At 54.9% G+C, this 230,686-nt stretch carries 194 protein-coding genes, 2 tRNA genes and 1 riboswitch (2 of these 197 cut by a window edge); of the genes, 109 read left to right on the top strand and 87 right to left on the bottom strand.

The genetic code is table 11. From position 1 onward, the window contains the following. The 16 genes from wecB to IE156_RS11620 form a co-directional block, all read left to right on the top strand. A protein-coding gene (wecB, locus tag IE156_RS11695; RefSeq protein ID WP_189392702.1) for a non-hydrolyzing UDP-N-acetylglucosamine 2-epimerase crosses the window boundary here: on the top strand, nucleotides 1-155 show its 3' portion. The gene continues 967 nt to the left of window position 1, outside the view; only the last 155 of its 1,122 coding nucleotides appear in the window; its start codon lies beyond the left edge, outside the window; the stop codon is at nucleotides 153-155. Nucleotides 156-169: 14 nt separating this feature from the next. Beyond that, nucleotides 170-1,435, top strand: a complete 1,266-nt coding sequence (gene wecC / locus IE156_RS11690; protein ID WP_189392701.1) for a UDP-N-acetyl-D-mannosamine dehydrogenase — start codon at nucleotides 170-172, stop codon at nucleotides 1,433-1,435. Between the two features lie 26 nt (nucleotides 1,436-1,461). Next, complete coding sequence (locus IE156_RS11685) at nucleotides 1,462-4,821, top strand: glycosyltransferase family protein (protein ID WP_189392700.1); 3,360 nt, start codon at nucleotides 1,462-1,464, stop codon at nucleotides 4,819-4,821. Between the two features lie 48 nt (nucleotides 4,822-4,869). After that, nucleotides 4,870-8,445: a glycosyltransferase family 4 protein gene (locus IE156_RS11680; protein WP_189392699.1), complete on the top strand. Its 3,576-nt coding sequence runs from the start codon at nucleotides 4,870-4,872 to the stop codon at nucleotides 8,443-8,445. 44 nt (nucleotides 8,446-8,489) lie between these two features. Beyond that, entirely contained in the window at nucleotides 8,490-9,599 is a 1,110-nt protein-coding gene (locus tag IE156_RS11675) for a glycosyltransferase (RefSeq protein WP_189392698.1), read from the top strand. A gap of 232 nt (nucleotides 9,600-9,831) precedes the next feature. Beyond that, complete coding sequence (locus IE156_RS11670) at nucleotides 9,832-10,827, top strand: polysaccharide pyruvyl transferase family protein (protein WP_189392697.1); 996 nt, start codon at nucleotides 9,832-9,834, stop codon at nucleotides 10,825-10,827. Nucleotides 10,828-10,857: 30 nt separating this feature from the next. Then, complete coding sequence (locus tag IE156_RS11665; RefSeq protein ID WP_189392696.1) at nucleotides 10,858-12,306, top strand: mannose-1-phosphate guanylyltransferase/mannose-6-phosphate isomerase; 1,449 nt, start codon at nucleotides 10,858-10,860, stop codon at nucleotides 12,304-12,306. 139 nt (nucleotides 12,307-12,445) lie between these two features. Next, a complete protein-coding gene (locus IE156_RS11660; protein ID WP_229841254.1) occupies nucleotides 12,446-13,342 on the top strand; it encodes a polysaccharide deacetylase family protein in 897 nt (298 codons plus the stop codon). Nucleotides 13,343-13,356: 14 nt separating this feature from the next. Further along, nucleotides 13,357-14,319, top strand: coding sequence for a polysaccharide deacetylase family protein (locus IE156_RS11655; protein ID WP_229841252.1), 963 nt, complete (start codon nucleotides 13,357-13,359; stop codon nucleotides 14,317-14,319). Between the two features lie 47 nt (nucleotides 14,320-14,366). After that, nucleotides 14,367-15,641, top strand: coding sequence for a glycosyltransferase family 4 protein (locus IE156_RS11650; RefSeq protein ID WP_229841251.1), 1,275 nt, complete (start codon nucleotides 14,367-14,369; stop codon nucleotides 15,639-15,641). Further along, nucleotides 15,638-16,726 carry a CgeB family protein gene (locus IE156_RS11645; RefSeq protein ID WP_189392693.1) on the top strand — a complete coding sequence of 363 codons (1,089 nt, stop codon included), beginning with the start codon at nucleotides 15,638-15,640 and terminating at the stop codon, nucleotides 16,724-16,726. Before IE156_RS11650 ends, IE156_RS11645 begins: the two co-directional genes overlap by 4 nt. A gap of 15 nt (nucleotides 16,727-16,741) precedes the next feature. Further along, nucleotides 16,742-18,220: a glycosyltransferase gene (locus IE156_RS11640; protein ID WP_189392692.1), complete on the top strand. Its 1,479-nt coding sequence runs from the start codon at nucleotides 16,742-16,744 to the stop codon at nucleotides 18,218-18,220. Between the two features lie 138 nt (nucleotides 18,221-18,358). Beyond that, a complete protein-coding gene (locus IE156_RS11635; RefSeq protein ID WP_189392691.1) occupies nucleotides 18,359-19,912 on the top strand; it encodes a heparinase II/III domain-containing protein in 1,554 nt (517 codons plus the stop codon). A 74-nt stretch (nucleotides 19,913-19,986) separates the two neighbouring features. Beyond that, entirely contained in the window at nucleotides 19,987-20,760 is a 774-nt protein-coding gene (locus IE156_RS11630; RefSeq protein WP_189392690.1) for an SDR family NAD(P)-dependent oxidoreductase, read from the top strand. Continuing rightward, complete coding sequence (locus tag IE156_RS11625) at nucleotides 20,750-22,315, top strand: LTA synthase family protein (RefSeq protein ID WP_189392689.1); 1,566 nt, start codon at nucleotides 20,750-20,752, stop codon at nucleotides 22,313-22,315. Before IE156_RS11630 ends, IE156_RS11625 begins: the two co-directional genes overlap by 11 nt. A 148-nt stretch (nucleotides 22,316-22,463) precedes the next feature. Then, nucleotides 22,464-23,684, top strand: a complete 1,221-nt coding sequence (locus tag IE156_RS11620; RefSeq protein WP_189392688.1) for a hypothetical protein — start codon at nucleotides 22,464-22,466, stop codon at nucleotides 23,682-23,684. Nucleotides 23,685-23,802: 118 nt separating this feature from the next. On the opposite strand, the gene pgi is transcribed toward IE156_RS11620, so the two are convergent. The 16 genes from pgi to IE156_RS11540 form a co-directional block, all read right to left on the bottom strand. After that, nucleotides 23,803-25,368: a glucose-6-phosphate isomerase gene (gene pgi / locus IE156_RS11615; protein WP_189392687.1), complete on the bottom strand. Its 1,566-nt coding sequence runs from the start codon at nucleotides 25,366-25,368 to the stop codon at nucleotides 23,803-23,805. 92 nt (nucleotides 25,369-25,460) lie between these two features. Further along, nucleotides 25,461-26,471 carry an FAD:protein FMN transferase gene (locus IE156_RS11610; protein WP_189392686.1) on the bottom strand — a complete coding sequence of 337 codons (1,011 nt, stop codon included), beginning with the start codon at nucleotides 26,469-26,471 and terminating at the stop codon, nucleotides 25,461-25,463. Between the two features lie 32 nt (nucleotides 26,472-26,503). Beyond that, a complete protein-coding gene (locus IE156_RS11605; RefSeq protein ID WP_189392685.1) occupies nucleotides 26,504-27,019 on the bottom strand; it encodes a nitrous oxide reductase accessory protein NosL in 516 nt (171 codons plus the stop codon). Further along, on the bottom strand, nucleotides 27,016-27,846 hold the full coding sequence (locus IE156_RS11600) for an ABC transporter permease (RefSeq protein WP_189392684.1): 831 nt from the start codon (nucleotides 27,844-27,846) through the stop codon (nucleotides 27,016-27,018). The genes IE156_RS11605 and IE156_RS11600 overlap by 4 nt, the downstream gene beginning before the upstream one ends. Nucleotides 27,847-27,849: 3 nt before the next feature. After that, nucleotides 27,850-28,767, bottom strand: coding sequence for an ABC transporter ATP-binding protein (locus tag IE156_RS11595; protein ID WP_189392683.1), 918 nt, complete (start codon nucleotides 28,765-28,767; stop codon nucleotides 27,850-27,852). Continuing rightward, nucleotides 28,751-30,091 (bottom strand): nitrous oxide reductase family maturation protein NosD, encoded by a 1,341-nt coding sequence (locus IE156_RS11590; RefSeq protein ID WP_189392682.1) that lies wholly within the window; start codon nucleotides 30,089-30,091, stop codon nucleotides 28,751-28,753. The genes IE156_RS11595 and IE156_RS11590 overlap by 17 nt, the downstream gene beginning before the upstream one ends. Nucleotides 30,092-30,098: 7 nt before the next feature. Beyond that, complete coding sequence (nosZ, locus tag IE156_RS11585; RefSeq protein WP_189392681.1) at nucleotides 30,099-32,003, bottom strand: TAT-dependent nitrous-oxide reductase; 1,905 nt, start codon at nucleotides 32,001-32,003, stop codon at nucleotides 30,099-30,101. A 62-nt stretch (nucleotides 32,004-32,065) separates the two neighbouring features. Next, a complete protein-coding gene (locus tag IE156_RS11580; RefSeq protein ID WP_189392680.1) occupies nucleotides 32,066-34,324 on the bottom strand; it encodes a NosR/NirI family protein in 2,259 nt (752 codons plus the stop codon). A 178-nt stretch (nucleotides 34,325-34,502) separates the two neighbouring features. Further along, nucleotides 34,503-35,597 (bottom strand): tRNA 2-selenouridine(34) synthase MnmH, encoded by a 1,095-nt coding sequence (mnmH, locus tag IE156_RS11575; protein WP_189392679.1) that lies wholly within the window; start codon nucleotides 35,595-35,597, stop codon nucleotides 34,503-34,505. Beyond that, complete coding sequence (gene selD / locus IE156_RS11570) at nucleotides 35,597-36,631, bottom strand: selenide, water dikinase SelD (protein ID WP_189392678.1); 1,035 nt, start codon at nucleotides 36,629-36,631, stop codon at nucleotides 35,597-35,599. Before selD ends, mnmH begins: the two co-directional genes overlap by 1 nt. 70 nt (nucleotides 36,632-36,701) lie before the next feature. Then, on the bottom strand, nucleotides 36,702-37,790 hold the full coding sequence (locus IE156_RS11565) for a hypothetical protein (RefSeq protein ID WP_189392677.1): 1,089 nt from the start codon (nucleotides 37,788-37,790) through the stop codon (nucleotides 36,702-36,704). Between the two features lie 143 nt (nucleotides 37,791-37,933). After that, nucleotides 37,934-40,414 carry a TonB-dependent siderophore receptor gene (locus IE156_RS11560; protein ID WP_229841288.1) on the bottom strand — a complete coding sequence of 827 codons (2,481 nt, stop codon included), beginning with the start codon at nucleotides 40,412-40,414 and terminating at the stop codon, nucleotides 37,934-37,936. A 190-nt stretch (nucleotides 40,415-40,604) separates the two neighbouring features. Then, nucleotides 40,605-41,588, bottom strand: coding sequence for a FecR family protein (locus IE156_RS11555; RefSeq protein ID WP_189392675.1), 984 nt, complete (start codon nucleotides 41,586-41,588; stop codon nucleotides 40,605-40,607). A 43-nt stretch (nucleotides 41,589-41,631) separates the two neighbouring features. Next, on the bottom strand, nucleotides 41,632-42,150 hold the full coding sequence (locus tag IE156_RS11550; protein WP_189392674.1) for an RNA polymerase sigma factor: 519 nt from the start codon (nucleotides 42,148-42,150) through the stop codon (nucleotides 41,632-41,634). Nucleotides 42,151-42,274: 124 nt separating this feature from the next. Continuing rightward, entirely contained in the window at nucleotides 42,275-44,257 is a 1,983-nt protein-coding gene (locus IE156_RS11545) for a ligand-gated channel protein (RefSeq protein ID WP_189392673.1), read from the bottom strand. 236 nt (nucleotides 44,258-44,493) lie between these two features. Further along, nucleotides 44,494-46,752, bottom strand: coding sequence for a FepA family TonB-dependent siderophore receptor (locus IE156_RS11540; protein ID WP_189392672.1), 2,259 nt, complete (start codon nucleotides 46,750-46,752; stop codon nucleotides 44,494-44,496). A 359-nt stretch (nucleotides 46,753-47,111) separates the two neighbouring features. On the opposite strand from IE156_RS11540, the gene IE156_RS11535 reads away from it, so the two are divergent. The 4 genes from IE156_RS11535 to IE156_RS11520 all read left to right on the top strand — a co-directional run bounded on the left by IE156_RS11535 (nucleotide 47,112) and on the right by IE156_RS11520 (nucleotide 50,190). Continuing rightward, nucleotides 47,112-48,086 carry a Bug family tripartite tricarboxylate transporter substrate binding protein gene (locus tag IE156_RS11535; protein ID WP_229841249.1) on the top strand — a complete coding sequence of 325 codons (975 nt, stop codon included), beginning with the start codon at nucleotides 47,112-47,114 and terminating at the stop codon, nucleotides 48,084-48,086. A 10-nt stretch (nucleotides 48,087-48,096) separates the two neighbouring features. After that, nucleotides 48,097-48,708, top strand: a complete 612-nt coding sequence (locus IE156_RS11530) for a glutathione S-transferase family protein (protein ID WP_189392671.1) — start codon at nucleotides 48,097-48,099, stop codon at nucleotides 48,706-48,708. A gap of 30 nt (nucleotides 48,709-48,738) precedes the next feature. After that, on the top strand, nucleotides 48,739-49,521 hold the full coding sequence (locus tag IE156_RS11525; RefSeq protein WP_189392670.1) for an aldolase: 783 nt from the start codon (nucleotides 48,739-48,741) through the stop codon (nucleotides 49,519-49,521). Nucleotides 49,522-49,587: 66 nt separating this feature from the next. Further along, nucleotides 49,588-50,190: a helix-turn-helix domain-containing protein gene (locus IE156_RS11520; protein ID WP_189392669.1), complete on the top strand. Its 603-nt coding sequence runs from the start codon at nucleotides 49,588-49,590 to the stop codon at nucleotides 50,188-50,190. 44 nt (nucleotides 50,191-50,234) lie between these two features. Here the strand turns inward: IE156_RS11520 and IE156_RS11515 are convergent. The 9 genes from IE156_RS11515 to IE156_RS11475 form a co-directional block, all read right to left on the bottom strand. Then, nucleotides 50,235-50,330 (bottom strand) — tRNA-Sec (locus IE156_RS11515). An 85-nt stretch (nucleotides 50,331-50,415) separates the two neighbouring features. Next, nucleotides 50,416-52,335: a selenocysteine-specific translation elongation factor gene (gene selB / locus IE156_RS11510; RefSeq protein WP_189392668.1), complete on the bottom strand. Its 1,920-nt coding sequence runs from the start codon at nucleotides 52,333-52,335 to the stop codon at nucleotides 50,416-50,418. Next, entirely contained in the window at nucleotides 52,332-53,750 is a 1,419-nt protein-coding gene (gene selA, locus IE156_RS11505; RefSeq protein WP_189392932.1) for an L-seryl-tRNA(Sec) selenium transferase, read from the bottom strand. Before selA ends, selB begins: the two co-directional genes overlap by 4 nt. A gap of 85 nt (nucleotides 53,751-53,835) precedes the next feature. Then, a complete protein-coding gene (gene fdhE / locus IE156_RS11500) occupies nucleotides 53,836-54,762 on the bottom strand; it encodes a formate dehydrogenase accessory protein FdhE (RefSeq protein WP_189392667.1) in 927 nt (308 codons plus the stop codon). A 77-nt stretch (nucleotides 54,763-54,839) separates the two neighbouring features. Next, nucleotides 54,840-55,493, bottom strand: a complete 654-nt coding sequence (locus tag IE156_RS11495) for a formate dehydrogenase subunit gamma (RefSeq protein ID WP_189392666.1) — start codon at nucleotides 55,491-55,493, stop codon at nucleotides 54,840-54,842. Beyond that, nucleotides 55,486-56,403 (bottom strand): formate dehydrogenase subunit beta, encoded by a 918-nt coding sequence (fdxH, locus tag IE156_RS11490; protein WP_189392665.1) that lies wholly within the window; start codon nucleotides 56,401-56,403, stop codon nucleotides 55,486-55,488. Before fdxH ends, IE156_RS11495 begins: the two co-directional genes overlap by 8 nt. Nucleotides 56,404-56,406: 3 nt before the next feature. Then, nucleotides 56,407-59,481: a formate dehydrogenase-N subunit alpha gene (fdnG, locus tag IE156_RS11485; RefSeq protein ID WP_189392664.1), complete on the bottom strand. Its 3,075-nt coding sequence runs from the start codon at nucleotides 59,479-59,481 to the stop codon at nucleotides 56,407-56,409. A gap of 236 nt (nucleotides 59,482-59,717) precedes the next feature. Beyond that, nucleotides 59,718-60,392 carry a TehB-like domain-containing protein gene (locus IE156_RS11480; protein WP_189392663.1) on the bottom strand — a complete coding sequence of 225 codons (675 nt, stop codon included), beginning with the start codon at nucleotides 60,390-60,392 and terminating at the stop codon, nucleotides 59,718-59,720. A 148-nt stretch (nucleotides 60,393-60,540) separates the two neighbouring features. Continuing rightward, a complete protein-coding gene (locus IE156_RS11475; RefSeq protein WP_189392662.1) occupies nucleotides 60,541-61,254 on the bottom strand; it encodes a Crp/Fnr family transcriptional regulator in 714 nt (237 codons plus the stop codon). A 295-nt stretch (nucleotides 61,255-61,549) separates the two neighbouring features. Between IE156_RS11475 and IE156_RS11470 the strand changes: the two genes are divergently transcribed. From IE156_RS11470 to IE156_RS11445, 6 genes are all read left to right on the top strand, one after another. Beyond that, nucleotides 61,550-62,503, top strand: a complete 954-nt coding sequence (locus IE156_RS11470) for an ABC transporter substrate-binding protein (RefSeq protein ID WP_229841247.1) — start codon at nucleotides 61,550-61,552, stop codon at nucleotides 62,501-62,503. After that, a complete protein-coding gene (locus IE156_RS11465) occupies nucleotides 62,500-63,279 on the top strand; it encodes an ABC transporter permease (RefSeq protein WP_189392661.1) in 780 nt (259 codons plus the stop codon). Before IE156_RS11470 ends, IE156_RS11465 begins: the two co-directional genes overlap by 4 nt. Continuing rightward, on the top strand, nucleotides 63,272-63,973 hold the full coding sequence (locus IE156_RS11460) for an ABC transporter ATP-binding protein (RefSeq protein WP_189392660.1): 702 nt from the start codon (nucleotides 63,272-63,274) through the stop codon (nucleotides 63,971-63,973). The genes IE156_RS11465 and IE156_RS11460 overlap by 8 nt, the downstream gene beginning before the upstream one ends. Next, nucleotides 63,970-64,413, top strand: a complete 444-nt coding sequence (locus IE156_RS11455) for a CopD family copper resistance protein (RefSeq protein ID WP_189392659.1) — start codon at nucleotides 63,970-63,972, stop codon at nucleotides 64,411-64,413. The genes IE156_RS11460 and IE156_RS11455 overlap by 4 nt, the downstream gene beginning before the upstream one ends. A gap of 23 nt (nucleotides 64,414-64,436) precedes the next feature. Beyond that, nucleotides 64,437-66,545, top strand: coding sequence for a TonB-dependent receptor family protein (locus tag IE156_RS11450; RefSeq protein WP_189392658.1), 2,109 nt, complete (start codon nucleotides 64,437-64,439; stop codon nucleotides 66,543-66,545). Nucleotides 66,546-67,108: 563 nt separating this feature from the next. Further along, a complete protein-coding gene (locus IE156_RS11445; protein ID WP_189392657.1) occupies nucleotides 67,109-67,528 on the top strand; it encodes a helix-turn-helix domain-containing protein in 420 nt (139 codons plus the stop codon). Nucleotides 67,529-67,665: 137 nt separating this feature from the next. Here IE156_RS11445 and IE156_RS11440 read toward each other — a convergent pair whose 3' ends face one another. Continuing rightward, entirely contained in the window at nucleotides 67,666-68,616 is a 951-nt protein-coding gene (locus IE156_RS11440; protein WP_189392656.1) for a carbon-nitrogen hydrolase family protein, read from the bottom strand. Between the two features lie 20 nt (nucleotides 68,617-68,636). Then, complete coding sequence (locus IE156_RS11435) at nucleotides 68,637-69,959, bottom strand: MFS transporter (RefSeq protein WP_189392655.1); 1,323 nt, start codon at nucleotides 69,957-69,959, stop codon at nucleotides 68,637-68,639. Nucleotides 69,960-70,095: 136 nt separating this feature from the next. On the opposite strand from IE156_RS11435, the gene IE156_RS11430 reads away from it, so the two are divergent. From IE156_RS11430 to IE156_RS11400, 7 genes are all read left to right on the top strand, one after another. Next, nucleotides 70,096-70,995: a LysR family transcriptional regulator gene (locus IE156_RS11430; protein WP_229841245.1), complete on the top strand. Its 900-nt coding sequence runs from the start codon at nucleotides 70,096-70,098 to the stop codon at nucleotides 70,993-70,995. Nucleotides 70,996-71,060: 65 nt separating this feature from the next. After that, on the top strand, nucleotides 71,061-71,744 hold the full coding sequence (locus IE156_RS11425) for a response regulator (RefSeq protein WP_189392653.1): 684 nt from the start codon (nucleotides 71,061-71,063) through the stop codon (nucleotides 71,742-71,744). A gap of 48 nt (nucleotides 71,745-71,792) precedes the next feature. After that, nucleotides 71,793-73,199, top strand: a complete 1,407-nt coding sequence (locus IE156_RS11420) for a sensor histidine kinase (RefSeq protein ID WP_189392652.1) — start codon at nucleotides 71,793-71,795, stop codon at nucleotides 73,197-73,199. 123 nt (nucleotides 73,200-73,322) lie between these two features. Continuing rightward, nucleotides 73,323-74,315, top strand: coding sequence for a Bug family tripartite tricarboxylate transporter substrate binding protein (locus IE156_RS11415; protein ID WP_189392651.1), 993 nt, complete (start codon nucleotides 73,323-73,325; stop codon nucleotides 74,313-74,315). A gap of 94 nt (nucleotides 74,316-74,409) precedes the next feature. Then, entirely contained in the window at nucleotides 74,410-74,847 is a 438-nt protein-coding gene (locus IE156_RS11410) for a tripartite tricarboxylate transporter TctB family protein (RefSeq protein WP_373296531.1), read from the top strand. Beyond that, nucleotides 74,844-76,367, top strand: coding sequence for a tripartite tricarboxylate transporter permease (locus IE156_RS11405; protein WP_189392649.1), 1,524 nt, complete (start codon nucleotides 74,844-74,846; stop codon nucleotides 76,365-76,367). The genes IE156_RS11410 and IE156_RS11405 overlap by 4 nt, the downstream gene beginning before the upstream one ends. Nucleotides 76,368-76,446: 79 nt before the next feature. After that, on the top strand, nucleotides 76,447-77,487 hold the full coding sequence (locus IE156_RS11400; RefSeq protein ID WP_189392648.1) for an AbrB family transcriptional regulator: 1,041 nt from the start codon (nucleotides 76,447-76,449) through the stop codon (nucleotides 77,485-77,487). Nucleotides 77,488-77,564: 77 nt separating this feature from the next. Here IE156_RS11400 and IE156_RS11395 read toward each other — a convergent pair whose 3' ends face one another. The 6 genes from IE156_RS11395 to IE156_RS11370 form a co-directional block, all read right to left on the bottom strand. After that, nucleotides 77,565-78,104, bottom strand: a complete 540-nt coding sequence (locus tag IE156_RS11395) for a pyridoxamine 5'-phosphate oxidase family protein (protein WP_189392647.1) — start codon at nucleotides 78,102-78,104, stop codon at nucleotides 77,565-77,567. Nucleotides 78,105-78,140: 36 nt separating this feature from the next. Next, complete coding sequence (gene sodC / locus IE156_RS11390; RefSeq protein WP_189392646.1) at nucleotides 78,141-78,689, bottom strand: superoxide dismutase family protein; 549 nt, start codon at nucleotides 78,687-78,689, stop codon at nucleotides 78,141-78,143. A gap of 159 nt (nucleotides 78,690-78,848) precedes the next feature. Beyond that, nucleotides 78,849-79,775, bottom strand: a complete 927-nt coding sequence (locus tag IE156_RS11385; protein ID WP_189392645.1) for a LysR family transcriptional regulator — start codon at nucleotides 79,773-79,775, stop codon at nucleotides 78,849-78,851. A gap of 251 nt (nucleotides 79,776-80,026) precedes the next feature. Beyond that, complete coding sequence (locus tag IE156_RS11380; protein WP_189392644.1) at nucleotides 80,027-81,088, bottom strand: carbon-nitrogen hydrolase family protein; 1,062 nt, start codon at nucleotides 81,086-81,088, stop codon at nucleotides 80,027-80,029. 21 nt (nucleotides 81,089-81,109) lie between these two features. Then, on the bottom strand, nucleotides 81,110-82,957 hold the full coding sequence (locus IE156_RS11375; RefSeq protein WP_189392643.1) for a solute symporter family protein: 1,848 nt from the start codon (nucleotides 82,955-82,957) through the stop codon (nucleotides 81,110-81,112). Nucleotides 82,958-82,967: 10 nt separating this feature from the next. Continuing rightward, a complete protein-coding gene (locus tag IE156_RS11370) occupies nucleotides 82,968-83,306 on the bottom strand; it encodes a DUF485 domain-containing protein (RefSeq protein WP_189392642.1) in 339 nt (112 codons plus the stop codon). A 199-nt stretch (nucleotides 83,307-83,505) separates the two neighbouring features. On the opposite strand from IE156_RS11370, the gene IE156_RS11365 reads away from it, so the two are divergent. The 3 genes from IE156_RS11365 to IE156_RS11355 all read left to right on the top strand — a co-directional run bounded on the left by IE156_RS11365 (nucleotide 83,506) and on the right by IE156_RS11355 (nucleotide 87,717). After that, a complete protein-coding gene (locus IE156_RS11365) occupies nucleotides 83,506-84,012 on the top strand; it encodes an RNA polymerase sigma factor (RefSeq protein WP_189392641.1) in 507 nt (168 codons plus the stop codon). A gap of 78 nt (nucleotides 84,013-84,090) precedes the next feature. Continuing rightward, nucleotides 84,091-85,080 carry a FecR family protein gene (locus IE156_RS11360; RefSeq protein ID WP_189392640.1) on the top strand — a complete coding sequence of 330 codons (990 nt, stop codon included), beginning with the start codon at nucleotides 84,091-84,093 and terminating at the stop codon, nucleotides 85,078-85,080. Between the two features lie 228 nt (nucleotides 85,081-85,308). Further along, a complete protein-coding gene (locus IE156_RS11355) occupies nucleotides 85,309-87,717 on the top strand; it encodes a TonB-dependent siderophore receptor (protein WP_189392639.1) in 2,409 nt (802 codons plus the stop codon). Nucleotides 87,718-87,775: 58 nt separating this feature from the next. On the opposite strand, the gene IE156_RS11350 is transcribed toward IE156_RS11355, so the two are convergent. Continuing rightward, nucleotides 87,776-88,516, bottom strand: coding sequence for a class I SAM-dependent methyltransferase (locus IE156_RS11350; RefSeq protein ID WP_229841244.1), 741 nt, complete (start codon nucleotides 88,514-88,516; stop codon nucleotides 87,776-87,778). A gap of 135 nt (nucleotides 88,517-88,651) precedes the next feature. Here IE156_RS11350 and IE156_RS11345 point away from each other — a divergent pair, with 135 nt between their 5' ends. Further along, nucleotides 88,652-89,395, top strand: a complete 744-nt coding sequence (locus tag IE156_RS11345; protein WP_189392637.1) for a class I SAM-dependent methyltransferase — start codon at nucleotides 88,652-88,654, stop codon at nucleotides 89,393-89,395. Nucleotides 89,396-89,421: 26 nt separating this feature from the next. Here the strand turns inward: IE156_RS11345 and IE156_RS11340 are convergent, their stop codons facing one another. Continuing rightward, a complete protein-coding gene (locus IE156_RS11340) occupies nucleotides 89,422-89,787 on the bottom strand; it encodes a hypothetical protein (RefSeq protein ID WP_189392636.1) in 366 nt (121 codons plus the stop codon). A gap of 407 nt (nucleotides 89,788-90,194) precedes the next feature. Here IE156_RS11340 and IE156_RS11335 point away from each other — a divergent pair, with 407 nt between their 5' ends. The 13 genes from IE156_RS11335 to IE156_RS11275 all read left to right on the top strand — a co-directional run bounded on the left by IE156_RS11335 (nucleotide 90,195) and on the right by IE156_RS11275 (nucleotide 115,776). Continuing rightward, a complete protein-coding gene (locus IE156_RS11335; protein ID WP_373296530.1) occupies nucleotides 90,195-91,733 on the top strand; it encodes a ShlB/FhaC/HecB family hemolysin secretion/activation protein in 1,539 nt (512 codons plus the stop codon). 51 nt (nucleotides 91,734-91,784) lie between these two features. Further along, on the top strand, nucleotides 91,785-93,743 hold the full coding sequence (locus tag IE156_RS11330) for a DUF2341 domain-containing protein (RefSeq protein ID WP_189392635.1): 1,959 nt from the start codon (nucleotides 91,785-91,787) through the stop codon (nucleotides 93,741-93,743). Nucleotides 93,744-93,752: 9 nt separating this feature from the next. Continuing rightward, the gene (locus tag IE156_RS11325) at nucleotides 93,753-94,166 is read left to right on the top strand and encodes an ExbD/TolR family protein (protein WP_189392634.1); all 414 of its coding nucleotides are present in this window, start codon (nucleotides 93,753-93,755) and stop codon (nucleotides 94,164-94,166) included. 19 nt (nucleotides 94,167-94,185) lie between these two features. Beyond that, on the top strand, nucleotides 94,186-94,905 hold the full coding sequence (locus IE156_RS11320; RefSeq protein ID WP_189392633.1) for a cell envelope integrity protein TolA: 720 nt from the start codon (nucleotides 94,186-94,188) through the stop codon (nucleotides 94,903-94,905). 53 nt (nucleotides 94,906-94,958) lie between these two features. After that, on the top strand, nucleotides 94,959-96,677 hold the full coding sequence (locus IE156_RS11315; protein ID WP_189392632.1) for a putative porin: 1,719 nt from the start codon (nucleotides 94,959-94,961) through the stop codon (nucleotides 96,675-96,677). 3 nt (nucleotides 96,678-96,680) lie between these two features. Then, nucleotides 96,681-97,394 carry a DNA repair protein gene (locus IE156_RS11310; RefSeq protein ID WP_189392631.1) on the top strand — a complete coding sequence of 238 codons (714 nt, stop codon included), beginning with the start codon at nucleotides 96,681-96,683 and terminating at the stop codon, nucleotides 97,392-97,394. Nucleotides 97,395-97,426: 32 nt separating this feature from the next. After that, nucleotides 97,427-97,957, top strand: coding sequence for a YbjN domain-containing protein (locus IE156_RS11305; protein ID WP_189392630.1), 531 nt, complete (start codon nucleotides 97,427-97,429; stop codon nucleotides 97,955-97,957). 8 nt (nucleotides 97,958-97,965) lie between these two features. Further along, a complete protein-coding gene (locus IE156_RS11300) occupies nucleotides 97,966-98,964 on the top strand; it encodes a peptidylprolyl isomerase (protein ID WP_189392629.1) in 999 nt (332 codons plus the stop codon). A gap of 151 nt (nucleotides 98,965-99,115) precedes the next feature. Next, nucleotides 99,116-99,847 carry an STN domain-containing protein gene (locus IE156_RS11295; RefSeq protein WP_189392628.1) on the top strand — a complete coding sequence of 244 codons (732 nt, stop codon included), beginning with the start codon at nucleotides 99,116-99,118 and terminating at the stop codon, nucleotides 99,845-99,847. A 3-nt stretch (nucleotides 99,848-99,850) separates the two neighbouring features. Further along, nucleotides 99,851-100,405, top strand: coding sequence for an RNA polymerase sigma factor (locus tag IE156_RS11290; protein ID WP_189392627.1), 555 nt, complete (start codon nucleotides 99,851-99,853; stop codon nucleotides 100,403-100,405). Between the two features lie 10 nt (nucleotides 100,406-100,415). Beyond that, nucleotides 100,416-101,393 (top strand): FecR family protein, encoded by a 978-nt coding sequence (locus IE156_RS11285; RefSeq protein ID WP_189392626.1) that lies wholly within the window; start codon nucleotides 100,416-100,418, stop codon nucleotides 101,391-101,393. 102 nt (nucleotides 101,394-101,495) lie between these two features. Beyond that, on the top strand, nucleotides 101,496-115,103 hold the full coding sequence (locus IE156_RS11280; RefSeq protein WP_189392625.1) for a filamentous hemagglutinin family protein: 13,608 nt from the start codon (nucleotides 101,496-101,498) through the stop codon (nucleotides 115,101-115,103). A 22-nt stretch (nucleotides 115,104-115,125) separates the two neighbouring features. Beyond that, nucleotides 115,126-115,776, top strand: coding sequence for an RNA polymerase sigma factor (locus tag IE156_RS11275; RefSeq protein ID WP_189392624.1), 651 nt, complete (start codon nucleotides 115,126-115,128; stop codon nucleotides 115,774-115,776). A gap of 200 nt (nucleotides 115,777-115,976) precedes the next feature. Here IE156_RS11275 and IE156_RS11270 read toward each other — a convergent pair. Continuing rightward, nucleotides 115,977-116,052 (bottom strand) — tRNA-Phe (locus IE156_RS11270). Between the two features lie 295 nt (nucleotides 116,053-116,347). Here IE156_RS11270 and hemA point away from each other — a divergent pair. The 5 genes from hemA (at nucleotide 116,348) to IE156_RS11245 (ending at nucleotide 120,595) form a co-directional block, all read left to right on the top strand. Continuing rightward, a complete protein-coding gene (gene hemA / locus IE156_RS11265; protein WP_189392623.1) occupies nucleotides 116,348-117,622 on the top strand; it encodes a glutamyl-tRNA reductase in 1,275 nt (424 codons plus the stop codon). Between the two features lie 98 nt (nucleotides 117,623-117,720). Beyond that, entirely contained in the window at nucleotides 117,721-118,800 is a 1,080-nt protein-coding gene (gene prfA, locus IE156_RS11260; protein ID WP_189392622.1) for a peptide chain release factor 1, read from the top strand. A gap of 2 nt (nucleotides 118,801-118,802) precedes the next feature. Beyond that, nucleotides 118,803-119,669, top strand: coding sequence for a peptide chain release factor N(5)-glutamine methyltransferase (gene prmC / locus IE156_RS11255; protein ID WP_189392621.1), 867 nt, complete (start codon nucleotides 118,803-118,805; stop codon nucleotides 119,667-119,669). A gap of 21 nt (nucleotides 119,670-119,690) precedes the next feature. After that, on the top strand, nucleotides 119,691-120,017 hold the full coding sequence (grxD, locus tag IE156_RS11250; protein ID WP_189392620.1) for a Grx4 family monothiol glutaredoxin: 327 nt from the start codon (nucleotides 119,691-119,693) through the stop codon (nucleotides 120,015-120,017). Further along, the gene (locus IE156_RS11245) at nucleotides 120,014-120,595 is read left to right on the top strand and encodes a UbiX family flavin prenyltransferase (RefSeq protein ID WP_189392619.1); all 582 of its coding nucleotides are present in this window, start codon (nucleotides 120,014-120,016) and stop codon (nucleotides 120,593-120,595) included. Before grxD ends, IE156_RS11245 begins: the two co-directional genes overlap by 4 nt. A gap of 164 nt (nucleotides 120,596-120,759) precedes the next feature. Here the strand turns inward: IE156_RS11245 and ttcA are convergent, their stop codons facing one another. From ttcA to IE156_RS11230, 3 genes are read right to left on the bottom strand one after another with little or no spacing between them, the layout of a single operon-like run. Continuing rightward, nucleotides 120,760-121,818, bottom strand: a complete 1,059-nt coding sequence (gene ttcA, locus IE156_RS11240; protein WP_189392618.1) for a tRNA 2-thiocytidine(32) synthetase TtcA — start codon at nucleotides 121,816-121,818, stop codon at nucleotides 120,760-120,762. 54 nt (nucleotides 121,819-121,872) lie between these two features. Then, entirely contained in the window at nucleotides 121,873-122,232 is a 360-nt protein-coding gene (gene folB / locus IE156_RS11235; RefSeq protein ID WP_189392617.1) for a dihydroneopterin aldolase, read from the bottom strand. Nucleotides 122,233-122,283: 51 nt separating this feature from the next. Continuing rightward, entirely contained in the window at nucleotides 122,284-124,059 is a 1,776-nt protein-coding gene (locus IE156_RS11230) for a M61 family metallopeptidase (RefSeq protein WP_189392616.1), read from the bottom strand. A 34-nt stretch (nucleotides 124,060-124,093) separates the two neighbouring features. On the opposite strand from IE156_RS11230, the gene IE156_RS11225 reads away from it, so the two are divergent. From IE156_RS11225 to IE156_RS11180, 10 genes are all read left to right on the top strand, one after another. Next, complete coding sequence (locus tag IE156_RS11225) at nucleotides 124,094-124,870, top strand: enoyl-CoA hydratase (protein WP_189392615.1); 777 nt, start codon at nucleotides 124,094-124,096, stop codon at nucleotides 124,868-124,870. 283 nt (nucleotides 124,871-125,153) lie between these two features. Then, a complete protein-coding gene (locus IE156_RS11220) occupies nucleotides 125,154-125,639 on the top strand; it encodes an ATP synthase subunit I (RefSeq protein WP_229841240.1) in 486 nt (161 codons plus the stop codon). Nucleotides 125,640-125,694: 55 nt separating this feature from the next. Beyond that, nucleotides 125,695-126,576, top strand: a complete 882-nt coding sequence (gene atpB / locus IE156_RS11215) for a F0F1 ATP synthase subunit A (RefSeq protein ID WP_189392614.1) — start codon at nucleotides 125,695-125,697, stop codon at nucleotides 126,574-126,576. Nucleotides 126,577-126,680: 104 nt separating this feature from the next. Continuing rightward, nucleotides 126,681-126,923 carry a F0F1 ATP synthase subunit C gene (gene atpE, locus IE156_RS11210; protein WP_003805001.1) on the top strand — a complete coding sequence of 81 codons (243 nt, stop codon included), beginning with the start codon at nucleotides 126,681-126,683 and terminating at the stop codon, nucleotides 126,921-126,923. Nucleotides 126,924-127,077: 154 nt separating this feature from the next. Beyond that, nucleotides 127,078-127,548: a F0F1 ATP synthase subunit B gene (locus IE156_RS11205; protein WP_189392613.1), complete on the top strand. Its 471-nt coding sequence runs from the start codon at nucleotides 127,078-127,080 to the stop codon at nucleotides 127,546-127,548. Nucleotides 127,549-127,562: 14 nt separating this feature from the next. Then, entirely contained in the window at nucleotides 127,563-128,102 is a 540-nt protein-coding gene (locus tag IE156_RS11200; protein ID WP_189392612.1) for a F0F1 ATP synthase subunit delta, read from the top strand. 35 nt (nucleotides 128,103-128,137) lie between these two features. Continuing rightward, a complete protein-coding gene (gene atpA, locus IE156_RS11195) occupies nucleotides 128,138-129,679 on the top strand; it encodes a F0F1 ATP synthase subunit alpha (protein WP_189392611.1) in 1,542 nt (513 codons plus the stop codon). Nucleotides 129,680-129,773: 94 nt separating this feature from the next. Further along, nucleotides 129,774-130,682 carry a F0F1 ATP synthase subunit gamma gene (gene atpG, locus IE156_RS11190; RefSeq protein ID WP_189392610.1) on the top strand — a complete coding sequence of 303 codons (909 nt, stop codon included), beginning with the start codon at nucleotides 129,774-129,776 and terminating at the stop codon, nucleotides 130,680-130,682. Between the two features lie 44 nt (nucleotides 130,683-130,726). Further along, nucleotides 130,727-132,148 carry a F0F1 ATP synthase subunit beta gene (atpD, locus tag IE156_RS11185; protein WP_189392609.1) on the top strand — a complete coding sequence of 474 codons (1,422 nt, stop codon included), beginning with the start codon at nucleotides 130,727-130,729 and terminating at the stop codon, nucleotides 132,146-132,148. Between the two features lie 12 nt (nucleotides 132,149-132,160). Then, on the top strand, nucleotides 132,161-132,583 hold the full coding sequence (locus IE156_RS11180; protein ID WP_189392608.1) for a F0F1 ATP synthase subunit epsilon: 423 nt from the start codon (nucleotides 132,161-132,163) through the stop codon (nucleotides 132,581-132,583). A gap of 161 nt (nucleotides 132,584-132,744) precedes the next feature. Here the strand turns inward: IE156_RS11180 and rfbD are convergent, their stop codons facing one another. The 4 genes from rfbD to rfbB are packed head-to-tail and all read right to left on the bottom strand — an operon-like array spanning nucleotide 132,745 to nucleotide 136,247. Further along, complete coding sequence (gene rfbD, locus IE156_RS11175; RefSeq protein WP_189392607.1) at nucleotides 132,745-133,734, bottom strand: dTDP-4-dehydrorhamnose reductase; 990 nt, start codon at nucleotides 133,732-133,734, stop codon at nucleotides 132,745-132,747. After that, nucleotides 133,731-134,270 (bottom strand): dTDP-4-dehydrorhamnose 3,5-epimerase, encoded by a 540-nt coding sequence (gene rfbC, locus IE156_RS11170; protein ID WP_189392606.1) that lies wholly within the window; start codon nucleotides 134,268-134,270, stop codon nucleotides 133,731-133,733. The genes rfbD and rfbC overlap by 4 nt, the downstream gene beginning before the upstream one ends. Nucleotides 134,271-134,274: 4 nt before the next feature. Next, a complete protein-coding gene (gene rfbA, locus IE156_RS11165; protein ID WP_189392605.1) occupies nucleotides 134,275-135,138 on the bottom strand; it encodes a glucose-1-phosphate thymidylyltransferase RfbA in 864 nt (287 codons plus the stop codon). Next, nucleotides 135,135-136,247: a dTDP-glucose 4,6-dehydratase gene (gene rfbB, locus IE156_RS11160; protein ID WP_373296518.1), complete on the bottom strand. Its 1,113-nt coding sequence runs from the start codon at nucleotides 136,245-136,247 to the stop codon at nucleotides 135,135-135,137. The genes rfbA and rfbB overlap by 4 nt, the downstream gene beginning before the upstream one ends. A 348-nt stretch (nucleotides 136,248-136,595) precedes the next feature. On the opposite strand from rfbB, the gene IE156_RS11155 reads away from it, so the two are divergent. The 11 genes from IE156_RS11155 (at nucleotide 136,596) to IE156_RS11105 (ending at nucleotide 147,391) form a co-directional block, all read left to right on the top strand. Continuing rightward, on the top strand, nucleotides 136,596-137,858 hold the full coding sequence (locus IE156_RS11155) for an O-antigen ligase family protein (RefSeq protein WP_189392604.1): 1,263 nt from the start codon (nucleotides 136,596-136,598) through the stop codon (nucleotides 137,856-137,858). Between the two features lie 229 nt (nucleotides 137,859-138,087). Beyond that, nucleotides 138,088-139,035 (top strand): Gfo/Idh/MocA family protein, encoded by a 948-nt coding sequence (locus IE156_RS11150; protein WP_189392603.1) that lies wholly within the window; start codon nucleotides 138,088-138,090, stop codon nucleotides 139,033-139,035. Continuing rightward, the gene (locus tag IE156_RS11145) at nucleotides 139,032-139,622 is read left to right on the top strand and encodes an acyltransferase (protein WP_189392602.1); all 591 of its coding nucleotides are present in this window, start codon (nucleotides 139,032-139,034) and stop codon (nucleotides 139,620-139,622) included. The genes IE156_RS11150 and IE156_RS11145 overlap by 4 nt, the downstream gene beginning before the upstream one ends. Then, nucleotides 139,619-140,713, top strand: a complete 1,095-nt coding sequence (locus IE156_RS11140; protein ID WP_189392601.1) for a DegT/DnrJ/EryC1/StrS family aminotransferase — start codon at nucleotides 139,619-139,621, stop codon at nucleotides 140,711-140,713. Before IE156_RS11145 ends, IE156_RS11140 begins: the two co-directional genes overlap by 4 nt. Before the next feature lie 39 nt (nucleotides 140,714-140,752). Further along, nucleotides 140,753-142,000 carry a lipopolysaccharide biosynthesis protein gene (locus tag IE156_RS11135; protein ID WP_189392600.1) on the top strand — a complete coding sequence of 416 codons (1,248 nt, stop codon included), beginning with the start codon at nucleotides 140,753-140,755 and terminating at the stop codon, nucleotides 141,998-142,000. Then, on the top strand, nucleotides 141,997-142,614 hold the full coding sequence (gene hisH / locus IE156_RS11130) for an imidazole glycerol phosphate synthase subunit HisH (protein WP_189392599.1): 618 nt from the start codon (nucleotides 141,997-141,999) through the stop codon (nucleotides 142,612-142,614). Before IE156_RS11135 ends, hisH begins: the two co-directional genes overlap by 4 nt. Beyond that, nucleotides 142,611-143,372: an AglZ/HisF2 family acetamidino modification protein gene (locus IE156_RS11125; protein ID WP_189392598.1), complete on the top strand. Its 762-nt coding sequence runs from the start codon at nucleotides 142,611-142,613 to the stop codon at nucleotides 143,370-143,372. Before hisH ends, IE156_RS11125 begins: the two co-directional genes overlap by 4 nt. After that, nucleotides 143,369-144,487: an N-acetyl sugar amidotransferase gene (locus IE156_RS11120; protein WP_189392597.1), complete on the top strand. Its 1,119-nt coding sequence runs from the start codon at nucleotides 143,369-143,371 to the stop codon at nucleotides 144,485-144,487. Before IE156_RS11125 ends, IE156_RS11120 begins: the two co-directional genes overlap by 4 nt. A 12-nt stretch (nucleotides 144,488-144,499) precedes the next feature. Continuing rightward, entirely contained in the window at nucleotides 144,500-145,315 is an 816-nt protein-coding gene (locus tag IE156_RS11115) for a glycosyltransferase family 2 protein (RefSeq protein WP_189392596.1), read from the top strand. A gap of 3 nt (nucleotides 145,316-145,318) precedes the next feature. Then, nucleotides 145,319-146,212 (top strand): glycosyltransferase family 2 protein, encoded by an 894-nt coding sequence (locus IE156_RS11110; protein ID WP_189392595.1) that lies wholly within the window; start codon nucleotides 145,319-145,321, stop codon nucleotides 146,210-146,212. A gap of 3 nt (nucleotides 146,213-146,215) precedes the next feature. Beyond that, nucleotides 146,216-147,391, top strand: a complete 1,176-nt coding sequence (locus IE156_RS11105) for an O-antigen ligase family protein (RefSeq protein WP_189392594.1) — start codon at nucleotides 146,216-146,218, stop codon at nucleotides 147,389-147,391. Nucleotides 147,392-147,481: 90 nt separating this feature from the next. On the opposite strand, the gene IE156_RS11100 is transcribed toward IE156_RS11105, so the two are convergent. Further along, nucleotides 147,482-148,753 (bottom strand): exopolysaccharide biosynthesis polyprenyl glycosylphosphotransferase, encoded by a 1,272-nt coding sequence (locus IE156_RS11100; RefSeq protein ID WP_189392593.1) that lies wholly within the window; start codon nucleotides 148,751-148,753, stop codon nucleotides 147,482-147,484. Nucleotides 148,754-148,813: 60 nt separating this feature from the next. Next, the gene (locus tag IE156_RS11095) at nucleotides 148,814-149,875 is read right to left on the bottom strand and encodes an LPS O-antigen chain length determinant protein WzzB (protein ID WP_189392592.1); all 1,062 of its coding nucleotides are present in this window, start codon (nucleotides 149,873-149,875) and stop codon (nucleotides 148,814-148,816) included. Between the two features lie 609 nt (nucleotides 149,876-150,484). Between IE156_RS11095 and IE156_RS11090 the strand changes: the two genes are divergently transcribed. From IE156_RS11090 to hpaI, 6 genes are all read left to right on the top strand, one after another. Continuing rightward, nucleotides 150,485-152,326 (top strand): acyltransferase family protein, encoded by a 1,842-nt coding sequence (locus IE156_RS11090; RefSeq protein WP_189392591.1) that lies wholly within the window; start codon nucleotides 150,485-150,487, stop codon nucleotides 152,324-152,326. Between the two features lie 155 nt (nucleotides 152,327-152,481). Then, a complete protein-coding gene (locus IE156_RS11085; RefSeq protein ID WP_189392590.1) occupies nucleotides 152,482-153,495 on the top strand; it encodes an ABC transporter substrate-binding protein in 1,014 nt (337 codons plus the stop codon). Continuing rightward, entirely contained in the window at nucleotides 153,495-154,322 is an 828-nt protein-coding gene (locus tag IE156_RS11080; protein ID WP_229841238.1) for an ABC transporter permease, read from the top strand. Before IE156_RS11085 ends, IE156_RS11080 begins: the two co-directional genes overlap by 1 nt. Then, the gene (locus IE156_RS11075; protein ID WP_229841236.1) at nucleotides 154,298-155,041 is read left to right on the top strand and encodes an ABC transporter ATP-binding protein; all 744 of its coding nucleotides are present in this window, start codon (nucleotides 154,298-154,300) and stop codon (nucleotides 155,039-155,041) included. Before IE156_RS11080 ends, IE156_RS11075 begins: the two co-directional genes overlap by 25 nt. 239 nt (nucleotides 155,042-155,280) lie before the next feature. Beyond that, a complete protein-coding gene (locus IE156_RS11070; RefSeq protein ID WP_189392589.1) occupies nucleotides 155,281-155,475 on the top strand; it encodes a hypothetical protein in 195 nt (64 codons plus the stop codon). Between the two features lie 97 nt (nucleotides 155,476-155,572). Next, nucleotides 155,573-156,379: a 4-hydroxy-2-oxoheptanedioate aldolase gene (hpaI, locus tag IE156_RS11065; RefSeq protein ID WP_189392588.1), complete on the top strand. Its 807-nt coding sequence runs from the start codon at nucleotides 155,573-155,575 to the stop codon at nucleotides 156,377-156,379. A 120-nt stretch (nucleotides 156,380-156,499) separates the two neighbouring features. Here the strand turns inward: hpaI and IE156_RS11060 are convergent, their stop codons facing one another. From IE156_RS11060 to rimO, 5 genes are all read right to left on the bottom strand, one after another. Further along, on the bottom strand, nucleotides 156,500-157,387 hold the full coding sequence (locus tag IE156_RS11060) for a LysR family transcriptional regulator (protein WP_189392587.1): 888 nt from the start codon (nucleotides 157,385-157,387) through the stop codon (nucleotides 156,500-156,502). Between the two features lie 309 nt (nucleotides 157,388-157,696). Then, nucleotides 157,697-158,458, bottom strand: coding sequence for a maleate cis-trans isomerase family protein (locus IE156_RS11055; RefSeq protein ID WP_189392586.1), 762 nt, complete (start codon nucleotides 158,456-158,458; stop codon nucleotides 157,697-157,699). 122 nt (nucleotides 158,459-158,580) lie between these two features. After that, entirely contained in the window at nucleotides 158,581-159,588 is a 1,008-nt protein-coding gene (gene galE / locus IE156_RS11050; protein WP_189392585.1) for a UDP-glucose 4-epimerase GalE, read from the bottom strand. Nucleotides 159,589-159,624: 36 nt separating this feature from the next. After that, nucleotides 159,625-160,149, bottom strand: a complete 525-nt coding sequence (locus IE156_RS11045; RefSeq protein WP_189392584.1) for a gamma carbonic anhydrase family protein — start codon at nucleotides 160,147-160,149, stop codon at nucleotides 159,625-159,627. Between the two features lie 164 nt (nucleotides 160,150-160,313). Further along, nucleotides 160,314-161,633 (bottom strand): 30S ribosomal protein S12 methylthiotransferase RimO, encoded by a 1,320-nt coding sequence (rimO, locus tag IE156_RS11040; RefSeq protein WP_189392583.1) that lies wholly within the window; start codon nucleotides 161,631-161,633, stop codon nucleotides 160,314-160,316. A 204-nt stretch (nucleotides 161,634-161,837) separates the two neighbouring features. Here rimO and rsmB point away from each other — a divergent pair, with 204 nt between their 5' ends. Genes rsmB through IE156_RS11020 form a run of 4 tightly spaced genes read left to right on the top strand, consistent with a single transcriptional unit; the run spans nucleotide 161,838 to nucleotide 166,828 of the window. Further along, complete coding sequence (rsmB, locus tag IE156_RS11035) at nucleotides 161,838-163,142, top strand: 16S rRNA (cytosine(967)-C(5))-methyltransferase RsmB (RefSeq protein WP_189392925.1); 1,305 nt, start codon at nucleotides 161,838-161,840, stop codon at nucleotides 163,140-163,142. A gap of 48 nt (nucleotides 163,143-163,190) precedes the next feature. Beyond that, nucleotides 163,191-163,775 (top strand): DUF4390 domain-containing protein, encoded by a 585-nt coding sequence (locus IE156_RS11030; protein WP_189392582.1) that lies wholly within the window; start codon nucleotides 163,191-163,193, stop codon nucleotides 163,773-163,775. After that, nucleotides 163,775-166,111 carry a sensor histidine kinase gene (locus tag IE156_RS11025; RefSeq protein ID WP_189392924.1) on the top strand — a complete coding sequence of 779 codons (2,337 nt, stop codon included), beginning with the start codon at nucleotides 163,775-163,777 and terminating at the stop codon, nucleotides 166,109-166,111. The genes IE156_RS11030 and IE156_RS11025 overlap by 1 nt, the downstream gene beginning before the upstream one ends. Nucleotides 166,112-166,132: 21 nt before the next feature. Further along, a complete protein-coding gene (locus tag IE156_RS11020; protein WP_189392581.1) occupies nucleotides 166,133-166,828 on the top strand; it encodes a response regulator in 696 nt (231 codons plus the stop codon). A gap of 112 nt (nucleotides 166,829-166,940) precedes the next feature. Here the strand turns inward: IE156_RS11020 and IE156_RS11015 are convergent, their stop codons facing one another. From IE156_RS11015 to IE156_RS11005, 3 genes are all read right to left on the bottom strand, one after another. Next, entirely contained in the window at nucleotides 166,941-167,432 is a 492-nt protein-coding gene (locus IE156_RS11015; protein WP_189392580.1) for a 6,7-dimethyl-8-ribityllumazine synthase, read from the bottom strand. Nucleotides 167,433-167,530: 98 nt separating this feature from the next. Next, a riboswitch (FMN riboswitch) is annotated at nucleotides 167,531-167,673 on the bottom strand. A 32-nt stretch (nucleotides 167,674-167,705) separates the two neighbouring features. Then, nucleotides 167,706-169,055 carry a HAMP domain-containing sensor histidine kinase gene (locus tag IE156_RS11010; RefSeq protein ID WP_189392579.1) on the bottom strand — a complete coding sequence of 450 codons (1,350 nt, stop codon included), beginning with the start codon at nucleotides 169,053-169,055 and terminating at the stop codon, nucleotides 167,706-167,708. After that, on the bottom strand, nucleotides 169,052-169,759 hold the full coding sequence (locus tag IE156_RS11005; protein ID WP_229841234.1) for a response regulator transcription factor: 708 nt from the start codon (nucleotides 169,757-169,759) through the stop codon (nucleotides 169,052-169,054). Before IE156_RS11005 ends, IE156_RS11010 begins: the two co-directional genes overlap by 4 nt. Nucleotides 169,760-169,816: 57 nt before the next feature. Between IE156_RS11005 and IE156_RS11000 the strand changes: the two genes are divergently transcribed. Further along, on the top strand, nucleotides 169,817-171,838 hold the full coding sequence (locus IE156_RS11000; RefSeq protein ID WP_189392922.1) for a TonB-dependent receptor domain-containing protein: 2,022 nt from the start codon (nucleotides 169,817-169,819) through the stop codon (nucleotides 171,836-171,838). A 10-nt stretch (nucleotides 171,839-171,848) separates the two neighbouring features. On the opposite strand, the gene IE156_RS10995 is transcribed toward IE156_RS11000, so the two are convergent. Further along, entirely contained in the window at nucleotides 171,849-172,763 is a 915-nt protein-coding gene (locus IE156_RS10995; RefSeq protein ID WP_189392578.1) for a methyltransferase domain-containing protein, read from the bottom strand. A gap of 81 nt (nucleotides 172,764-172,844) precedes the next feature. On the opposite strand from IE156_RS10995, the gene IE156_RS10990 reads away from it, so the two are divergent. Then, nucleotides 172,845-173,594, top strand: coding sequence for a ComF family protein (locus IE156_RS10990; protein WP_189392577.1), 750 nt, complete (start codon nucleotides 172,845-172,847; stop codon nucleotides 173,592-173,594). Nucleotides 173,595-173,660: 66 nt separating this feature from the next. Beyond that, nucleotides 173,661-174,131 (top strand): tRNA (cytidine(34)-2'-O)-methyltransferase, encoded by a 471-nt coding sequence (locus tag IE156_RS10985; RefSeq protein WP_189392576.1) that lies wholly within the window; start codon nucleotides 173,661-173,663, stop codon nucleotides 174,129-174,131. 146 nt (nucleotides 174,132-174,277) lie between these two features. Here IE156_RS10985 and IE156_RS10980 read toward each other — a convergent pair whose 3' ends face one another. The 5 genes from IE156_RS10980 to IE156_RS10960 form a co-directional block, all read right to left on the bottom strand. Then, entirely contained in the window at nucleotides 174,278-175,276 is a 999-nt protein-coding gene (locus IE156_RS10980; RefSeq protein ID WP_189392575.1) for a Bug family tripartite tricarboxylate transporter substrate binding protein, read from the bottom strand. An 81-nt stretch (nucleotides 175,277-175,357) separates the two neighbouring features. Further along, a complete protein-coding gene (locus tag IE156_RS10975) occupies nucleotides 175,358-176,407 on the bottom strand; it encodes an NAD(P)H-dependent glycerol-3-phosphate dehydrogenase (protein WP_189392921.1) in 1,050 nt (349 codons plus the stop codon). Nucleotides 176,408-176,409: 2 nt separating this feature from the next. Next, nucleotides 176,410-176,901 (bottom strand): protein-export chaperone SecB, encoded by a 492-nt coding sequence (secB, locus tag IE156_RS10970; protein ID WP_189392574.1) that lies wholly within the window; start codon nucleotides 176,899-176,901, stop codon nucleotides 176,410-176,412. A gap of 39 nt (nucleotides 176,902-176,940) precedes the next feature. Then, a complete protein-coding gene (grxC, locus tag IE156_RS10965; RefSeq protein WP_009458616.1) occupies nucleotides 176,941-177,198 on the bottom strand; it encodes a glutaredoxin 3 in 258 nt (85 codons plus the stop codon). Nucleotides 177,199-177,221: 23 nt separating this feature from the next. Next, entirely contained in the window at nucleotides 177,222-177,569 is a 348-nt protein-coding gene (locus IE156_RS10960; RefSeq protein ID WP_268248109.1) for a rhodanese-like domain-containing protein, read from the bottom strand. 161 nt (nucleotides 177,570-177,730) lie between these two features. On the opposite strand from IE156_RS10960, the gene gpmA reads away from it, so the two are divergent. The 4 genes from gpmA (at nucleotide 177,731) to IE156_RS10940 (ending at nucleotide 182,519) form a co-directional block, all read left to right on the top strand. Further along, entirely contained in the window at nucleotides 177,731-178,477 is a 747-nt protein-coding gene (gene gpmA, locus IE156_RS10955; RefSeq protein ID WP_189392572.1) for a 2,3-diphosphoglycerate-dependent phosphoglycerate mutase, read from the top strand. A gap of 3 nt (nucleotides 178,478-178,480) precedes the next feature. Then, the gene (locus IE156_RS10950; protein ID WP_189392571.1) at nucleotides 178,481-180,040 is read left to right on the top strand and encodes a murein hydrolase activator EnvC family protein; all 1,560 of its coding nucleotides are present in this window, start codon (nucleotides 178,481-178,483) and stop codon (nucleotides 180,038-180,040) included. 175 nt (nucleotides 180,041-180,215) lie between these two features. Beyond that, nucleotides 180,216-181,730: a S41 family peptidase gene (locus tag IE156_RS10945; protein ID WP_189392570.1), complete on the top strand. Its 1,515-nt coding sequence runs from the start codon at nucleotides 180,216-180,218 to the stop codon at nucleotides 181,728-181,730. A gap of 15 nt (nucleotides 181,731-181,745) precedes the next feature. Continuing rightward, a complete protein-coding gene (locus IE156_RS10940) occupies nucleotides 181,746-182,519 on the top strand; it encodes a HesA/MoeB/ThiF family protein (RefSeq protein ID WP_189392569.1) in 774 nt (257 codons plus the stop codon). 19 nt (nucleotides 182,520-182,538) lie between these two features. Here IE156_RS10940 and IE156_RS10935 read toward each other — a convergent pair whose 3' ends face one another. After that, on the bottom strand, nucleotides 182,539-183,468 hold the full coding sequence (locus IE156_RS10935) for an AraC family transcriptional regulator (protein ID WP_189392568.1): 930 nt from the start codon (nucleotides 183,466-183,468) through the stop codon (nucleotides 182,539-182,541). A gap of 197 nt (nucleotides 183,469-183,665) precedes the next feature. Between IE156_RS10935 and IE156_RS10930 the strand changes: the two genes are divergently transcribed. Then, complete coding sequence (locus IE156_RS10930; RefSeq protein WP_189392567.1) at nucleotides 183,666-185,120, top strand: aldehyde dehydrogenase family protein; 1,455 nt, start codon at nucleotides 183,666-183,668, stop codon at nucleotides 185,118-185,120. Nucleotides 185,121-185,126: 6 nt separating this feature from the next. Here the strand turns inward: IE156_RS10930 and IE156_RS10925 are convergent, their stop codons facing one another. The 6 genes from IE156_RS10925 to IE156_RS10900 all read right to left on the bottom strand — a co-directional run bounded on the left by IE156_RS10925 (nucleotide 185,127) and on the right by IE156_RS10900 (nucleotide 189,203). Next, on the bottom strand, nucleotides 185,127-185,852 hold the full coding sequence (locus tag IE156_RS10925; RefSeq protein ID WP_189392566.1) for a pyrimidine 5'-nucleotidase: 726 nt from the start codon (nucleotides 185,850-185,852) through the stop codon (nucleotides 185,127-185,129). 3 nt (nucleotides 185,853-185,855) lie between these two features. Then, entirely contained in the window at nucleotides 185,856-186,752 is an 897-nt protein-coding gene (gene argB, locus IE156_RS10920) for an acetylglutamate kinase (RefSeq protein ID WP_189392565.1), read from the bottom strand. Between the two features lie 76 nt (nucleotides 186,753-186,828). Further along, nucleotides 186,829-187,329, bottom strand: a complete 501-nt coding sequence (locus tag IE156_RS10915) for a peroxiredoxin family protein (protein WP_189392564.1) — start codon at nucleotides 187,327-187,329, stop codon at nucleotides 186,829-186,831. Next, on the bottom strand, nucleotides 187,326-188,009 hold the full coding sequence (locus IE156_RS10910; protein WP_189392563.1) for a BON domain-containing protein: 684 nt from the start codon (nucleotides 188,007-188,009) through the stop codon (nucleotides 187,326-187,328). The genes IE156_RS10915 and IE156_RS10910 overlap by 4 nt, the downstream gene beginning before the upstream one ends. Beyond that, complete coding sequence (locus tag IE156_RS10905) at nucleotides 188,006-188,599, bottom strand: phosphoheptose isomerase (RefSeq protein WP_189392562.1); 594 nt, start codon at nucleotides 188,597-188,599, stop codon at nucleotides 188,006-188,008. The genes IE156_RS10910 and IE156_RS10905 overlap by 4 nt, the downstream gene beginning before the upstream one ends. Nucleotides 188,600-188,744: 145 nt before the next feature. Continuing rightward, the gene (locus tag IE156_RS10900) at nucleotides 188,745-189,203 is read right to left on the bottom strand and encodes a YraN family protein (RefSeq protein WP_189392561.1); all 459 of its coding nucleotides are present in this window, start codon (nucleotides 189,201-189,203) and stop codon (nucleotides 188,745-188,747) included. A 35-nt stretch (nucleotides 189,204-189,238) separates the two neighbouring features. On the opposite strand from IE156_RS10900, the gene rsmI reads away from it, so the two are divergent. Further along, nucleotides 189,239-190,177: a 16S rRNA (cytidine(1402)-2'-O)-methyltransferase gene (gene rsmI / locus IE156_RS10895; protein ID WP_189392560.1), complete on the top strand. Its 939-nt coding sequence runs from the start codon at nucleotides 189,239-189,241 to the stop codon at nucleotides 190,175-190,177. A 148-nt stretch (nucleotides 190,178-190,325) separates the two neighbouring features. Here the strand turns inward: rsmI and IE156_RS10890 are convergent, their stop codons facing one another. The 10 genes from IE156_RS10890 to IE156_RS10845 form a co-directional block, all read right to left on the bottom strand. Further along, complete coding sequence (locus tag IE156_RS10890) at nucleotides 190,326-191,417, bottom strand: septal ring lytic transglycosylase RlpA family protein (protein WP_189392559.1); 1,092 nt, start codon at nucleotides 191,415-191,417, stop codon at nucleotides 190,326-190,328. After that, nucleotides 191,414-192,289: an RNase adapter RapZ gene (rapZ, locus tag IE156_RS10885; RefSeq protein ID WP_189392558.1), complete on the bottom strand. Its 876-nt coding sequence runs from the start codon at nucleotides 192,287-192,289 to the stop codon at nucleotides 191,414-191,416. The genes IE156_RS10890 and rapZ overlap by 4 nt, the downstream gene beginning before the upstream one ends. Nucleotides 192,290-192,381: 92 nt before the next feature. Next, nucleotides 192,382-193,308 carry an HPr(Ser) kinase/phosphatase gene (hprK, locus tag IE156_RS10880; protein ID WP_189392557.1) on the bottom strand — a complete coding sequence of 309 codons (927 nt, stop codon included), beginning with the start codon at nucleotides 193,306-193,308 and terminating at the stop codon, nucleotides 192,382-192,384. After that, nucleotides 193,280-193,780: a PTS sugar transporter subunit IIA gene (locus IE156_RS10875; RefSeq protein ID WP_229841231.1), complete on the bottom strand. Its 501-nt coding sequence runs from the start codon at nucleotides 193,778-193,780 to the stop codon at nucleotides 193,280-193,282. Before IE156_RS10875 ends, hprK begins: the two co-directional genes overlap by 29 nt. Before the next feature lie 151 nt (nucleotides 193,781-193,931). After that, nucleotides 193,932-194,258 carry a ribosome hibernation-promoting factor, HPF/YfiA family gene (gene hpf, locus IE156_RS10870; RefSeq protein WP_189392555.1) on the bottom strand — a complete coding sequence of 109 codons (327 nt, stop codon included), beginning with the start codon at nucleotides 194,256-194,258 and terminating at the stop codon, nucleotides 193,932-193,934. Between the two features lie 189 nt (nucleotides 194,259-194,447). Beyond that, nucleotides 194,448-195,239, bottom strand: a complete 792-nt coding sequence (gene lptB / locus IE156_RS10865; RefSeq protein ID WP_189392554.1) for an LPS export ABC transporter ATP-binding protein — start codon at nucleotides 195,237-195,239, stop codon at nucleotides 194,448-194,450. 18 nt (nucleotides 195,240-195,257) lie between these two features. Further along, nucleotides 195,258-195,908 (bottom strand): lipopolysaccharide transport periplasmic protein LptA, encoded by a 651-nt coding sequence (gene lptA, locus IE156_RS10860; RefSeq protein WP_189392553.1) that lies wholly within the window; start codon nucleotides 195,906-195,908, stop codon nucleotides 195,258-195,260. Then, nucleotides 195,905-196,525, bottom strand: coding sequence for an LPS export ABC transporter periplasmic protein LptC (gene lptC, locus IE156_RS10855; RefSeq protein WP_189392552.1), 621 nt, complete (start codon nucleotides 196,523-196,525; stop codon nucleotides 195,905-195,907). The genes lptA and lptC overlap by 4 nt, the downstream gene beginning before the upstream one ends. A 2-nt stretch (nucleotides 196,526-196,527) precedes the next feature. Continuing rightward, the gene (locus IE156_RS10850; protein WP_189392551.1) at nucleotides 196,528-197,133 is read right to left on the bottom strand and encodes a KdsC family phosphatase; all 606 of its coding nucleotides are present in this window, start codon (nucleotides 197,131-197,133) and stop codon (nucleotides 196,528-196,530) included. 2 nt (nucleotides 197,134-197,135) lie between these two features. Next, entirely contained in the window at nucleotides 197,136-198,125 is a 990-nt protein-coding gene (locus IE156_RS10845; protein ID WP_189392550.1) for a KpsF/GutQ family sugar-phosphate isomerase, read from the bottom strand. Nucleotides 198,126-198,282: 157 nt separating this feature from the next. Between IE156_RS10845 and IE156_RS10840 the strand changes: the two genes are divergently transcribed. The 7 genes from IE156_RS10840 to IE156_RS10810 all read left to right on the top strand — a co-directional run bounded on the left by IE156_RS10840 (nucleotide 198,283) and on the right by IE156_RS10810 (nucleotide 205,861). Further along, nucleotides 198,283-198,849, top strand: coding sequence for a GbsR/MarR family transcriptional regulator (locus tag IE156_RS10840; protein WP_189392549.1), 567 nt, complete (start codon nucleotides 198,283-198,285; stop codon nucleotides 198,847-198,849). Beyond that, complete coding sequence (locus IE156_RS10835) at nucleotides 198,842-200,425, top strand: cytochrome ubiquinol oxidase subunit I (protein WP_189392548.1); 1,584 nt, start codon at nucleotides 198,842-198,844, stop codon at nucleotides 200,423-200,425. Before IE156_RS10840 ends, IE156_RS10835 begins: the two co-directional genes overlap by 8 nt. Before the next feature lie 15 nt (nucleotides 200,426-200,440). Then, entirely contained in the window at nucleotides 200,441-201,592 is a 1,152-nt protein-coding gene (gene cydB / locus IE156_RS10830) for a cytochrome d ubiquinol oxidase subunit II (RefSeq protein WP_189392547.1), read from the top strand. A gap of 14 nt (nucleotides 201,593-201,606) precedes the next feature. After that, complete coding sequence (cydX, locus tag IE156_RS10825) at nucleotides 201,607-201,747, top strand: cytochrome bd-I oxidase subunit CydX (protein ID WP_189392546.1); 141 nt, start codon at nucleotides 201,607-201,609, stop codon at nucleotides 201,745-201,747. Next, a complete protein-coding gene (gene cydD, locus IE156_RS10820; protein ID WP_229841230.1) occupies nucleotides 201,748-203,448 on the top strand; it encodes a thiol reductant ABC exporter subunit CydD in 1,701 nt (566 codons plus the stop codon). Then, nucleotides 203,445-205,139, top strand: coding sequence for a thiol reductant ABC exporter subunit CydC (gene cydC / locus IE156_RS10815; protein WP_189392545.1), 1,695 nt, complete (start codon nucleotides 203,445-203,447; stop codon nucleotides 205,137-205,139). The genes cydD and cydC overlap by 4 nt, the downstream gene beginning before the upstream one ends. A gap of 170 nt (nucleotides 205,140-205,309) precedes the next feature. Beyond that, complete coding sequence (locus IE156_RS10810) at nucleotides 205,310-205,861, top strand: adenine phosphoribosyltransferase (protein ID WP_189392544.1); 552 nt, start codon at nucleotides 205,310-205,312, stop codon at nucleotides 205,859-205,861. A 143-nt stretch (nucleotides 205,862-206,004) separates the two neighbouring features. Here IE156_RS10810 and IE156_RS10805 read toward each other — a convergent pair whose 3' ends face one another. The 5 genes from IE156_RS10805 to IE156_RS10785 form a co-directional block, all read right to left on the bottom strand. Further along, complete coding sequence (locus tag IE156_RS10805; protein ID WP_189392543.1) at nucleotides 206,005-208,809, bottom strand: autotransporter domain-containing protein; 2,805 nt, start codon at nucleotides 208,807-208,809, stop codon at nucleotides 206,005-206,007. A gap of 246 nt (nucleotides 208,810-209,055) precedes the next feature. After that, nucleotides 209,056-211,851 carry an autotransporter domain-containing protein gene (locus IE156_RS10800; protein WP_189392542.1) on the bottom strand — a complete coding sequence of 932 codons (2,796 nt, stop codon included), beginning with the start codon at nucleotides 211,849-211,851 and terminating at the stop codon, nucleotides 209,056-209,058. 421 nt (nucleotides 211,852-212,272) lie between these two features. Then, on the bottom strand, nucleotides 212,273-212,767 hold the full coding sequence (locus tag IE156_RS10795; RefSeq protein WP_189392541.1) for a HugZ family pyridoxamine 5'-phosphate oxidase: 495 nt from the start codon (nucleotides 212,765-212,767) through the stop codon (nucleotides 212,273-212,275). A 191-nt stretch (nucleotides 212,768-212,958) separates the two neighbouring features. Further along, complete coding sequence (locus IE156_RS10790) at nucleotides 212,959-216,900, bottom strand: DUF3683 domain-containing protein (protein WP_189392540.1); 3,942 nt, start codon at nucleotides 216,898-216,900, stop codon at nucleotides 212,959-212,961. Between the two features lie 146 nt (nucleotides 216,901-217,046). Continuing rightward, nucleotides 217,047-217,589, bottom strand: coding sequence for a YqaA family protein (locus tag IE156_RS10785; RefSeq protein WP_189392539.1), 543 nt, complete (start codon nucleotides 217,587-217,589; stop codon nucleotides 217,047-217,049). A 151-nt stretch (nucleotides 217,590-217,740) separates the two neighbouring features. Between IE156_RS10785 and ilvA the strand changes: the two genes are divergently transcribed. Then, nucleotides 217,741-219,249 (top strand): threonine ammonia-lyase, biosynthetic, encoded by a 1,509-nt coding sequence (ilvA, locus tag IE156_RS10780; RefSeq protein ID WP_189392538.1) that lies wholly within the window; start codon nucleotides 217,741-217,743, stop codon nucleotides 219,247-219,249. 232 nt (nucleotides 219,250-219,481) lie between these two features. Here ilvA and IE156_RS10775 read toward each other — a convergent pair whose 3' ends face one another. The 5 genes from IE156_RS10775 to phoB all read right to left on the bottom strand — a co-directional run bounded on the left by IE156_RS10775 (nucleotide 219,482) and on the right by phoB (nucleotide 223,725). Beyond that, nucleotides 219,482-220,501 carry a 5-oxoprolinase subunit C family protein gene (locus tag IE156_RS10775; RefSeq protein ID WP_189392537.1) on the bottom strand — a complete coding sequence of 340 codons (1,020 nt, stop codon included), beginning with the start codon at nucleotides 220,499-220,501 and terminating at the stop codon, nucleotides 219,482-219,484. Next, nucleotides 220,498-221,196 (bottom strand): 5-oxoprolinase subunit PxpB, encoded by a 699-nt coding sequence (gene pxpB, locus IE156_RS10770; RefSeq protein WP_189392536.1) that lies wholly within the window; start codon nucleotides 221,194-221,196, stop codon nucleotides 220,498-220,500. Before pxpB ends, IE156_RS10775 begins: the two co-directional genes overlap by 4 nt. Before the next feature lie 2 nt (nucleotides 221,197-221,198). Next, nucleotides 221,199-221,630 carry a VOC family protein gene (locus tag IE156_RS10765; protein ID WP_153231128.1) on the bottom strand — a complete coding sequence of 144 codons (432 nt, stop codon included), beginning with the start codon at nucleotides 221,628-221,630 and terminating at the stop codon, nucleotides 221,199-221,201. Between the two features lie 81 nt (nucleotides 221,631-221,711). Next, complete coding sequence (phoR, locus tag IE156_RS10760) at nucleotides 221,712-223,010, bottom strand: phosphate regulon sensor histidine kinase PhoR (RefSeq protein ID WP_189392535.1); 1,299 nt, start codon at nucleotides 223,008-223,010, stop codon at nucleotides 221,712-221,714. A 4-nt stretch (nucleotides 223,011-223,014) separates the two neighbouring features. Further along, the gene (gene phoB, locus IE156_RS10755; protein WP_189392534.1) at nucleotides 223,015-223,725 is read right to left on the bottom strand and encodes a phosphate regulon transcriptional regulator PhoB; all 711 of its coding nucleotides are present in this window, start codon (nucleotides 223,723-223,725) and stop codon (nucleotides 223,015-223,017) included. A gap of 258 nt (nucleotides 223,726-223,983) precedes the next feature. Between phoB and ubiE the strand changes: the two genes are divergently transcribed. The 6 genes from ubiE to rfaE2 all read left to right on the top strand — a co-directional run bounded on the left by ubiE (nucleotide 223,984) and on the right by rfaE2 (nucleotide 229,840). Then, nucleotides 223,984-224,754: a bifunctional demethylmenaquinone methyltransferase/2-methoxy-6-polyprenyl-1,4-benzoquinol methylase UbiE gene (ubiE, locus tag IE156_RS10750; protein ID WP_189392533.1), complete on the top strand. Its 771-nt coding sequence runs from the start codon at nucleotides 223,984-223,986 to the stop codon at nucleotides 224,752-224,754. A gap of 211 nt (nucleotides 224,755-224,965) precedes the next feature. Continuing rightward, nucleotides 224,966-225,943 (top strand): Tim44 domain-containing protein, encoded by a 978-nt coding sequence (locus IE156_RS10745; protein ID WP_189392532.1) that lies wholly within the window; start codon nucleotides 224,966-224,968, stop codon nucleotides 225,941-225,943. A 180-nt stretch (nucleotides 225,944-226,123) separates the two neighbouring features. Then, complete coding sequence (locus tag IE156_RS10740; RefSeq protein ID WP_189392531.1) at nucleotides 226,124-226,753, top strand: ubiquinone biosynthesis accessory factor UbiJ; 630 nt, start codon at nucleotides 226,124-226,126, stop codon at nucleotides 226,751-226,753. 2 nt (nucleotides 226,754-226,755) lie between these two features. Continuing rightward, a complete protein-coding gene (gene ubiB / locus IE156_RS10735; RefSeq protein WP_189392530.1) occupies nucleotides 226,756-228,312 on the top strand; it encodes a ubiquinone biosynthesis regulatory protein kinase UbiB in 1,557 nt (518 codons plus the stop codon). 174 nt (nucleotides 228,313-228,486) lie between these two features. After that, entirely contained in the window at nucleotides 228,487-229,356 is an 870-nt protein-coding gene (locus IE156_RS10730; RefSeq protein ID WP_189392529.1) for a ferritin-like domain-containing protein, read from the top strand. Between the two features lies 1 nt (nucleotide 229,357). Further along, a complete protein-coding gene (gene rfaE2 / locus IE156_RS10725) occupies nucleotides 229,358-229,840 on the top strand; it encodes a D-glycero-beta-D-manno-heptose 1-phosphate adenylyltransferase (protein WP_189392528.1) in 483 nt (160 codons plus the stop codon). Between the two features lie 70 nt (nucleotides 229,841-229,910). Here rfaE2 and IE156_RS10720 read toward each other — a convergent pair whose 3' ends face one another. Then, a protein-coding gene (locus IE156_RS10720; protein ID WP_189392527.1) for a TolC family outer membrane protein crosses the window boundary here: on the bottom strand, nucleotides 229,911-230,686 show its 3' portion. Its footprint extends 547 nt past the window's final position; the window shows 776 of its 1,323 coding nt (coding positions 548-1,323); the start codon falls outside the window, past its right edge; it ends in the stop codon at nucleotides 229,911-229,913.

Here is a 230,686-nt window from a genome sequence, read left to right as displayed (position 1 = left end):
TAGTCGGTACAGAAACCCAAGCCATTGTCAGCGCTGCAACACAGTTGCTGGATGACTCGGCTGAGTATGAGCGTATGGCACGAGCACACAATCCGTATGGTGACGGCAAGGCCGCTACCCGTATCGGTGAAATTTTAAAAACTTTGATCTCTTGATTCGGAAGACCAGCATGTTTGAAACTCTATCCATGATCGGCTTGGGCTATATCGGCCTGCCTACCGCAACATTATTTGCCTCTCGCCGCAAAAAGGTTATTGGCGTTGATGTGAACGCTTACGCGGTTGACACGATCAATCAAGGTCGGATTCATATTGTTGAACCTGAGCTGGATATGCTGGTGCAGGCTGCTGTGCATGGTGGTTACTTACGCGCTACGTTGACACCAGAGCCCGCTGATGCATTTCTGATTGCTGTTCCGACCCCTTTCCTGGAAGGCAATAAACCGGACCTGAGTTATATCGCCGACGCAGCCAAAGCGATTGCGCCTGTTTTGGCCAAAGGAAATTTGGTTATTCTGGAATCGACCTCTCCTGTTGGCACTACCGAGCAATTGGCTCAATGGCTGGCCGAGGCCCGTCCCGACCTGCGCTTTCCTCAGCAAGCAGGCGAGGAGGCTGACATTCAGGTGGCCTATTGCCCAGAGCGTGTTTTGCCCGGTCGTGTCGTGCATGAATTGGTTAGCAACGACCGCGTGATTGGTGGCATGACTCAAAAAGCTACCGAGATGTCGATTGAGCTGTACCGGGTTTTTGTGGAAGGTGCCTTGGTGCCAACCAATGCCCGCACTGCTGAAATGTGCAAACTGACAGAGAACAGCTTCCGTGACGTCAACATTGCGTTTGCCAACGAGCTGTCCCTGATTTGCGATCGCTTGAATATTAATGTGTGGGAACTGATCAGCCTGGCTAACCGTCACCCACGCGTTAATATTTTGCAGCCCGGTGCCGGGGTTGGTGGCCATTGCATCGCCGTGGACCCTTGGTTCATCGTGGACAAGACTCCTGAAGAAGCTCGCATTGTTCGCTTGGCTCGTGAGATCAACGATTACAAACCTGAGTGGGTTGTAGAGAAAGTTAAAGCCGCTATTGCTGGTGTGTTGTCGCTGCGTCCTGATGCGTGCATGGCTGACATCAAAGTGGCATGCCTGGGCCTGGCTTTCAAACCCGATATCGATGACTTGCGTGAAAGCCCTGCGGTTGGTGTTGCCAAGAAGATTGCCAGCCTGGGCTGCAAGGTACACGCTGTCGAACCCAATATCAAAGAACTGCCTGCCAAGTTGCAAGGTACTGGTATTGAGTTGTCTGCTCTGGGTAGCGCCATGGCTGATGCCGATGTCGTCTGCGTTCTTGTCAAACATTGTTCATTCATCGAGCAAGTTACTGAAATCCGCAAGCATGCTCAGTGCATCGATGTTGTCGGTCTGTTTGCTGAGTAAATAGCGGGGACGTTGAAAAGGCTGATATGTTGCAATCGAAGGTGAGCAGCGCTGCTCAAGCATTTCGTAATGGTGATTATGCACTCGCTATGGAGATCTATAGCGAGCTGAGTCGCTTGGTGGGCAGAAAGTACTTTGCGGCAAATATGGTTTTGTGTCAGCAGCGCTTGGCCGACCCTGTGGTGCAGGCAGAGTTGCGCGACTTGCCTGCTCAGGATTTACGAGTTGCTGGGGTGATGGATGAATTTACTTTTCATTCTTATGACCCGGAGTGTCAGCTTTTACAACTTCATCCTGAACAGTGCATTGAGCAGCTGGAGAAGTTTCGTCCACATCTGCTTTTTATTGAGTCCGCATGGCATGGATGTGACCAGCTCTGGAAGCTGAAAGTCAGTACTAACGGGCCTGAAATCAATGCTTGTATTGATTGGTGCAAACGCCATGGCGTACCAACGCTGCTTTGGAATAAAGAGGACCCGGTGCATTTTGGCACCTTTATACCTTTGGCCAAACAGGTGGATTACGTATTTACTACGGACATGGATTGCGTTCCCAAATACAAAGCTCATGTTGGACACGACCAGGTGTATTTTTTACCCTTCGCTGCTCAACCCAGAACACATAATCCTGTTGAGGCTTACGATCGAAAAGACGCCTTTAATTTTGCTGGCTCTTATTATTTGCGTTATCCGGAGCGGCAGCGCGATTTTACAAAGTTGATTGAGGCGGTCAAGGGGTTGCGACCCGTTGATATTTATGACCGGAATGCGGATAACGAGCACCCTCATTATCGATTTCCTGATGAATATCGATCCATGATTTTGGGCAAGCTCCCCTTTGCGGAAATAGATCGTGCCTACAAGGGATACCGGTACGGTATCAATATGAACACCATTAAACAGTCGCAGACGATGTTCGCGCGGCGTGTTTATGAATTGCTGGCTTCCAACACGATTGTGGTCTCCAATTTTTCTCGTGGTGCTCGTCTATTGTTTGGGGAGTTGATTGTGTCCTCAGACAATCCATCGCAACTGACGGATCGTTTGCGCGACATTATTGATGACGAGCTTGCGTACCGGAAGCTGCGCCTGCTTGGATTGCGGAAAGTAATGAGTGAGCATACGTATGCTCATCGTTTTGCTTATATTCGTGCCAAGGTCACGGGACAAGCCTTTCAGCTTTATGAGCCTGTGATTGTGCTTCTTGCTCAAGTCCGGAGCGAACAAGATGTTGCACAGGTGAAAGAGGCCTACGCGCGACAAACTTATGCTAATAAAAAACTGTATTTGATTGGTGATTTGGGTCATATGTCTTTGACACATGACCAGGATGTTTTTGTGTATCGTTCGCTGGAAGATGCTGCATTGCAACTTGCGGCTTTGCCACCAGACACCTTGATGGGCGCTTTGCACCCTGATGATTGGTATGGAGATCAGTATTTAACTGATTTGGTATTGGCGAGCACCTACAGTCAATCAGTCGCTTTTGGTAAATCGGTTCGCTATGTCGCCCAAGAGGGACAGGTTTCTTTGTCCACCGGACAGTCCCCCTACCATGCTGTTGATCGCTTATCTGTGCGGGCTGCTTTGGCTCGCTTGTCGGCCTTGCGGGAATTGCCGGATGGATGGGTGGCTTGTTTTGAGCAGGGAGTATTTGTGCTCCCGGATATGTTGGCTCTTGATGAGTTTAACTATATTGAAGCGGGGGCAAACTTATCTGAGAAGGCCCGGGCTCAAGCGGTCGACTTGCCCGTTGCAGATCAGGGTGTTTCATTTCAGACAAAGTTAGCACCGATTGCGGAAGGTTTGCTTGCACAAGAGTTAAACCCTGTCTCCGATGGCGATGAATTACCCCAGTTGACTGGTAGTGAACTCTACGGTTGGTTGCCTTCCAAGGGGGCGGTCCTGCTGTCTGTGCAGGGAGAGCGTTTGCGTCTGACCTCATCCTTGCAGGAGGGGCAATATTCTTACCTGTACGCCAAGGGCACCAGGACTCGAGAGGAGTTGAATTTGGTGTTGAATAGCCAGATTCAATTGCAAGGAAAATACTCGATGGATGTACGCACAGTCTTCGAGTTTCAGGATGAGCATGGTGTAAAGATCTCGCATCAAATGAATCATGCTGGGCAGAAACATTCTTTAGTGATTCCTCCTGAGTGTCAGTATGTGCGTTTTGGTTTGCGTTTTGAGGGGCCGGGTGACGCAACGGTTGATAAGTTGATATTGGGTGGGGCATCGGAACGACCGGCGGTACTGATTAGCAAGTCGCCATATTTGGTTTTAGCCAAGCAGTATCCAGCTTATGACGACCTTTACCGCTATGGGTTTTTGCATAGTCGTGTGCGCTCTTACAAGCGGGCGGGCCAACTCGTTGACATGTACAAGTTTGGACAAGGGGCGGTTGAGTATCGGGAGTTCGAAGGTGTCGACGTCGCGGCCGCAGATGCAGAGTTACTGGATGCAACCCTGGCTTCTGGGCAAATTAGCCATGTTTTGGTTCACATTCTGGATCAGAAAATGTGGAAGGTGCTGGAAAAGTACATAGATCGTGTGAAGGTTACGGTCTGGGCTCATGGTTCGGAAATCCAGGCCTGGTGGAGGCGGGAGTTTGAGTTTGAGTCTATGGCAAACTCCGAAGTGACACGGCAGAAGCGATTGAGTGATCAGCGTCAGGTATTTTGGCGGAGTATTTTTGCGAACCCACCAGCTAACCTACACATGGTGTTTGTATCGTCTTATTTTGCCCAAGAGGTTTTTGAGGATTTGCAGATTGGGTTGTCTGAGGATAAATACAGCGTTATCCATAATCCGATCGATACGCAGATTTTCCGCTATTGCGAGAAAAGTCTTGAGCAAAGAAAGAGGATCCTCTCTATACGTTCCTATGCATCAAGGAAGTATGCAAACGATCTAAGTGTTCAGGCCATTCTGGCACTTTCTGAGAAACCGATTTTCAAACATCTGCAGTTCATGCTGATCGGTGATGGTGCTTTGTTTGAAGAGACGGTAGCACCGGTGGAAAATTTTACGAATGTATGCATTGAGCGCCGGTTTATTACCCATCAAGAAGTGTCAGATATCCAGCAGGAGTATGGCGTCTTTTTGAATCCGACTCGCTGGGATTCACAAGGTGTGTCCAGGGACGAGGCCATGGCCAGTGGCTTGGTTCCTATCAGTAATGCCGTTGCGGCTGTACCTGAGTTTATGGATGAAAACAGTGGATTTCTGGTGGCTGCTGAAGATGCTCAGGGTCTGGCAGATGCGATTGAACGCCTCTATGTTGAGCCAGAGTTATTTGCTCGCTTGTCCGCCAACTCAGCCAAGCGCGCCCGTGAACAAAGTGATGCTGTTTTGATAGCAGAGCGGGAAATGAGTTTGTTTGTGTAGCTGTCTCTATTTTTCTGATTTACGAATTTAATTTTTAATGGTGATGTGATGGGTTGGCGAGAGAATTCTCAGAATTCATATGAAACTTTTGTAGAGAAAATAGAGATTGGTGATCGGCGTATCGATGGTGGCGCTGCTTTTTTCTGCACGCTCAAAGCAAGAGGAGTGCAAAGGGCCAAGCCCCCGGCTTTGATTTCGTTTGAGCTTTTGGATCATACGGGCTCTGTGGTGTCTCGTAGAATTCCAAATTTTAACTATTCAGAGAAATATGGCATTTATCTTTATCTGGGTGGGCGCGGAGAGGACGGAGCCTTATTTTTTGATGGTTTGCAATTGCGGTTCCCTCCAGGGTTCAAACTTGCATCGATCTACTTGCACCGTTGGGGGGCTAAAAAGCTGGCATTGGTTAATCGCCCGCGGCTAGATATTTTTGATATTGAGGTTCAGCCAGCAGTGCCTGAGCCCATCAAGCTGCCAGAGCCTCCTAAACTTGTTGTAGCTGCCCCGGTTCCTGTTCCTGTTGCCGCCCCAGCAGCTCAGGCCCAGCCAGTTTCTGTCTGGGCTAAGAAAATAGATGTCAGCGCTGTCAGGGAGGTTGTTTTATCAACTGATCTAGAACTGTTGCGAGAGTCTAAAGGCGCTCCTTTTGTAGCGGCCATCAGGTTCTGGACTGCGGGTGGTGAAGTGATTCAGGATCCAGGGTCAGATATTGCCTATTCTAAGCAGTTCGGCTCTTATTTTTATTTTGGACCGACACGAACAATAGGCAATGTTCAGGCCAAACGTCGAGTGATAGTTCCACCAAACGCAACCGCACTTTCGGTTGAGCTGTTTCCTTGGGGGCATAGTAATGCTCGTTTCTTGAATGAGCCCAAGTTGGCTGTTGAAGATGCTGTGCGCTTCTTCAAAGGCTCAGAGATTCTTGCAGAGTGTGTCAGTGATGTGCTGGAGGGTGAAGCCTATGATATTGAGTTCGTGGCGGAGTGCGACCAGCCAACGCTGAAGAACTCGATATTGGCTCACCCTAGTTTTTTTGATCAGCAGAACCGTTTTTTGTCCCCAGTTGGGGATGTGCCTGTCTCTAGCAAGGTAGGGGGATATCGCTATTTGCAAGCGACTGAGCTAAAGCAGTCGCCTACGCGTGTGATGCAGACGTCTTTTGTCGCTCCCCCTGGTGCAACACGGCTGGAGTTGAGGGTACTACGTTGGAAGGGTAGTGACGTGTATCGCACAGCGTCGGTGCAGGCTACAAAAATACGAGAACTGGTCAAGGTCGGCGGCTTACAGGGACTTATTGATTTGCCTTCGGGCTCAGGTGATGTCGAACTTGTTGGCCATTTGAAGGCAGTTGGCAAATTGCGCTCTAAAGTGGGGCGTTTGGAAATCAGGTTTTTGGACCGAAACAGCAAGCTGCTTGTTCCAGTGGTTCCTGGCCTGGAAACCGCAAACGACATGGTGGCATATACCCCTGTTGTATGTCGCCAGCTTGATGGTTACATACCGATCAACCTGTTTCTTAAAGTACCGGATTCCGCTGTCAAGATTCAATGGCGTTCTTGGCCGGAGGAAAAGTTGGCGCTGCTGGCTCCGGAAGGGCTCAAGACCAGGCGTATCCCAAAAAATTTTAGTGATTTCCTCAGGGAAGAGAATATCGCTGAGCGCGCGCTTGATTACATTAATTGGCAGGACTATCGAACTATTACGTCGGGAGTGCATGCCAATGGCTTCTACTCCAGCTTGATCAAAAAGAATTTGAACATTGTGGGTGAAGCAGCACTTGGCGTTGATAGCCAGAAATGGATGCGGGTGTCAGGAAAGTTATCACTGCAAGACTTTGCTGGTGACCTGTCACGCCTGATGATCTACCCCATGTACTTTAATCACGATCATGAGTTGATCCAGCAGGGTACTAATACTGGTTGCACGTTGTTAGTTGATCTGGGTTGGGTGCGTTATGCCAGTTCAAACAAGGCTCAGTCGGGTGAGCATGTCTTGAGTGAGTGTTTCTTTGTGCCCCCCGGTGCTGTGAACGCCGTTTTCTATTTGGTTTCCAAGGCCACTGCCGATCAGGTGTCAATCACAGGGTTGAATGTCTCCGGGATCGAACCTGATGAGGTGCTAGTCGGGCAGGATGTATCTTTAATGGATCCAGATCAGGTACGCCAAGGCATGGAACTGGCAGCCTTGACCCGCGACTTACAGTCACGTTGGTTGTTATCAGAGGCTTGGGCGGCGCATCAGAAGAAAGATGCCAAGGCGGCTTTACGGGCTAGTTACCTTGCCAGTGAGTTGAAAGAGCTGGATTTGAATTGGTTGCCGTCTTTGCCTCTGCAGGCGAGATATGAGTCAGATTCTCTGTCGGTCATGCATTTGTTCAAGGTGGTTTATCCAGACGAAAGCTCAGGGGGGGCGGTACGTTCAACAGCTATTGTTGAGGCGCAGGCGCGGCAGGGATTGAAGCCGATTGTATGCATGCCTCTCAACTCTCCGAGGCCAGAGAATGAACTGCCAGCGCAGGATGGCTTGGATATTGTCGAGCGTAACGGTGTGCAGATTTGTTATCCGCATTTTCCAGGGTTAAATCGCAAGCAAATTAAAGTAACTGACCTGTTGAGCCTGGAAACTCAAATATGGAATCAGGCAGCCGCACCCCATCAGGTTAGTTTGATTCATGCTGCCTCAGGTTTTCGTGGCTATGAGAATGCGGTAAAAGGCCTGGCTTTGGCGCGGGCTAATGATTTGCCTTTTGTTTATGAAGTGCGGTCTTTCCATGAACATACTTGGCGCCCGCTGCTGAGTGACCACATGGGAGACAGGCTAACGCAGCAACGAACCCTTCAAGAAGACCGTTGCATGGCTGCGGCCGATGTGGTGGTGACGATTTCCAAAGCCATGATGGTTAATTTGATGGGAAGAGGAGTGCCGAGGGAGCGATTGTTCTTTGTGCCTAATGCGATTGACAAGGCCTTTGAGACGATGTCAGAGCCACAGGAAGTGGCTCAGTTGCGCCATAAGATCGGAGTGCTTAATAAGAAGACAATTGGATATATCTCCAATTTCTCGCAACGTGAAGGCCATAGAGTTTTGTTGGATGCTTTTACAAAACTCCGTAATCAGGGGCTCGATATTCATCTGGTGATTGCCGGTGATGGGCCCGAGTGGAGTCGTATTGCCCAGATGGTGTCAGAGCGACGTCTGGAGCAATATGTTGTGATGCCGGGCAATGTAGACCATTCGGAAATTCGAAATTGGTATCACACAATTGATTTGTTTGTTGTGCCACGTATTGAGGATTTTGCCTCGGATTATGTAACACCACTAAAGCCTTTTGAAGCGATGTCACAGGGTATCCCCGTAATCATGTCTAATCGCCCTGTTACGGCTGAAATAGCAGGAGATCAAGAGGAGCGTGCACGTGTTTTCCCTGCAGGTGATGTGGATGCCTTAGCAGTGCTGATTGCGTCTGAATTGTCGAATCCACAACAAATGAAGTTACGTGCTGATGTTGCTCGCAACTGGGTAATGAGTGAACGAGTTTGGTCAAGTGTAGTGGCGCGGTATGGGGATGTTTATGAGACAGCCCGTCGCTTTCATCGGGATGGCAAGCAAGGGGGTGCCAAGTAATGACAATGCCTATACCACTGATTTCGCAGGATGATGCCCCCCGTGTGTTGGCTGCAGCCTACGGCAAGTACCTTGGGGCTGTTTCAGCGACACAAGCCAATACGCCTTGCCTGTTGCTTGTTATGCCTCCGACCTGGAACAACCGCTACCAAGCGTTGTTGTATGAGCAGGCAGGTTTGCGGCAATACATTCCTGTAGGGATTGGGGACCCGGGGATTTTGAAGCATATTTCTTGGCCGGGCCCTATGGTTTTACATGCTCACTGGTTTAGTGGCTATTTCAACAATAGTCGCGATGAGGTGGAAGCAAGTACTCGCCTGGATGCTTTATGTGAAGATATTTTGAGTTTTCGGGCTCGTACCGGCGCGAAGCTGCTGTGGACGGCTCATAACATTTTTCCGCATGAAAACCGGTTTCCTGCCGTATTTCTGCGTTTGCGCCAATGGGTCTTTGAAAATTTCAACGCCGTTCATGTCATGCAGCAGGAGCATGTGTCCGTTCTTGAGAGTGTGTTTTCCAGGAAGGCGCCTGCGACCTTTGTAGCACCTCACATGTTGTACTCCGGCAGTTACCCTGATGGAGTCAGTGTGGAGGTGGCTCGCCATTATTACGACATCCGGCCAGAGGAGTTTGTATTTGGTTATTTTGGCTCGATTCAACCCTACAAGAACCTTGAGAAATTTCTGTCGGTTTTTGACCAGTTGCAGCAGCAAACACAGCAGCCAGTAACTGCAATTGTGGGTGGTGTCCCTAGTGATGCAGAAACAGTATTGGCATTGAAGCAGCGTTGGGGGATGAATCCTAAGGTACGCTTGCTGATGCGTAATATTCCCGACCATGAGATTCAGTACATCCACCGAGCTTCTAATGTGATGGTCTTGCCATATGGTGAAACCCTGAACTCCGGTGCTGCGTACATGGCAGCGGGCTTCAGGCACCCTGTTATCATGCCGGACGGCATGGCCTCCCGCTCTTTGGAGGGATTGGGTGTAGTGCGTTTTGACAGTGCAGATCCTGATGGTTTGTTGACTGTAATGCTGGAGGTTATGGAAGGCCGAAGAGGGCATTACGATGAGGATGCTTTGGCGCAGGTGCGGGCTGATGCCGTGTCAAGCCGATTTTTTGATGCTTTGGATGCCGTGATTGCCAGATAAGGTTGAGGCATATAGTCGAGCTTTATCGTGATGTGAGTTGGCGGGTCTCGTTTTTGATCAACTAACCGTCATGAGAGTTGCAGATTTTCGTTTCTACACCCTTGCTTTGGTTATGGGTTGAAGATGTCACTATGGTGTTTCTGCTTGATTCAAGTAGCTTGCTTGGCAACCGGGGGCATTAAAAATATTGAAATTCATGAATATGTATTCATGGTTTTTGAGTGAGGGTTACATGAGTAAAAAAATCACAATTGGCCTGGTCGGTTTTTTTGGCTGGGGAAATTTTGGCGATGAGTTGTTTGTTCGTGTCTTTGAGGAGTGGTTAGGTAAGGATTATGAGTTGAAGGTCATGAATGATCTCACTAAAAAACCTTATTTCTCGAAACCCTTGGAGGAACTGGTGGATGAAGTCGATGCTATTGTGATTGGCGGCGGAGACTTGATTATCCCGTGGGCAATGTCCGACTTGTATTGGCGTGAAGAATATTTGAAAAAGCCAGTTTTTATTGTTGGGGTAGGTGTGCCTACTTGGAGTGAAAGTAATCCAAATATTATTGCGAGATATAAAAAATTCCTAACTCATGAAAATGTTAAGCATGTAAATGTTAGGGATATGGAAAGTGCTCAATGGATTAAAGAGAATATTTCACAAGATGTAGATGTTGAACATACAGCAGATATTGTATTTGCTATGAAAATGCCCAAGAAAATAGCAACTGATAAAAAATATTTTGGGATTATTACTAGAGATAGAAAAGGAAACCCAGATAACCTGGAGCAAGTGCATAAGTTGGCAGAAAGGGCGGTGTCTCAAGGGTTTGTGATTAAACATATTATTCTTGGTACAGGGGACGTTGGTGAAAGAGATTTTGCTCGCGCGGAAGACCTTAAGGTGGAAGGAAAGGAGATCGTTTATACCGAATCTCTAGATGTTTTATGTCAAGAGATTTCAACTTGCAAAATAATTGCAAGCATGAAATTTCATGGTACTGTGGTGGCCCTTAATTACGGTATTCCTAGTATTGTATTGTCTGCTACTGACAAAAGCAGAAATCTTATGCGCATGATTGAACGGCAGGAACTCTTGTCGTCTCTGAATGATGAGAGCTTGGCGGATCGTGTTACACCGTTTGTCCCTGTTATTCCATGGACCAGTGTGCGCATGTTGAGGCAGAGAGCAGAAAATACAATGAAAAATCTGTCTAGTGTGATAGCTAAGTTTGCTTGATACCTGAGACGAATTGTTTTGTGGTCTGAAATGAAAGTAACCATTCATCCCGTTATTCTTTCTGGTGGCAGCGGCTCGCGTTTGTGGCCCTTATCACGAGCTAAATATCCTAAACAGTTGTTGTCTCTGATTGAGCAGAAGACAATGCTGCAAGCGACTATAGAGAGAGCCATGAACTTGGCTGATGCGCAAACCCTGGTCAGCGAGCCAGTGCTCGTTTGCAATCAGGAACATCGGTTCATTGTCCGTGAACAAGTGCTTGCGTTGAACCAGTCTCCGGCTGCTTTGTATCTGGAACCTAGCGGACGTAATACAGCTCCCGCTATTGCCTTGGCAGCTTTGCACTTAGCTAGAACTCAGAGCCCTGACGCTTTAATGCTGGTGTTGGCGGCTGATCACAGTATTGAAAATAGTGACGCCTTTGCGGGTGCTGTTCACGAAGCAGCCAGACTTGCGCAAGCTGGTTATCTGGTTACTTTTGGGATTCCTGCCAGCTCCCCAGAAACGGGCTACGGCTACATCAAGGCAGGAGAGTCGCTGTCAGACGGGAGTGGTGTTTCGCATACCGTAGCGCAGTTTGTGGAAAAGCCCGATGTAGCAACGGCCAAGCAGTATTTGGACAGGGGTGACTATTCCTGGAATAGCGGCATGTTTCTGTTTACGGCCGGTCGCTTTCTTGAGGAACTGCAAGAGCATCGTCCTGATATATATGGGGCCGTTGTACAGGCTTGGGATAACCGTTCTGAAGACCTGGACTTTATTCGTCCATCCACTGAAGATTTTCTGGCTTGCCCCTCTGAAAGTATTGACTATGCTGTCATGCAGAAGACTACACGTGCTGCAGTTGTGGCTGTCGATATGGGTTGGAGTGATGTGGGGTCTTGGGATTCTCTTTGGAACATCAGTACTAAAGATGCCGATGGCAACGCAGTGAAGGGCGATGTTTTTGTGAGCGATACGCGCAATAGTTACTTGCGTTCAGAGAGTCGGCAGGTCTCAGTTATCGGTCTGGATGATGTGATCGTTGTGGAGACGCCTGACGCTGTGCTGGTCATGCATAAGGACAAGGCGCAGGACGTTAAAAAGGCTGTTGAGCATTTCGCTCGCAACGACCGCAAGGAGCACATGGAACACCTGCGTGTTTATCGTCCTTGGGGATGGTATGAAGGCATCGATGCAGGCGAGCGATTTCAGGTCAAACGAATTATGGTGAAACCAGGGGAAAAGCTGTCTCTACAGATGCATCACCATAGGGCAGAACATTGGATTGTTGTCAGTGGCACCGCCAAAGTAACATTGGATGATAAAGAGATCTTGCTTGGAGAGAATCAATCCACATACATCTCTCTGGGGCAGACGCATCGTTTAGAGAACCCAGGGAAAATACCGTTACATCTTATCGAAGTGCAGTCAGGATCCTACTTGGGTGAAGATGATATTGTGCGCTTCCAAGATACATATGGAAGAAGTAGTTCTTAAGTTTGGCAGATTTGAGGGCCGACTCTGCTGGTCAGCCTGCAAGCTCGTAGAGAGCAGGTTGATATAGACAGGGGAGTTTGATTTGGCCAAGCGCTATGCGCTATTAACAGTAGATACTGAGGCTTTGCCTAGGCGTGCTATGGACAATCATGTCCAACGCCTAGTCTGGGGCGAGCACCCCACCGGCACTGCTGGAATCCGCGAAATGAGCTCTATTGGTGACGAGTTTGGTGCCAAGCATGTGTTCTTTGTGGACTTATGTGCAACGATTGCGCAGCAGCCTCAGATGTTGGAAGCGGTTCGCTGGTTGGATCAGCAAGGTCAGGATGTGCAACTACATGCCCATCCTGAAACTTTGCCCAAATCTTTCTGGGCCAAACACCGTTTATCTCCCAGCCCCGGCTTGATGAACCAATACAAAGACCAAAACCGTGCCGAATTCGTCTTTCGACACTTTGGCAAGCTGATCTCCGACGTCACAGGCAAACCTATCCTTGCTCATCGTGCAGGCTCTTTCCGCTGGAATGCCATCACAATCCGTGCTTTGCAGGCTGTCGGTATTCCCCTGTCGTTCAACCAGTCCATGCGGGCTGCCTTGTTGAAACGCTGTCCAACAGGTCAGCCTGATTGCTTGCCTTATGCCTGGTCGAACGGAACGATTGAAGTCCCGGTAACAGAGCGGTTTACGCCCGGTGTACCCCATGCCAAACCAGATCGCTGGTCCAGCCTGACGTACCCGGAGTCTTCTTATTTTCAATTTGGTTCGCGGCCTACGACTTTCTGGAGGGATCCGTTGTGGTCCTTGCCCAAGGTTTCGGTGGTGTTGATGCATTCCTGGTCCTTGCTGGATCTGGATGAAAACGGTCACTTCCAGTACACCAACGACCAACTGCTGGAGGGCTACCGCCTTTTCATGCAACGAGTTGTTAAGGACTACGACGTGATCACCACAGCGGATTTTTTAGATCTGCAGGCGCGGGGTAAAATCCGTCTTTCGCGAACAGTTAACTTAGAGCAGGTGAAAACACAGTTATGAGGGATCGCTACGCAATGATTACGGTCGACACAGAGGCGCTACCTAAGCGCGCATCTGACGACCATGTTAATCGTCTGATCTGGGGGCGATTTCCAAAAGGAACGGCCGGGGTGGCCGAGATGTGCAAGATCGGTGACGAGTTCGGTGTGAAGCACGTGTTTTTTACAGACTTGTGCGGGGCTTATTCTCGGCTAGATGAACTTAAAGAGGTTGTTCGCTGGCTCGATGAGCAGGGCCAGGATGTGCAGTTGCATACTCACCCGGAGTATTTGCCCGACAGCTTCTGGAAGGAACATGGGCTGTCCAACCGACCGCAGTACATGAACCAGTACACTGAGCAGGCTAGGGCCGAGTTTGTGTTCCAGCACTTTGCGGATTTGATGTCCGGGGTAACGGGTAAGCCAGTTTTGGCGCATCGTGCAGGGTCGTTCCGCTGGAACGCGGATACCATTCGTGCCTTGAAGGCTGTGGGTATTCCTTTGTCCTTCAATAACTCGGTATGCGCTGTTCACAATGGTCAGTGTATTTACAGTGAGCCCACCAACAATCCTTTTATTTGGTCCAATGGCGTGATTGAAGTGCCTATGACCGAGAAACGGATTTTAGGTAAGGTAGGCAAGCCCGAGTGGTGGGCTCGCCTTACTTACCCAGAGTCCAGCTATTTCCGCTTCCGCCCTTGGTGGGGACAGCTGTTGTTGAATGCGCTGAGCGGCAATCCATCGTTTGCTGTCTTTCTGCTGCACTCCTGGTCTTTGTTGTTCTGGGACGAGAACGGTTTGGGTGAGTATCGGGACGATAGTCGTATGGAAGGCTATCGCAAGCTGCTCTCGCGACTGACTAAAGACTATGACGTGATTACGTCAGCGGAGTTTCTGGATTTGAAGGCCAGAGGCAAGATTGTTGTGCCTGATACGGTGGATCTGTCGCTGGCAGAGCTGCAAGCGGAATCGAAAAATAATACCCAGAAAAAGGCCTAGGGAAAATGTTCTTTAAGTTATGGCGTGGGCTGTTGCGGGAGCCTTGGATGGCTTTGAGCCGACGAGTGACCTTGTTCATCATGCGTCGGCAAACCCGACGTGGTCAGCATCGAGATACACCTTACGAGCCTGTGCCAGGACGTTTGCTGTATGTGCCCGCCAGTTCCTTGCCTTATCACATCAGTGGCTATACCACTCGCACTCATGAAATCATCCGCGCCATGCAGGCGACAGGCGGGGATATTTGCGTGCTGACGCGCCCTGGTTATCCGTGGGACCGTAAAGACAGGTTAGTAGAGGCTGAACAAGAGGAGACTCTTGTAGATGGGGTGAAGTATGCCCACGCGCGCACTCCTTCTAATAAACGACCTGTTATGCAGTTTGCCAAAGAAGCCGCCGTCTCCATCGCCCAAGAGGCCATCAAGCAGCGCGTATCGGTCATTCATGCCGCCTCTAACCACGTCAACGCTTTACCTGCGTTGATCGCCGCTCGCCAGTTGGGTATTCCGTTCCAATACGAAATGCGCGGTTTATGGGAACTGAGCCGTGCTTCCCGTATGCCGGAGTTTCGTGACTCTCAGGGTTTTAAACAAGGTCTGGAGTTGGAAGGTTTGGTGGCCAGCCAAGCGGATCGTCTGTTCGTTATCTCCGAGCAGCTGGGCCGCTATGCCTGCGAGCACTGGGATGTAGACTCAGCCCGCATGGGCCTGATGCCCAACTGTATTGACCCGTCGCGCTTTACGCCAGGTGACGTGCAGGATGTGCAGCCTAACACTATTGTGTATGCCGGCTCTTTGATTGTGTACGAAGGACTGGATGTCCTGATCGATGCTGTGGCGGACTTGATAGGCCGTGGCAAGGATGTGACCCTGACCATTATTGGTGATGGGGAGGCGCGCGCACAGTTGCAAGCCCAGGTGCAAAGCTTGAGTATGGAAAAGCATGTGCTGTTTGCGGGGCGTGTGTCGCCTGAGCAAGCCCGTGCTTTGCAGGCCAAAGCCGCCTTGGTCTGTATTCCACGCCGTCCGTTTGAAGTGTGCCGTATCGTGCCTCCCATTAAGTTGGTCGAGGCGATGGCAATGGGCAAGCCGGTGTTGGTACCGGATTTGCCGGTGTTTCAGGATGAGGTCGGTGCCTGTCGTTCCGTACGCTTTTTCAAGGCGGGTGATGTTCAAGATCTGGCCCGCGTTCTGGATGAAACCTTTCAGGCTGGCCCTGAAGTCTTGGCGCAGGATGGCGCTTTGGCGCGAGAGGAAGCGACTCAACGTCGTAGCTGGGCTGACTTTGTCGTACATGCTTTACCTGTCGAGGCTAACTCATGATCGGCCGTGCAATCCGGGCGTTGGGCGCGCGTGTCTACACCCACCCTACGGTTAGCGAGGACGGGCGGCCCACAGGGTCGTTTGGGCAGCTAAAGGTGGCCCTGGTCTCGGATTACTTCACGGCGGACTGCCTGTCGGCAGAGTGCCAAATTCGCATTCTGAACCCTCGTAATTATGAAGAAGTGATCTCCACCTGGAAACCAGATTTGGTTTTTGTGGAGTCGGTGTTTCATGGCTTGGGTGGAGTGTGGCGTTACGAGCTGGCTAAGCAGTCGCGTTTGATTCGCCTGCGTACACCACGCACGATTTACAAGCTGGTGCAGTTTGCTAAAGATCAGGGCGTGCCCACGGTGTTCTGGAATAAGGACGACGGGGCGTACTTCGAACACTTTATTGATGTGGCCAAGGCTTTTGATTATGTGTTTACTACGGACAGCGATTGCCTGCCGCGTTATCGCGCTCAGGTGGGTCCAGATGTGCCGGTACATACCTTAAGCATGCCGTATCAACCCGCGTTTCATAGCTTCACGGGTTTTGATTTTACGCGCAAGGAAGGGTGTTTTACCGGCAGCTATTATCGACGTATTTTGAGTGAACGCCGTCGCTTTCTGGACATGATCTTCGGGGCCTGTGAGGACTCGCAGATGCAGCTAAATGCCTACGACAGAAATCATGACCGGCTGTCCCGGCACATTGAGTTTCGTTTTCCGCGTTCCACCCATGTGAAGGTTCACGGCCAAGTGCCGCATCGTGAAACAGGGCGTATCTACAAAGAACATGTGATGAGCCTGAACGTGAACTCGGTCACGGACTCGGAAACGATGTGTTCGCGCCGTTTGCTGGAGATTCTGGCCAGCGGGGGCATTGCAGTGACCAACCCAGGTCGCGCAGTGGACCGTTATTTCAGTGATTACTGCCATGTGGTGCACTCCCGTGAGCAGGCCATTGAATTGTTTGCTCGTTTATATCAACAAGGCCCGACAGCGCAGGACTGTGAGCGTGCGGCTGCGGGGGCGGCGTATGTGCGCCAATTTCATACCTGGGAGCATCGCCTCCAGGAGTTGGCTGACGTGGTCGGCTTCTAGGGTGCGCTTGTTTCCATGATTGTGAGCATTTTTGCGTACCTGATTCAGGCGCTATTCGTTTTAGTAGTAGGGGCCTTTGCCTTGTATGTGGTTCTGGAGCTGCGGGTGTTGCTGATCTCGCGGCGGGTGGAACGTCGCAAGTTAAGTGAGCTGGTGCAGTCGACAGTGGCTTTGCAACAGGACTGGTATCCCAAGGTCAGCGTGTTATTGCCGATCTATAACGAAGCGGCAGTCGTGGAGCGCTTGATCGATGCGGCTTGCCGATTGGATTACCCCGTGTCGGCCTTGGAAATTCTGGTGCTGGATGACTCCACGGATAAGACCGCGTTGCTGGCTCAGCATAAGGTGAATCAGTTGGCAAAGCAGGGTGTGCCGATCCGCCGTATTCAGCGAACCGATCGCTCGGGTTACAAGGCGGGGAATCTGGTGCATGGCATTCAGCATTCTCAAGGCGATTTCTTCGCGATTTTTGATGCGGACTTTTTGCCGCCAGCGGATTTTCTGCAAAAGACCATTCCGCCCTTCAAAGATCAGAAGCTGGGTTTTCTGCAGACCGGCATCGGTTACGAGAACCGAGATCATTCCTTTCTGACCCGCTTTCAGGCGATGGAGATGGGCCATCAGCAGTACGTGACGGTGGGCTTGAGCGAAGATGGCGATATGGCCTCTTTAAGCGGTAGCTCCTGTGTCTGGCGGCGCGCTTGCGTAGAGGCATTGGGTGGTTGGAATGCTTCTACCATTACCGAGGACGTAGACCTGGGCTATCGGGCGCAGTTTGGGGAATGGAAATACGCTTATTTGCGTGATGTGGTGTCCATGTCCACCTTACCCGAGAACATTAGCGCCTTCCGTGTGCAGCGAGAGCGCTGGGGGCGGGGGCTCATCCACAGTGCCTTTAAGCACTTGGGGCAGATGTGGCATCAGGACATGCCTTTGATGAAACGCATGCATGCGTTTTCCATGATGTTTTCATCAGTCATGCTGGCATCTATTTATGCCTTAATCTTGTTGAGCCTACCGCTGAACTATTTGCTGGATTTTGATCATGTGGTTTTGCAGTGGGGCGCGCCGCTCTTCTTTTTACTGGTAGCCGTCTGGGCCTTGAATAATGCCTTTGGGGCTCGCAAGGGGGCGCGTTTTGATGACAGGCCCGGCGTACTGGGAACCTTGTGGCATACCTATTTGTATGTCGCCATGTTCCCGCCCATGGCTTGGTATTATTTTGTTGGTGGTGTGCGAGCTGCGTTCAAAGTCTATGGGGAATTTAACCGCACCCCAAAAGGTGAGGGTGAGAAGGCTGCTAGGCAGCCCCGGATCAATCTGTATTTGCTGATCGGTGAAGTGTTCACCTTCCTGTATTCGGCATTGGCCCTGTATGTAGCCATACTCATGGGCAATTACTTGTTGATTCCTTTGAATGCGACGGTTTGCGTAGGCTTTGGCATGGTTTTGTACTGGTCCTTTCAAGAAAGGAGCGCGCGTGAGCGTAGCTGAGCCAGTTGGAGGAAGGAGCCCATACTCTATTTTATTCATCATATTCTAAAAAATTATTAACTTTTTTAGATTTTATAAATATACAGTAGAGGTTGGGGTTGAATTAAAACTTTATAATTAGTTTTGGAATCTTAGTCAATGAAGGATTTGTTTCCTCCTGAAAATAAGAAAGATATTGAATTCTTAAAGCAATTTATTAAGAATAAGAAAATTATAACTAAAAATTTTGGCGATATTTTTTTTGTTGAGCAGATTTGGGACTCTGGCCCTCTGGATAACAGGTCATGGTTATGGACGCTCCATTCTTTTGTGGTGTTTGACTCTTTAATTGCTGTTGGTGATATAAGTCTTCTGAAACAACTGATCGCTAGTTGGTCCGAACGATTTGAGGATGTCGCTGTTGAGGAGGATTTTCCGTGGCATGATCATGCAACTGCCTTGCGCTTAGATAGAATTTCCCGTATTGCAATTCAGTTTTCGGAGTCTAGCTTCTATGAGTTGGCACGAAAACACGGAAATTTATTGTTAAGGGATGATTTTTATGAAAAAAATACTAATCATGGGTTTGATCAATCTCTTTCTCTGATACTGGCTTCATTGGCTTTTCCTGCAATTCCAGAGTCTTCCCAGTGGCAAGTGGTTGGTCTGGAAAGATTAAAGTCTGAGATGGATTTTGCATTTACTTCTGAAGGGGTTCATGTAGAAAATAGCCCTGCCTATCATATGGGAATGATAGGAAATATGTTACGGGCCCGTCGTTTGTTAAGGCATATAAATATCAACTATGAGGGTGTCGACTCGTTATTTGATAAGGCGCTGATTTTTCTTGCTTGGATTACTCGCCCTGATCGTTTTTTGACTTATTTGGGTGATAGTGTCAGTTATCGTCCTAACGTGGCCAAAGAATTATTAGATTTTCCTGGAGCTTCGATGGTCGAGTGGGTTTCCAGCGCTGGTAACGATGGAGTTAAGCCAGAGGGGGAATGTGCTTTATTCGAGAAATCTGGTTATTTTGTTTATAGATCCTCTTGGGATAATTGGCCTGGGCATACCTATATTGTTTTTAAATCCGGATTCTTAAGTGGTTATCATCGCCAAGATGATGATCTTAATATTCTCTTGCATGCTTATGGCGAAGATTGGTTGATCGACTCTGGAATGTACAACCATAATCAGAAAGATCCGATTAGGCAGTATATGCGATCTGTTAAAGCGCATAATGTACCGTATTTCCCTGATATAAAAATTGATAGAAAAAACTTGGGAATTGGGTTTTCTGGTCTTAAGGCAATTGAGGTCGATGGTTGGAAACACTCGGTTGAGGGGTTTACCTCTATGTACTCCTCCGGTCAGGTTTTTCGTAAGGTTTTGATAAAAGATAAAAATAGTTTTAGGGTTTTTGATTCTTTTTCTGATTTTGATGGTAAGAAAAAATATTTTATGTTTCATTTTCCTTTGGATAAGTCTATTGGTTTTGAAAATGGAGTTGTAAGTATTTTTTCAAAAACAAAAAAACTTTTAATTACATCTAATTCTAATGATTTGGGGTTTGCTTTGTATAAAGGTTTTGGTCAGGTTTTCCCTAGCGTGGTGAGTAATAAAATTAATCATAAAGAGGACTCGCAGGTTGTTGTTTTTGGTCCTTTTTTGGGTGATAGTATTTTCTTTGATTTTTGTTTTTTTGATCGTTAGTAGTTGATTTATGCTGACTGTGACTGAACTTGTTCACATGGCTTTGTATTGGCCCCATCGAAAAAGGAGCGCGCGTGGGCGTAGCTGAACCAGCAGGGCAGGAACGGATTCTGATTACCGGCGCCACTAGTGCCATTGGTGGCGAGCTGGCGCTTTACTACGCCAAGCCCGGTATAGAGTTGACTTTGCATGGTCGCAATGCCGCGATTCTGGAGCCTTTGGCCGAGCGCTGCAGGCAGGCGGGTGCGCAGGTACAGACCCATCAGCTGGATTTGCGTGATCTGGATGCCTTGCATGATTGGCTGTCGCGCTGTGCCGCGTTTGATCTTGTCATCGTGAATGCTGGCATGAATATCCATGTAGGTCCCAACGGCGAGCCGGAGGCCTGGGCAGATACCGAGCTGCTGCTGGATATCAATGTGAAGGCCTCGCTGCGTGTCGTGCAATCTGTGCTGCCTGCCATGCGAGTGAGAGGGCGCGGTCAGATCGCTCTGATGAGTTCCTTGGCCGCTTACTTTGGTTTGCCCACCACACCGTCCTATAGCGCCAGCAAGGCGGCTGTCAAAGCTTATGGTGAAGGCTTGCGCGGCTGGTTGGCCCCTGAGGGGATCAAGGTCAATGTGGTGATGCCAGGCTACGTTAGCTCGCCTATGTGCGATGCCATGCCGGGCCCCAAACCGTTCCTGTGGACTCCGCAAAGAGCAGCCAAGCGTATTGCCCGTGCTCTCAAAGCCAATAAAGCGCGTATCAGCTTTCCTTTTCCTTTGAACCTTGGTTGCTGGTTTTTGGCTGTACTGCCCGCCCGGTTGTCCGTCTTTATTTTGAGCAAGATCGGTTATGACGCTTGAGCCCGGATTCTGGAGTGCAATCCTGGCGGCCTTGTTGGGACTGGCCCTGACAGTCGGGCTGGAGCGTTTTTTGCAAACGGCAGCTAGCTTGCGTCGTCCTGCGGCGGCCTGGGCTTTGCATGTCGGTCTGTATGGCTTGGCGTATGTCGTGCTGGTTTTCGTGCTGGGGCGGCCTATTTTTGCCACTGCCTTGCTGTGCGCGTTTTTCCTGCTGCTGGTCGTGGTTAGCAATGCCAAGTTCAAGGCTTTGCGTGAAGCCTTTGTGTTCCAGGACTACGAATATTTTACGGATGCGATTCGTCACCCTCGCCTCTACATTCCTTTTCTGGGGTGGGGGAAATTCTTTCTGGCGGCAGCGGGTTTTATTGCCGCTCTGACGATTGGTTTATGGCTGGAAGCCGTGCCCGCCTTGCGGGCGGCCTGGACAGCGCAATGGGGAGCCATGGCTCTGCTCGCTGTGCTGAGTCTGGGCTTGCTGCTTTGGGGTAATAGTGCGCGTTTGATGGTGCAGATTGCACCGGAGCAGGATGTGCAGGCTCTGGGGCTGTTAGCCAGCTTCTGGCGTTATTGGCAGCAAGGGCGGGAGCGCCCAAGCTTGTCTTCCCCTTTTGCAGATGTTGCCTCAACGTTCACGTCTTTTTTGTCCGGCGCGGATTCCTTGGCTGATCTACCTCATCTGATTTCCGTACAAAGCGAGTCTTTCTTTGATGCTCGGCGAATTTCTGATGAGATTCGGCCAGAGATTCTGGCGGAGTTTGACCGCTTCAAATCCGAAGCGGTGGCCAGCGGATATTTGCAGGTTCCCGCCTGGGGCGCCAACACGGTGCGCTCGGAGTTTTCGTTCTTAAGTGGTATTGAAAACAGCGCTCTGGGTGTGCACCGCTTCAACCCTTATCGCGCAGTATGCGCGGGATGGTCAGTGGCGACTGTGGCTTCTTGGTTGAAGCAGCAGGGCTACCGGACGATTTGCATTCACCCTTATCCCGCCAGCTTTTACCAGCGCAATCGCGTATTTCCGCTGTTTGGTTTTGACGAGTTTCTGGACATCAAGGCCTTTGCCGATGTGGAGCGTACCGGCCCTTATATTGGCGATCTGTCTGTGGCGGATAAAGTCGCCAGTGTGCTGGAGCAGGCTACGGGTCCGGTATTCATTCACGTGATTACGATGGAGAATCACGGACCTTTGCATCTTGAAAAGATTGCGGCCGGTGATATCGAGGCCTTGTACCATCAGCCACCTCCGCAAGGTTGCGAGGATTTGACGATTTATTTGCGCCATATCCGCAATGCTGATGCAATGCTGACCCGCTTGCGCGGGGCCTTGAGTGCATCGGATCGGCCCGCCAGCCTATGCTGGTATGGCGACCACGTTCCCATCATGCCCTCGGTCTATGCAGCTCTGGGGACGCCGTGTGGGGATGTGGATTACTTTATCTGGAATTCCACGACCCACCATATCAATTCATCGCATCAAGGCATTGCAATTCATGATTTAGCATGGTTGTGGATGCAGTCTAATAATATTGGATCTGCATCATCCCCTATATTGAAATAATTCTAGGGGTGAGGCGCACTGTGGTGATATTCCCGCAAACTTATTACGTAGCTGCGATCTAGAGTTTCAGGTGCTTACCATTTCTGGTGGTCGAAGGTATCCTAGCGCCTTGGCATAAGGACCCGTTCCATTGGGAAGGATAGTTTGTATGGTTGAAATTGTTGAGCATCCAAAAGTGATATTGACTTTTGAGGGACAAGAGTGGGTGGCAAAAGTTGAGGTTCCTGTCGACTCTCCGGAGGTTGTTACTTATGCCTTTTATTTACTCAGAAATAAAACCAGAGTTGCTCATAGTCGGTATGGGAAGGGTTTAGAGGTAAAGTTTCCGAATGATGGGCTTGCAGGGCACTATCAGGCAAGAGTGTTTATTAAAGAGCCCGCGACTGACGATCAGCCTGCTCTAGTTAAGACTCATGATTCTGAGCGTGTAGTTCAGCTTGGCTCTCCTTATGATCTTCGACGGTGGAGCAATCGACCTGTCTTTGAACGTAGTTTTGAGTCTCCTTGGTCAGGCCACGATGTTGCTGATGGCTTATATCACTTCATGGATGAGGGCTGTTATGTAGATTTTCTTCTTGGCGGTATGGAGAATCTCGAAGCAGGTTCGGCGGTGCTAGTTTGCTTTAGTGGTGCCCTTACGTCACGAGATGGCACTTCTGCGCCATTTTTTTCGGGGGTCGAAATGGCCAAGAGACTCGATATTCCCGTGATATCAGTTTCGGATCCAACATTGGGCAGGTCACATGAGCTTTTTCTAGGCTGGTATGCAGGCCATGAGAGCTTCACTGATTTACCTAATCGCATTGCGATTTTGTTGGACTCGTTTGTTGAGCGTACTAGTGCACGGCTGGTATTGATGGGAGGGTCAGGAGGAGGTTTTGCTTCACTGCTGATATTGAGCTTGCTTCAAACCCAACTCGCTTCAGCATTTGTTTGGAACCCTCAGACGTCACTGGCGCGTTACTCACCAGGGCCAGTGAAGCGGTTTTTAGATGTAGCCTTCCCTGCTCTATCGGATGTGAATGACCTCAAGACAGCATTACAGGTTTCGGGAGTACCTTATAGTCTGGATGCTTGTGCTCCAACGCTAGTTGGGAAACGCCACATTCTTTATTTACAAAATAGAAGTGATTGGCATGTTAAATCCCATGCATCTCCCTTTCTGGCAAAGTTCGGGAAGGGTGTGCAAGTCTCGACGGAGGTGTTTTCATTCAGTACGCATTTAGCCTACTGGGAAGGGGATTGGGGGGAGGGGCATTTGGCTCCTCCAAAAGACATAATTGCTTCTGGGCTGGCTGCTGTTATTGCAGGGCGAGAACCTTTGACTGTAGCGTTAGAGCTTGAGAAAGAATTATCGTTGAGGCGGTAACGAATCTGTATAAGCGTAGTTTGAATAGAAGTTTTTGTCTTTTTGGACCCATTTTTATTTTGGGTGTTAGTACGTAGTCGTATGGTGCAGTATTGCTTGATAAAGTATTTGGGGTGCGCTAGTTCTTGAAGATTTTGATCCAGTGTTGAGTAGAAACATCATGGTGGTTGATGTCGTTCGAATCACTAGCGAGTTCCTGCAAAATACCGTTCGCCAGCACTTTCCCATACTCCACTCCCCATTGATCGAAGGGGTTGATACCCCAGATCAGAGCCTGAACAAAGATTTTGTGCTCGTACAACGCCAATAGTGCACCCAAAGAGAAGGGGCTGAGGCGGGGCAATACGATCAGGGAGTTGGGGCGGCCACCGGAGTGAACGCGATGGTGGGCCAGTTGCTCGGCTTGTTCTCCCTGGCCCTCGCATTCAGCCAAGGCTTGTTCGTAGGTCTTGCCGCGCATCAGGGCTTCGCGTTGGGCCAGGCAGTTGGCCAACAGCAGGTTGTGATGTTCTGGCTGTTTATGGTCAGCCTGCTGGCAGACAATAAAGTCGACCGGAGCGCCATCACTACCTTGATGCAGCCATTGGTAGAAGGTATGTTGGGCATCGGTGCCTGCCAGCCCCCAGACAGCAGCGCCAGTGGCGACGCCTACGGGCTGCCCGCTGGTCGTGACGGACTTACCCAAAGACTCCATATCCAGTTGCTGGATGTAGGGCACCAGATTGCCCAGGCGGAAGTCGTAGGGAGAAATATTCAGCGAGCCATAGCCCAGCACACTGCGGTTGACCACACCGGCCAGAGCCATTTGCACGGGGATGTTGGACGCGATGGGGGCTTCCTGAAAGTGCTGGTCCATCGCCGCTGCGCCTGAGAGCATACCGGCGACCACATCGCTGCTGACGGCCAGAGCCGTGGTCAGGCTGACGGCGGACCACAAAGAAAAGCGGCCACCCACCCAATCCCAGAACTGGAAAATCTGTTTCTGTGGCACGCCCCAGTGTGAGGCGGTAGCAGGGCGGGCGGTAATGGCGACGATTTGCTCGTAGGGGTTGGCAACACCGGCTGCTTGCAACCATTCCAGGGCGCGCTGGCCGTTTTTCAGGGTCTCGGTTGTCGTGAAGGATTTGGACGCGATGACAACCAGGGTGTCGTGAGGGTCCATCCCCGAGAGTGCATGTTCCAGCGCATGGCCATCGATATTGGCTAGGAAGCGTACATTGCGCCAGCTGTGGCGATAGCCAAAGGCGGCCAGGGATAGTCGCACTCCCCAGTCGCTGCCACCGATCCCAATGTGAATGATGTTGCGCCAGCGTCGCTCGGAGTCCGCCACCCGCACGAATTCATTCATGCGTTCGCGCTCCTTGGCGACTTCGGCCATGGGGGCAGGGGCGCGCAGGGCGCTATGCCAGGCAGCACGTTGTTCGGTGCAGTTGACGATGCCACCGCCTAGCAGCTGTTGGCGGGCCTTGTCGAAACTACGGGCAGCCAGCAGGTCTTCTCCGGCTTGTTGCAGCTCGGGTGAATGGCGTTGGCCGCTTAAGTCTACTTGCAGGCCCGCTGCTTTCAGGCAATGCAGGTCTAGTGCGTAGCGATCAGCCTGCAGGGCTGCCTCACGGAAACGCGCCCACTCTGGTAAACCGGGTAAGGGGATGACTGAAGACAGGGCGTTAGAGCGGGTGGGCATAGGAAATCAGCATACAGTGGGCTAGAGCGCCATTGTACGAGGCTTTAGCTAGGCTTGAGCAGACTGTGCCGTAACGGGGTTTGTCCTGATTTTCAGGCGTGAATTTGGACTAAAGTTTGCCCACCGTAAGGCAGCACCCAGGCTTTCAGGTTCGGGTCGCTGGCCAGAACTTGAGCAATCTCTTGAGGCGACAGCCAGGAAAAGGCAGTGGACAGGGCATCAGCAATTGTGGCGTTGCCCGCTACGACCGAGACACTGCTATACAAAGGGCGAGCCTGACCATTGGCAGGGTTGAACAGATGGGTGACAGAACCATCCCGACTGAGCGCTGTGCCTGCCCCTGATGAGGTGCTGACAGCCTGGTTGAGTACATCCAGATCCAGCAAGCTGGTACGGTCTACCGGGTCGCCTGCCAAGCCGACGCGCCAGGGACGGTCGCCCGGAGCCATGCCCAGACCTCGTATTTCGCCCATATCGACCAAGGCATGTTCCAAGCCCGCCTGTTTCAGTTGCTCTGTGATGCGATCGGTAATGTAGCCTTGAGCAATGCCGTTCAGGGTCAGTGCCATTCCAGGTCGTTTTAGACGGATGGTGTCATCTTGGATCTGGATAGCCTTGTGATTCACTTGCCGCAGCACTTGGTTCAGCTCGGCCTCGCTAGGAAGGTTGGAGGAGCTATCGCTACGTTGAGCGGCCTGGCTATACAGATCCCATAACACTTGCACGCTTGGGTCAAACGCGCCGTGGGTCAATTCGCTGAGTCGTTCAGACTCCAGCAGCAGTCGCGTTAAGTCACCGGGGGCTTGTTTCAGATAACCATCGCGGTTCAGGCGTCTTAATGCACTGTCTTCCTGATACAGACTGAATATCCGTTCCAGCCGCCGGACTTCGGACAGGGCCTGATCGATCAGGGTTTGCGCAAAAACGGGGTCAGGATGGTGGATGTGCAATTGAGCATCGGCGCCCAAGGCCACACCTTGCCAGGAACTGAGTGGGGTGGCGGTCGTTTGCATGGCTTTTGCGGCCCAAGGTAAGCAAGTCAGGGCGCTGGTTGCGGCCACGATACCGATAAAACGACGGCGGGAAACGGGGGTAGAAGTCATGGCAAATACCTGGGATCAGGAAAGTAAGCGTTTCAAGGCAGCGCGACCGCACCGAAGATGTAGTTTTCGGGCATGTCGGCAAAGCGCACCAACTGGCCGCCATGTTGCTGCTGGAATTCTTTAGCAGCCTGCTCCTGGCTGAAGGGCAAGGCATCAATGGTTCCCATGCCGCCGGTGTAGCGGCTGTAGATCAGGTACCAGGCATCTTGGGCCGGTATCCATGCTTGCTCGGGAAACTGGCCGTTTTTGTCCTTCTGCACCATGTCCTGGACATAAGTAGCGGCAATGGCTTTGGATTCCTCGGGCAGCATGGTGTAGGCAAAGACTTCGCGGATAGTGGTGAACCAAAGCGGTGCCTCGCGTTCGCGCAAAAGAATTTGTCCTTTGGGACCTTGATGCTCAAACAGGTACATGCCGCAGTAGTGCCCCACGGCCGTTTGGGGAATCTGGACGACGGGTGGGGGCGGTGCTTGTACTTGCTCGGGTTGGCCGCAGGCGGCCAGTATCAGGCCCAGGCAAAGTAATAAAAAGGTGCGCAGTTTTTTCATAAAGCCTTCTTTTTGAACACAAGGCTTGCCAGACCAAAGGGCACGGCGATCCATAGCAACAAGACACCCATCAGCAAGCTGGCGGGCAGGCGCGCCTGTTCGCTTAAGCCAGCCATACCGGCAAACATGGCGACATTTTCATAGCCGGTTAGATTCAGCAGGCGGTACACATCGGTGGGGTTAAACAGCAGGATGATGTTCAGCCAAGAAGCAGTAATGGTGGCTCCCTGGTCGGCAACCAGCATGCCCAGCAGCGCCATGTCGTAAATCACCACGAAAAACAGCCAGATGCCGATGGCCAAGCCTGCTGCGGTGGCGCGTTCTCTGACGAGTGTACTGATGAAATAGCCCATAGACAGGAAGCTGGCACCGAGTAGGATGCTGGCTCCCATCATGGCCAAAAAGGGTGTCCAGACGCTGAAGTCCAAGCCGCCGTGCGCTAACTGTAAGGTGATCCCCGCCAAGCCGTAGCCCACCACGGTAGACAGGCTCAGGATCAAGGCATGGCCCAGGAACTTACCTACCAATACCTGCCAGCGATGGACGGGGTAGCTAAGCAGCAAGGACATAGTGCCGCGTTCGATCTCGCCCACAATGGCGTCGTAGGACAGCAGCATGGCGATCAGCGGGATCAGGAAAATAGACAGACTGGACAGGCTTACAACAGTAACGGTCAGAGGGTCTACTTTGACGCTGCCCGTGGGGGCGCTGCCAAGAAAGCCCAGTGATAGGGCCAGGGCTGCTAGCAAGAGAGTGACCGCCAGTACCCAGCGATTGCGCAGGCCATCGCGCACTTCCTTTTGGATGATGATCAGGACAGGGTTCATGGCTTAGTAATCCTCGCGCTTCAAAAAGTGCGCATAAAGCTCGTCCAGACCGGGAGACTCCAGCTCCAGGTCGTTTAAACCGGGGATGGCATGGGCTTCACGCAGGATCTGGATTTTTTCGGCCTCGGTGCAGTGACGCTCCAGGCGGTTTAGACCGATGGCTTTCCAATTCTGTGGCACAGAGTCGGGGATATGCTCTACGGTCAGGCGGATGCGTACCGGCAAGCCAGCGTGCTGTCGCAATTCAGATAAGGTGCCGTCCGCAATTTTGCGCCCCTGTTGCATCACGATGATGCGGTCTGCCAAGCGTTCCATTTCTGCCAAGGCATGGGTGCTGAGCAGGATGGTGGCCCCAGCATCGCGCAGTTCCTGCACGATGTCGTAGAACAGCAGGCGGGAGGCAGGGTCCAGGCCGGTCGTGGGCTCGTCCAGCAATAGCACGCGTGGTTTGCCCAGTAAGGTCTGGGCCAGAGCCAGTCGTTGGCGCATGCCTTTGGAATAGGTGCCGACTCGTTTGTGAGCGGCTTGGGCAATACCGACGCGTGACAGCAGAGCTTGGTTGTCGCTGGTAGGCAGCCCCTTTAATCGAGCATAAAAAGCCAGGGTCTCGGTGCCCGTCAAGGCCGGGTGCAGGGCAACGGTTTCCGGTAAATAGCCGATGTGGGCCCGTAAGCGAGCGGCTTGGGAGGAGCCCGCATCATGCTCCAACAGGGTGACTTGGCCTTCATCGGCACGGATCAGACCCAGAATCAGTTTGATCACTGTGCTTTTGCCCGCGCCATTGTGCCCCGCCAGTACCGTGCACTGGCCGGGGTAAAGCTCAAAGTTCACCGCGTCGGCGGCGCGCTGTTGGCCATACAGTTTGCTGACATTGCTCAGCGCAACGGGGGCCGTGGCCGTGTGTTTAGTGGATGGGGTCATGAGTGGCCTTGTAGCGCTCCCAGACGGGATTCTCTGGAGCTCGCATCAGGGGTGCGCTATCCATGATTCCGCCGGGCAAAATGGCAGGAAATTGGGTTTGTGCCCAGCGCACAATAGAAACGGCGGGGCTGTTTAAAAGCACGCGCGCAGACGGGGCACGCCAGACCAGTTGTTCAATCAGGCCATTGGGGCGATAGGCCGTGTCCCCGATGCCGTCGCCGTTCAGGTCAAAGGCGCTGTGGTCGCTCCAGTAATTGCCACGTCCTTGGCTGGACCATTCCAGATACCGTGTGCCCACATACTTCACCTGATTCTGGTTCTGAATGAAGGCGTTGTCCGTGATCTCGTTGCCCTCGGAGCCTGCGGTGTAATGCACGCCGATCTGGGTGTTCTGAATCAGGTTGCCGTGGATTTTGTTGAAGTTGGCGTTGTAGAGAAAGACGCCTTTTTCAGCACCGTCCACGATATTGTCGGTAATGGTGGATTGCTGGGCGGCATTGAGCATGAGCCCTTGATGCGTGCTGTTGATGCTGATGTTCTCGCGTACCGTCAGGAACTGCGAGAACATCAGGGCATAGGCAATGTCGTTGCCTATGGAGATATTGCTGCTGATCTCGCTGTTGTTGGTGTACATGTAGTGCACCGCATAGCGCAGTTGGGTAAAGCGGTTATGGCTGAAGACGTTGTCGCGGCTGGTATTGGAAAAAATGCCATCGCGTCCCCAGGAAATATCGTTGTTCAAAATGCGTGAGCCGGGGGAGTTCCATAGGGTGACACCATTGCCGCGCTCATTCAGGCGCAGCTCTTTATTGCCTACAATGATGTTGCCTTGTACCAGCGCGTCATGGGGGCCCCAGACGTACACTCCCACCAGATTATCGAGGATGTCGTTTTCTTCAATCAGGGCGTTATGGGCGGGTTTATCCAGGAATATTCCTGCATCCATATCCGGCAGGCTTAATCCAGAATTGCTGACTGTGATATGGCGTATTTGCACATTTTCCGCCTGCACCCAAACCGTGCGGCCTTCACGTTCACCCACCAGTACGGCCTGTCGGTCGCTGGGGCCTTGGAGCGTCAAAGGCTTGTTCACGATGATGTTGCCCTGGTAGCTGCCCTGCGCCAGAACCAGGGTGTCGCCAGGTTGGGCGGCATCAATAGAGGCTTGCAGCGCCGTGTTGGCGGGCACCTGGATGATGGCGGCGTGGACTGTCAGAGCACTGGCCGCCAGGGCCAGTGCAGTGAGCCGCGTCAGGGCCAGCCCCAACCCAAGGGCTGGGCTGGTGCATCGTGCACGGTAGGGGAGTAGGCGGAAAGGCTTCATGTCACCATCAGGCTTTGGGTTTCACGTTCATCTGGCCCGACATTTCCATGTGCAAGGCATGGCAGAACCACTGGCAGTAGTACCAATGCACACCGGGGCGCGAGGCCGTGAAGGTCACCGAGCTGGTTTGCTGCGGGCCAATTTCCATCGCCACGCCGTAGCCGGACAAGGTGAAGCCGTGGGTCAAGTCTTCGATCATTTCCATATTGGTGACCACGACTGTGACTTCGTCGCCCTGGTTAACCTCGAAGCTGGGCACCGAGAACACCGGGGCAACCGCTGTCATGTAGACCCGCACCTTGTTGCCATCGCGGATGACTTTGGAAGCACCTTCCAGGGTGACGCCGTCTTTTTCGGCCATCTTCCGGGTTTCGTCCCACCAAGGGTCATCACGGGTCCACACGCGCTTGGGTCGTACCTTTTCGGCAGCAACCAGCAGCATGTCGTGGGGCTCGGCAAAGCTGGGGCCGTCGTGGACCAGCTTCATGACGTCGCCCGAAATGTCGATCAACTGATCGTTCTCTGGTTTAAGCGGGCCTACGTTCAGGAAACGGTCTTTGGAGAACTTATTCAGTGATACCAGCCATTTGCCATCGGCCTCTTTGGTTTCGCCCATGGTGGTGTGGTTGTGACCAGGCTGGTAGTGCACGTCCAGTTTCTGGATGATGGGATCTACGTCCTTACCCTGGTACGCCTCAATGGCCTTGGCCATATTCCACTTCACGATCTGGCTGTCGATAAACAGGGTGGTGTAGGCATTGCCACGCCCGTCATAGGCGGTGTGCAGAGGGCCCAGACCCAGTTGGGGCTCTGCCACTACGCAGTCGCGTGGTTTGATCTTGTCGGCAAACAAGTCATCCAGACGGCGCACGTCGATCATGGTGACGGTGGGCGAGAGCTTGCCGTTAAAGACCACGTGGATGCCGTCGGGGCAGGCGTTACAACCGTGTGGGGAGTTAGGCACGGGAATGTAGCGTGTGTAGCGCGAACCTTTGCGGCCATCCAGCACTTTGACGCCCTGCATTTCCTTGAAGTCACCTTTCTTGACGCCGTCTTCAATGGCTTTCAGGTTGAACACAACGGCCCAATCCTGTTCGTTGGCGCTCATCTCGCCAACATCCAGGCCTTTTTCGGAGTTGTAGCAGGTGGAGAACGCGTATTTACCTTGGTAGTCGGCGTCGCAATTGTCCAGGTTGCCGTCCACAATCACCTGCCAGGCGATTTCCATGGTGTCGCCGTCAATCGCGGTGAACACAGAAAAGTAGTTTTCTTTGGGATTGCCAAAGATGGTGCCGTTGTTAGGCAGGGGGACGATGTGTTCACCGTTGCAGAATACATAGCCGGTGCGTGGATAGCGTTGAGGGCGCAGGCCGTGGATACCGTCGGCATTCGGAATTTCAATGATCTTGTCGCACTTCATGACATCGCAGCGCACCCGTGCCACGCGGTTATTGGCTTTGTCATTGATGTAGATAAAGCGGCCGTCGTAGGTCCCGTCGGTAAAGGACATATGGGGGTGGTGGGCATCGCCGTTGGGCAAAATGCCGCCCAGAGTGTCCGCAAAGGCCAGTGTTTCTGGCGTCAGGTTGGCGCGCATGATCTGACGGCTTTCGTTGGTGATCCCCCAGCCTGTGGCGCTACAAATGTTGAAGATAGGAATGCGCATCAGCTCGCGCATGGAGGGCAGACCCATGATGCGGATTTCGCCTGACTGGCCTCCGGAGTTAAAGGCGTAGTACTGGTCCAGCTCGCCCGGCTCGATGTGGGCGTTTTGCCCGTCTGGCGTTTTCTTGGTATCGGCCAGAGCGTTGCCAATGTGGGTAGCGCTGACCACCGCAGCGCCGGACAAGGCGGCGGTGCCTAGAAAGGCGCGGCGACTTAGACCCTGTTTATCCTGCTTGTTCTCGGACATGGTGTGATCTTCCTTTTGTGTGATGACGTGGCCGACTGGCGCTGGGTGCGCGCCCAGCCGTCTCACGGCGTGGCTGGCGTGGAATCGGAACTATCTGGGTTGCGTGGGCGCACGGTAGGGCGCGCTGCGGCATCGTCTTGCAGCGAACTGGCAACGGCAACGGGAGCCGCTTTACCGCGCTTGCGCTTGGCGATTTTTTGAATCAGGTGTGGGCATTTTTTCTCGTGGTGATACAGCATCTGGCAGTTCAGACACTGGATACATTCGTTGGGGTTGATCGGGCCTTCGGGCTCGATGGCCTGAACGGGACAGTCGGTAGCACAGCGCTGACAGGGGTCACCACACATGGGGTAGCGACGCAGCCAGTCAAAGATGCGCAGGCGGGCTGGAATGGCCAGGGCGGCGCCCAAAGCACAGAGATAGCGGCAGTAAAAACGCTCGATAAACAGGCTGGCTATCAAGAGCAGCACAGCGAAAATCGTGAAGGGCCAGTCGCGGATGAATTTCAGGATGATGGCGGTTTTGAAAGGCTCTACTTCGGCCATCTTTTCGGCTACTGCCATGTCGTACAGGGCAAAACCAAAGAGCAAAATGAAGAGGACGTACTTGATGGCAACCAGCCGTTTATGGGCGCTGTAGGCAACCTTGATCTGGGGAATACGCAGGAAACGGGCGAGCTTGTTGGCCAGCTCTTGCAGCGCTCCAAAGGGACAGAGCCAGCCACAGAAGGCGCCTCGGTTCCAGAAAATCAGAGAGATGGCGGTGGCGATCCACAGAATGAACACCAAGGGGTCCATCAGGAAGTATTCCCAGCGGAAGTCGGTTCGCAGGGCGTGAGAGAAGGTCAGCACGTTGACCACCGACAATTGAGCCGAGGCGTACCAGCCAATCCAGACCAGCGAGAACAGCAGAAAGCCGATGCGAAAGCGCTGGTAGAACACTTCGTGTTTGGTCAGTGTGTCCTGAAAGAAGAAGACACCACCCAAGGTCAGCAAAGACAGCAGCAGCACGGCAATTTGCACTTTCTTGCCTGCCCAGATTTGCTTGTAAAGAGGGGCGCTGGCCGCGTCCAGGTCGTCTTGCTCAGTCTGATCGGGAGCTGACGCAGCAGCAGGAGGCGGCGCCGTTAAATAGGCGTCGGGCAACTGGTAATTCAAGTTGAGTGTGACAAACGCTTTGTCTTTGACGCTCAGAACCCGTTGCACCAGCAATTGCAATCGCCAAGGTTGGACGGGATCAAAGGTGGCGGTAGCGGGAATCTTGAATAAGGCCGCTTCTTTAAAGTCAGGTGCATTGGCGGCTTTGACGCCGGGTAAACGTTGGTGATCCAGATCGGTAAAGTGAAAGCTGTTCAGGTCTTGGATGACTTCAATACGGTCAAAAATCCCGCCGCGTACATAGCCCGATCCTTTGAAGGAATACAGCCCATTACCTACGACCAGCATGGCTTGCTGGCCGGGTTTCAGTTCTTGCTGGAGATAGTTGTAGTCAGATTCGCCCAGCAGGCTTTGCCCAATGCTGGGTACGCTGACCAGGGCGGCGTACAGATCGATAAAGGTATCTTCTGGATCGCCCTCCTGAGGATGGGCGGCGGCTTCGCTGCGGCCATTATCAATGAACGCCTGATTGATATCGGCAACGCTGACGTGCAGGCGCTGAATAGCACCGCTTTGGAGCAGCTCGTCCCAGTTGGAAATGGTGTGATTGCTGGTATCGATACTGCGTTGCACGGCGACTTGTGTGGTGGCCGGAGCGGCCGCTTGGCCTATGCCTTCCTGCCGGGCTACCAGTTGGGATGAGCGCATGATGCTGTCGCCCACCACCATCAAGGTCACGGTGGCACCGCTGATAATGTCTACGGGAGGCGGCGCGCCGGGTTTGGGCCGGTTCTTGATGTAGTTCTGGCCGATATAGCCTTGAATAAAGGCATCTACCCGAGACTCTGGAATACCAATCAGCACAATGGGTTCATGGTGTTCGAGCAGCTTGGCAGCGAGGATGCTGCCGTCCATGCTCATGGCGACCAGAGTGTCGATAGGGAAGCTGGAGTAACCGCGGGTGTTGACGATGTCACTGGTGACATAGAGGTACCCAAGTTGCTCTTGGTCTTGGAAAACTTTGACGACGGGCAGGGTGCCCTCGGGATTGCCGGTATGGGTGGCGGTGGGATAGATCTCGCTAAGGGCCACCTCCGGGAGGAAGTGGGCAATGCGCGAGCTGGAGTGCGCGCTAGTGCTGCTTAAACAGGTGGCAAGTATAAAAAGCAGGAGCCAGAGCGTACGCAACTGAACATGCCGGGCCAAGCGATTGAGGGACGTCATTTCTTACCACCTGCAACAAGATTCTTGCAAGATGGTAGGGGTTACCCTTTGTTTGCTCTTTGTGTCAGAGCAAGGACAGATTCTGACAACAGTGCGCGTTAGGGTGTGTCCGTTGGTCTCTGGCCCGGTGCTGAAACGTGGATTGGCTTAAATGCTGGGTGGTGCCCTGTAGGCGGAGTCAGCCCTGCTTACGTAAATAATTCAGTACAGCATCCGCATCGCCCTGGAAGATGACCCGCTCCGCTTTTTGTTCTCGCTGGTAGATGTACATGGGGTCGTAGTATTCGGTCAGCAGGCCACGAATCCAGGCCCGGTGGCCGTCCAGAACGCCACTGCGTTCTTGTTCCAGCAAGGCGTCATCCATGATGACGGCTAGTTGCTGGTAGCGTTGATGGCCCAAGCGCTTGCTGATGCGACCCAGGCTTTGACGTAGCTGCTCGGCAAACAGAGCAAAGCCGGCTTGCGGCTCATACTGCACGGTAAATTCGGCGTGCAGGTTCTGTACGTAATCGCGCACGATGCGCGTAATACGGTTTTCCAGACTATCTTCCAGCCAGATAAGGGACCACTGCTGCATCCCTCGATACAGGCTAAGCGGCAGGCTGCAACGTCCTATGGTCTGGCTTTCATCTTCCAGCACAAAGCGCTGATGGCCTTGTGCTGATTTCTTGAGTAGAGCGATGGACAGGCGATGTTCAAAGTCGATCTGGCTGGGCTGGCCGGTGGCATGTTTGCCAAAGCTGGAACCACGGTGGTGGGCGTAGCCTTCCAGGTCCAGGCTGTGATTCAGTTGTTGCAGCACATCGGTTTTGCCCGTGCCTGTCATGCCACCTAAAACCTGAAAGTGTGCGCTGCCGATGGCTTGTTCCAGATTATTCAGCAGATAGCCGCGCATGGCCTTATAGCCACCCACTACGCGGGGGTAGTGGATACCGGCTTCTTCGCGTAGCCAAGTTTGTGTGATCAAGGAACGCAAGCCACCCCGAAAGCAATATAAATAGCCATCAGGATGGTCTTGTGTAAATTGTGCCCAGGCTTGCAAACGGGCTTCTTTGAGTTGGCCGCTGACCAGCTTATTGCCTAGCGCAATGGCAGCATCCTGGCCATGCTGTTTGTAGCAGATACCCACCTGATGCCGCTCTTCATCGTTCATCAGTGGCAGGTTCAAAGCACCGGGGAAGGCCCCTTTACTGAATTCGATGGGAGCGCGAGCGTCCATCAAAGGTACATCGTTCAGGAACAGCTCGCGATAAAGGTGGGTGTCAGGGCGCATCAAGCGAGTTCGACAGCATGGGTTTTAGCAGGGATGAACTCTCCAATGGCGTCCAGTTTCAACCCCAGTTCGGCCGCGGCTGCCAGGAACTCAGCCGTGGCAGCGGGTTCAACCGCCACCAGCAGACCGCCGCTGGTTTGTGGGTCGCACAGAATATTGATTTGTTCTTGGCTGATGGGGGCGATGCGGTGGCCGTAGCTGTCAAAGTTACGTTGCGTGCCGCCGGGAACGCAGCCCTGTTCCAGGTAGTGCTCAATACCGGGCAAAAGGGGGACGCGCCCCAGGTTCAGGCGTGCGGTCAGGCCACTGCCATCAGCCATTTCGATCAGGTGGCCCAGCAGGCCAAAGCCAGTTACGTCCGTCATCGCTTTGACGCCAGGCAGTTGTGCAAAGCGGGTACCGGGTGTGTTCAAGGTACACATCCAGTCACGTGCCAGGTTCTGGTCTTCGGGGCGCAGTTTGGCTTTCTTCTCGGCGGTAGTCAGCACACCAATGCCCAAAGGCTTGGTCAGATAAAGCTGGCAGCCCTCGGTGGCGGTGTCGTTGCGTTTTAATTGGCTCTTGTCCACCACACCAGTGACAGCCAGACCAAAAATAGGCTCGGGGGCATCAATGGAGTGGCCGCCCGCCAAGGTGATTCCGGCGGCGTCACAGGCAGCGCGCCCGCCGCGCACGACTTCGCGGGCGACTTCGGGTGACAAGACATTGATAGGCCAGCCCAAAATGGCAATCGCCATGATAGGTTTGCCGCCCATGGCATAGATATCACTGATAGCGTTGGTCGCGGCAATGCGTCCAAAGTCGTAGGGGTCGTCCACGATGGGCATGAAAAAGTCCGTGGTGGAGACTACGCCACGTTCTTCGTCCAGGCCGTAGACGGCTGCATCGTCACGCGAGGTATTGCCTACCCATAGGTTCGGGTCCACATTCTGGGCACCGCTGCCCGCCAGGATAATGTCCAGTACCTTGGGGGAAATCTTGCAGCCGCAACCGGCTCCATGACTGTATTGGGTCAGACGAATGGGAGTATCCATGAGCGCGCACCGTGAAATAGGTTGAAGTTGAAATGATACTAAACTGCTTTGGCCCGCTGCATGCTTTTACTCAGGGAAAGGGCAGTGGGCGGACGACTTGAGCAAATTGATCCGTTGCTACCCATTGTGCGAATTGCTCGCCCAGCCGCTGGCTTTGCTCGACAGAGTTTTGCCAAGCCTTTCGTCGATCCGTGTCAGATAGACGCTTGTAATCAGAGCGATCGGGGATTTTGCGGTTTTTTAGACGCTCGTAGAAAGTAGGACTTGGGCAAAGCAGAACCAGATTGTCCAGGCTGTGGGGGCGGCGGGCCTTTTGCCAGCGGGGCAGGTATTTGTCGAACCAGCTGGCGCTGATTTTTTGGGTGAAATGAGGGAACAGTGTCAGGCCAGGGCCGTCCAGATCCAGCGCGCAGAAGTTGTAGTCAACCAGCCCTCCATCACGGTACAGCCCTGCTGGCCAGTTGTGGGCGGCATCAACGCCGTCAATGACCAGCGGAATGGCGGTGCTGGCAGCCAGGGTTTCAAACAGATTGTTGTGGTCCAGGGCGGCGTAACGGGCCTGGTTGTGGTGCTTGCCGTGAATGGGCAAGGGGCTGCGTGTGTCGTGGACGATGACTCGCTCGAAAAACCAGTGCGGGATGGCGGGGTGAAGATAATTGCCGACCATGCAGCTTAGTAAGGCGGCGCTCAATTGTCGTTGATCGCGGGAACCCGCCCAGCCCTTGCTGCGAGCCACTGTAATCGCAAAACGATAGCGCGGGTGATTCAGGATTGCCGCCTGTGCGTGTTCGTCTCCTAGCAGGGTTTTAAGCATGCTTTGGGTTGAGCGCGTAATGTCAGCGACCGTGGACTGCGGCGGGAAGGGGCTATGGATATAGAGCTGCGCAAAGTCCTCAAAGGCTTGGTGGGGATTGTCTTGTGCCGCGCAGGCGAAACGCCAGGAGGCGATAGAGCTGCCAAACAGCCAGAGCGGTTCGTCATGCGTATTGAGCCAGTCCGCAAACAGATACTGATCCAGTCCAGTCAGCGCCAAAGCCTTGGGGCCACCCGCACTGCCAATCAGCGTGCCTATATCGTGGGCATGCAGACCATTGTTTTGAATGTGACGATAAGCGCGAGGGCCTGCGTAGATAGCGAGGTCAGGCTCGGTGGACGACAAGATCAGCTCCCGAATGTGTCGACTGGATAGTCAGGCAGATGGCAAACAAGCTTTAGTCTAGCGCTGTTGCCGCTGGGCTGGGGAGGGTCGTCCTGGCTGGCCAGCACCCTGTGGTACTGGCCAAAATCAAACAGGAAAAGCGTTTAGAAAGCGTAGCGCAGGTTCAGGCGCACATTCCGCGGCTCGCCGTAGTAGCCGGTATTAAACACCGTGCCGATAGAGCTTAAGTATTTGCGGTTGAATACATTATTCACATTGAAGGTGACGCCCAGTTGTTTGTTGAACTGGTAGTGGGCCATCGCGTTGGTTACGGCATATGCACTTTGGCGAGCGGTGACAGGGCGGCCAATCTGCCAAGGGGAAACGGTGTTTTCGATGGCGCTTTGCCAATTCACTCCTGCGCCGACGGTCAGGCGATGCCAGTCGCCAGGTAGTTGATACCGTGTCCAGACTTTCAGCAGGTGTTGGGGCATGGTAGTGCGGATACGCTCTCCCTTGCTGTCTTGTGTACGGCTGTAGGCGTAAGAAGCCGCCAGTTGCCAGCCCGGAGCTAATTCACCATTGATCTCTAAGTCCAACCCGCGTGTGCGTGCGCCTTTCTCGCCACGGTACGCCGCGGTGTCTGTTGTGCCAGGGACGAGATAACCATCATCTGGCACCGCCAGATTGTCTTGCTGAATCAGGAACAAGGCGGCACTGGTGGATAGCTTGCTGTCCAGCCAATCGCTTTTTACACCCACTTCGTAGTTGGCGCCTTCGCGTGGGTCCAGCATGCCGCCGTTGCGATCACGCGTGGTTTGCGGCGCGAATATCGTGGTGTAGCTAGCGTACAAAGAGTGCCGGTCGTTCAAATCGTAAGTCACGCCCAGATAGGGTGTGATCATGTCTTTGGCGGAGGCCGTCACATGCTGGTTCCAGATTTGCATGGGGGCGTCTGCGTACAGTTGCTGGTACTGCCAGCGATAGTTGCCCATGCGTAGACCGCCAATCACAGACAAGCTATCTGTCAGGCTTAAGCGGGTAGCGGCGTAGGCGGCGTACTCGCGGGTGTAGGTGTCGTTGTCGTAGTTTTGCTCGAACACGGGATGGAAGGCTTGATGATCCCAGTTGTACAGATTGAAGCGCTGACGGCTGGTGATGCCGCTGACATCTTTCAGGGAATCAAAGCGTGTGTCGGCTTCCATAAAAGACAAACCCGCAACCATTTCATGACGACGGCCACCCAGGGTGTAGGGGCCGGTAATGTGCAGGTCGGCGCTGGTTTGGGTTTGGCGGCTGTCGCCACCTTGTACCCACAAGGGTAAACCATCGCCGGTTTGCTGATTGATAAAACCGGACGTAATGCCTGCCATCACGTTTTGGAAACGGCGTGTGGCATCCAAACGATTGACGGCAGCTTTAACGGTCCAGTCCTGACCAAAATCGTGCTGCACCGAGGCAAAGGTGTTTAAGGCATCGTTGTTGTACCAGTTGTTGCGGCTGGCCAAGTTGGTGGAGACATCCAGATCCACTTGCTCGCCATTGCTGAAGAACAGGGGTGTACCCAGTCCGCCCATAGCACCGCGTGAGCGGGTGCGCTGGTAATCCACGCCTGCCGTTAGCAGAGTATTGGGGCCCAGATCGGCCTCCATAATGCCGTAGAGCACCTGTTTTTTCTGACCGTAGTAGTCGATATAGCTGTCTGAGCCTTGCCAGGCACCGATCATGCGTCCCCGGATAGTGCCGCTGCTATTGATGGGGCCAGCCAGATCCAGCTCATAGCGCTGGCGCGACCAAGAGCCCAGGCCAACGTTGGCAATGATTTGAGCCTCTTGGGTGGGGCGCTTGCGGATCATGTTAAGCGTACCGGATGGATCGCCCGAGCCCGTAGTCAGGCCCGTGGCGCCGCGTATCAGTTCGACACGGTCGTAGACCACCATATCGCTCAAACTGGGGGAGACGTCCTGTGTGCCTTCGTCCACTACGACGGGCACTCCATCCAGTTGATATTGGCCGATGCTGTAGCCACGCGAATTGACGCTGAAGCGTTCACTGCCGCCCGTGTTTTGCACCGAGATGCCAGGCGCTTGCTGAAGGACATCGGTAATGCGTGTCAGGGATTGATCCTGAATGCGCTGATGGGTCATGACGCTGACGGACTGCGGTGTTTCGCGCAGCGTCAAAGACATCTTGGTCGCTTGCGAACTGGGCAGGTCGCTGTGGTAGCTGTCGCTGGTTTCGGTGCTTTGCTCACGTGCTGCATGAACCTGTACGGCCTGTAGCTGGGTAATGTCGTCTGCGTCTTTGCTGAGCGTTACCTGCATGCCATGGCGGGTATAGCGAATGCCAGTGCCTGTCAGCAGTTGCTGTAAGGCTTGATCTAGCGTCATGCTGCCGTGCAGGGAGGGGGCCTGACGTCCGGCCAGGATATCGGGAGCGTACAGCAGTTGGACGGATGCCTGTTGGGCCACCGCAATCAAAGAGGTGTCCAGGGCTTGGGCAGGCAGTTGCCATTGCAGGGTTGGAGTGGCTGCACTGACCAGACCTGGCAGCGTAGCCAGACTCAAAGCACTGACCAGCAGCAGGCGGCTTAACAGGGGGCGGTTCAGACGTGTAAAAGGTACGCCGGGGGATCGAAACAGCATTCGACTCACGTTCTTTTCCAATAACTTGATGACGGGTGCGCCGTGGCGCACATACCCTTTGGCCAAAGGTAGGTCTGGGTTTTCAAGCCCATTACAGATAAGGAGTGCTTGAGAGATAAAAACCCTGAATGAAAATCATTCTTATGTTGTAATTATTTGTTTCTGGGTAGGGCTAGGGCGTTGGGGCTGGCTATTTAGGCAGAATCAGTGCTTCGCCATTGACTTGATGTTCGACTCGCACAGCCGCAATGCGGGGCAGAGTGTCTAGAAAGTCTTGCGTGCGGGCAATAGGAACTGTGCCGCCAATGCGGATGGCACCTAAGCTCGCTTGGCTCAAGGTGATGGGCTTGGTCCTGTAGCGGTTGATCTGGGCGATAGCTTGATCCAGACGAACGTTCTTGTAGATCAAGGTGCCCTGCTCCCAGGACAGAGCACTTTGAACATCGGCAGTTTGTGCTTTCAACTCCGTTATTTGCGGACTCAAGGAAATTTGTTGATCTGCATGTAGATCAACTTGCTGACGCCACCACCAGGCTCCTTGACGAACCCGCACCGAGCCAGACTGCACGGTGACTTGAGTTTGTTCGGGCAAATACAGCACATCAAAGCGCGTGCCGGTTACCCGTACCTGCGTGTCTCCGGCCTGCACATCAAAGGGCTGAGCACGATCAGATTGCACTTCGAAGAGTGCTTGGCCACGCAGTAGAGCAATCTCGCGGCGGTGGGCGAAATAGCGGACTTGCAGACGGGTATCTGTGTTCAGGGTAATGACGCTCTGGTCAGGCAAGGTGACACGACGAATTTCACCAACAGCGCTGCTGTAGTTGGCTTCGTGCCAGGCTTGTTCCGGGTTGAACTCGAACTGAGTCAGCGCGACTGTGATGCAGACTACTGCCCCCAGGGCCAGACCACCGCTCCAGCCTAAGCCCTGTCTACGAGGGGGCGTTTGGGGATCTTTCGCTAAGGCTCTGAGGCGCTCAGCAGGTACCAGGGCCGTTGCATTCCACACCCCTTTCATCAGCTCGTATTCATGGCGATGGGCAGCGTTTTGCAGCCAGTCTTGCAAGGCTTGCTGCTCTTGATCGGATAGCGGGCGCAAGCTGGATTTGCTCAGCCAGAAAGCCGCTGCAGCGCGTGGGTCGTCGGGCACAGTGTGGTCAGGGCTCAGGTGCATGTAAACACCGTGGTCGATATCAAGAAACAGGAGGGGGCAGGCATTACTCATCCCCTCGATAGGCGTGTAGTTGTTCGCTTACATGTTGCAGGGCCCGCATGATATAGCGCTCGACCGAGTTCAAGGACACACCGAGTCGTTCGGCTATCTCGCGCTGACTATATCCTTCCAGCCGATGCCAGACATAGGCTTGGCGGCATTTTAAAGGTAATTGGGCTAGTGCCGCTTCCAAGGCCCGGCTAAGTTGCAGGGTGCGTGCGTTTGATTGCGAGTCATCCAGAAAAGGATGCTCGTCCTGGGCAAGATCGCTCAGGGATAGGCTGGCATGGGCTCGCTGGGCACGGGCTTGGGCATACAACTTGTGTTGGGCACTGCGGTAGAAGTAAGCCGCCGGGTCTTGTACGGCGCTATTGTCGCGGCTTAGCAGAGCCAGGGCAGCATCATGCAGTGCATCTTCGGCATCGTGGGAACTAGACTGGCGTTGGGACCAGCTTTTGAACAAATCACGGTAGCGGGCCAACCAGGTTGGCTCGGGCCGGGAGGGGCGGCGTGGTGGGCTCATACAGCGTGCCGTGTGCTCAAACAGAGTGGCAAAGCCTTGCTCCCGAGGTTGGGGGAACGCAGGCGGGAGTCGTTAGTGTCAGAGCGCACCTGGACTCCCGCTGTAGAGCACGGAGGCAATAGACTTAGAAACGCAAGCCTACGCCCAGCCAGTAGCGACGGCCGTCTTCCACATAGCTGTAGTCTTCGTAGCGGATTTGTTTATCCATAATGTTGTAGATGCCGGCGTACAGGTCTACGTTCTTGTTCAGCTTGTACGTACCGCCCAGATCCACAAAGGTGTAGGAGGGGGCTTTGGTCGTTGAAGAGGATGCGGACGTGACGGGTTCGCTTTCTTTGCCACGGAAGTTCACCCGTGCCCATGTGCTGATCTTCTCGGTAGGACGCCAATCCAGGCTGACATTAGCCATGTGCTTGGGCATCTGGTTCAGAGGCTGACCTTCGTTGGGACCGCTCTTTTGCTTGGAGTCGGTATAGGTGTAGTTAGCTTTCACGGTCCAGTCTTGAGCCAGATCCCAGCTGAAGTTGGTCTCGACCCCACGAGTGACCGCTTTGTCTACGTTTTCGTAGGTTGTCGGGTTGGAGCCGAACTGGTTAGGGCCGTCAGTACATTTGCTGAGCGGGCACGCAATACGAGTGATTTTGTCTTTAAAGTCGTTGTTGAACAGGGTGACACCGGCTGAAAAACCTTCCAGCGTGTCATACATCACTCCAAACTCCTGGGAGAGGGACTTTTCGGGCTTCAGATCGGGGTTGCCGTACATATTGCCGCCCCGGCTGACTTGGCCCCAGCCCGCGACAGTCTGACGCAAATCGGGGGCGCGGAAACCGGTAGAAACACCACCTTTGATGGTCCAGTTATCGTTGGCAGTCCACACCCCATACACACGGGGACTGAAGTGTTTGCTATAGTTTTCGTCGTGGTCGTAACGTACACCGCCGGTCAAGGCAAAGCTGTTGGTCAGACTCCATTCATCTTCCAGGAACAAGGCCCATTGGGTGCGCTTGACGCGGTTGATGCCAGTGGTGAGCTGGTTACCGGTTTGGTCGTTCAGCTTCTGGTGTTGGTAGGAAGAGCCGATGGTCAGCAAGTGATCGCCTAGCGGTGCTACCCACGCAGTACGTGCATCGGTATTTTTGATGCGCATATCACGCGACTTGTTGTTGAAGTCTTCCTGCTGCACGTAGGTATCGGAAGTCGCAAAGCCCCAGTTGCCACTGTGAGTCAAAGAAACTTTTTCGCCACGGTAATCCGTTTCAGAGCTGTCTGGGCAGCCAGAGCGGTCGCAGGGTACGCCAGGGGCAATGGGCTCAACCGTTTTACCCAATGTGGAGTTGTATTTCTGACGCTTGGAGCTGCCTTCGAGTACAAAACTGTGGTTTTCGGTTGGAGTCAGGCTCAGTTTTGCGCCGACTTCAAATGATTCGCGCTTGCGATAGCCGTCGTAGATATCGTCTTCTTTGCGGTTGGTCTGCTGGCCATACACTTGCAGTCCCAGGACGCCTTCTTTGATGGGGCCACCCAGCATGAAGTTACCCTGGAAAATATCACCAGAGCGGCTATGTGCTTGCAAGGTGCTGTCCAGACGAATGGAGCCGCCCCATTCTTTGGGAACTTTGCGGGTAATGATGTTGATCACACCGCCCATGGCATCGGAGCCATACAGCGAGGACATAGGGCCGCGCACCACTTCAATACGCTCAATTTCAGACAGGGGAGGCGTCCAGCCGCCTTCAACCCCGGAGGAGTCCGAGTTGGTGCGGGTTTCGGCCGAGCTTTGACGTTTGCCGTCGATCAGGATCAGCGTGTATTTGGAGCTCATGCCACGAATCGTGATGTCGCGACGATCACCGCCGCCGGTCACAATAACGCCGGGCACATCTTGCAGGGCGTCGTAGGCATCGCGATAGAACTTGTTTTCTAACTCTTCGCGGGTAATGACAGTAATCGAAGCAGGAGCTTCTTTGATGTCTTGCTCAAAGCCGGAAGCGGTAACAACCACAGGGCTGAGTTGAACGGGTGTGCTTTGTTGAGCAACTGCACCGCTGGCAGCAAAAACGCCTGCCAGAACGAGCGGCAAGCGCTTTACGGTAAATAGAGATTTCATTGACGACTTCCAATTTGTGTCTGTTTTTAGCGTGTGCTGCGGTTGCGTTGCTCTTTACAGCAGTGTTTTCCTTACAGCGAAAATAATGATACCTATTCTCATTATCGATTCAACCCTGACGGCGCGTATCTTGAATAACAATGAGACTAATTCTTATATTGGTTGCAAAAAGGAGACGTTAAGCCTCAAAACGCCTCCAGACTTCGTTAAGAAGTCTGGAGTAGGGTAGGAGCAGTTTAGAAGCTGGCAGTCAGCGTTGCGTAGTACTGGCGACCTGGCTCGTTATAGGTGTTGGCACCTTGGCCGCTACCCGAGTCCTCGCGGTACAGGCGTTTGTCGAACAGGTTGTTCACGCCCAGGCGGACGTTGGTGGACTTGGTGACCTGGTAAGCGCCGCTCAGACCGAAGATGGCATACGAACCACGCTCACGCAGGCCTTCGCCTTTCACTTCCGAGTTATTGGACAGGTTGTGCGAACGTGGCTTTTGCTTGCCATACAGCGTAGCGGTAGCCAGCATGGACAGCTTGTCGTTTACGCGCCAATCCAGCGTGCTGTTCAGTGTGTAGCGTGGAATGACGGTCAGAGGCTGATTCGTTTCCTTGGACTTGTTGGTGATCATGTAAGTCAGGTTGTTGCTCAGACTCAAGGTGTCACCGTTCTCGCCCAGGATTGGGATGGTCAGGTTACCTTCCAGGCCGCGAATCACGGCTTTGCCGGAGTTCACCCACTGGAATGGACGAACCAGCGAGCCACCAATATTGATAGCGCTAGGAATAGTCTGGTCACCCATATCGGCCACAATCTTGTTGCTGTAGTCGTTCTGGAAGTAAGTCATGCCGGCAGCCCAGCCTGCATTGTCGTAGGCCAGACCAATTTCCTTGTTGATGCTGCGCTCGGGCGCCAGATCATCATTACCAAAGATGTAGCAAGGACCGCTGACGCGTTGACCGGTGACGGGATCGTACGGGCAACCATTGCCGCGTGTTTGATACAGGTAGTTGGGGTTGGACTGATACAGGTTAGGTGCCTTGAAGGCGCGTGCAATACCGCCCTTCAAAGTGATGTTTTCGGTGATGAAGTAGGAGGCGTTCAGGCTGGGGCTCCAGTTGTCACCGAATTTGCTGTGGTGGTCAAAACGCACGCCGGGTGTGATGGTCAAGGCTTCGGTCAACTCGATATTGCCTTCCACATACGCAGCCGTGGTTTTTGCTTTGCTCTTGGAGTCTGTGTTTTCGTTGATGGTTTGGCCAGAGCGAGTGGCGTAATCATCATCCAGGCTTTGGTCGCGATGCTCGAAGCCCACAGTCATCAGAACGTGTTTGTTGGCAATCTGGAAGGGCGTGTTGTATTCACCCGAGATGTTCAGCGAACGCAGTTCGGATACAGAGCCTGCACCGGGGTTGGAGATGCTACCTTCGCCCGCGCCAGCCATCCCTTCATTCAGGCGGGAGTTGGTGGTGCCCTCGTAGGCAAAGGTCAGGCGGGAGCGGCGTCCTTGGCCGTAGTCACCATAGTGGCTGAGCGAACCGGCGCGGCGGTACATGATATTGGTTTCAGCGCCGTCATCGGCCAGCGAGGCAATGGTGGCATTAGCGTTGGAGAACAGGCGTTCACCGGCAAAAATATTGCCCTGGCGGCTAAATGAGCCTTCCAGCTCCAAGCGGTGATCTCGGTTGATGTCCAAGCGCACCAGGCCGTTGATGTCCTTGTTGCGTACACCTTCGCGACCTGCGGGAGGGACGTTGGTGTCGCTGACATCAATGCCGGAGGACTTTGCGTTTAGCGCAGGTTTGTCGGCATCGGTCTTGGCGATATTGCCGTAGACGCGGAAGGACAGTTTGTCGGCGATAGGGCCAGACAGATTAAAACCGGTGCGGCGTGTAGAACCGTAGTTGCTGTCTTCAGGAATCAAGCCGTAGGCCGTCACTGATCCGGAGAAAGTGTCGGTCGGGGCTTTAGTAATGATGTTCACGACACCACCGGCAGCACCCGAGCCGTAACGGGAGGCGGCGGGGCCACGCAGCACTTCAATACGCTCAATGGCGTTGACCGGCACCCAGTTACTGTCACCGCGCGAGTTGCGTTCGCCATCACGCCCCATACGGACGGAGTCGCGCGAGCTGACGGGTTTGCCGTCAATCAGGATCAGGGTGTTTTCTGGGCCCATGCCGCGCAAGTCGATCTGGCGGCTATTACCGTAGGAGCCTGATGGGCTGTTACCCGTCAAGTTCACACCCGGCATGGTGCGAATCAGTTCGGAGAGGTCGTTGGCCGGAGGGCGTTTTTCAATATCTTCGGCGGTGATGGTGGACACGCCGGGAGCCTGTTTGATGGCTTCCTCTGCCGACGGCAAGACACGAATTTCTTCCAGCGAGGTGACCCCACCACGAACGCTGGAAGTTTGTGCGTGAGCACTGAAGCTGGCTGCCAAAGCCGTGGCGAGCAGGCCCAATGCAAATATTGGGCGGCGAGCCGGAGGCGCCAATAAAGTCATAATCACTTTCCTGTAAACGATAAACAAAATGAGAATTGTTCGCGATACGGATTGTGTTTATAAATGTGACGGCTGTCGAGAAAGCTGACGGATGTGTGGTGTCTAAAACACGGATAGACATGAGGGGAATTGGGGAGGGCGTTAGACAAATTTTGTTCTATAGGAAAATAGCTTGTCTTTTTTGTTTAGATTTCACACACGGAAAATCGCGTGAATAGCGCCAATGCTTCTTCAAGGTAATAAATCCAACGTTCTGATTAATTCATGGAGGACATAATTTCCACTAATTGACACGATGGGTCTTTTTAATAAGAATGTGTCTTGAACAATTCAAATTTAAAAAGTTCAGGAGACATCCAATGAAAAAGACAGGTGTGTTGCAACTGGCCGGGTGGGCGGCCTTGATGATGATGATGACGGGGGCGGCGCAAGCAACAACGTTCCCCGCTCAGCCGGTGCGCTTGATTGTGCCTTTCGGGGCGGGGGGCATCACAGACCTGGTGGCACGCCAGCTTGCTCAACAGTTGGGTAAGGAGTTGGAGCAAACCGTGATTGTCGAAAACAAAGCGGGTGCGGGAGGCATGATCGCGGCCCAGGCTGCACAAAATGCCAAAGCGGACGGCTACACCGTTTTCATGGGGACAGTAGGCACTCAGGTGGTCAATCCTCTGATTCTCTCCAAGATCAGCTACGACCCGCAGGCCTTCGTGCCTATTGGCATGGTGACGGGCTCCCCTTATGTGCTGGCGGTGCGTTCAGATCTGGGTGCGCAGAGTTATGCCCAACTGGTGAACCTCGCTCGTCAGGAGCCGGGACGTCTTAATTTTGGCTCAGCAGGGATAGGCAGTGCGCCTCATTTAGGGGTCGAGCTTTTCAAGCTGATTGAGCAGGTTGATGTGCGACATATTCCCTTCAAAAGTGGTGGGGAAGCGGTCAGCGCCGTTGTCGGTCGACATGCTGACATGGTCATGGATGCGATTCCAGTGATCATGCCGCAGGTGCGGGCGGGTAAGCTCCATGCCCTGGTTCTGGCGGATAGTCAGCGCTCCTTTGCTGCCCCTGAAGTACCTTCCAGCGCGGAGCTGGGTTCGCCTGAACTTCGCATCAGCTCCTGGAACGTCTTGTTGGCCCCGCCCGGGACCCCGCAGGAAGTCGTTGTTGTGCTGGGGGAGGCATTGCAAAAGACATTAGCTAAGCCAGAGTTCAAAACTCAGCTGGAACAACAAGGCAGTCAGGTCTACACAGGTACCCAGGACGAGTATCAAAACTTCATCGCGGCTGAGCGCAGCAAGTGGCAGCGTATTGTTCAGACCGCAGAAATTAGCCTTGAGTGAAACACAGACAATGACCCATCCCGCTCTGGAACTTATCGACACGATCTACACCGGCAATGGTTGGAAGGTACGGCTGCTGTGCGGGTACCTGGGGGTAACGCTACAGCGACGCAGCCTGTCTATCGTAGAGGGTGACCTGGACACCGAAGCGTTCCGGCGCATCAATCCCTGGGGACAGGTGCCGGTGCTGCGAACGCGAGAAGGGCCCTGGCTGGCAGAATCCGCCGCCATTCTGTGGTATCTGGCGCGGGGTACGGATTTTCTGCCGACAGCCGCGCTTGCGCAGGCTCAAGTGCTGCAGTGGCTGTTTTTCGAGCAGACTCAACACATGGTCAACCTTGCACAGCCCAGGCTGTGGGTGGAACTGCGCGGGACGATGAAGCGTGATGATCCTGCGGTGCTGGCGTGGCGCGAACTGGGTGATAAGGCCCTGGCCTGCATGGAGGCACACCTACAGTTACAGCACTATTTCGTAGGTGACAGGCCCAGCATCGCTGATGTCGCCTTGTTCCCCTATACCTGCATGGCGGAGCAGGGGGGGTACGACCTTCAACCTTATCCGTCGCTGCGTCGTTGGCTGGAACGTATGCAGGCCCTGGAAGGCTATGTCCCGTTGTTGTAAGCAGGATATTAATTTATCAAAGGAGTTGATATGAGTGACACCATGAGCTTGCCTAAGTCTGTGCTGATTGAGCAGGCGCAGAGCCAGATGCAGGCCCTTTTCGAAATCCCCGAACGGAGTGTTCCCGAGAAGCTGGCGCTGACTTGCCGTATTCTTTTTGATGGTGGCCATGACTCCGGTCTGGCTGGGCAGATCACCGCACGGGGTGAGCAGGATGGCACTTATTTTACGCAGCAGCTGGGACTGGGTTTTGATGAGATCACGTCGACCAATATTTTGCTGGTAGACGAGGATCTGACTGTGCTGGATGGGTATGGGATGCCCAATCCGGCAAACCGCTTTCACTCCTGGGTGTATCGCGCCCGGCCTGACGTTAACTGCATCATTCATACGCACCCCCTGCATGTTGCTGCTCTGTCCATGCTGGAGGTGCCCCTGAACGTGTCACATATGGACAACTGCCCTTTATATGACGACTGTGCATTTCTAAAGGATTGGCCAGGGGTGCCTGTCGGTAATGAAGAGGGGCAAATCATCGCTCAGGCCTTGGGTGACAAGCGTGCCATTCTCTTGTCGCATCACGGGATGTTGGTGGCGGCGGCCTCGGTCGAGGAAGCGTGTGTCTTGGCTTTACAGTTTGAGCGCACAGCACGCATGCAACTGTTGGCGATGTCGGCGGGGCAGATCAAGCCTATTGCGCCGGAATTGGGTCGGGAGGCACATGATTGGATCTTGAGGCCGCGCCGTTCACAGATTGGCTTTGAATACTATGCTCGAAAAGCACTGAAACGCCATACGGATGTTTTTGAGTAGAATAAGGGGCCATTTTTTATATGTGTTCCGAGGCCCGCCTCGGACGCTACACCTCTTGTTTTACCCATGATCCATCTTCCCTTTCGCCTGCGTGCCCTACGTCGCCAACATGGCTTGTCGTTGGAGCAATTGGCCCAACGTACCGGTTTGACCAAAAGCTATCTGTCCAAGCTGGAGCGGGCAGTCAGTGCGCCGTCCATTTCTACCGTGGTCAAGCTGGCCCAGGCTTATGGCATGGGTGTGTCGCAATTGATTGGCGAGGCAGATCTGGATCAAGACGAAAGTGTGTGCGTGGTGCGTCGCCACGAGCGCATGCCTTTACCCAGTGTGGCGGGCCACAGTGCGTACCGTTACGAGAGCATGGCAGGACGCCGGCGCTTTCGTTTGATGGACCCGTTTGTGATTTATCCCCCGCATGACAAGCAGCAGCCCGCACCGACTTTTCCGCATGGGGGCGAGGAGTTCTTGTTTGTGATCCAGGGGCAGGTGCAAGTGACGATCGCGGAGCACAGCATTAGCCTGGAGGCGGGTGACTCGGTGTATTTCGATTCGGAACTGCCGCATAGCGTGCTCAGCTTGGGTGAGCAGCAGGCTCAGGTGTTGGCGGTGACATGTTCCGATCAAGGGCCGACAGCAGGGCGGCGCGCGGTGTCAGACAAGCAGGCTTAGCTAAGAGCTAGGAGTCAAGACAGGTCTATGGCGGTGCAGGTAATTGGCGGAAAGCAGCAGGAGTCGAACCTACCTGGGAACGTCTGACGCCCCCAACCGGGTTTGAAGCCCGGCCGTGCCACCGGGCACGGATGCTTTCCATCGAGGCCCTATCATACGTTAGGGCCGATTACGCTTCAACGATCAGGGCGCTGCCAGCTTGGTGCTTGTTCAACGCTTTTTTACTTAATCCGCTGTGGCCCAGGTTTCTCCACGCAATACATGGCGATCTCGCACCCGTCTTGTGTAGCCCATGCGGTCAAAAAACTCCAGAATCTGAATGGCGCGTTTGCGGCCCAGCCCTGTGGCATCACGAAACTGTGCGGCGCTCACGCCTTGGCCGGTATGCAGTTCGCGGATGATATTGGCCAAAATCGCAATCTGGCGACGGTGATAGAACAGATCATGCACGATTTGAAATAGCTCCCCCTGCCGTACCAGGCGACGTAATACCGCGCGGGTTTGGTCCTCGGGGTGCTCGGTTTCTTTGGCCAGATCGCGCGTCCAGGGTGGGTCAAAACGGCCGGCTTCGATCATGGGGCGCAAACTGCTTGCCAGAGCCTCATCCTCTGGGCTGAGGGTGACGCGGTGTCCGGGTGTATGCAGCCAGGCTCCCTGACGTGCCAGACGTTGTTCTGCCAGCAGATGCTCGGTCAACAACTGCCAGATGGCGTCGGACATGGTGGGCGCGGCCATGCGCCGCAAGCGGCTGATGGACAGGCCGGGCTCATCTGAATTGCGCTCGTGAAACTGAAGCATCACGCTTTCTATGTGCTGGCATAGTGCTTCCAGACGAGCATCGCTAAGTAAAATAGCCTGACTTTGTGGGCGTGATCCGGTGTGCCAACGGGCCTTAGCAGGAGCTGTTAAACGATGCTGTGCGCCGCCAGACAGGCGCAGCAGTGTTTCCTCGTCCAATCCATAGGGGGCATGGGCCAGCAGGTTTTCCAGTGGGCCACCGCGTGTCCATTGTGCCAAGGCATTCAGCCAGGCCAAGCGTGTGGTGGAGCGGCGTTTGCGATCCGGCGCATTGGGGTCCAGCACGATGCCACCGCCCACGGTTTCGCTGGCTTGGGCATTGCGCAAGATAAAACGCTCGCCTGTCATGGCGCAAATGGGGTGATCAAAGACCAACTGCACTTTGCCAGTCTGGCCGGGCTGTAAGAACTCACCATCCAAAGGTACGGCATGCGCCGTTAGATGTGCGGCACCCATGTGTACATGCCAGGGCGACCAAGTGCGCAAGGCGGGTATGTCTTTGTCCAGCAAGCTGAGTTCTACGTCGATACGCGTGGACGGAATGAAGCAGCGGGCATCGGCTAGCCAGTCCCCACGTTCAATATTCTGCACATCGATCCCGCCCGGGTTCAGCGCACAGCGTTGGCCAGCCAGTGCTTGGCGCGATGCCTGATTCTGGGCGTGGATACTGCGCACCCTTACTGGTGTACCGCGAGGCATCAAACGTAAATCGATAGCCGCCGCGTCCAGATCCAGAATGCCATCGTGCACGGTACCGGTGACGACAGTGCCATGGCCTTGCAGCGTGAAAACACGGTCAATGGCCAAGCGGAAATAGCCTTGGCCATCCTGCTTGGCGGATTGCATAGCCTGTGCGTGCAAATGCTGGCGCAATGTTTCCAGGCCGGGTTTGTCGTCGGACAATGCATCGACCACAAAGACAGTGGCATCTTGTAAGAAGGTTCCTTGGACAAGAGCCTGTAGCTCGGCTTTGACGGAGTCAATGCGTGCCGCATCGGCGCGATCAGCCTTGCTCAAGACAATCGCACCTGCCTGCAAACCTAGTAATTGCAGCACGGCCAGATGTTCGCGGGTCTGCGGCATGACGCCGTCATCCACAGCGACAATCAACAGGCCAAAATCGATACCGGTCGCGCCTGCCACCATGGTGTGAACCAGGCGTTCGTGGCCCGGCACATCGATAAAACCCAGAATCTGCCCGTCGGGCAAAGGCGTGTAGGCATAACCCAGCTGGATAGAAATACCGCGCTTCTTTTCTTCTTCCAGACGGTCAGTATCTACGCCGGTCAAGGCGCGGATTAAGGTGGTTTTGCCGTGGTCGATATGGCCTGCGGTACCAACAATCATGCTTGCTCGGGAGTCAGTTGCGCGCTGAAATCAGCTTCGAATGCTTCTTCCAGACAGCGCAGGTCTAGCCAAAAGGCATCTTGCGCAATGCGCCCAATAACGGGTTGGGGCAAAGTGCGCAGGCGTTTTTCCAGCTGAGTCAGATGGCGACCCGGCCGGCCGGTGCCTGTATAGGCAAAGCGCAGGCCAAAGCTGGGTAGCACGTCTTCAGGCAATGCGCCGCTGCCAATCTGGCTAAGCATGGCGGTGGGCTCGACCGTAAATAAGGTACCTACCCATTTCTGCAGTATCGGGGCCAGACGTAGGGCCTGGGCGCGCATTTCAGTCGAAGGGCGGGTCAGCAGGCGCAGAGTGGTCAGGTGTTCGGGTAGGCGTTCGGGAGATCGGTACAAAGCCAATACGGGTTCCAGAGCAGCCAGGGTGATTTTGCCGACGCGCAGGGCGCGTTTTAGCGGGTTTTTTTTGATCTTGGCAATCAGGTCGGCGCGGCCCACGATCAGGCCTGCCTGGGGGCCACCGAGCAGCTTGTCGCCGCTGAACGTCACGATATCGGCCCCGGCTTCGATGGTCTCGCGCACGGTGGGTTCAGGCGGCAGACCCCATTGGCTCAGGTCTACGAGTGTGCCACTGCCCAGATCCACGCTGGTGGGGATGCCATGTTTTTTGGCGATCTGTGCGACTTCTTCTACCGACACGCTTTTGGTGAAGCCTTTGACGGCGTAGTTGCTGCAATGCACTTTCATCAACATGGCGGTGTGCTCGTTGATGGCATTTTCGTAGTCAGCAGCGTGGGTGCGGTTGGTGGTGCCCACTTCGTGCAAACGGGCACCAGCGCGTTTCATGATGTCGGGGATGCGAAAGGCACCGCCTATTTCCACCAATTCGCCGCGCGACACCACGGTTTCGCGCCGGGGGCTCAGGGTGCTGAGCATCAGCAGCACAGCAGCAGCGTTATTGTTGACCACCGTGGCGGCTTCAGCCCCGGTCAGTTCGCAGAGCAAGGGGTTGATCAGGTCATCGCGGTCGCCTCGACCTCCGGTTTCCAGATCAAACTCCAGATTCGCAGGTGAGCGCATGGCTTGAACGACAGCCTGTATCGCCTCGTCGGGCAGCAGCGCACGGCCCAGATTGGTGTGCAGCACGGTGCCGGTCAGATTAAAAACAGGGCGTAGCTGCAGTCGGGACTCGGCAGTGAGCTGAGCCTGTAGTGTCTTGGCCAACTGAGCAGGCTCTAGATCTTGAGGGCTCAATGTTCCGTTCAAAACGGCTTGCCGTAGCGTTTGCAGATGAGCGCGGGTGCTTTGACTGACGCGTGTGTGGCCGAACTGACTCAGCAAGGGCTCAAAGTCCGGCGAGCGCAGCAGGCGGTCCAGGGAAGGGATATGGGCGGGGGAGAGATCAGGAGTTGGGCTCATCATTCAAAGGCAGGCATTTGAGTCTATGGGCGGGGTCCATCAGCTACGCCTTGCGCATCAGCACAAGGCGTAGGGGAATCTTAGCTTAAGACTGATGCCAAAGAAGCGGATTGCCGCTGGCGCGGGAATACCCTTCTTCACCCATCAAAACATCCAGAGCCAGACTAGCCAGATCGTCGGCTACCGGGTCCAGGCCTAACTGCTTTTCCTGATAGAAGATTTTGCGGTAGGTATGGCACTTGTCGCAGGACTCGGCCTTGATGCCTTCCGGGCCATCTTCAATGGCGTGGTAAGCCACGCTTTTGGTGTCTTCGCAGTGCGAGCAGGTGACGCGCACCAGATGCCATTCCACGCTGCAGCGCGGGCAGCACATATAACGACAGCCATCTTCACGGCCACCGACACGTACCACGCTGGCCACAGGCAAGCTGCCGCAGGATGGGCAAACGCCAAAAGGGCTGATAACAGACAGTTGCTCCTCGGTCAGCGAGCAGGCCAGGTGTGTCCAGTACACCTGCAAGGCGGCCATGACAAAGGGGGCAGCAGCACCATCTTGTTCGGGCAGTTGCTCGGCCAGAAGCGCGTCAGCCAGATCTTCCAGCTTCTGCGGTGTGGACTGTGCTTTGTTCAGCAAGTCTTGGCAGACTTGTTGAGCGGCGCCAGGTACGCCAGGGGTGTTGATCATGTGATTGAGCAGGCTGCCCAATATGCTGAGCCACTGTGGATCACGTTTCCAGCCCGATGCCAGCAAGGGCGGCATGCCGTGGGTTTGGGCGGTAGCCAGCACCTCTGCCGGTAACGCTGCCGCAGGCAGGGCGCTCAGTTGTTTGTGCTGTCCGTCGACCAGATGAGCCAGCAAGAGCAGGTATGCGCCCGCTGGATTATCGGTGGCCAATTGGCGCAGACGCGCCGCCCGGTCAGCAAAGACGCTGGCTCGCACTGGCAGGCGCAGTCGGGGGATGGAGGTGTGGTCCAGACTTTCGATTTCGCCGCGCGGAAGGATGCGTTGCAAGACAGACTCCTGAAAACAAGGCTGCCATGCCCTAGATGGCGCATGGCAGCCGGGTTGCTTATGAACCAGATACAAGCTTACTCAGCTGGACGGCTGGGGTTCTTTTCCATTTCTTCACGGAACCAGGCACGGTGGTGTTTCCAGGCCCAGGCACGGGTAACCGTCCCCTGGGTCATGGCTTTGACCGAACCCTTTACCCAAATACCGGCATAGATATGCACGATAATCGCGCAAATCATCAGCAGGGCAAAGATGGCGTGCAACACCGAGGCCAGACGTATGCCCCAGATTGGGAAGAAGGCGGAAAAGTATTCGCGCCACATCACCAAACCTGTTGCCAGCAGCCCCAGCATGAACAGCACCAAGGCAAAGAACAGGATCTTTTGCCCGGCGTTGTAGCGGCCTACCTCGGGAATGCGCTCGTCTTTGGCATCAAGCACATCCTTGAAGTGGCGCAGCCAGGCCGCGTCACCCTTGACGAACATATTGTGCCGCATCATACGGGCCGCAAACAGGAAAAAACACACAAACATCACCACGCCAATAAATGGGTGAAGAATGCGTGTCCACGGGCCGCCGCCAAGCAGATTACTCAGCCAGTACATTGAGGGATGAAACAGCGCCAGCCCGGACAAGGCCAGCAGCACAAAGCTCATGGCAATGATCCAGTGATTAATGCGCTGACTGGTGGTGTAGCGCTGAATCAAGCCCTTGCGGTTGCGATCAGTCATGGTGAGCCTCCTGGATCTTGCGTGCTTCCTCGTCGGCGCGGCGCTCGTCTTCCTCGTCAGTCTCGTTAGGACCAGTTCGGATGTAGTGGAAGAAACCAATCAGGGCGGTCAGTGCCATGGCAGCGACACCCAAAGGTTTGGCCACTCCCTTCCAGAGCGAGACCATGGGGCTGATCTGCGGGTCTTTGGGCAAGTCGCTGTACAGCTCGGGCTTGTCGGCGTGGTGCAGCACGTACATAACGTGGGTGCCGCCCACTCCAGCCGGGTCGTACAGACCTGCATTTTCAAAGCCGCGCGATTTCAGGTCTTCGATACGTTCGGAGGCGTGATGCTGCATATCCTCTTTGGTACCGAACACAATCGCGCCGGTAGGACAGGTTTTGACACAGGCCGGTTCCTGTCCGACCGCCACACGGTCCGAACACAAGGTGCACTTATAGGCTTTCTTGTCCTTTTCCGAGATGCGGGGCACATCGAAAGGACAGCCGGTAACGCAGTAGCCGCAGCCAATGCAGTTTTCCTCGTGGAAATCCACAATGCCGTTGGTGTACTGCACAATGGCGCCCGGCGAGGGACAGGCTTTCAGACAGCCTGGGTCCTCGCAGTGCATACAGCCGTCTTTGCGGATCAGCCATTCCAGATCGCCGACGGGGTTTTCATACTCCGCAAAGCGCATGATGGTCCAAGACTTGTCGGTCAGGTCCGCCGGGTTGTCATACACCCCGACGTTGTGGCCGACTTCGTCACGCGTATCGTTCCATTCCATGCAGGCGACTTGGCAAGCCTTACAGCCAATGCACTTACTGGTGTCGATCAGCTTGGCCACTTCCCCGCCCGCGGGCTCGCGCACGCTGGGCATGGGGGTGGTGGTTGCGGAGCGCCGTTTGATATCAAGGGATTGCAAGGCCATGGCTTACTCCTTAACCTTTTCAAGTTGAACCAGGAAGGACTTGGTTTCCGGCGTCTGCGAGTTACCGTCACCAACCGGTGGCGTTAGTGCATTGATCAGGAAACCCGGTCGGGCCAGACCCACAAAGCCCCAGTGCAAGGGGATGCCCACATGGTGGACTGTCTTACCGTCCACATTCAGAGCCTTGATGCGCTTGGTCACCACCGCGACGGCCTTGATGTAGCCACGGTTGGAGGACACCTTGACGCGGTCGCCTTGCACAACGCCTACTTCCTTGGCCAGTTCCTCGCCAATTTCCACAAACTGTTCCGGCTGGATAATTGCATTCAGCTTGACGTGCTTGGTCCAGTAGTGGAAGTGCTCGGTCAGGCGGTAGGTGGTGCCCACATAGGGGAACTTGTCTACCGTACCCATGGAAGCCAGATCGTCCTTGAAGACACGGGCTGCCGGATTGCTGACGGCACGTGGTTCATCGGGGCTGAGCGGGTTATAGCTCAGTGGACTTTCAAAAGGCTCGTAATGCTCGGGGAAGGGACCTTCTGCCATGCCTTTGCGGGCAAAGAAGCGGGCTACCCCTTCAGGGTTCATGATGAACGGGCCCATGCCATCAGCCGGATTTTCGTCGGCCTTGTAGTCAGGGATATCCGCACCACCCCAGCGCTTGCCGTCCCAATGAACCAGACTGCGGCGTGGGTCAAAGGGCTTGCCGTTTACATCACAGGATGCGCGGTTGTAGAGCACACGTCGGTTCGCTGGCCAGGCCCAGGCCCAGTTCAGCGTCTGGCCGATTCCGGTTGGATCGCTATTGTCGCGGCGAGCCATCAGGTTGCCTTGCTGCGTCCAGGCCCCGGCATAAATCCAGCAACCGCTGAGCGTGCTGCCGTCGTCGCGCAATTCGGCAAAGCCGTCCAACTGCTCACCGGCTTTACGCGTGACCTTGCTGGGGTCTTTGGGATCATGCAGATCCACCAAGGCCCGTCCGGAGTATTCCTTGGCCAGTTCAGCGGCGGTTGGATCATCCGGATTGGAGTAAGGCCAGGACAGGTTCAGGATCGGGTCAGGGAAAGCACCGCCTTCGGTCTGATACAGCGAGCGCATACGCGTGAACAGCGTACTCATGATTTCAATGTCGCTCTTGGCCTCGCCCGGTGGGTTGGCGGCCTTCCAGTGCCATTGCAACCAGCGGCCCGAGTTCACCAGTGCGCCTTCTTCCTCGGCGAAACAGGTGGTGGGCAGACGGAAGACTTCGGTCTGGATGGAAGCGGAATCGACATCATTGTGCTCGCCATAGTTACGCCAGAATTCCGACGTTTCCGTGACCAGCGGGTCCATGATGACCATGTACTTGAGCTTGGAGAAACCACGCAGCAGCTTGGCCTTGTACGGCGCCGCTGCCAAGGGGTTAAAGCCCTGACAGATATAGCCCGTCATCTTGCCCTGATCCATCAGCTCGAACACTTGCAGCATGTCGTAGAGCTTGTCCAGCTTGGGCAGGTAATCAAAGGCCCAGTTGTTGTCGGCTTGGGCTGCATCTCCAAACCAGGCCTTCATCAGGCTGACGTGGAACTTCTTGTAGTTGCGCCAGTAACTGAGCTGGTTGGGGCGTAGCGGCTGTTGGGCACGCGCGCCGATGTAGCCGTCAAAATCTTTCTCGGCCTGGTTAGGCAAAGTCAGATATCCGGGGAGCAGGTTGGACATCAAACCCAGGTCCGTCAGGCCCTGAATGTTGGAGTGTCCGCGCAGGGCGTTCATGCCGCCGCCGGCAATACCAATATTGCCCAGCAGCAACTGCACCATGGCACCGGTACGGATGATCTGCGAACCAATACTGTGTTGCGTCCAGCCCAGTGCATACAGAATGGTACCGGCGCGATCGGGCGATGCCGTCGAGGCCAGCATTTCACAGACTTTCAGGAATTTGTCTTTGGGCGTGCCACAGACGCGTTCCACCATCTCGGGCGTGTAGCGCTCGTAGTGCTTGCGCAGCAGTTGATAGACGGAGCGGGGGTGTTGCAGGGTGGGGTCGGTTTTGACGAAACCGTCCTCTCCCAGCTCGTAGTCCCAGGAGGACTTGTCGTAGCTGCGTTTTTCTTCGTTGTAGCCCGAATACAGCCCCTGCACGAAGTCAAAGTCTTCGCGCACGATATAGGGCATATCGGTGTAGTTGCGCACGTATTCGTGCTGGATCTTGTCGTTATCCAGCAGGTATTTGATGACGCCACCCAGGAAGGTGATGTCACTACCAGTACGTATAGGCGCATAAAAGTCCGCTACGGATGCCGAACGCGTAAAGCGTGGATCCACAACGATCAGTTTTGCATTGTTGTGTGCTTTGGCCTCGGTCACCCATTTGAACCCACAGGGGTGCGCCTCGGCTGCGTTGCCGCCCATAATCAGCACAATATCCGCGTTCTTGATGTCGACCCAATGGTTCGTCATCGCTCCACGGCCAAACGTCGGGGCAAGACCTGCCACCGTCGGGCCGTGTCAGACACGTGCTTGGTTATCGAACGCCAGAACGCCCATACTGCGGACGACTTTATGGGTGATATAGCCCACTTCGTTGCTGCTTGCCGAAGCAGCCAGCATGCCGGTGGTCAGCCAACGGTTGACCACGGTGCCGTCTTCAGCCGTAGCCTGGAAGTTGGCGTCGCGGTCTTCTTTCATCAGCTTGGCAATGCGCGAGAAGGCGTCATCCCAAGAAATTCGTTCCCACTTGTCCGAGCCAGCGGCGCGGTATTCGGGGTATTTGAGGCGGTTGGGGCTCTTGATGAAATCCACCAAGCCAGCGCCCTTCGGACAGAGTGTGCCGCGATTGACCGGGTGGTCGGCATCGCCTTCGATGTGAACCACGCTGGGTTCGGCATTCATGGCACCGTCACCACGGGAGTACAGCAGTACCCCACAGGCTACAGAACAGTAAGGACAGGTATTTCGCGTCTCTGTCATGCGGGTCAGCTTGTACTGCCTGACTTCCGCCATGGCGGGGGTGGGCGCAGCGCCCAGCAAAACCATGCTGGAACTAGCCAGCGAGGCCCCCGTCACTTTGAAGAACTGACGCCGATTCATGTTCACCATGCGGCTCTCCAATATGGATGTGTTTTCGTGTTTGAAATCGTCAGGGGGCTGCCTTGTGAGCGTTGCCCCTGTTTTATAGTTGAACAGTATAAGCGTTGAACTTATGGCTAACTGCCCGAAGGGCGTGTCATATTGATCAAGGACAATCTTGATTCTATTGAGATTTTCACGCCGGAGCCGCAAGTGACGTACCCCTTGAGGGTATTCACCTATTATTTGTAAGGGAATTTTTCAATTTAGCGGACTTGTTTGAAGAATTCGATCTGGAAACTGCCGGGCAATTCAAACTCTACGTGGTGCAGAACTTGGGGTTCGATGGCAACACACTGTCCGGCTGTCAGAACCACTTCGGTAAAAGGCTCCTGGTCCAGCGCAAAGCGCAGCACGCCAGTTTGCACTCGCAGCAAGCCCCAGGTGCCTGATTTGGTGTTGTGGGCACGGCGCAAGGCGTCAGGCAGATTGTCCGGGGTGAACACCGGCGATTGGCTGTAGCGTTCCAGGCCGGGCGGCAAGGTGTCGGGCAGGCGTGTTTGACTGCTTTGTGCCTGATAGGTCTGCCAGAGTTTGGCGGCTATGCGGTCTGCCATCGCGTCTGCCTTGTATTGAAGTGCGGGTTTGCCCAGTGTAGCGGTGGTTTGGTTGAAAATTTCCAGCCAGCGCTCGAACAGGGGCCAGGACAGTTCAGGCAGGGCCGCATGGCGTGCAATGGGAGCGCCCTTGAAGCGGCGCGTTCCTAACAAGATGGCCGACCAGAAGTCGCACAACATATCCAGATGCTCGTCCCAGTTCTGCACATTCTGTTCAAAGATGGGGCCTAGCTGCCCATCCTGCCGTACTTGGGCATAAAACTGGGTCACCAGTTGGCGAATATCGGTTTCTGTGTAATCGGCCTGGAGGGACGAGTCTGTCATGAGCATCAACCAGAGAAGCTAAAAGTCGGCATTCTCGGTCTGCTTGGAAGGTCTTCAAATGACAAAAGTCATGAGTGCATAGAGACGGAGCAAATCCGGCTCTGGGCTGAAGCTAGCTTCCGTTTTGCTTCGATTACATCTGAGCTTATTAAAACGAACGTTGCGCGGGACTGGCCAAGCGACGCAGATGGGCCTGGTCGTGTACCTGCCAGTCGCTGCGTTTGCCACTGACATAACCGCGCGCCTGCCAGTCGGTGAACAGGCGGCTTAAGGTTTCGGCGCGTATGCCCAAATGGGCGGCCAATTGTCGTTGGTTCAAGGGCAATTGAATATTTTCCCCTTGGCGCGCTTGCAGGTTCAGCAAGTAGTTTGCCAAGCGCTCGGCGGCTGAACTGGCTGAAATCCAGTCCACTTTATTGACCTGCGCATACAGGGCGCTACTCAGCCCCGCCATCATATTCATGGCCAGTTCGGGCCAGCGACGGCAGGCTTCTTGCAGACTGCTACGCGAGAGCTTGTACACCCGTGCCGCCCCCTTAGCGCGGGCGCACATGGGGTAGCGGCCATGAGGCATGAACATGGCCGCTTCAGCCACCATCTGGCCGGGTTCGAACACATTGAAGACACGTTCATCGCCATTTTGGCTATAGCGCAGAATTTCTACCTGGCCGCTGTCCACCAGCAGGCAATATCGGGCTTCGTCCCCTTCGTTGAACAGAATCTGCCCGGCGTTGGCCTGCATGGTCTGTGCGTCCAGGCACAGATGCAGGGCAACCTCCGGGGGCAAACCTTGCAAGAGACGGTGGTGGGCCAGCAATTCAGACAGAGGTGGACGCTGGCCGGGCATGTTGACTTTTGTCATTTGGGTAGCGGGATGAAGATGGGAGAATTCCCACTTGATAATAGTTCTCATTATACGAATCTTCATGCCATATATCTATCGATGGTTTTGCCGCTGGGCTGCCTCCCAGGGAAAAAGAGCCCGTTCAGGTCGACGTCTGCCGGCCACAGCTAAGCCAGCGAGTGAGCGTTCCATAAGCCAGCTTGTTTCCCAGACTAGAGGCGCTTCTCTGGAAAACGAGCTGGTGTTCAGGGCACAAGGAGTTCTTGAAAGGGATAGCCGCCCGCTTACGAGGCGCATTGCTCTAGGGCGTGCATTGTTTAGTTTGTTCTTGGTCTCATCAGCCGTAAGTGCACAGGCCGCTCCCCGCTATGAAGCCCTGACACTGGCTGGCCCTGGCGCGGTGGTGTCCTATCCCTTGATGCATATGGTGCAAACCCAAGCCTTGAGCCAGTACACGGACAAGCTGGAGTTTCGTCTGTGGCAAAACCCCGATCAGCTGCGCGTGCTGTTAGCCAAGAACGAAGTGGATTACAGCGCTGTTCCCAGCAATTTGTCTGCGTTGATGTTCAACAAGGGCCAGACCGTTAAACAGCTGAATATCTCGGTTTGGGGGATTTTGTGGCTGGTCAGCCGTGATCCTGCGGTCAAAAGCTTTAGCGATTTGGCCGGTAAAGAACTGCTGGTGCCATTCCAGCGCGATCTACCCGCTGTCTTGCTGGACACCTTGCTGGCCAAGCAATCCGAGCCGGGCAAGGAAGCCGTGCGTTTGCGCCGCACCCGTGATGCTCAGGACGCGATTGCGCTGATGCTGACCGGGCAGGGCGATCAAGCCTTGCTGGTCGAGCCAACGGCCTCCTTACTCTTGTGGCAGGCAGAGCAGAAGAAGGTGGAATTGCACCGTGGGCAAAGCCTGGAACAAGCCTGGGCCGAGGTTTTTCCAAAGCAACAAGCTCTGCCACAAGCGGGCGTCATGGCAAACGTTACGGTGGCCCACGACACCGAGTTGAATCAGGCCGTGGAACGGGCCTATGCCGAGTCTGCTCGCTGGTGCAGTCAACAGCCGCAGGAATGCGCGCAAATGGTTCAGCAGTACTTGCCGCAGTTCCCGGTCCCCGCTATTCAAACCGCAATCGAGAAAACGCGTCTGGACAGCCGCCCGGCCAGCGAAATTCGCTCACAGCTGGAAGCGCTGTATCAATTGCTGGCTGGTCAGCATCCCCAAGCTTTGGGTGGTGGTCTGCCTGCTGCCGAGTTCTATGGACCATGAAAACCAAGCCACATTTGTCGGCCCATAGCTCGCGCGCCTGGGGCGTCTTGGGCGTGCTGCTGATACTGCTGTGCTGGCAGCTCAGTGCCCTGTTTTTGGGGCCTTTATTGATGGCGACGCCTATGGAAACCGCCCGTGCCATCCCGCGTCTGGTGATGTCGGGACGTTTTCTGAACGATGCCGGAGCCAGCCTGCTACGGGTTGCGATTGGTGTCAGCGTGGGCTGCTCCATTGGTTTCACTTTAGGGATTCTGGCTGCACATAGCCCACGTTTGCGTGGCCTGCTGGAGCCTTTGCGTTGGCTGTTGATGGCCATACCCCCTGTGGTGGTCGTTGTGCTGGCCATGCTGTGGTTTGGTCTGGGTTCGAGCATGGTGATTTTCATGACGGTGCTGATGATGGTGCCGGGCATGTACGTCAATACCGTCAAAGGCATGTTGCAGGTGGATCGCGACTTGATCGAGATGAGCCATGTCTACCGCCTGGGTTGGTGGCGTCGTCTGCGTCATCTGTATCTACCTTCTTTGACGGCTCCGTTAACGGCCGCCTTGCTGATTGCCTGCTGCGGCGGTGTCCGGCTGGTGGTGATGGCCGAAGTGCTGGGTGCTGAAAGTGGCGCGGGCTATGCCCTGGCCAATGCACGCAGCACCTTTGATAGTGCCGAGCTGTATGCCTGGGTTGTACTGATTCTAGGCTTGGTCGCCGCCATTGAATTCATCCTGCTGCAACCTTTGCAGCGCCGCCTGGGACAGTGGCGGGAGGAAAGCCATGCTTGAGTTAAGCCATGTCCAGGTGCTGTTTGGGCAAAAGCCGGTTTTGCAGGATCTGAGTTTCACCTTGAAGGCCGGGCAGCGTTTGGGCGTGCTCGGTCCCAGCGGTGAAGGTAAAAGCACGTTGCTGCGTTTGGTGGCGGGTTTGCTCAAACCGGATAGCGGTCAGCTCTGGAGTGAATTTCTTCATCCTGTGCTGGTGTTTCAACAACCGCGTTTGCTGCCTTGGCGCAGCGTGCTGGATAACGTACAGATTCCGTTGCGGGCGCAAGGTTTGTCGGCCGCACAAGCCAAAGAGCGCGCTCTGTATTGGCTGGCCCAGGTAGAGCTGGCCGATGTGGCCCAGTCCTGGCCGGGTGAACTGTCCGGTGGCATGGCCCAGCGAGTCGCCTTGGCGCGTGCCTTTGCCTTGCAGCCCGATCTTTTGTTGCTGGACGAGCCTTTCAGCGCTCTGGACCCGGCCTTGCGCAATAGCTTGGCGCAGGTGTGCCTGCGTTGTCTGGAAGAGACGGGGGCGGCGCTGCTTTATGTCAGCCATCAACCCCGAGAACTGATGCGGGTCGCGGACTCCTGCCTGCTCCTGCAAAAAGGGCAGGGTCAATTGTTTGAGCTCGCTAGCCCTGGCGATACTGCTGCACGTGAGCAGCTGGCCGATTCCTTGTATGCCCAACTCTTGTCTCAGGAGGCTTTGACGCCATGACTGCCTACCCCGTGATTTTGCTGTTCCATTTGTTTGCCGCTCTGTTTTTCATCGGCACGGTGTTTTTTGAAGTTTTGATGCTGGAAGGCATACGCAAGCACGTTCCACGAGAGGCCATGCGAACTCTTGAAATTGCCATCGGGGACCGAGCCCGCCGCATCATGCCCTGGGTGCTGCTGGTGTTATATAGCGCGGGAGTAAGTTTGGCCTGGCATCACCGGGAGGCGCTGGCCCATCCTTTTGACAACACCTTGGGCCTGTTTCTGACCATCAAAATTCTGTTGGCGCTCAGTGTCTTTGGCCACTTTCTGACGGCCATGACCTTGCGGCGCACTGGACGTATGAAGTCCATCCACTTCAAGCGCATTCACTTAAGCGTGTTCTGTCACATGGTCGGGATCGTGATCCTGGCCAAGACCATGTTTTATCTGCACTGGTAATTTCACTTTCTATCGAGAATACGATGTCACACGTTCCTGTATTGCGTCGGCTGACGATCAGCCTGGCGCTGGGAGGGCTGTGGTCGGGCGCCGCCTGGGCCGACCCGTCTACCTCCACTTTGTCTCCCATTGTCATCAAGGCGCCTGTCGGGCAAAGCGTGCTGCAGGCTGATCTACGGCAGGAAAAAGCCCGCCTGGATGCCGTGCCCGGCGGCACGAACCTGATTCAGCCGCAGGAAGAGGTGCGGCTGGTGACTTTGCGTGATGCCTTGGATTATCAGCCCGGCCTGATCGTCCAGGATTTCTTTGGCGGGATTGATCAGCCACGGCTCAATATTCGCGGCTCGGGGATTCAAAGCAATCCAGTTAACCGGGGTGTCTTGCTGCTGCAAGATGGCTTGCCGTTGAACGAGGCGGATGGCTCTTTTGTGATTGGTTTTCTGGAGCCTCGCAATAGCTCTTTGATTAGCGTGCGACGTGGTGCCAACGCTTTGTCACCAGGGGCGACCACCTTGGGTGGTGAGCTGGATTTCCGCTCCATGAATGGTACGCAAGGCGACACCATCAGCGTGGAAGGCGGTAGCTTTGGGCGTTTGGGTTTGTATGCTGCCAAGGGTTTTCAGACGGATGAGTTTGACGGGCGTTTGGCTGTGAGTCATGACAAGGCTGATGGCTACCGTCATCACTCGGATTCCGAGCGTACTAATGTGCAGGGCAATATCGGCTTCAAGCGCGGGCAGTTCGAGAACCGCACGTATCTGTCTTACGTGGATTTGAAGTTTGATATTCCCAACGTGGTGCCGCGTGAGCGTCTTTATAGCGACCCGCGCAGTGTGATGGGCGATTACGGGACGCCGCAGGACAAGGCGGCCAATGTGTATCAACGTGATCCGAATCGCAAGGCCACGCAGTTCCGTTTGGCTAACCGCAGCTATTGGGGGACGGAAGATTTCAACCAGACCGTGGGCCTGTATTGGCAGACGGTGGACGATACTTTTACCAATCCCCAAGTGTCATCGCCGACCGAGGGGCATACCTACGGGGCGCAGTGGCAGGTGGCCGGGCGTGAAGGGAGTCTGGATTATCGCGTCGCCTTGGATTGGGCGCGCAGTGATATGGATCGCGAGCTGTATGCGGTCAATCCCGCTAATGGCAGCCGTGCTCTATTTTTCGGGGACTATCGTCTGCGGGCTGAAAACCGCAATGCGCTCTTGGGTTTGAGCTGGAATGTGGCGCCGCAGTGGACGGTGGTGGGGGATGTGAAGTACAGCCAGGCGGTACGGGATGCGCGCAACCGTTTGGGGGGCGATACCTTGAATCAGAAGTGGTCTTATGCCAGCCCGAAGTTGGGCGTGGTGTGGAAACCGTCTGAGGACTTGCGGGTGTTTGCCAATGTCAGCCGCAGCCATGAGGCGCCTACGTATTGGGAGATTATCAGCGCGGAAGTGCCGCAGCCTATGAATGTGCGCTCGGCGGTGACGGGACTGACTGAGTTGGATGTTCAGAAGGCCACGACCTTTGAGTTGGGCGGGGCGGGGCGCCTGGGCAGTGGCGAGTCGGCAGTGGATTGGTCTTTGGCGGTGTATCGCAGCAATGTGAAAGATGAGCTGATGGCTGTCAGTGATGCGACGGGTGCGTCGTCGGTGACGTTCAATTATGGCGATCGCACTCGGCATCAGGGTTTGGAGGCGGGCCTGAGTGGATCGTTGCCTGCTCCGGCAGCGGGGCGTTGGGATTATCGCTTGTCGTATACCTACAGTGATTTTCGCTTCCGTGGGGGTGAGTATGAGGGCAATCGTATTGCCGGGGTGCCCAAGCATTTATTGGGGGCGGAGTTGATGTATCGCCGTGGCGGCTGGCGCTTTGGGCCTAATGTGCGCTGGTTGGCTTCGGATACGCCAACGAATCATCAGAACGTGGAAGGCACGCATCAAAATGCGTATGCGATTTGGGGCTTCAAGGTCTCGTATCAGCATGACAAGCACTGGAGTGCGTATCTGATGGCGGATAATATTTTTGATAAGACCTATGCCAGCAGTTATGTGATTCGACGCTCGGCTTCGGAAGCGATGCCTACGTATTTGGCGGGGAATGGGAGAAGCTTCTTTGGTGGGGTGAAATATAACTTCTGATTGCTTTGATGTGGGTGCCCTTGTCGTGAGATTACGCAGGGCGCATCCTGAACTTGCCCGGTACTGGGTCCCGCGGACCCCGTACAAGCGCCGGGCACGAACAGCAGGATGCTTGCACCCCTGCGTAATCTCTCGCCCGCGGCAAGTGGTCTGGATCGCCCCAATCCCCTAATTGCCCAAGGCTCTATGGATAGCGGCTTTTGTGCTGTTGTCCGGGCTGTAAGGGATGGGTTCACGTATTGATGTGTGGTACTTGGGATGTGGGTTGGGCGTCGGAGTGTGTTGGGTTTTTGGGTTCAGCTAGATTTAGTTGAGCGGAGTTTTTTTGGAAGAGTGCCTTTGGCCGTGGTGAGCTGCCCCAAGAAGTCGGATATTGGTCCAATCTTGCGGTGGTTTTCATGGGCAGGGGCATTTTTATTGTCTGTCTGAGCGTGTTCTTCTGACCAGAATCAGCGGATGGGGAGGGGAGAGCACACTTTCAGAATAGTCTGACAGACCTGGGCAAGGGGGAGCGGTAAGTTCAAGGGTCAGAGAACCCTCTTACAACTGTAGGTTTGTCAGCCATGATGAATACATACTTGTTGACCACAGACGATATTGATCCTCGCACGCTGCCTGAGCAGGCAGTGCTGTATGCCCATCTGTTGACCCGCGACTCCATGAAAGACGAGTGTGTGCGCAAGTTGATGGCAGCCCCGCGTTTTGTCCGTTCGGACAAAGGCATTCCTTATGTGGTGTTGAAGGATATGCGTACTCACCGTTGGACCTTGATACGCGCCTGGCGTGAGTATCTGGAAATTAAGCGCGAGCGTTTGTCTGGCCGTTTAGGTATCAGCGTGGCGGAGTACAACGTAATTGAGAAAGGATTGGTCCCGTTGAGCCCGACGATGTTGGCTCTTCTGGCGCAGGGAATGGGTCTGGACGAGACACAGCTACAGTTGTCTGCGTATCAGCCCGTGTTGGACCCCTTGGCCTTGAGCTAAAGCCAGGGATATAAAAGAGAGCTATGACAGGAAAGAGTCGGTGCAGGTCGTATGTTGTACTCGTGCTCAAAGCAAGTCCGGCCCCATAAAGCATAGGCCTTATGGGGCCGGTTTTTTCTGTGCAGGATTTAGCGGTTTTATTCAGCCGAATCTTCGGTTTGCAGTTTGACAACCTGCTTGGCGCGGGTGTCTACATGCAAGGAGAAGATGTCAGGGCGTGAGTAATGGCCGTATACATCAAAGTCCAGGTTCGCTTGTTTCAGCAGATCCATGTCCAGTTCGGCATACAGCTCGGTTTCTTCGTCAAACACGGGGCCAGCCAGCACTTCGCCGGTTGGGCTGACGATCATGCTGCCGCCGTGCATCACGTAGCTGTCCGGGGCAAATTCGCCGGGTAGGGCAAATTCGCTTTGGAAGGATTCGGGATAGTTGTTCAAGCGGATGGCCTGGCAGGCGGACAGCACAAACACGCGGCCTTCTACTGCGATGTGCACCATGGACGCGGCCCAGGTGGGGCGGTCGTCTGCGGTGGGGGTGCAGTAAATTTCCGTGCCTTGGGCATACATGGTCTGGCGCAGGGCAGGCATGTAGTTTTCCCAGCAAATCACATTGCCGATACGGCCCATAGGCGTATCCACGGTGCCCATGGTTGATCCATCGCCAAAGCCCCAGACCAGACGTTCCTGGCCGGTTGGCATCAGCTTGCGGTGGATACCCACGACGCCTTTGCCGGGAGCCAGTGTCAGGGCGGTGCAGTACAGGGTACGACCCATTTTTTCGATGACGCCCATCACGGTGTATACACCGCTTTGGGTCACTGCATCGGCCAGCGCTTCTAGTTCTGGGCCGCCCAGGCTGACGGCACCATCGACATACATTTGGTACAGGGCACGGCCTTCGGGACGGCGGTTGCCAATGACGCTGCCAAAGCTGATGCCTTTGGGGTAACCGCCCAGAAAGGCTTCGGGAAAGACGGCCAGGGTGGCACCGTTGGCGGCAACGCGTTGCAAGATGGTGGCGGCTTTTTCAACACTGCTGACAGAATCGAAAGGAATGGATGCCGCTTGTATAACAGCAACTTTGCTCATAACTAGGTCTCCTTGAAAGGTCAGCCTGCCGACAAGTTCACGTTCTTGGTTTCGGGCAGGCGGGTATACAGGATCAGAAAGCACACCAGAGATACTCCGGCCAGGTACCAGGCTGGTACGTTGGGGTTACCGGTGTACTGGATCAAGGCAGCGGCAATGAAAGGACCCGGTCCAGCCAGCAGGGCTGACGAGACGTTGTGTCCCAGCGCGGCACCGGTCGAGCGAATCGAAGCGGGGAACACTTCCACCAGCAGCACTACGTTCATGACGGCGGAGATCGCCACCAGGAAGGCCATGATGGTCAGGCCCAGCAGGATGAGCGCAGGTTTGCCGGAATTCATCATCACAAAGATCGGGTAAGCCATGACTGTCAGGCCTGCAGCGGCGAACAAGGCCAGTTTGCGGCGACCATAATGGTCCGAGAAGCGGCCAACCAGCGGGTGCAAAATGCAATACACCACCAACGAGGCACTGCAAAGCCACAGGGCCGATGTCTTGCTCATGCCCAGAACGGACACCAGGTGGTTGTTGGCGTAGGTGATGAAGTAGTACAGCGATACCAGAAACAGAGCTGAAAACGCGAATGACAGGACAAAGGCGTTGAGCTTGTCTTTGCGTGCAACAGGTTTCAGTGTGTTGTTGGCTTTTTTCTCTTGCAGTTCGTGGTAGACCGGCGTGTCATTCAATTTGCGGCGAATAAAGACGGCAATAAAGGTCATCACAATGGACAGCACGAAGGGCACACGCCAGCCCCAGCTATAGACCTGGGCTTCCGTCAAATTGGCATTGATGGCCGCTGCGGTGGCGGTGCCCATCAAGAAGGCGACGCCCGCGGTAAAAGTGACTACGCTGGCCGCTGATGCGCGACGGTTGGAGGGGGCGCTTTCCACCAGGAAAATACCGGCAGCCGACCATTCGCCACCCACCATCATGCCTTGCAAAAAGCGCAGTACAACCAGCAGGATGGGGGCTAGGATGCCTATCGTTCCATAGCCGGGCAGCAGTCCGATCAAAGTGGTGAAAACACCCATGCCGAACACCGTAATCATCAGGACGGTTTTGCGGCCAAAACGGTCGCCAATGGGGCCTAAAATCAGAGCACCAAAGGGGCGTGATACGAAGCCAACGGCAAACACCGCCAGTGAGGACAACAAAGAGACGCCCGCGGCGTCTGACGGGAAATAGATGTTGCCGATGATGGCGGCAAAGTAGCCATAGATGGCAAAGTCAAACCATTCCATGAAGTTGCCGATGCCTACGGCAACGACTTGTTTTTTACTCAAGCCTGGTTGGCCTGGGGGTGCAGCATTGGCATGCTGAGGGGCGACGGTAGCAGTGCCCATGTTGATCTCCTCGTGTAGATCAGGTGAAAACCTGACCCTTATTGTGGTTGTGGCTGATTTTTAGTCTAATCAAGGCAAATAATTATTCAAACTAATTATAAAAATGGCCTCAATTAATATTGCTAATATCAGGCGGATGGACCTGAACCTGCTGCTGGTGTTCCAGTGCTTGATGAACGAGCGCAGCGTGACCAAGGCCGCCAATGCTTTATTCCTGACCCAGGGTGCGGTCAGCGCGTCTTTACGCAAGTTGCGGGTGGTCTTCAATGACGAGCTGTTTACACGTGGCTCGCACGGCATGGCGCCTACGCACCGGGCTTTGGAGATTGCCCCGCAGATATCGGAGGCCTTGAAAAGCATCTCGGCGCTGGTAACGTCCGAGCAGGATTTTGACCCCACGCGCTCCAGCCGGGTTTTTCGGATTGCCTTGTCTGATGATCTGGAGAACATGCTGGCCAAACGCATGATTCGTAGGGCGGATGAGCAAGGCTGGACGATTAGTTTTTCCTTCTATCAAACTAATAGCTATCTGTGGCCGCAAAGCATGGTGGAGCATGGGGCGGACCTGGCGATTTGCTCCAGCCCCAAATTCTTGAGCACCATGCATAAGTCGCAAGTGCTGTTTTCGGCGTCGTATATCTGTGTCTACGACAAGGAAACCACGCAGTTCTCGACGCCGATGAGCAAGCAGGAATATCTGCATGCACGGCATGGCCGGGTGTCTTTTGATGGGCTGCGTGGGTTTGTTGACGAGCTGTTTGATGCCGAACGTTTGCAGCGCAAGGTCAAGGCGTCTTTCACCCATTTCTCCGGGGCGATCAATGCCATTATTGGCAGCCCTTTGGTGTTGACTATGCCTGATTACGCGGCGCATTCTTTTGTAGAGTGCAATAGCCGTTTAGCGGTCTCGCCGGTGCCGCTGCGTGTGCCGTCTTTTGTGGTGTCCATGATTTGGGACATTAATAAAGAGCACGATGAAGAAAGCCGTTGGCTGCGTCGCTTTGTGCTGGAGTTGACTGATCAGGTCAATGCTTAAAAAATGTGCTGTGTTGCCCAGCAAAGTGTCAGCAGCCTTGTTCTGTTTTCTTTTTAAGGGCCGCCATGCGAATTTTACTGATTGAAGACGAGCCAGATTTGGCCTTGTGGCTGACACGTAGCCTGCAAAAGAAAGGGTTTACGGTCGAATGGTCTAACGATGGGCTAGTGGCGCATCATCGCCTTCAGATTGAAGAGTTTGATGCGTTGGTTCTGGATCTGGGCCTGCCCGGAATGGATGGGCGTGCTTTGCTGGCTCGTTTGCGTTCGGAAGATAACCGCACTCCCGTGCTGATTTTGACGGCGCGTGATTCCCTGCAAGAGCGTGTCGACTCTTTAGAGTGCGGGGCGGATGATTTTTTGCCCAAGCCGTTTCGTATTGAAGAGTTGGTTGCCCGCGTCAATGCCTTGATTCGTCGCAGTCGTGGCAAGGACAAGCCACGCATGGCTTGTGCCAGCCTGGTTTATGATTTGTCCACGCAGCGTTTTACGCTGGATGGAGCGGCTTTGTCAGTGTCGCCACGAGAGGGGGAGGTGTTGCGTATTCTGGTCCAGCGCAGCGGGGAGCCGGTGAACAAGCAGTTCATTTTGGATCGGCTCAATGACAAGGATGAGGACGAAATCAATATCGAGGCTATCGAGGTGCTGGTGCATCGCCTGCGCAAGAAGCTGCAGCTGTCGGACGTGCACATTGTCACCTTGAGAGGTGTAGGGTATTGCCTGGAACCGGTGACGGATGATGAGCCCTAGTGTGATCCTTCTTGCCTCTAGTGGCTTTGGCCACAATCTGGAGTCAATATGGCCCTGAGCAGCCTGCGTCGAACCTTGTTATCCATGTTGATCCCTGTCGCTTTTCTGACCTCGGGGGTATCCCTGTTTGTGTCCAGCATGGCGCTTAAAGATCAGGTGAATGCCGCGTTTGATCGGGCTTTGGCGGGTGCCTTGAAATCCATGTCAGCTAATGTACGCACCATCAGTGGTGGACTGGCGATGGAACAGTCTTATTACATGATGGAGTTCATGGAATACACCATCAGCAGTCAGGTGTATTTCCGGGTGGCAACCGAAGATGGGTTGTCGGAAATAGGCTTTACCGGTATGCCTTTGCCACCTGTTGGTTTGGTGAACAACCAGCCCATTTTTTATAACGCCCAGTATCTGGGAGAGCCCCTGCGTATCGCCGCTGTTGCTCTGGAGTCAGACGGGCGGCTACAAACGTATCAAGATAGTCGGGTGCTGATTCAGGCGGGTGAAAACATCAGTGAACGCGATGCATTTATTCACAAAGTCATCATTCAAAATCTGATTCAGGATATCGCAGTTTTGAGCCTTTTTATTCTGTTGATTTTGGCAGGCACCCTGCTGGCTTTGCGCCCCTTGCGCAAGCTCAGTTCGGAGGTGCGGCACCGCTCTCCTGATAATCTGGAACCCATTAGCGATGCCAGCCTGCCCCGAGAGGTGCGCCCCTTGGTGCAGACCATTAATTTGCATATGGATCGCTATGCGCGCAAATCACGTGAGCAGCAACAGTTTCTGGATGATGCTTCCCATCAGTTGAAAACACCCTTGGCGGTGTTGTTGACCCAAGTGGATTTTGCCTTGACGCTAGCCAAGACCGATGAAATGAAAGAGGTGTTGGAAGCGATTCAACTGCGCTTGAACAATACGGCGCAGATGACCCATCAGATGGTGGCTTTATCACGTGTACGGGATGCAGCAGATCAACTGCGTACCCGAGCCACCTTGGGAACGGTGGACTTGTGTCAGCAGGCTGGGCAGGTAGTGGATGAACTGTGGAGTCTGGCCCGTTCACGCCGGCAGGATCTGGGTCTGGATGCTCCCACCCAGCCGGTCTGGGTCGCGGGCGAGGCATGGCTGCTACAACAGGCTTTAAGCAATATGGTCAGCAATGCGATCAAGTATTGCCCCAGGGGCGCACGCATTACCGTGTCGGTTCGGAGCGAAGGCGATGTGTGCAGCATCCAGGTCGAGGATGACGGACCTGGCATGAGCACTGACGATATGTCCAAGGCTGGCCATCGGTTCCGGCGCGGGGAGGCTGGAAAGGCCTTGCAAGGTTCGGGTCTGGGCCTGGCTATTGTGCAGGCTATTGCTCAAATTCACGGAGCTCGCATGAGCTTGCAGCCTGGACCTAGGCTGCGCGGACTGATCGTGCGTTTGGAGTTTGATGCGTCTGATCGCTGATTTTGTTTTCAGGGAATACCCTTGAAAATAGCGATTTTTGGCAGAACTGAAAGGTAGGCGAAAGCTTCGCTCCGGTAAGGTCGCAACCATTACAACGACGACGATCCTCCAGGAGGCGATCCAATGACTATTCACATGAAACTACGAATGCTGCTGGCCAGCAGCATTCTGGGGTTGAGCAGCTTGAGTGGTGCACATGCCCAACAACCATCCAAGCCAGAATGTATCGCCCCTGCCCAACCCGGCGGCGGGTTTGACTTGACCTGCCGTGTCGCCGTAAATGGTTTCCTGGAAACCAAAGTGCTGGAAAATCCCATGCGTACCATTTACATGCCAGGTGGCGTGGGTGCCGTGGCGTATAACCATATCGTTGCGCAGCGTCCGGGAGATGGCAATGCGATTGCTGCTTTTTCGGGCGGCTCCCTATTGAATCTGGCGCAGGGCAAGTTCGGCAAATACTCGGTAGAGGACGTGCGCTGGCTGGCATCGGTTGGTAGCGACTATGGTGTGGCAATTGTGCGTGCTGATTCGCCCTATCAGGACCTGAGCTCCCTGATGGAAGCGTTCAAGGCTGATCCCACCAAGATTGTGCTGGGGGCAGGCGGCTCTGTGGGTGGCCAGGACTGGATGAAGGCGGCTTTAACAGCCCGTGCCGCCGACGTGGATTTCCGCAAAATGCGCTTTGTTGCCTTTGAAGGCGGTGGCGAAGCCATGACGGCTTTGCGTGGCGGCCATATTCAGGCTTATATGGGTGATGCGGCTGAAGCTCACACCATGCTGGAAGGTGGTGCACCCATTCGTGTTTTGGCCGTATTCAATGACAAACGGCTAGAGGGTGCCCTGTCCAGTATTCCTACCGCCAAAGAGCAGGGCTTTGATATTGAATGGCCGATTATTCGTGGCTTTTACGTCGGCCCCAAAGTGTCTGATGAGCAATACCAGTGGTGGGTCCAAGCATTTGAGCGCTTGATGAAAACCCCGGAGTTTGCTCGTATGCAAACCCAGCAGGGCTTGTTCCCTTTCAATATGAGCGGTCAAGAACTGGACACCTACGTCAAGCAACAAGTGGTGCAGTATCGAGAACTGGCCGACTCTTTCGGCTTGATCAAAAAATAAGTCTTTACGGCACTCCCGGCTTTTTTTGCGCTGGGAACACTGCCAGTCTGTTCCGCCGTGTATGGCGGGCGAATCCGGAGATTCCATCATGACGTTGAATGATCGCGTGCTAGGCGTGGGCGCGCTGGTGCTTGCCGCCCTGATCACAGCTTTTGGCTACGACCTAGAGCCCCCTTTTTCCTATGAGCCTGTTGGCCCCAAGGCCTTCCCCCTGCTGCTGGCCTTGATCATTGCCTTGTGCGGCTTGCGCCTGATTATCAAGGGTGGCGGGCAAGTGGCTGCCAACCCATCAGGCGCCAATGGCCGCATTTCGATGATGGTGGCGTATCTGGCGGCTTATGCCTGGTTATTTCAATGGCTGGGTTTCATCATTGCGACCACGATCATGGTCAGTTTGGTTGCACGCCTGTTCGGTGGCTCCTGGAAGCAGGCCGTGATCGGCGGGTTGGGGATGGGAGTGGGGCTGTTTATCTTGTTTGACTTAGGTTTGGATGTGGTGCTGCCAAGTGGCATTTTGGGAGAGTGGCTATGAGCTCGATTCTTGATTATCTGAGCGTAGGGTTCGGTGTCGCCTTTTCTGTCCAGAACCTGCTGGTCGCAGCGATTGGTGCCTTTATTGGCACCATTGTGGGTGTGCTGCCGGGGCTGGGGCCGATCAACGGCGTTGCCATGCTGGTGCCTATTGCCTTCGCGATGAAGCTGCCACCCGAGTCTGCCTTGATCTTGTTGGCGGCTGTGTATGTAGGGGCGGAATATGGTGGCCGTATTACGTCCATCCTGATCAATGTGCCCGGTGAGGCAGCTGCAGTCATGACGACTTTGGATGGCTATCCACTGGCGCGAAAAGGCCTGGCTAGCGTGGCGCTGTCTTTATCTGCTTTCTCTTCGTTTATTGGCTCCACGATTGCCATCTGCGGCATTGTGCTGCTTGCGCCCATGTTGGCCGGCTGGGCGGTGGCCTTTGGTCCTGCCGAGTATTTTGTGCTGATGGTCTTTGCCTTCTGCGCGTTAACCAGCTTGTTGGGTGATGAGCCGGTCAAAGGGATTCTGGCGGCCATGCTGGGTCTGTTTATTTCAACCGTGGGCGTGGATGCCAACTCGGGGGTGTACCGCTACAGTTTTGATATTCCAAATCTGGCCGATGGCATTGATTTCGTGGTGGTCGTGATTGGTTTGTTCGCTGTGGCCGAGATGTTGCAGATGCTGGAGAATTTGCTGGGGGGCGTATCGATCGAAGTGCCCAAGAGCAAACGTAAGCTCTTTAACTGGAAAGAGCTGACCTTGACGTGGTGGAGTACGGTACGCGGCGGTTTGATGGGGTTTTTTATCGGGATTTTGCCGGGTGCGGGGGCAAGCGTGGCTTCTGCGGTGGCATATGCCAACGAGAAAAAGTACATCGAAGGCAAAGACCCCAATGCAATGTTTGGTCGGGGTGATATGCGAGGTTTGGCCGCGCCTGAAGCCGCTAATAACAGTGCGGCGACCGGCTCTTTCATTCCCATGCTGACATTGGGGGTGCCGGGGTCGGGGACAACCGCCGTCATGATGGGAGCTTTGACGCTGTACAACATCACGCCAGGGCCTGCCTTGTTTGAATCCCAGCCACAGATCGTCTGGGGGTTGATCGCTTCCTTGATGGTGGCCAACGTCATGTTGCTCTTGATGAACGTGCCTTTGGTGCGTGTGTTCGCCTCCATGCTGGCTATTCCACCGCGTTTGCTGGTGCCTGGTATTTTGGCCATCAGCTATATCGGTGTGTATGCGATTAATGGCACGACCTTTGATTTGATGTTGGTCGTAGGCATTGGGGTGCTGGGCTATTTTCTACGCAAGATGAATGTGCCTATGGCGCCGATGGTTTTGGGTGTAGTCCTGGGTAATATGATGGAGCAGAATCTGCGGCGTGCCCTGTCCATTACGGATGGCGAGATCGGCATTTTGTTCGAGAGTCCGGTGTCAATTTCCTTGTGGGTTGCGGCTGTTTTGGTTAGTGTAGGTCCGATTCTGTTGCGTCGCCTTGCGCGGCGTAAGAATGCCCACGACACGGTTTAAGTAGGTATGCCCTGCATGGTTTGCAGGGTTTTTATCGGGAGAGAGCGCCAGGCTGCGGCCTGGCCTTGTTGTTTTTGCTATGGCTATCTGGTTTCGAATTGCCTTTGGTTTTGGGGTGGCCTTGATCGGCGCCTTGGTGGCTACGTGGCTGAGCATGCCTTTGCCCTGGATGTTGGGCGCTTTGATTTTGACGGCAGCGACCAAGATGGCTGGTAGCCCTGGCGCTTGCTTGCCGCTGGCGCGTAATGCCGGGCAGTGGGTTATTGGCGCATCGCTAGGGCTGTATTTCACCCCTGCCATGGTTTATCTGATCGGCAGTAATGCGCTGTTTATTGTGATGGGCATGGTGTTTGCGCTGGTCTTGTGCGGCATCGGTACGTTCATGCTGACTCGTTTTGCCGGTACGGATCTGCGTACCGCCTGGTTTGCCAGCGCAGTGGGCGGGGCCAGTGAAATGACGGGGCTGGCAGAGCGTTATGGGGCACGTCCGGACCTGGTGGCATCTGCTCATGGCCTGCGCGTATTGATGGTTGTGGTGATTATTCCCTTTGCCTTCGAGGCCTTGGGCTTTTCGGGTGAGCAATCCGGCTCGCTGCTTCGACCTGACTTTTTGAATCTGCCGGGTCTGGCTCTTCTGGTGCTCTTGAGCAGTGCGGCAGGCTTTATTTTCCAGGTCTTGCGCTTGCCTAATCCATGGGTGCTGGGCCCGTTGCTGGTGGTAGCCGTACTGACGTACAACGACATTATTTTGTCCGGCCTGCCTGTGCAGATTTCCAACTTGGGGCAACTATGCATCGGTTGGGCTTTGGGTGACAAATTCGGACCCGATTTTTTCCGCCGTGCACCACGTTATCTGGGGGTTGCCGCAATCAGCAACCTGCTCAATCTGGTACTGGCTTTTGGCTTTGCCTATGGTCTGTATCGGCTCTCGGATATTGCCTACCCCACACTGGTTCTGAGCGTTAGCCCCGGTGGTATTGCCGAAATGGCTATTACCGCCAAAGTGTTGCAATTAGGCGCCCCTCTGGTGACGTCTTTTCAGGTGGCGCGCATGGTCTGCGTACTGGTGCTGACCGGGCCTTTATACACGCGTATCGCTCGGTGGTTGAAAGTTCCCTGAGCAAGCCATTCTGTGTTCATACAAAAGCCCGGCGCAAGGCCGGGCTTTTGTCTTTTTGAAACAGGGCAGAATCCGAGTTAAAGAGTCCGCTTGGTGGCGGGTGTGATTTTGCCGTGTTCCCCGATTTCAGTCAGGCGCTCGCCCATTAAAGTGGCTTTCAGCATCTTGCCCACTTGATTGAGCTTGCCTTCATGAACCGTCCAGTATTCGGCACTGTCGATCTGCACGCAAATCAGCGCGACATCCGGGTCGGTAATACCTTCTTCAAACCAGGCCTCGGTCATGGGGTTCCAGAAGCGTTCTTTCTGGTTCATGGAATCGACCAGTCTGGCCATGCCGGATACCGATACATAGGTATCGCCTTTAGGGTCGGCATAGCTGATGTTCACATGCGGATTGACCAACAGATTGTGGACCGGCAGGCCCGAACGCGACATGAAAAACCAGAGTTTGTCGTGTTCGTAGCCTTCCTGTTCTGAACCCATCCTGGCCTTTTGGGTCGTCATAGGCCAGGCATGAAGTTGCCCGTGCTCCGCATGGGTGACGAACATCGCAAAGCGAATGTCCTTGATCATCTCTTGCAGTTGTTCAAAGGAAGATTCAATCGTTTCGTTCATGGGATCTCCTTGGAAAAGTTAAAGAGGTGAAGGCTGTTATTGGATCACTCCGCAAGCGATGCGCCCGGCACCGCCACCCAGGGGAGCAGGGTGATCGGAGTGGTTGTCGCCGCCTTCATGGATCATCAAGGCGTGGCCTTTAATTTGATCCAGCGACTTCAAGCGTGGAGCCAGCACGGGGGTGGAGGCGCTACCGTCCGCATTCACGTACAGGCCTGGTAAATCGCCTAAATGTCCATTGCCCCAGGGGAAGTCATGTTTGCCGGTTTTGTCCGGGTCCAGGTGGCCGCCTGCGGCACCGGCAGGGGTGATCTTGCCGTCTTTGTCGCTAGGTTCGCAGCTGAGGTTCTCATGCACATGAAAGCCATGCACGCCCGCTTGCAGCTTTTGCAGATCCGGAGTGAAAACCAGGCCGTATTGCGTCTGGCTGACTGTGACCTGGCCTATGGTGTCGCCTGCCCCGTCTTTTGTGGCCATTTTCATGGGAATGGTGACATCGGCCAGAGCCGGTGCAGCAAGAGCCAGGCTGGTGCCTGCTGTGGCCGCGACAAGCGCGAACCTTGCATAGACTGAAGAAAAACGCATGACTGCAACTCCTTTGACGGTGTGAACAGATTTCAGTCCAGCCTAACATCGGCGGCGGGACCTACCGTTAAGAAGACGTTTCTCTTTGTCAGTAAAGTGCGCCCATGTTTCATGCGCCTGCGGCCTGAGGATCATGCAGATACGGAAACGGACACAGGCTTATGCCTTGGCTTCCGGATTGCGAACGGGTGGCTCGCAGGGGTAATCGCGAGCAATGGTTTTTTCCAGAAAACGTGTCACTGCCTTGATACGTGGCAGGTATTGCAGATCCCGGTGCACCGTCATCCAGATCGTGCGGCGCACATTGACCTGCTCATCAAGCAAACGCAGCAGTCCCAGCCGCTCCGGTTTGGCAAAAGAGGGCAGCATCACAATGCCCGCACCCGCAGCGGCAGCAAACATCTGGGCAATCATGCTGGAGGACTGAAAGGACAGCTTGGGCCGGGTGATCACTTCGTTTAGCCAGCGCACGGTATCCAGTTGGATCAGGTCATCCACATAGGATGCAAACTGGTGGTCCAGCAGATCCTCCAGGCTGGTGGGATGCCCATGTTGGGTCAAGTATTCCGGTGCGGCGTACAGATGCAGGGGGAAGGAGCCTAAAGGGGTGACATCGATAGACTTGCCGACCATGGGGAAAAAACTTAGAAAAACATCGGCTTCGCGCCGGTTGACGTGCATTTGCTGGGTGGTGGTGACCAGTTCAATTGCAATCTTGGGGTGTAGCGCGGAAAACCCCTGGAACTCCGCTGCCAGATATAAAGAGGCGATGCCTTCCATGGAGCCGACCCGGACTGTGCCGGAGGGCTCCTTGGGGTGATCGCCCAACTGTTCGGCCAAAGCGACGGCACTGGCTTCCATGGATTCCACATACTCCAGCAAGCCTTGCCCGCCTGCGGTCAGATGCAGACCCTGGTTGTTGCGCTCGAATATAGGTGCATTGATGGTTTCTTCCAGTCGGCTGATGTGACGGCTCAGGGTGGACGGGTCCACCTTCAGGCGTCGGGCTGCTGCACCCAAGGTGCCACAGCGTGCCACTTCCAGGAAAATCTTCAAATCATGCCAATTGGGATCAATAGGAGACATAGCCACAGCCCGAGACAGGAATATTTGCAAGGCGGGCTCAGCGTGCGTGCTTAAACCCGTGCGTATTTTTAAGTCTACTGCGCGCGATCACTGTGTAGATCAAGCTTTCAGGGAGTTGCAAATTTGCAATGCATGCCGTGTTGCGGACTGTATAGGAATGGTGAGGAAAAGGAGAATGGGGCTGCCCTGTACTCCCGAGGCAACGGAAGTACAGGGCAGTTGCTGCTTGCAGGGTGTGTCAGAAGATGGCTTTACTCTTCCATCGTTTCCGAACTGGCTACCTGACTGCCCTGCACGGGCTCACTGCTACGTGACTGTTTACGGCTTTCGCTGTTTGAACCCCGGAATGTGGCGGGGGTGATGCGGCGGCGGTCAATAGAAAGATCAAAGACATCAAAGCGGTTGTAGTACCCGACAATATCGTGAAATTGCTTGGGTTCGACGCAGGCGTTCAGGTCAAACGTGGCATAGGCAATGCCTTCTTCATTCTGCAGAAAATCACCTACTGATGCGCCGGTGGGATCCAGGAATTGGGTGGCGGCGCGCGGGGTGTTTTCCAGCACTTCGCGTGCCTGGGCATCGCCGTCTGCCGTCAGCGCGTCCAGCATGGCTTTGTCCATAAAACCGGCATTCAAAATACCGAATACCTTGGACTCGAAAGAGTGGCCACCAGCCCGTATTTTATTGGCGGCCACATTATCGAAATTCTGGCCGGATTTAGGCATGCGGGTGGGCCAGATGGCAGGCCATGCCGAGATATGGATCTGTTCGCCCTGAGCGGCCAGAGAATAGCGTGCCAGCGGGTTGGTGTTCTCGCCGCAGATCAAGGCACCAATGCGACCAATGCGGGTTTGGCAAACGCGCAGACCATGGCCATCACCGGGTGCCCAGACCATTTTTTCGTAGAAGGTGGGTACCAGTTTGCGGTGGTGATTCAAGATGCTGCCATCGTCGCCAATAAGCACATTGGAGTTCCAGATGCAGCCTACGCTGGCCTCGGTGCTTTCGCTAAAACCTAGCGATACAAAGATGCCGTTGCGCTTGGCTGCAGCCCGGATCTGGGCAATTTCGGGGCCATCAATATGGATGCTATTGGCTGCCATCTTCTTGAACCACTCGTGGTTGTAGATGGGAGCCCACAAGGCTGCCCAGACGGGAAAGCCAGGGATAAAAGCTTCAGGAAATGTGAGCAGCTCGGCACCGTGGCGGGCGGCCTCGTCGATGATGGCGATGGCCTTGCGCACGGAACCGGCGGCGTCCATGTAAACAGAGGCAATGTGCGCGGCGGCAACGTGGGTGATTGGAAGTGACATGGTGTGTGTTTCTCTCAAGGTTTAGTGAACCGTGGCCTGGGCCACACCTAATCCGGTTTCCCGGCGAACGGACATCTCTACCCACTTGGATTCAGACAAGGCGCTGCGTGTAAACAGCGAGAACAGAATCACCAGTAAAAAGCCCAAGGGGATGGAGATAATTCCGGGGTTGCGCAGGCTGATCAGGGGCTTGGATAGACCGACTACGCTGGTCGCGTTGGCGGGGATGGCGTCAGCCGTGGCCTGGGCCGTAGCGCGTTCTGTCGTCAGCTTGTCGCGCAGGGCCGGGTCGCTTGCTGCGGCCAGTTTTTGATTCATGGTGGTGACCGTGGCCAGTGCCGCTTCTTTCTGCATCAAGGGGTATGTCATGTTGGGCGATACCAGCACCAGCCCGATGGACAGCAGCGTGCCGCCCACTACCCCGGCCACGACACCGGCGGTGTTGCAGCGCCTCCAATACAAGGTGCAGACCAGGGCAGGAAGGTTGGCCGATGCCGCCACGGCATAGCCCAAACCGACCAGGTGCGCCACGTTTTGCCCTTTGGCCGCAATGCCGGCAATGATGGAGATGACAGCCATCAACAAGGTGGCAATACGGGCGGCAATCACTTGTTCCCGCTCTGTGCCCGAGCCATTGCGAATCGCACCGATATATACGTCATGGGCCAGAGACGACGCTGCTGCCAGCGTTAGCCCGGCTACCACAGCCACAATCGTGGCAAAGGACACGGCAGCGACCACCGCCAGCATGAAGTTGCCCATCAAGCTCTCAGGGCCACCTCCCAACAGTTGCGCCAGCATGGGAGCCGCCAGATTGCCGCCTTTATCCAGCCCCAGAATGGCTTTGGGGCCTACATTCAATGCGGCAGAAAAGCCGATCACCACAATGAATAGATGGCACAAACCGATGGCGAACATGGCATACAGCGCAGACTTACGTGCTGCCTTGGCATTGGGCACGGTAAAAAAACGCATCAGGATATGCGGCATGGCCGCTGTACCCAGCACCAGTGCCATACCCAGGGAAACCTGTTCGATTGGATTTTTCAAATACAGGCCTGGTTCCAGGAAACGTTGCCCGGCTTCGGCCACGCCCAAAGAGGACTGCCCCAGAAAACTGATGACATGATTCTGGATGGTGGGGCTCGAAATGACTGAGCCAAAAAAGGCTTCTACGTTAAAGCCGTAGGGGGCCCAGGAAAGGATGACGAGCACAAAGCAAAACGAGATCAGCAACCCGGCTTTCAGTACCTGCACTGATGTGGTGGCCCGCATGCCGCCAAAAAGCACATAGATCAGCATCATCAAGCCCACAATGCCTACCGAAACCTCGTAGGGGATGCCGATCAGGGCTCGGATAATGACGGCCCCGCCCACAATCTGCGGCACCATGTAAAACAAGGCGACCAGGATGCTGGAGCCCGCAACCACCAGCTTGGTAGCACGGAAGTTGTTGCGATAAGAGAGCACATCGCCCAGCGTGTAGCGGCCCAGGTTGCGGCAGGGTTCCGCCACCAGAATTAACACGGGAATGAAAGAGACGAAGAACCCGATCAGATAGCTGATGCCGTCCAGGCCGTACAGCGCAATCAGCCCGGAAACACCCAAAAAGGCGGCCGCCGATAGATAGTCCCCGGCAATGGCCAGACCATTGAAACGGGCGCTGATACCGCCGCCTGCCGTGTAGAAATCGCTGGCGGTGGAGTTACGACGTGCCGCCAAAAACGTAATGCCTAGCGTGAATAGAAACAGAAAAGCGAAGACTGAAAATGTCAGCACCCTGTTGCCTTCGTTAACCAAGGTGCTTTCCTGTGCGAGCGCGGTTTCGCTGACCACTATTAAGGTGGTCGCAAATACTGTTTTTTTCATGATGAGTCCCTTAAATGGCAGTCGAGGGTAGGGAGGACTGCTGGGATTCTTGTTGCGTTAAGTGCTGAACCATCTTGTCCAGATGGCGTAGTTGGACGGCATAGCGCCAGGCCACAGCACCGCCTATCAGATACTGGGCAATCAGATACCAAAGCCCAAAATTGGTAGAGGCGGTGACTTTCAGGCGGAATAGGTCGGGAGTAAAGCTGGACAGAATGGGTACTAGAAAAAAGCAGGTCATGCTGATGAACAACAATCGCAGTACAACGCCTCTACGCTTGCGTACCAGATCCTGGAATTGAGGCTTGGCGTAAAGAGCCTCATAAACCTGGGCAGAGATATCCGCCATGTTTGTCTCCTTTTTATGATTGGATTTGTACTCACCATTCTTCAGAAGCCGGGCAGGATAGGAAAGCGCCAATGTTGCAAGCCATCTTGCAAATTTGCAGGGTGGGACAGGACGCCACGCTGCGAGCACTTTCCTATATCGAAATGAGAATTATTGTTAATATGCTCGCTTCACTCGATACCTGCCTGCAGCCCTTCCCATGTCCCGCCGCCCTACGTCTAAGAAAACGTGGCTCGCTCATTACAGCGGGCTGATCGGGTCGTGGGCGAAGCGCAGCTCTTTGCCGCAGGATGCGGAAGATGCGGCACAGGACTCCATCGAGGGCTTGTTGCGAGGCGAACATGCTGCCGCACTAGACCAAAAAGCGTATTTGTATCGCAGCGCGCAGAACCAGCTGATCAGTGAAATTCGCCGCCAGTCGCGTCAAGAGCTTGTGGCTTTGCAGGATTTGCATGAGGATGAACACCCGGTTCAGCCCGGCCCGGACAGCGATTTGCGTATGGCGCAGTTAAGTCAGGCGCTACGGGAAGCCTTGCAGGAATTGCCGCTAAAGTGCCAGCAGGTGTTTTTATGGAACAAAATAGAGGGCTATACCCAAAAGGAAATCGCAGAGAAACTGGATCTGACACCCAGCTCGGTGGAAAAATACATGAAGCGGGCCTTGAGGCATCTTCAGAAAAAGTTACAAAACTATGCCCCCCATTAGTTCCGGATTTCACTATGTTCAAACGTCTTAATAGTGAAGGGCACAGTTTTTGGTCCTGTGTCCCTAGCGACGCGAACTATGCCTAAACACGATAACGCCACCCCCTCCAATCTGCCGCGAGAGCAAGCCCTGGACTGGTTTGCCCGGGAGCAGCTCGGCACCTTGGCTCCGCACGAACAGCGAGAGCGGGATGCCTGGCTGGCGCGTGATCCCGCCAATGAGCGCGAGTACCGTTCTTTGCAGCAGGTCTGGCACGTGGCTGATCATCTGCCCAAGGATGAGATGCGGGCGATTATGGACAGCCCCGATCATGGCGCTCGCCGCATCACCCGTAGGCACCTCTTGATGGGGACAGGGGCGACGTTTGCTGCCGTGGCGGCGGGAGCCTGGGTCAGCCGCCCCATGTGGGCAGAGTCGCCCGTTTTCACCCAGCGATTGCTGACCGCCCGAGGTGAGCGTAAACAAGTCGAATTACCGGATGGGTCGCGGTTGGACCTGAATACCGACACGGAACTGAGCATCGCCTTTTATGAGTCTCACCGCAGTGTGGACTTGCTGCGGGGTGAGGCACTGTTTGCCGTTCATGCTGACAAAAACCGGCCATTTGCGGTGGAAGCGGGCTCGACGCAGGTGCTGGTGACCGGCACGCAGTTCAATGTGCGTCGGCAAGCCGATGAGGTGACGGTGGCTGTGCGGGAAGGCTCGGTGCAACTGTCTACCGGCCCTTGGTGGCGGCGAGAGCGGGCGTTGCTGCGCGCTGGTCAGCTCTCCAGCGCTTTGCATAACAGTCTGGTTCAGTTTGACAAGGATCGTGTGGAGGCGATGACGGCTTGGCAGCAAGGACGCATTGTGTTCCGTGATGTGCCCTTGTCCCTGGTGGCCAGCGAGTTAAGCCGCTATCTGGCCCAACCTGTGCGGGTGACTGATCCGCGGGTCGCCAAGCTGCGTATTTCAGGCACGCTCAGCATAGAGGAGCCGACAGCAGCGCTGGCTATCCTGCCAGATATTGCGCCGGTCAAGGTGGCGCGTGAGGCCGACGGTAGTGCCTTGCTGATCGCTGATTTTTGATTGGGTGGCTGAGATCCTGCTGCAGGTACTGTTCTAAGCATTTCCAGTCAAAGCAGATAAAGATACATTTTGTATCAAAAAGGGCAGTGAGAATCATTCCGGAAAATTTCCAGCCATAGCGTCTTACTTATGGGGGCCTGCATTTCCAGACTGGAGACAGGCTGGCCCAGAGCCTTGGCCAAGGGCGTCTGCGCATCGTGCGCGTACTTATTTTTTGGAACTCTGTTCATGCTGGACACGCAAGCTAAACCCACCGCCTCAGCGCGTCGGGGTACGACATTGATTGGCCTTAACGCCCTCGCACTCTCGCTTTTTCTTGCTTTTGGTTTGCACGCGCCTCACGCTCAGGCGCAGGAAGCTCCGGTGGCTATTAGCATAGCGGCCCAGCCTTTGGCGGCAGCGCTGGAAAAACTGGGAGCGCAGGCCGGGCTGCAGATTTTTTATCTGCCCGAGGCCGTCAAAGGGATCAACGCCCCTTCTGTTTCTGGAAGTTTGACCGCTGACCAGGCTTTGAGCCGCTTGCTGGCAGGCACAGGCTTGGAGTTCCGCCGCAATGGCAAGAATGTGTCCTTGTCCCGTCCTGTTCAAGGCGAGACTACCCAGCTGGCCCCAGTGCGAGTCGTGGGGCGTGAGCTGTCTACGGAAGGCTCGGGCTCTTACACCGTGCAGGCTACAGCGGCGGCAACCGGTTTGCGTCTGTCACCGCGTGAGACTCCACAGTCCGTCAGCGTAGTGACCCGACAGCAGCTCGACGATATGAACCTGACCAAGCTGGGTGACACGTTCCGTACCGTGACGGGGATTGCCACCACCATGTCCGATATCGATCGTACCGACATTTACTCGCGCGGGTTTTTTGTCGACAACTATCAATACGATGGGGTCCCCGTAGAGACGAAGAACGATTTTTTTGGAACCTCTAATTTCGACCCCGTTCTGTACGATCGTATTGAAATCGTGCGCGGTGCTACCGGCTTGATGACCGGAGCCGGTAACCCCGGTGCTTCGGTCAATATGGTGCGTAAACGTGCCAGCAGTGATGTGTTCACCGGCTCGGCGTCAGTGGGCGTGGGGTCCTGGGATCACCACCGAGGCACGATTGATCTTTCCACTCCCTTGAATAAGGATGGCACCGTACGGGCGCGTGTGGCCGGGATGATGGAGGAGCGAGACTCTTATATCGACCGCTATCACACCCGTAATCGCGCCTGGTTGGCCACAGCAGAGGCGGATCTGACGCCTGACACCACCGTTCGCGTGGGTGTAGAGCATCAGGCCAAGCGTCCTACTGGCGTGACCTGGGGGGGGCTGCCTACCTTGGATAGCAACGGGCAAGATCTGGATTGGCGTCGCTCCTTCAGCATCGGAGCAGACTGGACGAATTGGAACACGACCAGCAGTACTTTTTATGCCGGTCTGGATCACCGTTTTGAGAACGGCTGGTCCTTGAAAGCCACCGTTAGCCGTCTGGAAAGTAAATACGATTCCAAGCTGATTTATTTGATGGGCCATCCTAACCCTATCACTGGGCAGGGGATGAGCACGATGCTCAATAACTCGTATCAGGAGCTGGATCAGAACAGTGGCTCGTTGGAGGTCTCTGGGCCGTTTAACGCCTTCGGTCAGGAGCATGAGGCGTTTGTCGGCTTGATGGGTAGCAAGGCCATCTATCGCTATGGCAGTCAACCACCGCTAGGCAATTCCCCAGTGGGCAATATCTTCCAGTGGGATGGTTCTTATCCGGAACCCGCATGGGGGGAATTTCAGGCTTTAGGAGAGCAGGAAACCCGCCAGAATGCAGTCTACGGCGCGCTGCGCTTGTCGCTGAGCGATTCGCTGAAACTGATTGTGGGTGGCCGTCAAACCAATTGGAAGCGTGTAGCGGGTCAGGACACCATGAAGCATCATGTGTTCACACCTTATGCGGGTTTGCTGTATGACATTAATGAGAACTTCACGGCCTATGCCAGCTATACCGATATCTTCCAGCCACAGTCTTATCGTGATGCCAATGGTAGCTATCTGGACCCGGTCCAAGGCAAGAGTTACGAGTTAGGCCTGAAGTCTGAGCACTTCGAGGGCAGGCTCAACACCTCGCTGGCCTTGTTCCGTATCGAGCAAGATAACGTGGCCGAACAGGACGGTGACAAAACCGTGCCCGGCACGCCCGATTTTGCATACCGAGGGGCTAAGGGCGTGACTAGCGAAGGCTTCGAGCTGCAAGCGTCGGGAGAGATTCAGCCCGGTTGGCAGCTATCAGCCGGCTTTAGCCGTACCTTGGTGCGCAATGCCGAGGGTGGGGCCTTCCAACCTTTCCGTCCACAGAACTTGGCCCATTTGCAGACCTCTTATGTGGTGCCCGGTACGGAGGGGAAACTGTCGGTTGGTGGTGGTCTGCAGTGGCGTAGCCACATTTATACAGATAGAAAGGTGGCGCCGAATATAGAGGCCCGCCGTGAGCAAGGCTCTATTGTGCTGGCCAATGTCATGGCTCACTATCGTTTCTCTTCTAGTCTCTCGGCTCAGTTGAACGTGAATAACTTGTTTGACAAGAAGTATGTGGACTTGGTGTCGGACTCGCAGGGGTTTTACGGTGCGCCACAAAAGATCATGCTGACGATGAAGTATCAATTCTAAGCATTAGCCCCGGTTTTATGCCGGGGCCGGATGGTGTGGAAGAAGCTGCCGGCAGCCATCAAGCGGCTTCTTCCTCCACAGACAGCAGTTCCTTATGATCAAAGTACAAAGTGGTCCAGATCAAAGGGGATGACTCGTCCGCCTGAATGCTCAGTTCCAGGCAGTCTCCGGACAGGTAAATACTGTCCAGCAAAGCTGGCTTGTCATTCATCCAGACTTTGCCGATCACGTCCTGATAGCGTTGTTTGAGCTTAATCCGGTAAGCCGTACCATCCAGGCCTTCCCACTCCCATTCACCGGCAACCTGGGCAGGCACAATCCACTTATAGAGCTTGATACCGCCTAGTTCTAAAAGATCGTCCGGCTCCCAGTCGCCCATATCAAAGGCGTGCGATATCACACGCGATCCGGGACGCATGTCTTTCAGGATGCGTGGCCGTAGCTGCACGTTGATGGAGTCCAGCAAGTAAAGCGTCAGAATAGAGGCTTCGCTGAAGTCCGCATCGAAGATATCTTCTTCAATGAAATCCACCATGTATTCGACGCCAGCCAGACCCGCCTGCTCCATGGCGTCAGCGACACGCAAGGGGTCCAGTTCTATGCCTATGCTGCGGGTACGGTATTTTTTAGCGGCAGCAATAACAATGCGGCCATCACCGCAGCCCAGGTCGTAAAGCACATCATCGCGCCCGGCACCCGCCATCGTCAGCATGGTGTCAATGACAAGGTCATCGCTAGGCACAAAAGGCACATCTAAAAAGATGTGAGATTCAATGGAATAGCCGTCTAAGTCGCTCATCAAGTCTCTGAACAATAGAAATCCTCGTGGAAGGGGTTAAGCCGAAGTTCGCGTAATTTTTGTTATCTATAGTTTAAACTACTGCGAAAATGGCTTAAATTCGCTTTTTATGTCTATATAGACGATCATCAGTCTATGTCAGACTTACATGGCTCTACCTCACCCGCTTCTACCCCGCTCAAAACCCGTCTTCAGCATATACGAATCTCACCCGGAGAATCGTTACGTATTCGTGCCTTAGCCGATCATTTGCAATATGCCGATCCTCTTGGGCATGCGCAGGCTCTTGGTATAGGCCCGGCAGTGTGGCCGCTGTTTGGCTTGGTGTGGCCGTCCAGCATTCAGTTGGCTCGTAAGCTGAAAAACCGTCCTATTCGGGCAGATGAAACGATCTTGGAATTAGGCTGCGGCCTGGGTTTAACCAGCCTGCTGATGCACAAGCGTGGCGCGCACATCCATGCCAGTGATTGTCACCCCCTGGTGCCACATTTTCTGAAACTCAATCAAGCGCTGAATGGTTTGTCAGACCTGCCTTATGTGCATGCGCAATGGGGGGAGCAATCCTGCCCCGACTTGCTGGCGTCACTGGGACTGAATCCTGCTCGACAGCGTTATGACCTGATTGTGGGCAGCGACCTGCTTTACGAGGGCAACACCCCCGCTCAGTTGGCACAGTTGGTGAATCAGCGAGCCAAAGAGCAGGCCGAGGTCTGGGTGGTTGACCCGGATCGGGGGCACCGCAATAAATTTACCCAGGAAATGGAGCGCTACGGTTTTGAACTGGTGCGACAAGTCTGCTTGCGTGACCGGCCTATTTTGATGCCCGAAGGTAAGGAGTTGTCCTACAAGGGGCGCTGTTTGCAATACCAACGCAGCTAAACCCGCCTTCTTGAAGGCTGTTTTTTTTAAGGGCTCGGCGCTGCAAAGGGCGAAGACGTGATGGGCCTAGGTGGCCGTTGCGGATAGGCCGACGTGCCAAAGTTCGACCCCATACGATTGCTGGTCGTTGCCGGGTTCACCAAGCCCATCGCGTTCGGCCCTTTTTGGATGATCGCCTCCGATCCCACTCCAGGCGTGCTTGGCCCTGGCTTGGGCTGCATTTGCTGGCTCAAGCAATCGTAAGACAGGGCCGCTTGCCCATCCACCACCACACTGACGCAACCCGGCGAAGCCTCGGCAGGGGGCGCTCTTGTCGATTCAGACTGGGTGCGTTCCTGGGCGATGCTGCTTGCCTGAGTGAAAAACAATAAGAAAAACAGTAGGGGTCGCATAGGGCTGTGCAAGCAAAGAAGAGTCAAACCAAGAGGCTGCTTGGCTTTTCTATACCCTAGCGCAGGCCGCTTTCCGGCTGGATGAATTTTTTATGACAGGCAGGCGCCAGATCCTCCTGCACCGCCTCAAAACAGGTCCTGCATTCTGGCGGGAGTCCCCCTGTTTTTCTCCCGTCGCCCAAAAAGAAATATGAAGTTTTTGTTACAAACGAGAAGTTTGGAGTTCTGCTGCGTCTAGATGTCAACGAGTCGCGCGGCGTGCCTTCCCTGCCTGAAGTCCGGACGGGGAAGCAGACACACCGCTCATCAGATTGAGGATCGTAAGCATCGTGATGCCAGCAGAAATTCCAGGGCGCAAGGTCCGTTTGTCCGGGTGGCGGGGCCACCTTCTGTGTGCTGCGCCAATAATGGCGCTGGCCTTGTTGCTGCCTCAGAGTGCCTTCGCGCAAGCCGAGCGCAAGGTCAGTATTAATGAATACATTGTGCGCGGCAATACCGTATTGGATGCCCGCAGTATTGAAAAAGCGGTGTACCCCTTTTTAGGTCCCGAGCGCAGCCTGGGAGATATCGAAAAAGCCCGCGACGCCTTGCAGGAAGTCTATAACGCCCAAGGCTATCAATCGGTCTACGTGGATCTACCCGAGCAGGCCGTGGCCGATGGCGTGGTGTTCTTTCAAGTGACCGAGACCAAGGTTGGCCGCGTCCGTGTTGTGGGGGCCGAGCACTACTCTCCACTGGCCATTCGCGACGGCGTGCCGTCCTTGCAAGAGGGCAAGGTGCCGGACTTCAGCAAAGCCCAGGCCGAACTGGCCGAGCTGAATCGGGGTGCCAGCCGCCAGGTCATGCCGATGGTGAAAGAAGGGCGTGTGCCCGGCACCATGGATGTGGACTTGCGTGTAGACGATAAAAGCCCCTGGAGTGCCAGCGTGGGGCTGAATAATGATTACAGCGCCGACACCAGCAATCTGCGTAGCGTGGTCACCTTGGGGCACGACAATCTTTGGCAGCGTGGTCACGCTTTTTCGCTGACTTACTTCACCGCGCCACGCAACACGCAGGACGCCAAAGTCTGGTCGGCGTCCTACTCCTTGCCCTTGTCACCTAGCTGGAATCTGGCTTTTTCTGGCTACAAGTCCGATAGCGATGTCTCTACCGTGGGCGACACCAATGTGCTGGGTAAGGGACAGTCTTACGGCGTTCATGTCACTTACACCTTCCCGCAGTCCGGTCCCTGGTATCACACCGCTTCGATCGGCATGGACTACAAAGATTTTGAAGAGCAAACCCGCTTTGGCGACAGCAGCGACCGCGTGCCGCTGACTTATCTGCCTTTCACGCTGGCCTATAACGGCTACCGCTACAGCGAGGATTCACAAACCAGTGTCGGGCTGACCTTGACTGGCGCCAGCCGCAGCCTGTTTGGCCTGAACAGCGAGTGGGAAGAGTTCGACTACAAGCGCTGGATGGCCAGCCCCAGTTTCATGGTGTTCAAGGGCGACCTGAACCACACCGAAACCTTTGCCAAAGACTGGCAGGCCTATGGCCGGGTCGGCTTTCAGATTGGCTCGGGCGCTCTGGTGTCCAACGAACAGTTCTCGGCCGGTGGTGCGACCAGCGTACGCGGCTATCTGGCTGCCGAACGCAGTGCTGACGATGGCTGGATGGCCAGCTTTGAGTTGCGTACGCCGTCCCTGGCCCGCTGGATTGGCCCCTCGGTCAACGAGTGGCGCTTCTATGCCTTTAGTGATGTTGCCCGTTTGCGCCTGCGTGATCCCCTGCCTGAGCAAGAGTCCAGTTTTCATCTGGCCAGTGTGGGCATAGGCACACGTCTGCAAATGTTCGACTGGCTGTCCCTGCACGCTGACTGGGCCTATCCCCTGACGCAAGGCGTCAACACTGAACGACACGATCCGCGCCTGCACTTCAGTTTGCGCGCCTCCTTCTGACCCCCTTAGCCAGAACAATTTGCCTGATTTTGTTCCCGGAGTAATTCGATCATGAAACGCCTTCTTCTTCTGATGCTCGCCGTGATGGTGGGCTGGCTACCTGCCGTGGCGCATGCCTGGTGGCAGCCTGAGTGGCAGTACCGCAAGCAAATCTCTGTCGATACCACGCCCGAGGGCGGGGCAATCAGCGAAAACGTGGGCCGTACGCCCTTGTTGGTACGCCTGCATACCGGCAACTTTTCTTTTGATGGCACCAATGAAAACGGCTCGGACCTGCGCTTTGTGTCCGGCGACGATCAGAACGTGCTCAATCACCAGATCGAAAGCTTTGATCCCTTGATGGGCATGGCCTTGGTCTGGGTGGATGTTCCTGAAGTGGGTGCGGGCCAGAAGCAGGATATCTGGATGTACTACGGCAACGAGAAAGCCCCGCTGGCTTCCAATGGCCAGATCACTTTTGATCCCAATTACACCTTGGTCTACCACTTCGATGGTGCTGCCGGTGCGCCCTCGCGTGACAGCACGGCCTATACCAACCACGCTCAAACGGCTCCTGCCGGTGTGATCGATGGGGTGTCTGGACGCGCTGCGCAGTTCGTTAGTGGTTCGCCCATGATGTTGCCTGCCAGCCCTTCTTTGGCGGTGCCTGCCGCCGGTGCGTTTTCCTTCAGCGCCTGGGTCCGTGCTGACCAGCCACAAGGTCAGCAACTGGTGTATGCCCGTCGTGACGGCACCAACAGCTTTCTGATTGGCCTGGATCAGGGCGTGCCCTTTGTGGAGATCAATGGCCAACGCAGCCCTGCGGGTGCGCCTTTGTCACCTAGCACATGGCAGCATCTGGCTGTGACAGCGGATGGCAGCCAAGTTGTCTTGTACGTACAAGGCCGCGCGACTGCATCACTGAATGCCAGCTTGCCTGCGCTAAATACGGTGGCTGCTGTCGGAGGTGATGTGCCTGGTGCCCTGTTGGCTGCACCGGCCACTGCACCGGCTGAAGTGCCCAGTGCTGAAGGTGCGGCGGCAGAGACCAGCGCCGGTACAACCGCCGGGGCCGAAAGTGCCGCCTCTGTGGCTGCCCCTGTCATTACGTATGCGCCGTTTGTTGGTGCTATCGACGAACTGCGTCTGTCCAAAATTGCTCGACCTGCGGCCCTGATTTATGCCGATGCCTTGGCTCAGGGTGCTGAGTCCCGCCTGATCGCATACGGAGTGGATGAAGAGCAGTCCGGTTTTGGTTTTGGCGCATTGGGTTTCTTGCTCAAAGCTGTTCCTATGGACGCCTGGATTGTGATCGGTGTGCTGGTATTCATGATGTTCCAGTCCTGGGTCATCATGTATCGCAAGAGCCGCCAAGTGGGGCGTGTGCAGCAGGCCAACCGCCACTTCCGCGACGTCTTTGGTGAGTCCGGCGGCAAGTTGGATGCGGTGCAAACCGACACCAAGGCCGAGCAGGATTTTGCTTATTCCTCCTTGTGGCGCTTGTACCGCATGGGAGTGAAGGAACTGCACAACCGTCAGGCCCAAGGCATGAAAGCCTTGTCCCCCAATTCGATTGAAGCCATTCGCGCTTCCATGGATGGTGTCCGTACACAAGAAAATCAGGCACTAGGCGCCCGTTTGGGCATCTTGTCCAACGCCATTGCCGGTGGTCCCTACATTGGTCTGCTGGGTACTGTGCTGGGCATTATGGTGGTGTTCCTGGGTACGGCTATGGCAGGCGATGTAAACATCAATGCCATTGCTCCCGGTATGGCTGCTGCTTTGCTGGCGACCGCCATGGGCCTGTTCGTCGCGATCCCCGCTCTGTTTGGCTACAACCGCCTGGTTGGCCGCAACAAAGATGTCAGCGCCGACATGCGTGTGTTTGTGGACGAGTTTGTGACTCGTCTGGCTGAAGTCCATGGCCAGAACACCACGCCTGCCAAAAACAAACACGACAAGCACGAGGCTGCATTGGCTCAAGGCGCTGACCTTGATCTGGCTAATGCCCAGGCTGCTGGCTCGGCATAAGGAACGGACATGGCAGCCCTACGAGACGACGACGATGACTCCGCAGCCGTGGACGGCATCAACATTACCCCGCTGGTCGATGTACTGATGGTGGTGCTGGTCATGTTCATCCTGACCGCTACCGCACAGATCTCCGGGATTCAGGTGAATTTGCCCAAGGCCAGTTCCACCGTGTCCCTGGTCCAGCCCAAGACCAAAGCCATCTCCATCAACGAGGCGGGTCAGGTTTTTCTGGATGCCTATCCCGTGACGTTGCCCGAGCTGGAAGACCGTTTGCGGACTGAAAAAGCCCTGAACCCGGACTTCCCGGTGATTGTGCGCGGCGACAGCATCGTGCAGTACCAGAAGGTGGTGGAAGTGCTGGATGTATTGCGGCGCTTGGAGCTGTCCCAGGTCGGTCTTGTGACCGGCAAACCTCAGTAAGTTACTTGGTGTTCTAACGATGTTGCCAAACTCATCCAAACCGCAAACGCCCCGACGCGTGTCCTGGCGGCGGGTGGCTGTGAAGGTGCTGGTTGTGGTGCTGGTGGCGCTGTTGGGCTGGTGGGTCTGGAAGTGGGCCAATGACATGGCGGGGATCACACGCCAGGTGCCCAAAGAGCCCATGTTGATTCCCTTGCCTCCACCGCCTCCACCGCCGCCCGAACCCGAGCCGCCACCGGAGCCTGAAGAGCCTAAAGAAGAGGAAGTGGTCGAGCCGGAGCCGGAACCTGAGCCTACGCCTGTGGAAGAGCCTCAGCCGGAGGACGAAGCGCCACCCACGCCCTCGGACGATTTGTCAGACCCGATGCAAATGGATAGCGATGCCCAGGCTGGTACTGACAGCTTCAACATCAGCGCCGGTCAGGGCCGGGGCATGGGCGGCAGCGGTGGTGGCCGTGCCGGTAATGCCACCTATAGCCAATACCTGGCTTATGCACTGCAAAAAATCCTGCGTGAAGACAGCCGCACTCGCAACCTGGTCTACCGCGTCCAGGTGCAGCTGTGGTTGACCGAAGACGGGTCCATTACCCGTGTCTCCCTGGCGCAGTCCTCGGGCGACACCGAGATTGATACGGCGCTAGTTGCTGCCTTGCGTGAAGTAGGGCGCTTGAGCGAGCGGCCCCCAGCGTCGGTAAGCATGCCTATCCGAGCCCAGGTAACGGGTCGTAGGCCCAGTTGATTGTCTGCCCATTTTTGACCGAATTTGACCGAATGATTTGGAGTGCGCTTTTCATGAAATCTCATCCTACTCGGCTGGCTTGCGCGGTGGCGCTGGCCTTGACCTGCACCGCCGGCCCCGTGCTGGCGCAGGCGCCATCCCAGAACGCCACCGTTAACCTGATTCGCTTGCTGGTGCAGCAAGGGGTCTTGCCTCAAGCGCAGGCCGATGCTCTGGTGGCCCAGGCCGAGGCGGAAGCCGCCCAGGCGCGTAAAGCTGATATTGGAGCAGCCGGTGCGGCACAGGCCCAGCCCGGCGATGTGCGTGTGACGTACATCCCGGAAACCGTGCGCGAGCAGATCCGTGAAGAAGTCAAAAACGAGGTGATGTCGCAAGCCAAGGCCGAGAACTGGGCCCAGCCCAACACCTTCCCGGATTGGGTGTCGCGCATCACGGTAGAGGGCGATGTGCGGGTGCGCAACGAGTCGCGCCTGATGGATGGAGCCAATAGCAACGAGCTGATCAATTTTGCCAAGTGGAACGACAGCGGCCCAGTACCTACCGTGGTCGAGAACAAGCCTTATGGTCTGAAGATTCCTTATCTGAACAGCCGCCAGGACCGCCGCAATCTGTGGCGTGTGCGTGCTCGTCTGGGTGTGAAAGCAACGCTGTCTGATCGCTGGGAGGCCGGTATTCGTCTGGCAACCGGCAGTGATGACAGCCCGGTGTCCACCTCCGATACCTTGGGTAACGGCATGGGCAAGAAACACTTGTGGCTGGATCAGGCCTACTTGTCCTATCGCCCCACCGACTGGGCCACTGTTGTGGCGGGTCGCGCGTCCAGCCCCTTTGATTCCACCGATTTGCTGTGGTCATCTGACCTGAATGTGGACGGTATTTCTGCGGCTTTCAAACATGCTCTGTCGGATCGCCCGGTGACGCTGTTTGGCAATCTGGGTGCATACGCGTTGGAATACGCCAACACGCCGTGGGATCGCAATAGCCTGTCCGAAGGTTCCAGTGAAAACAAATGGCTGCTGGGTGCGCAGATCGGTGCCGAGTGGAAGATAAACGAGCGCAATAATCTGCGCGGTAGTCTGGCCTATTACCACTTCGACAATATCGCTGGCCAGCGCTCTAGCGCCTGCACGCTGTATGCCTCCAGCGATGTGTGTGATACGGACTGGTCACGCCCCGCCTTCATGCAAAAGGGTAATACCGTATTCCTCTTGCGTGATATTCACCAGTGGTCGGCAGACCCCAAGAACTGGAACGAATGGCAGTACGTGGGTCTGGCCTCCAAGTTCAACTTGCTGGACGTGAATATGCGCTGGGATACGCAGGTGATGAATGGCCTGAACCTGCGTCTTGCCGGTAATTATGTGCGCAACTTGGCCTACGACAGTAACAAGATGGTGGACCGTGCGGGTGGCCTGTACAACATCGCCTCCAACGGCACGTACGACGCCTCTGGCAACCCGACCGGAATCGAAAGTGGCGGCAATGCCTGGATGGTGCAAGCGACGTTGGGCAGCAGCCTGGGCCTGAAAGACAAGGGCGATTGGCTGGCTTTTGCGGGCTACAAGTATATCGAGCCGGACGCCATGCCTGATGGCTATAACGACTCCTCCTTCCACCTGGGCGGCACCAATGCACGCGGCTACTTCGTGGGTGCAGGCTATGCCTTCGAGAAGAACGTAACGGGGCACCTGCGCTGGAGCAGCTCCAAGGAAGTTTACGGTGCGCCGCTGTCTATCGACATCATCCAGCTTGAACTTAACGCCAGGTTCTAAGCCATGAAGATATTGAAATCGTCTGTAGACCTGCACGTACGGCCAGCCGGGCGTTCTCCCTTTGCGATGACGCTATGCGCTGTGTTGTTGGTGGGCCTGGGCCAATGGGCTGGCCCGGCCATCGCACAGAAATCGGATATCGAGGAGCGTTTGCGTACCCAGCTGCGCTCCACCACTCAGCAGTTGCAGCAATTGCAAAGTCAGCAGGCTCAGTTAACGGCCGCCAAGACGACGGCTGAAACCGAACGCGATGCCGTGCGTAAAGAGGTCGAGCAGCTCAAAGCCCGCTTGGACAAGTCCAGCAAGCAGGCCCAGACCCTGCAAGATGAGCAGGACGGCATCAAGATTTCGGCTCGTCAGCAAGTTGCGGCGGCGCAATCGCAATTAGGCCGGGCACGTAACGAGTTTGAAACCTTGCAGGCGCAAGCTCGTGCCACTGAAACGCAGCGTGCCACCTTGGCGGCCAGCCTGGCACAACGCGACCAGGAGTTGGCGCTGAGCACCGCCAAGAACAAGGAACTGTATGCGGCTGGAAAAGAAATTCTGGCGGCGTATGAACAGTTCAGCACCGGCGATTTGCTCAAGATTCGCCAGCCTTTGGCTGCCTCGGCGCGCGTGAAGTTCGACGAGCATGCCCAGGCGCTGGGCGACAAGCTCTATGACGGACTGTATACCCCTGGCGCAGCTGATCCGGCTGAGCAACCGGTCGAGCCTTAAGCCTTATTGACTGATATCCACAAGGACTATGTATGACTGACTCCCAAACCATCCAATCCGTCTCCTTGAAGCAATTGCAGGAGCTTTTGCAGCAGATGGGCTATCGCGTCACCGAGTCTGAGCAAGCGGGCAATCGCCAACTGCTGTCGGCCTCACAAGGCATAGGCTTTGCCCTGCGTCTGGGTAATCCTGCCAACGAGGTGGATCAGGCACTGGATTACACCTTAAGCTGCGCCTTGCGTGTGCAAGGCGAGATGCCTGCCGGGATCGAGTCGGCCTGGAACATCGGCAAGCGCTTTGCTCGTTTGGCGGTTCAGGGCGAGTTTCTGGTGCTGGAAATGGACGTGATTGTGGCCGGTGGTGTGGCCCCGACTTATCTGCAAGCCACGGCAGAATTGTGGGACCGCTTGTTGCAGGAGTTCCTGCTGTTCTTGCGCCAGCATGCCGCTACCAATCATGCCGCCAGCGGCGAACAGGTGCTGAGTCAGCAAGACGCAGAACAAGCTGCCGCTAAGCAAGCTGAAGTCGAAGCCACCGAAGCCACCGAAGCCGTACAAGCCTGAGTTCAGTGATGATGATGACGCACCCCAAATTCCTGCTGCAAACCGTATTGGCCCTGAGCCTGTCAGCCTTGTTGCTAGGCTGTGGAAAGAATGGTGATGCACAGGCCCAGCAGCCGCAAAAAACGGCCACGGTGCAGCCAACCAGCACTCCGGCCTCCACAGTAAATGCCACCGCCGCTACACCTGCGGTGGCGACTCTGGGGCAGGTGTCTGTCAGCCAGGAGGAACTGAAGCAGTTCCTGCTGGTTTTGCCAGCCGCCCAGCGTGAGGCCATGCGTAATGATCGCGTGGTGTTGGAGCAGTGGTTGCGCAGCCGTCTGGCTGAAAAAGCAGTTGTTCAGCAAGCCAAAACCCAGGAATGGGACAAGAGGTCTGAGATCCATCACGCGATTGAAGAGGCACAGAATCAGGTTATCTTGCGTAGCTATCTGCAATCGGTGTCTGAACCTGCCGCTGATTACCCAAGTGAACAGGATTTGCAGACGGCCTATCAGGCTAATCAGGATCAGTTTCAACTGCCTGCCATGTACCGACTTAGCCAGATTTTTCTAAGTGTGCCTGACAAAGACGAACAAGCCTTGGCACAGGCTAAAAAACGGGCAGATGCCTGGGTCAAACAGATGCGCGAAGGTAAGGCGGAGTTTGCGGCCCTCGCTAAAGAAAATTCGGACGAGAAAGTCAGTGCCGAACGCGGCGGCGACAATGGTTTTCTACCCGTAAGCCAGCTGGTGCCTGCCATGCGCTCCATTGTCTCCAGATTGGAGCCGGGCCAAATCAGCGATCCGATTGTGCAGGCCGATGGCCTGCATATTCTGAAAGTTACTGATATACGCCCCGCCAGTGTGCGTGCGTTGGATGAGGTCAAACCCGCCCTGCGTGATGCCTTGCGACGTCAGCGCCAGCAGGAGGCGACCCAGGCCTATGTAGCGGCCATGCTGGACGCCGACACGGTGGCGGTCGATGGCAAAGTCTTGAGTCAGTTATTGCAGCAGACGCAGGAGCCTTGAGCAGAGGGCGCACTGCCCGGGAGGGCAGTGCGCTAAGAAAACAGCGGGATTGGGCTGTCACTATGTTGTCATTGGGGACTTCTACAATCGCCTCGCCTCACCCCTTTTCGTTTCACTGTCCGACGCCGCAGCCAGACCTATTAACGTGCGCATGACCATGACTCAGGTGGCGATCAGTGTGGCGGTGTTACTCGGTGCTTTCTTGTTATTTGCTTGTGCAAGTCTCGCAGTTGCCCGGTCTGATGCTGACACCCTGCTAAATTCTTCTGAACGTTTGTCTTTCGACATTCCGGCCCAGCCTTTGGCTCAGGCTTTGAGAGCGTATGGACAACGGTCTGACCTATCAGTGCTGCTTGATGGTGCTGACCCCCAGCGACCTATGCCCGCAGTGCGTGGTCAGATGACGCGCACCCAGGCCTTGGCGGCCTTGTTGGCCGACTCGGGCCTGCAGGCCTTTTACGTGGATAACCGCTCGATTGTGATCCGCCCGCCCAGCAGCAAGCCAGGCCGGGCGACAGCGGGCCAGCGTCCGCTTAACCTGAACCACATTTCCGGTGTGCGTGATGGCGCGCATGATTACAGCACCTACGTGGTGCGTGTACAGCAGACCGTGCGCAATGCCTTGTGCCGCTCCCCCCAGACCCGCCCTGGTGCCTACCGCTTGGCCATGCAGTTGTGGTTGAAGCCGGACGGACAGGTGGAGCGTGTGCATTTGCTCGGTTCTACCGGACGGGCTAGCCGTGATGAGGCGATCAGCCGCGTACTGGATAGTCTGAGGATGGGCGCAGCTCCAGATGCCAGCTTGCCGCAACCCTTGGTTTTGTTGTTGGCCCCTGTGTCGGGCCATGTCCGTGACGACTGTCCGGTGCAGGCGGGGAAATAGATCATGTCCGAAGCCCTGCGTAGCCGTTTACGACAAAGCCTGATTGCCCGTTACACGCATTTGCGTCGTCGTTTGGAGCGTAAGATTGGCTCGCGCGAGGATGCGGCAGATGCCTTGCAGGAAACCTGGATACGGATTGGCGGGATGGGCAACGGGGTCTCGGTGAACAATGACGAAGCGTATTTGCTGCGCATGGCCACCCATATCGCCATCGATTCCTATAAACAGCGCAACAGCTTATTGACTGCCATGGATCTGGACGCGTTGAGCCATATTGCGGACGACACTTACGATACCCAGCGTTGTGCCTGGGCGCGCATTACTACCGCGCAATTGCTGGCGGCTTTGCAGGAAATGCCCATACGCCAGCGCACGATTTTGATGGCCTCGCGCGTAGACGGGCTGACCTATGCCCAAATCGCCAAACAGTACAATATTTCGGTGTCCTTGGTGAACAAGGAAATGATGCGTGCCCTGGATTATTTGCGCCTGCGCTTTGCCGAACAATTCAACGATGCTGTCAGTGTCAGCGTCTCCGATAGCCTTACTGACGCTTAAGTTGTACCCCATGAGTTCTCCTTCCTCTCCCTTGTCTGAAACCGTTCGTACCCAAGCCAATCAATGGTGGGTACGTTTGCATTCAGGCCATGCCCGGCAGTCCGATGCCCAGGACTTTCAGCAGTGGTTGGAACACAGCCCAGAGCATCGTGCTGCTTGGCGGGACTTAAATGTGACCATGGATACCGTGACGCCAGGGCTGCGGGCGGCACGACACTTGCTGCCAGAGTGGCAAGCGCCTGTGGTTCAACCGTTGTTTGGGGCCAGACGAGCCTTTCTGGGTGGTGCATTTGCAGCCTCGGCATTGGCTGCTGTGGCGGTGGTACATCCGCCCTGGGGCCTGTGGCCGTCCTTCACGGAGATGACGTCGGACTTTCGCACCGGAGTGGGAGAGCAGCGTGAAATCCAGCTCGGTCAGGCCGTGGCAATACAGATGAATACCCAGACCTGCATTAACCGCCGCGATACGGCGCAAGGTGCAGGGATAGAGCTGGTAGAAGGCGAGGTCGAAATCCATGTGCTGGATGGGGCTGCTAGCCATCTTCAGGTACAGGCAGGGCCGGGGAGCATGCAGGCCCTGCAAGCGCAATTCAATGTGCGTTACACCGGGCGTAATGTCACTGTCACTTGCCTGCAAGGGCAGGTGGTGGTGCAAGCCAATCAAACCGTCACGCTGCAGGCGGGCCAGCAAACGGTTTACGACTACGAGCGTATTCAGGCTGTACAGCGGCCCAATCTGGATCAGGTCAGTTCCTGGCGACGTGGTTATCTGGCCTTTGAAGGCCAGGCCTTGTCTGAGGTGGTGGAGGAACTGAACCGTTATCGGCCCGGCAAGATCGTGGTCTACAGCGATAGTTTGAAGAGCCGTCCGGTGTATTTAAGCCTGTCCATCAGCGATATGGATTTGGCATTGGACATGCTGCGCGCCATGTCCGGCATACGAGTTCAAGAGCTGGCGGGTGGGATCGCTTTGTTAAGGCAGGCGTAGTTACATGGGGTAACAAAGTGGGCGTGATTGATTTCTTCGCAGAACCCGTCTTGTAGGTATGGATACGAAATTCCTTACGTCTTAAGCCGGGAACCTCAAGCAATGTCGCCACGCCTACGCAGTTTGTCTTCCAAGTCATCTGATCCTAGAAACCCCGTCGATAGCGCTACTCGCGACACGTTCCGGAACCGGCTGACGCCTGTGGCACGCGCGATAGCCACGCTGCTGGTGACAGGCGGTTTGAGCTCGCAGGCTTACGCGCAAAGCCAGCCCGTCTCGGGGGCGTGGTTTGCGGCCAGAGGGGCGGTAGAACGCAATGTGTCGGGTGCGCAGGGGGCCATGGCAGATCCCGGCAATGGCGTATTGAATTCGGCGGCGCGTCAACATGCCGAAGCTCGCCAGCAATTGGCGCGCTCGGTGGAAAATCTGGGCCGCACGGCCAGTGCCATCGCAGCGCAACAGGCTGCCCAAAAAGCGGCACGCGAGGCCGCCGCCAAAGAGGCGGGTGTACCGGACGGCCATGTTCAAGGTGGCCTCTGGGACCGCGATGCAGCTGGCAATCTGCATGTCTGGACGGGAGCAGAGCGTCCAGAGCAGACCCAAAAAGACGGCCAGCACACCGTGGCAATCAAGCAGACCGAAAGCAAGGCGGTGCTGAACTGGGAAAGCTTTAACGTAGGCCGCAACACCACGGTGCAGTTCCAGCAACGCGCTACAGACGCGGTCTTGAACCGGGTTGTGGGGGCGGATACCGCACCTAGTCAGATTCAGGGAGCGATCAAGGGCGATGGCACCGTCATGGTGGTGAACCAGAACGGGGTGGTGTTCAGTGGCTCATCGCAAGTGAATGTGCGTAATCTGGTCACCGCGGCGGCCACGATTAGCGACAAGCAGTTCACCGAAGGCTTGTATGGCAAAGATGCCAATACGGCTTCCTTTACCAATGCGCAGGGCAAGATTGAAGTCCAAGCCGGTGCACATATTCGAACGCATGCTTCCGAGACCGTGAACCAGGGTGGGGGCTATGTGCTCTTGCTGGGTCAGGAAGTGGTGAATGCAGGCAGTATCTCCACGCCGGGAGGCCAAGTGGCCCTGGCGGCGGGGGACAACTTCATCATCCGCAAAGGGATGGGAACAGAGGAAAACGTCAACTCCACCACTCGCGGCAATACCGTGGTGGCTCAGCCAGGCTCGACCGATAAAAAAGGCAAAGTACAAAATACCGGCTTAATCCAAGCCGCCACTGGCGACATCACCTTGACGGGCCGCACAATCAGCCAGGATGGGGTGCTGGTGTCCAGTACCTCTGTGCATAATCGCGGCACTATTCACCTGTTAAATAACAAGGAGGATGTCCAATCCACGGTGACCTTGGGCTCGGACAGCGTGACGGCTATTGTCCTGGATGAAAGCGCTGCCACGGCATTGGATGTGCAGCGCGAAGCACTGATTAAAGAATCGGATAAAGAAGGCGATGGTTTGCGCCATCGTCGTGACCAATCACTGGTGCAAATTAGCAGTGGTGGCGATGTTGTTTTCGATGCAGACAGCTTGACGCTGGCCACCGGCGGCCAGGTCTTTGTGAATGCTGGCAAGAGCAGTGACGTACGCAAAGATGCTGTCATTGACGTGTCGGGCCACGTCGGTGTGCGAGTGGCGATGGAAGCCAATAATGTTTTGGTAAATATCCAGGGCAATGAGCAGCGCGATGCACCCGTTAACCGCGAAGGCGACAATCTGCGCAGCAGTGACGTCTGGCTGGATCGCCGTAATCTGGTATTTGTGCCTGCAGGCACAAATGGCTACGACAAAGACCGCTGGTACGCCGCAGGGGGGCTTTTGGAAGTGGGCGGTTATCTGGGGGTAGCCCGCCACAGCATCGGTGAATGGGCCGCGCAAGGCGGCACCGTGCAGTTCAGTGGTGCGCATGTGGTGACGCGCCCAGGTTCCCTGATCAATCTGTCGGGCGGCACCCTGGATGTGCAAAGCGGCTTTATCCGTCAAAGCTGGTTGCGGGGCGCGGATGGACGCTTGTACACGGTAGACAGTGCTCCGGGCGATTTGCTCTATGAAGGACTTTATAAAGGCTACCAACAAACCAGCGCGCGCTGGGGCCAAACCCGCAGCTTTTACAACCCGATTCTGGCACCTACACAGCGCTACGAAGAAGGCTATACGGTGGGGCGCGATGCCGGTCGTTTGATCATATCGACCCAGGCGGCTGAGCTGCAGGGCCATATCGAAACCGAAACCTATCAGGGGCCGCGTCAGATTCAGGCACCGGCGTCCAAGCTGGATGGCTATCAACAGTCGCAAACGGCAGTGGCTCGTCGGGCAGAGTTGATTTTGGGCGGCTGGACACCGGTCTATGACAAGGACACGCAGAATCTGCGCTATACCCCCAGCGCCTTGATCGAACAGGTGCTTATTGGCAAGACAGGGCAGCAAGACAGCAGCGATTCGTCTGACTCGGCCTCCTCCAGCATCAGCCTGGATTCAGATTGGTTGACCCGGATGGGCCTGGGCGCCTTACGGGTGTTTGCCAGCAAAAGCGTGGCGGTGAACGATGCCTTCTCCGTCGCTTTGGGTGGTGAAGTCGCCTTGCATGCCGCCCAAGTAGATGTACATGCGGACGTGACGGCGCGTGCTGGCCGTATCGTGCTGGGCGATTTGGTGGATAAGTGGGTCAGCTCCGGCAATGGTTGGCAGCTTAGCAAGGTTGCCGACACGCCAGCCGGCTCAACCACCCATACCCAGATTGATTCTGGCGTGACGCTGGATGCCCGTGGCCTATGGAGCAATCAGGAGCAGGATAGCCGCGACATGCGTTACCTGCCGTGGCGCAATGGTGGCGAGATCGTGCTGCGCAGCAGTGGCGATGTGACGGTTGCAAAACATGCCTTGCTGGATGTGTCCTCCGGGGCCGGCTATATGGCTGATGGCTCGGTGCTGGGCGGCAAGGGCGGCAGCATCACCCTGGCTGCAGACGCTCATTTTGCCAGTATTCCAGGAGTGGGTGGCAAGCTGTTTTTTGAAGGTGAGCTGCGTGGTTACGGTGTAGCCGGTGGCGGTACCTTACGCTTCCAAAGTGGTAATGCGGTGGTACTGGGTGGCTTGGTCGCTGGCAGTGATGGAGTCCTGCAGGCGGGTGAGGCTTCGCTGGCGGATTTGGTGACGCTGGAAGGTTTCACCATTGCCGCAGGAGCCATTTTGCCAGTGGACTATCACTACACGCGTACGCATGCCGCCGCGGGTGAAGTGATCGGTGGCGTACCTAAGGTAGAGCAGTCCAATCCGTCCAGCTGGATTCATCTGGATACGCCTTGGGCACTGCCCAAACCTAGCAACGAAAACTCCAGTTATTCGGTCTGGCTGTCCAATGGGCAGCAGTTGCGAGTGGATGGCTATAGCTGGACTGTGCCGCCCACCTTGCCGGCGGGCACTGTGATCATGGCGATCATGAATGCCAGCAGCTTCCCCAGCACATACGTTTTACCTCCCGAGATTTTCCCTAAGGGGGTGGCGATTGTGCCTGCGCCGGGCGTTTTCAAAGCGGGTTCGGTAGCCGATACGGAATTGGTCTACCACCCGGGAACCTTGTTGCGCGCCGGTACTCGCCTGACGCAAAAGGTCGCCGTTGATTCCTTGCTGCATTTGGACAGCAGCCAGTTCCAAAAAGGCTTTGCCCATTACGAAGTGCTGGGCGGCTTTGGGGTGGCCGTGGCGCAGGATGCCAATCTGACGCCGAACATGCCTGTCATGCAGTTGAGTCTGCCTGATGCCCGCTTATTGCCTACTGGCAGTGACCCCTGGCAAGCCGCCACGCTGTGGCTGCCGCCTGAGTTCAACGAGTCACCCGAGAAAAGTACCCTCAGCCAGCGCGGCGGGGCGGATCTGACCTTGACTGCCGGCTACGTGTATAAGCAGCAAAGCTTGGATCCTAGTGGCCCCTCGCTGTCGGTGGGGCAGGGCGCGCACATCAAGGTGGACGACGGCCAGAGCATTGTCCTGCAAGGCAATGGTCAGATCACGATTGACGGCGCCTTGCAGGCGGCGGGCGGGAAAATCGGCATTTATGGTTTGAACTCCGGGGGCGACGACGTCAACCATATCAAGGGCCATGATGGTTCGATCTGGTTGGGCAGTACGGCTCTGCTGGATGTGTCGGGCAAGGCCATGACAGGTGTGGACAGCCAGGGTCAGCGGTATGGCAAGGTGCTAAATGGGGGCCGTATTGAGATAGGCAGCAAGTATCAGCCGTATGCCACACACGTTAATACCATCGACAACTTTATTGTGATTCGTGAAGGCGCCCGTTTGCTGGCATCAGGCAGCTCGGCTGTCATGGATCTGCCGGGTCAGGGCGCACAGACGGTGGCCTCCAATGGCGGTGTCATCCATCTGGCCAGTTTTAACGGCTTGTATTTGGATGGAGACATGCAGGCCAACGCAGGTGGTGCAAAGGCGGCTGGCGGTACCTTGTCGCTAGCCTTGGAATCACCTAATTATGCCTTGTCTGCTGGACCGGGCGATCGTGTGCTGGCACATCGTGAAATGACGCTGGTGCGCGAGCAGCAACTGGAGAATCTCTCGCCTGATCTGTTGCCGGGCCAGGCGGATGCTGGCTTGCAGTATGGTCATGCCCGTATTGGTGTAGATCGTATCCAGGCAGGCGGTTTTGATAATTTGGCCTTGCTGGCCAATGGCATTTTGTCGATTGAAGCGGGTGTGGACCTGACGTTGGGGCAAAGCCTGCATCTGGCGGTGCCTAAAATTGCCTTGGCCCCTGGTTCCCTTCCAGGCTCGACCGTCAAGCTGGCCGCGCCCCATGTCAATTTGGCGGGTGCGACTCGACCCACTCGCGACAAGTATGTCACCCCGCTTATTCAGGACCCTGCCAGCAGCGTGGGCAAGATGGTGGAGTTGCAGGAAGACTCCCATCTGCTGATAGAGGCCGGTGTTCTGGATATTGCCAACCGGGTCTCTTTTGGGGCCTATGGCAATTCCTTGCAAAATGGCAAGGCGGAGGTCTCGCGTTTTGGTTTTGATACGGTGGAATTGCGCGCTCAGAACGATCTGCGCTTTTTGAAGCATACCGTGGGTGATCGCACGCAAATGGTGACTGAGGGCAATCTGGTATTGGCCGCAGGCCGTATCTACCCAGGCACTGGGGCGACGACAGAGGTAATTTCCGGTCGTCACATTGTGCGAGACCAGTGGAACAATCCGCTCCTGCAGTTCGATCCCGAACACAGCCTGCGCATTGAGCGCATTGGCAGTGGTGATGTATCGCAGCCTTATTCTGCCCTGGGTATCTTGCGTTTGCAGTCGGCCAATATTGATCAGGGCGGTGTGCTGTTAGCCCCCTTCGGGCAGTTGGAACTGGGGGTTGGTGTGGGCGGAGGCTTGCAGGCCCCGACCTCGGTAGTGCTACGCCCTGGCAGTATCAGTTCGGTCAGTGGCGCGGGCTTGGTCATGCCTTATGGCGGCACGGTAGATGGCCTGACGTATAACTACGCCGGTATGGATGCTCCGTTTGTGGGGCTGGGCGGATTGCTGGGCAACCTGAGCCTGAAAGCCACCCGTGTGGATGTGCAGGACGGTGCGTTGATGGATTTGTCGGGCGGTGGCGAGCTGACGGGCGCAGGCTTTTTGCCAGGGCGTGGCGGTTCCACTGATGCTCGTTTGCATCCCTTGATTCAGAACACGGCCAATGGTTTTGTTTTGCCGGGGCTGTCCAGTAATCCGGTGTATGCCGTGGTGCCGGGTGTGCAGCAAATTGTCGCACCGCTGGCGGCTGAAAATGGTGCCGGTGATCCTATGGTGGGTCGCCAGATTCATATCGCGGCGGGCGTACCAGGTTTGGCAGCAGGCACGTATACCTTGCTGCCGTCCAGCTACGCCTTGTTGCCAGGTGCTTATCGCGTTGAGGTCAGCGGTTCTGCCAGTCCCAGTGCCGCCATGGGCGGGGCGATTGCCATGCGCAACGGCTCCTACAATGTGGCAGCGCAGTTGGGGGTGGCCAATACCGCTATCGTGGATAGCATGCCGTCCCGCGTGGTGCTGACCTCAACTGATACCTTGCGCTTGTATTCCCAGTACAACGAAACCTCTTACGCGCAATTTGGCCTGGACTGGGCTATGCGCGATAGCGTCCCGCGTCCGCAGTTGGAGCGGGATGCGCGCCAGTTGGAACTGGCCGCCAAGAGTTTGAGTATTGCGCAGGGTGCGACCCGTTTTGAACCCGCAAGCCACGGCCGTGGCGGTACGGTGGTACTGACCGGGTCTCGTATCGAAGTGCTAGCCGATGGGGCGGCACCTACCGCGGGCTTTGATGGCATGTCGGTCGAATCCGGCATGCTCAACCGTCTGGGGGCAGCAGGGATCAGCATTGGGGGCTCACCTACTTCAACATTCGCTTTGCAAGGCTATGGTTCTACCCGTGATGCCTGGCGTGTCAGTCTGGGTAGCGCCCGTACTGATGAAATCTTTGTGCGCGAAGGTGCTGTGCTGGAAGCTGCGCAGGTATTTCTGGTCGTGGGTCACCGCGAAAAAGGTCTGATTGTTGAACAAGGTGCCACTATCAACACCTTGGGCAAGGGGGCCGCACCCTGGGACTCCAGTGAAGGCTATGTGCTGGAGCCCGGTCAGAAAGGCGTGCTGGCACTGAGCAACGGTTGGCTGGATGTGACTGGACCCCAACGGGATGACAGTTCGGGTGTGTCAGGCGCGGGCTTCTTGCACATCGGTGTTTGTGCAGCAGGGAGCAGTTGTACCGGTGAAACCCGCTTGTATTCGGAAGGCACGATTACAGCGGCCACTAATAAGGCTTTTGAGCTGGATGAGTCGGTTCGCTATGGCACCCGCAATCTGGTGCTGGCGATGGGCGGGATTAATGTGGGCGGGGCTGAGGCCCTGTCTCAAGCCTCCACCAAGGGGATTTTGCCTGCCGGTCTGACACTAAACCAGGCCGTGTTGGAGCGTCTCTTGCGGGGTGACACCCAGATGGGCGCGCCAGCACTCGAAAACCTGGTGCTGACCGCACGTGATGCCGTCAATTTCTATGGTGATGTGAACCTGAACACGATTGATCCGGCAACGGGCAAGTCGGCTCTGGAACGTCTGGTGTTAAGCACCCCGGCGATTTACGGCTACGGCAATGCGGACACAGTGGCACGTATCGAAACAGACATCTTGGTTTGGAACGGGGCGACCACGCCAGCGGGTGACATCATCGCGAACGGTGCTGGCACGGGCAGCGGGCGTTTGCTGATTGATGCACAGCAGATCGAGTTTGGCTACGGCCCACGCAGCCAGCCGGATACGGTCGGCATGCATGATCGTTTGGCGCTGGGTTTTGGTAGTGTGAATTTCAATGCCAGCGAGCGCATCACGGCTAATCACAAAGGCAGCTTATCGGTTTACCACAGCCGTGGAGCCTGGGATGAGGCCGCCAAGGACTGGACTTACCACGGTGGTGATCTGAACTTCAGTACCCCCGTGTTTACAGGGCAGGCTGGTTCCGTCAACCACATGCGTGCCGGTGGCAGCATAAATGCGGTACGCCGGGAAGGAGCAGGCTACGTGGTGCCGGACGCTGCTACGGCTGTTCAGGCACTGGGCGCAGAGTTGAAGCTGGACGCAGGCACCTTCTTGAATTGGGACAGTGCCGTCTTGTTGCCTAGCGGCAAGCTGGTTCTGTCAGCGCAAGGCGACGTGATGCTGCGCGATGGAGCGCAGATCGATATGGCGGGCCGTCCCATCAGCTTCTTTGACGTCAGCAAATACAGCTGGGGCGGGGAGCTGACGCTGGATAGCCGTCGCGGCAATGTGATTCAGGATGCCGCGTCCTTGATTGATGTGTCGGCTCAGCAAAATCGCGCCGGTAAATTAACCGCCTTGGCCATGGATGGTCTGGTCGATTTGCGGGGTCGCTTTGCCGGTGCAGGCAGTGGACATTACGACGCAGGTGGCACCCTGGTGCCATTTGCCTCCGGCTTTATTGACGTGCGTGCGCAGCAAATCGCGGATTTTACCGGTTTGAATATGCGCTTGAACGAAGGCTCGGTTTGGGGTGGCCGCAGCTTCCAATTACGTCAGGGTGATCTGATGATTGGCAACGAAGTGAAAGCCCGTGAAGTGAATGTGTCTGTCGACAATGGCAGCCTGACCGTTACCGGCATCATTGATGCCAACGGCGAGCAGGCGGGCAGCATTCGTCTGGCTGCTAATCGGGGCGTCACACTGGCCAGTACAGCCGTGCTGGATGCGAGTGCCAGCGTTTTGCGCCGGGACAGTTATGGGCAGATTATTGAAGCGCCGAACCGTGCACTTATCGAGATTGATTCGGGCCTGGGGCGACTGGTCTTGGCCGATGGCATGCGCATGAATTTGAGCGTGGCGGGTAGCAATGCACGCTATGGCACGGTGACGCTGAACGCGCCGCGTCTGGGTGGGGCGACGGGTAACGATGTGGATATTGATGCCCGTGGTGCCCTTAATATCAGTGGGGCCAAGTCCATTGCGGTCAACGCCTTCTACCAATACGACGACGCGGAACTCGGCACCGATGTGACGGTCGATGGCCGGCGCTATCAGCGCATTGATCAGGACTATCTGCGCAAGAACCATCAGGACAGCGAAGCGTTCATCAACAATGCCCTGGCAAATCAGTCCTTGATGCAGGGCAAGTTGGCCGGACTGCGGGCTTATGGGGACGAGTTCCATCTGCGCCCGGGCGTAGAGGTTGTCAGCAATGCCGCGATTAATCCGGACGGCGATTTGCATGTGGATGGCGATATCGATCTGTCTGGCTTTCGCTATGCCAGCGTCAATCCGCATAGCCAGAAAACGACGCAGTATGGCTCGGGGGAGGCTGGTGCGTTGGTTCTGCGTGCCGATGGAGATTTAGCCGTTTTCGGCAGTGTGAGCGATGGTTTTGACACCTCTGTGTTGGGTGTGACGCCGGATGATGATGGCTGGGTGCTGCCGGCCGGTCGCATGCCATTCGGTGGTGACTTGATCATTCCAGGCAGTGGCATGGTGACCCTGGATACAGGAACCCAATTTGCCGCCGGACGTACCTTGAATTACGACGTGCCTGTTGGGGCGATGACTTTGCCGGGCGGCACCTTGATCCCTGGCCTGATGAGTCTGGCGCAGAGTCTGACCTTGCCGGCAGGCACGGTGTTGTCGGCAGCCGTGTTGGATGCTTCGGGTCAACAGGTGTATGCCGCCGGCACGGTGCTGAAAGAGCCGGTGGTCTTGCAAGCCGCGATGCAGCTGTCAGCGGGTTTCCGCCTGCCTGAGGATACGCAGATCGCCGCAAGCTGGTGGCCTAAAGGTGTTCCACTACCGGTAGCCATGAAGCTGACTCAGGCCGTGGCCTTGAACAAAGGGGCGCTGGTTCCGTCGGAAACTGATGTGATCTTGTCGGGTGGTGTGGCCATGGTTGATCTGCGCCCCCGCCGTAGTGACGATACTCAGGGACGCACCTTGTCGCTGGCGCCTATGCTGGCGGCGGGCTCGCAGTCCTGGGATATCCGTCTGGTCGCCGGAGCGGACACCGCCGCAGCCGATAATCGCTTGACGCGGGTGGATAGCAATAAGCGCTTGATGCTGGCTGATACCCACTTTGGGCTAGGCGTGCAGTACACCCCAATTCCTGGTACGGGGACGCCTGCCGTCTATGCCTGGAACGATGTCAGTCGTTTTGAAGAGGTAGTCGAGCTGCTGTCGGGTGGTTACTGGTTGAGCTTTGTACCCGTAGCGGGGGAGGCTGTCACCCAGGAGCAGATCGATGAGTTGTTGGCTTACGGCATGATCGGTGAGGATGTGACCGAGCTGAATGGGTATGGCATGGGCGATATGACGGCAGAGCTGTCTCCCGCTATCCCGCCCGATATGGAAGAAATGAAATTCGCCGCTCGTGAACAGATGTTCAGTGTCTTGCGTACCGGAGTGGGCGACCTGGACCTGGTCTCTGGCGGCGATATCGAAATGAACTCCTTGTACGGGGTTTACACCGCCGGTACGCCTTCGGCGTCCATGGGCGAGGCCTATAACCAGGCACGTGGCAAACTGTTTGACGGCACTATTTTGCGCAAGGAAGGCAGACGTTTTGAGTCGCTGGTCGATGGGGGACCAGACAGCCTGTATCAGGCCTGGTATCCCGAGAACGGCGGCAATGTCTTGCTCCGTGCCCAAGGCAGCCTGAAGGGTGATCTGCTGGGGAATAACGGCGGCAACATTGACATGGGCTATACCTTCTCCAATACCCGTCAGCAGCTTGCCTCTACCGCCGTAGGTACTTGGTTGTGGCGTCAGGGAACGGGCAGCGCCGTGTCTGGCAGCGAGGGTGTGCCAGGCGCCTGGTGGGTTAATTTCGGAACCTATGTGCCCGGTAGCGCCGACGGTAGCTACAGTGAATATGACAGCTGGCTGGCCGCCAACGAGCCTTTCCTGACAGGCTTTACCGGCGTGGGCACCTTGGGTGGCGGGAATTTGACGGTGGAAGCGGGTGCTGATGCCGGCATGCTTAATCAGCGCGGTATTCGCAGCTCCTGGAATCAACAGATGCATACACCTCGCAGTCAGGGTTTGCATCTGGTGGTCGGCAGTACAGGCCGCGTCACACCGGGTGGTGAGCTGGTGCAGACAGGCGGGGGAGATCTGGTGCTGCGCCTGGGTGGGACCTTGAATCCGAATCCTGATGTGCGTCTGAATGAGCATGACTTGAACAGCACTTTCGTGAACCTGAGAGGGGCCATGGCTCTGGATGCCGGGGCGGTTGGTGGCATGAAACTGGGCTTTGGTGGTACCGATCAAATGGATACCCGCCCTGGCAATATTTATGCCAAAGGGGCCGGCAGCGCGACGGGTGGCCCTATTTTGGTGTTGGGTGATTCCGCCGTGCGCATGCAGACACGGGGCGATCTGATTTTGGGCAGTGCAGTGGATCCTGGTCGCACCGTTTCGCTGACGTCCATGCCTTTTTCTGTGGATGGCACGCACTACGAGGGTAATGGTTGGTCCTGGTTCTCCTTGTGGACGCCAGCTACCGGAATTGATCTGTTGAGTGCGGGTGGGAATTTGACGCCCACGACGGCATGGGACGAGCGTAACTCGTACGAAGACACCCGTTGGTCTGATCCGGGTCGCAACCAGTCGCCTAATGGGGATGGCCACTTTTACCCCTCCATCCTGCGGGCTGCAGCTGCCAACGGCAATATCGTTTACGGAGCCAGTGCCAGTGGGGCCACCGTGCCAATCGCATCGGGAGGTATGCTGCGCTACGGTTTTGGTACCGTTCTGGCTCCTTCTCCCATGGGGGATCAATTTGTAAATGCCACCGGTCGGGGAGAATTGCAGTTTCTGGCACAGGGCTCCATCGTGGCAGCAGGCTATGTATTCTCGGCCTCAACGGCTGATCCTGCTGCAATGCCTAGCCCGCTGCGCCCTGGCTTTGTAGGACTGTTGTCGGAAACGGGGGGCGGCCAATATGGCTTTAATCCCCGCATTGTTTACAACATGGCTAGCGAGGCCGTGCCTTTAAGTGACTGGTTCTCCGGGAGCGGCACGACTGTTACGTCCCTGGACGGTGGCCGTCACAATACAGGCTCTTTGTTTGTGTTCGGCTCTCCGGTCAATATCGGTACGGCCGCCACAAAGCGTCAGCCCGCCCGTTACTACGCTGCCAATGGTGACATTGTGGGCTTGCGTGTGGGCCAGGAGGTCTTGTTGGGCTACCCCGCTGGAGCGGCGGGTTCGCGCATGGAGGGTTCGGTTCCCGTGGCAATCCGTGCGGGTCGTGATATTACGGACTCCGGCACCCGTCTTGGACAAAAGGATGCGGTGGCCGGTAGCAGAAGCGCCACTGCCACAACGCGCGGTAACCTGATTACCCACGCCTGGGCAGATGATATTTCCATCGTGGAAGCGGGCCGGGACGTGCGCAATAGCAGCTTCTACATTCTGGGCCCCGGCTTGCTGGATGTATCTGCAGGACGCCATGTCTATCTGGCTGATAAGGGTGAAATCAAAAGCCTGGGGCCTTTGAGCGCTGGATTGTCCGACAGCCGGGGTGGTGGTGCCAGCATTTCGGTATCGGCAGGCATGGGCAAGGGAGCATATTGGGACGATTTTGCTGGGCGTTATCTGAATCCCGAGAATCAGGCGGACCTGGAGATGCCTTTTGCAGATCAGCAGGGCAAGGCGCTGTACATCTATAACGGCGGCATGACGCTGGCACAATGGCTGCAACGTGAATTTGCCTACACAGGCGATGAGGCGGGGGCCGCAGAGTTTCTGCAACAAAAGCAGGCGGAACTGGATCTAGTGCGTGACCAAACGCGGGCAGAAGGGCGCACGGCCTCAAGCCGACCACTGGCACGAGAATACAAGCTGGAAAGCCAGTTGCATCTGGTCAACTGGTTGACGAGCCGATTTAGTGGGGCCAACGGTTTGGGTCTGCATTTTGATGCCGCTACGATGGACGCACGTAATTTCTTCGAGGCCCTGCCCGCCGAGCAGCAGCACAGTTACTTGCGCAATGTGTACTACGCAGAACTGCGCGCTTCGGGTCGTGAATATAACGACACAGACAGCAAACGGGCAGGCAGTTACTTGCGTGGCCGTGAAGCCATTGCCACCTTGTTCCCGGAGCAGGATGCGCAAGGTCAGGCCCTGAGCTACGCTGGCGATCTGACTATGTACAGCAGTGCGCTCTACTACGATGCAGACTACGTTAATAATACGGGCGGCAAAAATCGACCTACCCCTAAAGTTGATTATCTGACCAAGGCCGAGTGGGAGGCTTTGGGAACTCCGGGTTATGGCGTGTCCTTTTACGATGTGCTCGACGCGGGTATCCATACCAATTTCGGTGGTGACATCAGCATTCTGACTCCCGGTGGCCGTGCCTTGGTGGGGATCGATGGTGGCTTTAATCCAGGGCCGGGGTCGGGTGTGATTACGCAAGGGGAAGGGGACATCAACTTCTTCTCGCAAAGCGACATTCTGATGGGGCAGAGCCGGGTCTTTACGACCTTCGGCGGCAATATTCTGGCCTGGTCGGCAGAGGGCAATATCAACGCTGGGCGCGGTAGCAAGACCACCGTGGTCTACACGCCGCAACGCCGTGTTTACGATGCGTTCGGCAATGTGGCGCTGTCGCCTTCCACACCGAATACCGGTGCGGGTATTGCGACACTGGACCCAGTGCCAGAGGTGCCGCCTGGCTATATCGACTTGATTGCGCCATTGGGAACCGTAGATGCAGGCGAGGCAGGGATACGCGTATCGGGCGACATCAATATTGCCGCCTTGCGGGTGGTCAATGCCGACAATATCCAGGTGCAGGGCGAGTCCAAAGGTATTCCGGTGGTGGCGACTGTCAATACCGGCGCATTGAGCAACGCCAGCGCAACGGCTTCTTCGGCAGCGTCGGCGGCTCAAGATACCGTGAACCGCGCTCGTGCTCAGGCTCGTCAGAATCTGCCGTCGGTCATTACTGTGCAGATTATGGGGTTTGGGGATGCAGGGCAGTCCGGGGGGGGAGCCACTTCATCAGGAGCAGGTCCAGTGACTTCCAAGATCGATGCCTCTGCGTATCGCCAAGACAGTACGGTGCAGGTCCTGGGACTGGGCGCCAATCCGCAATCCGCTCTGGATCGATTGACGCCCGAGGAACGGCGGCGGATGACACTGTAGCCTGAGCCAGGGAGATCTGATCATGTTGTCGACTTGCCTACCTTTGCCAGCACGCAGGCGCACTGAGGAGTGCGTGACACCGCAGTATTCACTGTGCCTGTATTTGAAAGTGCATTACGAAGAACTGTTGCGGCAACTGACCATACGCCTGCGCTGCCGTGACCGCGCAGCGGATGCCTTGCACGACACCTGGCTGCGCCTGCATGGCAGCCGGGAGATCGGGCCGGTAGCCAACCCACGCCAGTACCTGCTGCGCATGGCCAGGAATCTGGCCATCGACGAGTGGCGAGCAGAATCAGGAAGAGGGACGCTGGTACCGCTTGATGAACTGGAAGAGCATCAGCAGATTTCCCCCATGCCTGGCCCGGAGTCCAGCCTGATCGGCAGATCGTTGCTGTCAGCCCTGATCTATGCCATCGACTTGCTGCCGCGTCAGCGTCGTGCCATCTTTCTGGCCGCGCGCCTGGAAGAACAAAGCTTGAGTGTGGTGGCCGAACGCTTCGGCGTCACCACCAGCAAAGCTCGTAATGAACTGCGCCGGGCAGAAGCACACTGTGAGCAGGCCTTGTTGGGGAACTGGGCGGAGCTGCGCCAGGGGCGCAATACCTGTGTGAAACCGCCTCCCACGATGAGCGCGGGGTTCGGGTGGATGGCGGAACCGGTGGGGTTTTGAGGGAGTCCCTCGTTTAGGGCCCCTCTTAGTAAGTATCGAGATCCTCGATACTTTTGATGTGTCGGTATTGTTGATATAGAGGGGAGCAGCGGATGGTCTCCCCGAGCCTGCCCATGTGATCCTGTGCTTTATTTACAGGTTTGGGCAGAACAGAAAAACAAAAAGCCCAGTCGCTTGACTGGGCTTTTTGTTTAAATTCTTGGTGGCCTGGGACGGAATCGAACCGCCGACACAAGGATTTTCAATCCTCTGCTCTACCGACTGAGCTACCAGGCCAACACGTACTGCTCGGTAAAAATAGAACTATACCACGTTTTTTTATTTGTGAGCATAGTACAACAAAAATTTTATGCATCCTTTCGACTTCAAATTTGCCGTGCCCCTAGGGGGATGCGCGTCTCAGCGAAAAGTGGACTGCATAAAGGAGGGCAATTGTAATCACAAAAAGGCAAGCCAAGTAACATTTTTGGCAAAACCCGCGCTTGCGGCGTAAAATCACTTAACTTTCATGCATTTTGCTCCAGCAAGATTGCCTGTTTCGGTCTTTTCAGGGCTATAGCCTGTACTGCTCATGTCTGTAGATGTTCTAACCTTCGGTCTGAATCATGTGTCCGCGCCGGTTGCCGTGCGCGAGCGCGTTGCGTTTCCGATCGATGTGTTAAAGCCTGCGCTTGATACCTTGCGTGCCACTTTCGGTACCGGTGTCCGTGAAGCAGCCATTCTGTCTACCTGTAATCGCACCGAGATTTACTGTGCAGCCGAGCCCCATGTGGCGGAACGCCTGCCAGAGTGGATGGCAGACTTCAACAGCCTGCGCTCTGCCGAACTGACCCCCCATCTGTATCGCTATAACCAGAACGAAGCCGTGCGCCACGCATTCCGTGTTGCCAGCGGTCTGGATTCCATGGTTCTGGGCGAGCCACAGATTCTGGGTCAGATGAAAGATGCCGTGCGTGCCGCTAATGAAGCGGGCTCGCTGGGCACGTTGCTGCATCAATTGTTCCAGCGTACCTTCTCGGTGGCCAAAGAAGTACGTACGCAAACCGCGATTGGTGCCCACTCGGTGTCCATGGCAGCGGCAGCTGTTCGTTTGGCCGAGCGTGTGTTTGGCGATCTGAGTCAAGCCAAAGTGCTGTTTATTGGCGCGGGCGAAATGATCGAGTTGTGTGCCACGCACTTTGCCGCGGTGAACCCCTGTAGCATCGTGGTCGCCAACCGTACCCAGGAACGGGCAGAAAGTTTGGCTTCGCGCTTTATGGCCAGCACCATGAAGCTGGCCGATGTGCCAGATCGTCTGGCCGATTTTGATGTGGTGGTGTCCTGTACTGCCAGTACTTTGCCCATTTTGGGCCTGGGTATGGTGGAACGTGCTGTACGCTCGCGCCGCCACCGCCCTGTGGTCATGGTCGATTTGGCCGTGCCACGCGATATTGAAACCGAAGTAGGCCGCCTGGATGACGTGTATCTGTACACCGTCGACGATCTGGGACGCTTTGTGCAGCGGGGTGCCGATGCCCGTCAGGCCGCCGTCGTTCAGGCCGAGGCCATTATCGACACCCAGGTGCAGCACTATATGCATTGGCTAAGCACCCGTGCGATTGTGCCGGCCATTCTGGATGTGCAGCAGTCGGTTGAAAAAGTACGTCAGCACGAGCTGGAACGCGCGCGCCGCATGTTGGCTCGTGGTGATGATCCCGCTGAAGTCATTGAAATGCTGGCGCATGGCCTCACTCAAAAGTACATGCACGGCCCTATGGCTGAATTGACGCGCAGCGAAGGCTCCGAGCGCGAGCAGTTGCTCAGTTTGCTGCCTCGTTTGCTGCCCTCGACCACACGTCGACGTTAGCGTCTGGGCTGTTGTCTGTTCACCGACTCTCCTGCGGTGCAGCCCGATAGCTTTTAACTGCGCCCAGACCCTCTGATTTTCCCTTTAGGCTGTTCCCTATGAAAGACTCTATGCGCAGTCGGCTTGAGCAATTGGCTCGTCGTCTGGTTGAAGCTGATGCCATGCTTGCCGAGCCTGAAATTGCCAGCAATATGGATGAGTTCCGCAAACTGTCGCGCGAGCGTGCCGAGCTGGATCCCGTTGTCACGGCCTTCAAAAGTTATGAAGCGGCCGAAGGTGATTTGCAGGCGGCTCTAGACATGATGTCCGACCCCGAATTGAAAGAAATGGGCGAGGAAGAATACAAATTGGGTAAAGAGCGTATTGCCCAACTGGAAGACGAGCTGCAAATTTTGCTCCTGCCGCGTGACCCGGATGACACCCGCAACGTATTCATTGAAATTCGCGCCGGTGCAGGTGGTGATGAAAGCGCCTTATTTGCCGGGGATTTGCTGCGCATGTACATGCGTTACGCCGAAAACTGTGGCTGGCGTACGGAAATCATGTCTGCCAGTGATTCGGAAGTGGGCGGCTATAAAGAAGTCATCGTGCGTATTGAGGGCCAGGATGTGTATGGTCGCCTGAAGTTCGAGTCTGGTGCGCACCGTGTGCAGCGCGTGCCCGAAACTGAAGCGCAAGGCCGTATTCATACCTCTACATGTACTGTGGCCGTGCTGCCCGAGGCTGAAGGTTTGGCTGAAATTACCATTAACCCTGCTGATTTGCGTGTGGATACCTTCCGCGCCAGTGGTGCCGGTGGTCAGCACGTGAACAAGACGGACTCTGCGGTGCGTTTGACCCACTTGCCCACGGGCTTGGTAGTGGAGTGCCAGGATGACCGCTCCCAGCACCGTAACCGCGAAAAAGCTTTGCAGGTGCTGGCTGCCCGTCTGAAAGACAAGCAGCAGCGCGAGCAATCCGATAAAGAAGCTGCCGAGCGTAAAAGCCTGGTAGGTACGGGTGACCGCTCCGAGCGTATCCGTACTTACAACTTCCCGCAGGGACGTATGACGGATCACCGCATCAATCTGACCTTGTACAAGCTGGCGTACATCATGGACGGCGATCTGGATGAGCTGATCAAGGCCTTGCTGTCCGAACATCAGGCCGGTTTGCTGGCTGATTTGGCGCAGGCGTGAGCATGAGCCTATCTGGCGAGCAGGGGATGCCTCAAACAAGCATGCCTGCCGATTCACCTCATACGTTGCGAACTTTGCAGCCCTTAAGTCCTTTGCCGCGCCTGGAGCGCGACATGCTATGGATGCAGGTGCTGGGCGTCGGTCGTTCCTGGCTGATTGCGCATGACACGGACGAGCTGCCGCTGGACAAAATCCAGGCCTATCAAGCACTGGAGGCCCGACGTGTCGCTGGCGAGCCTATGGCGTATATCGTTGGCGTGCGTGAGTTCATGGGGCACGAGTTTTTGGTGTCACCCTCGGTGTTGATCCCGCGTCCCGATACGGAAACGCTGGTCGAGCGCGCCTTGGAGCGGGTTCAGCATATCCAGTCGCCCCGTATTCTGGACATGGGCTGCGGCAGTGGCGCGATTGCTGTTTCGATAGCCCTGGCGCGCCCCGATGCGCAGGTGGTCGCCAGCGATATCAGTACCTTGGTGCTGGCGCAGGCAGGCTTAAATGCTCAGCGTTTGTGTGGGAAAGTCGAGTTTTGCCTGGGGAGTTGGTACGATGCCGTGGCAGGCCAGGAACCTTTTGACCTGATCGTGTCCAACCCTCCATACATTGCAGTGGATGACGAACATCTGGGCCAGGGCGATGTGCGGTTCGAGCCGCGTCAGGCACTGACAGATGGCTCTGACGGCTTGACGGATTTGCGTACAATAGTTCAGGGAGCCGGGCCGTATCTACGTCCTGGCGCTAGTATTCTCATGGAACACGGCTGGGATCAGGCCGACCATGTGCAAAATATGCTGCGGCAGGCAGGGTTCAAGCAGGTTATCAGTTATGAAGATCTGGCAGGAATCCGGCGGGTCACAGGTGGACAGTGTTAATTCTTTTCTTAAGAGAACATCATGAGTGAAGTTCAAGATTTCATCCGCGAAACAGTGACGGAAAACCCAGTTGTGCTGTTTATGAAAGGCACCGCTCAAGCTCCTCAGTGCGGTTTCTCCGCTCGTACGGTGCAGATTCTGCGTGCTGTTGGCCTGAGCCAAGTGGTTGTGGTTAACGTGCTGGACGACGCTGAAGTGCGTCAGGCCATCAAGGATTTCTCCAGCTGGCCCACCATCCCTCAGCTGTACATCAAGGGTGAGTTCGTCGGCGGTTCGGACATCGTGTCTGAAATGTACGAAAACGGCGAACTGGAAACCATGTTGCGTGAGGCTGGGGCTCTGGAGTGAGCACCAAGCGACGCCTGGTCATTGGTATGACCGGGGCCACCGGAGCGGTCTACACCGTGCGCTTGCTGCAAGTTCTGCAGTCCTGTCCGGATGTGGAAACCCATTTGGTGATCTCGCCTTCCGGGGTGCTGAACATCAAATACGAGCTGGATATCGGACGACACGATATCCAGGCTCTGGCCGATCAGGTGTACAGCTTTCGCGACGTGGGTGCAACGCTGGCCAGTGGCAGTTTTCCGACTGCTGGCATGGTGGTTGTGCCGTGTTCGATGCGCACCCTGGCTGCCGTAGCGCACGGCTTGTCCGATAACCTGATTACCCGAGCTGCTGACGTCACTTTGAAAGAGCGTCGTCGTCTGGTCATGATGGTGCGTGAAACGCCGTTCAATCTGGCGCATTTGCGCAATATGACAGCGGTCACGGAAATGGGCGGGATTATTTTTCCGCCTATGCCTGCGTTTTACCTGCGTCCCAAGAGCATCGACGATATTGTCGATCACACGGTGATGCGGGTGCTGGAGCTGTTTGATATCCAAGTGCCCGGCGAGCGCTGGGATGGTTCGCAAAAACCAAGCTAAGACCAGGTCGTAGCCTGGTTAATATAAAAAGCCCCGATATAAACCGCCAATGTCTGGAATGAAACCCAGGTTCTGGATGTTTATATCGGGGCTTTTTATTATCCACAGCTTGTGAGTTTTTCGGTGGTGGGCGCTACGCTAAGCGGCGCACCCGGCCGCTGTCTTTACTGTCCCGAACGGCGTTTGCTCATGAAAACAATTTGCTGTTCACCGGACGCGGCTGCTTGGGCTGGGGTGAACGCATCCTGGCGGGCTGTGGAGCTTGCTTCTTCACCATCTTCATCCAGACCGCCTGCCGCTAGCAGGCTTTCAGGCAGGTGATCGTCAAAGTAATCCTGATCGAAGCCCTTGTCGCCTTCCGGATCAGCCTGACCTGTCACCTTCATATCGGCAAAATTATGCAGTTTGGGGTCCATCAGATGAGAGGGCACCACACGGGTCAGGGCGCCAAAGACATTCCAGGAGCGATAGGGGTGTTTCTTGTCCCATTCGGCAATCATGCGGTTGATTTCCTGGCGTTTCAGGTTCTCTTGGGAGCCGCACAAATTACAGGGGATGATAGGGAATTCTTTGAGCTTGGCGTAAGCAATCAGATCCTTCTCGGGCACGTAAGCCAGAGGGCGAATCACGATGTGCTCGCCATTGTCCGACATCAGTTTTGGTGGCATGCCCTTCATCCGGCCGCCGTAAAACAGGTTCAGGAAGAAAGTGGCCAGAATATCGTCACGGTGGTGACCCAGGGCAATTTTGGTCGCGCCCAGCTCTTTGGCGACACGGTACAAAATGCCACGACGCAAACGCGAACACAGCGAACACATAGTCTTGCCTTCGGCAATGACGCGTGTCACCACGGAATACGTGTCCTGGGTTTCGATGTGATAGGGCACACCCAGCTTTTCCAGATACTCGGGCAGAATGTGGTCAGGAAAACCAGGCTGCTTCTGATCCAGGTTCACGGCCACAATATCGAACTTGATCGGGGCGCGCTTTTGCATGGTCATCAGCACGTCCAGCAGACCATAGGAGTCTTTGCCGCCAGAAAGGCAGACCATGACCTTGTCACCGTCTTCGATCATGTTGAAGTCCCCGATGGCTCGGCCCGCTTCACGCATGATGCGTTTGCTTAGCTTGTTGTCATGCACGCGTTGCTTGCGTTCCGCCTTGGTGGCGAACACGGGCTTATCGGTTTCAGGGGCGGTTGGGGGGCTGGTGTCTAGGGACATAAGGAAAAGCAGGTAAAAGTGTCATCGTGGCCCCGGCAGGAAGCGGGGCGGGGCTTAGCGGCTGCGTTCGATCTCAATACCGACGCAGTCGCAGTCGGTAAAGGCCTCGGGTTTGCTGGCCCGGATTTTAACGCGTTCCACACTGGGAAACTGATTCAGGATGCGCTCGGCCAAACGCTCTACCAGTGTTTCCAGCAGATTAGTGTGCTCAGTGCCGCTGACCTCAATCAGAGCTTCGCGCAGCAGGCGGTAATCCAGTACCGTGCCTATGTCCTGGTCCTTTACGTCTTGTGTAATGGGCGTGTCGAATTCGGCATCAATATGCAGCGGCTGGCGGTGAATCAACTCGTGGTCCAGCATGCCGATCGAGGCCTGAACCACCAGATTGTTAATGAATATACGGCGAGTAGTCATGGCAAAAACAAAGTGTCAGGCCCGCCGGGTGTGGCGGGCCTGTGAAGAAGGTCAGGGCTGGCGGCTCAGAACGCATTCGTCCCGCGCAGGGCGCGCCAGTTGCAGCGTGAAGCAGTGTAGTTCATCGCGGCGAAAGGCGTGGACCTGAACCGTTTGGCCGGGCTCGTAAGCGGTTAGCAGGCGCTCCAGGCTGGCAGTGTCGCTGACGCGCAGCCCGTCAATAGCGATGAGGGCGTCACCGGCGGACAGGCCTGCCTGATGCGCCGCTCCATCGGTAAAGACAGTGGCCAGCTGGCATTGGCCAGCGCTTTGGCGCAAACGGGCATTTAAGCTGGGCAGCTTGGAGGCAGCCTGCCATTCCAGTTTGAGTCCCTGCTCGGCCAGCCAGGGTTTCAAGGGCAGATCCTCGCAGCCTTCCACGTAGCGGGCGATAAAGTCTGTCGCGTCATAGCCGGTCGCTTCCAGAATCAGAGCTGGCATGGCGTCTTCAGGAATGCCGTGAGGCTTACCTTGATAAAAATCGCGGCCATAACGTTCCCACATCAGCAGCATCACATCGTCCAGGCTCTTGGCTTGTTGAGTAAGGCTGCGAATGCATAGATCCAGACCCAGTGCGATCAAAGCGCCTTTGCTGTAGTAGCTGACCAAAGCATTGGGCGAGTTCTCGTCCTGCTTGTAGTAGCGCGTCCAAGCATCAAAAGAGCTTTGGGCGGTGGACTGCTTGAAGCGGCCAGGGCCACGTTCAACGGCATTGATATTCTTGGCCAGCAACTTCAGGTAGTCGGTTTCGTCCAGCACGCTAGAGCGCAGCAGCAGCAAGTCGTCGTAGTAAGACGTGAAGCCTTCAAACACCCATAGCAAACGAGTGTGATTCTCGCGGCTCAAGTCGTAAGGCGCAAAGGCGGCGGGCTTGATGCGCTTGACGTTCCAGGTGTGGAAGTACTCGTGGCTGACCAGGCCTAAAAAGGTTTGGTAGCCAGCAGTTTTGACTGATTTGTCCTGGCCCTGGGTGGGCAGGTCACGACGTGAGGCCATCAGTGCGGTAGAGGCGCGATGTTCCAGGCCGCCATAGCCGTCATCAGTCACCATCGTCATGAATACGTAGCGCGAGCTGCAATCCAGAAAGGGTGCACGGCGGGTTTCAGGCTCGAAAAAAGCAATTTGCTCGGCGCAGATTTTTTCTACATCACGGGCGATGCGTGGCAAATCCAGATTGGGGATGACGCCGGTAAAGACCAGTTCATGCTCAGCGCCGTGAGCAAAGAAACTGATGACTTGGGGCGTGCCCATTTCAATGGGGTGGTCGATCAGCTCATCGTAGTTGCTGGCGCGGTACAGGCCAAAACCATAGCGTTCAGCAGCGCCGGGCAGACCGGTGGCTTCAGGCAGGCTGGTATAGACCTGCCAGTCCTCCATGTCCTCGTTGGCAGCCAGTTCCAGCAGGCAAGGCTGTTCAGTCTGGCCTTCCACGGCCAGCAGGGCGCTGGTGCCATTAAAGAAAGCGTGAGTCTGATCAATATGCGCGCCCCGCACGGACAAGTCCCAGGCGTAGACCTGATATTGCACGCTTAAAGGGCCTTCGCAGGGTTCACATTGCCAGCGATGATTGTCCAGCTTGCGGATGGAAACCGGCTTTTCGCCGCTGAAGGCGGCTATGCTTTCGATCTGACGCGAGAAGTCGCGGATCAAGTAGCTGCCAGGAATCCAGGCCGGAAGGCTAAGGACTTGGCCATCTGTTTGGGGGGAAGTGATCTGTATCTGGACAGTCAGGCGGTGGCCGGCGAGATCTGTCGGCTCGGCACGGTAAAGTACGGGTGTAGGTTCCATTCCCCTATTCTATTTAATTTTTCTGGGAGTCAGCATGAACGAACCCTTAGTCAAAGCAGAGGTGCATGGTCGTGTTGCTTTATTGACATTAAATCGGCCTAAAGCTTTGAATGCGCTCAACAACGAGCTGATCGCCGAGTTGTATGCCTTGCTCAAGAAATACGATACCGACAATGAAATCGGTTGTATCGTGCTGACCGGTAATGAAAAAGCCTTTGCGGCTGGTGCTGATATCGGCGCCATGAAAGACTGGAACTACCATGATGTCAGCTCCCAGGATTATCTGGGTGGTCAGTGGGAGGAGCTGCGCCGCTTTCGCAAGCCCATCATTGCCGCGGTTGCTGGCTACGCATTGGGCGGTGGCTGCGAGTTGGCCATGCTGTGTGATTTCATCATTGCTGCCGACTCCGCACGTTTTGGTCAGCCAGAAATCAAACTGGGCGTGATTCCCGGCTTTGGTGGTACACAGCGCTTGCCTCGCGCCGTGGGCAAGGCCAAGGCCATGGATTTAATCCTGACCTCCCGCATGATGAACGCAGAAGAGGCCGAACGTTCAGGTCTGGTGTCCCGCGTGGTGCCCGCCGACAAATTGCTGGACGAGGCGCTGGACGCCGCAACGATTATTGCCAGCATGTCTTTGCCGTCGGTGTTGATGGCGAAAGAATGTGTGAACCGCGCGTTTGAGTCCTCGTTGGAGGAGGGCTTGCTTTTTGAGCGCCGTAATTTCCATGGCCTGTTTGCCACCGACGACCAGAAAGAAGGGATGCACGCTTTCGTTGAGAAGCGTAAGCCTGAATTCAAGCACCGTTAAGTTTCTCAATAGCCGATAAACCAAGGGGTGTGTTGTAAAATTGCTGCACTGCAATGTTACAAAATAAGCTTACCCCTTGATGCCATTGAGATTGCGGAAATCAGCCTTGCATTAAGTATCAAACAAGCGAGGCTGAATTTGCTTACAACAAAAAAAAGACGCTATACTTTATGGGTTTGACGACACCGGCTTTTGAAAGGGGCCGATAATATTGCGCGGATGGATTGGCTACATGCCTTTGCAGTACATCCACCCACACAACGTTATCTGATTGTTTCCTACTATGAATCAGCCGTTTTATCAGCAGACAGGCACCACAGCCACGGTGCAGGCAGCAGGGGACACGCCGCCAATTCCCGAACCCGTAGTACTTACGCCTGAGCAACGTAGCCGTATGGCTCGCCGGGCAGGGCAAGGAATTGTGCGCACACTTGTTGCCCAGGCTTTTATGGGCCTGTTGGCGATTGCTTTGTCGGCATGGATTTCCGGCGCATATGCAGCAGCCTCAGCACTGATTGGTGCGGCTGCTTATTTTGTGCCTAACGCATTGTTCGCATTGCGTCTTTTGCTGGGTTTGATGGGTGGCGGTAACGCCGGTGCTCTCTCCTTTTTTTGGGGTGAAGCGTTCAAGCTTGGTTTTGCGGTACTGACACTGGCGATGGCCGCCATGGCAAATACGGGTTGGTTGGTTTGGCCTGCCTTGCTCTTTGGCCTGCTATGTGTCTTGAAGGGATATGTGCTGCTGCTGTTTTTTCGCAAGCTGCCATAACGAATTTTGTTTCACGGGCTTGTCCCATAACATATACATCACAGGGTAAATACAGATGGCTGCTGCTAGTGATATTTCGCCTCAGTCAGGGTACATCCAGCATCACTTAGTTCACTTGAATAACGTGGGTGAAAAACAGGATGTTCTGGCCAACTTCGGTGTCATTAACTACGACTCCATGTTCTGGTCCCTGCTGATGGGTCTGGTTGTGGTTTTCTTTCTGTGGCGCGCCGCGTCGGTCGCAACAGCGGGCGTACCAGGCCGCTTGCAGTCTTTTGTAGAAATGCTGGTCGATTGGGTTGAAGACCAAGCCAAATCCATTGTTCCTAACGCTGAGTCCCGGAAATTTGTCTCGCCTTTGGCGCTGACTGTGTTCCTGTGGATCATCATGATGAACATTCTGGACTTGCTGCCTGTCGATGGCCTGGGCTGGATCTTCATCCAGACTGGTTTGGCTGCCGAACACGGCGACCCTCTGTACTACCACCGTATTTTGCCAACCGCTGACTTGAACGTGCCAATGGGCATGTCCATGGGCGTGCTGCTGTTGATGTTCTACTACGGCATCAAGATCAAGCACCCTGGCGGCTTTGTTAAAGAATTGTTTACTGCACCGTTCGCAGCCTCTGGCCTGATGGCTGTTGTGCTCGCGCCCTTCAACTTCTTGCTGAACTGCATCGAGTACGCCGCCAAGTCTGTGTCCTTGGGTATGCGATTGTTCGGCAATATGTTTGCTGGTGAATTGGTCTTCATGCTGATCGCTCTGTTGGGTGGCGCATGGACAGGGTTTAATGGCGCCAGCCTGGGACTGGGTATCGGTCACATTCTGGCCGGTTCTGTGTGGGCAATCTTCCACATTCTGATTGTGTTGCTCCAGGCGTTCATCTTCATGATGCTCACCCTTGTCTATATTGGACAGGCACACGAAGGCCATTAATCCGATTCCGACTGGACAATGGTGTCTGGTTGGGGGGAGCAGGCTTGGCCTGCTAACGCTTTGATTTTTTTGAATTACACCTGATTTTTAACCAAGGAGTTGTCATGACCAACGTAGCTTTCGTTGCTCTTGCTTGCGGTATCATCATCGGTCTGGGCGCATTTGGCGCTTGCATTGGTATCGCCCTGATGGGTGGTAAATATCTGGAAGCATCCGCTCGTCAGCCAGAACTGATGAACGCTCTGCAAACCAAGATGTTCCTGCTGGCCGGTCTGATCGATGCTGCTTTCCTGATCGGTGTCGGTATCGCCATGTTGTTTGCATTCGCCAACCCGTTTGTTGGGTAAGAAGGCGAGTCCGTTGCCGTTTTTGGCAAACGGGCAGGCAGTCGTCGTTAGCGGTGTGTTGCTCGATTTGATCATGCACCGCTTGTCGACTTGAACATACATGTGTCAGGACGCATACCGCTTCCTACACACGTGGTCTTGAAGGGATACGACCGTGAATTTAAACGCGACTCTCTTTTTTCAGATGATCGTGTTTTTCGTTTTGGCCTGGTTTACGATGAAATTCGTATGGCCGCCACTGACGAAAGCAATCGATGATCGTCGTCAGAAAATCGCTGATGGTTTGGCTGCTGCTGACAAAGGCAAGGCCGATCTGGCACAGGCCCAAGCGCGTATCAGCCTGATGGATGCTTCGGCTAAGTCCGACAACCATCAACGCATTGTTGACGCTGAAAAACAGGCGACTACTCTTTTAGAGCAAGCTCGTCGTGAAGCCGAAGCCGAAAAAGCCCGCATTATTGCGCAGGCCCAGCAAGACGCTAACCAAGAAGTACAACGCGTACGTGAAGGTCTGCGTGGCGAAGTGGCTGCGTTGGCTGTCAAAGGTGCCGAGCAAATCTTGCGACGCGAAGTTGACGCGAATGCGCACGCCCAGCTGCTCGAGCAGCTCAAGGCAGAACTTTAACATCAAGGCAGGCCATGGCTGAACTATCGACTATTGCCAGACCTTACGCCGAAGCCCTGTTCGCCGCGGTAAGCGACGAGCGCCAGGGTCTCGAATCGTGGTCGGCCCTGTTGTCCGAAATGGCTCAGGTGGCCGGTCTCCACGATGTGCGCGAGGCACTGAACGATCCGCGCCTGAATAATGGGCAGCGACTCGAACTCTTTACGGGCCTGGTTAAGTCACCGGTCACCGAAAAGGCTCGCAACTTTCTTCAATTGTTGGTGGATAACCAGCGCATCTTGCTGTTGCCACAGATTGCAGAACAGTTTGAACTATTGAAACACCAACTCGAAGGCACGGCGCAAGCACAAATTATCAGTGCTTTCCCGATGGCTGAGGCTCAGATTGCTGAGCTGACCGCTGGGCTGGAGAAAAAGTTTGGCCTGAAGCTAAAACCGACTGTGACCGTCGACGCTGATTTGATCGGCGGTATTCGGGTGATTGTTGGTGACCAGGTGCTCGACACTTCCGTGCAGGCCCGGCTGGCCAGCATGCGCGATACTCTGACCGCATAGCGCGAGTCAGTAAACAGGATTTCAGGAGTCTGAACATGCAACTTAATCCGTCCGAGATCAGCGAACTGCTCAAGAGCCGCATCGAAGGCCTGGGTGCGTCGACTGACGTTCGTACACAAGGTACGGTCGTATCCGTAACCGACGGTATTACGCGCATCCACGGTTTGTCCGATGTGATGCAGGGCGAAATGCTCGAATTTCCGAACAACACGTTCGGTCTTGCCCTTAACCTCGAGCGCGACTCTGTCGGTGCCGTGATTCTGGGTGAGTACACAGGTGTTTCCGAAGGCGACTCAGTTAAAACCACTGGTCGTATTCTGGAAGTACCCGTCGGCCCCGAATTGTTGGGTCGTGTGGTTGATACCTTGGGTATGCCTATCGACGGCAAAGGCCCGATTAACGCCAAGATGACTGACGTCATCGAGAAAGTGGCTCCTGGCGTTATTGCCCGTGAGTCCGTCTCTCAGCCTATGCAGACCGGCACAAAAGCCGTGGACTCCATGGTGCCAATTGGCCGTGGTCAGCGCGAGCTGATCATTGGTGACCGTCAGACCGGTAAGACTGCCGTGGCTGTGGACACCATCATTGCTCAAAAGGGCAATGGCGTTAAATGTATTTACGTTGCCGTGGGCCAAAAAGCCTCCACGATCAGCAACGTGGTGCGCAAGCTGGAAGAGCACGGTGCTCTGGAGTACACGATTATTGTGGCCGCCTCGGCTTCCGAGTCCGCCGCCATGCAATATCTGGCTCCTTACTCCGGTTGCACCATGGGTGAATACTTCCGTGATCGTGGCGAAGACGCCCTGATCATTTATGACGACTTGACCAAGCAAGCTTGGGCCTACCGTCAAGTATCCCTGTTGCTGCGTCGTCCACCAGGCCGTGAAGCCTACCCTGGCGACGTGTTCTACCTGCACTCCCGTCTGCTCGAGCGTGCTGCTCGTGTGAATGCCGAGTACGTAGAGAAATTCACCAACGGTGAAGTGAAGGGCAAGACCGGTTCGTTGACCGCGCTGCCTATCATTGAAACCCAAGCCGGTGACGTTTCCGCTTTCGTTCCAACCAACGTGATCTCGATTACCGACGGCCAGATCTTCCTGGAATCGGACTTGTTCAACGCTGGTGTTCGTCCTGCTATTAACGCCGGTATTTCGGTGTCCCGCGTGGGTGGCGCTGCTCAAACCAAGATCATCAAGAAGCTGTCCGGCGGTATTCGTACCGACTTGGCTCAGTATCGTGAATTGGCTGCGTTTGCTCAGTTTGCTTCCGACCTGGATGACGCAACCCGTCGTCAGCTGGAACGTGGCAAGCGCGTGGTCGAACTGCTCAAGCAGCCCCAATACCAGCCTTTGGCTGTGTGGGAACTGGCCGTGAGCCTGTACGCTGTGAACAACGGTTACTTCGACGATCTGGAAGTCGCTCAGATTCTGCCTTTCGAGAAAGGTCTGAAAGATCACCTGCGCAGCAAGTTCGCTGCTCTGGTTGAGCGTATCGAAAGCAAGAAGGAACTGGTTAAAGAAGACGAGGCTGAGCTGGTTGCAGCCATCCAGGACTTCAAAAAGCACGGCGCTTTCTAATCATTGTTGGCAGGCGCCGGAAACCCCGGCGTCATGATTAGCGGGAGTCGACAGCCTAGTTTGGCTCCCGATAATGCCTTTACAGGAAAGTGTGATGGCCGGAATCAAGGAAATTCGTACTAAGATCAAGAGCGTGCAAAACACGTCCAAGATCACCAAAGCCATGGAGATGGTGGCGGCATCCAAGATGCGCAAAGCGCAAGAGCGGATGCGAGCTGGCCGTCCCTATGCAGACAAGGTGCGCGAGATCGCTTCGCATCTGATGCAGGCGCACCCCGACTACACTCACCCCTATATGGTTGAGCCTGCCGAAGTTAAATCGGTTGGTATCGTGGTTGTCAGCACAGACAAAGGTCTGTGTGGCGGCTTGAACACCAACATCCTGCGTTTGGTACTTGCGCGTGTTCGCGAGTTTGAAGACAAAGGGATTTCGGTTCAGACAACGGCTCTGGGTGGTAAAGCAGCTGGAACATTGGCGCGTGTTGGTGCCAATCTGGTTTCTCAGGAAGTGGGTTTGGGCGATGCGCCTAACCTGGCACGTCTGATTGGCGCTATCAAAGTGCAGATCGACGACTTCGTGGAAGGCCGCATTGATGCGGTGTATCTGGCGGCCAGCCGCTTTGTCAATACGATGAAGCAGGACCCAACATTTATTCGCTTGTTGCCTCTGCCTTCCGGTCTGAAAGATCCTTTCCAGGCTGGCGAGCAAGTAGAAGCTGAAGCCACGGCTAATTCTTCCGAGTACGGTTGGGATTACATCTACGAACCCGATGCCAAGTCGGTTATTGACGACTTGTTGATGCGTTACGTAGAGGGTCTGGTGTATCAGGCCGTTGCCGAAAACATGGCCTCTGAGCAGTCTGCCCGTATGGTGGCCATGAAAGCCGCTTCGGACAACGCCAAGACCGTTATCGGTGATCTTCAGCTGGTCTATAACAAGACCCGCCAGGCAGCGATTACGAAAGAAATCTCTGAAATCGTGGGGGGTGCCGCAGCTGTGTAACCACGGCAAGGCACACCATCAAAGTTATATTGCAAGGACTCAACATGAGCAACGGTACCATCGTTCAGTGCATCGGCGCCGTGGTGGATATTCAGTTCCCCCGCGACAGCATCCCTAAAGTTTACGAAGCGTTGACGCTCGTGGACGAAAGTTCGGCTTTCGCAGAAAAAGGCCTGACATTTGAAGTACAGCAACAATTGGGTGACGGTGTAGTTCGCACCATCGCCATGGGTTCCAGCGACGGCCTGCGTCGTGGTATGGAAGTGGCCGGTTCCGGCGCACCGATCTCCGTACCCGTGGGTTTGGGCACGTTGGGCCGTATCATGGACGTGTTGGGTCGCCCGATCGACGAAGCCGGTCCTATCCAGTCTGAAGAGCGTCGCGCTATTCACCAAGCAGCCCCCAAGTTCGACGAACTGTCGCCTTCGGTGGAATTGCTGGAAACCGGTATTAAAGTGATTGACCTGGTTTGCCCATTTGCTAAGGGTGGTAAGGTTGGTCTGTTCGGTGGTGCCGGTGTAGGCAAGACCGTGAACATGCTGGAACTGATCAACAACATCGCCAAGGCACACAGCGGTCTGTCCGTGTTTGCTGGTGTGGGTGAGCGTACCCGTGAAGGTAACGACTTCTACCACGAAATGGCTGATGCTGGCGTTATTCAGCTGGACAACCTGAGCGAGTCTAAAGTGGCCATGGTGTTCGGCCAGATGAACGAGCCTCCAGGCAACCGTCTGCGTGTGGCACTGTCCGGCCTGACTATGGCTGAGAAGTTCCGCGACGAAGGCCGTGACATCCTGTTCTTTGTGGATAACATCTACCGCTACACCTTGGCCGGTACTGAAGTTTCCGCTCTGTTGGGTCGTATGCCTTCCGCAGTGGGTTATCAGCCGACCTTGGCTGAGGAAATGGGTAAGTTGCAAGAGCGCATTACCTCCACCAAGACCGGTTCGATTACGTCCATCCAGGCCGTTTACGTTCCAGCCGATGACTTGACTGACCCATCGCCTGCTACGACTTTCTTGCACTTGGACTCCACCGTTGTGTTGTCGCGTGACATTGCTGCTCTGGGTATTTACCCCGCTGTGGATCCTCTGGATTCCACCAGCCGTCAGCTTGATCCACAAGTTGTGGGTGAAGAGCACTACGAAGTGGCTCGCGGCGTTCAGCAAACACTGCAACGTTACAAAGAACTGCGCGATATTATCGCCATTCTGGGTATGGATGAATTGTCTCCAGAAGACAAGCAGGCTGTTGCTCGTGCTCGTAAGATCCAGCGCTTCCTGTCGCAGCCTTTCCACGTAGCAGAAGTGTTTACCGGTGCTCCTGGTAAGTACGTGCCACTGGCTGAAACCCTGCGCGGCTTCAAGATGATCGTCGACGGCGAGTGTGATGCTCTGCCAGAACAGGCGTTCTACATGGTCGGTTCCATCGACGAGGCTTTCGAGAAAGCCAAGACTATTCAGTAATAAGGATTGCTCATGGCTAAGCTTCATGTTGACGTGGTCAGTGCCGAAGAATCGATCTTTGCTGGTGAAGCAAAGTTCGTGGCGCTGCCCGGCGAGGCTGGGGAGCTGGGTATTTTGCCCGGTCATACCCCACTGATCTCGCGGATTCGTCCCGGCACGCTGAAGATCGTTATGGTCGATGGTAGCGAAGAGCACATCTTTGTCGCCGGCGGCATACTCGAGGTTCAGCCAGGGAAAGTCACTGTATTGTCGGATACCGCGATTCGCGCTAACGACCTGGATGAAGCAAAGGCTCTGGAAGCCCGCAAACATGCGGAAGAGGCCCTGCGCAACACCAAGGACAAAGCCGATATCGCCGTTGTGGAAGCTGAGTTGGCCATGTTGGCCGCTCAAGCCGCCGCAGCACGACGCCTGCGTAGCGTGCGTAAGCACTGATCTCAGGCTCGGTAGCATCCGTGAAAAAGCCACCCTTTGGGGTGGCTTTTTTGCGTTGTGGCTTTGTGTGGCGTTATGACTTGGGCGTGTAGCGTATCGGAGCGCCACTGAGCCTTTTCTTCGTTTAAGACTACACAAATAAAGAGGGTGAGTCTGTCGCCCTACGGTGCCGCTTTTAAGGCCAACAGGCTTTTTTCAATACCTTCGTGCCAGTTCCGCTCTATGTTTTCTACTCCCAGCAGAGTATTCAGCCGACTTTGTTGCAGTCCAGATTGCGCAGGCCTTTGGGCTGGAGTTGGATATTGCTTGGTGGAGATAGCGGTTAAGGCCGGTGCGTGGCTCAGTAGCCCCAGTTTGATTGCCTGGGAAAAAATCTCTTGAGCAAAGCCGTACCAGCTTACGTTGGGTTGCCCTGCAAAATGGTAAACGCCAGCAGGGGTATCAGCCTGACTATCGCTTCGGTTGGCTGCAATCAGCCTGTCTGCCAACGTTAACAATACTTGAGCAATATGTGGCGCATAGCTCGGCCCGCCGATCTGATCAATCACGATACTGAGCTCATGGCGTTCTCGCCCCAGCCGCAGCATGGTTTTCAGGAAGTTAGTCCCAAACTGGCTGAATACCCGGCTTGTGCGTAACACGACTGCTGAGGGTAGGGCGGAAAACACCGCTAGCTCTCCCTCCAACTTGCTCTGACCGTAGACGCTGATAGGTGCGGTAGCAGCATCTTCGGCGTAAGGCAGCGAGGCTAAGCCGTCAAAGACGTAGTCTGTGGAAACGTGCACCATAGCGATGCCGCGCTCGGCGCAGGCTTGGGCCAGCAGGCCGGGGGCTAAGCCATTTAGAAGGTGAGCAATGTGGGGTTCTGACTCTGCTTGATCAACGGCTGTATAAGCTGCGGCGTTAATCACGACGGCAGGTTGGAGAGTTTCCAGAGTTTGGGCAATTGAGTCAGGCTGAGTAATGTCGAGCTCGTGGCGGCTTTGGAGCATCAACCGGGTTTTTTGAGTCGGGGGCCAATGTTCTTCTGCTTGGCTCTGGGCCGATGGTGGAGCGCCCAGATAGCCTGAAGAGTGTCCTACCTTGGTATCGCAATAAGCGAGTGCTTGGCCTAATTGCCCTTGCGCGCCGGTGACTAAGATGCGCTTCATCGTTGCAGAAACTGCTCAAGCCCAGGATGAGCTCTATCTTTAGCGGAGAGTATTGGGTTCTTGATTGGCCAGTCTATCGCTAGTCTCGGGCAATCCCACGCGAGGCCACCTTCATCATCGGCCTGATAGTAGTCGGTGCATTTGTAGCTGACGTCTGCTTGGGCACTTAGTACGCAAAATCCATGTGCATACCCGGGGGCAACCCACAGCTGCCTATGATTGCTCTGGCTAAGCTCCAAGCCTATATATTCTCCAAAGGTGCTGGAGCTGGGGTCAATATCTACGACGACATCAAAGATGGAGCCCCGCGTGACACTGATGAGTTTTCCCTGAGGTTTGGTCTTTTGAAAATGCAGACCTCGGAGCACGGAACTTTTCGAGCAGGACTGGTTGTCCTGCACGAACAGACTATCAATGCCAGCGACGGCCTTATAGCGTTCAACACTGAAGCTTTCTTTAAAGAAGCCGCGCTCATCACTAAATATGCGAGGTTCAATAATCAGGACACCAGGAAGACGGGTAGGTTGGGTACGCATATTACTATTGCAATAGACGGGACAAGTACTGTCCGTAGCCTGTTTTTTCTAATGATAAGGCCTGCTGTTCTAGGGCCTGTCTTGATAACCAGCCTTGATTGAAGGCAATTTCTTCCAGGCAGGCGACTTTTAACCCCTGTCGATGTTCGATGGTGCGAATAAAAGAGCCTGCTTCCATTAGACTCTCGTGTGTACCTGAGTCCAGCCATGCAAAGCCCCTGCCCAAGATAGACACATGTAAGTCATTCAGCGCTAAATAGGCATTGTTGATATCTGTAATTTCTAGCTCACCACGGGCAGATGGAGTGACTTGGCGGGCTATATTTACCACGCGATTGTCGTAAAAATACAGACCCGTCACAGCCAAGTTGGATTTGGGCTTGGTGGGTTTTTCTTCGATCGACAGAGCCCGGCCATTTTTGTCCATTTCGACAACACCAAAGCTCGCGGGATTGTTGACGGGGTAGCCAAAAATGGTGGCTCCATGAGAGCGTGAACGGGCGCAGTGCAGCATCTGGCTAAAACCATAGCCATAGAAGAGATTGTCCCCCAGGATCAGGCAAACGGAATCTGAGCCGATAAAGTCAGCACCGATCAGGAAGGCCTGAGCTAGACCGTCGGGGGAGGGCTGCTCAGCATAGGACAGTTCAATTCCAAACCGGGAGCCGTCACCCAGCAGGTTCTGGAAGTTCGGTAGATCATCTGGGGTACAGATGAGTAGGATCTCCCGAATATCCGCCAGCATAAGCACGGATAAAGGGTAGTAAATCATGGGCTTGTCGTAGATCGGCAGCAAGTGCTTGGAGACACCCATGGTGATAGGGTGCAGCCGTGTACCAGATCCACCGGCCAATACAATTCCTTTCACGCTTGTTTTCCCTGACGATTCAGACGGTAGGCGCCATTCAAAATGCGCTCCCACCAGGATGTATTTTCAAGATACCAAAGTACAGTCTTGCGCAGGCCTGTCTCAATATTTTCCTGAGCCTGCCAGCCAAGTTCCTGCGTTATTTTACTGGCATCGATCGCATAGCGCTGATCATGTCCGGGACGGTCCTCCACCAAGGTGATCAAGTCGGAGTACAGACCCAATCCGACCGGTTTGTCAGGGCGTAGCTCTTCCAGAATAGAGCAGATGGCCTGGACGACATCCAGATTTCTTCGCTCATTGTTACCACCGATATTGTAGGTTTCGCCAATCTTGCCTTGGGTTGCTACGGTGGCCAGGGCGCGAGCATGATCCTCTACATAAAGCCAGTCGCGTACTTGATCGCCTTTTCCGTAAACGGGGAGAATTTTACCGTTGAGTGCACTCAGGATCATGTGCGGGATCAGTTTTTCAGGAAACTGATAAGGCCCGTAATTGTTTGAGCAGTTGCTGATTACCACCGGTAGGCCATAGCTGCGGTGCCAGGCCCGAACTAAATGATCTGCACTTGCTTTGCTGGCGGAGTAGGGGGAGCTGGGGTTGTATGAAGTGGATTCAGTAAAGCGGGTACTTGTATTGCCTAGATCGCCGTACACCTCATCCGTGGATACATGATGAAAGCGGAAATCTTGTTTGTGTTGTGGGTCCAGGCTACCCCAGTAGTGACGACACTGCTCCAGAAGAGTGTACGTGCCCACTATGTTGGTCTGGATGAATTCAGCGGGCCCGTCAATGGAACGGTCAACGTGCGACTCGGCTGCTAGGTGTATGATGATATCCGGCTGAAATTGCTGCAGATGCGTGGCTATCTGGGCGGCATTGCAAATATTAGTTTGGCTAAACGCGTAGTTTGGATGCCCTTTTGCGTGAGTCAGAGACTCCAGGTTGCCAGCGTAGCTCAGTACATCGACATTCAAGATGTGGTGCTTGCTAGTCTGGAGCAAATGCCCGATAAGAGTGGAGCCTATGAATCCGGCCCCACCGGTCACAAGGATACGCATAGTTTTGTTGTGAGCGCGGGTGTGTGCTAAAGAGTGCACAAAGGTCATGACGGGGTAATCCCTTAAGGGGAAGATATGGCTAAGTGCTTACCTTAACCTAGCGGGCAAGATAGCAGACATTCCTATGCATGGAGTATGTCTGCATTTTTTTAGGCTTGTGGGATCTAGCTGTTGATTGTTGCCCACGCTCTTCGAGACGAGTCATGCCGTTACACGCTTGGTTGCTATCCTTGCGTGGTGCGTAATGTGTCACGGTGTTTATAATTTGTTACGCGGTTTTTATTGGCTTGGTTAGAGAGCTTGTGCCCGGCATGCAGCAGGCATGTTGTGAGCTGTCGTAGTCCCAGCTGTAAAAGTAGCGTCTCTCTGTAATTTTAGTTTTCTGTCTCTGCGCATATGGCTCTTCCCACTCTTTTGTCTGGACCAGGCAACCGGTTGACCTCGGTGCTGGTATTTTTGTTCTATGCCACCTTGTTGTCGACCAAGGATATGTATTCGTATGTGGTAGGGGGCTTGGTGCTTTTTTCTGTGTGGAAATTGCCTAGTCTGCGAACTATCGAATTAGACAGGAAAGAACAAAACATTCTGCTTTGGATGCTCCTTTTTGCTGGTATCAGTATTGGCTCAACGGTATGGCATGGCGCGTATGCCCGCAGCTTTGAAGTTCCCGTCAAGTTTGCACTCAGCACATTATTGTTCCTTTGCCTGATCAGGCTTCCCCCAAAGCCAGCGGCCCTTTGGTCAGGATTGGTGGTTGGGGCTGTCAGTGGTTTTGCGGTGGCTTTCTGGAAGATGTGGCAGGTTGGTGACTTCAAAGCCTTTGGGTTTACTGGGGCGATCCAGTTTGGAAACCTGGCCTTGAGTATGGCTGTACTATTGATAGTGGGTCTATGTTGGCTTATCGCTAATGAGCACCAGAACCGGCGCCTATGGTTGATTCTCTTGGTTCTTGGATCGGTATGTGGCCTGCTGGGATCCTATTTTTCGGGAACGCGTGGGGGGTGGGTGGCGATCCCCTTGTTTATATTGCTTTTCTTGCTAGCCTACGTACGCCGTAGCAATATGCTTGCTTGCGGCGTTTCTCTGGCGGTATTGTTAGCCGCAATGGGCTTTCTTGCCTATAAATCGCCTCTTATTCATGAGCGGGTTCAGGAGGTCTATACCGACCTGTCCGAGTATGAGACACATGGCTCCAGCAGTGCCAGCTCTTTGGGAGCTCGGTTCGCGATTTGGGGTGTGTCGTGGCAGATGCTTAAAGACCAACCGGTGTTGGGAATAGGTGAGGTTCAGTTCCGTAAGGAATTGAAGGAAAAAAGCCAAGCGGGCCTAGTTGGGGCGGTGCCAGCTGGCTTAGCCAATACACATAATACTTTTCTGGAAGTATGGGTTTTGTATGGTGGGTTGGCCTTATTATCTTTATTGCTCATGATGTTAAGTGCCGCATGGTATTTCTTGCTCTATATTCGTCATGCTGATCCGGTGTTACGCAGTTACGCATTGGGTGGCTTATGTTTGATCGGTGGTTACGTTATTTACGGGCAAACGCAAATAATGTTGATTCGCAATAACACCTTGTTGTTTTTCTTGTTTACGTTGGCGGTTTTGATGAGTTTGCTGCATCAGCGCCGCCGTGCTGTGCTCGTTACTGGCAATCATTGAGTATTTTATTGTGTGTCTTATTTAAGCTTGGACAGTGGAGTACATGCTATTTTTTTGAAAATTGATTTTTCAGAAGACTAGAGGTATTCGAGTAGTTCTATTTTTACAGTAATATTTTCAAACATTATTTAAAAGAATATTGTGAATATTTCGGTAAGGTGTAGGGTTGCCTGTCTATAGCCAGAGTAAAGATATCGGTTTTTAAATTTTTAAAGAAATACTAGGAAAAATGAAGAAATTTGCTCTTATCGGTGCAAGTGGATACATCGCACCTCGTCACATGCAGGCTATCAAAGCAACCGGTAATGTGCTGGTTGCTGCAGTGGACCCAAATGATTCCGTAGGTATCATTGATAGCCACTTTCCTGATGCTCATTTTTTTACTGAGTTTGAACGTTTTGACCGGCATATTGATAAGTTAAGTCGTGCAAAAAATGGTGAGGCTGTGGACTATATGTCCATCTGTTCACCCAATTATCTGCACGATTCTCATATGAGGTTTGCTCTGCGTTCTGGTGCGGATGCAATTTGTGAAAAACCTCTAGTATTAAATTCCTGGAATATCGATGGCTTGTTAGATATCGAGCGTGACACAGGAAAGAAGGTAAATACTATTTTGCAGTTGCGTGTTCACCCAGCGATTATTGAGTTACGGGAAAAGGTTTTAAAAAATAAAGATAAAAAAACAAAATACGATGTTGATTTAACCTATATCACCTCTCGGGGTAATTGGTATCACCAGTCTTGGAAGGGTGATGAAAAGAAGTCAGGTGGTATTGCCACTAATATCGGTGTGCACTTTTTTGATATGCTGCATTTTATTTTTGGTGATTTGCAGAAAAATACTGTGCATACACGTACGGATAGCAAAGCAGCAGGTTTTCTTGAGTATGAGAATGCTAGGGTGCGTTGGTTCCTGTCCATTGATGTGGAAGATGTTCCTCAAGCTGCCCAAGAAAAAGGTATGCGTACATTCCGTTCGATTACCGTAGACGGCGAGGAGATCGAGTTTTCGGGTGGTTTTACCGACTTGCATACGCGCAGCTACGAGGAAATCCTGGCAGGACGGGGCTTTGGCCTGGAAGAGAACCGCACGGCAATTTCCACAGTGCAGTTTATCCGTACTGCGGATCTAGCCACTTTGCAGGGTGATTACCATCCCTTCTTGCAAAAATGAGCTACTACAAACACGAATCGGCCATTGTGGATGAAGGCGCCCAGATCGGATCGGGCTCTCGCGTTTGGCATTTTGTACATGTCTGTGGAGGAGCCAGAATCGGGTCTGGTGTATCTCTGGGACAAAATGTTTTTGTCGGTAATAAGGTTTTGATTGGGGACAATTGCAAGGTCCAGAACAATGTCTCGGTTTATGACAATGTGACCTTGGAAGAGGGAGTGTTTTGCGGCCCTAGCATGGTGTTCACCAATGTTTATAATCCGCGCTCCTTAATCGAGCGTAAGGATCAGTACCGCGACACGCTTGTGCGCACCGGAGCAACCTTGGGCGCCAATTGCACAATTGTGTGTGGTGTCACGATAGGAAAATTCGCTTTTGTGGGTGCTGGGGCTGTAGTCAATACCGATGTGCCTGACTATGCCTTGATGCTGGGCGTTCCAGCCCGCCATAAAGGCTGGATGAGTGAGTTTGGGGAGCAATTGGATTTGCCCTTGAAAGGGGCCGGACAGTCTGTGTGCCCTCACTCAGGGGCTATCTATGAATTGCACAATGATCGTTTGATTAAACGGGAAGTCCAACAGTCATGATTGAGTTTACGGATTTACACGCTCAGCAAACCCGTATCAAGTCTGAAATTGATGCGGGCATTGCACGAGTTCTACAGCATGGTCGCTATATCCTAGGTCCAGAAGTGGTGGAGCTGGAGGAAAAACTCGCCGATTATGTCCAGGCCAAATATTGCATCAGCTGCGCCAATGGCACTGATGCTTTGCAGATTGCTTTAATGGCTTTGGGGGTGGGGCCTGGTGATGAGGTCATCACGCCTGGCTTTACCTATGTTGCTACCGCTGAGACGGTGGCCGTATTGGGGGGCAAGCCTGTTTATGTGGACGTGGATCCGGCTACGTACAATCTGGATCCGGCTGTGCTGGAGGCTGCGATCACGCCTCGTACCAAAGCGATTATTCCTGTGTCCATGTATGGCCAATGCCCTGATTTTGATGCCATTAATGCCATAGCTTCAAAGCACGGCCTGGCCGTCATCGAAGATGCGGCCCAAAGCTTCGGGGCCACTTATAAGGGGCGCTCCTCTTGCAATCTGTCCACAATTGCCTGTACCAGTTTTTTCCCTAGCAAGCCTTTGGGTGGCTATGGGGATGGCGGTGCTATCTTTACCAACGACGAGAGTTTGGCTACGGTGATGAGGCAAATTGCACGCCATGGTCAAGACCGACGCTATCATCATGTGCGCATTGGTATCAATAGTCGTTTGGATACCTTGCAAGCAGCGATTTTGCTGCCTAAATTGGCAATTTTGTCTGAAGAGCTAGCTATGCGCGAGGTGGTTGCGCAACGTTATAACGCTAGTTTGCAAGCGATCGGAATTAAAAATACTCCCTTGGTTGAACCACATAACCGGCATGTATATGCCCAGTACACCATCCGGGTTCAACAGCGAGATCACGTACAGGCCAGCCTGCAAAAGGCCGGTGTGCCTACTGCAGTCCACTATCCTATTCCTCTGAACCGACAACCCGCTGTACAGGACTTGGATGCTGTACTGCCGGTGGGCGATTTGATTGCCACTGAAGTTCTCAGTCTGCCCATGGGGCCTTATCTGAAGAATGATGATATGGATCACATCGTCCAAGCGTTACAGGCCTGCGTACCGCGTTAATTTCGATGAAGGCTGCGAGCTAATCTCGCAGCCATTTTTATGCAAAATAGTTATTGGAAAACCGTACTCTCCGTCTTTACTGGATCGGCGATTGCCCAGGTAATTCCAGTGCTGGGTGCGTTGTTAATCGCTCGGCAGTTTGGACCTGGTCAGTTTGGCCTGTTTTCAGCATGGTTGGGCATTGTCATCATTTTGTCGACGGCTCTTACCGGTCGATTGGAAGTGTCCCTAGCCCTTGAGCGGGACGGGCGCTTTCGCAACGCGGCGACTTTTGCTGTGTTGGCTACTACTTTGCTAATTGCCGTACTGGCGCTGTCGGTGCTGGTTCTGCTTTATCTGTTTACCAGCTACAACTATTTTGACACCTTGATGTTGCTGGTTGTACTTGTTCCTTGCGCCACTCTGTTCTCCTTGAACCAGGTTTGGCAGTCTTGGGCTGCTGCTGAAGGTCGCTTTCGTCAGTTGAATATGATGCGAGTAGTCCAGTCTGTTTTTGTGGTGGCTCTACAGATTTCGGCTGGTTTTCTTTGGCCTAATGCGACCGCGCTTGCCCTGTCCTATGCACTGGGGCTGCTGTTGGCTCAGATCTACTGCATGTGGTTACTGCCGGTGTCGCTGCGCTGGTTTCGACGTTGTGGGCCTCTGACGCTTGCTTATGCCCGTCGCCATCGTAAATTCCTTGCTTTTTCTTTGCCCGCTGACTTTATCAATGCGTTGGCGATCCAACTGCCGGTCATGATTGTTGCCCATCGTTTTGGCGCTGAAAGCGCCGGGTATCTGGCCTTGGTTATACGAGTTTTGGGTTTGCCCCTGTCTTTTCTTGGTAAGGCTGTTTTGGATGTGTTCAAGCGCCAGGCATCAATGGCCTTTCGAGAGCGGGGCGAGTGTCGGGACGAGTATGTACGTACGTTCTGGGTCTTGGGGGCAGGGTCTGCGCTGTTTGCTGTGGGCGCGTATTTCTTGTCAGAGCCTGTCTTTGCGATTGCATTTGGTGAGGAGTGGCGTCCTGCAGGTGCGATAAGCGTGTTGCTGGTACCTATGTTTACCTTGCGTTTCATCGCCAGCCCGCTAAGTTACGTAATATATATTTTTAATAAGCAACAAGTCGATTTGGTATGGCAAACCTGCCTGCTGGCCATGACCTACGGCGTGCTGAGCTATGTGAATACAGAGATGGCGGCCATCTTCATCTATTCTGTTTCCTACGCTTCACTCTATGTGGTGTATCTGGCTATTTCCTATCGATATAGTTGTGGTGAATCGCACAAACAACGAGCACGTTTATGATCGGAATACTGGACTACGGCTGCGGCAATATAAATTCGGTGATCCGGATGATTCAAAAGCTTGGGGGGACGGCCACCAAGGTGTCTACTGCGCAGGAAATTACTGCAGTCGACCGACTTATTATTCCGGGCGTCGGTGCTTTTGATCATGGGATGCAGCAGCTGCATGACAGGGAGCTGTTGCCTGTACTGGAGCAATTTGCCCTGCAAGATAAAAAGCCAGTATTAGGTATATGTCTAGGCATGCAACTGATGTGTCGTGCTAGCCAGGAGGGTAGTTTGCCCGGTCTTGGATGGATTGATGCTCAGGTAAGGCGCTTTCAAAGTACGCCTGAAAGGCCACTGAAAATACCGCATATGGGGTGGTCCGAGGTGGATGTCGTCAAGACAAACCCCTTGTTGCAGGAAGGCGAGCGCCGACATCGCTTTTATTTTGTACATGCCTACAAGGTTGAAGCAGCCTGCGCACAGGATGTTCTGGCGACTGCCGATTATGGAGGCACTTTTGTCGCGGCATTCCAGCGCGAGAATGTCATGGGAGTGCAATTTCACCCCGAAAAAAGCCACCAGTTTGGTTTTGGACTGATGAAAAATTTTATGGCTGAGGCGGTATGAAGCCACGCGTTATCCCTGTTTTATCGTTGAAAAACGGTGGTTTGGTTAAAACCCGCCGGTATCAGGATCCCAAGTATGTGGGTGACCCTACCAACGCGATTCGCATTTTCAATGAAAAAGAAGTAGATGAGCTGGTCGTGCTGGATATTGGGGCGTCCAGTGCCGGCTCGGCTCCCGATCTGGAGGTAGTTCGCCTGTTTGCTGAAGAGTGTTTTATGCCCTTGACCTACGGGGGCGGGATTCAGAACCTCCAGCAGGCAGAACATATCTTTGAGCTGGGAATTGAGAAAGTCAGTTTGCAGTCTGCTGTAATGCAAGACACCCGCTTGATACAGGACATCGCTCGTATCTATGGGCAGCAAAGCGTGGTGCTGGGTGTGGACATTAAAAAGAACTGGCTAAAGCAGCCCAAGTTGTATGCCTCGCAAACGGGGAAGCTGCTTAACCGCTCAATCTATGATTATCTGGCCGAACGAGTTGATGCGGGCGTAGGGGAAGTCCTCTTGAGCGCGGTTGATCATGACGGCATGATGGATGGCTACGATCTGGATTTGATCCACTCGGTAGCTAGCCGTTTGCCTGTGCCTGTAGTCGCTTTAGGTGGTGCCCGTTCGATGGATGATTTCAATCAGGCTTTACAGGCGGGAGCCTCTGCTGTCGCGGCCGGCGCTATGTTCGTATTCAAAGGCCCACACCGCGCAGTACTGATCAATTACCCGAAACGGGCCGAGTTTGACTCTTTGGATGATATTGAATGAATCAACATTACCAGGTGTGTTCGCGCTGTGTCATGGACACCAGTGCACACGACATTGTTTTTAACAGTGACGGTGTTTGTAATTACTGTACGGACTTGGAGGCCAGCAACAAGCACACCTTAGGTTTGGCGTCAGAAGAAAAAGAAAGGCGCTTGCAGGCCTTGGTTGCTGAGGTTAAGGCCCAAGGCAAGGGTAAGCCTTACGATTGTATTGTCGGCGTATCGGGCGGGGTAGATAGCTCTTGGGTACTCGTCAAGGCGGTAGAGCTAGGCCTGCGCCCTTTGGCTGTACATATGGATAACGGTTGGAACTCTGAGCTGGCTCAGAACAATATTGAGAACCTGATCAATGGGCTGGGCGTAGATTTGTATACCCACGTTATCGACTGGCATGAGTACCGCAAGTTGATGCAGGCTTTTTTTGATGCCAATGTTGTCGATATAGAGCTGCTCTACGACAACGCGATGACCGCGGTGAACTATCAGCAAGCTGCCAAGTATGGTTTGAAACATTTGTTAGCCGGTACGAATGAGGCGACGGAGGGGATGCTTATCCCTAAAAGCTGGAATTGGTTCAAATTTGATAAAGAAAATATCACTAGCATTGCAAAAAAGTTTTCAGACGTAAAAATAAAAACATTTCCGTTGTTTGGGATAGCTGATTATATTTGGTATGCACTAGTAAAAAAAATACACTGGGTCTCTATATTGGACTTGATGGAATTTAATAAATTTTCGGCAATGCAAGAATTGCAGGATAAGTATGGATATAAGCCATATCCCTATAAGCACTATGAATCTATATTCACGAGATTTTATCAAGGCTACATACTTCCAGAGAAATTTGGCGTAGATAAGCGTCGGGTGCATCTTAGTACGTTAATTGTAAATGGCCAAATAACAAGAGAAAATGCAGTAGAGGATTTGAAGAAAATACCTTATCCAAATATGCAAGAATTAGAGGAAGATAAGAAGTATTTTCTTAAAAAAATGGGATGGACTGAAAGCCAGTTAAATGCATACTTGGTTGCGGATCGAGTAGAGCATGATCATTATCCAACTTCATATTATAAGTGGAAGAAGTTGACAGGTTTTTATCGATCCATTCGTGGTTGAGTGTATATAAAGATGAAATTTTCTGTATTGATGTCAGTGTACTTCAAGGAAAAGCCAGATTATTTAGATCAGGCTTTCAGGAGTTTGTTGACTGCGACGGTTCATGCGGATGAGGTGGTCGTTGTTTTAGATGGCCCTGTAACTGAGGGTCTAGAAACCGTTATTAATGAGTACGCGAGCCAGCTCCCATTAAAACTAGTTAGATTGAAAGAAAATCTTGGCCTTGGACCCGCTTTAAATCATGGTCTGGAACAATGTAAGCATGAATGGGTTGCCCGATTTGATACGGATGATATAAATTTCCCTGAAAGGTTTGAAAAGCAGATCGAGTTTGTTAACCAAAATCCTACAGTGGATATTGTCGGAAGCTGGGTAATAGAATTTAATAATGATATTTCAGATGCTTATGGTGTTAAGAAAGTTCCAGTAAGCCATGCGGAAATAATAAAGTTTGCGAAATTCAGAAACCCATTTAACCATATGACAGTTATGTTTAGAAAGGGTAAGGTACGGGGGCTGGGCGGGTACAAGAGTGAAAGTTTGTATGAGGATTACGGCTTATGGGTTCGCCTGATACAAGCAGGGGCTAAGACAGCGAACTTAGGCATACCGTTGGTGTATGCCAGAGCAGGGTTGGAAATGGTGAGAAGGCGAGGTGGTTTGTCTTATGCCAAGAATGAGTATCGGTTCCAAAAAGGGTTCTATCGCAGCGGCTTTATCAGCTTTCCAGAGTTTGTTTTTAATGTTTTTAGTCGCGTCCCTTTAAGACTGTTAGGAGGGAGTGTGCGATTTTTTGTTTATAAGAACTTCTTGAGGGAAAGGAAATAACCGATGGTTAGTAAAGATATAGAAGAAAATCGGGTTTCTATAATAATTCCAGTTAGGAACGTAGAGGATTATGTTGAAGAGGCTGTAAAAAGTCTCTTTTCTCAAACATATAAAAATATAGAAATAATTATAATTAATGATCACTCCGTGGATAGAACCAGAAGCTTGCTTGATGGCTTGGCAAAGTTAGATAGCAGACTGAAGGTTTACGACGCTATTGGAAAAGGGAAAGTAGCCGCTTTTAATCAAGGATGGAGTGTCTGTTCTGGGGAGTATATTTTTCTATTTGCCGGTGATGATGTTTTGCCGAATAACTCTATTGAGAATCGTTGCCTTTTGTTTGGTGATGGTGTTGATGTAGCAACTGGAAAAATCAAAAGCTTCAGTAATAATAAGAAATATGATGGTATTGTTTACCCCAAAAAAAATGCTCCCAATTTGAGCGGCGGAGCGGCTGGTTTTACTCGTGAATTTGCAAATAAGATTTTCCCAATACCGGAGTTGCTTCCTAATGAGGATGTTTGGACGTCTCTGCACATTCGGGCGTTTGCAAAAAAAATAAATTGGACTAACGATATTATTCTGAATTATAGAATTCATGAAAATAATTCTATGGGGTTTGGAGTTGCTTTTGATAAAAAAAGTGAAATAATAGGATCTAGAAATAAGGCGTATAAATTATTTTTAGAAAAATACAAAAATGTCTTAGACTTAGAGAATTTAAATTATTTGGATGGAAAAATAAAGGCTGAGGGTCTTCGTAAAGAAGGGAGGATATGGTCTTTATTGTTTCTGGGGGGAGTGTCATTGAAGGACCGATTGGCTAATATTTCGTTCAGCTCCGAATTGACTTATAAGGTCCGTGTGGTGCTGGAGAAATATCTATCGGGTAGATGATTGATGAATGCCAACGAAAAGAGCCATGGGAAATTGGCATTAATAATATTTTTACTTTTTGTGGGTGTGTATCCTGCTTATTCGTATTTGAAATATAACCACAATTTTCTCCCCTGGTTCCCTTTTATTTCAATACCGTTTATTTTCTCTATTTTTTATTTTATTACTTTTTTTAATACCATTAAAAAACAAGAAAGAGGCCTCTTTTTTTGGTTGTCATTGTTGTTGTTTTTTTATGGTAGTTGTATAGCATTTTTTAGCTTGTTCGCAGTTTATGATTTTAGCCCTGTTCTGGCTCTAAAATTGTTGGCTGCGACAGTTATTCAGATTTCATGCTTACTTCCGATTTGCTTGTCCTTTGATTGTATTCATCAGCGTTTGTCTGAGGATAGGCGCGGCTTGGTATTTCTCTCATTAGTTCCGTTAATTATAGTTGTAATAGATGGAGTTCTGAGAGGGCGAGAGTTTTATGGTACTTGGGAGCTATATCAGCAGGAAGGTGCACCATTGGTGTACTTGGCAATGTCTGATGCTTTTGCTGTAATTGGTCTTTTAGTGTATGTATACTCTGCTGGATTTTATAAATCTTTGTATTTTGTAATTTCCTTATTAGGAATTTATTTTACATACTCCAGGTCGAGCTTGTATTTTTTTACTATCTCTATATTTATTTTTGAGATATTTTTAAAAAGAAATATTTATTTTTTATTTATTTCCGGTCTTGGTGCGGTTACATTATTTGTAGTAGCTCTTTTGAACGGCGCGGCTGACAGTAGGTTTTTGGTATTGCTGACAGACCCTTGGTCGGACCCCTCTTTTGTTGGCAGGTTAGAGTTTTTCAAAGAGGGCATCGAAGACATATCTAACCATTTTCTATTCGGTAACTATGGTTATGAGGTCTTGAGGGATGGTGATACCGGGGGGTATATCCATAACTTTCTCTCTTACTGGGCTGCTTACGGGGTTCTGTATTTTTTGGTGCTGTCTGCTATTTTGTTTTTTGTTTGTCTGTATATTATTCGGAATCTGAGTTTTTTCCGATTTAATTCTTTCTACCATTTCCCGGTATTGATTTTTATTTACTCTTTTGTTTCCGGTATGGTGTCCAAGGCTTATGTATGGCCATTTTTATGGTTTGCGGTCATCTTTATCTGCTCACTTAAGATTCAGAGAAGATGAGATAAGTTTGGAGTTGATGGTGTTGGTGCGTTGTTGATCGCAACGCTCCAGTATTATCTGAAAAAGGGGCTGTGGATCGAGGTTTTATCGTCAGCGCGCCCCAAAGCCTGTCAACATGGTTTTAATAGTTAGAAAGACTATGTGAAGATCCAAATAGGTAGAACAGTTTTTGATGTAATAGAAATCATGTTCAATTTTGATGCGGGTGGCATCCGCATCATCTGTATATCCTTGGCGGACCTGCGCCCATCCCGTTATGCCAGGCTTGACTACGTGCCGATAGTTATAAAACGGAATCAGTTGATCGAATTGTCGCGCAAAATCGGGTTGTTCGGGGCGGGGGCCAATTAGGCTCATTTCACCTTTAACAATGTTCAGAAACTGTGGGAGCTCGTCAATACGCAGTTTTCGAATAACCCTACCAATGCGTGTGATGCGAGGATCATCTTCGCCAGCAAACTGCTGCGATTGTTCTCGATCAAAACGCATGCTGCGGAACTTATAGATAGTAAATTCTTTATTCCCCAAGCCGATACGCTGTTGGGTGTAAATTGCGGGCCCGGGGCTTTCCAGCCTAATTAATAAAGCGGTCAGTAGGCCTATTGGCAAGACGATCGGCAGCGATAGCAGAACAATAGTCAAATCCATGACTAATTTGGTCGTCTCATAGACGTTGGTAGGTAGCAATGCGCCCAAATTGTTTTCGGACATACGGTTGATGCGTACCCGTCCGGACAGGGATTCGTAAACGAAGCTTGCGTCATAAACAGGAATCCGTTTCAAGGCGCACTGTGTCAGGAAGCGCTCGTCATCCTTGCTTAAGGCGTGGAAGTCCGCGACTACCGCATCGTAGCGGACGTCTTCGAGGTCCAAGGTCTCCAGAGAGCGAGAATCCACATGCTCAAGCTCGAACAGGTGATCGCTCATCCCGCCCTTGATGACCGCCAGCTTCAAGCGTCGATATTTTTGGGTGCAGAAGTGCTCCAGGTAAAACCAGAACAACGCACAGGCCCCACTGCTCAACAAGATGAAACGGGAAAGATTCAACATTAAGAGCAAGGAGATCAATGCGACCAAGGCATAAATAGTGATGACCTGGGGAGCAATGAACATGCTGGATTGGCCTCCTGGGTAGGAGGTATTTATCTTACGTACTAAAAAATGTGAAATAACAAATGCCACCGAGGCGACGATCAGCGCTGTCTTCTGGCCCAGGTCGGGCGTTAATAAACCGTTCCACCCCCAATGCAGTGCAGTAGGCAGAGCAACAGAGATCAGCCATCCCAAAAGGAGCAGGAATAGAGGTGAGAGCAAAATTTGCTCATGTTTTTTGCGGAAGCGGCGGCTAGGTAAAGCGCTCATATCTACGGTCGTATAGGGGTGAGAAAAAGAAATGTATAGCTGCAGTCCATGAGCAAGCTTCTATTTACTTCTGATGACACTCATAACCAACACTGTGAGCGTCCCCAAGAATAGACCGAAAATAATCCCCATAATAATAATCAAGGGCTTGACTGGTTTGATGGGCTCGTAAGGCGCGTTGGCCACCATATCGATGCGGGCAACAGAGAAGGCCGGGTTCACATTAATCGCTTGTAGCAATGCTTGTTGGGTCAACAGTTTGGGTAACCCTGCAATATAAGCATCGCGATCTTTGCTATCGTTTAACACTTCAATTTCGGCTTGTAGCGATTTTGTTCCACGCATGTAGCTCGCTTCTGGAGCAATGTTGTCGTGTACAGGGGCACTGCCTAGGGAAATGACCGTGGTACCTGGGAGAGGGTTTTCCAGTCCCATTGCACTGGCAATAGCCAAGGAATCTTGAAGTCGACTGATTTTCAAGGTTTTTATGTCACGTTCCAGTTTGCGCAAGGCTGCGATTTGTTCGGTCGTACTTTCTTTCTTAGCGGTAACTTCGCTTTTGAGGTTTTTTAAGAGTTCTTCATGGGTTGAGGCTATGGCCAGATCCATATACGTGTTGGCCCACTGTGCTGCTGTTTTTGAGTCCTTGTCTTGAATCGACAGAGTTATGACTTTGTCTTCTTCGGTCGGATCACCGATTTTCAGTGATTTATCAAGTTTTTTTACTATCTTCTCAGCTGCTTCTTGATCTTTTGGCTGAAAATGGGGGAGGTAATGATCCCGGAGAAACTGGGCCTTGATGGAGTCGGATTTAAGCTGAGTGTGCAAAATGTCGTACACACGGTCAGAAGTCAATGTTCTTTGGGTTTCTTTACCTGCTATCCCGATGTCAATCATGCCCAAAGCTTCAGAGTACTCTGCCAGATCACTGTTTTTGGGAGGTAGAACTTTCGTTGAAGCTTGATAAATTGGTGATGCAGAGAATGCGTAGACGACAGCGAGACAAGAACAGACCAAAGTAATCCCAATGATTGTTTTTTTTGCTCTCCACAGCAACTCTACCAAATCGGTCAAACTGATATTCTGGTTATTGTCTTCACGGTTTGATCTAGAGGTATTCACACGCACTCCGGGTATTAGTCAATGTTTAGCTGGTCCAAGGCCGCTAGCCTTTAATTTTAAGCTTATTGTGTTTAAAACGTTTATTTCAGATGATGTAAATTACGATTTTTAGCGTTATGAATGTTAATGAGACTTAATTCCTGTGTTTTTCTATGAAATTTCAAACAAAAGCTTGGCTATGTTACAAATTGCTTGCCATCAATGTGACAGTGCAAGATGGGAGTGCTGAGTTGACCGCTCTATGCACGATTGATTGAGTAATAATAGCGACTAATGTGTGAGGTCTGAGTGTTTCGCGGTAAGTTACCAGACAAAGTTAGCAAGTAAAGATAAACAGCACTGATAGTGTTTGTTGCCAGTTGTAAATGCCGGTTCTTGCTGTTTTTGCCTCGGTGGTTGTTGTATTGAAGTGACAGTGTGCATGTGAGTCGGAGCATATCCTGGACAGGGTGGGAGGGCTACGTCGGTGCGAGTAAAGGCTCTAGCTAAGGCCATGGGACGCACACCAGCCGCATGTGTTTGGTCAGTGCTTTATATAAGGCTTCTGCGGCCTTGGCCACAAAAATAAGACATATGAAATATAGAAGTGACATAGATGGGTTACGCGCTTTGGCAGTCCTTTCCGTCCTGATTTTCCACCTCAACTCTGAGTGGTTACCTGGTGGATTTATTGGAGTGGACGTTTTTTTTGTGATCTCGGGATTCTTGATAAGTCAGATTATAAAAAATGAAGTTCAAGAGGGCAGGTTTTGTTTTTTTGATTTTTACAAAAGAAGAATACGTAGAATTCTTCCTCCTCTCTATATTGTATTGCTCTGTTCGTTGTTGATCGGTTATTTTATTCTTTTGCCGGAAGATTTTAATCAGTTTTTCTATTCTCTCGTTTACTCTTCTGCTTTTTTTGCTAATCGTTTTTTTTCAAAAGATGGTGGTTATTTTGATATTTCATCTGATGAAAAGCCGCTATTGCATATTTGGTCGCTATCTATAGAAGAGCAGTTTTATTTTATTTGGCCTCTTTTGTTGGTTCTTGTTTTTCATTTTTTATCTAAATATAAGAAGAACCAAGAAGCTTGGCTTGCTGGATTCGTGGCATGTACTGTTTTTTTAGGATTTTTGTATAGTCATTTTTATCTGAGTCTCTCCGAGGCAGGGGATTCAGTCTATTTTTTGCTGCGTTTGCGTTTTAGTGAGTTACTGGTGGGGGCTTTATTTGCCTTCTTGCCTGTCTACCAGCCTCGGCGAGGGTGCCACTTATTTCAGTGGACTGGGGTAGTGCTGATTGCTTGTGGCTTGTTCATGTTGGACAAACATTCGCTGTTTCCCGGGCTCAATGCCCTCTTGCCTTGTTTGGGAGCGGGTTTGTTCATATACGGGGGCCGCTCTCAACAAGCTGCAGGCGGTCTCGTAATGCGGATTTTCCAGATGCGCTGCTTGGTGGGAGTGGGGTTGATCTCCTACTCTTTGTATTTGTGGCATTGGCCTGTTTTGGCCTATTTGCGCTATGTCTACGGATCCTATGTCTTAGCCGCCAGCTGGCTGCTTGTCGCTGTGCCCTTCATGTTTTTCGTGGCGTATTTGTCGTACCGATTTGTGGAGCTACGTTGCAAACGACTGAATCTTAGTTTCACGGCTGCTTTTTTATGGTTGTTTTTAGCGCCGGCGTTAGGTTTGGCAGGACTAGGTGCAGGGCTTAAGGCAGTCAAGCCTACTTTGAGTTTTGATCCTTCTTTGTTGAGCTATGGGACTGATGTATGTCACGGCAGTTTTGACAAACGCTGTCTTCGTGGCGCTCCAGGATTACCTCCCCGCGTATTGGTGACGGGGGACTCCCATGCTGCTGCGTTGAATTCTTTTATTGATGAGGTTGGGCGCCAGGAAGGCTGGCAGGCCTATGTGGTGACGGGTAGCTCCTGTTCTCCAGTTTTTGATTTTAATGAGAGTGTCTTACCAGAGTCCTCGCGTGAACCCTGCAAGAACCTGAAAGCTTATGTCAAGACAGATTACCGTCAGTATGAGGCAGTCGTGTTTACGTCCTTCTGGTCCTATCAATTAGGGAAAGAGCCAGAGCGTGCTGATCCGGATTATTTACCAAAGTTAGAACGCACATTGCGCAGCATCGCAGAAACGACACCGGTGTATGTCTTGTCGGATGTGCCCGAGTTGTCTGTCTCTCCTATTCGCCTGGAGCTCTTTGATCGTTTAGGGCTGAGTGTTGAGAGAGTATCGGGACGAAAGGCCGAATCAGCTAACGCCCGAATCAAACAGATCGTCGATCGCCTTCCTAATGTGCATTGGATTGATTTGGGGCCAGCCGCGAGTCAGCTTTCCGCTCAAGGACGTTACGCGGGGCGTATGGCTTACTTTGACAATAATCATTTAAATGTCTATGGCTCAACTTCTTTAGGTCAGTTATTTGTGCGCGAAGGTCATCGCTTGTTGCCCCCTTGAGGTGAGCCTGGCGTTATCTTGGCTCTAGTTATTCGTAGCCGCCAAGAATATTTGCGTAAAGAATTGATTTTTTATTATTTTTAGTTATAAGTAAATAAAGATGCGTCTCTCGAACAGGTTTAATCTTCAGTTTTAGCCTGTTTCTAGAGATTTTTATGCTTTCCCGTTATTTAGCGCCCAGCCTTTTCGCTCTCTCTGTTTCCTTCTCCGCACAGGCTGCTGAGCAAGCGCTGGAGATCGGCTATCTACCCATCATGCCTGCTGCTCAATTGTTCGTGGGCTTAGGATCTGGCGACTTATTGCCTGAGGGGCAGCCCGAGCCCAAGCTGGTCCAGTTTCAAAGTGGCCCTGCGCTGACACAGGCTTTGATCGCCGGTCAGCTGGATGTGGCTTATGTCGGTATTGGACCCGCCCTGGTTGCTAAGGCCAAGGAAGCCGATGTCAAGGTTGTGGCCTCTAATATTGTCGAACAGGTCAGCGTGGTGGCGATTGGTGATTTGGCCAGCTATCTGGATGCGGACAAGCCGGATTTTGCAGCTGCCGTTGCTAAGTTCACTCAGGAGAAAGGGCACAAGCCCAAGGTGGCCAGCTACCCTAAAGGAGCTGTGCCTGAAGCCGCCTTGCAGTACTGGCTGCGCAATATGCTGAAAGTGGACCCGACGGTTGTCGAGGTAATCTATCAGGGCGAAGCCCAGATTCAGCAGGCTTTGAGCAACCAGGCAGTGGATGCTGCGGCCATTCTTGAGCCTACGGTCAGTCAGATCTTGAAGCGCCAGCCTGATGCCAAAATTGTGGCCCATGGTGGCGAACTTTTCCCTAATGAGCCCGGTTCGGTGCTGCTGGTGCGCGAATCCTTAATCGAATCCAAGCCTGAGTTGGTTCAGCATTTGGTCAACGCCCACTTGCGTGCAACGGCTATGTTGCGTGATGAGCCTGCCAAGGCAACGCCTTATGTACAGAAGTATGTAGGCGGTGGCCGCCTGCCCAAGGATATTGTGCTGGCCGCTATCGAGCGTTCACACGATCAGTTCCAACCTGATCCTCGCAAGATTATTGATGGCACCGCGCAGTTGCAGGACTTCCAGGTTTCCTTGGGAACCTTAGCGACCAAACTGGCGGATGTTCAAAGCCTGTTTGATGTCCGCTTTTATGAGAAGGCAGCTCCGTAATGAGTGTCGCAAAACAAGCAAGTCTGCCCGTTTCTGCCCCTGCTCCTGCAGGGGCAGTGCTTGATGCCTTATGGCGTCGTGGTCTGGAGCGGATTGTTTACGGCCTGGCCGGCCTCGCGCTGTTTATCCTGGTGTGGCGTCTGGCTTATGTCTATGGCTGGGCTCCCCGGGGCACTTTGCCAGATCCCTTAAGTCTGCCTTCGGCCTTGTTGCAGGAAATCGAGGCCGGCCGACTGTGGCCTGCGGCTCAATCCAGCCTGGTGCATTATTTCTGGGGCCTGGGTGTTGGGACGATTCTGGGGATTGTGTTCGGCCTGGCAGCCGCAACGATTCGTCGTTTTGATTTGTTGCAAGCCTATCTGGTGCGTTTGCTACGCCCTATCCCCCCTTTAGCGTGGGTGGTGTTTGCGATTGCCTGGTTCAAGGTTAGCCATACTGGCGCGGCCTTTGTCATTGCTATTGGTGTGTTCTGGCTGAACTACTTTGCGACATATAGCGCGGTGCGTTCGGTAGACCCGCGTTATTACGAGCTGGCCTCGGCGTTTGGGCATAACTCTTACTTTTCTCGTGCGTGGACAGTGGTTCTGCCAGCGATCAGCCCCGGCTTGCTCAGCGGTGTACGTGCCGGTATCGGACAGGCCTGGATGACCTTGATTGCTGCTGAGTTGCTGGGTGTGCCCGGCATGGGGCAGGAAATGAATGCGGCTGCGGGTGTGGGTGCGTATGACGCGGTGGTGGTCTATATGTTGATTATCTCGGTGGTCTATACATTGTGCGACATGCTTTTTCTGACTTTCAATAAATGGGTACTCCAGTGGCAGCCTTGATTCAATTCCAGGGATTTGGTTTTCAGTATCCCGGCTCGCCTGCGCCCGTGATTCGTGATGTGAACCTGGAGGTTCAGGCGGGGCATTTCGTCGCCATTGTGGGGGGCTCGGGGGTAGGTAAGAGCACCTTGTTGCGTGCAGCTGCTGGTTTGAGTCAACCCAGCTTTGGGCACCTGCGCTCCAATCTGCAAGACAGTCCTGGCCGCCGGGCCAACGCCTTTGTGTTTCAGGACAGCCGTTTACTGCCTTGGCGACGTATTGCCGCTAATGTGGCCTATGGCCTGGAAGGCTTGGGTCTGTCGCGGCAAGAGCGCGAGCAGCGTGTTGAGGCTGCGTTGAATCAGGTGGGTCTCGCGCATTTGAAGGATCGCTGGCCGCATCAATTGTCGGGTGGTCAGGTACAGCGTGTGGGTATTGCGCGGGCCTTGGCTGTACAACCGGATTTACTGTTGATGGACGAGCCGTTCTCTGCCGTAGATGCCTTAACCCGTCAGGCTTTGCAGGACGAGCTGGTGCAGGTTTGGCAGCGCAGTTCAGCAGCGGTTTTGTTTGTGACTCACGATATTGATGAAGCGGTGTTTTTGGCGGATACCGTCATCGTATTAGGGGGGAGCCCAGCTGGCGTTAGTGCCCGGATCGAAATTGATCTGCCCCGCCCCAGAGACCGTAATACGGCCCGCTTTGGGGAGTTGGTCAAAGAGGTTGGCCAAGCTCTGTAGTCTTACCCATCTTCATTCTGTAAAACTCCTTCGCCGTAAACGCCGCTGCAATCCTGAGCGTTGTCAGGGCAATTAACTGTGCATAGCAATCTGTGTGTTTGACCTTCCTATAAGGGGAAGCTTGAGACTACAGTTTTTGATATAGCAACTACCTGGAAACAGGGTTGCAGTTAGTTGTTTTGTAAGGGTTCCATCATGCAGCTAGGCACACTCACGCCACGCCAGGAAGGCTGGTCGTTGTGATCGATATATTGCTGATGTGGGGCTTACTCCGTCTGTTTAAGATGCGTATGCCCGCTGTCTACGCGTTCCCTTTGCTGGCTTATGTGTTCCCGGAGCAATCGCTCAGCTTATTGCCAGTGGCCGCATTGCTGGTGTCGGGGCTTTCCTTGAGTGCGGTACTCATGTTTCATAAGCTGCAAAAGGCTGCTTAGCCTCCTGGTTGAGGGGCTGGTTTCTTTTTGGCGTTTGCCCGATAGAGGATCGCCTTACACTGAGTGTTTGATGCCTAAGGATAAAAAGGGAGAAGACATGCAGCATCCGGTCAATGCGTTCAAGCAGGCTTTGCAGCAGGGTAAAACTCAAATTGGTTTATGGCATGGTCTGGCTAGTCCCTATGTCGCCGATCTGTGCGCGGGTTTGGGGTACGACTGGATACTGCTGGACGGCGAGCATGTCCCCAATACGGTGCAGACTTTACTGGCGCAATTGCAGGCTGTGGCGGCGCACCCCATTGCTCCGATTGTGCGCCCCAGCTGGAATGATCCTGTGCAGATCAAGATGCTGCTGGATATGGGGGCGCAGAACCTCTTGATTCCTATGGTGCAGAATGCCGGGCAGGCTCAGGCTGCTGTAGCCGCCGTGCGTTATCCCCCCGAGGGCATTCGTGGTGTGGGTGCAGCCTTGGCGCGAGCAGCTCGCTGGGGGGCGACGCCGGACTATCTGGAGCGAGCCAACCAGGAGATGTGTGTGCTCTGTCAGGTGGAAACTCGCGAGGCCCTGGATAATCTGGACGAGATTCTGGCGGTAGAAGGAGTGGATGGTATTTTTATCGGCCCGGCAGATTTGGCAGCCAGTATGGGGTATCTAACCGAGCCGGGCCATCCAGACGTCTTGTCAGCCATTGAGGATGCGATTGTTCGTATTCGTAGGGCTGGTAAAGCGCCCGGGATTCTGCAGGCGAATGTCGAGGCGGCTCATCACTATCTCTCCCTAGGAGCCTTGTTTGTGGCCGTAGGCGTGGATGCGGTTTTGTTGCGACAGGCAGCAACGGCTTTGCTTGGTCAATTCAAGGATGAAGTTGTAGTGCCTGTTGCACAGCCGGGTGCTGCTTATTGAGGTGCCTTGTTAACCTGGCTTCTTGTGGCGCAGGCCAAGCGGTGTGCCCAGTGCCTTGAAAGACAGGGCGTTTTTATAAGTACATGGTCTTGGCTGTCCCATCGGCCAAGGCCTGCTTTCTTAGGCTCCGCTGTCGAGCAGGAAGCTGAGTAAGGTTTCGGCGCTGGGTTGCAAGTCATTACGGCGGCGCACGCCGATCAGAATTTCTCGCTGACTCCATTCTTCCTCCAGCTCAATGACGCGCGTATTGGGGATCTGATAAATGCTGGCGCTTTTGCGGGGCAAGATGCCAATGCCCATGCCGGCATTAATCAATAAACACATCGCGTCATAGCCCGAGACCTCGGTACGGATACGCACCGAACGGTTGGCTTCCATGGCGGTTTTGGTGATCTGGTAATGCAGTTGCGTCCCTGTCAGTAGGGTGATCTGCTCATGTTCCAGAGTTTGTTCGAAACGTACCTTCTCATGCTGAGCCAAGGGGTGCCTGTTGGGCACCAGCACTACCAGCTTGTCACTGCGAAACGGGTAGGCCTCAATATCGGCGGCGTAGGGTAGACGGGTAAAAACTCCCAGATCGGCCTTGCCCTCAGCCAGAGCACGAATAATATCCAGGCTGGTTTGCTCTTCCAGTTGCAGAGGAATAGCAGGATGCAGGCGTCCAAATTGCCCCAAGGGCTCTGCCAGAAACTGTGAGATTGCCGAGGTATTGGCCAGTATGTGCACCAAGCCTTGTTGGCCTTGTGAGTACGCTTGCAGGCGAGTCTCGATTTCTTGGGCGCTGTTGAGCAAGGCCCGTGATCGGTACAGCAGCTCCAGGCCCGCCGCCGTCGGGCTGACCCCCTTGTTGGTGCGCAGCAGTAGCGTCGTATTTAGAGACTGCTCCAGATCAGCAATTCGCCGGCTGACTGCCGCGGCAGCAATATGCTCACGTTCAGCGGCTTGGCTGATCGTGCCTTCTTCCAGGATCCGGACAAACAGTTTGAGGGTCAGAAGGTCCAATTTCATGCAGGCATCATATCGCTTTTTTTTGCTTATCTGCACATGGGGTGACGGTGGCAGCGGGGAGAATCATCGTCCTAAGCTATAAACGGCCCCGCTGGTTATTTCACGTTGCGTCTACACCTATACCCATCTGGATGTCGTGGCAGAAGGTGTCATCAGTCTGTATCGATAACGAACGGCCATCCGTGGTTTGGTGTCCGTTTATGAGCCTGCACAACTACGTTTTTTACCGCACGCTGTGATGACGCCTAAGCATAAAAAAGCCCTGCCAACATAAGGTTGGCAGGGCTGTGTACTGCTAAGCCTGATTGATTAGGCTTGTGGCTTGGCGCCCGACAGGATGTGACCAGCGTTAGGTACGCGGGTTTCCAGACCCAGGGTCTTGAGCATTTGGTACACGGTGCAAACAGCGGCGGACAGAACGGGCTTGCCGATCTGGTCTTGAGCGCGCTGGATGGCTGGCAGGGAAGGCATCTGCACGCAAGCGGACAGAATGACAGCGTCCACGCCGTCGTGGTTCAGGCGCTTGACGTGCTCCAGCAGGTTCTCTGGGTTCAGCAGGCCAACTTCCAGGTTGTCCGACACTTCCAGGCTGATGGAGTCTTGAACTTCAATGCCCTCAGCTTCGATGTAGTCGGCCACGCGCTTGGTCAGTGGCTTCATGTAAGGAGTGATGATGGACACTTTCTTGTAGCCGAATTCTTTCAGCGTATCGACCAGGGCTCCGGCCGAGCTCAGTACAGGAATTTCCACGCCGTTTTCTTTAACGGTGTTTTGCAGACGGGCTTGCGAGGCGCGGTGGTAACCGTCGCCTTGGGCCATGATGGCCACCAGGCAAGCGTAGGCCATCACGTTCATGCGAGCGTCGGCCAGCTCAACGGCACAACGGTCGCTGGCGATGTCCATGGCTTTCAACTCTTCAGGGGTCACCTGCATCATGCGCATGCGCGAGGAGTGGAACGTGAAGCGCTCTTCAGGAAACTCGGCATAACGAGCCTGCAACATGGCAGGAATCTCGGTTTCCATGGTGGTGTTGGAGCTGGGAACGATCTGGCCGATGCGGTAGGTTTTCATAAGTATCTGTCTCTGAAGGTGGTTTTTAGATTGACGCCTTCATTCTAGGACCCGTGTTCTTCCTTGCAAATCAATCATCTGTCAACGTGCCATCGCCAACGGCGATGGCAGGAACGGGATGATCAGGAGCGGCCGGATTGCCAGCGCCAGGCGTCGTCGCACATTTCCTGAATGCCTTTTTCAGCTTCCCAACCCAGGGTTTCACGCGCTTTTTGGGTGTCTGCCCAGCAAGCGGCAATGTCGCCAGGACGACGGGGAACCAGATTATAGGGAATGGCGTGGCCACAACTGCGTGAAAAAGCGGCAATCATATCCAGCACGGAATAGCCTTGGCCCGTCCCTAAGTTGACAGTCAGCAGTTCGCTGTCTTTGGCTTGAAGATGCTCCAAGGCGGCAACGTGGCCTTTGGCCAAATCGCTGACATGGATGTAGTCCCGCACGCCGGTGCCATCGGGTGTGTCGTAGTCGTGGCCGAAGACTTGTACTTGTTCTCGTTGTCCGGTGGCGACTTGGGCAATATAGGGCATCAAGTTATTGGGGATGCCTTGTGGGGCTTCGCCAATCAATCCCGATTCGTGGGCGCCGACAGGGTTGAAGTAGCGCAGCAAGCCAATACGCCAACCGGCTTCGCTCTGGTAAAGGTTGCCCATGGCTTGTTCCAGCACCAGTTTGGTATGACCATAGGTATTGGTCGCCGACAATGGATGTGTTTCAGGGATAGGCAACTGCTGGGGGTCGCCATACACCGTGGCTGAGGACGAAAAAACCAGGCTGCGTACATTGGCTTGTTGCATGGCCTGCATCAAAGTCAGTGTGCCGGTGAGGTTGTTATCGTAGTACTTGAGCGGCTGGGCCACCGATTCGCCGACCGCTTTCAAACCCGCAAAATGGATCACGGCGGCAATAGTGTGCTGTTTGAAAATACTATCGAGCAAGGCGCGGTCCCGGATATCACCTTCAATGAAATCGGGTTGAGTGCCGGTGATTTGCTTGATGGCATTCAGGACATTTTTGTGGCTATTGCTCAAGTTATCCAGGATCAGAACCTGATAACCGTGGCCAATCAGCTCAACACAGGTGTGAGAGCCGATAAAGCCGGTACCGCCAGTTACAAGAATGGTTTGGGGCATGGGTCTTTCCAGTTAAAAGCACGTTGAAAAGATGATTTAATCCAGGCGCTTCAAAGCGGTTTTGTAATGGCCGCCGCGTTCCGCGTAGACCTGTGCATTGTGACGCAGTTTGGCGATGTCCTCATCACTTAGGCTGCGTACTGCTTTTGCGGGGGAACCAATGATTAAGCTGCGTTCGGGAAAGACCTTGCCTTCAGTAACTAAAGCGCCAGCGCCAACCAGGCTGTCTCGGCCGATGACAGCACCATTCAGGACTACAGCCTGAATGCCGATCAGGGAGCCTTCACCCACAGTACAGCCATGCAACATGGCTTGGTGGCCGATGGTGACGTGGTCGCCAATATCCAGGGGATAGCCGGGATCGGTATGCAGCACTGCACCTTCTTGCACGTTCGAGCCTACGCCCACGGTAATGGTTTCGTTGTCACCACGGATGACGGCGCCGGGCCAGACACTGCTTTGCTCTTTTAATACAACCTTGCCAATCAGGGTGGCCTCTGCGGCAACAAAGCTGCTGTCGTCGATTTCGGGGGCGAATTGATCTAATTGGTAGATAGGCATGAAAGATCCTTGGGTAATGTGCTTTTTTGCCCATGACCTCATTAGGAGGGATGGGCAGAAAGGACGTATGAAAAGAGGGAAGGTGATGGCAGCGTGGCGTGTAACTGCCAGTGCGGCCATTGTGGCTGCACTGTCTGGATCAGGTTATCAGGACTAGCCTGGGGTTAAATCTGCTCACCAAATAAATCGTACTCACTGGAATCCGTAATGCGCACGCGCACCATTTGGCCGGGTTCCAGTTTTTGTTCACTGGTGATGAAAACGTTGCCATCAATTTCAGGGGCGTCGGCGCTGGAGCGGCCAACGGCATCGCCGTCTTCGTCGATTTCATCAATCAGCACGTCCACTTCCCGGCCTACCTTGGCAGCCAAGCGGGCAGAGGAAATAGCTTGTTGATGTTCCATGAAACGCTCCCAACGTTCTTGTTTGACTTCGTCGGGGACGATGCCATCGAGCTTGTTGGCGGGGGCGCCTTCAACGGGCGAATACTGGAAGCAACCCACACGATCCAGTTGGGCTTCGCTCATCCAGTCCAGCAGGTATTTGAAGTCGTCTTCGGTCTCGCCGGGGAAACCGACGATAAAAGTGGAGCGGATGGTCAGATCGGGGCAATCCTGACGCCATTGTTTAACGCGCGACAGGGTGCGGTCTTCAAAGGCAGGGCGCTTCATGGCGCGCAACACCGAGGGGCTGGCGTGCTGGAAGGGAATATCCAGGTAAGGCAGCACTTTGCCTTCAGCCATCAGTGGAATGATGTTGTCTACGTGCGGGTAAGGGTAGACGTAGTGCAAACGTACCCAAGCGCCTAGTTCAGACAAGGCGGCGCTCAGGTCCAGCATGCTGCTCTTGACGGGGCGGCCATTCCAAAAGCCGGTGCGCTGACGAATATCTACACCGTAGGCGCTGGTGTCCTGAGAGATCACCAGCAGCTCTTTGACGCCGGCCTTGACCAGACGCTCGGCCTCGCCCAGAACGTCGCCTACAGGGCGGCTGACGAGCTTGCCGCGCATGGACGGGATGATACAGAAGCTGCAGCTGTGATTACAGCCTTCGGAAATCTTCAAGTAGGCGTAATGGCGCGGGGTCAGTTTGATGCCTTGTGGGGGCACCAGATCAATATAGGGATTGTGATCCAGCGAGGGCGGGGCGGCTTCACGCACGGCGCGCAATACCTGCTCGTACTGCTGGGGGCCGCTAACTGATAGAACGGAGGGATGCACCTCACGGATCAGCCCTTCATCCACACCCATACAGCCGGTGACAATAACGCGGCCGTTTTCAGCCAGAGCTTCGCCAATCGCTTCCAGCGATTCGGCCTTGGCGCTGTCGATAAAACCACAGGTATTAACCACCACCACATCCGCATTGTCGTAGTTAGGGGTGATTTGATAGCCGTCGGTACGCAGCTGAGTAAGAATTCGTTCGGAATCGACCAGGGCCTTGGGACAACCCAGGCTCACGAATCCGACTTTTGGGGCGCTCATAGAGGGTCCTTCTGGAGCTTGAGGGCTCGAAATTGGGAAATTGGCTTGATTTTACCGCTGCATGCCCGGATGCGTACGTATCTTGTCGGTCTGGGCCCGGTTAATACGACAAATAGTGCTACAGTCGCAGTCATATTTTTCTTTTCTAGCGGTTGTCCTGTGTCCGACACACATCTTTCCCCCTCCTTGCCCCTGTCCGAAATCATGCTGCTGAGCGCGCGCAATATTGAAGGCGTGCTGGCAGGCAAATCCCTGACTGAAAGTCTGGCTGCTACGCCAGCGCCTGCCCGTGCCGCGGTGCAATCCATCAGCTTTCACGTTTTGCGCCGTTTGGGCCATGCCCGTCAGATTCGTGTCACGCTGGTGCCACGTCAACCCAGCAATAGCTGGCTCGATGCCCTGTTGCTGGTGTCGCTGGCCTTGCTGGATACGGCCATGCGCGTTCAAGAGGATGCCAAGGCCTTTGAGGATCGCCCTGATGTACCGGTTTACGCCGTACACACAGTGGTGGATCAGGCTGTGCGGGCGGCGGATAGCCAGGCGGCTCTGCGGTTGTCCAAGGGTTTGGTCAATGGGGTGCTGCGCCGCTTCACACGCGAGCGCCAGATGGTGCTGTCCCAGGTGGAAAGCCGTCCAGAGGCCCGTTGGAACCACCCTGGCTGGTGGGTCAAGGAATTGCGTCGCGCTTACCCGCGTGACTGGGAAGTCTTGTTGCAGGCGTCCAATCGTCCTGGTCCGTTGACCTTGCGTGTTAACCAGCGTCGTTGCTCGGTTGAGCGTTTGCAGTCCGTGCTGACGGAAGCGGGTATTGCCTCCAGCAGTCCTGGGATTGGTGCCGTCACGCTGGACAAGGCTATGCCTGTGCAGGCGATTCCAGGCTTTGATCTGGGCTGGTGGTCGGTACAGGACTGGTCGGCTCAGCAAGCCGGGCTGCTCTTGCCGGTTCAAGACGGTATGCGGGTGCTGGATGCCTGCGCGGCACCCGGCGGCAAGGCGGCACATCTGCTGGAACAGGCCGATGTTTCTTTGTTGGCACTGGATTCGGACGGCGAGCGTCTGGAGCGTGTGGGCCATAACCTGCGTCGTCTAGGTCTAGAAAGCGACAAAGTGCAGCTTAAACGCGGTGATGCGGCACGTCCTGCGCAGTGGTGGGATGGTCAGCCCTTTGACGCTATTTTGGCTGACGTGCCCTGCACCGCTTCGGGAATTGTGCGTCGTCACCCTGATATTCGCTGGTTGCGCCGCGAATCGGACATTGCCGATACCGCACGTTTGCAAGGCTCTATACTGGATGCCTTGTGGTCCACTTTGCGACCCGGTGGGCATTTCCTGTATTCGACCTGCTCGATTTTCCCGGCAGAGGGGCAGGAACAGGTCGAGGCATTTTTGGCCCGTCACCCCGATGCGCAGCTCTTGGACTCTCCCGGTCAGATTTTGCCCGGCGTTGCGGGACGATCGCTGGCAGATGGCGACGGTTTTTTCTATGCCTTGTTTACGCGCCCGGTTTGACTTGTCACAATTAGGGCTCTGACTTTGTCCTTTTTGCGGTTAATCACGATGTGGCGCGTTTTTCTGTCTTTTCTGCTGATTTTCAACTGCGCGCTAAGCTCGGCTACGACGATCGTGCCGGTTGCTTCGTCGGGAGAGCGGGTCGTCAAGGTCGAGCCCCGTATTCGGGACGACAAACTGTATATCGACGCTGATGTCGAGTTCGAGTTAAGTCCCGAATTACGTACCGCTGCCGAGAAAGGGGTGCCGCTGTATTTCACGGTTGAAGTGGAGTTGGCTCAGCCTCGCTGGTATTGGTTTGATAAAAACGTTGTTAAAGAGCAACAGACCTGGCGAGTTGTTTATAACGCGCTGACCCGTCAGTGGCGTGTAGGCACCGGGGATCTGTCTTTGCCCGAATCCTCCATGAATGATGCATTGGGTATGTTGCGACATATCCGCGGCTGGGCCGTGGCCTATGTGGCTGATCTGGACCACGACCAGGAATACCAAGGTCGTTTGCGTTTGCGCCTGGATACCTCTTTGCTGGCCCGTCCGTTTCAGGTGGACGCCATCAACAGTTCTGCCTGGACTTTGGCTACTCCATGGAAAACCTTTTCCTTTTCCGTCTCCGTCGCCGAGCCCCAACCTTGATTCGTTGGGTCTTGCGCACCGCTCTGTTTGGAGCGGGTGTCAGCGCCTTGGCGCTGTTTTCTCTTCTTGTCTGGTCAACCGGCAACGCCTCGCGCTACGCGCAGCAGTATGACCTGCTGCTGGTGCTTAATGGAGTTCTGGCGGCCACACTGATTTCCTGGGTCCTGTTACTGACGATTCGCCTGTTCAGACAGATACGCAGGCGTCAGTTTGGTGCCCGCATGACGGCGCGCTTTGCGTTCTATTTCACCCTGATCGGTATTATTCCCGGCGCACTGATTTACGTCTTGTCGGTTCAGTTCATGTCGCGCTCTATTGAGTCCTGGTTCAACGTGCGGGTGGATTCAGCGCTGGAATCAGGTCTGAGTTTGGGGCGCGCGGCTCTGGACTCTCAGTTAAGTGAGCTGGAAGGTCGCGCCAACGAAATGGTGGCGGCGCTTAATAAAGCGGACAACTCGCAGTACAGCAGCTTGTTGATTTCCTTGCGCGAGAACAGTGGTGTCACGGAGGCCATGGTGTTTTCCGGGAATGGGCGTCTGATTGCTTTTTCGTCGTCACGCTATGACACCTTGCTGCCCGATATGCCGCCGACCAGTGTGATGAATCAGTTGCGTATCGCGGGCCGTTATGCGGCGGCTGAGGTGGATGATGACGCCCCTGTCCACGATAACGGCCTGGATGAAGGTGGGGTGCCAGCCGAGTCCACAGGCTTGCGACTGCGGACTGTGTTGCCACTGGCTGATCCCAATCGCTTTACAGCGACTTTGAGCGGCACGGCAGACTCGCGCTGGCTGCAGGTGATGCAGCCGGTTCCTGACAAAATAGCCCGCAATGCCAACCAGGTACAGCAGGGTTTCCGGGATTATCAGGAGCTGGCCTTGTCCCGTCAGGGGTTGCGCAAGCTCTATGGTATTACGCTGACCCTGGCTTTGATCCTGGCAGTATTTACGGCGGTGGCTGCCGCGCTGGCTTTGTCGCGCCGTTTGACGCGTCCTTTGTTGACTCTGGCTGCGGGCACGCAAGCTGTGGGGGTAGGGGATTACCGGGCCTTGCCAGAGCCACCCGCCAAGGATGAGGTTGGACAGTTGACCCGCTCTTTCAACGCCATGACCCGACAGCTAGATGAAGCGCGGCGCATGGTGGAGAAAAATCGCCTGCAGCTGGAACGCTCCAATATGTACCTGGAGTCTGTGCTCAGTAATTTGTCCAGTGGCGTACTGGCGTTTGACGAGATGTTTCGCGTCACCATGTTCAACCAGGGTGCGCAGCGTATCTTGCAGGTGGATTTGCGCTCTATAAAAGGCCGCCCGCTGGAAACACTGGAAGGAGCGCTGACTTTTGCCTCTGTAATTCGTGAGGCTTTTTCCACGCATCAGGCGATGGGCTCAGACCATCCTTATTGGCAGCAGCAATTTGAACTGGAAATGAAAGAAGGTAATGAAGCGCGTGATACTATCGTCACCGTTTTGGCCCGTGGTACCTTGCTGCGTGTGGATGGTCAGCCAACCGGTTATCTGGTGGTGTTTGACGATATTACCGACGTGATTTCCGCCAGTCGTCTGGTTGCCTGGAGCGAGGTCGCCCGACGTCTGGCTCACGAGATCAAAAACCCGCTGACGCCCATTCAGTTGTCTGCTGAACGTTTGGCCATGAAGCTGGAGTCGCAACTGGATGACGTTCATGCTGCCATGTTACTGCGCTATACCAATACCATCGTCAATCAGGTCAGTTCACTGAAAAAGATGGTGGAGGATTTCCGCGAATACGCTCGTAAGCCTGCCACTCAGATGCAAGCGTTGAATCTGAATGATCTGATCACCGAAGTGCTGACTTTATATGGTTGGGACCCGGAAGAAGGAATGGTTCGGGACGATGGTTATAGTGTGGCTATTGATGTGGAACTGGACCCTGAGTTACCGATGGTGCAAGGGGACCCCACACAGTTGCGCCAGGTTATTCATAATCTGTTGGCCAATGCTCGTGAAGCTGCCGCTCAAGATCAATCACTTGACCAGGCCCATGTATTTGTTAAAACCATGATTGCAGGTGTGGAAGGTTCCGACTCTTCTGGCACAGTTAGTTTTGTGGTGTCAGATAACGGGCCCGGGTTTGATCCCCAGATGTTGGTGCGTGTTTTTGAACCATATGTCACCACCAAGCCCACCGGCACGGGTCTGGGTCTTGCTATAGTTAAGAAAATCATCGAGGAGCACGGCGGCAGAATCGATGTTTCCAATCGTCGTGAGGGGGGGGCTCGCATTTCCATCCTCTTTACCCGGCTTGCTGGCCAGCATATTCGTCTGGACTCTGGGCGGCGAGCAAACGATAATGCGTAAAAATCACGTAGGTGACGTTTTATGGCCAGAATTCTGGTAGTTGATGACGAAATCGGCATTCGGGAACTTTTGTCGGAAATCCTTTACGACGAAGGGCACACCGTGCAATTGGCAGAAAATGCCGCCCAGGCTCGCGAGGCACGCTTGCGGGGCCGCCCCGATCTGGTCTTGCTGGATATCTGGATGCCAGACACTGACGGTGTCAGCCTGCTTAAAGAGTGGGCATCCCAAGGCTTGCTGGATATGCCTGTTGTCATGATGAGTGGCCACGCCACGGTAGATACCGCGGTAGAGGCAACTCGCATTGGCGCGGTGGACTTTCTGGAAAAGCCCATCACCATGCAACGCCTGCTCAAAACGGTCGCTTCAGGCTTGGAGCGCACGGTCGCACCCAAGGCTTTGGCAGCAGCAGCGCGTCCGCTTGTTCAAGGTGGCGATCGTCGCCCTGAAGCAGCAGCAATGGTTCCTGGCATGGCGCCCGCCATGGCCGTGGCTGAAGTCGAGCAGGATGAGTCCCAGTTAGGCAGTATTTCTTTAGATCTGCCTTTGCGTGAAGCCCGTGATGAGTTCGAGCGCATTTATTTTGAATATCATCTGCGCCGTGAAAATCACAGCATGACGCGTGTCTCGGAACGTACAGGTTTGGAGCGCACCCACTTGTATCGCAAGCTCAAGCAGTTGGGTATCGACTCCTCGCGCAAGCGTAACCAGTCTTGATACAGTAGTTACCAAATGAGTGGCCGGTAAAACCAGGCCTGCCCCGATCTGCGGGTAAATGCAGTGTTGGGGATGTGGGGATTGTGGCGGCCATTTCAGGCCGCCTGTCCGTTTAGAGAGCTGCCACGGATGCCACAGGCAGTGCCTGCAACTGAGTCACGGTATCCAAGCACGTACGGGCCGCTTCCTGGCCCTTGAGCACAAAGTGTCGATGAAAGTAATCGTGGTGCTCTTTGCCATCATGGAAGTGATGCGGAGTCAGCACAACTGAGAACACAGGTACGTTTGTGCTTAGCTGTACTTGCATCAGGCCCTGGATCACCGCGTTTGCCACAAAGTCGTGGCGGTAGATGCCACCATCAACGACCAAGCCAGCGGCCACCACGGCGGCGTACTGTCCGGACTGGGCCAGGCGTTGTGCGTGAAGCGGGATTTCAAATGCGCCACCAACTTCAAAGAAGTCAATCAGGCTGCTGTCGTGGCCCATTGCGATGACTTCGTCAATAAAACCCTGACGGGCTTGATCAACAATGTCTTTGTGCCAGCAAGCTTGAATAAAGGCGATGCGGGGAGCCAGAAGATTGGCTGGGGTATTGCTGTTCATGTTCGTTTCCTGTTTTAAGACAACAAAAACAGGGCATGCAGGAAGCAGGATAGATCAAGCCCATAGCAGGATGACTCCCGTACAGGACATTGAGGGTATCCCGTTCTCTCTTTATCCGGACTATACCGTCGGCCCCGGAATCACACCGGGTCTGCTGTCCCTGACTTAAGGTCAGGCGCTCGCGGGCTAGGCTAGTGCCATTACCGCCGGTGGGGACTTGCACCCCGCCCTGAGAACGTAGTTGGCCGGTTGACCAACTGGGAAAGTGTACCGCTAAACCGTTTTTTTGTCAGAGGCTGGCGGGGCCTGTGTGGCCAGTGGCAGCAACAGCCTTAAGGTGCAGTAGGGACCGGGCAAAAACTGAGCCTGTCCACCATGGCGCAATAGGATCTGGCGCACAATCGTCAGCCCCAGGCCAGCTCCTGTACTGACGCTGTCCTGTTTATGAAAGCGCTCGAAGGCCTGATGGCCAGCGTGTTCATCCAAGGCAGGGCCTTGATCCTTAATGTCGATGGCGCAACTACTCTCCGATGGATTATGCAGCTGTAGAGTGACCGTGCCGACGCCATGCGTCAGCGCATTATCCAGCACGTTGACAATAGCCTCGGCCAGATCGGCTTCACAGGCCAGCACGCTGTCTTGAAGGCTGTCATCCTGAAATTGAAGCTCACGCCCAGCCTGCTCAAACAGGGGCCAAAGATCCCCCATAATGCGTCGGCATAGCGGGGCCAAAGCAGTTTGGTCGACCAGCTCTGTAGCTTGTTCTTGCTTGCGTGCCAGACTCAGCCATTGGCTGACTAATCGCTGTAAATGGGCAATGTCTTCCCGCAACAGATCCCAGACTTTATCGCTATGATGCTGAGTCGTTTGCAGTCGTAGAGACATGACAGCCAGCGGCGTACGCAATTGATGCGCGGCATCAGCGACCAGTTGTTGCTCATGCCGATAGGCCTGCATCAGACGGTCCAGACTTTGATTGACCGCCTGCGCCAACGGACGGATTTCTTTGGGCAGTTCGGTGACGGGCAAGCGTAGCTCAGGCTGTGCAGGTCCCAGTGTCGTCGCCCGGTCTGCTGCTTGCCGCACGGGACGCAATGTCCAATGTATAAGCCAGGCAATCAGCAACAGGCCTAATGCGCAGACAGGCAGCCACAAGAGCAACGAGCGCCACATACGGGTTTGCAGTAGAGCACCGATTAACTCGCGCTCGCGCTGATCCCGTTTTGCGACCATCAGGATCTCGCCACTGGGCAGCGTCACAGACACCGATACCACATAACCGCTACGGTGCTTTTGCTTGAACAGGGCAAGCTCATCTTCCGGCTGAGAGGGACGCAGGCGTCGCGGACTTGCCAGGTTTGCTGAGGCCTGGAGCAATTTCCCCTGAGCACTATAGAGTGAGTAGGACATCTCGCCACCAGCATAGTAGGGCGGCAGCGTATCCAGAGAGTCCTCCGGCTGAAAATCGCGGGCAATTTCCTCGGCTTGCAGGAACAGGCTGATGCGCCGTAGCTCGTCGCGTGTGTCGAATAAAGACACTGCCAGAGCGGCAAAACCCAAGGCCAGCATCAGCAACAAGCTGATCAGCAAGCGCCTGCGCAGGCTAAAGGCGCGTTTGTTCACAGCGCGCGCAAACGGTAGCCAACACCTCGCACGGTGTCGATGCACACGAGCGCATCATGCTCACGCAATTTCCGGCGTAGTTTGGAGATCAGGGCTTCGATGGCATTCAAGCTGATATCAGTCTGGCTTTTATATAACTGTTCCAGCAAGTAATCCTTGATCAGTAGACGCGGGCTGGCTTGCATTAGCTCTTGCAGCAGCACGCTTTCCCGCCGGGGCAGCATTAATGCACGGTCATTGACCCAGGCTTGCCTGACCTCAGGCTCGAAACGCAAATTGCCGATCAGTAGTTGCTGATAGCGATGAGGCGCGGCCCGGCGCAAGATGGCGCTCAGGCGTGCTTCCAGCTCCACCAGATCAAAAGGTTTGAGTAGATAGTCGTCGGCGCCACCACGCAGCCCTTGGATGCGGTTGTGTACCGCGTCGCGGGCACTCAGGATCAGGCAGGGCAGGCGCTGGCTTCGATCTGGATGATGCAGTTGCGCCAGGATTTCCATACCGTCCATGTCGGGCAGACCCAAATCCAGAATCAAGGCATCAAAGCTGTGCTCTTGGAGCAAGGCTAGCCCAATCCGGCCTGTGGTAGCGGTGCGGATGGAGTAGCCCTGTCCTTGTAAATGGCTTGCCAGCAGGCTCAGTAAAGGCCGGTGGTCTTCAATTATCAGAATGTTTTTCATCAGACTACGGTCAGAAACCGGGCTCATGATAATAGCAAATAGAAATGAGTTTGGTTCTTATTATAAATAATGGAAGAAGCCGTGATGAAAATGAAAACGGGCCTGTGCTGGCCCTTGGCTGCCTTGTCCCTGGCGTGCATGTCTGCCTGGGCTCAGGAGCGCAATGACGTTGAGCAGTTGGGTGCTATTTCGGTGACAGCGTCGGGGTTTGCCCAGGAAGTGGTGAATGCACCAGCGTCCATCACAGTGATCAAGCGGGAAGAACTGGAAGGGAAGCGTTTCGAGTCTTTGGCGGATGCCTTGCGGCTAGTACCTGGCGTGAGCGTTGTGGGGGGCGATAAAGGGGCTATCTCGATCCGGGGCATGGAGTCCGAGCATGTGCTGGTCTTGATTGATGGCCGTCGTCAGGATATGCGCCAAGTCACCATGAAGGGCGGGGTGTCGGAAGCGCTGGATATGAACTGGATTCCTCCACTGGAAGCTATTGAGCGTATCGAGGTGGTGCGTGGCCCTATGTCTACCCTGTACGGTTCGGAAGCCTTGGGCGGGGTGATCAATATTGTGACGCGTAAGGTGGCCGACAAGTGGCACGGTTCTGTGACGGGTGGCTATACCTTGCAGGACAGTGGCTCGGCGGGCAACAGCGGTTCTGCTGATTTGTATTTGTCTGGTCCTATCGTGCCCGGTCGCCTGGGTCTGCAGTTCTGGGGTTATCACAAGCAGCGCCAGGAAGATCATGTATTGAATGGCTTTGCACGAGCCAAGCGACAAAATGGCACTGTACGTTTGTGGGCTACGCCCAACGACAATCACGAATTCATGTTTGAGGCGGGCCGCACGACCCAGCACTTTTGGACCAATCCGGGTAAATCGCTGGCAGAGACAGCCAAGGCCAATGAAAACGGGTACGTGCGCGATACCTACACACTGGCGCATACCGGGCGTTGGGAGAAATTTGATACGGAGCTAAGTGTTAATCGCGAGCAGGCCTATCGTGACGGCCCGACTCAAACAGCCCGCCCCGACATTCGCAATACCGTTATTGATGGAAAGGTGACTCTCCCCTTGGCTGATCACATGCTGGTCGGTGGTTTCCAGTGGCGCAAGAGCGAGCTGAAGGCCGATGGCTATTACGCTAATCCGAATGGTGCGGGCGTCAATACGTCTGTGCGCGAGTACTCTTTGTTTCTGGAAGATGAGTGGAGTCTGGTGCCGTCCTTCGCCTTGACGGCGGGTGTGCGCATGGACGATAACGAGTTCTACGGTCGGCACTGGACTCCGCGCCTGTACGGTGTCTGGAGTGCTACGGACGATTGGACCTTGAAGGGCGGAATTGCCAAGGGCTTTAAGTCGCCCACCATCATGCAGAGCAACCCGCAGATCGGTCTGCCCCAACGTGGCGGTGCCTACACCTGGGGTAATCCGGATCTGGAACCTGAGGTCAGTACCAACGTCGAGTTAGGTTTGTACTTTGATGATGGCGGCCCATTGAGCGGGAGTGCGACCTTGTTCCACACCCGCTACAAAAACAAGATTGCCAATACGGGTTCGCGTCAGCTGTACTACCCTGACGGCCGGCCTGTGCCACCGGACCCGTACACCAACAGCATGTACAGCACCTATTTCAATATTACGGAAGCGCGTGTGCAGGGCTTGGAGTTGGGCTTGGTTTACCGCTTCAACGAACAGTGGAAGTTGCGTGGCAGCTATACCTTTACAGACTCCAAAGTCCGTAATGGCAGCGCCACGATTCTGGGTTTTGGCTATCCGCAGTCTGAAGGCCAGCCTTTGGTTGCCACGCCGCGCAATATGGGTAGTGTGACGGTGGACTGGACGCCGAATGAAGCGGTTTCAGCTTTCTCGACCTTGAGTGTGCGTGGTCGTGAAACCAATATTTCCTGGGGGCAGGGAGGTGCAATCAGCGAAAGCATGGGCACGATTGCCACCGTTGACCTGGGTGCCAGCTGGCGTGCCAGAAAAGACCTGAGCTTGAGCGCAGCCGTCTATAACCTGACAGATAGGCGTCGGGATTCAGGCACAAACGGTGCTTACTCCTACGCAGAAGATGGTCGACGCTTCTGGTTGCAGGCGGAGTACCGTTTCTAAGCAGGTGTTTTTATTCCTGGGGTTTGGGGCGGCGGCTGATGGTAGAGATAGGCACGCTGACCTCGCCCAGGGTACTGCGACGGCTACGGGCGCGCCAAGCGTGTCCGTAGGCAATCTCCAGGCTTAGATGCAAGGTGCCATCCATATGGCGCTGCTTTTCCAAGGCATTCAACAAGCGTTGACGCCAGGGCAGGGTGCTCAGGCTGGCTTTGCGCTGGGGGTGCGGGTTGCCGCCTAAAAGACGCAGATCGTCCAGCAGCTTTTCAGCGCTGCGATAGGTCAGGGTGACGACCTCTTGGTCCATGACAGGATCAGAGAAACCGTTTTCCAGCAGCAGGTCACCAAAGTCGTGCATATCCACAAACTGCAAGGTTTGCGTACCTAGGTCCGCCTGTTCCATGGCGCTGCGTAGTTCGGCCAAAGAGCCTGGGCCCAGGCAGGAGAACATGACTAGCGTTTCCGGCTTGAGTACGCGGTTCCATTCAGCCAGAACCCGATGGGGTTCCGGGTGCCAGTGCAGGGCCATATTCGACCAGACCAATTCCTGGCTTTCAGCCGGCAAGCCAGTCTCTGCCATATCAGCATGAATCCAGCTGGCAGCCGGTGTGGGCTGATTGCGCAGTTTTTGCCACAGGCTGGGTTTGGCCTGGTAGCGCTCCCGGGCGACTTCCAGCAGTTTTTCACTGCGATCCAGACCGGTGTAGTGCATATCCGGATAGCGAGATCGTAGCGGCTCCAAGGCGTGGCTGGCACCGCAGCCAGCATCCAGAATATGGGTAGGCTGCAAACGAACCAGGGCTAGCCGGGACAACATCCGCTGGGCCACTTCACCATAAAGAAACTGAGCGTGATCCAAGGGAGCGCGGCGATTGAACTGCTGCTCGACGTGGGCGGAGTTGATGGGCAAAGAAGGTAACTGGGACATAGTTGCGCGGACGTTGCTGGCGTAGATCCGTAGCGTGTGCTGTGATCGAACCAGCCTGACTCTGTGAGGTAATGATCTATTATGGCGCATCCCCTGTTCCGGCGCGAGTCGCCCAAGCGTCTTGTAGGGATTCCTCTCCTGGCGCGCCCCTGTGTCTTGTGTGGTCTGCGTTCACTAACGGGCGCGCTGTGCGCCTTGTGCCGGTACGCGTTGGACACTCCGGCTAAGGGCTTGCGCTGTTCGCGCTGTGCGTTGGCTTTACCACCGCTGGCCTTACTGGCTTGCCCGGACTGTGGTGCGGGCCAGCTAAGCGTGCAAGCGACAGTCACAGGATTTGATTATGAACATCCTGGTGATATGTTGATCCATGCGTTTAAAATTTCCCGTCGGCTCGAAATGGCGGCGGTGTTGGCCGAGCTGATGGTTCAGCAATGGCGCCGTCATGGGCCGCCGCTGGATCAGAATGCGTGGGTGATACCTGTACCTTCTCAAGGTAGCGCATTGCATCGTCGAGGTTTTAATCCGGCCGCTGTGCTGGCAAAGCGGGTGGCCCGTTCCTTAGGCTTGTCGGCCCGCTTGCATGTGGTGGCCTCGCGTCCGCGTCAGGAGCAGGCACAGAAGTCCTTGGGTCGTCAGGCACGCAGGCAGGCAATGCGTGGGGCCTTTTCCGTGCTGGAGCCGCTGGGTGGGCGCGATGTGCTGTTGGTCGATGATGTTTTGACCACCGGCGCTACGCTGGACGCGCTGGCGCGGGGCTGTCAGAGAGCGGGAGCGCATTCTGTCTATGCCTTGGTCGCTGCGCGGGCTCCTTGGAAATTGAAGGTTTTTTAGCCCTGTATACTTCGCCGCTTATGCGCGGCTTCTTTCGCATCTTCTTCTGCACTTAGTAGGTTTTTCATGTTTCATATCGTCCTGGTTTCGCCTGAGATCCCTCCCAATACGGGTAACGTCATCCGACTGGCGGCCAATACGGGCTGTGTATTGCATCTGGTGCGGCCTCTGGGCTTTGAACTGGAAGATAGCAAGCTGCGCCGTGCCGGGTTGGACTATCACGAGTGGGCGCAGGTAAAGGTACACGACAGTCTGGAGGAAGCTTTGCAGGCGACTGGTGCCGCGCCCGAGCGCGCTTTTGCCCTGACTACGCGCGGTAGCCATTTGCTGGCTGAACAGAGCTTTCAGCCTGGTGACGTGTTTGTGTTTGGCCGTGAAACGGCAGGTCTGTCCGCCGAGCAACTGGCGCTGTTTCCCACTGGGCAACGGATTCGTTTGCCTATGATGGCTGGCCAACGTAGTTTGAACTTGTCCAACGCGGTGTCGATTTGTGTGTTTGATGCCTGGCGACAAGCTGGATACGAGGGTGGCGTCTAGTCGCTAAGGGCGATGAGCTTCTACGTAAACCAGACCGTGGGTTGTTACCCAGCGTTTAGGTAGATGACGTATCGATCAGAATCAAAAAAGCCCTCTGTGCTGAACGGCACAGGGGGCTTTTTCTGGCCTGTCTGAACTTGTGCTGTTTATTCCAGCGACAGATTCAAGCGTTCAATCACTTCATCCCAACGGGCTTTGTCGGCAATGATCTTGTTGGTCAGCGCTTGTGGCGTAGAGGGTTCGGACGAGAAGTAGAAAGCGTTGAGCTTGGCCTTGATATCGTCGCGCTGCAAGATGGTGGTGATTTCATCGTTCAGGCGTTTGACCACATCGTCCGAGGTGTTGTTGGGCACAAAGAATGCATCCCAGGAAATAGCCTCGAAGTTTTCCAGTCCGGCTTGCGTCATTGTAGGCAGACCGGGGAGCAATTCGCTGGGCTGCAAAGAGGTCACGGCCAAAGCTTTGACCTTGCCTGCTTCAACCTGGGGCATGGCAATGCCCGGCACCATAAAGGCCGCATCAATGTCGCCACCAATAATGGCGGTCAGGATTTGCGGAAAGCCCGAGTAAGGAATCTGTTCCAGTTTGATATCGACAGCATGTTCCAGCAGGGCCATCGCCAGATGGGCCGAACTACCTGGGCCTACCGACCCGTAATTCAATTCGCCGGGGCGAGATTTCGCCAGGGCAATGAACTCTTGCACGGTGTTGGCGGGCGAGCTGGCTGGGACGACCAGTACGTTGGGGCTGGTGCCAATCATGGAGATAGCCTGCAAGTCCTTTAACGGCTCGTAGCCCAGTGACGTCTTATACAGGGTCGGGGCCGTCACCATAGGCCCATTGATAGTCAGCAGCAGGGTGTAGCCGTCGGGTTTTGCATGCGCAACAAAGCGAGTGCCAATATTGCCACCTGCGCCAGGACGGTTATCAACGATAACGGTTTGGCCCAGGGCTTGGGACAGGGGCTCGGAAATCGCACGGGCCAGGGCATCGGGCGAAGAGCCCGCAGGAAAGGGCACCACCATTTGAATCGGACGCTCTGGCCAGCTGGATTGGGCTTGGGCCGAGTGGGCCAGCAAACCAGTGCAGGCCAGCCCCATCAAGGAGCGGATCAGGAGAGCGCGAGAGCGAGCAAGCAATGACATTGTTTTGATTTTGAGTAGTAAGACGATTGACGGCAGGCTTGGCAGTGTGGGGTACAGGCCAGGCACAACAGACGGAAGGTGTTAGTGGCCTTCTTGTTTAGCCTCGCGGGTTAACAAGGCATGGACGGCTTCGCGCGGTGCCAGCTGTTCAAACAGAATCTGGCAGACTGCAGCGGTAATAGGTAATTCAATTTGGTGTGCACGGCCCATTTCCAGTACGGAACGGGCACAGCGCACGCCTTCGGCAGTAATGCCGGTGGCCAGAATGCTGTCCAGGCTTTCGCCGGCACCCAGGGCCAAGCCTACTTGGCGGTTGCGGGACAGTTCGCCCGTGGCTGTCAGGACCAGATCGCCCAGGCCAGCCAGGCCGGAGAAGGTTTCAGCCTGACCGCCTAAGGCGACACCCAGGCGCTGCATTTCAGCCAGGCCTCGGGTGATCAGGGCGGCGCGGGCGTTGTGGCCCAGACCCAGCGCATCGGCAATGCCACAGGCAATGGCCATAATGTTCTTGACTGCGCCGCCTACTTCCACGCCGATCATATCAGTGCTGGTGTAGAGGCGGGCTTGTTTGCCATGCAAAGCCTCCAGGGCAATGCTGGCCATCTCAGCAGGTTCGCACGCCAGTGTCAGCGCAACAGGCAGGCCTTTGGCGACTTCCAGGGCGAACGAGGGGCCAGAGAGCACGGCACGGCCTAACCAGGGATGGTCGGGCAGACTTTCACGCACAATCTGGTGGGGCAATAAACCGCTTTCCTGATGAAAACCTTTACAGGTCCACACCAGCAGGACGGGATGACGACGCGTGGCGGGCAAATGCTGCGCCAGATCCAGGCAGGTTTGCGCCAGGCCACGGGCAGGCACGCCAAGTATCAGCAGGGCGGGGCCAGTGTCGTCAGCCAGAGCGAAATCCATCACGTGCTTGAGGTTGTCGCTGGCCTGTAGCGATTCAGGCAGCAAGACATCGGGCAGGTAGGTAGGGTTGCGATGATCCTGCCCGATGGCCTGTGCCGTCAATGCCTTGCGCGCCCACACCATCGTGGGAGCCTGGGTGCTGGCCAGGGCGGCCAGTGCCGTCCCCCAGCTTCCAGCGCCCAGTACTGCAACACGAGTTGGGGTGTGCGCGCTTGACATCATTAGGCCTGCAAAGGCTGGCCGTCAGCGGGTGCAGCGCCTTGCTGCGCCATGCGCTGCTCGTACAAGGACTGGAAGTTCACTTCCGTCAGGTGCAGGGCAGGCAGGGAGGTGCGGTTGATGGCATCGGCCACGGCAGCGCGCAAGTAGGGGTACAGCATGGTGGGGCACACAATGCCCAGCAAAGGCTCCAACTGCTCGTCAGGAATGTTGGCAGCTTCAAAAATACCGGCCTGGGTGGCTTCCACCAAGTACATGACCTTGTCGCCAATGCGAGTAGTCACGGTGGCGGTGACGGTGCTTTCGTAAACCGTGTCAGCCAGGCGTTGGCCGCCTACATTGATGGACACTTCCACGGATGGGGCTTCTTGCTCCAGAAAAATCTGGGGAGCGTTAGGCATTTCGATGGACAGGTCTTTGATGTAGGTGCGCTGCAGGCTGAAGCTGGGTTGTTGAGCTTCTTGTTCAGCGGCTGGAGTGTTCTGATCGGCCATGGGTGATCCTGTGGGATAAAAAAATTGTTAGAAAAAAAATCAGGCAGCAAGCAGCGGTAGCAAGCCACCTTCGCGGTCCAGTGCGGCCAGATCATCGTAGCCACCTACATGGGTGTCGCCAATGTAGATTTGGGGAACGGTACGTCGGCCAGTGCGCTCCATCATGAGTGCGCGCTGTTCGGGTTCGCGATCAATCATGATTTTATTGATTTCGGTAACACCGCGTTGCTTGAGCAGCATTTCAGCGCGCACACAATAAGGGCACACCATTGTGGAGTACATCGTGACTTTTGCCATGAGAGCCTCGTAGAAGGGGTCGCTTACGATTTTTTGACGGGCAGGCTGGATTGCATCCAACCTTGGATGCCACCTTGCAGTGTGAAGGCTTGCTCAATGCCATGCTTGCGCAGAACGGCCACACTGCGCGGGGCGCTGCGGCCAGTGTCGCATACCAAAATGACAGGCTTGTCTTTAGGCAAGGTGCTGGCTTTGGCGTCAAGGTCCGCAGCAGGAATGTTGCGCGATTGTGGAATCGCTCCAGCCTTGAATTGATCAGCGCTACGCAGATCAATCAAAATGGCGTCTTTCTGGTTTACCATCTGTACCGCTTCAGAGCTTGAAACTGCGCGTCCGGCACGGCCTTTGAAAAAGCTGGGTATTAACAGCATAATGCCGGCAAGCGCCGCAATTGCTAAAATTAGAAGGTTATTCTGACTTAAGATGAAGTCCACGTTAAATCCTGTTGATTACCAAGAAAAGCAAGAAAAAAGGGCAAGATCACACGATTATAGAGTGGCGCCAATTTTTCAACCTCGAGGCTGTTTTTACCATGTATAAACTTGTACTGATGCGGCACGGCGAAAGCCAGTGGAACCTGGAAAACCGGTTTACTGGCTGGACTGATGTCGATCTTACCGAAACCGGGCGTCAACAGGCAAAGCAGGCCGGTGACTTGCTGAAAGAAAACGGTTTTGAGTTCGACCTGGCTTTCGCTTCGGTCCTCAAGCGCGCTATCCGTACCTTGTGGATCGCCTTGGATTCGATGGACGCCATGCACACCCCCGTGGGTTTGAGCTGGCGCCTGAACGAACGCCATTATGGTGCTTTACAGGGCTTAAATAAAGCTGAAACCGCACAAAAGTACGGTGAGGACCAAGTCCTGGTCTGGCGTCGTGCCTACGCGATCGCTCCCGATGCCGTGCCTGTGGACGATCCACGTAACCCCCGCTTTGATGCCCGCTATGCGCGCGTTCCTGACGATCAACTGCCCCGTACTGAGTGTTTGCAAGACACCGTGGCGCGTGTGGTTCCTTTCTGGGACGAGTCCATTGCACCGGCTATCCGCGCCGGTCGTCGCGTGCTGGTGACGGCTCATGGCAACAGCCTGCGCGCCTTGATCAAGCATCTGGACGGTATTTCGGACGAGGATATTGTTCATTTGAATATCCCTACCGGTCAGCCTCTGGTCTACGAACTGGACGAGAACCTGCGTCCTATCCGTCATTACTACCTGGGCGACCAGGCAGCGATTGAAGCGCAGATGCAAGCCGTCGCCAATCAGGGCAAGGCGCAGTAAATAATGTGGCGCTATAGCCTTTGCCTGTTGCTGGCAGCCTGGACTGTTCCGGTCCTGGCTGCTGATCCTGACCTGGCCGCTCGCCAGGCCCAGGCGCAAAAACAGCAGGCAGAGCTGCGCCAGAAAATTGATTCGCTGCGTAAAACGATCGATACCAGTGAAGGTTCGCGTCGTGATGCGGCCAATGCCTTGCGCGAGTCCGAGCAGGCGATCTCCGATATAGACCGCACTCTGGCCCAGATCGAGCAGCGACAAGAGCAGCTGCATCAGCAACTGGGCACGCTGGGCAAGCAGATCAGCGAGCAACAAGTCATTAAAGAGCAGCGTCAGCAGGAGCTGTCAGAGCAATTGCGTGCGCAATATGCCAATGGTGTCTCGCCTTGGTCGGCCTTGCTGTCGGGAGATGACCCCAACGTCATCAATCGTGAATTGCATTATCTGGGGTATGTCTCGCGTCAGCAGACCGAGCAAGTCCATAAAGTACGTCGCACCGTAGAGCGTCTGGATCGTTTGCAGACCCAGGTCGCTGCGCGGGAAAAAGAACAAGCGCAGCTGGCGACTGACGCTGCTGCGCAGAAAGTGGCCTTGGAAGAACAAAAAGAAAAGCGTGCCAAGGTGGTTGCTGATATCAGCACGGAGCTGGACCGTCAGCGCGGGCAGGCGGCCAATCTGCAAAGCAATGACAAACGGCTGGGAGACTTGATCTCTGGCCTGGAAACAGAAATTGCCCGACAGGCGGAATTGGCCCGTCGAGCCGAGGAGCAACGTCGGCGCGAAGCCGCACGTCGCGCTGAAGAAGCGCGTAAGGCCGAGCTGGCCCGTCAACAGGAGTTGCAACGCAAGGCCAAGCAAGAGCAGGTGGCCCGAGACCAGGCGCGTCTGGAGCGCGAGCGTGAATTGCTGGAGCGCGCACGCGCCACTCAACCGCCTTTGCCACCGGCCTTGCCACGTAGCACCCCCGAAAAAGCGGAACCCGAACAGCCGATTCCACGGCCGCCGTTGACCTACACACCGCCAGCCTCGAACGAGCGGCTGCTGTCTGACAGCCTGGAGGCGTCGTCAGAGCCTAGCGAACCCATCAGCAAACCAATCGCACCCAAGGTAGGTGAAGTCGAGCGTGTCGAAGAGCCTATTGAGCAAGCCGCGGTGCCTGCTTTGGAACCAGAAGGTGGGTTTCCGGGTCTGAAGCGTGGATTGCCGTACCCCGTACGGGGCGAAGTGCAAGGTAAGTTCGGTGCCGAGCGTCCGGATGGTGGCATTTGGCGCGGTATTGTTCTGCGTGCACAAGCGGGGGCGACTGTCCGCGCTGTGGCCCCTGGCCGGGTTGTGTTTGCCAGCTGGATGACTGGTTTTGGCAATTTGCTGATTATTGATCATGGTCGCGATTACTTAAGTGTTTATGCCTATAACCAGAGCACGCTTAAGCAAGTTGGAGATATTGTGGGGCGCGGCGACGCAGTTGCGCGGGTAGGCGCCACAGGCGGACAAGTTGAACCCGGTCTGTATTTTGAGTTGCGCCATCAGGGCAAGCCAATTAATCCACAGGTTTGGCTGGGTTCCTGAACCCGTGTCCCCCCGGCGCAGGACAACGCGTTTACTTTTGCTCGCATTTGTAGCGCCGGGTAGCGACTCCAGGGCAGTTCACGCTGGTCGGCGCTTTACGCTACTCTTATAATGCATGGTCGGGCCAGCTCCAGGAGGTGGCCCCGTCTTGAATCTGAACATAATGGGAATGTGCATGAGCACTCGAAGGATTGGCAGCATAGGTCTAGTGGCAGCAGGTGCTGTGGGCGGTATTTTGATCAGCCTGGGCATTACTGCGGTCGCTCAACGTGGCGAGCCATTGCCTTTGCGCGAACTGCAGCAGTTCGCCAATGTGTTCGCGGCTATCAAGAACACCTATGTGGAGCCCTTGACGGATCAGGCGCTGGTCAACAATGCGATCAAAGGTCTGTTTACCGACCTGGACCCGCATTCGGCCTACCTGGACGCCGACGCTTTCAAAGAAATGGAAGCCATGACTCAAGGTGGTTTTGGCGGCTTGGGTATTGAAATTGGTAGTGAAGACGGGATGCCTAAAGTCATCTCGCCTATCGAAGATACGCCTGCCGCGCGTGCCGGGATTCTGGCGGGCGACATCATTACGCACATCAATGGCAAACCCACCAAAGATTTGAGCCTGAATGATGCCGTCAAGCAAATGCGTGGCGAGCCAAAAACTTCGATCAAGCTGACCATCCGCCGTGCAGGCCGCGATAAGCCGCTGGAGTTCACCTTGGTGCGTGATGTCATCAAAGTGCGCAGCGTGCGCTCCAAGATGCTGGCTGACAATGTAGCTTACGTGCGCATTGCCCAGTTCCAGGAACGCACGGCCGCGGATGTGGTCAAGCAATTGTCTGAAGTGCACAAGGGCCCAGGCGCGCCGAAAGGCTTGGTAATCGACCTGCGTAATGACCCCGGTGGTTTGCTGGAAAGCGCCATTGGTGTGTCTTCTGCCTTCCTGGATTCCGGTGCCCTGGTGGTATCGACCAAAGGCCGTATTCCTTCGTCTAACCGCGAGTACTACGTTAAATCCATGCAGTCCGTTTTGGGCGAGTTGGATACGGACGCCGATGTCCTGAAGAAACTGGATTGGCTCAAGACCGTGCCTATCGTGGTGCTGGTGAACGTGGGCTCGGCTTCGGCGTCGGAAATTGTGGCCGGTGCCTTGCAAGATCACAAGCGCGCCACCATTATCGGTAACCGCACCTTTGGTAAGGGCTCGGTTCAAAGCGTGGTTCCTTTGTCCGAAGATTCGGGCCTGAAGTTGACGACAGCGCTGTACTACACGCCTAGCGGGACTTCTATCCAGGTGACGGGCGTACAGCCGGATGTGGTGGTGGACGATACGGCACAAGGCAATCTGTTCCGCTTGCCGCGCGAAGTCGACTTGAAGCGCCACTTGGTTAACAGCAAGGTTGATGAAAGCACCGAAGAAGAAGAGCAGCCGGACCTGGGCATGAGTCCAGACTTCAAGATGTTTGAATTCGGTGGCGACGACGACTTCCAGTTGCAGCAAGCACTGAATCATTTGGCTGGCCGTACGGTCATCAAGAATGATCCAGCTAAAGTGGCGGCCGCTAAGGAAGCTGCAGCCAAGCGCGAAAAGGACGTAGAGTCCGAGTCGCCGGAAAAAAAAAGTCCCTTGAATCAGCAACCCAGCGTTGAGCGGTTCCGAATTACCCCCAAGGGTCTCGAACCGGTAAAACCTTAAAGATGGGTTCTTGACGTGGAAGATCAGCAATTACTGCGCTACGCGCGGCATATTCTGCTCGATGAGTTCGGAGTAGAAGCGCAGGAGCGGATTCTGGCCTCCCGCATTCTGGTGGTAGGCGCCGGGGGACTGGGTTCCCCCGTGGTGGCTTACCTGGCTGCCTCGGGTGTAGGCTCCATCATTCTGGTGGATGATGACCAAGTGGAACTGAGCAATCTGCAACGTCAGATTGCTCACACCACCGATCGCCTGGGCTGGGACAAGGTGGAATCCGCCAAGCTGCATATCGAGCAGCTCAATCCCGAAGTGAAGGTGACGCCTGTCGTTCAACGTCTGGACGAGCAGAGTTTGATGCATTGGGTCCAGCAAGTGGATCTGGTTCTGGATTGCTGCGACAACTTCGCGACCCGGCATGCGATTAACCGTGCTTGCGTTGCGCTGCGTAAACCTTTGGTTTCGGGGGCGGCTATCCGTTTTTCCGGCCAAGTCAGCACCTACGATCTACGCCAGCCAGACGCACCTTGCTATCACTGCCTGTTCCCGGAAGCGGACGATGTCGAGGAGTTGCGCTGTGCCACCACAGGCGTTCTGTCGCCTTTGCTAGGTATGGTGGGGAGCGTGCAGGCGGTAGAGGCCTTGAAGCTGTTAGGCGGCTTCGGAGAGCCTCTGGTGGGCCGTTTGTTAAGCGTGGATGCCTTCAATATGAATTGGCATACCGTGCGTTTCCGCAAAGACCCGGCTTGCCCGGTATGCAGCGCAGAGTCAGCAGGCCACGCTAAACACGCCTGATCGTCGTCAGGCGCGCTCCTTAAGACCCTAGGCCATGTCCGTAAAAATGGCCTGGTGTGATGCCAAAGCGCCGCCGAAACTGGCGGTGAAAGTAGGACAGATCCGAAAACCCCACTGAATAGGCCACTTGCGCCACCGTATTGGACGGCGTCTGGCGCAGCAATTGTGCCGCCGCTTCCAGGCGTAAATGCATCAATTGGGCGGTAAAGGTGGTTCCTTGTGTCTTGAAGAGTTCCTGCACGGTGCGCGGCGCCATGCCCAGGTATTGGGACAGGGCGGCAATATTCAAAGTGGGATCGCCCAAGTGGTCGGACAAATAGCGCAATGCATCGTCATAACGTGCGCTGGAAGCTGCAGTTGGCAGGGAGCGTTGTTCGTTAATGCTCATGGCCAGCAAATCCCGCAGGCAGCGCCAGGCTTGATCATGTTGATTGGCGCGTAGCCCATCGGCAGAAAGCAGCAAGCCTTGCAGATAATGTTCCAGCAAATGCAGACTGGCTCCCGGAGCTAGTGGCTGGGCCACGACATCATTCAAGGGCCCGGTATACGGCAGCAGCCCATCCAGCGGTAGTCGCAGCGTGGTCATGATGACTTCGTCTACAAAGTCCAGAGTGAAAGGACTGGTGCCCACATTCAAACTCAAGCTGCCTGCGGGCAACCACTGTTCGCGCCCGTTCTGAATCAGGCGGCAGTGGCCTTGCTGATGCACATTCAAAAATAACCAAGCTTGATCGGTTTGCGGCCTGCTTGTACTGACCCGATAGGGTTGGGCCGTCAGCCGGTTGATTGCCAGCTCCCCCAAGCGTTGAGAGCGCAAGGTGCCATGGAAATTCTGCCCGTGACATTGCGTCTGCACGTGCTGAAAGGACTGCGAAATGGCGTGGGTCCAGAGCTGGGCCCCCTGTCCGGGGGGCAAAGCCTGGGTATCCCAGTGGTAGTTCATGCTCATGGGGTGTATTTCCGTCTTCTGCGTCATTGTCCAGATTGGGCTGCGCCCTAGTCCACGACACAGAGAGGCAATCGGCTCAAGAATAGTATCTAAGACAGTACTGCATGGTGGGCCACGGCGCACCTCGGTGGCTATCGGGTTTAACCATGAAGGGTGCCCAGGCGCGCACCCGGAGACAACACAGGAAAGGAGCAGTCATGAGTGAGCAGCTAAAGCAGATCTACCCTTATATCAACGGACAGGCCTGGAAATCAGAAGGCCAACAGCATAAAGATCTAGTCAATCCTTATACCGGTAAGCCTTTGGCGCGTGTGTTTCTGGCGACCAAACAGGATATTGAAACAGCGTTGGGCAGTGCCGAAAGCGCGCAGCGTGTTTGGGGCAAGATGCTGGCGCGTGAGCGCGAGGCCATCTTGTGCCGTGCGGCTGATATTGTGGAACGCCGCCGCGACGATATCGTGCGTGTACTGGTGGAAGAGGGCGGTAACGTCTTTGGCAAAGCCATGTTTGAGTGCGATTACATCGTCAGCACCTTCCGCATTGCTGCCGGCCAGACTCGCGATATTCGAGGCGAAACCATGCCTTCGGACTTGCCTGGCCGGATTTCCATGAGCATTCGCCGTCCTTTGGGTGTCGTGGCTGGTATTGGCCCTTTTAATGCTCCTTTGCTGTTGAATGGCAAGAAGCTGGCTCCTGCTCTGGCTGCTGGTAACAGCTTCATCCTCAAGCCTTCGCCGCACACGCCTATGGCTGCCTTGATGTTTGCCGAAATTCTGGAAGAGGCGGGTCTGCCTTCTGGTGTGCTGACAGTGCTGCTGACTACTGATGAAGCCTTGGGCGATACCTTATTCTCGGATCCTCGCGTCAAGCTGGTGACGTTTACAGGCTCGGCCCGTGTAGGCCGCATTCTGGCGGATCTGGCGGGCCGTTATCAGAAGCGGATTGTGTTGGAGCTGGGAGGTAAGAGCCCCGTGGTAGTGCTGGACGATGCCACGCTGGATTACGCTGTGCGTTCTGCCGCTTTTGGTATTTACTTCAACCAGGGCCAGGTGTGCATGGCCAACTCGCGCATTATTGTGGAGCAGGGCATTTATGACGCTTTCTGCGAGGCCTTCGCCAAGCAGGTAGCCCGTATTCCTACAGGTGATCCGGCCTTGCCACAAACCGCAGTGGGTCCGTTGATCAGCTCGGAACAGGCCGATTTTGTGCAAGCGCATATTGCTGATGCCGTGTCTAAAGGCGCAACCCTGTTGGCTGGTGGTGGGCGCGAGGGTAATGTGGTTCAACCCACAGCGCTATGCGATGTCACCCCTGATATGCAGCTGTACTACGAGGAAACGTTTGGCCCGGTCGCCGCCATCTACAAAGCACGTGACTACGAACATGCGCTGGAAATGGCTAACGACACCTCCTACGGCTTGTCGTCGGCTATTTTGACCAACGATCTGCAAAAGGCCATGGACTTTGCTGAACGCATCGAGGCGGGCTCGGTTCATATCAATGACAACTCTTTTGATGATGATCCGAACGCGCCCTTCGGTGGCTTTAAAGACAGCGGTTATGGCAAAGAAAACGGGCGTTATTCTATTGCCGACATGACCGAGCTGAAATGGGTCACCATTCAGCAAGGAGAGCGCCAGTTGGCGTTCTAAGTCGTGTCAGGGACGTGGCCAGTTTTTGACCAGTTGCGCAATGCGGTTGATGCGTTGGTCTACATACGGGCCGCGTCCATGATACAAAGCGCTGAACGGCGTGCCCGCGTTATAGATATGGATGGTCTGCATCCCTAGCTGGCGGGCGCTTTTCAGATTGCGCAGTGTATCTTCAACCAGCACGATGTCGCGGGCCTGGGACTTGAGTACCGCCAGGGCTTGCTTCATCAGGGCTTGGGAAGGTTTGGGACGGTAGCGACCTTGCAGTTGCATGTGCTCAATGGCCCAGAGGCCATCAAAGACAGGCAGCAGGTTCAGGGCTTTCAAGACTCGATGGGCGTAATCCATCGGTGCATTGGTCAGCAACAGCTTATAGCCAGGCAGACGACGCAATTGGGATGCCAGTCCCCGTTCTGCGCTCAGCAGCGCAGGCACGTCAAAGTCGTGTGCGTGTTTTAAAAAAGTAGCTGGATCCGCACCGTGATGGCGTTGCAGGCCGATCATGGTGGCGCCGTAGCGTTGCCAATATTTCAGACGCAGCCGGTCGGCTTCGTCCATATCCACACCCAGGGTTTCGGCCACACCGATACGCATGCGGCCATCAATGGCTTGAAAAATGCCTTTGGAGGCATTGTGCAGGGTGTTATCCAGATCAAACAGCCAGATGGTTTCATCTGGCCGGCAGGCAGATAATGGCCGTGCCCAGGCATGGGCACGGATAGGAGCGCGCACGGATTAGTGAGAGCTAATCATGGTGCCAACACCACGATCAGTCAGGATTTCCAGCAGCAGGCAGTGGGGGACACGGCCGTCGATAACATGGACGGAATTGACGCCGTTGCGGGCCGCTTCCAGAGCCGAGGAAATCTTGGGCAACATGCCACCAGAGATCGTGCCATCGGCAAACAACTCGTCAATGGTTTGAGCCGACAGGCGGCGCAGCAATTGACCCGCTTTGTCCAGCACGCCGGGTGTGTTGGTCAGCATGACCAGCTTCTCAGCGCTGAGCACTTCAGCCATCTTGCCAGCAACCACATCGGCATTGATGTTGTAGGCCTGACCGTCTTCACCGTAACCAATCGAAGAAATGACGGGAATGAACTGATCGTCTTGCAGCGCTTTTACGACTTCAGGCTGGATGCTTTCAATATCGCCGACAAAGCCGATATCCAGCAGTTCGCCAGGATGCTCGGCATCGGGCAGCATTTTCTTGGTGACACGAATCATGCCGCCATCTTTACCTGTCAGGCCCACCGCTTTGCCGCCTGCTTCGTTAATCATCATGACGATGTCTTGCTGCACTTGTCCGCCCAGCACCCACTCCACCACTTCCATGGTTTCCGCGTCTGTGACACGCATGCCTTGGATGAAGGTGCCTTCTTTGCCAATACGTTTGAGCGCGTCATTGATCTGGGGGCCGCCACCGTGCACCACAACGGGGTTAAGGCCAACCAGCTTGAGCAAGACGACGTCATGGGCAAAGCTGCGCTGCAAGGCTTCTTCGGTCATGGCATTGCCACCGTACTTGATGACAACGGTCTTGCCGTGGAAGCGACGAATATAGGGCAGGGCTTCTGACAAAACTTCTGCTTTGACGGTCGCGGGGTAATTCTGCGGATCTGTGGTGCTCATTGATGCGCTCACTTGAAGAAAACCCGGGTCCACTGCTGGTACCCGGGGTTATGTGGCTGGGGGCAGAAACAGTGTTTTAGCTGCTAGCTAGGGCTTTTTCGACGGTAGCAATAAAGTCCTGCTTGTCGTAGTTGCCTAGGTAACGCTTGATGATGTTGCCCTGTTTGTCGAGTAAAAAGGCGGTGGGGGTCAAACGGACATCCCCAAAGGCCTTGGCGATTTCGCCCTTGTCGTCATGGACAACCGTGAACGGCAGTTGGCGGGATTCAGTGAAATTACGCACGTAGTTGATGGGGTCGTGCTTCATGGCAACGGCCACAATATCAAAGCCCTTGCCGGACAAAGCATTGAAGTTCTCAATGTTGTCAGGCATTTGCGCCACGCAGGTGGTGCAGTCTGTAGCCCAGAATTTGACCAATACCACTTTGCCTTGCAGGTCTTTGGTTTCAAAGTGCTTACCGTTCAAGTCGGTAAAGGCTACATCAGGTGCGCCAGCCTTGGAGCTGCCGGACATAGTCCAGACGCCCAAGCCTACGGCTACCGCAATAACAAGAGCAATGACGACTACTTTTTTCATTGGATAGGCATAACTTCTACGGAGGAAGCGGGTTCAGCTGCAGGTACTGCTGCGCCAGGGGCAGGGCTTTGTTGATTGTTGGTGCTCAATGGCTGTGCCAGGCTTTCGGCGCTGACGTATTCAAAGAGCTTGGCGACTTTGTTGACGCCCGGCACGCTGGAAGCGGCAATGGCGGCGCGCTCGCCTTCATCGTGGGTAACACGGCCCAACAGGTAGACCACGCCACGTTCAGTGGTGGTGGAAATGGTGCGGCTAGGCACTTCTTTGGCGTTGAGCAAAGCGGTGCTGACGCGGGTGGTAATCCAGGAGTCGTTCGAGCGCACGCCCAAAGCAGTGGGTTCGCCAACACGCAGTTCATTGACCACGCGGGTCACTTTATCCACCTTGGAGACCAGGCGGGCAGCTTCTTCTTTATCGGCTTGGGTGGGCACATCGCCCGTCAAGAGGGTAACCCCGGCGTAAGACGTGGTGTTGATGCGGCCTTCCTTGTTTTCCAGCAAGCGGCGCGTTTCAGCACCGGCCTTCATGACAATGGTTTTGTCTTCGACCTGTTCGCCCGTGGTGCGGCGGTCGGTGGCGACAACAGCAGTGGTGGCGGCCGCGCCGCCAACCACCAGCAGACCGCAGCCGGTCAGGGTGGTGCTGGCCAGCAAAGCGGCCAGAATCAAACGGTGTTTCATAGTGGATCTCCGAGCAGCAACGCATCAATGCCATCGCACATGGCATGCAACAAAACCATATGTACTTCTTGAATACGCATGGTTCGATCGTGCGGTACGCACAGATGGATATCGGTATCCGAGAGCAGGCCGGCGATTTGTCCGCCGCCTTTGCCCGTTAGGGCAATGATGACCATATCGCGTTCACGTGCCGCTTCGATAGCGCGGATGACGTTGGGCGAATTGCCGCTGGTGGAGATGGCCACCAGAATGTCGCCAGTCTGGCCCAAGGCGCTGACCTGGCGTTCAAAGATACTGTCAAAGCCATAGTCGTTCCCCACCGCCGTCATGATGGAGGTGTCGGTATTTAAGGCAATGCCAGCCAGGGGCAAACGGTCGCGCTCAAAACGGCCCACCAGCTCTGCAATAAAGTGCTGGGCGTCGGCTGCTGATCCGCCGTTTCCGCAAGCCAGAATCTTGCCGTCGTTAGCCAACGTGGCAAACAACAGTTCGACAGCGGCGGCCAAAGGTTCGGCCAGTTCGCGTGTGCTGGCTTTGAGAGTATCGACGGAATCGTCGAAATGCGAAGTCATTAAGGCGATAAGGTCCATAGCGCGCATTATCGCACGGACAATTTCGCTGTGGGGCAGGCATATCGTGTCATGTTGAAAAAAACGCCACGGTATTGAAACGATATGCAGTGTCCAGGACACAATGCGGCGCCTGATCGTTTTTTTAGCCGTTAAAAGGAGTGGTTTAGGGCTGATCGAAGGCGTTTTGTATCCAGCGTAGCGTCTCGCCTTCGATGGCGATGACGTCAAAACGGCAACTGGGCAGCTTTCCATGAAAGTAGCGCTGGCTAAGTGTTGGCAACCATTGCTGGGCGCTCAAGATCAAGCGCCGCTGCTTGTCCCGGTTTACACTGGCAAGCGCTCCTCCGTAGCCTGTATGACTGCGCTGGCGCACTTCCAGAAAGACAAGTTGGTTTTGATGCCACAGGACTAGGTCAATTTCCCCAAAACGGGCTGCAAGTTGACGGGCCAGAACGCGGGCGCCGTGGGCGATGACATGCTCGCAGGCACGCTGTTCGGCCAGATCGCCTGTTTTTTGGCTGGGAGAGCGCTGGGGCTGGTCTTTCTTGGTTGGGGGACGAATGCGCTGCCGGCGCCGCAATTGCCGGTTTTGAGCCTGGCGAGCGTATTCAAAGGGATTCATAGGGATACCACAATGATGAATAAGCAGGATCTAGCATGAGCGATACCGAAAACCGTACGGCGACTGCCGGAGTCTGGCAAAACATGATGGACAAGGTGCAAGGGCAGGTTTGGCCTACGGCTTGTCTGTATGTGGTGGCCACGCCCATTGGCAATATGGGAGACCTTAGCCTGCGTGGCTGGCAGGCGCTGGAGCTGTGCGACATTATTGCGGCAGAAGATACGCGCGCCACACGTCCCTTTTTGCAGGCCTGGGGTATCCAAACCCCTTTGATGGCGGCACATCGTCATAACGAGGCGCAGGCTGCTCAGGCCATCATTGAGCGCCTCGAGCAAGGGCAGCGCGTGGCCTTGGTGTCAGATGCGGGTGCGCCGGCAGTTAGCGATCCGGGTGCGCGCGTGGTGCGGGCTGTGCGGGCAGCGGGTTTTCAAGTGGTGCCTTTGCCCGGAGCCTCTGCGGTTATTACCGCATTGATGGGCAGTGGTGCGACCAGCGATGAAAATCCGGCGTTTGCTTTTGCGGGTTTCATGCCGCCTAAAACCGTCGCTCGCCGTAAATGGTTGCAGCATTGGTCCAGCCTGGGCATGCCTGTTTTGATGTTTGAGTCTCCCCACCGCCTGCGTGCGGCGTTGCGCGATATGGAAGAAGTTTGTGGGCCAGAACGCGAGCTGACCTTTGCACGTGAGTTGAGTAAGCGTTTCGAGCAAATTCATACGACGCCCTTGGGGCAGGCGCTAGCCTGGCTGGACGAGGATAGCCATCGCGAGCAGGGTGAGTTTGTCTTGATTCTGCATGCTGTGGTGGAAGAGGTAGACGAGAATGCGCCCGCCCTGGATGCCACCACGGAGCGCTGGATGAAGGCTTTACTGGAGCAGGTATCGTTGCGTGATGCGGCCCGGATTGCCAGCCAAGCCAGCGGAATACCGCGTGATGTCTTGTATGCCTGGGGTTTGGCTAATTCGCCTAAAGACTAACTACTACGCGAATAGCTGATTTCAGCGCTAGTTCGTTTTGAAGCCAAGGCTAGTGTTCGACAGTAGCCTTGCCATAAAAAACACCCCAAAACCTGGATTCATATCCGGTTTTGGGGTGTTTTTCATGATGGAGCCGCTTCTTTGTGACTTAACGTACCGCGACTGAGGGGCTCAAACCCGTTTTCTGCTGAATTCGATACGCTGCATTAATGGCTTCGGTCCGGTTCTGATACGGACCAATTTGCACACGGTATAAATCGTTATGCGTCTGAACCTGGGCGTCGCGATACTCCACCTGAGAGATCTGGCGGTTAAGTTGCTGCGCCAAGGCGGCCGCATTTTCCCTGGCAGAAAATGCCCCAAATTGCAGATAAACCCGATTCTGGCCTGATGGGGCCTGAGGCTTGCTGGCGCTTGTGCTTGAGGACTGCACAATCAGCTGCTGCTCGTTGGCATCACTATTCCAGCTGGGTGAATCGTCCAGTTCTACCGCCAGATCATCTCCGGGTAATACTGCCAAGGCGTCCGGTGTGGGCTCCAGTTTTTCGGTGATGGTCAGGCTGGGTTTGGGCGCGACAGGCGCCGGAGCCGTGCGAGGTGGTGGCGCCTCAGCCATTTCGACCTCTCCACGGCCAAAGCTACCACTGCGTATTTCTTCCTGGGTAATAGATTCGACCAGCACGGTGCCGCTGCCGGGTGCAATCAAATCCAGCTTGGCGGCCGCGACATAGGATAGGTCGATGACACGGGAGCTGTGGAAAGGGCCCCGGTCATTAATGCGCACAATTACGGACTTGCCGGTTTTGGGGCGGGTGACGCGGGCGTAGCTGGGAATGGGCAAAGTGGGATGTGCTGCCGTCATGGCGTACATATCGTAGGTTTCGCCATTGGCGGTTTTCTTGCCGTGAAACTTGCGTCCGTACCAGGAGGCGGTGCCGGTCTGGGTAAAGGCTTTGTGTGCAGTATGGGGAACAAAGCTTTTGCCGAGCACGGTATAGGGACGGGTATTGCTGCGAGCTATGGGTTCTAATCGGGGGACGGCGTCTGGAGTGGATTGAAGGTTAGCGGGGATTCGGGCGTCAGGGCCATCGTCTTTGTAATACCCTCCGCCTCGGGGGGCCGAGACGGTAGCCCCCGGTTTAGCTTTGGATTTGGCGCCTTTGGGACTGGATGCGCAGCCTGCCAATAAGACCAGGATGCTTAGGACGGCGCCTAGTTTATGTAAGGTTGGAAGGCTCATGGGACTGGGTTAATAGGCGGTTGATTGCGATGGCGCACCAGCAAGGGGGCGTAATCCGCAAAACGCAGCGCCAGTTGTTCGGTCACGTACACAGAGCGGTGCTGACCGCCGGTGCAGCCGATGGCGACTGTCAGGTAGTTGCGCGTGTCCTGCATATATAAGGGCAACCAGCGGCGTACAAAGCCCGCGATGTCATCCACCATGGTTTCCACAGAGCCGAATTGGGCCAGCCATTTGGCTACCGGTTCATCACGCCCTGTCATGGGGCGCAGCTCGGGGTCGTAGTGGGGGTTGGGCAGGCAACGCACGTCAAACACCAGATCGGCATCGCCGGGCACGCCACGCTTATAGGCAAAGGACTCAAAAGTCAGCACGACGCTGGCACGGTCAGCCTGTACCAGATCTCGAATCCAGGCACGTAGCTGGCCGGGAGTGACGTCGGTGGTGTCGATAATATGGCCCAGGTCGCGCAAAGGGGCCGTCATTTCGCGTTCGACTTCGATACATTCCTGCAAAGAAGGCGATCGGCCATCCTGACGCAGACGGTCGGTCAGTGGGTGACGGCGGCGCGATTCTGAATAGCGCTGCATCAGGGTGTGGTCGCTGGCGTTCAGAAACAGGACGCGCAGGGCGTAGCCTTCTTCACTTAATTTGCTGATGACACCAGGCAAGGTGTCCAGATCACCTGCGCCGCGCACGTCGATGGCCACGGCCAGCCGCTCCAGTCCTTGTTCGGCAGAGCGTTCGACAAATTCGGCCAGAAATCGGGGGGGGAGATTGTCTATGCACAGATAGCCGGTGTCTTCCAGCAGGCGTAAGGCAACTGATTTTCCCGAACCGGATATGCCGGTAATCAATACAACTTTCAGCATCGTGGCAAAGGGCTCCGTGTCGCCGCCCAGCAAGCGAGCAGCGGTTTATGTGAAACAAGGCAAGCCGTTAAGATCAACAGGTTCTTCGGTGCCTAGTCTTCGCGGCTGTTCATGATAGCCAATGCCTGGCGCTCGATGAAGTCACCCATGGTATCAATACCGCGGAAAGCAAGAATGGTGTTGCGCACGGCCGCTTCCACCAATACGGCCAGATTTCGGCCCGCCGCCACTTGAAGCATGACGCGTTTGATATCGACACCCAATACTTCCTGAGTCTGGTCCTGGGTAGGCAGACGCTCGAAACTATCGGGGTTGGAGCGAACCAGGTGCACAATTAGTTTAAGCTTCATTCTACGACGAACGGAGGTTTCGCCGAAAATGGTGCGAATGTCCAGCAGCCCCAGCCCGCGTACTTCCAGCAGATTCTGCAGCAAAGGCGGGCATTGGCCGTCAATCATATTAGGGGCGGTGCGTGACAGCTCAACGGCATCGTCAGCGACCAGTCCGTGGCCACGAGAGATCAGCTCCAGCGCCAATTCACTTTTACCCAGGCCGGATTCACCGGTAATCAACACACCCAGACCCAGCACGTCCATAAAGACACCGTGCATGGTGGTTTTTGGGGCCAGACGCTTGCCCAGGTAGATGCGCAGCAAATCAATGAGCTGGGCCGCATCAATAGGGGTGTAGAGCAGCGGCACCCCTTGTTCTTCGCAGAACTGGATCAGGTCATCGGGCGCAGCGGCATCGTTGGCAATGAACAGAGCCGGAACACCGCCTTGCCGGAGGTCGTCCAGATGATGCAGGCGACGTTTGACGTCAAAGCGGTTGTAGAAAGAGAGTTCTTCAGGACCAAAGACCTGAATACGGGCCGGGTGGATCAAGTTTAAATGGCCAACCAGATCCGCAGCGGAGACGCCAAGATCGGGTATAGGACGCTGAGCGGCATGTTTTCCGGCCGCCCAGCTCACCTCGAGCTTGTCATTGTTGTCATTGACCAGTTCTTGGACTGTCAGCATCGGAGCGTTCCGTGTTGAGATCAGGGGTCTGGGTCAAGATCTGGTGGATTTGAACTGGGTCTGTTTCCTGCGCCAGGGCCTGGCGGATGTCCTGATCGGCCATCAAACGGGCGATCTCGGCCAGCAGGTCCAGGTGGATCTGGGTAGCCGTCTCGGGCACCAGCAGAAAGAACAATAGGCTGGCGGTACGTCCGTCGCTGGCATCAAAGCGCACTGGTTCGGCCAGACGCATGAAGACAGCACAAGGCTCCTTCAAGTCCTTGATGCGGCCATGCGGGACGGCAACATCGTGACCAAGGGCAGTGGAGCCCAGACGCTCGCGAGCAATCAGGCTGTGGAAAACGGCTGTCCGGGCAATGCCGTGATGGTTCTCGAATATCAGACCGGCTTGTTCAAAAGCGCGCTTCTTGCTGGTGACAGCAAGATCCAGAACCACGTTGGACAAAGGCAAAATACGCGACAAGAGATTCATGACGGCCATTATAGGGGGGAATGTTTTTTAGCTAAACATTTTTTGGATGGCTAACAACAGACGGACACTATTCCATAAAACACAAAACCCCGAACTTCTGAAAGAACGGGGTTTTTGGGCAGGCTATGCCCGCTGTAACAGTTCGGCGTGATCAGACTGCCGGAACTTCGAGCCGCTTGGCGGGCTCATGCGCATGGCTGTTTGCCTTTTCCTTGTATTTCAGAATCTGACGGTCGATTTTATCGGCCAGCAGATCGATCGCGGCATACAAGTTTTCGTCTGAAGATGCGCAATGTATATCTTTGCCGGGGACACGGACGGTCACTTCGGCAGTGTGCTTCAGGCGTTCGATGGAAAGCATAACCTGCGAGTCAACCACGTTGTCGAAATGCTTTTCTATTCGACCAATTTTGTTTTTGACGTAGTCGCGAATGGCAGGAGTTATGTCAAGATTACGGCCAGTGATATTAAGGCTCATATAGGCTCTCCGTAGTAGTCAAACAACTTGTTCTAGAGGGGGAAGGATCGTCGTCTTTAGCCTCCTTACTACTGATCTTGGATATTCCAGTATACCTATATGTTGGCCAGATAACATGACCTGGATCAATCTGCGATGTGCAGGAAAACCCTTGTTTCAGCAGGCCCCGTAACGGGGCCTGCATATTGCTTACATACGGAAGTTCGAGCCCAGGTAAACCTTGCGTACGGCTTCGTTGTCGATGATCTCGGAGGGGTGTCCGCTGGTCAGTACCGTGCCTTCGCTGATGATGTAGGCGCGGTCACAAATACCCAGCGTTTCGCGCACGTTATGGTCGGTAATGAGCACGCCGATATTGCGACCTTTCAGAAACTGCACAATGCGCTGAATCTCGATCACGGCAATGGGGTCGACCCCGGCAAAGGGTTCGTCCAGCAGAATGAAACGGGGGTTGCTGGCGAGTGCGCGGGCAATTTCTACGCGGCGGCGCTCGCCACCGGACAGGGACAGAGCCGTGTTTTGTCGAATGTGGGCAATTTGTAATTCGCTAATCAGGGTTTCCAGGCGCTCGTTCAGGTCTTGCTTGCTGATACGGCGACCTTGCTCGTCCAGTTGCAGCTCCAGTACGGCACGGATGTTTTCTTCTACTGTCAGGCGGCGAAAGACAGAGGCGTCCTGGGGCAGATAAGACAGGCCCAGGCGTGCCCGCTTGTGCATGGGCATGGCGGTAATAGGGGTGCCGTCAATTTCAATCCGGCCCGCATCGGCGGGCACAATGCCCACGATCATGTAGAAACTGGTGGTTTTGCCAGCCCCGTTGGGGCCCAGCAGGCCCACGACTTCGCCGCTTTCCACATTCAGGGAGACATCCTGGACGACAGTGCGTTTGCCGTAGGTCTTGCGCAGTCCTTGCGCAATCAGGCTGCCTTTAGTGGAGTGACTGGCACGGGTAGGCGTAGACGGGTTGTTAGAAGCAACCATAATTCGGGGGTGTCCGGGCTATTTGCGGGGGGAAGACTTGCGTTGGCATTCGGCCAGAGCAGCATCGGCATTGGCGCGTGGGCGGGCAACGGAGCGGACCCGGCCATCACGGGTAGCGGATTCAGCGCCACCAAAAGCCTGGTAAGTACCGTCTTTTTGACGGTAAATAATGCGTTGCCCCTGAATGGAGTCCTGCAGTTTGCCGCAGACATAGCGATTAACGACGGCCTTACCAATCAGCTCGACCTCTTCAGTTTTGCCGTTATAGATGCCTCGGACGCCTTCGGCGACCATCAGTTCAAACTTGGCTGGGTCTTCTTGGCGAATCGTCACACGGGCTCGCTCAGTGACGGTGGCGGTGCCATGCTGGAAGCCTTCTGCGTCTTGCTCGATAGCCAATTGGTCGGCCATCAAGGTCATGGCACCACGGGTCAGGATGATGTTGCCTTTATAGATAGTCTGCTTGGCAATATCGTCGTAGGTCAGGGTGTCGGACAGCACAGAGGTGTCCGGCTCGGCGGCGTCTTGTGCCGCAGCCTGGGCCAGAGCAGGAGCCGTGGGCAGCAAAGCCAGGGCGGCGGCACTCAGGCACAGGGCCAGGGCACCACGCAAAAGGCTAAAAGAGAGCTTGGGCTTGTGGCCCAGGCGGGCGCTGTCAGGCGAGGTCATGGGGGGGAATCCTTAGAACTATTGGAAGAACGCGCTTTTTGTGTTTGTTGGCCCGAGATTTTAACGTCGGATTCCGACATGACGTTCAGTTGGCGAACGCGATTATCGTAACGCATCCCGGTACCGCGCATGGTGGACTGGCCATTCACAACCAGTGCCGGTTCGTTGGTGTAGACCACGTCCTCTTCGGGCAGGATGATCAGCACTTCACTGCGCACATCCAGCGCGGCATCCTGTTCGGTGGCCTGACGGTGGATATGGGCATTGCCCTTCATAGTAATGATGTCGCCGCCCGCGTTCATATGGGCCGTGTCAGAGGTCGCAATTGTCAAGGGTGAGTCGACGCGGTTGCTGACCGCACGCGGGGAGGTAATATCGTGGGAGTCGTCATCCGGGAAGTGGTAGGCCATGACACCATCCAGACGGCTGATTGCCCTGCCGGTTTCATCGGTGCTGATCATGGTGAAGTCGCGCGCCCAGGAGTCAGGCTCATGTGTAATGCGGCGCGGTGGATCAATGGCGACCGAGCTTTGGGTGTAGTCGACCGCCCACCAGGTTGCCAGCACCAACATGGCCAGCAGCAGCAAGGAAATGACGGTAGGAAGACGGTCACGCATGATTACTGGATGACTCCCGTTGTTTTCAGCGGGCCGCCGGTAATAAAGGCTGCCAGACGGTTCTGTGCGGCCAAAATGGCATCACAGCATTCGCGCACGGCACCTTGGCCCGCTGGCAGCGTTGCGACCCAGCTGGCAATTTGACTGATATAGAAGGGGGCTTCGGAGACGCTGGCCGAAAACCCCACGCGCTGCATGGCTGGCAGGTCGATCAGATCGTCGCCCATATAACCAACCTCGCTTAAAGACAGGCCGTTTTCCTGGGCGATCTGGGTCAGCACAGCAATTTTGTCGCGCACCCCTTGATGTACAAAGGGAATGCCCAGTTCGGCGGCACGACGGGACACGATGCCACTTTCACGCCCGGTAATCAGGGCTACGTGAATGCCGCTTTCACCCAGCATGCGCAAACCATGGCCGTCCAGAGCATGAAAGCTCTTGAATTCTTCGCCATGCTCGCTGTACCACAGGCGTCCATCGGTAAGCACACCGTCCACGTCAAACACCATCATGCGCAACTGACGTAATTGGTTGCGTACGTTTTCGGGCAGCTTGGCCAGGATCTGGGCTTCAGCGGGGTGGAGTGGAATAGTGGGCGTATTCATCATGGTCAGATTACCTTTGCAGCCAACAAGTCATGCATGTGCAGAGCTCCCAATAATAGCCCGTTTGCGTCCAATACCAGCATTTGGCTGATACGCAGGGCATCCATTTGCTCGGCGGCTTCAATAGCCAACGCTTCGGCGGCAATACTGCGTGGTTCGCGGCTCATGCCTTCTGATACAGGCAGGCTGCGGATGTCGCCAGCACGTGCAATCAAGCGACGCAGATCGCCATCGGTGAACAGGCCGACCGGGTGGCCGTGCGAGTCCGTCACGATGGTCATGCCCATCCCTTTGTTGGACATCTCGACCAGGGCATCAGGAATCAAGGTGTCTGCCGCCACGACAGGTAGTTGTTCGCCGCTGCGCATGATGTCGCGCACAAACGTCAGTAATTGACGGCCCAAGGCCCCACCAGGGTGAGAGCGGGCGAAATCTTCGCGGCTGAATCCGCGGGCTTCCAGACAGGCAACGGCCAGTGCATCGCCTAATACCAAAGCGGCGGTGGTGCTAGCTGTAGGGGCCAGATTCAGCGGGCAGGCTTCGTGTTCGACATGAGCGTCCAGATGTAAATCGGCGTTTTGAGCCAGTTCGGACTGCTCATTGCCGGTAATCGCAATCAGCTTGGCACCCATACGACGCAGCACAGTCAAAATTGTGACCAGCTCTTGAGCCTGGCCTGAATAGGAGATGGCAATCACCACGTCTTGCTTGGTAATCATGCCCAGATCGCCATGCAGGGCCTCGGCCGCGTGCATGAAAAATGCCGGTGTGCCAGTGGAGGCCAGGGTGGCTGCTATCTTGCGGGCTACATGGCCGGATTTGCCAATGCCCGTCACCACAACACGGCCCTGACAATGTACGAGCAGCTCGGTGGCAGCGACAAAACTTTGGTCCAGTCGTGCGCCAAGCGCTTGCAGTGCTTGAACTTCGATAGCGAAGGTGCGACGTGCCGAGGACAGGATGTGCTCAGGATCGAAAAGTGCCGATGTATTCATGGCGAAATTGTAAACGTGAAGTGTGCGCTTGGCATGCAGATTTGCAGGAGGCAAATTGTAAGGCTAGAAGTGTTTGGACCAGTAGCAGGCTGAATAGTTTAAGGTTAAGATACGTCTTGTTTTGTAATTTCAGTAATTACTGAAACTTCAGGAAGCCATGAATCTAGGACCACAGGCAGAGCGTTTTATTCTGCACTTTGGGGAGATGGGCGGGCGCTGGGGGGTCAACCGTACGGTGGGCCAGATCTATGCGTTGCTGTTCATTGCCCCCGAAGCCCTCCACGCCGATGAGATCGCCGAAACGCTAGGCATCTCCCGTTCCAATGTCAGTATTAGCTTGCGCGAGTTGCAGTCCTGGCGACTGGTCAACATGACGCACAAGATCGGCGAGCGCCGTGAATACTTTGAATCTCCCAAGGATGTGTGGGAGATTTTTCGTACCTTGGTCGAGGAGAAACGCAAGCGCGAGATTGATCCCACATTGACCTTATTGCGAAGTATTCTTATGGAAGCGCCCGTCAATGACGAAGAGGCATATGGGCAGCAGCGCATTAACGAAATGTTGGAACTGATCGAGTTGGCTTGTGCTTGGTTTGACGAGGTTCATCACTTACCGCCCGAGACCCTGCAAAATCTGATGCGCTTAGGCAGCAAAGTTCAGAAAGTGCTGGGTTTCGCCGGGAAGATTCGCAAAGCTGATCAAACTGGGGGTCGTCATGATTGATCTGGATGTCGTTACCTTATCGCGGCTGCAATTTGCTTCTACCGCGATGTTTCACTTTTTGTTTGTTCCCTTGACGCTGGGCCTGTCGTTTTTGCTGGCCATTATGGAAAGCGTTTACGTCATGACGGGCAAACCCATCTGGCGCCGCATGACCAAGTTCTGGGGCGTGCTCTTTGGGATTAACTTTGCCCTGGGCGTTGCCACCGGGATTGTGATGGAATTTCAGTTCGGCATGAACTGGGCCTATTACAGCCACTATGTAGGCGACATTTTTGGAGCGCCGCTAGCCATTGAAGGTTTGATGGCTTTTTTCTTGGAAGCCACCTTTGTCGGCCTGTTCTTTTTTGGCTGGGATCGTCTCTCCAAACTGGGGCACCTGATCGTTACCTGGCTGGTGGCTATCGGTACCAACTTGTCGGCTCTGTGGATTCTGGTCGCCAATGGCTGGATGCAAAACCCGGTCGGTGCCATCTTCAACCCTCACACCATGCGTATGGAAATGACCGATTTTGCCGAGGTCATTCTTAATCCTGTTGCGCAAGCCAAAGTTGTGCATACCGTTAGCGCCGGCTATGTACTGGGTGCCATGTTCGTCATGGGTATCAGTGCCTGGTACTTGCTGCGCGGCCGCCATATTGATTTAGCCAAGCGCTCCATGACGGTAGCGGCCAGTTTTGGCTTGGCAGCCTCGCTGTCCGTAGTGGTGCTGGGTGATGAAAGTGGTTATCTGACCACCGAGCACCAGCAAATGAAGATTGCCGCGATGGAATCCATGTGGGAAACCGAGGAGGCACCAGCCAGCTTTAACCTCTTGGCCTGGCCGGATCAGGAAGCGAGAGAAAACCGCTTCGCCATTGAGATTCCGTGGGTCATGGGTCTGATCGGGACACGTTCTGTCAGTACCCCCATGCTGGGTATCAACGAGCTGGTGGAGCATGCCAAGATCCGGATTGCCAACGGCTTGCGGGCTTATGAGGCGCTTCAGATCGTGCGTGCCGATGCCAGCAACCTTGAGGCCCGTCGTGTCTTTGACAATAACTGGAAGGACTTGGGCTACGCCTTGTTGCTCAAGCGCTATACGGAAGATATTGGCAAGGCAGATACCGACACCATTGCCCAGGCAGCCTGGGATACGGTGCCACAGGTTGCGCCTTTGTTCTGGAGTTTCCGTGTAATGGTGGCTCTGGGCCTGTACTTCATCCTGTTCTTTGGTGTGGCCTTTGTACTGGCTTCGCGTGACCGCCTGCAACGTCATCCGCGCTTGCTCAAAGCCGCTGTCTGGAGCATTCCCTTACCTTGGGTTGCCATTGAGTGTGGCTGGTTTGTGGCCGAGTTCGGACGTCAGCCCTGGGCGATTGAAGGTGTTTTGCCTACTTACTATGCGGCTTCCGGCCTGTCCTTTGTCGACTTGATGATCAGTATGACGATCTTCTTGCTGCTCTATAGCACCTTGGCGGTGATAGGCATCAAGGTCATGCTGCATTCGGTGCGTAAAGGTCCGGATGACGAGGGTGGGACAGCGACACCTTCCGCTTTGTCTTATGGTTCGCGCAACGCTCCGTTGCTGCGCGGTTAAGGAGGGGGAACCGTCATGGATAATTTGATTCTTCTCGATTACGACACCCTGCGCATCATCTGGTGGTTGCTGCTGGGCGTTTTGCTGGCTGCTTTTGCCATCATGGACGGGGCTGATCTGGGGGTGGCGATGGTGCTGCCGCTGGTGGCTCGCAGCGATGACGAACGGCGCACGCTATACAACGTGATTGGTCCGGTCTGGGAAGGTAACCAGGTCTGGCTGATTGTGGCCGGGGGTGTGGCCTTTGCGGCTTGGCCTTTGCTCTATGCCATGGCGTTTTCAGGTTTTTACCTGGCCATGATGCTGCTTCTGGTGGCCTTGATTGTTCGCCCGGTGGCTATCAAGTACCGCAGCAAATTGAGCTCGACTCGTTGGCGCCGTAACTGGGATGCGATCTGGACAGCTTCGGGTCTGGTTTGTGCCCTGGTGTTTGGGGTGGCCATCGGTAATGTCATGCTGGGTGTGCCATTCGGCTTTGATCCCACTACGCTGCGTCCTATGTACCACGGCAATTTCTTTGGCCTGTTCCAGCCTTTTGCTGTCTTGTGTGGCCTGCTCAGCGTATTGATGCTGGCTTTCCAAGGGGCCGTGGTTGTGGCCTGGAAAGGGAGTGATCATGTTGCTCGCCGTGCGCGTGCCTGGGCTATGCCTTTGGGTCTGCTGTCCATTCTGGCTTTTGCGGCCGGTGGCTGGTGGATCAGTGCCATGAATGGCTACAGCATGCCTTGGCCTGAAGTGGCTCATGCCATGTCCAATCCTATTGGCAAGACGGTAGAGATGGTGGAAGGCGGCTGGTTGGCCAATTACCGTACCTGGCCGGCTCTGTGGGCGGCGCCGATTGTGGGTTTTGCCGGTTTGCTGCTGGGCGCTTTGCTCGCGGGCCGTGGTCGTGGTTTGCTGGCTTTGCTGTTCTCGTCCCTGGCATTGGGCGGCATCATCCTGACGTTTGGCTTTGCCGTTTTCCCCTTCCTCTTGCCATCGTCCTTGAACCCCGGTTCCAGCCTGACCTTGTTTGATGCCTCGGCCAGTCATCTGACCTTGTGGATCATGTTGCTGGTGACACTGGTGTTCCTGCCTATCATTGTGCTTTACACCTCTTGGGTCTATAGCGTGATGCGCGGCAAGGTGTCGGTGGCCAGCATGAACGATTCTTCTCATTCTTACTAAGGAGGCCAGCGCATATGTGGTACTTCTCTTGGGTTTTAGGTTTGGGTCTAGCCTGCGCATTTTCTATCTTGAATGCGATGTGGTTCGAGCTGCGTGAGAACACTGCTTTGCAGAATGCAGCTTCCTCCAAGGCCAATGCAAATATCGAGGTCTGATTGACCCCGCAAAGTCCAACGGCGCAACAGTGGCTGGAGCAATTCTCCAGCCGCGCCCGCACGGCTTTGCGGGCTTCTATGCTGGCCCCAGTGCTGGCTGGCGCATTACTGATTCCCCAGGCCTGGTTGCTGGCGCAGATTGTGCAAGCGATTGTGGTCGATGGCTTGCCCTGGACAGGGCAGCTTTTCTCTATTTTGATGGTGGCGGCGCTCTTGCTGCTGCGCGCCGCTATTTCCGCTTTGGGTGAGCGTCGCGCCCAGAAGGTTTCAGAACAACTGAAACAAGGGCTGCGTTCTGATTTGTTTTCCCGACTGTTTCGCAGCACGGTGCCCCGTTTGCGGGCCAGCAATAGCGGCGAGCTCTCCACCAGTCTGATCACGCAAATTGAAGCGCTGGATGGCTTTGTGACGCGCTATATCCCTTGTATGGGGGCAGCGGCTTTGGTGCCTTTAGCACTGGTGCTCGCGGTTTTGCCGGTGGATGGCATTGTTGCCCTGATCTTGCTGCTCAGTACCCCTTTGATTCCCCTGTTCATGGCCTTAGTGGGGTGGGGGGCGGAAGCCGCCAGCCGTGAGCAACAGCAAACGACCTTACGTTTATCCGGTTTTTTTGCCGACCGTCTACGCGGTATTTTCACCTTAAGTTTGATGGGGCGCGGGCAGGATGAGTTGCAGCGCGTGGAACTGGCCAGCCAGGAATTGCGTACCCGCACCATGAAGGTGCTGCGTATCGCTTTTTTGTCCTCCGCTGTGCTGGAGTTTTTTGCCGCTTTGGGTGTGGCCGGTATCGCTGTTTATATTGGTTTGGGGTACTTAGGCTATCTGGGCGAGTCCTTCTCCGGAATCAGTTTGCAGCAGGGTTTGTTTTGTCTGCTCCTGGCCCCCGAGGCTTATCAGCCATTACGCCAGTTAGCGGCTAATTATCATGACCGCGCCGCGGCGCGTGCTGCGGCGGTGGAAGTGGATAGGCTGTGGTCGAGCCTAGGGCAGGATTTGATTCCCGCCGCGCCCACCAGTGCGGCTGTGGAAGCCGTTTTTCCCAACTTGCCGGTTTTGGTGCTGCGTCATGTGCGGCTACCGCAATTAGGCGGGCCGGGGACGTTGCTGGATGTGCCGGGTTTGCAGCTTTATATCGATCAGTCCTACGCTGTTTTGGGTGCCAGCGGCTCGGGCAAAACCAGTCTGCTGGAAAGCCTGATTGGTTTGCGACCGTTAACGCAGGGTGAAATTCTGCTGCGTAATAGCGATACTGCCGGGCGTTTGCTGACTCGCCACGACGGGGTCGTGCTGATTTCCCAACAAGCTTTTTTAGCCATGGGCACGATTGCCGATGGCTTGCGCCTGGCCGCTCCACAAGCCAGTGATGAACAGTTGTGGCAGGCGCTGGAACACGCTTGCGCTACCGAGTTCGTTCGTGCTTTGCCCGAGGGTCTGCAAACTGCGTTGGGCGAAGGCGGCTTTGGCCTGTCTGGGGGCCAGATTCAGCGTTTGGCTTTGGCTCGTCTTTTCTTGACCGACCCCCATGTCGTGCTGCTCGATGAGCCTAGCTCCCGGCTGGATGCGGCCACACGAGATCAGGTCATGCGTAATATTCTGCGCTTCTGTCAGGGGCGTTGTCTTGTTGTGGCGACGCATGATGAGCAGTTGGCTGCCATGTGCTCGAACCAGCTACGTATAGCCCAAGGAGTCCTGACGGCATGAAAGCCTGGTTCCGCCTCTTGAGTGCCAGCCTGCGAGCACGACGCGGTGCCGTGTTGTTCACCGTTCTGTTGGCGATCAGCACGGTGGCGGCCGGCGTGGGCCTGTTGGGCGTTGCGGGTTGGTTTTTGAGTAGTGCCTTCTTGGCGACCTTAGGCATTGTGTTCAACCTGTTTGGCCCTTCGGCCATGATCCGTGGCCTGTCCTTTTGGCGCATTACCTCTCGTTATCTGGAGCGAGTGGTCGGCCATGCCCTAACCCTGGATCTACAGGTACGCATACGTAGCCTGGTCTTTGGTCGTCTGAGCCGTTTTAGCCAGTCTCGTTTGGCCCAGTTTCGGGACGGTGAGCTGGCATCCAGCCTGACCTCTGACGTCGCGATTCTGGATTTGGTGCTTTTGCTGATCCTGGTGCCCTTGAGCACGGCCGTGGTGGCGGGGCTGGTATTCAGTGCTGTGTTGCAAACCTGGTTGTCGTGGTGGGCCTGGCTGATTTTGGCCTGCTTATTAATAGCGGCCTGTCTGATTCCCTATATTTGTGCGCGTGGAGCCAGTCGTGCGGCCCAACAGGTGCATGAATTGGAAAACCGCCAGCGCGTTCTGGTCCATCAAGCCATCCGGGCCTATGCCGACATTCAGGTCTTTGCGGCAGCGGATGCGGTACAGGAACAAGTGGACAAGCTTAGCCAGCAGCTGGGGCAAGCTCGTTTGCGCAGCAATGGCTGGGGAATTGTGGGTCAGTTTTTCCAGCAGGTTTTGATGGGTGTGGCCTTGATGATCTGTTTGCTGGTGGGTGCGCAGCAGGTCAATTTGCAAGCAATGAGCGGTCCTTTATGGGTGGGCCTGGTATTGGCTTTATTGGGCCTGTTCGAGATCATGGCCCCCATGATGCGCGGGGCTTCCCGGCTGGGTGAGGTACAAGCAGCCAGTCATCGTTTACTGACGATTCTGGATGAGCCGGTTGATATGGAACAGGAACATGGGCAAGGTATTACGCTGGGCAGGCCTGCTTCCCTGGAAATCACCGATCTGAATTTTTCCTATGGTTCGCAAGCTGTGCTTGAACACATGTCGCTGCAAGTTCAGCCCGGCGATCACCTTGCCATTTTTGGGCCTAGCGGTTCAGGTAAATCGACTTTATTAGGCGTATTGATGCGCTTGCTGCCTGTATCGGGTCAGCAATATCTTGTTGAGGGTGAGGCGGCCCAAAACTGGACCCGCACCAGTTGGTTTGAACATTGCGCTTTATTGGCACAGGATTCGCCGCTGTTTCTGGGTTCGGTACGAGACAATCTGCTTCTGGCCGAGCCGACCGCCTCCGAACAACGCATTTGGCAGGTGTTGCACGATGCTCAGTTGGACTCGGCAGTGCGTGATTTGCCGCAGGGCCTGGATACTTGGTTGGGCGAGGGCGGTCAGCAATTGTCCTTAGGGCAACAGCGCCGCCTGTGTCTGGCGCGCGTACTGTTGTCCCCTGCCCATATCTGGTTTCTGGATGAACCTACGGCCAGCCTGGATGGCCCCACCAGCCAGGCTTTGATGCAGGATATTTTGACGGCAGCGCGTGGCAAGACCGTCATTATGGCTACCCACGATACTCGTTTGCTGCCCCTGGTCGATCGCGTTTATCAGTTTGAGGCTGGTCGTTTGCAGGCTAAATCCAGCACGCCAATAAATACTTTAGAGCCAAACTAAAAGGATGGCTCGGGTCAAGTTTGTAGGGATTTTGCGCTAATCGCGTCGTATTAGTACAACTTACGAGCACAAGCCGGACGAGCCCTTGTTGCTGCTGCCCAATTGTGTACACTTGCAACGTATCCAAGAGCGCCCTTCGCGCCCGGATTTTTTGTTGTAGAAGCTTTGACATGCAAATTGATCCCACCCAGTACATCCGTCAAATCATTCGCAATGTGCCGGACTGGCCAAAGCCAGGGGTGACTTTCCGCGATATCACCCCCGTTTTGCAAGATCCACGGTCTTTCCGGGTGTTGATTGATCTGTTTGTCTACCGTTACATGGGACAAAAGCTGGATCTGGTAGCGGGTGTGGATGCGCGTGGCTTTATTGTGGGCTCGGTTCTGGCGTATGAGCTGAATCTGGGTTTTGTACCTGTTCGTAAAAAGGGCAAATTGCCGTTCAACACTGTGGCTGAAGAGTATTCCCTGGAGTATGGCAATGCCAGCGTCGAGATGCACACCGATGCAGTGCGCCCTGGTCAGCGTGTTTTGCTGATTGATGACCTGATCGCTACAGGCGGTACCTTGTTGGCTGCTGCGCGCTTGTTGCAGCGTTTGGGTGCCAATGTGGTGGAAGCCGCTGCCATTATTGATCTGCCCGAGTTGGGCGGTTCTAAAGCTGTGACTGATTCCGGCTTGTCGGTTTACACCGTCTGCAGTTTTAAAGAAACAGATCGCTGATCGCGGTAGGCCGAGTTGCAGTCGGCTGGTGATCTAGCCTGTATCCCTGCCATGCTTATGCATTGCAGGGATTTTTCATGCCTGTCTGGGTGAGGGCAGGGCGAGGAGAGCATGATGCAAGCCCCGCCCTGGGGCGTGTCAGATCAGAAACGAACCTTCATGAACAGGGAACCGGCGTGATCTTGATTGCGACCAAACTGACCCTGGTAGTTCAAACCAAACGAGGTGCTCTTGCCGGCTTTCAGCTCCGCGCCTAATTCGGCCACGGCAGCGTTCTTGGCGATAGGTGCACCGCTGATCCGGAAACTGCTGCCGGGTAGGGCAGCAAAGGCCAGTTGACGCTCGGGTGTGGTGTCACCCATGGCATGACGCCAGCCCAAACCGGCGCTCAAAGACAGCGTTGTTTTGGATAGATCCAGTTCGGTAGTACCTCGCAGCCCCAGCGTTACTGTGCTCAGGTTCTGACGTTGTGAGTCCCCACGCAAGGCAGCTTGACCACCGGACTCGCTAAAGGAACCATGACGCAGTTGATGCCAGTTCACGCTGGCGTAAGGTTCGACGCTGGAGCGGGGGCTAACCGGCATGCGGTATCCCAATTGAGCAAAGGCTTGAATGCTGTGTGCCTTGTAGTCAGCTTTCAGCGTCTCGTACTGGTGGACTGAGATGGAGCGTTCGCTGTCCAGGCTGTGGCGGGTGTACGCGCCACCGGCCAGCAGGTTCAGACTGCCCGAACCCATTTCCCAAGCCTGTGTCCCGTACAGGGCGGCACTGTAGCTGTTGCTGCGCGAGGTCTGACGACGATCATCCAGCTTGATGCGATTTTCCAGGTAGCCCAGAGACGCACCCATGCGCCAGCCTTGCTCGCCAACAGCGGTATCGCCACCCAGAAACAGGCCATCGACTTTGTGGCGTACATCCTGACTGTTGTCGTCGCCGTCCAGATCACGTTGTTGATGGATCACTTCAGCCCACAAGACGGTGTCTTGACCTGTGGTGTTACGGGCGCCCGAGGCCTGTTTGCTCAAGGTGCGGGGCAACAGATCGCCATTGCTCAGCAGTGCAGAGGTGGTGCCAGCGTGGATCTGACCTTGCAACTGCTCCATATAGCCTGCGACCTGGCTGGACTGGGCATTGAGGACCGTGTCATACAGATCCGTCATGGCGGCAGGAGGCTGTGTGGAGCCGGTATCCAATGCTTGGGCGACAGATTTCTGATTGCCGGTATAGGCGAAGGAGGAAAAGGGCGTGTCGTTGCGCTCGACCGTCAAGGACAGGCTGGGGCCGTAGACTAAGGTCGGTGACAAGAAGGCCATGTCATAAGCGATGTGGCTGTATTGCCCGGTCACACCGTTGGTCGCATTCAGGAATGAATAGGCGACGTTCTGGCGGAAGGGGCCGCCAGCCAGTTTGAGGGTGCCGTCGATATGGGCCGTGCCACCCACTACCAAGCGATCGCTCGCGCCGCTTGAGTCAACTTCCAGCTCATGGACGGAGCCTGAATGGGCGGTGTAGTCACCACTGACAGTCAAGGTGCCAACTGAATTACCCGGAGCCAGGGTGCCGTAGTTGTCTACTTGGGTCACCGTACCAGAGCCACCTAAAGTGCCTTTGCGCTCTACGGTGATAGCGGATACCAGCGTGCCATTGACGGCCAGGCGGCCACCGCTGACGGTGGTGTCGCCGGTATAGCTGTTATTGCCGGTCAGCTCCAGAGAGCCTGAGCCACGTTTATGCAACCCCCCTATGCCGCTTATGTCATTGGCGAAGGTGGAGTGGTAGCCCAGTGTGTCTACATCGAACAGGCGGGTGAATTGTCCGGGGCCTTGTACGGCCTTGCCCACATTCAGCAGGCCCCAGCCGTAAATGCTGGGGTCACCCAGGTCGGTGGCGGTGGTCAGCAAGGTTTGTTGCAAGTGATAGGCGGTGAAGTAGGGGAAGGCTTCCTTCACCAAGGCAGCCGCCCCGGCAACGTGGGGGGCGGCCATGGAGGTCCCCCCTTTGTAGACATAGCCACCACTGGAGTTGACAGAGACAATCCCGGGATTCTCACCTCCGGGAGCGGTCAAACACCATTCAGCGGCTACACCGCATTTATTGGCGTAAGAGGCCAAGGAGCCGTCTTCATTCAAGGCGGTAACCGCTAGCCAGTTATCTTTGAGTTCAGGAAACCAGTGGGGAGAGCCGGCCAGAAAGTCAGGATGGTCTTGTGCTTCGTTGCCGGTGGCAAAGACCATCAAGGAGCCCGCTTGTACGCTGTTCTTGAAGGACTCGATAATCAGGGGCTGGGCATCTAGTGCACCTTGCGCTGAACCATACTCCAGGACATGGCAGGGTGGGTCGTAGGAGTCGCGGCAGTTATTGAGCCCCAAACTGCTATTAATAATGGGTAGTTGAAACTGGGCGAGATAATTCCAGCCCTTAGCGAGCATTTGATCCTGGATAGCCCTCATCTGTTCTGGAGTCGGTGGGGGGCCATCATCATCGTCGTCATCGTCATCGTCATCGTCACCGTCATTGATGCCGTAAGCAACGGCAAAGAGCTGGCTGTCGAAGGCGACGCCGTGCATGCCCGTACCATCGCGTCTAGCGCCGATAATGCCGGCAACATGACTGCCGTGTCCGGAAGGGTCGCCGTTATCGGCGCCTTGGCCATTCGCATAGGGGGTGTCTGTCATGAAATTAAAGCCGCCTGCAATGGCACCGGCAAACTCAGGGTGCGAAGCCCCAATACCCGAATCCAGATAGCCGACCGTCACGCCTTTGCCGGTAAAGCCAAGTGAATAGGCTTTGGCCGCATTGATCATGTCCAGGCCAGGCTGACGTTTGTACTCTTTGGTGCGCCATTGCTCCAGGCTGTTGTCAGGCGCCGCATAGGCGATACCCGGCAAGGCAAGGCTGAGCAAAGCCATCTGCACCCGCAGATAGGTGCTGCGTTTCTTGTTCGACATCTCTTCCTCTCTTGGGCTTTTTATATGTGGCGGCAATTCGTTGCGAAAGTTTGCCGTTGATATCCTTGAGACATATTTAACGGCATGGCCGTTTAATCTTGTTCTTATGGGCCGATATGTCGTCGAGGTCGTGCTCTATTAAGCGGCTCCAGCATGTCTGTGCATCGCCGAGATTTTTCATGCCTGCTTATTTTGTTGCGAAGATGGTGACTGAGCGAGGCAGCCACCACCTTGCAGCTGCCTTGCTTAGAAGCGAACCTTCATGAACAGAGATCCGGCGTGGTCCTGGTTGCGGCCAAACTGTCCTTGGTAGTTCAGGCCGAAGGAGGTGCTTTTGCCGGCTTTCAGCTCAGCACCCAATTCGGCTACGGCGGCGTTCTTGGCGATAGGCGCACCGCTGACATGGAAGTTGCTGCCGGGCAGGGCGGCAAAGGCCAGTTCACGTTCGGGGGCGGTGTCACCCAAGGCATGACGCCAGCCCAAGCCAGCACTTAAGGACAATGTGGTTTTGGACAGATCCAGCTCGGTGGTGCCACGCAGGCCCAGCGTTACTGTGCTCAGGTTCTGACGTTGCGAGTCACCACGCAAAGCGGCTTGGCCACCGGATTCGCTGAAGGAGCCGTGACGCAGTTGATGCCAGTTCACGCTGGCGTAGGGCTCGACGCTGGAGCGGGGGCTGACGGGCATGCGGTAACCCAACTGGGCAAAAGCTTGAATGCTATGCGCCTTGTAGTCGGCTTTCAGGGTCTCGTACTGGTGAATGGAGATGGAGCGTTCGCTGTCCAGGCTGTGGCGGGTGTACGCGCCACCGGCCAGCAGGTTCAGACTGCCCGAACCCATTTCCCACGCTTGGGTTCCGTATAGAGCGGCGCTGTAGCTGTTGCTACGCGAAGTCTGACGGTGATCATCCAGCTTGATGCGGTTTTCCAAATAGCCCAAGGAGGCACCCATGCGCCATCCTTGTTCGCCAAGAGCGGTATCGCCACCCAGGAACAGGCCGCCGACTTTATGGCGTACATCCTGGCTGTTGTCGTCACCGTCCAGATCACGTTGTTGATGGATGACCTCAGCCCACAAAACAGTATCTTTCCCCGTTGCATTACGGGCACCAGCCGCCTGTTTGCCCAAGGTACGTGGCAGTAGGTCGCCATTGCCGAGCAATGCGGAAGTCGTGCCTGCATGGATCTGACCTTGCAGTTGCTCCATATAGCCTGCCACGCTATCGGATTGGGCATTGAGCACCGTGTCATACAGCTCGGCCATAGCGGCCGGAGGTTGATCCGACCCAGTGTCCAAGGCATTGGCCACGGCTTTCTGGTTCCCTGTATTGGCAAACGTGGCAAACGGCGTGTCATTACGCTTGATCATCAAGGACAGACTGGGGCCGTAAAGCAGAGTAGGCGACAAGAAAGCCATGTCGTATGTAATGTGGCTGTACTGACCTGTCACACCATTGGCTGCATCCAGAAAGGAGTAAGCCACGTTCTGACGGAAGGGGCCACCGGCCAGCTTCAGGGTGCCGTCGATATGGGCAGCACCACCGACAACCAGACGATCTGTTGCACCTGCAGGACCGACCTCCAGCTCATGCACTGAGCCAGCATAGGCAATGTAGTCGCCGCTGACGGTCAGTGTGCCAACCGAATTGCCTGGAGCCAGGGTGCCATAGTTGTCGACTTGAGCGACGGTACCGGAACCGCCCAGCGTTCCCTCACGTTCGACGGTCACGGCAGAGGCCAGTGTGCCATTGACGGCCAGACGACCTGCGCTGACGGTGGTGTCGCCGGTATAGCTGTTATTGCCGGTCAGCTCCAGAGAGCCGGAACCGCGTTTGTGCAGACCGCCCGTGCCGCTGATGTCATTGGCGAAAGTGGAGTTGTAGCCTAGCGTATCCACATCGAACAGGCGGGTGAATTGTCCGGGGCCTTGCACGGCCTTACCCACATTCATCAGGCCCCAGCCGTAAATGGACGGATCGCCCATGGAGGTCGCAGTGGTCAGCAAGGTTTGTTGCAGGTGATAGGCGGTGAAGTAGGGAAAGGCCTCTTTGACGAGCGCAGCCGCGCCCGCAACGTGGGGGGAGGCCATGGAGGTGCCGCTCAGGTGGGCGTAGCCACCGCCTGAGTTGACTGAGTTAATGCCGGGGGCGTGGCCGCCTCCCGGTGCCGCCAGACACCATTCAGCCGCTACACCGCATTTATTGGCATAGGAGGCCAGATTGCCTTTTTCATCCAAGGCCGTGACGGCCAGCCAATTGTCTTTCAGTTCGGGAAACCAGTAGGGCGAACCGGCCAGCAGGTCGGGGTGGTCTTGGGCTTCATTGCCGGTGGCAAACACCATCAGGGTGCCCGCTTGTGCACTGTTTTTGAAGGCGTCAATAATTAATGGCTGCCAGTCCAGAGCGCCTTGTGCCGAGCCATAATCTACAACATGGCAAGGTGGAGCGTACGACTTGGCACAGTCGTTGACTCCCAAGCTGCTATTAATAATGGGCAGTTTGAACTGCGCCAGGTAGTTCCAGCCTTGGGAGGCAAGCCGATCAAAGTGGGCTGCGGCTTCTTCTCGAGTAGGTTCGGTGTCATCGTCATCATCATCGTCGTCATCATCGGGCTCTCCGTAGGCGACAGGAAACAGAGAGCTGTTAAATGCAACGCCGTGCATCCCCAAGCCATCACGACGTGCACCGACAATTCCAGCAACGTGAGTGCCATGGCCCGGCGCATCGTCCGAGTCCACTCCTTGGCTATTGGTATAGGGAGTATGGGTGTTGAAGTCAAAACCCCCGACAAGTGCGCCCGCAAATTCGGGGTGGGTGGCAGCAATGCCCGTGTCCAGGATGCCGACTGTTACGCCCCTGCCAGTAAAGCCCAGCGAGTAGGCTTTGGCGGCATTGATCATGTCCAGGCCAGGCTGACGTTTGTATTCTTTGGTGCGCCACTGCGCCAGCGAGCCATCTGGTTCGGCATGGGCGAGACCTGGAAAAACCAGGCTCAGTAAAGCCATTTGCACCAGCACATAGGTGCTGCGTTTCTTGTTCGACATCTCTTTCTCTCCTGGGGGTTTTTCTACGCTTGGCGGCAACGCGTTGTGAGTTCGTGTTGTCGAATGCGTTGCACGCCATTTAAGGTCGTAGCTGTTGAATCTTATAGCGGCCAAATTTACGTTTTGTCATGCTTGGCGTTTGAAACAAGCGAAAACGTGCGACGGTGTTGGGAGAGCCAGGAAAGTGAGTGGCGATTTATCTGGTGCGAGGGGCGTTTAATTGGTGCTTGGATTTCCTTGCCTGGAAATCAGCTAGTGACGATTTTGTTGCAAGGCCAGCAACATTCTGGAGACGGCGCACACCCTGCAATGGGTGAAGGCACCCTGGCTTGTCGTTGTTTTAAGGTGTTTTGATGTGGCTATTGGCTGGAGCGGGACTCCAGCGCCTTCGAGGCTGGCTATGATTGCAAGCCTGTGGGCCTCAATTGGCCACAGGCTCTGCCAGCAAGGCGCGTATCCATTCAGGCTTCAAGGTCCGTGCCGCTGCGAACCCAGCGATATGGCGCACTCTGACCAGATCCAGGGCAAAGAAATGGAAGTCCGTAAAGCGGCTCAAGAACTCCATGTCAGGGAAACGGGCGGTATAGGCCTGCTTGGCTTGCTCCCAGTCGGGCTGCTCGCGCTCCAGTTTACGGGCCAGCATCTGAAAGGTGACACGGGGCAAGTCATGGACGGCATCCTGACCGTGCTCGCTTTGGCCGATCATCAGGCTGGCATCGGGGCGTTGCAGTAAATAACGGGTATGAGCCGCCATTTCGCTGATGTGGATGATGATGCTGGCTTGTTCTGGGCAGATAGCAAAGGGGACGCGGGAGACCACCGGCAATCCTTGATTGCTGAGGGTTCCCAGCGCTGCCGTGCGTTCACTGCGGAGCAGGGTTTGCAGGCTGATTAGCAATGGATCATCAACAGACATAAAAACACCTATTCTGAAAAACTCTCACACTGCGCTTTGGACTTGTTGCGCCCGGAGGGCTTTCTTAACTTGCGGCGGCCCAACAGTACAAGTGCCCTAGGCCGTGTCTGCGACCTGCTCCCCGTCAAGGAGCTGTTTACAAAACAGGCCGACATAAAGCCGGCCTGTTCAAGGGGAGTGATGCGTTTGGCTTAGACCAGAACGCGCTCAATACCACCATCGTTGGCATGGCGTACGTAGTCTGCCATCCAGTTCTCGCCCAGCATGTGCTTGGCCATTTCCACCACGATGTAATCCGCATCCATCTTGGTTTCGTCCTCGTAGCGGGACAAACCTTGCAGGCAGGACGGACAGGAAGTCAGCACTTTGACTTCGCCCTGGAAGCCATCGGCGCGGACGGCATCCTGGTTCTTTTGCAGTTCTTCATGCTTGCGGAAACGGATTTGCGTGGAGATGTCGGGACGCGACACAGCCAGTGTGCCCGACTCACCACAACAACGATCTGCCTTGATGGTGCTGTCGCCCACCAGGGATTTGACTGTTTTCATGGGGTCTTGCAGCTTCATGGGGCTGTGGCAAGGATCGTGGTACATGTAGCGCACGCCTTGTACGTCTTCCAGCTTCAAGCCTTTTTCCAGCAGATATTCGTGAATGTCGATCAAGCGGCAGCCAGGGAAGATCTTGTCGAATTCGTAGCCCGCCAGCTGGTCGTAACAGGTACCACAGCTGACCACCACGGTTTTGATGTCCAGGTAGTTCAGGGTGGTGGCCATGCGATGGAACAGCACGCGGTTGTCGGTGATGATCTTTTCCGCTTTGTCGCTTTGGCCGCTGCCACGCTGCGGGTAACCACAGCACAGATAGCCAGGAGGCAGAACGGTTTGCACGCCCACATGCCAGAGCATGGCCTGGGTAGCCAGCCCCACTTGCGAGAACAAACGCTCCGAACCACAGCCGGGGAAGTAAAACACGGCTTCCGAATCCACCGAAGTGGCTGCGGGGTTGCGGATGATAGGCACGTAATCCGAGTTTTCAATATCCAGCAATTTACGGGCGGTTTGCTTGGGCAGGCCACCGGGCATCTTGCGGTTGATAAAGTGGATAACTTGTTCGCGAATAGGAGCCTTGCCAATACTGGCAGGCGGTGCGCTGACTTGCTTGCGGGCAGGAGCTGCCAGCAGATTATGAGCGGCGCGCTGGACTTTGTAGCCCACTTCAATCATGGCGGTACGCGTTGCTTTGATGACGCGTGGGTCCTTGGCGTTCAGGAAGAACATGGCCGCCGCCGAGCCCGGATTAAAGGACTTTTTGCCCATGCGGTTCAACAAGGAGCGCATTTCCATGGACACATCGCCAAAGTCGATATCCACCGGACAGGGGTTGTAGCACTTGTGGCACAGGGTGCAGTGGTCGCCCACGTCTTCAAATTCTTCCCAGTGCTTCAGGCTGATCCCGCGACGCGTTTGTTCTTCGTACAGGAAGGCTTCGATCAGCAGGGAGGTAGCCAGAATCTTGTTGCGGGGCGAGTACAGCAAGTTGGCGCGTGGCACGTGGGTGGCACAGACCGGTTTGCACTTGCCGCAGCGCAAGCAATCCTTGATGGCATGGGAGATAGAGCCGATTTCACTGCGTTGCATGATCAGCGATTCGTGACCCAGCAGATTGAAGCTGGGCGTCCAGGCGCGACTCAAATCCGCACCGGGCATCAGCTTGCCGGCGTTGAAGTGGTTGTTGGGGTCCACTTCGCGCTTGTAGTTCTGGAAAGGCTCCAGCTCTTCTTGCGTCAGGAATTCGTACTTGGTTAGACCAATACCGTGTTCGCCGGAAATGACGCCGTCCAGACTACGGGCAATCTGCATAATCCGGGCCACGGTGACATTAGCCTGCTGCAGCATGCCGTAATCGTCCGAGTTCACGGGGATGTTGGTATGCACGTTACCGTCACCGGCGTGCATGTGCAGGGCCACAAATACCCGGCTTTTCAGAACACGGTCGTGAATGGCTTGCAGCTCGGTCAGCACCGCGGCGCAATCGGCACCAGGGAAAATGTGCTCCAGGCTTTCACGGATTTCGCTCTTCCAGGAAGTGCGAATGGTGTGATCCTGCAGAAGCTGGAAGATCGAGGTGTTGGGATCTTCTTGCAGACGCGCGTCAATGGCGGCGCTATCCAGCGGCACAGCAATTTCGGCTAGATCAGCCCGCGATTCTTGCAGGGGCTTGTCCAGATTGTCTTGCAACCACTGCCAGCGCTGGCGTACGTCGCGTACGATCTGTAGCGCATCGTGGCGGCGCTCGTCCAGAATCTCTTCGCGTGTATGCTCGGCATCGCTGTGGTCTTCGATCTTGCCTACGGGCAGCGCGCCCTGCAGGAAGTCTTCCAGTTCACGGGTCAAGCGCAGCTTGTTATCCGTGGACAGTTCAATATTGATGCGTTCGATCTCTTCGGTGTACTCACCCATGCGGCGCAGGGGAATCACCACGTCTTCGTTGATCTTGAAGGCGTTGGTATGACGGGCAATGGCAGCGGTACGGGCACGGTCAGCCCAGAATTTCTTGCGGGCTTCGGCACTGACAGCCACAAAGCCTTCACCGGAGCGGCCATTGGCCAGACGCACCACTTCAGAGGCCGCAGTGGCAACGGCATCGGGGTCGTCGCCCACGATGTCGCCAATCAAGACCATCTTGGGCAGGCCATCACGCTTGCTCTTGGTGGCATAGCCCACGGCACGCAGATAGCGTTCGTCCAAGTGCTCCAGACCGGCCAGAATAGCGCCGATCCGCTTGCCTTCGCCGTTCAGGTAGTCAATGACTTCCACAATGGAGGGCACGGCCTGTTTGGCCTGGCCGAAAAACTCCATACAGACGGTACGGGTATGCGCGGGCATACGATGCAAGACCCAGCGGGCTTGCGTGATCAGGCCATCACAGCCTTCTTTTTGAATACCGGGCAGGCCAGCCAGGAATTTGTCGGTGACATCTTTGCCCAGGCCTTCCTTACGGAAACGACGGCCTTCAATGTGTAGGGTTTCGCTGCGCAGCAGTTGAGCACCGGGGGCATAACGGCCATCAAACCATTTGACCTCAAAGTGAGCCATTTCCACATCGTGGATCTTGCCCATATTGTGTTCAAGGCGGGTGACTTCCAGCCAGTTGCCCTGGGCATCAACCATGCGCCACCAGGCCAGGTTGTCCAGGGCAGTGCCCCACAATACGGCTTTTTTACCACCGGCGTTCATGGCGATATTGCCGCCCACACAGGAGGCGTCGGCCGAGGTTGGGTCTACTGCAAATACGGTACCGGCAGCTTCTGCTGCGTCAGCCACACGACGGGTAACAACACCAGCACCTGTCAAAATCGTAGTGACGGGTTCTGTCATGCCGGGCAGCGTGGATTGTTCCGGCTTGCCGATGGCATCTAGTTTTTCGGTATTGATGACCACCGAGCGCCAGCTAAGCGGAATGGCACCACCGGTATAGCCTGTACCACCTCCACGCGGGATGATGGTCAGCTTCAGTTCGATACAGGCGCGGACCAGGGCGGCCATCTCGTTTTCGTGATCAGGGGTGAGCACGACAAAGGGATATTCCACCCGCCAGTCGGTGGCATCGGTGACGTGCGAGACGCGCGACAGACCATCAAACTTGATGTTGTCCTTGGCGGTCAGGCGCGACAAAGAGCGCACGATTTGCTGGCGCAGGGCGCGGGTATCGGTAAATTCTTGCTCAAAGGCAGCTACAGCACCGCGGGCAGCGTGCAACAGGCGCAGGACCTTGGCATCGCGATCGGGAACGGCGCTATCACGGCGCTGGTCAATCTCGTTCAAGCGATGGTTCAGGGCTTCGATCAGTTGATGCTGGCGCTTGGGATTGTCCAGCAGATCGTCCTGCAGATAAGGGTTGCGCTTAACCACCCAGATATCACCCAGCACTTCAAACAGCATGCGTGCGGAGCGGCCTGTGCGGCGTTCGGAGCGGAGCTCGGACAGCTTTTCCCAGGCTTCCTCACCCAGCAGTCGCAGGATAATTTCCCGGTCTGAGTAAGAGGTGTAGTTGTAGGGGATTTCACGCAGGCGCGGCGTGTCGTTGTTGCGTGCCTGGGCGGCCAGGTGCTTGCTTGCGATGGGGGCGTTCATAGCTATAGTTGGCAAGGCCCGTCAAGGGCGGCTCAGCGAGGAGCAGAGAGGCAAAAGGCAAGTGTATACGAATCGCAGGCAGGCTGCCCCCTTACTAGAGGGCCAAGGCAGGGATAAAGAGACGTTTGCGGCCTGTTTGCAGCAAATTACCAACCGAGCTTAGGGAAAATCCATAGCAAACCGGCGGTCATGGTTATATAGCGCCCCAGTTTTCCGACAGCCATATAAAACACGCTGGGCCAAAACGGCAGGCGTAGCCAACCGGCCACGGCGCACAGCGGGTCGCCCACGACGGGCAGCCAGGACAGGAGCAGGGCGGGCGGGCCCACGCGGGTCAGCCAGCGCTGCCCTAGTTCATGCCAGCGACCCGCTGCTTTGTTTTTGGGCGTTTGCTCGTCCTCGCTGTGATGCGGGTGCTTCAGGCGCCAGGCTTCATAGGCTTTTTCCGCGCCCAGGCCAGTGGCGTAGCTGATGGCACCGCCTACGGTATTGCCTACCGTAGCAACCAGCACGGCAGGCCAGAACATCGTCGGCGCCAGGTTGATGTAGGCAAAAACAGCTGGTTCTGAACCCAGGGGGAGCAAGGTGGCCGAGACCAGACTGATGATAAAGATGGCGCTTAAACCCACTTCGGGTAAGGACAGGGCGGTCAAGAGCCAAGAAATAAGATCGGAGATCCAGGCTTGCATAGATAAAGTAGATGGTTCTCGGGAAGGGGGAATGGACGCCAGTTAGGGCATCCGCCTATGGTATTCTGTTTTTCTTCCCCGGTGAGCAGTCTCAGGCAGGGGCCTGGCACTGGCCTTGGTGGCAAACCGGCTGTTACTTGAAACTTGAATCATGTCGAACGATTACCTTAAGCGCATTCTGACCTCAAAAGTGTACGATATTGCTATCGAAACACCACTGGAACCCGCTCCTCAGGTATCGGCACGAATTAGTAACACGGTGCTGCTCAAGCGCGAAGACTATCAACCTGTTTTTAGCTTCAAGTTGCGCGGTGCCTATAACAAAATGGCCAATCTGTCGGCCGCAGAATTAAAGCGTGGCGTACTGGCGGCATCCGCGGGTAACCATGCACAAGGTGTGGCAATGTCAGCGCGCAAGCTGGGTTGTCGTGCCGTTATTGTGATGCCAACGACCACCCCGCAAGTCAAAATTGATGGCGTGCGCAATCTGGGCGGTGAAGTGGTTCTGGTAGGCGAGAGCTATTCCGATTCCTATCAGCATGCCTTGGAGCTGCAAAAGAGCGAAGGCCTGACCTTTGTGCATCCTTTTGACGACCCCGATGTCATCGCTGGGCAGGGCACAGTGGCTATGGAAATCCTCCAGCAGCATCCCGGCCCGATTGAAGCCGTGTTTGTGGCGATTGGGGGCGGCGGTCTGGCTGCAGGGGTGGCTACCTACATCAAGGCCCTGCGCCCAGAGATCAAAGTGATCGGCGTGCAGACCGAGGATTCCTGTGCCATGGTGCGCAGTATCAAGGCTGGCCGCCGCGTGAACTTGTCGGACGTTGGCCTGTTTTCTGATGGCACGGCCGTCAAGCAAGTGGGGTTGGAAACCTTCCGTCTGGTGCGTCAGTATGTGGATGACTTTGTCATTGTCGATACAGACGCCATCTGCGCGGCAATCAAAGATGTGTTTCAGGATTCGCGTAGCGTACTGGAGCCTGCTGGTGCCTTGGCCTTGGCTGGTGCCAAGCGCTATGCCGCCCAACATAAGCTCAAGAACAAGACACTGATTGCGGTGACGTCTGGCGCCAACATGAACTTTGACCGTATGCGCATGGTGGCAGACCGTGCGGATGTGGGTCAGGCTCGTGAGGCCCTGTTCGCCCTGACGATTCCCGAGGCCAAAGGCAGCTTCCGCCGCCTGTGTGATGCCCTGGGTACGCGTTCGGTGACCGAGTTTAACTACCGCATGTCCAACCCTGAAAAGGCGCATGTCTTTGTGGGGCTGTCGATTTCCTCGGAAGCGGAGATCGAAAAACTGGAAGAGCGTTTTGTAAAGAAAGGCTTTGGCACCCTGAATCTGACGGGCAATGAACTGGCAAAGACCCATGTACGCCATATGGTGGGCGGGGTGTCCAGCCAGGCAACGGACGAAGTCCTGCTGCGTTTTGAGTTTCCAGAGCGCCCCGGTGCCTTGCGTAAATTCCTGTCCAGCATGAATCAGGACTGGAATATCAGCTTGTTCCACTATCGTAACCAGGGGGACGACTACGGCCGTATCTTGATCGGTATTCAGGTGCCGTCTGCCGATAAAAAGGAATTCAAAGCCTTTTTGGGTAATCTTGGCTACCCACACTGGGACGAGACAGATAACCCCGCCTACAAGCTGTTTCTGTAATTTGGCAGATGGCGCGATAGCTGAAGAGCTTCGCGTCAGACAGCGCGGAAGCATTCCGTCCGGAACCTGAACAACACCCCAAACATCGGATTTTTTCCAGTTTTTGGGGTGTTTTCTATGGCGATTCAGAAATGGATGGCGCGCCCTTGTTTGAGCTTAGTAATTGAAGCGCATTTTTTGTATGGGCGAATGGGATCAGGTCTTATATGGCCCTAATCCAGAGGGTAAGGCCTTAGGCGCGGTCCATGCATTGTGCGCAAGCCTTCCGCAAGCTTTCCAAGCTGTCATTTAAGCGCGTAAACGCTTGTTCCTGACGCGTAGCCAGAGCATGTGCTTGCTCTAGTGTTATCACTTCAAAACCTAGATTCTGACCCGGTAAACGCTGTGCGATTTGCGCCAAATCCACGCTGGCAAGCTGGCCGATGCGAGGGTAGCCGCCGGTGGTTTGTCGGTCGGCCATCAACACAATAGGCTGGCCGTCGTTGGGAACCTGAATCGTGCCAAAGCAGGTGGGGGCGGACAGCAGTTCTTTGGGGGTTTTGCGCTGCAGGGGCTGGCCTTCCAGGCGGTAACCCATGCGCTCTGATGCCGGGCTGATACGGTAGCTTTGGCTTTGAAATAGAGCCAGTGATTCGTCGGTAAACAAATCGGCTTGATCCAGAATGACGCGCACGCGCTCTCGGGGAGCTAATGCCAAGGCAGCTGGCATGTAGATGCGCAGTTCATCCAGTTCGGCCTGTAGTCGGTTCAGTGCGGTTTCGTCATCAGGCAGTGGCTGGGCCAGCTGAATCTGGTCGCCTTTTTTCAAGGCGCGGCCTTCAAAACCACCCAGGCCGACCCGCATATGGGTACTTTGGCTGCCCAGCAGGGACTCGACCTGGAAGCCGCCGTAGATAGACAAATAAGTGCGAGCGCCATGATTGGGTTTGGCTGCCTGCAAGTTCAGTGTTTGCCCGGCGCGGGCCAGTGTAGGGCGCAAGACCGCGACTGCTTGGTCGTCCAACGTGGCGTTCATATCCGCGCCTGTCAGAACAAACAAGGCGGGTTCATCAAAACGCAGGCTGGGGCCTTGCAGAGTGATTTCCAGGCTGGCCAGATCCTGCGCTGCAGAATTACCCGCCAGCAAATGGGCCAGACGGTGAGCGCGCTCATCCATGGCACCGCTGGGGGAGACCCCCAGGTGTTGATGCCCATAACGGCCTCGGTCTTGCAGGCTGCTCATCATGCCTGGTTTGAGGATATGCACCGTCATGCAGGTGTCCAGTGATCGAACTGTTCGTGGGGCAGCGACACAAAGCGGACTTGATCGCCAGGGGCGAGCAGGGCAGCAGGGGAGCGCCGGGCATCGAACAAGTTAACCGGCGAGCGGCCAATTAAATGCCAGCCACCGGGCGATTCGTTGGGATAAATAATGGTTTGCTGGTTGGCAATCGCTACCGAGCCTTTGGGCAGCACCGTGCGCGGTGTGGCGCGGCGCGGCACATTAAGCTGCTCGGGCAAAATCCCCACATAGGGAGCGCCGGGAGCAAAGCCCACCATGAATACCAACTGCACTTGACTGCTGTGCAGCTCAATGACTTGTTCCTGACTTAGTCCCAATTGTTCGGCAATGGCAGGCAGGTCAGGGCCGAAGGGGCCGCCGTAGCAAACCGGAATATCCACCAAGGCACCAGGGGCGGCTTGATCGGTGCTGGCATCGAGCTCGGCCAGCGCCTGATGAACATAGTCGTGCAAGCGTGCCAACTGGTCGCTGCTGCCATCCGGGTAGAAATGGATAGCGACTGCCGTAAAGCTGGGGACCAGATCACTGATACAGGCCGGTGCCTGGGCGCGCAGCAGTCGCGCTGCGCGCGTGCAACGTAAACCGGTTTCCAAGGAGAGTTCACCACTGAACTGCACCAGCAGGCAGCGGTCGCCTTGTTCAGTCAGTTGCCAGGACTTGTGCATCGTTATTTGGCAAAAAGCGAGTCCAGGCTATTGAAGGCCTTGAACTCCAGGGCGTTGCCAGACGGGTCCATGAAGAACATGGTGGCTTGTTCGCCGGGTTCGCCTTTGAAGCGGATGTAGGGCTCGATCACGAATTTGGTGCCAGCGGCGACCAGCTTGTCGGCTAGGGTTTGCCAGGTGGGCATGTCCAGCACGACGCCAAAATGGCGCACAGGAACGTTGTGCGCATCGACGGCGCTGGTGGCGTTGCTGCCACACTCGGAAGGGGCCAAGTGGGCCACGATCTGGTGGCCGTAGAAATTGAAGTCAATCCACTGATCAGAGGATCGGCCTTCGGGACAGCCCAGTGTCTGTCCATAGAACTGGCGTGCAACGGCCAGATCATGGACCGGAAAAGCCAGGTGGAAAGGGCGCAGCTCGTTGGTATTGGACATGCTTGGCTCCTGTGCGGCGTAAGGCCGCCAACGTGGTCTTCAGAGCCGTTAATTGTAGGGCCAAATTCGGCTCTACAGGTCTTAGCTGTCCTGGAGTCGAACCCGGCTCTTGGGGAAACGCAACATAAATACGCTGCCTACGCCCAGACGACTCTGAATCTGCAGGTCCGCGTTATGTCGCACGATAATGTGTTTGGTAATGGCTAGACCCAAGCCTGTGCCGCCGGTGGAGCGCGAACGGCCCTTATCAACCCGGTAAAAACGTTCGGTCAAACGGGGAATGTCCTGGGCGGCAATACCGATGCCTGTGTCCTGCACCGAATAACAGGCTTCACCGCTGTCGTTCAAGTACCACCGTACGGTGATGGTGCCGTCCTTGGGGGTATAGCGCACCGCATTGGTAATCAAGTTGGAGACCGCCGAGCTTAATTCGGTTTCCATGCCCTGAATGGCTAATTGCGGGTCTATTTCGGTGACAAAGCTGTGTTGCCCGCCTGAAATAGCCTCGCCTTGTTTCAGCGCACTCAGAATCAATTGGCTTACCTGCACGGTCTCGCCCTCGACGGTAGGGGAGGATTCGAGTGTCGACAGCGTCAGCAAGTCCGAAACAATAGACTGCATGTGACGGGTCTGTTCCAGCATCATTTGTTCATAGCGCTGGCGCTGCTCTTGGGGCAGGCTTTCGGGCGGCAGGTCTTGCAGGGTCTCCAGAAAACCCAGCAACACGGTCAAAGGGGTGCGTAATTCGTGCGAGACATTGGCGACAAAGTCTTTACGGGTGGTTTCCAGCATTTCCATCTGGGTGACGTCACGGGTCACGATCAGGAATTGGCCCAGTCCGTAAGGCGTCAATTGCAACAGCAAGGAGCGCTCGCGGCCGTCTTTGCCCAGGTGCAGCAGCAAAGGGCCATCCCATTGAGCTTGCCGCGCATAACGTGAAAACTCGGGTTCGCGCAAAATATTGAAGATGCTGTGGTGCCGGTCTGTCGCCAGATTCAAACCTATGTGTTCACAGGCTGTCTGGTTGCACCATTGCAGCTCCATTTCCCCGTTCAGGGTAATGGCGCCATCAGGCAGGGCCTCGGCCGCCATCATGATGCCGTCTACGTAGCGGTTCAGATCTTGAATTTCCTGCCGGTCGCGTCGCAATTGGCGGTAAATGGGGGCCAGAATGGCGTCCCAGGGGCCGACAGCGGGGGGCGGTGGGTCGGTCAGATTGCGGGTCCAGCGTGCCACGCGAGACAATTGCACGGTGCTGATGACAATCAGCATCAGCAGGCCACCGCAAAACAAAGCCAGACCGATAGATGGCCCAAGCCACCAGCCGATCAAGCTGCCCAGAAGGGCCCAAATAACAATAGACGTGAATATGCTGAACATGGGATCAGGCGTTAGGCGCCTTTTCCAGTGGGGAAAGGGCAAAACGATAGCCTGAGCCACGAATCGTTTCAATATGTTTATCGTGTCCGCTAGGCTCCAGCGCCTTGCGCAAGCGACGGATATGGACATCAACCGTACGTTCTTCGACAAACACGTGATCGCCCCAGACCTGATCCAGCAATTGGGAGCGGGTAAAGACGCGCTCGGTATGGGTCATGAAAAAATGCAGCAAACGAAATTCGGTGGGGCCGATGGTCAGCGCCATGCCCTGGCTGGACAGACGGTGTGTGCTGGGGTCCAGCTGCAAGTTGCTGATAGCAATGACATCATCGGTCAACTGGGGCGCGCGGCGGCGCAACACAGCCTTGATGCGGGCAATCAGCTCTTTGGGCGAGAAAGGTTTGGTGATGTAGTCATCCGCACCGGCTTCCAGGCCGTCTACCTTGTCTTGCTCCGAGCCCTTAGCTGTCAGCATGATGACCGGGATATGGCGAGTACGCTCGTCCGAGCGCAGCTTGCGGGCCAGATTGATACCCGAAGAGCCGGGCAGCATCCAGTCCACCAGAATCAAATCTGGCAGTTCTGCACGGATAAGGATCTGGGCTTGTTCGGCATCGAAGGCGCGCAGCACTTTATGGCCGGCAAAGGACAGGTTGACGGAAATCAGCTCCTGGATCGCTGGCTCATCTTCCACAACTAATATGCTTGTACTCATTGTTAGCTTCAGACTGGTCCGATAAAAAATAAAAGATGGTCAGGCAGGCGGTGGGTATGGTCCTGAAGGGGCCGGGCTGTCGATCTGACAAAGCTCTTTCAAGGCAATACCGGGGCGCTGAATCATCCCTGACTGCACGTAATAGCGCCATCATATGGCGTTAATGTTTCAGGTTTGTGAACGTCCATAAATGGGCGGCTACCAGCGGGTGGGATTTTCGTTTCTGTACCGGGAAATCTGCGTTACGATTATGCCACTATGGAAAAACAGCGCCCTCAACACTCCTCCGCCCAGAACGACGACACGCATTTCGGCTTTCAAACCGTTGCTGAAAGCGAAAAAGCCGGCAAAGTTGCCCAGGTTTTTCATTCGGTCGCTAATAACTACGACGTGATGAACGACTTGATGTCGGGTGGTCTGCACCGTATCTGGAAAGCCTTCACCATCGGGCGTGCCGCTGTGCGCCCTGGCATGAAGGTGTTGGATATTGCAGCAGGAACGGGCGATTTGACCAAAACCTTTGCGCGTCAGGCAGGTGCTGATGGCGAGGTCTGGCATACCGATATCAATAGCTCCATGTTGCGCGTGGGCCGGGATCGTTTGCAGGACAGGGGCATTATTACGCCCGTTGCGGTCTGTGATGCCGAGCACCTGCCTTTTCCGGATGCGTATTTTGACCGCGTGTCAGTGGCCTTTGGCTTGCGCAATATGACGCACAAAGACCGCGCCCTGGCTGAAATGAAGCGGGTGCTGCGCCCCGGCGGCAAATTGCTGGTGCTGGAGTTCTCTCGTGTGGCCAAGCCCTTGCGAGCTCCCTACGACTGGTATTCCTTTAATGTTCTGCCCCGTATTGGCAAGCTGGTGGCCAAGGACGAGGAGAGCTACCGCTATCTGGCTGAATCCATTCGCATGCACCCTGATCAGGACACCTTGGCTGACATGATGCGCGAAGTGGGTCTGGAGCGAGTTCAATACTTCAATCTGACAGCTGGCGTGGCCGCGCTGCACGAAGGCATTCGCCTGGATTGATGCTAGGCGTCCCCCTTTCTATAACAGCGGCACCTTCTGGTGCCGTTCGTTTTTCGTCTGTAATTAAGGGTAAAAAAAACATGGTGCATGAGAAGTTGTCATGTTAATGTTCAGCTTATCGTAAGTTTTCTTGAATAATCGACTGGGATGGCATTGCCTGGGAATAAACCCCCTCTCTGTAAGCGCCCATCACGGTCAGGAGTTTTTGACTATGTCCCAACGGCTTTCTCGTTACTTCATGGCTGCTGTGCTGGCTTTTAGCACCGGCGCGTTGCTGACCGTTTCCTACGATGCGGAAGCACGGCGCATGGGCGGTGGCTCCAGCTTTGGTCGACAGTCTTCCAACATCACCACCAACCGTTCTGCTGCAACGCCTCCAGCTGCCGCGAATAATGCAACACGTTCGGCCGCTCCTGCTGCTGGCGCCGCTGCTGCCGGTACGGCGGCCAAGTCGGGCATGTCCCGTTTCCTGGGCCCGATCGCCGGTATTGCCGCTGGTTTGGGTATTGCTGCTTTGCTCTCCAGCATGGGTCTGGGCGGCGCTTTCCTGGAAATGATGTCTAGCCTCTTGCTGATTGGTCTGGTGATTTTCGCCGTATTGTTCATCGTACGTCGTCTGCGTGGTTCGGCGGCTCGTCCTGCCATGCAACAGGCCGGTGGCCAGTCCATGATGCGTAATGCGGACCCCGCTCCTAGCCCATGGCAACAGCCTCAGGCTGCGCCGGCTCCTATGCCTGCTGCCGCTCCTGCTGCACAGCCCGCTGCGGTGGCCGCTGTTCCAGCACCGCCAGTAGACGAAAGCTGGTTCATTCCTGGTGACTTTGATACCCCTACGTTCCTGGCCAATGCCAAGACTCAGTTTGTGGAAATCCAGAAACTGTGGGACAAGGGCGATGTGGAACAACTGCGTACCTTCTTGACAGACGATCTGCTCAAAGAAGCCGCGCCTCAGATTGCACAGCGCCAGGGCGATAACGTCACCCAAATCGTGCTGCTCAATGCTGAACTGCTGGGCATCGAAAAAGTGGCTGATGGTCACCTGGCCAGCGTTCGTTACTCGGGCATGCTGCGCGAAGAAGAGGGTGCAGAAGCCTTCCGCTTTGAAGAGGTCTGGAATCTGTTCAAGGCCGACGGTGCCGGTTGGATGTTGGCTGGTATTCAGCAAATCCCGGTTGACCCCAACGCTTAATTCTTATCTATACAGACAGCCGCCTTGTTCATCAGGCGGCTGTTCTGTTATGAGCGCACTCGTTTCGCCGTGATCCCATTTGCCCGTGTTCCTTTAGCCTCTTACCTCCGGCCGTGTCTGTGTCGGGTTAAACTGGCTGTTTTAATTGGACTGGTTTACTTGCCCCGGCAGTAAACTGACATGGACATGCTTGGTATCCCCTCATTCCTAGAACCTGGCGCCGTGGGCGTGCGTTTGCTCAATGCCTTGCTTGACCGCGAGGACTGGGCGCGTGAGCGTTTACGCAGCTATGCGGGCAAGACCGTCTCGCTGGTCGTGGGCCGCTTGCAGTTGGTCTACACCATTAGTTCTCAAGGAATGCTGGAGCAGGGTCATCCTGCTGTGGTGCCTGATGTCACCCTGACCTTGCCACAAGACAAGTTGCCCGAACTACCGCAAATCCTGCAAGACGGCGATTTCAGCCGTGTGGCGCAGCTAATGCATGTGCAGGGCGAAGCCGGTCTGGCCAATCTGGTGTCCGATCTGGCTGCTAATCTGCGCTGGGATGCCGAACACGATCTGGCCAAAATTGTGGGCGATGTGATGGCTGTACGTGTGTTCAGCGGTGCGCGTCGCGCTTTTTCCGGTTTGCGTGATCTGGGTCAGCGTCTGGCGGGCAATGCCAGCGAATACCTGACTGAAGAAAGTGCCTTGCTGGTGACCCGTCCTGAGCTGGATCGGCTGCGCGAGCAATCGAGCGGTTTGATACAAGGTTTGGACGAGCTGGATCGACGTTTGAACCGGCTTGATGCGCGTCGGCGGGAGTCCTGAGCATGTTTTCTTTGTGCCGTCTGCTGACCATCCTGCTGGTTGTTTTCCGTTATCGCCTGGACGAGCTGGTTTTATCCAGCATTCGCCATCCCTGGGCTTCCCGCCTGTTGCGTATTGCGCGTCTGGGCCGCAAGCCCAAGCTGCCTCGCGGCGTGCGTTTGCGTTTGGCCCTGGAAAGTCTGGGCCCCATTTTCGTAAAATTTGGGCAGGTGCTCTCGACCCGCCGGGATTTGATTCCGCTGGATATCGCCGAGCAACTGGCTATGCTGCAGGATCGGGTTCCCCCTTTTCCGTCGGAAGTGGCCGAGGCCACAATCCTGAAAGCCTTGGGCGCATCACCCTACGAGCTGTTCCAGAAGTTTGACCGTGAGCCCATCGCCTCGGCCTCCATCGCCCAGGTGCATTTTGCCGAGCTGCACAATGGCCGCGAAGTGGCCGTCAAGGTGTTGCGTCCAGGCATGCGCGAGGTCATTCATAAAGACTTGCGTCTGATGCGTGTTCTGGCTGTATTCATGGAGCGCTTGGGCCCGGATGCCCGCCGCCTGAAACCACGTGAAGTCGTGGCCGAGTTCGACAAGTATCTGAACGACGAGCTGGACCTGATTCGCGAAGCCTCCAATTGCAGCCAGTTGCGCCGTAACTTTACTAAAGATGCGGAACGTACCCAGCTGTTGATGGTTCCGGAAGTACATTGGGATTACTGCGCCTCGACTGTATTCACCATGGATCGCATGAAGGGCATTCCGGTCAATCAGATTGATCGTTTGCGTGCGGCCAATGTGGACCTGAAGGACCTGGCTCGCAAAGGGGTGGAAATTTTCTTCACCCAGGTGTTTACCGACGGCTTTTTCCACGCCGACATGCACCCTGGCAATATTTATGTCTCGGACGCTCCGGAGTCCCTGGGCCGCTACATTGCCCTGGACTTTGGCATTGTTGGCTCCCTGTCCGAGTTCGATAAAAACTATCTGGCACAAAACTTCCTGGCTTTCTTCCGGCGCGATTACCGCCGGGTGGCTCAATTGCATATTGAGTCCGGCTGGGTGCCACCTGAAACCCGCGAAGAAGAGCTGGAAGGCTCGGTACGCGCGGTATGTGAACCATATTTCGACCGGCCTTTGTCTGAGATCTCTTTAGGGCAAGTGCTTTTGCGCCTGTTTCAGACCTCGCGCCGGTTCAATGTAGAAATTCAGCCGCAGCTGGTGCTGCTGCAGAAAACCCTTCTGAATGTGGAAGGGATGGGGCGGGACCTGGATCCAGAATTGGATCTGTGGGATACCGCCAAACCTTATCTGGAAAAGTGGATGTACCAGCGTATTGGTCCATCGGGCTTTTATTCGCGTTTGAAACAGGAAGCGGGGCAGTGGGCCCAGATCATGCCGCAGCTTCCGCGTCTGGTTTATTCCAGTTTGAATAGGCCAGATACAGGGCAGGCGTTGAACCAGGAACTTAAGCTGTTGCGCCAGTCGCAGCAGCAAGCCAACCGTTTGTTGTCCGTCCTATGTGCTGTGCTGGCGGTCGCCGTCGGGGTGGCTATCTGGGCTTTGGTGGGGCGATAAGTGTGACGTACCCGCAACGCGTCAGTTTTTTTGTAGCTGACATATTTCTGATAACTGCAGGTTCTACGATAGACGCAGGTCCGCCAGCTATTCATTAAGCTGGCGCTTTCCGGCGCCTTCCGGACGGTGAATGGCCGCCCTCAAGGAACCGCTTGATTCTTTTTAGGAATCGTTATGCTTTACCATGACTTATTCAAATCCATGGAAGCGGTGCGCTGGAATTTCGCGCATGACATACCGTGGGATGACTTTGATGGCACCAAGCTCAGCGACGAGCAAGCCTACACCATCAAAATGAACGCGATTACCGAGTGGGCAGCCTTGCCTGCTACCGAAATGTTCCTGCGTGACAATAAAGATGACAGCGATTTTTGCGCTTTTATGTCCGTCTGGTTCTTTGAGGAACAAAAGCACTCGCTGGTCTTGATCGAATATCTGCGTCGTTTCCGTCCGGAACTGATGCCAACCGAAGAAGAGCTGCACAAAGTGCGTTTTGAATTCGATCCGGCCCCAGCTATGGAAACGCTGATGCTGCACTTTTGCGGCGAAGTGCGTTTGAACCACTGGTACCGTCGTGCTGCAGACTGGCACACCGAGCCGGTGATCAAGTCCATCTACAAAATCGTGGCCCAAGACGAAGCCCGTCATGCCGGTGCTTACCTGCGCTACATGAAACGTGCTCTGGTGCATAAAGGCCAGGAATTTGGTCTGCAAGCCCGTTTGGCGTTCTCCAAGATTGGTGTTTTGATGGCTTCGGCCCATCGTACGGCTCAAGCCCTGCACCCGACTAATCTGCACGTGAACAAAGCCATGTTCCCGGAAGACACTGTGCAGTCCAAGCTGCCCTCGCCCGGTTGGCTGGAAAACTGGCTGGATACGCAAATTCGCTTCGACAAGGAATGGGAGCATAAAGTTAGCTCGCGCATCTTGCACAATATGTCGCTCTTGATGGGCAGCTCGTTTGAGACCGTTCAGGAACTGAATCGTTATCGCAAAGATTTGACGCGTCAGGTCGGGTCTGATTCGCCCTTGATTCAGGTTTGATATGAGCGCACGTTTCGAGGCCAAGGTTCTGAGTCTTGATGCTTTGCTGGAAGCGGTGGAGCACGGGCGCCTGGCGCGCCCGCTGGTCTTTACCAACGGTGTGTTCGATCTTTTGCACCGTGGCCATGTCAGCTACCTGGACGAGGCAGCACAATTAGGCGCTTCGCTTGTAGTGGGTGTGAATACCGATGCCTCGGTGCGACGTCTGAATAAGGGGCCAGAGCGCCCTATTAACGCCGAACAGGACAGGGCCGCCTTATTGGCGGCAATGGCGTGTGTGGATGCTGTGGTCCTGTTTGATGAAGATACGCCCGAAGCCTTGATCGCTGCACTGCGCCCTGATTTGATTGTGAAGGGCGGTGACTACGATATGGAAGCCTTGCCTGAAACAGCTCTGGTACGTAGTTGGGGAGGCGATGCGATTGCCATTCCTTTTGAATTCCAGCGCTCGACAACGGCGTTGGTCAAGAAGCTACGCGACTAAATCAGCAGTAAAGATTGAAGTGTTGAATCCCGGCATAGTCCGGGATTTTTTTATCCGTGGGATTCAGGATTCAGGACTCAGGCTGAAGCAGATCGTTCACTGCCCGCAGGTCGTTCTCGTTCAGCGTGCCGCTGGCTGCTTTCAAACGCAGGCTGTTCATCAGAACCTCATAGCGGGCCTGGGCCAGACTGCGTTGCGCTTCATAAAGCTGCTGCTGGGCATTGAGTACGTCGATGTTGACGCGTACGCCGATCTCGTAAGCCAGCTTATTGGCCTCCACAGCGTCCTGGCTGGACTTGGTGGCCGCTTCCAGGGCCTGCACACGGACCAGGCCTGTGGTGACGCCAGAGAAGTACTGACGCGTTTGCTGGATGGATTGCTGAATGGCGAACTGGTGATCGTAGCGGGCCTGTTGCAGGCGTGAGCTTTGCTCACGAACCTGAGAGCTGGTTTCGCCACCGCGGAAGATGGGAATACTGAGTTCCAGACCCAAAGCGCTATTGAGCGAACGCGGGCCACCGCCCGCCTGTCCAAACAGGGTTTGATCACTACCGCTACCTGTCTGGGCTTTCAAGGCCAAAGTGGGCTCGTGCAGGGCTTGGGTGCCTTTCAGCTGTTCCTCTGCGGCTCGTGCCTTGATGTCGGCCAGTGCCACGCCTAAACCGGACTGGCTGGACTGATCCAGCCAGGTTTGCAGATTCGTCGGTTCGGGAGCGGGCAGGCGCAAAGGTTCACGCAGACGAGCCAGCGTTTCATAACGCTCCAATGTCAGCGCCGCCAGCTTGTCCTGGGCCACTTGCAGGGTATTTTCAGCCTGCAGAACACTGGCACGAGTCAGGTCCAGTC

The organism is Alcaligenes pakistanensis (genome assembly GCF_014652815.1).
Classification (GTDB): Bacteria; Pseudomonadota; Gammaproteobacteria; order Burkholderiales; family Burkholderiaceae_B; genus Alcaligenes; species Alcaligenes pakistanensis.
This window is presented reverse-complemented; position numbering and strand designations above follow the sequence as displayed.

Excerpts from the sequence above, each read along its gene's own strand:
- wecC (WP_189392701.1), top strand. The coding sequence starts at position 170 with ATGTTTGAAACTCTATCCATGATCGGCTTGGGCTATATCGGCCTGCCT.
- IE156_RS11685 (WP_189392700.1), top strand. The coding sequence starts at position 1,462 with ATGTTGCAATCGAAGGTGAGCAGCGCTGCTCAAGCATTTCGTAATGGT.
- IE156_RS11680 (WP_189392699.1), top strand. The coding sequence starts at position 4,870 with ATGGGTTGGCGAGAGAATTCTCAGAATTCATATGAAACTTTTGTAGAG.
- IE156_RS11670 (WP_189392697.1), top strand. The coding sequence starts at position 9,832 with ATGAGTAAAAAAATCACAATTGGCCTGGTCGGTTTTTTTGGCTGGGGA.
- IE156_RS11665 (WP_189392696.1), top strand. The coding sequence starts at position 10,858 with ATGAAAGTAACCATTCATCCCGTTATTCTTTCTGGTGGCAGCGGCTCG.
- IE156_RS11660 (WP_229841254.1), top strand. The coding sequence starts at position 12,446 with ATGGACAATCATGTCCAACGCCTAGTCTGGGGCGAGCACCCCACCGGC.
- IE156_RS11655 (WP_229841252.1), top strand. The coding sequence starts at position 13,357 with ATGATTACGGTCGACACAGAGGCGCTACCTAAGCGCGCATCTGACGAC.
- IE156_RS11650 (WP_229841251.1), top strand. The coding sequence starts at position 14,367 with ATGGCTTTGAGCCGACGAGTGACCTTGTTCATCATGCGTCGGCAAACC.
- IE156_RS11645 (WP_189392693.1), top strand. The coding sequence starts at position 15,638 with ATGATCGGCCGTGCAATCCGGGCGTTGGGCGCGCGTGTCTACACCCAC.
- IE156_RS11640 (WP_189392692.1), top strand. The coding sequence starts at position 16,742 with ATGATTGTGAGCATTTTTGCGTACCTGATTCAGGCGCTATTCGTTTTA.
- IE156_RS11635 (WP_189392691.1), top strand. The coding sequence starts at position 18,359 with ATGAAGGATTTGTTTCCTCCTGAAAATAAGAAAGATATTGAATTCTTA.
- IE156_RS11625 (WP_189392689.1), top strand. The coding sequence starts at position 20,750 with ATGACGCTTGAGCCCGGATTCTGGAGTGCAATCCTGGCGGCCTTGTTG.
- IE156_RS11620 (WP_189392688.1), top strand. The coding sequence starts at position 22,464 with ATGGTTGAAATTGTTGAGCATCCAAAAGTGATATTGACTTTTGAGGGA.
- pgi (WP_189392687.1), bottom strand. The coding sequence starts at position 25,368 with ATGCCCACCCGCTCTAACGCCCTGTCTTCAGTCATCCCCTTACCCGGT.
- IE156_RS11610 (WP_189392686.1), bottom strand. The coding sequence starts at position 26,471 with ATGACTTCTACCCCCGTTTCCCGCCGTCGTTTTATCGGTATCGTGGCC.
- IE156_RS11605 (WP_189392685.1), bottom strand. The coding sequence starts at position 27,019 with ATGAAAAAACTGCGCACCTTTTTATTACTTTGCCTGGGCCTGATACTG.
- IE156_RS11600 (WP_189392684.1), bottom strand. The coding sequence starts at position 27,846 with ATGAACCCTGTCCTGATCATCATCCAAAAGGAAGTGCGCGATGGCCTG.
- IE156_RS11595 (WP_189392683.1), bottom strand. The coding sequence starts at position 28,767 with ATGACCCCATCCACTAAACACACGGCCACGGCCCCCGTTGCGCTGAGC.
- IE156_RS11590 (WP_189392682.1), bottom strand. The coding sequence starts at position 30,091 with ATGAAGCCTTTCCGCCTACTCCCCTACCGTGCACGATGCACCAGCCCA.
- nosZ (WP_189392681.1), bottom strand. The coding sequence starts at position 32,003 with ATGTCCGAGAACAAGCAGGATAAACAGGGTCTAAGTCGCCGCGCCTTT.
- IE156_RS11580 (WP_189392680.1), bottom strand. The coding sequence starts at position 34,324 with ATGACGTCCCTCAATCGCTTGGCCCGGCATGTTCAGTTGCGTACGCTC.
- mnmH (WP_189392679.1), bottom strand. The coding sequence starts at position 35,597 with ATGCGCCCTGACACCCACCTTTATCGCGAGCTGTTCCTGAACGATGTA.
- selD (WP_189392678.1), bottom strand. The coding sequence starts at position 36,631 with ATGGATACTCCCATTCGTCTGACCCAATACAGTCATGGAGCCGGTTGC.
- IE156_RS11560 (WP_229841288.1), bottom strand. The coding sequence starts at position 40,414 with ATGCTGTTTCGATCCCCCGGCGTACCTTTTACACGTCTGAACCGCCCC.
- IE156_RS11555 (WP_189392675.1), bottom strand. The coding sequence starts at position 41,588 with ATGCACCTGAGCCCTGACCACACTGTGCCCGACGACCCACGCGCTGCA.
- IE156_RS11550 (WP_189392674.1), bottom strand. The coding sequence starts at position 42,150 with ATGAGCCCACCACGCCGCCCCTCCCGGCCCGAGCCAACCTGGTTGGCC.
- IE156_RS11545 (WP_189392673.1), bottom strand. The coding sequence starts at position 44,257 with ATGAAATCTCTATTTACCGTAAAGCGCTTGCCGCTCGTTCTGGCAGGC.
- IE156_RS11540 (WP_189392672.1), bottom strand. The coding sequence starts at position 46,752 with ATGACTTTATTGGCGCCTCCGGCTCGCCGCCCAATATTTGCATTGGGC.
- IE156_RS11535 (WP_229841249.1), top strand. The coding sequence starts at position 47,112 with ATGAAAAAGACAGGTGTGTTGCAACTGGCCGGGTGGGCGGCCTTGATG.
- IE156_RS11530 (WP_189392671.1), top strand. The coding sequence starts at position 48,097 with ATGACCCATCCCGCTCTGGAACTTATCGACACGATCTACACCGGCAAT.
- IE156_RS11525 (WP_189392670.1), top strand. The coding sequence starts at position 48,739 with ATGAGTGACACCATGAGCTTGCCTAAGTCTGTGCTGATTGAGCAGGCG.
- IE156_RS11520 (WP_189392669.1), top strand. The coding sequence starts at position 49,588 with ATGATCCATCTTCCCTTTCGCCTGCGTGCCCTACGTCGCCAACATGGC.
- selB (WP_189392668.1), bottom strand. The coding sequence starts at position 52,335 with ATGATTGTTGGTACCGCAGGCCATATCGACCACGGCAAAACCACCTTA.
- selA (WP_189392932.1), bottom strand. The coding sequence starts at position 53,750 with ATGAGCCCAACTCCTGATCTCTCCCCCGCCCATATCCCTTCCCTGGAC.
- IE156_RS11495 (WP_189392666.1), bottom strand. The coding sequence starts at position 55,493 with ATGACTGATCGCAACCGCAAGGGCTTGATTCAGCGCTACACCACCAGT.
- fdxH (WP_189392665.1), bottom strand. The coding sequence starts at position 56,403 with ATGGCCTTGCAATCCCTTGATATCAAACGGCGCTCCGCAACCACCACC.
- IE156_RS11480 (WP_189392663.1), bottom strand. The coding sequence starts at position 60,392 with ATGACAGACTCGTCCCTCCAGGCCGATTACACAGAAACCGATATTCGC.
- IE156_RS11475 (WP_189392662.1), bottom strand. The coding sequence starts at position 61,254 with ATGACAAAAGTCAACATGCCCGGCCAGCGTCCACCTCTGTCTGAATTG.
- IE156_RS11465 (WP_189392661.1), top strand. The coding sequence starts at position 62,500 with ATGAAAACCAAGCCACATTTGTCGGCCCATAGCTCGCGCGCCTGGGGC.
- IE156_RS11460 (WP_189392660.1), top strand. The coding sequence starts at position 63,272 with ATGCTTGAGTTAAGCCATGTCCAGGTGCTGTTTGGGCAAAAGCCGGTT.
- IE156_RS11455 (WP_189392659.1), top strand. The coding sequence starts at position 63,970 with ATGACTGCCTACCCCGTGATTTTGCTGTTCCATTTGTTTGCCGCTCTG.
- IE156_RS11450 (WP_189392658.1), top strand. The coding sequence starts at position 64,437 with ATGTCACACGTTCCTGTATTGCGTCGGCTGACGATCAGCCTGGCGCTG.
- IE156_RS11445 (WP_189392657.1), top strand. The coding sequence starts at position 67,109 with ATGATGAATACATACTTGTTGACCACAGACGATATTGATCCTCGCACG.
- IE156_RS11440 (WP_189392656.1), bottom strand. The coding sequence starts at position 68,616 with ATGAGCAAAGTTGCTGTTATACAAGCGGCATCCATTCCTTTCGATTCT.
- IE156_RS11435 (WP_189392655.1), bottom strand. The coding sequence starts at position 69,959 with ATGGGCACTGCTACCGTCGCCCCTCAGCATGCCAATGCTGCACCCCCA.
- IE156_RS11430 (WP_229841245.1), top strand. The coding sequence starts at position 70,096 with ATGGACCTGAACCTGCTGCTGGTGTTCCAGTGCTTGATGAACGAGCGC.
- IE156_RS11425 (WP_189392653.1), top strand. The coding sequence starts at position 71,061 with ATGCGAATTTTACTGATTGAAGACGAGCCAGATTTGGCCTTGTGGCTG.
- IE156_RS11420 (WP_189392652.1), top strand. The coding sequence starts at position 71,793 with ATGGCCCTGAGCAGCCTGCGTCGAACCTTGTTATCCATGTTGATCCCT.
- IE156_RS11415 (WP_189392651.1), top strand. The coding sequence starts at position 73,323 with ATGACTATTCACATGAAACTACGAATGCTGCTGGCCAGCAGCATTCTG.
- IE156_RS11405 (WP_189392649.1), top strand. The coding sequence starts at position 74,844 with ATGAGCTCGATTCTTGATTATCTGAGCGTAGGGTTCGGTGTCGCCTTT.
- IE156_RS11400 (WP_189392648.1), top strand. The coding sequence starts at position 76,447 with ATGGCTATCTGGTTTCGAATTGCCTTTGGTTTTGGGGTGGCCTTGATC.
- IE156_RS11395 (WP_189392647.1), bottom strand. The coding sequence starts at position 78,104 with ATGAACGAAACGATTGAATCTTCCTTTGAACAACTGCAAGAGATGATC.
- sodC (WP_189392646.1), bottom strand. The coding sequence starts at position 78,689 with ATGCGTTTTTCTTCAGTCTATGCAAGGTTCGCGCTTGTCGCGGCCACA.
- IE156_RS11385 (WP_189392645.1), bottom strand. The coding sequence starts at position 79,775 with ATGTCTCCTATTGATCCCAATTGGCATGATTTGAAGATTTTCCTGGAA.
- IE156_RS11380 (WP_189392644.1), bottom strand. The coding sequence starts at position 81,088 with ATGTCACTTCCAATCACCCACGTTGCCGCCGCGCACATTGCCTCTGTT.
- IE156_RS11375 (WP_189392643.1), bottom strand. The coding sequence starts at position 82,957 with ATGAAAAAAACAGTATTTGCGACCACCTTAATAGTGGTCAGCGAAACC.
- IE156_RS11370 (WP_189392642.1), bottom strand. The coding sequence starts at position 83,306 with ATGGCGGATATCTCTGCCCAGGTTTATGAGGCTCTTTACGCCAAGCCT.
- IE156_RS11365 (WP_189392641.1), top strand. The coding sequence starts at position 83,506 with ATGTCCCGCCGCCCTACGTCTAAGAAAACGTGGCTCGCTCATTACAGC.
- IE156_RS11360 (WP_189392640.1), top strand. The coding sequence starts at position 84,091 with ATGCCTAAACACGATAACGCCACCCCCTCCAATCTGCCGCGAGAGCAA.
- IE156_RS11355 (WP_189392639.1), top strand. The coding sequence starts at position 85,309 with ATGCTGGACACGCAAGCTAAACCCACCGCCTCAGCGCGTCGGGGTACG.
- IE156_RS11350 (WP_229841244.1), bottom strand. The coding sequence starts at position 88,516 with ATGAGCGACTTAGACGGCTATTCCATTGAATCTCACATCTTTTTAGAT.
- IE156_RS11345 (WP_189392637.1), top strand. The coding sequence starts at position 88,652 with ATGTCAGACTTACATGGCTCTACCTCACCCGCTTCTACCCCGCTCAAA.
- IE156_RS11340 (WP_189392636.1), bottom strand. The coding sequence starts at position 89,787 with ATGCGACCCCTACTGTTTTTCTTATTGTTTTTCACTCAGGCAAGCAGC.
- IE156_RS11335 (WP_373296530.1), top strand. The coding sequence starts at position 90,195 with ATGGCGCTGGCCTTGTTGCTGCCTCAGAGTGCCTTCGCGCAAGCCGAG.
- IE156_RS11330 (WP_189392635.1), top strand. The coding sequence starts at position 91,785 with ATGAAACGCCTTCTTCTTCTGATGCTCGCCGTGATGGTGGGCTGGCTA.
- IE156_RS11325 (WP_189392634.1), top strand. The coding sequence starts at position 93,753 with ATGGCAGCCCTACGAGACGACGACGATGACTCCGCAGCCGTGGACGGC.
- IE156_RS11320 (WP_189392633.1), top strand. The coding sequence starts at position 94,186 with ATGTTGCCAAACTCATCCAAACCGCAAACGCCCCGACGCGTGTCCTGG.
- IE156_RS11315 (WP_189392632.1), top strand. The coding sequence starts at position 94,959 with ATGAAATCTCATCCTACTCGGCTGGCTTGCGCGGTGGCGCTGGCCTTG.
- IE156_RS11310 (WP_189392631.1), top strand. The coding sequence starts at position 96,681 with ATGAAGATATTGAAATCGTCTGTAGACCTGCACGTACGGCCAGCCGGG.
- IE156_RS11305 (WP_189392630.1), top strand. The coding sequence starts at position 97,427 with ATGACTGACTCCCAAACCATCCAATCCGTCTCCTTGAAGCAATTGCAG.
- IE156_RS11300 (WP_189392629.1), top strand. The coding sequence starts at position 97,966 with ATGATGATGACGCACCCCAAATTCCTGCTGCAAACCGTATTGGCCCTG.
- IE156_RS11295 (WP_189392628.1), top strand. The coding sequence starts at position 99,116 with ATGACCATGACTCAGGTGGCGATCAGTGTGGCGGTGTTACTCGGTGCT.
- IE156_RS11290 (WP_189392627.1), top strand. The coding sequence starts at position 99,851 with ATGTCCGAAGCCCTGCGTAGCCGTTTACGACAAAGCCTGATTGCCCGT.
- IE156_RS11285 (WP_189392626.1), top strand. The coding sequence starts at position 100,416 with ATGAGTTCTCCTTCCTCTCCCTTGTCTGAAACCGTTCGTACCCAAGCC.
- IE156_RS11280 (WP_189392625.1), top strand. The coding sequence starts at position 101,496 with ATGTCGCCACGCCTACGCAGTTTGTCTTCCAAGTCATCTGATCCTAGA.
- IE156_RS11275 (WP_189392624.1), top strand. The coding sequence starts at position 115,126 with ATGTTGTCGACTTGCCTACCTTTGCCAGCACGCAGGCGCACTGAGGAG.
- hemA (WP_189392623.1), top strand. The coding sequence starts at position 116,348 with ATGTCTGTAGATGTTCTAACCTTCGGTCTGAATCATGTGTCCGCGCCG.
- prfA (WP_189392622.1), top strand. The coding sequence starts at position 117,721 with ATGAAAGACTCTATGCGCAGTCGGCTTGAGCAATTGGCTCGTCGTCTG.
- prmC (WP_189392621.1), top strand. The coding sequence starts at position 118,803 with ATGAGCCTATCTGGCGAGCAGGGGATGCCTCAAACAAGCATGCCTGCC.
- grxD (WP_189392620.1), top strand. The coding sequence starts at position 119,691 with ATGAGTGAAGTTCAAGATTTCATCCGCGAAACAGTGACGGAAAACCCA.
- ttcA (WP_189392618.1), bottom strand. The coding sequence starts at position 121,818 with ATGTCCCTAGACACCAGCCCCCCAACCGCCCCTGAAACCGATAAGCCC.
- folB (WP_189392617.1), bottom strand. The coding sequence starts at position 122,232 with ATGACTACTCGCCGTATATTCATTAACAATCTGGTGGTTCAGGCCTCG.
- IE156_RS11230 (WP_189392616.1), bottom strand. The coding sequence starts at position 124,059 with ATGGAACCTACACCCGTACTTTACCGTGCCGAGCCGACAGATCTCGCC.
- IE156_RS11225 (WP_189392615.1), top strand. The coding sequence starts at position 124,094 with ATGAACGAACCCTTAGTCAAAGCAGAGGTGCATGGTCGTGTTGCTTTA.
- IE156_RS11220 (WP_229841240.1), top strand. The coding sequence starts at position 125,154 with ATGAATCAGCCGTTTTATCAGCAGACAGGCACCACAGCCACGGTGCAG.
- atpB (WP_189392614.1), top strand. The coding sequence starts at position 125,695 with ATGGCTGCTGCTAGTGATATTTCGCCTCAGTCAGGGTACATCCAGCAT.
- atpE (WP_003805001.1), top strand. The coding sequence starts at position 126,681 with ATGACCAACGTAGCTTTCGTTGCTCTTGCTTGCGGTATCATCATCGGT.
- IE156_RS11200 (WP_189392612.1), top strand. The coding sequence starts at position 127,563 with ATGGCTGAACTATCGACTATTGCCAGACCTTACGCCGAAGCCCTGTTC.
- atpA (WP_189392611.1), top strand. The coding sequence starts at position 128,138 with ATGCAACTTAATCCGTCCGAGATCAGCGAACTGCTCAAGAGCCGCATC.
- atpG (WP_189392610.1), top strand. The coding sequence starts at position 129,774 with ATGGCCGGAATCAAGGAAATTCGTACTAAGATCAAGAGCGTGCAAAAC.
- atpD (WP_189392609.1), top strand. The coding sequence starts at position 130,727 with ATGAGCAACGGTACCATCGTTCAGTGCATCGGCGCCGTGGTGGATATT.
- IE156_RS11180 (WP_189392608.1), top strand. The coding sequence starts at position 132,161 with ATGGCTAAGCTTCATGTTGACGTGGTCAGTGCCGAAGAATCGATCTTT.
- rfbD (WP_189392607.1), bottom strand. The coding sequence starts at position 133,734 with ATGAAGCGCATCTTAGTCACCGGCGCGCAAGGGCAATTAGGCCAAGCA.
- rfbC (WP_189392606.1), bottom strand. The coding sequence starts at position 134,270 with ATGCGTACCCAACCTACCCGTCTTCCTGGTGTCCTGATTATTGAACCT.
- rfbB (WP_373296518.1), bottom strand. The coding sequence starts at position 136,247 with ATGACCTTTGTGCACTCTTTAGCACACACCCGCGCTCACAACAAAACT.
- IE156_RS11155 (WP_189392604.1), top strand. The coding sequence starts at position 136,596 with ATGGCTCTTCCCACTCTTTTGTCTGGACCAGGCAACCGGTTGACCTCG.
- IE156_RS11150 (WP_189392603.1), top strand. The coding sequence starts at position 138,088 with ATGAAGAAATTTGCTCTTATCGGTGCAAGTGGATACATCGCACCTCGT.
- IE156_RS11145 (WP_189392602.1), top strand. The coding sequence starts at position 139,032 with ATGAGCTACTACAAACACGAATCGGCCATTGTGGATGAAGGCGCCCAG.
- IE156_RS11140 (WP_189392601.1), top strand. The coding sequence starts at position 139,619 with ATGATTGAGTTTACGGATTTACACGCTCAGCAAACCCGTATCAAGTCT.
- IE156_RS11135 (WP_189392600.1), top strand. The coding sequence starts at position 140,753 with ATGCAAAATAGTTATTGGAAAACCGTACTCTCCGTCTTTACTGGATCG.
- hisH (WP_189392599.1), top strand. The coding sequence starts at position 141,997 with ATGATCGGAATACTGGACTACGGCTGCGGCAATATAAATTCGGTGATC.
- IE156_RS11125 (WP_189392598.1), top strand. The coding sequence starts at position 142,611 with ATGAAGCCACGCGTTATCCCTGTTTTATCGTTGAAAAACGGTGGTTTG.
- IE156_RS11120 (WP_189392597.1), top strand. The coding sequence starts at position 143,369 with ATGAATCAACATTACCAGGTGTGTTCGCGCTGTGTCATGGACACCAGT.
- IE156_RS11115 (WP_189392596.1), top strand. The coding sequence starts at position 144,500 with ATGAAATTTTCTGTATTGATGTCAGTGTACTTCAAGGAAAAGCCAGAT.
- IE156_RS11110 (WP_189392595.1), top strand. The coding sequence starts at position 145,319 with ATGGTTAGTAAAGATATAGAAGAAAATCGGGTTTCTATAATAATTCCA.
- IE156_RS11105 (WP_189392594.1), top strand. The coding sequence starts at position 146,216 with ATGAATGCCAACGAAAAGAGCCATGGGAAATTGGCATTAATAATATTT.
- IE156_RS11100 (WP_189392593.1), bottom strand. The coding sequence starts at position 148,753 with ATGAGCGCTTTACCTAGCCGCCGCTTCCGCAAAAAACATGAGCAAATT.
- IE156_RS11085 (WP_189392590.1), top strand. The coding sequence starts at position 152,482 with ATGCTTTCCCGTTATTTAGCGCCCAGCCTTTTCGCTCTCTCTGTTTCC.
- IE156_RS11080 (WP_229841238.1), top strand. The coding sequence starts at position 153,495 with ATGAGTGTCGCAAAACAAGCAAGTCTGCCCGTTTCTGCCCCTGCTCCT.
- IE156_RS11075 (WP_229841236.1), top strand. The coding sequence starts at position 154,298 with ATGGGTACTCCAGTGGCAGCCTTGATTCAATTCCAGGGATTTGGTTTT.
- hpaI (WP_189392588.1), top strand. The coding sequence starts at position 155,573 with ATGCAGCATCCGGTCAATGCGTTCAAGCAGGCTTTGCAGCAGGGTAAA.
- IE156_RS11060 (WP_189392587.1), bottom strand. The coding sequence starts at position 157,387 with ATGAAATTGGACCTTCTGACCCTCAAACTGTTTGTCCGGATCCTGGAA.
- IE156_RS11055 (WP_189392586.1), bottom strand. The coding sequence starts at position 158,458 with ATGAAAACCTACCGCATCGGCCAGATCGTTCCCAGCTCCAACACCACC.
- galE (WP_189392585.1), bottom strand. The coding sequence starts at position 159,588 with ATGCCCCAAACCATTCTTGTAACTGGCGGTACCGGCTTTATCGGCTCT.
- IE156_RS11045 (WP_189392584.1), bottom strand. The coding sequence starts at position 160,149 with ATGCCTATCTACCAATTAGATCAATTCGCCCCCGAAATCGACGACAGC.
- rimO (WP_189392583.1), bottom strand. The coding sequence starts at position 161,633 with ATGAGCGCCCCAAAAGTCGGATTCGTGAGCCTGGGTTGTCCCAAGGCC.
- rsmB (WP_189392925.1), top strand. The coding sequence starts at position 161,838 with ATGCTGCTGAGCGCGCGCAATATTGAAGGCGTGCTGGCAGGCAAATCC.
- IE156_RS11030 (WP_189392582.1), top strand. The coding sequence starts at position 163,191 with ATGTGGCGCGTTTTTCTGTCTTTTCTGCTGATTTTCAACTGCGCGCTA.
- IE156_RS11020 (WP_189392581.1), top strand. The coding sequence starts at position 166,133 with ATGGCCAGAATTCTGGTAGTTGATGACGAAATCGGCATTCGGGAACTT.
- IE156_RS11015 (WP_189392580.1), bottom strand. The coding sequence starts at position 167,432 with ATGAACAGCAATACCCCAGCCAATCTTCTGGCTCCCCGCATCGCCTTT.
- IE156_RS11005 (WP_229841234.1), bottom strand. The coding sequence starts at position 169,759 with ATGAGCCCGGTTTCTGACCGTAGTCTGATGAAAAACATTCTGATAATT.
- IE156_RS11000 (WP_189392922.1), top strand. The coding sequence starts at position 169,817 with ATGAAAATGAAAACGGGCCTGTGCTGGCCCTTGGCTGCCTTGTCCCTG.
- IE156_RS10995 (WP_189392578.1), bottom strand. The coding sequence starts at position 172,763 with ATGTCCCAGTTACCTTCTTTGCCCATCAACTCCGCCCACGTCGAGCAG.
- IE156_RS10990 (WP_189392577.1), top strand. The coding sequence starts at position 172,845 with ATGGCGCATCCCCTGTTCCGGCGCGAGTCGCCCAAGCGTCTTGTAGGG.
- IE156_RS10985 (WP_189392576.1), top strand. The coding sequence starts at position 173,661 with ATGTTTCATATCGTCCTGGTTTCGCCTGAGATCCCTCCCAATACGGGT.
- IE156_RS10980 (WP_189392575.1), bottom strand. The coding sequence starts at position 175,276 with ATGTCATTGCTTGCTCGCTCTCGCGCTCTCCTGATCCGCTCCTTGATG.
- IE156_RS10975 (WP_189392921.1), bottom strand. The coding sequence starts at position 176,407 with ATGTCAAGCGCGCACACCCCAACTCGTGTTGCAGTACTGGGCGCTGGA.
- secB (WP_189392574.1), bottom strand. The coding sequence starts at position 176,901 with ATGGCCGATCAGAACACTCCAGCCGCTGAACAAGAAGCTCAACAACCC.
- grxC (WP_009458616.1), bottom strand. The coding sequence starts at position 177,198 with ATGGCAAAAGTCACGATGTACTCCACAATGGTGTGCCCTTATTGTGTG.
- IE156_RS10960 (WP_268248109.1), bottom strand. The coding sequence starts at position 177,569 with ATGCTGTTAATACCCAGCTTTTTCAAAGGCCGTGCCGGACGCGCAGTT.
- gpmA (WP_189392572.1), top strand. The coding sequence starts at position 177,731 with ATGTATAAACTTGTACTGATGCGGCACGGCGAAAGCCAGTGGAACCTG.
- IE156_RS10950 (WP_189392571.1), top strand. The coding sequence starts at position 178,481 with ATGTGGCGCTATAGCCTTTGCCTGTTGCTGGCAGCCTGGACTGTTCCG.
- IE156_RS10945 (WP_189392570.1), top strand. The coding sequence starts at position 180,216 with ATGAGCACTCGAAGGATTGGCAGCATAGGTCTAGTGGCAGCAGGTGCT.
- IE156_RS10935 (WP_189392568.1), bottom strand. The coding sequence starts at position 183,468 with ATGAGCATGAACTACCACTGGGATACCCAGGCTTTGCCCCCCGGACAG.
- IE156_RS10930 (WP_189392567.1), top strand. The coding sequence starts at position 183,666 with ATGAGTGAGCAGCTAAAGCAGATCTACCCTTATATCAACGGACAGGCC.
- argB (WP_189392565.1), bottom strand. The coding sequence starts at position 186,752 with ATGAGCACCACAGATCCGCAGAATTACCCCGCGACCGTCAAAGCAGAA.
- IE156_RS10915 (WP_189392564.1), bottom strand. The coding sequence starts at position 187,329 with ATGAAAAAAGTAGTCGTCATTGCTCTTGTTATTGCGGTAGCCGTAGGC.
- IE156_RS10910 (WP_189392563.1), bottom strand. The coding sequence starts at position 188,009 with ATGAAACACCGTTTGATTCTGGCCGCTTTGCTGGCCAGCACCACCCTG.
- IE156_RS10905 (WP_189392562.1), bottom strand. The coding sequence starts at position 188,599 with ATGGACCTTATCGCCTTAATGACTTCGCATTTCGACGATTCCGTCGAT.
- IE156_RS10900 (WP_189392561.1), bottom strand. The coding sequence starts at position 189,203 with ATGAATCCCTTTGAATACGCTCGCCAGGCTCAAAACCGGCAATTGCGG.
- rsmI (WP_189392560.1), top strand. The coding sequence starts at position 189,239 with ATGAGCGATACCGAAAACCGTACGGCGACTGCCGGAGTCTGGCAAAAC.
- IE156_RS10890 (WP_189392559.1), bottom strand. The coding sequence starts at position 191,417 with ATGAGCCTTCCAACCTTACATAAACTAGGCGCCGTCCTAAGCATCCTG.
- rapZ (WP_189392558.1), bottom strand. The coding sequence starts at position 192,289 with ATGCTGAAAGTTGTATTGATTACCGGCATATCCGGTTCGGGAAAATCA.
- hprK (WP_189392557.1), bottom strand. The coding sequence starts at position 193,308 with ATGCTGACAGTCCAAGAACTGGTCAATGACAACAATGACAAGCTCGAG.
- IE156_RS10875 (WP_229841231.1), bottom strand. The coding sequence starts at position 193,780 with ATGAATCTCTTGTCGCGTATTTTGCCTTTGTCCAACGTGGTTCTGGAT.
- hpf (WP_189392555.1), bottom strand. The coding sequence starts at position 194,258 with ATGAGCCTTAATATCACTGGCCGTAATCTTGACATAACTCCTGCCATT.
- lptB (WP_189392554.1), bottom strand. The coding sequence starts at position 195,239 with ATGGTTGCTTCTAACAACCCGTCTACGCCTACCCGTGCCAGTCACTCC.
- lptA (WP_189392553.1), bottom strand. The coding sequence starts at position 195,908 with ATGACCTCGCCTGACAGCGCCCGCCTGGGCCACAAGCCCAAGCTCTCT.
- lptC (WP_189392552.1), bottom strand. The coding sequence starts at position 196,525 with ATGCGTGACCGTCTTCCTACCGTCATTTCCTTGCTGCTGCTGGCCATG.
- IE156_RS10850 (WP_189392551.1), bottom strand. The coding sequence starts at position 197,133 with ATGATGAATACGCCCACTATTCCACTCCACCCCGCTGAAGCCCAGATC.
- IE156_RS10845 (WP_189392550.1), bottom strand. The coding sequence starts at position 198,125 with ATGAATACATCGGCACTTTTCGATCCTGAGCACATCCTGTCCTCGGCA.
- IE156_RS10840 (WP_189392549.1), top strand. The coding sequence starts at position 198,283 with ATGAATCTAGGACCACAGGCAGAGCGTTTTATTCTGCACTTTGGGGAG.
- IE156_RS10835 (WP_189392548.1), top strand. The coding sequence starts at position 198,842 with ATGATTGATCTGGATGTCGTTACCTTATCGCGGCTGCAATTTGCTTCT.
- cydB (WP_189392547.1), top strand. The coding sequence starts at position 200,441 with ATGGATAATTTGATTCTTCTCGATTACGACACCCTGCGCATCATCTGG.
- cydX (WP_189392546.1), top strand. The coding sequence starts at position 201,607 with ATGTGGTACTTCTCTTGGGTTTTAGGTTTGGGTCTAGCCTGCGCATTT.
- cydC (WP_189392545.1), top strand. The coding sequence starts at position 203,445 with ATGAAAGCCTGGTTCCGCCTCTTGAGTGCCAGCCTGCGAGCACGACGC.
- IE156_RS10810 (WP_189392544.1), top strand. The coding sequence starts at position 205,310 with ATGCAAATTGATCCCACCCAGTACATCCGTCAAATCATTCGCAATGTG.
- IE156_RS10805 (WP_189392543.1), bottom strand. The coding sequence starts at position 208,809 with ATGTCGAACAAGAAACGCAGCACCTATCTGCGGGTGCAGATGGCTTTG.
- IE156_RS10800 (WP_189392542.1), bottom strand. The coding sequence starts at position 211,851 with ATGTCGAACAAGAAACGCAGCACCTATGTGCTGGTGCAAATGGCTTTA.
- IE156_RS10795 (WP_189392541.1), bottom strand. The coding sequence starts at position 212,767 with ATGTCTGTTGATGATCCATTGCTAATCAGCCTGCAAACCCTGCTCCGC.
- IE156_RS10790 (WP_189392540.1), bottom strand. The coding sequence starts at position 216,900 with ATGAACGCCCCCATCGCAAGCAAGCACCTGGCCGCCCAGGCACGCAAC.
- IE156_RS10785 (WP_189392539.1), bottom strand. The coding sequence starts at position 217,589 with ATGCAAGCCTGGATCTCCGATCTTATTTCTTGGCTCTTGACCGCCCTG.
- ilvA (WP_189392538.1), top strand. The coding sequence starts at position 217,741 with ATGTCGAACGATTACCTTAAGCGCATTCTGACCTCAAAAGTGTACGAT.
- IE156_RS10775 (WP_189392537.1), bottom strand. The coding sequence starts at position 220,501 with ATGACGGTGCATATCCTCAAACCAGGCATGATGAGCAGCCTGCAAGAC.
- pxpB (WP_189392536.1), bottom strand. The coding sequence starts at position 221,196 with ATGCACAAGTCCTGGCAACTGACTGAACAAGGCGACCGCTGCCTGCTG.
- IE156_RS10765 (WP_153231128.1), bottom strand. The coding sequence starts at position 221,630 with ATGTCCAATACCAACGAGCTGCGCCCTTTCCACCTGGCTTTTCCGGTC.
- phoR (WP_189392535.1), bottom strand. The coding sequence starts at position 223,010 with ATGTTCAGCATATTCACGTCTATTGTTATTTGGGCCCTTCTGGGCAGC.
- phoB (WP_189392534.1), bottom strand. The coding sequence starts at position 223,725 with ATGAGTACAAGCATATTAGTTGTGGAAGATGAGCCAGCGATCCAGGAG.
- ubiE (WP_189392533.1), top strand. The coding sequence starts at position 223,984 with ATGGAAAAACAGCGCCCTCAACACTCCTCCGCCCAGAACGACGACACG.
- IE156_RS10745 (WP_189392532.1), top strand. The coding sequence starts at position 224,966 with ATGTCCCAACGGCTTTCTCGTTACTTCATGGCTGCTGTGCTGGCTTTT.
- IE156_RS10740 (WP_189392531.1), top strand. The coding sequence starts at position 226,124 with ATGGACATGCTTGGTATCCCCTCATTCCTAGAACCTGGCGCCGTGGGC.
- ubiB (WP_189392530.1), top strand. The coding sequence starts at position 226,756 with ATGTTTTCTTTGTGCCGTCTGCTGACCATCCTGCTGGTTGTTTTCCGT.
- IE156_RS10730 (WP_189392529.1), top strand. The coding sequence starts at position 228,487 with ATGCTTTACCATGACTTATTCAAATCCATGGAAGCGGTGCGCTGGAAT.
- rfaE2 (WP_189392528.1), top strand. The coding sequence starts at position 229,358 with ATGAGCGCACGTTTCGAGGCCAAGGTTCTGAGTCTTGATGCTTTGCTG.